Genomic DNA, 228527 nt, shown 5'->3' with positions numbered 1-228527 from the left:
CCGTCTCGGCCGCGACGATCGTCGCGGCGACCAGGTAGATCAGCAGGGATGGCAGGCCCTGCAGTGAGATCAGCAGGTCAGGCATCCGGTCCCCAGCACCACGGGGGTCAGCATGCCAGCCGCTGGAACGGTCGGAACAGCAGTTTCGGCAGAGATCCGGGCGATCTCGGGGTCACCCCGACATGCGCCCCGGCAACCGCAGACAGGAGTATGGAGGGTATGCAGCTTCGCACCGACCTCCGCAACGTCGCCATCATCGCCCACGTCGACCACGGCAAGACGACCCTGGTCGACGCCATGTTGCGGCAGGCCGGCGCCTACGGCGCCCGCGGCGAGACGACCGAGCGGGTGATGGACTCGGGGGACCTGGAGCGGGAAAAGGGCATCACCATCCTGGCCAAGAACACCGGCGTGCACTACCTGCCGGCGGACGGGTCCGATCCGGTCACCATCAACATCATCGACACTCCCGGCCACGCCGACTTCGGCGGCGAGGTCGAGCGGGGCCTGACCATGGTCGACGGAGTGATCCTGCTGGTCGACGCCAGCGAGGGCCCGCTGCCGCAGACCCGCTTCGTGCTCCGTAAGGCGCTGAGCGCCCGGATGCCGATCATCCTGGTGATCAACAAGGTGGACCGGCCGGACGCCCGGATCAAGGAGGTCGTGGACGACACCTACGAGCTCTTCCTCGACCTGGACGCCGACGAGGAGCAGATCGACTTCCCGATCATCTACGCCTGCGCCCGCGACGGCATCGCCTCGCTGACCCAGCCGGCCGACGGCTCGGTGCCGGACGACAGCAGCTCCCTGGAGCCGCTGTTCCGCACCCTGCTGGACACCATCCCGCCGCCCGCGTACGAGGAGGACGCGCCGCTGCAGGCGCACGTCACCAACCTCGACGCCTCGCCGTTCCTCGGCCGCCTCGCGCTGTGCCGGGTCCGCCAGGGCACCATCCGCAAGGGCGCGACGGTGGCCTGGTGCCGCACCGACGGCAGCACCCAGCGGGTGCGCATCTCCGAGCTGCTGATGACCGAGGGGCTGGAGCGTAAGCCGGCCGACTCGGCCGGCCCGGGCGACATCATCGCGGTCGCCGGCATCCCGGAGATCATGATCGGTGAGACGCTGGCCGACGCGGAGAACCCGCAGCCGCTGCCACTGATCACCGTCGACGAGCCGGCGATCTCGATGACCATCGGCACCAACACCTCGCCGCTGGTCGGCCGGGTCAAGGGCTCGAAGGTCACCGCGCGGATGGTCAAGGACCGGCTCGACAAGGAGCTGGTCGGCAACGTCTCGCTGCGGGTCCTGCCGACCGAACGGCCGGACGCCTGGGAGGTGCAGGGTCGTGGCGAGCTGGCGCTGGCCATCCTGGTCGAGCAGATGCGCCGGGAAGGCTACGAGCTGACCGTCGGCAAGCCGCAGGTGGTCACCAAGGAGATCGACGGCAAGATCTGCGAGCCGGTCGAGCGGCTGACCATCGACGCGCCGGACGAGTACCTGGGCGCCATCACGCAGCTGCTGGCGACCCGCAAGGGCCGGATGGAGCAGCTGGTCAACCACGGCACCGGCTGGATCCGGATGGAGTGGCTGGTGCCGGCGCGTGGCCTGATCGGCTTCCGCACCGAGTTCCTCACCGACACCCGGGGCACCGGCATCCTGCACCACGTCTTCGAGTCCTACGAGCCGTGGTTCGGCGAGCTGCGTACCCGCAACAACGGGTCGCTGGTGGCCGACCGGGCGGGGGCGGTCACCGCGTTCGCCTTGATCAACCTTCAGGAGCGCGGCCAGCTCTTCGTCGAGCCGACCACCGAGGTGTACGAGGGCATGATCGTCGGGGAGAACTCCCGCTCCGACGACATGGACGTCAACATCACCAAGGAGAAGAAGCTCACCAACATGCGGGCGTCGACCTCCGACGAGACCGAGAAGCTGATCCCGCCGCGCAAGCTGTCGCTGGAGCAGGCCCTCGAGTTCTGCCGCGAGGACGAGTGCGTCGAGGTGACCCCGGTCGCCGTGCGCATCCGCAAGGTGGTGCTGGACCAGACCCAGCGCGGCCGGATGGCGGCCCGCCGCAAGCACGCCGGCTGACCCACCCCGCACCAACCATCGGAGCCCGGACCGCGCCACGCGGTCCGGGCTCCGCCCATTCCGCCCGCTCCCCACCGCTCCCCGCGTGCCGCCTCGGCGCGTCGATCCAGGCCAGCTCGTCGCTACCGGAGACCAGCTCGCCGCGATCTGCCCTGAATCGACGGAGCGGGGGTCAGGCGGGTTTGGTGGCCTGGAAGGACAGCAGGTCCGAGATCGCCGTCGAGCCGGACTCGGTGATCCTGGTCAGGGTGAGGTTGGCGGCCGTGACGGCGTTCAGCAGGTCGGCCAGCGGCACGTGCCAGGCACCTACCCGGGCCCGCACACCCTCCACCGACCAGGCCCGGAAGCTGCGCTCCCGTTCGGCGTACCCGGTGTCGATGAGGATCCGTTCGGGGTCACGGCGGTCAGCGAACGGGCCGACGAAGCAGGGGTGCACGCCGACGTGCACGAACCGGCCGCCCGGGGCGAGCACCCGGGCCGCCTCGGCGATGACCGCCCGATAGTCGGGCAGGTCGGTGTGCCCGAGCACGCAGGTGACGGCGGGCACGCTGGCGTCGGCGAACGGCAGCGCGGCGACGTCGCCCCGGGCCACCGGCAGCCGGGGCCGCGCGTGCCGCAGTTGTCCGGCGGACAGGTCGACGCCGAGCGGATCCCAACCGAGCCGGCGCAGTTCGGCGGCGTGCACCCCGGTGCCGCAGCACAGCTCCAGGCAGTGGCCCGGGCCGGCGCCCAGCAGCCCGGCGAGCTGACCGCGGACCCGGTCCATGTAGTCGGCGGCGGTGTCGGTGGCGAACTGTTCGTACCAGTCCGCGATGGCGTCGTACGCGGCGGTGTTCGTCATCTCCGCACGGTGTGCCGCGGGTGCGGTGCACCGCTGCCCCGCCGCGGCCGATGATCGGCTACGGTCACCGGCATGATCTGGGACGACCTCGACGCCCACCTGGACAAGGTGCCCGGCACGGTCTCGGCGTACGTGGGGCGGCTGGACGCCCGGCCGACCTGGACCCGGCTGCCCGACGCCACCCACTACGCGGCCAGCACCATGAAGCTCGCCGTGCTGATCGCGCTGCACCGGGCCGCGGAGGCGGGCACCCTCGACCTGGACACCCCGATCCCGGTACGCAACGAGTTCGACTCCGCCCGGCCGGGCGCGCCGCGGTTCTCCTGTGCGCAGAACTACGACAACGACGACGCGGTCTGGGCGCGGGTCGGCGGCAGCGCCTCGCTGCGGTGGCTCGCCGAGCGGATGATCATCCGGTCCAGCAACCTGGCCACCAACATCGTCCTCGGCCGGGTCGGGTTGCCCGCGGTCGCCGAGGCCTGGGCGCTGGGCGCGGCCCGGCACAGCGCCACCGGGCGGGGCATCGAGGACTTCGCCGCCCGGGAGGCCGGCATCACCAACCTGGTCACCGCCGCCGACCTCGCCGCCCTGCTCGGCGCGCTGGCGCTCGGCGCCGAGCGTCCCGGTCCGCTGGCCGCCCCGGCGAGCTGCGCCGCGATGCTGGACGTGCTGCTGGCCCAGGAGCACCGCGAGGACCTCGCCTCCGGGCTGCCCGAGGGCACCCGGATCGCGCACAAGAACGGCTGGGTGCGCGGGGTGCGGCACGGGGCCGGGGTGGTCTTCCCGACCGACGCCCCGCCGTACGCGATCGTCGTCTGCACCACGACCGACCTGGCCGACGGCGGGCCGAGCGGCGAGGAGGTCGAGGACGACGCCTGCCGCCTGATCGCCACCATCTCGGCGCGGGTCTGGGACGCCCGGCACGCCCTGGCCGACTGACCGCGGCGGCAGCTCCGCCGGCTACGTCGACAACCCGTCGCGGGACGCCCTGCCGGCCGCGGCGGTGCCCCGCCCCGGCCGGCGGGCACCCTCAATCCAGCAGGTTGTCCCGCAGCGCCGCCACCACCTCGGCGGTCACGCCCAGCCCGTCGCGCAGGTACGCCCCGAACGAGCCGTGCACCCGCCGCACCTCGTCGTACGCGGCGTCCAGGTACTCCGCGCGCACCTCCAGCAGCGGCCGCGCGGCGGCCGGGTCCAGCTCCGGCTGCCGCCGGGTCATCGCCGCCAGCAGCACCTCGCGCAGGCTCTCGGTCAGCTCGTTGTGCCGCAGGTAGTCCGCCCGGATCGTCGCCTCGTCCACCCCCAACGCGGTGAGCAGCACGACGGTCAGCCAGCCGGTGCGGTCCTTGCCGGCCGAGCAGTGGAACAGCAACGGCAGGTTGCGTTCCTGCGCCGCCAGCCGCACCGCCGCCCCGAAACCCGCCCGGGCCGACTCCCCGGTGACGAACCACCGGTAGATCGCCGCCATCGCCGCCGGCATCCCCTGCCGGGCCAGCTCGTCGTACGCGCCGAGGTCGTGGCCGAGCAGCACCGCCGAGACGTACGTGAAGACCGGGTGGACCGGGTCGTACACCGGTAGGTGCACCACCCGAGGCTCGCCCACCAGGCGGTCCGGCGGCGCGACCTCCTGCTCGGCGCGGTCCCGCAGGTCCACCACGCAGGCCGGCCCCAGCTTGCCCAGCACCGGCAGGTCCTCGTCGGTCAGCCGGCCCAGCGCCGCGGTCCGGATCAGCCGGCCCGCGCGGACCCGCCGCCCGTCGGCCGCGGGCATACCTCCCAGGTCACGCGCGTTCGGCGCACCCACCAGTTCCCAGTCCCGCCGCACCATCCGGCCTCCCCTGTCCGCGTCCGCCTGCCTATAGGGTGCCGCACATGACGATCGCCGCGGTCCGCACCCACCGGCTCTCCGCCCCCTTACACACCCCGTTCGTCACCGCGCTACGCCGAGCCACCACGGTGGACACCCTGGTCGTCGAGCTGATCGATGACGACGGGCGGTCCGGCTTCGGCGAGGCGCCGCAGGTCTGGCAGGTGACCGGCGCGTCCATCGCCGGCGCCGAGGCGTGCGTACGCGACATGCTCGCCCCGGCCCTCGCCGGGCGGGACGCCGACGACCTGGTGGCCCGCTGCGGCGAGGTGCGGCGGGCGGTGGCCGGCAACGAATCCGCGAAGGGCGCCGTCGACGTCGCGCTGCACGATCTGGCGGCCCGGCGGCTCGGCGTACCACTGGTCCGGTTGCTCGGCGGGACCACCCTGCGCGTCCCGACGGACGTGACCCTGGCCGCCGGCGACGCGGTCGACCTCGCCGCGGCGGCCAAGCAGCGCCGGGCCGAGGGGTTCGGGGTGCTCAAGCTGAAGGTGGGTACGGACGCCAGCGGGGATCTGGACCGGGTCCGCGCCGTGCGCTCCGCGGTCGGTCCGGGGGTGCGGATCCGGCTGGACGCGAACCAGGGTTGGACCCCCCGGGAAGCGGTCCGGATCATCCGCGGGATCGAGGACGCCGGCCTCGACGTCGAGCTGGTCGAGCAGCCCGTCGCCCGCTGGGACCTGGACGGGCTGGCCTGGGTCAGTGACCGGGTCGACCTGCCGATCCTGGCCGACGAGTCGGTCTTCGGCGTGCGTGACCTGGTCGAGGTGATCCGCCGTCGGGCGGCCGACATGGTGAACGTGAAGCTGGCCAAGTGCGGCGGCCTGCAGCCGGCCCGCACGCTGCTCGACCTGGCCGCCGCGCACGGGGTCGGGACGATCGTGGGCTCGATGATGGAGAGCCAGGTCGGGGTCGGTGCCGCGGCGAGCCTGGTCGCGGCCTACGGCACCACCGCGGTGTCGGACCTCGACGCCGCCTGGTGGCTGGCCTGGTCGCCGGTGCGGGGTGGGATCCGGTACGACGGCGCGACGGTGGTGCTGCCCGACTCCCCGGGGCTCGGCGTCACCTCGGTGTCTGAAGTAAAGATGCAGGCCCGCAGTTGATGACCGTTGGAATCTTTCATAGGGTCGCGGAGACAACGGGCGCGAGGTGGGGGTCGACGTGGAGCTGCAACCGGGCCGCGAGGCGGTCGTCCGGGTCCCGGTGGCGACCCTCTGGACCGCCCCCGACGCGGTCCGGCCGGTCGACGGCCCCGCGCTGGCCGACGACCCGGACGTCCCGGCCTGGCTGGCTGGGCTGGACCACGACCAGCAGGTCGGCGACTGCGTGCTCAGCCAGCTGCTGATCGGTGAACGAGTCCTCGTCACCGAGCGGACTCCCGACGGCTGGGTCCGGGTGGTCGTCCGCGACCAGCCGGCGGCGAAGCTCGACCCGCGCGGCTACCCGGGCTGGCTGCCCGCCGCCCAGCTGACCGCCGCCACGCCGGCCGCGGGCCCGTCAGCCGCTCCGCTGGTGGTCGACGCCACCGTCACCCCCCTGCACGCCGCACCGCACGGGCCGGTGACGCTGCCCGGGATCGTGCTCGGCACCCGACTCCCCGCCGCCGGGCGGGCCGTGGACGGCTGGCGGCCGGTGCACGTCACCGGCCGCGCTGAACCGTTGTGGGTGGCCGAGGGCGACCTCGTCCCGCTGCCCGCCGAGCGGCCGGAGGCCAAGGAGCTGCTCGCCGTCGCCGACCGGCTCCGCGGCCTGCCCTACATCTGGGGCGGCCTCTCCAGCCACGGCATCGACTGCTCCGGCCTGGTACACCTGGCCTGGCGCCGGTTCGGCGTGAGCCTTCCCCGGGACGCCGACGACCAGGCCGAGGCGACCAGCCCGCTGGCGCTCGGCGACGAACGCCCCGGCGACCTCTACTTCTTCGCCCGGCCGGGCCGCCGGATTCACCACGTCGGCATCGTCACGGCGGAGCCGCACGGCGATCGGCGGCGGATGCTGCACGCCTGCTACCGGCAGCGCCTGGTGGTCGAGGAGCAACTGCCCGCCGACCGGCTGGCCACCCTGGTCGGCGCGCACCGCGTCTGACCCGTACGCGCGCAGGGGCGCCCCCGTTCGGGCGCGCCCCTGCGTGTCAGCGTGAAATCAGCGCCGGGCGTCGGCCAGCTCGCGGCGCCGGTCCCGGGAGGACTTCACCAGGCTGGCCGCGGTGGCCACGGCCAGGGTGCCGAGGATGACCGCCAGCGAAAGCCAGATCGGGATGTGCGGGGCCCAGGCCACGTGCTGCCCGCCGTTGATGAACGGCAGGTTGTTGTCCGCGAGGGCCTCCAGGACCAGCTTGACCCCGATGAAGCCGAGCACCACCGACAGGCCGTAGCTGAGGTAGATCAACCGGTCCAGCAGCCCGCCGAGCAGGAAGTAGAGCTGGCGCAGACCCATCAGCGCGAAGACGTTGGCGGTGAACACCAGGTACGGCTCCTGGGTGATGCCGAAGATCGCCGGGATCGAGTCGAGCGCGAAGATCAGGTCGGTGGTGCCGATCGCGATCATCACGATCAGCATCGGGGTGAACAGCCGCCGCCCGTTCTGGTGGGTGGTCACCTTCGCGCCGTCGAAGTTACGGGAGATCGGCAGCGCCTTGCGGCTCCACCGGATCAACAGGTTCTCGCTGAACTCGTCCTCGTCCGGCTCGCCCTGCCGGGCCAGGTTGATCGCCGTGTAGATCAGGAACGCGCCGAAGATGTAGAAGACCCAGGAGAACTGGGAGATCAGCGCGGCACCGGCGGCGATGAAGCCGCCGCGCATGACCAGCGCCAGCACGATCCCGATGAGCAGCACCTTCTGCTGGTACTGCCGGGGCACCGAGAAGCGGGCCATGATGATCACGAAGACGAAGAGGTTGTCCACCGAGAGGCTGTACTCGGTGAGCCAGCCGGTGTAGAACTGCCCGGCCACGCTGGGGCCGGAGGTGAGCCAGAGCCCGGCACCGAAGAGCAGGGCCAGCCCGACGTAGAAGCCGACCCAGATGCTCGACTCCCGGACACTGGGCTCGTGTGGTCGCCGACCGACGATGAAAAGGTCGACCAGCAGGACCGCCGTCATCGCGACGAGGGTCACGGCCCACACCAATCCGGACACGTTCAATTCCATCCTCCGGCAGACACGCAGCGTCGGGCACACCGTACGCCGGGTGAGGGCTCGGGGTGCGTCGACGCTGACTCTGGTGACTGTCGGAGGTCTCTTCCGCCACCGACCCGGTGACGGGTCGCTGACCGACGGAGCCGGGTCGTGCCGCCAAGGGTGGCGGCCGTCCGTGCTGACGACTCCGTCACGAGGGAATACTCCCCTCCTCGGGCGCCATTCTTCACCATCGAGGGTCGTCGGCGCATCTCCAGGCGTCCCGATTGACGAAGGCATCACTTTCCTGGGCGGCGGGGAATACCTCCCGCAGGGCGTCCTAGGGGCTAGGTGTGCTCCTGGCGCGAGTGGGAGGGCCAGGTCAGGTCGGGGGTAGCAGCGGGTCGGCGAGCGACCATCCGGCCGCCAGGAGGGCGTCGCAGGCCGCCACCGCCGTCGCCAGCCGCCGCTCGTGCGGGCCGCGCAGCTCCACCACCGGCACCCCGCAGCCGGCCAGCTCGGCCCGGAACCGCCCGGTCATCCAGGTCCGCAGGTGCTCCCCGTCGCGCAGACCGTCGTCGTCGAACGGGACGCCGTCGTGGTCGGTGAGCAGGTACAGCGCCGGCCGGCGGGCCGCCGCGCGGACCGCGGGCGAGGTGGAGCCGAGGTACCGCTCCTCCCAGACCGCGGTCGCCCGCGCATCGGTGTCGCAGAACAGCAGCGGGCCGCTGGTTCGGGCCGCCGCGTCCTCGGCGGCCTGCTGCGCCCGGACCACCTCGAGGAAGTCGTCCCGGTCCCAGGTCACGTCGAAGACCGTCGCCTCCGGGCGCCGCGACCGCAGCTCTGCGAGCTTGCGGGCGGTGAGCTCCCGACCGTACTCGGGCACCCAGCCGGTGCCGTAGCGGGCGGCGAGGGCCGCGGCCATCGTCGTGGTGCCGGTCGACTCCGCGCCCACCACCACGACCCGGCGGACGAACCAGGCCCGCACCGGCGGGCTCAACCAGCGCCAGTGCCCCGCCGGGTCGGCCCGCACGGCGGTGCCGGAGACCGGCACCGTCCGCCGGTCGGCGTCCACGCAGACCGGCACCGCGGCGAAGCGCCGGGCCAGCTCCGCGCCGTACGCCTCGGAGGAGAACACCGCGTCCACCGGTTCCGACCCGACCGCCTCGCGGAAGACGGCGCAGTGCAGCTCCCAGACCGCCGGGTCGGCGTAATCCACGGGATGGTCGTCGTACCGGCCCACCACCCGGACCCACGGGGTCGCGGCGTGCGCCTCGCCCAGCCAGGCGACCCGGTCGGCGAGCGGGATCGACTCCCGCCGGGACGGCGCGACCACCACGGTGACCGCCGCGCAGCGCGCCGCCGCGGCCTCGATCAGCGCGTGGTGCCCGGCGTGCGGCGGGTAGAACTTCCCGACCACCAGGCCGTGCCGGAACTCCGGTTCGCCGCGCCGGCCGGTCACGCGGCCACCGGGGCCGGACCCGGTGGCACCACGGTCGCCGCCGAACGCGCCCGCAGGTCGCCCCGCCAGGCCCGCAATCCCAGCAGGCAGAGGGCCAGGAAGATCAGGTAGAGGCCGCCGGTCAGCCAGAGCCCCTTGTACGCGTACAGCGGGATGTAGATCAGGTCGGCGACGATCCACAGCCACCAGCTCTCCACCAGCTTGCGGGTCTGGCCGTACGTGGCCAGCAGCGACAGCGCGGTGGTGAGCGCGTCGGCCAGCGGCACGGTCGAGTCGGTGGCCCGGTCCAGCAGCGCCCAGAGGCCGGCGGTCAGCACCACCCCGGCGGCCGCGAGCGCCCACCACTCGCGCCGGCCGGTGCGGGCGACCGTGAGCCGGCTGCGCCGCCGGCCACCGAAGAGCCAGTGCCACCAGCCGTACAGGCCGAGCACGACGTAGACGAGCTGCAGGCCGGCGTCGGCGTACAGGCCGGCGGTCCAGAAGAGCAGCATCAGCAGGAGCACGTTCACGATGCCGATCGGCCAGTTCGCGATGTGCTGCCGGGCGACCAGCCAGACGTTGACCACGCCGGTGGCGAAGCCCAGCAGCTCCGCCCAGGTGGTGCCGGTCCCGGCGAGGCTGAACGCCGTGCCGGTCAACCAGTCGAGCATGTGGTGTCCTCCCCGTGTCCGCGCGCCCACCCTAGAGGGCCGGCCGGGACGGGAGAAGACCCTGCCAGGGGATGGGGCGCGGCGGCGTGCGAGGCTTCGATCATGGTTCTTGAAGTCGCGCTGATCGACGTAACGCCCGGGCACGAGGACGCCTTCGCCGCCGCGTACGCGCAGGCTCACCCGATCATCACCAGCACCGAGGGCTGCCGCTCGGTCCGGATGACCCGGGGCATCGAGTCCCCCTCCCGGTTCGTGCTGCTGGTCGAGTGGGACTCGGTCGAGGCGCACGACGTCAACTTCCGGCAGAGCGAGAAGTTTTCGCAGTGGCGGGCGCTGATCGGTCCGCACTTCGCCGGCCCGCCCCTGGTCGAGCACTTCATCGACGTCCCGGCCTGAGCTGTCGTACCCCTGGGCTAGCGTCCGTGCGACGCGCCGGCCGCCGGTCCCGACGGGCATCGGGGGCGCCGGGCCCGGTGGTCGCGCGTCGACAACACCTTGCGACGGGTCCGCCGATCCGCTTCGCTGTCGATCATGACGGAACGGGTCGCCCTGGTGACCGGCGTGAGCCGGCGGATCGGCATCGGGGCCGCGGTGGCCCGCGCGCTCCCGGCGGACGGGGCCAGCGCGGCCGGCTCGGCGGGCGCGCCCCACGGATGACCGGCCGGGTCAGTGGCCGTCCGGCACCGCCACCTCGGGCGCGGCGCGCGGGCGCGGCACCACCGGCTTCTCGGCCCGCCGGGCCAGCAGCGCCGCCGTCTCGTCCACCGGCAGCGCGACGGCAAGCAGCCACTCGGCCAGCCGCTCGTACCGGGCCACCTCGGCCTCGGTCACCAGCCGCAGGTCGGTGGTGAGCGTCTCCACCAGCACCGTCCGGGGATCGGCCGGGTCCGGGAACGCGTAGTGGGAGAATCCGGTCAACGGGTGGATCCCGCCGCGCGCCGCCGAGTCCCGCGGCACCACCCGGATGGTGATGTTCGGCCGGTCGGCGAGCGCCACCAGGTGCCGCAGCTGCTCCCGCCAGACCTCGATGGGCACACCGCCCGGATCACAGGCCCGCTCGTCGAGCAGGGCGGTGTACCGGGGCGGGTCCGCGCGGCGTAGCACCTCCTGCCGCGCCAGCCGGGCTCGCACGTCGGCCTCGACGTCCACCTCGCCGTCGAGGAGCGCGCCGGCGGTCACCCGCAGCCGCGCGTACGCCGGGGTCTGCAGCAGCCCCAGCACGACCACCGGCTGGTATTCGACGAGGCGGGCCACCCCCGCCTCCAGCTCGGCGTACGCCCGCTGCCGCTCCCCCATCTCGCCCAGCGCCTTCGACCAGCCCCGGCCGGTCGCCGCGTCCCGGGCGATGACGATCAGCACCTCCCGCTGGCCCGGCGGCACCGAATAGACGTCGAGCAGGTCGAGCACGTCGGCGAGATCCGGTCGGCTCTGGCCCAGCTCGATGCGGGACAACTTGGACGTGGACGCCCAGCCGAGCCGGTCGCAGACCTGCTCCAGGGTGAGCGACTCCCGGTGACGCAGCCGGCGCAGCTCGGCGCCGAGCCGCACCCGCCGGATGACAGGACTTGCTGACAACGGCATCCCAGCCTCCCACCGAGGGAGAGTACGCATGGCCGTCACTCAGGGCAATACCTCGCTCGCGCAGTGCGACCAGCTCCGATGAGCAGACCGTGCGATGCGGCCGTCGGCGATCGTCACCCCCGGCGTACCGGCGGTTCGACGGCCGGCTCGCGGTACCCGAGACAGCGGTCGACGTACGGGCGCGGCGGGGCCGCGGGCGGGCGGACGACCGCCTCGGCGAGCACGTCGGCCCGCCCGCTCCCCCGCCCCGTCACCGCACGCCGGCGGCGTCCATCCCGCGGAGCTCCTTCTTGAGGTCGGCGACCTCGTCCCGGATCCGGGCCGCCAGCTCGAACTGCAGCTCCCGTGCGGCGGCCAGCATCTGGTCGTTGAGCTCCTGGATGAGGTTGGCCAGGTCGGCCCGGGCCATCCCCTCCCGTGAGGGGGCGGCACCGGCCCGGCTACGGCTGCGGGTCTCCTTGACCGGCGCCTTGCCCCGGGAGAGCTGCCGCGCCGCGCCGCCGACCCGGCTGTCGGTGTCCTCGGCTTCGCGGTAGATGTCGTCGAGGATGTCGTGGATCTTCTTGCGCAGCGGCTCGGGGCTGATCCCGTGCGCCTCGTTGTGTGCGACCTGCTTGGCCCGGCGCCGGTTCGTCTCGTCGATCGCGGCCGCCATCGACGGGGTGATCTTGTCGGCGTACATGTGCACCTGGCCGCTGACGTTACGCGCGGCCCGGCCGATGGTCTGGATCAGCGACCGGCCGCTGCGCAGGAAGCCCTCCTTGTCCGCGTCCAGGATCGCGACCAGGGACACCTCGGGCAGGTCGAGCCCCTCGCGCAGCAGGTTGATGCCGACCAGCACGTCGTAGTCGCCCTTGCGCAGCTCGCGCAGCAGCTCGACCCGGCGCAGCGTGTCGACCTCGGAGTGCAGGTAACGCACCCGGATGCCGTTCTCCAGGAGATAGTCCGACAGGTCCTCGGCCATCTTCTTGGTCAGGGTGGTGACCAGCACCCGCTCGTCCCGCTCGGTGCGCAGCTTGATCTCGTGCATCAGGTCGTCGATCTGGCCCTTGGTGGGCTTCACGATGACCTCGGGGTCGATCAGGCCGGTCGGGCGGATCACCTGCTCGACGAACTCGCCCTGGGCCTGCTCCAGCTCCCACGGGCCGGGAGTGGCCGACAGGAAGACCATCTGGCCGACCCGCTCCAGGAACTCGTCGAAGCGCAGCGGCCGGTTGTCCGCCGCGCTCGGCAGGCGGAAGCCGTGGTCGATGAGCATCCGCTTGCGGGACGCGTCGCCCTCGTACATGCCGCCGATCTGCGGGATGGTCACGTGCGACTCGTCGACCACGGTGAGGAAGTCGTCCGGGAAGTAGTCGAGCAGGCAGTGCGGCGGGCTGCCGGGCAGCCGGCCGTCGATGTGCATGGAGTAGTTCTCGATGCCGGAGCAGAAGCCGACCTGGCGCATCATCTCGATGTCGTACGTGGTGCGCATCCGCAGCCGCTGCGCCTCCAGCAGCTTGCCCTGCCGCTCCAGCTCGGCCAGCCGCTCGCCCAGCTCTACCTCGATGTCGCGGACCGCCCGCTCCATCCGCTCCGGGCCGGCCGCGTAGTGGGTGGCCGGGAAGATCAGCAGGTGGTCGACCTCCCGGACCACGTCGCCGGTGAGCGGGTTGAGGTAGTAGAGCTTCTCCACCTCGTCGCCGAAGAACTCGATCCGCAGCGCCAGCTCCTCGTACGCCGGGATGATCTCCAGCGTGTCGCCGCGGACCCGGAAGGTGCCCCGCTGGAAGGCCATGTCGTTGCGGGTGTACTGGATGTCGACCAGCCGGCGCAGCAGCTTGTCCCGCTCGATCTCCTGACCGACCTGGACCCGGACGGCTCGCTCGAGGTACTCCTCCGGGGTGCCCAGGCCGTAGATCGCCGAGACCGTCGCCACCACGATCGTGTCGCGCCGGGTGAGCAGCGACATGGTCGCCTTGTGCCGCAGCCGCTCGACCTCCTCGTTGATCGAGGAGTCCTTTTCGATGTAGGTGTCGGTCTGCGGGATGTACGCCTCGGGCTGGTAGTAGTCGTAGTACGAGACGAAGTACTCCACCGCGTTGTGCGGGAGCAGCTCGCTGAACTCCTTGGCCAGCTGGGCGCAGAGGGTCTTGTTGGGCGCGAGCACCAGGGTCGGCCGTTGCAGCCGCTCGACCAGCCACGCCGTGGTGGCGCTCTTACCGGTGCCGGTCGCACCGAGCAGCACCGTGTTGCGGTCGCCGCGCCGAACGCGCCGCTCAAGATCGTCGATGGCCGCCGGCTGGTCACCGGCCGGCTGGAACTCGCTGACGACCTGGAAACGGCCGTCGAGCCGGGGAATGTCGAGCGCCATGACATCAACCGTACGCCGCGGGTCCGACAGTTCCCGGGCGACCGCGGAGGGTCCGTGATCGGCTTCGATATTCCATTGTGTGCCCCATCTCACGCGGCTACGCTTTCCCCGTAGGCCGCTCGCGGCGGCCGACCGGGCCGGCGGCCCCCCTCAGGGGACGGCCGCCCCCGGCACCGAGGGCCGCAGCACCCGGACATCACCGGCGTGCGCGCCCGACGTGGTCGCGCTGGAGGCGCTGACCGGCCGCCGCGAGCGCCCCTGCTCGTCACCCAGATCCCGCATTCGCGTTCTCCACTCGTGGAGACCTCTCCCGGGCGGCCACCCCGCCCCACCCCCGCGTCCCGGATCGATCAGCCCGTCACCGGTCGCGCCCGCCCGCACAGCCCTGAGCCCGCCGACCACGGACCGGAACCCGCCCTCGAGGCCGAGCCGGACGGCGCGGCTGACCCGCCGGAGCGGCACACCCGACGGCGCGGCATCCTGCTCGGGCTCGGGGTGGTCGCGGTGGCCTCCGCCGCGGCGCTGGTCGCCGGGCTGTTGAGCTGGTCACCCGAGCCGGTCGACCCGACCCGGCCGCTCTCCGCGGCGGAGGCGGAACGGCTCGCGGCGATGCGGGTCACCGCCTACCGGGACGTGCGCTCCGGGGTGCGGGTCAGCGTCGGCACCGGGGCGGCCCGCACCGAGCTGGTCGGCTGGGTGGACTGGGCCCGGCCGCTGGTCTACCTCGACGTCGGCGGTCCCGGCGCCGGCGCGGAGCGAGGGCTGATCCAGGCCGCCCCCGGCACACTGGTGGCCCGGCCGGACCCGGCCGCCGGGCCCACCTCCGCCCCGCCCCCGCTGGTACCCCCGACCGACCGTTGGCGGCTGCGCGAGCTCCCCGCCGGACACGACGTGGCGAGCGCGCTCGACCTGCTGCTGAGCCTGAGCGGGCAGCGACCCGACCCAACCGTCGTCGAGGCGCGCTGGCTGGGCAGGGAGACGGCGGCCGGCACGCCGGTGGACGTGCTGCGGGCACCCCTTCCCGCCGGCCCGGCCGCGGCCCCGCCCCGGCAGTTCCGCCTCTGGCTGGACCGGGACGCCCGGTTGCACCGGCTGGCGGGCCGGCTGTCGGACGACACGCCGGTCAGCGTGGAGCTGCAACGCAGCGACCGACCGACGTTGCGCCCGGTCGACGCCCTGGGCGGCCGCCCCGGTCTGCCGCGGGCGCTCACCGACGCGGAGGCCAACCGGTTGGCCCGCCTGCCCGCCCGGCTACGGGCCGCCGGTGGCGCCGCGCTGACCGGTACGGCCCCGCTCGGCCCGACCGCGAACCTGCGGGCCGCCGGCTGGCTGAGCTGGGCCGCTTCCGCCGCGTACCTTGCCGTCGGCGAGGTCGACACGCCCGGGCGCCGGACGCTGCTGCGCCACCAGAAGGGCCGGGTCGCCCGGGTGGAGGTCGCCGCCGCCGGCGGCGCCGTCGACCCACCGGCCCGGCCGCCGCTACCGCCGCCGGCCGGCATCTCCTGGCCGCCGGCCGCACCGGCGACCGACGACCTGGAGCGGCTGATCGACGCGGCGGTGCGGGCGGCCGGCGCGCCGGTCGCCGCCCGGTCGGCGGTACGGCTGCGCGGCGACCGACTGGCCGGCCACACCGTGGACGTGCTCGAGCTGCGGACCGGCCGCGCGCAGCTGCGCTACTGGATCGACCGGGCCGGGCTGCTGCGCCGGCTGGAACTGCGCACCCGGCACGGGGTGTGGGCCCAGCTCGACCTCGCCCCGGGACGGGTCCCGGCGCTGCCCACCGCAAACCGGCCCCCGGCCACCGGGGCGACGCCGCGCTGAGCCCTCCTGGCACGGGTGGGCGGCGGGTCCGCAGGCCGGGCCCCTGGTGAGTGAGCCGGCACGGGTGCGCGGCCGGTCAGGGCCGCACCGGCACGGGTGGGCGGCTGGTCAGGCTGTCACGGCTGCCAGCCGGTCCGCCCGGCCCACTCCTCGGCCCGGAGATGCTCCTCGTCGAACCAGGGGTGCTTCAGCGTGCCGTAGGTCGCGCTGTCCGGCGCGGCGCTCACCAGATCCCGCTTGAGCTGGAGGTAGGCGGCCCGCTGGTCCGGGTCGGCGCGCAGGTGGTCGCGCGTCAGCAGGGCGTACCGCCAACCGGGTGAGCCGGCCACCCGCAGGTGCAGGTGGACCGGGCGGCCCGGGTCGGCGCTGCCGTGCAACCGCTTCTCCCACCGGCCGCTGCCGGCCGGGCGGGGGTTGTCCCACCACTGGCCGGGCAGCCGGGGGAAGCCGGCGTCGGCGAGCCGCTCGGCGAGTGGCCCGTCCGCCTCCTCCAGCGATGCCACGCTGACTTGAATGTCGATGACGTCTTTCGCGGCGAGGCCCGGCACGGCGGTCGAGCCGACGTGGTCGATGCGCGGCTCGGCGGGGGTGAGCGCGTGCCGGATCCGGGCGGCCAGCCGGGCGTACTGCTGCGGCCAGGCCGGGTCGGGCTCGGCGAGCACCACCGGATCCGGCCGGACCGCGCGCCGTGCGCGCAGGTTCTCCTCGTAGGGGACCAGCCGGTCACACCAGAGCGCGTCCACCGCCGCGTGCAGCTCCGTCAGGTCGCCGTCGTTGCTCAGCACCACGTCGGCAGCCGCGCGCCGGCGGGCGTCGTCGGCCTGCGCGGCGATCCGCCGCTCGGCCTCCGCGCGGTCCATGCCACGGTTCCGCGTCAACCGCGCGAGCCGGGTGGCCAGGGCCGCCTGCACCACCACCACCAGGTGGTACGTCGGCGCGGCCCCCACCTCCACCAGCAGCGGTACGTCGTTGACCACGATCGCGTGCGGCGGCGCCGCGGCGACCAGCTCGGCGGTACGCGCCCGGACCCGGGGATGGGTGATCGCCTCCAGCCGCCGGCGGGCCGCCGCATCGCCGAAGACGATCGCCCCCAGTGCCGCCCGATCCAGCGCACCGTGGGCGTCGAGCACCCGCTCGGAGAAGGTGGCGACGATCTCGGCCAGCCCGGCGCTGCCCGGGGTGACCACCTCGCGGGCGACCTGGTCGGCGTCGATCACCACGGCGCCGAGTTCGGCCAGCCGGGCCGCCACCGCGCTCTTCCCGGAGCCGATCCCGCCGGTCAGTCCCACCATCAGCACCGCACCAGTCAACCCGATCATCGGGCGGCTGCCAAACCCGCCGCCCGCGATCCCCCGGCCAGGCGACCTGGCGCTGTCAACCCGCCCGAACAACCCACCCCGGGGGATGTGGCGCCGGACAGTGGGCGGCAAGTCCGCACCGGCGATGTGTGTGGGTGGATGGGGCCGGAAACGGCGAGGGCCCCGCCCCCGGCGAGCCGGTGGAACCGGATCGCGGGGGCGGGGCCTGTCGTCGTCAGCGGGTCACTTACCGCCGGCGAGCTTCTCCCGCAGAGCGGCGAGCGCCTCGTCGGTGGCCAGGGTGCCGGCCGGCTCCTCGGCCTGCCGGCTCGGGGCCGTGGTGGTCGTGGTGGTGGTGCCACCCGCCGGAACGGCCGGAGCCGGGTTGGCAGCGGCCTCGGCGTCGGCGGCCCGGGAGGTCTGCACCTGCTTGGTGTGGGCCTCCCAGCGCAGACGCGCCTCGGCGTACTGGCTCTCCCAGGTCTCGCGCTGCTTGTCGTACCCCTCGAGCCACTCGCCCGTCTCCGGGTCGAAGCCCTCCGGGTAGATGTAGTTGCCCTCGGCGTCGTACGTCGCGGCCATGCCGTAGAGGGTCGGGTCGAAGTGCTCCTCGCCCTCGACGAAGCCCTCGTTGGCCTGCTTGAGCGACAGCGAGATCCGGCGGCGCTCCAGGTCGATGTCGATGACCTTGACCATGACCTCGGAGCCGACCTGGACGACCTGCTCCGGGATCTCCACGTGGCGCTCGGCCAGCTCGGAGATGTGGACCAGGCCCTCGATGCCGTCGTCCACCCGGACGAAGGCGCCGAACGGCACCAGCTTGGTGACCTTACCCGGCACGATCTGCTGGATCGCGTGGGTGCGGGCGAACTGCCGCCACGGGTCCTCCTGGGTCGCCTTCAGCGACAGCGAGACCCGCTCGCGGTCCAGGTCGACGTCCAGGACCTCGACCTCGACCTCCTGGCCGACCTCGACGACCTCGGACGGGTGGTCGATGTGCTTCCAGGAGAGCTCGGAGACGTGCACCAGGCCGTCCACGCCGCCCAGGTCGACGAACGCGCCGAAGTTGACGATCGAGGAGACGACGCCCTTGCGGACCTGCCCCTTCTGGAGCTTGTTGAGGAACTCGGTGCGCACCTCGGACTGCGTCTGCTCGAGCCAGGCCCGGCGGGACAGGACCACGTTGTTGCGGTTCTTGTCCAGCTCGATGATCTTGGCCTCGAGCTCGCGGCCGACGTACGGCTGCAGGTCGCGCACCCGCCGCATCTCGACCAGGGAGGCGGGCAGGAAGCCGCGCAGCCCGATGTCCAGGATGAGACCGCCCTTGACGACCTCGATGACCGAGCCGCGGACGACACCGTCCTCGTCCTTGATCTTCTCGATCGTGCCCCAGGCCCGCTCGTACTGCGCCCGCTTCTTGGAGAGGATCAGACGACCCTCCTTGTCCTCCTTCTGGAGGACCAGGGCCTCGATGTGGTCACCGACCGAGACGACCTCGGCGGGGTCCACGTCGTGCTTGATCGACAACTCCCGAGAGGGGATGACACCCTCGGTCTTGTAGCCGATGTCGAGAAGGACCTCGTCCCGATCGACCTTGACGACGGTGCCTTCGACAATGTCGCCGTCGTTGAAGTACTTGATGGTCTCGTCGATCGCGGCGAGGAAAGCCTCCTCGGAACCGAGATCGTCGTGGGTGACCCGGGTGGCGCTCGAGGGGGCCTCGATGCTGCTCGTCATGTGGGCGGTTGCTCCGGTCGGATGGGTTGTCACAGCAGGCGTGGTGTCGCGGTGACCTTTTCGCGCCAGCGGATCCGTCGCCGGGCACACCGAACGATCGCCAAGAGAAGATCATTAGTGGCTCCGGTGACCGCGCACCTGCTCCCTGCCGAGGCACACGATCCGCGAGCGCATCGTCTAGCCTACCCGCTGCATTACCACAGCGTGCAAGCCCTCCCGTCTCCTCGCGACCTCGTCAGCTGCGAAAGCGGAGATTTCGAACGGTAAGGCGCCATCGCCTGTCTCGTCAGTCACACAAGCACCATCCGTCCCACCCGTTCGGCGCGGCCGACCGAACGGCGACGGGGCACGGGGCCTAGTGCGGTGTCCACTAACGTTCACCGGGTTTGCGGTGGGTGTTGTGGATCCTCGCCCATTGGGCGAGCGACTCCCCACCGGGTGGTGGGGCGGGCCTGCGCGGGCCAACTGATCCTCGCGCCGCCCGGGGTGGGCGGCGGGGGTCACGTCGGGACCGGCCGGCACCGGGAAGGTGCCGGCCGGCTCGACGGTGCTCGACCACCTGCGGCAGCACAACGGCTGTCGGGGTGGTGGATCCGCCGCCCGGAACACGGGTGGCGATGCTGGCGGCCGCGACGAGATCGCGGTGGCCGGAGAATGCGCAGTGCGGGCAGGACAAGGTCCGCCCACGAGGCTTCGGCACCCGCCTTTCACAGGCAGGGCAGGTGGACGACGTGCCCCGCTCATCGACCAGGCGGACGGGGATGCCGGCGAGGGTGGCCTTGTCGGTGAGGACTTGGAGGAGCCGGCCGATCTGCCACTGCCGCAGCCGCAGGTTGTGCCGCCGACCCGCAGGAATCTCCAACACCCCGCGGGGGTCGCCGACGTGCAGCACACCGACCCGCTGCCGCACCGCCCACGACACGACGCTGCGGGCGGCCTCGTGCTGGGCCTGGCGAACCCGCCGCCGGTGCCGGCCCTCCACCAGCCGCGCCCGACGCCGGTATTGCCGCCACCGCCGGGACCCCTTCTGTCCAGGCCTGGGGGCCCGGCGGGCCACGGCGCGGCGGCGGGCCTTGGTGTCGGCCAGGTGCATGCGATGCTCGGCGCGGATCGCCCGCCCCGACACCAACAACCCCTCGCCGTCGGGGCCGGCCACCGCGTAGGGGTGGATGATCCCGAGATCCACCCCGGCCACCCTGGCCGGGTCCGGTTCGTCGCCGGGCGGGTAGACCGCCACCGGCACCTCGGCGGTCACGTCCAGGAACAGCCGGCCACCCTCACACAGCAGCGTGACCGAGCGGACCTGCTCGACCGGATACGGCACGTCGCGCGCCAGGCGCACCCACAACGGCGCAGTGCCTTTCGCGGTGGGGATCCGCACCCGGCGGCCGTCGAGGGTGAACGTGCCGTGATACCAGCGCACCGGCACCAACCCCCGCCGCCGACGCGGGAACCGGGCCGACAGGTCACCCGCGCTGCGGCGTTTCGCCGCCGCGAACCACGCATCGGAGAACCGGCGCAACACCGACCGCGCACCCGTCGAGTCCAATTCCCCGAACGTGCCCGGCCCCGACGCGGACAGCTCGCGGCACAACTCCTGATAGCCGGACAGCGGCGCGTCCCGCCGCCGGCACCGCCACCCGTTGACCTCCAACACACACGCCCACACATCACCGGCCGAGCGCAGCAGCCCGAAACAACGCCGCCGCTGACCCGGCGTCACCCGCACAGCGACACGCGCGGTGCGATGCACGACCCGCGGCAAGGCGGGATCCCGACGGCGAGGCACGAACCGAAGCCAACACCACCCCTACGACAACTCCCCAACCACCGGCCAACCCGTTCAACGTTTGTGGTCAGAGCACTAGCGTGAGCGGGTGGATGACGACAGGGTGACCCGACGCCGGGTCGGCGACGCCGAGGTTCGCCGGGCCAACCGGGGCTGGTGGGACACCGACGCGGACGACTACCAGGCCGAGCACGGCGCGTTCCTCGGCGACGTGGACTTCGTCTGGTGCCCCGAGGGGCTGCGCGAGGCCGACGCCCGGCTCCTCGGCGACCTGGCCGGCCGCCGGATCCTGGAGCTGGGCAGCGGCGCCGCGGCCGCCGCCCGCTGGCTGGCCACCCAGGGCGCCCGGCCGGTCGCCCTGGACCTCTCCGCCGGCATGCTGCGGCACGCCGCGGTCGCCGCCGCCACCACCGGCGTACGCGTCCCGCTGGTGCAGGCCGACGCCCTCGCCCTGCCCTTCGCCGACGCGGCGTTCGACACCGCCTGCACGGCGTTCGGCGCGATCCCCTTCGTCGACGACTCGGCGGCGGTGATGCGGGAGGTCTTCCGGGTGCTGTGCCCCGGCGGTCGCTGGGTCTTCTCGGTGACCCACCCGATGCGCTGGATCTTCCTCGACGACCCGGGCGAGGGCGGGCTGACCGCGGTCCACTCGTACTTCGACCGCTCGCCGTACGTCGAGCAGGACGCACACGGGAGGGCCACGTACGTCGAACAGCACCGCACCCTCGGCGACCGGATCCGGGAGATCGTCGGCGCCGGGTTCCGCTTCCTCGACCTGGTGGAGCCGGAGTGGCCCGAGGGGCACGACGGGATCTGGGGGCAGTGGAGCCCACTGCGGGGCAGGCTCTTCCCCGGCACCGCCATCTTCGTCGCCGAGAAACCCGCCCGCTAGCCGTCCAGCGACCGTTTTCGGCCCTGCCCGTCGGGTATCCGAGGGGCATGGCCGAGCAGGAGTTCCACCCGGGCGACCACGTCTCCTGGGCCAGCCACAGCGGCCGGGCGCACGGCGTGGTCAAGGAAAAGCTCATCGATCGGACACACGTCCGCGGCCACGCCGTGAACGCGTCGCCGGAGGAGCCGCAGTACCGGATCCGCAACGACGACTCGGGCCGGGACGTCGCACACCGACCGGAGGCGCTGCGCCGTGAGCCGAAGTGACGAGGGCCGCGACACCTACCGGGAGTTCACCGAGGCGGTGAACATGAAACCCGGCGAACTGCAGAAGTGGCTGGAGTCCGACGAGTCCAAGCACGTCGGCTGGCGGAAGAAGGGCACCAAGGGCGGAGAGTCGGTCGGCCACGAGTCCGGTCGCAAGATCATCGAGCTGCTGCGGCGCAAGCGCGACCAACTCTCCGAGGGCGACTACAAGCACATGCGCAAGGTCGTCGGGTACGTGCGGCGGCACATGGCGCAGCGACCGAGCGGCGACGTCCGCGCGACCCGGTGGCGGTACTCCCTGATGAACTGGGGTCACGACCCCCTCAAGGGTCCGCTTCCGCCGCCGGGCGGCCCGTCCCGGCGGGCCCTCGAGAGGCACGGCACGCCACCGAAGGAGCGCCGCGGTCCGGGACGGTAGCCCCGCGAATCAGTGGTCGGCGCTGTTCCAGTCGCGGCCCTCGCCGACGGAGACCTCCAGCGGCACCGACAGCGGGTACGCCTCGCCCATCTCCTTGCGCACCAGGGCCTCCAGGGTCTCCCGCTCGCCTGGGGCGACCTCGAGGATCAGCTCGTCGTGCACCTGGAGCAGGATCCGGGAGTGCAGCCCGGCGTCGCGCAGCGCGCTGTCCACGTGCAGCATGGCGACCTTCATGATGTCGGCCGCGGAGCCCTGGATGGGGGCGTTGAGCGCCATCCGCTCGGCGATCTCCCGGCGCTGCCGGTTGTCGCTGACCAGGTCGGGCAGGTAGCGGCGCCGGCCGAGGATGGTGGAGGTGTAGCCGTCCTGCCGAGCCCGGGCGACCACCTCGTGCAGGTAGTCCCGGACCCCGCCGAAGCCGGCGAAGTAGTTCTCCATCAGCCCGCGCGCCTCCTCGGCGGTGATGCCGAGCTGCTGGGACAGGCCGAAGGCGCTGAGCCCGTACGCCAGGCCGTAGTTCATCGCCTTGATCTTGCGCCGCTGGTCGGGGGTGACCGCGCCGACCTCGACCGCGAACACCGAGGAGGCGGTGGCGGCGTGGAAGTCGTGGCCGGAGTTGAACGCCTCGATCAGCGCGTCGTCCGACGACAGGTGCGCCATGATGCGCATCTCGATCTGGCTGTAGTCGGCGGTGAGCAGGCACTCGTAGCCCTCCCCCACCACGAAGGCGCGGCGGATCCGCCGGCCTTCCTCGGTGCGGATCGGGATGTTCTGCAGGTTGGGCTCGGTGGAGGAGAGCCGGCCGGTGGCCGCCACCGTCTGGTTGAAGGTGGTGTGGATCCGGCCGTCGTCGGAGACCGACTTGAGCAGCCCGTCGACGGTCGACTTGAGCTTGGCCACGTCCCGGTGGCGCAGCAGGTGCTCCAGCACCGGGTGCGGCTGCTGCGCGTAGAGCCACTGGAGGGCGTCGGCGTCCGTGGTGTAGCCGGTCTTGATCTTCTTGGTCTTCGGCAGGCCCAGCTCGGTGAAGAGGATCTCCTGGAGCTGCTTGGGCGAGCCCAGGTTGAACTCCCGCCCGACCGCGGCGTACGCCCCCTGCGCGGCGGCCTTCACCTCGGCGGCGAAGTGCGCCTCCAGCTCCGACAGGTAGTGGGTGTCGGCGGCGATGCCGGTGCGCTCCATGGCGGCGAGCACCCGCATCAGCGGCAGCTCCACCCCGGCCATCAGCCGCAGCGACTGCTCGCCGTCGCGGGACAGCTCGGCGTCGATCGCGTCGGCCAGGTCGAGCGTGGCCCGCGCCTGGAGCATGAGGTTCTGTTCGGCCTCGCCGTCGTTGCCCAGCCCCTCCAGGGTGAGCTGGCCGGTCTCCGGGGCGTCGACCCGCAGCTCCCGGTGCAGGTAGCGCAGCGCCAGGTCGGTCAGGTCGTAGGAGCGCTGGTCGGGGCGGGCCAGGTAGGCGGCGATCTGAGTGTCCCGGGCGATGCCCTCCAGTTGCCAACCGTGCGCGGCGAAGGCGAGCACCGCCGGCTTGCTGTCGTGCAGCACCTTGGGCCGCTTGCCGTCGGCCAGCCAGCTCGCCAGGGCCGACTCGTCCGCCGGGTCGAGGGTGGCCGGGTCGAACCAGGCCGCCGCGCCGCCGGTGGTGGCCAGGGCCATCCCGGTCACCGTGGCGGTGTGCCGCCGGTTCGGGCCGGTGTCGAGCTTGACCGCCAGGCCGACCGGGGTGCCGGCCGGGGCGTGGATGGCCAGCCAGCTGGCGAGCGCGCCGGGCTGGGTCAGCTGCTCGCCGGTCAGGTCGAAGCCGGCCTCGGCCTCCGGCTCGACCGACTCGAGGTACTGGTAGAGGCGGTCGCGCAGGATGCGGAACTGGAGGGTGTCGAAGACCTGGTGCACGGCCTCCCGGTCCCAGCCCTGCCAGCGGGCGTCCTCGGGGCGGACCGGCAGCTCCAGGTCGGAGACCAGGCAGTTGATCTCGTAGTTGCGGATCACGTCGGCGAGCCGCTCGCGCAGGCTGTCGCCGGCCTTGCCTTTGATCTCGTCGGCCCGGGCGATGACGCCCTCCACCCCGCCGTACGTGTTGATCCACTTGGCGGCGGTCTTCGGGCCGACGCCCGGGATGCCGGGCAGGTTGTCGCTGGTCTCGCCGACCAGGGCGGCCAGGTCGCGGTAGCGCTGCGGGCCCACGCCGTACTTCGCCTCGACCGCGGCCGGGTCCATCCGGGCCAGGTCGGAGACGCCCTTGCGCGGGTAGAGCACCGTGACGCTGTCGCCGACGAGCTGGAACGCGTCCCGGTCGCCGGTGGTGATCAGCACCTGCATGCCCTGGTCGCGGGCCTGGCAGGCGAGGGTGGCGATGACGTCGTCGGCCTCGTAGCCCTGCTTCTCCACCACCGGGATGCGCAGCGCGGCGAGGACCTCCTTGACCAGGCTGACCTGGCCCTTGAAGTCGGTCGGGGTCTCGCTGCGGCCGGCCTTGTACTCGGCGTACCGGTCGGTGCGGAAGGAGTGCCGGGAGACGTCGAACGCGACGACGATGTGGCTGGGCTGCTCGTCGCGAAGCACGTTGATCAGCATGGAGGTGAAGCCGTAGACCGCGTTGGTCGGCTGCCCGGTCGTGGTGGAGAAGTTCTCCACCGGCAGGGCGAAGAAGGCCCGGTATGCCAGGGAGTGTCCGTCGACGAGGAGCAGGCGCGGCGTCGTAGCTGTCACGGCAGCGACTCTAGTCCGTACGCCCGACATCCTCGGGCGGCGGCACCGCGGTGGGCGGGAAAAGCGACGGCCGGGCGCAAAGCCGGCGGCCGGCCGTCCCGGGAGGGACGACCGGCCGCCGACGGTACGACTCAGGCCACGCCGAGGTACGCCTCCTTGACCGCCGGGTCGTGCAGCAGATCCCGGCCGGACCCCTCCTTCACGATCCGACCGGTCTCCAGCACGTAACCCCGGTGGGCGCGGGAGAGCGCCTGCTGGGCGTTCTGCTCGACCAGCAGGATGGTGGTGCCCTGCTCGTTGATCCGCGTGATGATCTCGAAGATCTGCTGGATCAGCATCGGGGCGAGCCCCATCGACGGCTCGTCGAGCAGCAGCAGCCGCGGCCGGGCCATCAGCGCCCGACCGACCGCGAGCATCTGCTGCTCGCCGCCGGAGAGCGTGCCGCCGGCCTGCTTGCGCCGCTCGGCCAGCCGGGGGAAGAGGTCCATGACCATCTTCATGTCCTCGGCGATGCCGCCCCGGTCCCGGCGGGTGTAGGCCCCCATCTCCAGGTTCTCCACGACGCTCATGCCGGGGAAGACGCCCCGGCCCTCGGGCGCCTGCCCGATGCCCCGGACCACGCGCAGGTCGGCGCGCATCCGGGTGACGTCGGTGCCGTCGAAGATGATCGAGCCCTGGGCCACCGGGCGCAGCCCGGAGATGGCCCGCATGGTGGTGGTCTTGCCGGCGCCGTTGGCGCCGATCAGCGCGACCACCTCACCCTCGTTGACCGTCAGGCTGATCCCGTGCAGCGCCTGGATCCGCCCGTACAGCAGGGTCAGGTCGTTGATCTCAAGCAGCATCGGTCGGCACCCCCAGGTACGCGGCGATCACCTTCGGGTCCTCGCGGACCTGGGCCGGCAGGCCCTCGGCGATCTTCTTGCCGAACTCCAGCACCACGATCCGATCGGTCACGCCCATGACGAGCCGCATGTCGTGCTCGATCAGCAGCACCGTGGTGCCGTTGTCCCGAATCTTACGGATCAGGCCGAGCAACTCCTCCTTCTCCGCCGGGGTGAAGCCGGCGGCCGGCTCGTCCAGGCAGAGCAGGGTGGGATCGGTGGCCAGGGCCCGGGCGATCTCCAGCCGGCGCTGCTCGCCGTACGAGAGGTTGCGCGACAGCTCCCCGGCGCGGCGCTCGATGCCGACGAAGCGCAGCAGCTCGTACGCCTTCTCCCGGCCCTCCCGCTCCTCCCGCCAGTGCCGCGGCAGGCGCAGCATGGCGGCGATGACGCTGGTCTTGTGGTGGGCGTCCGCGCCCACCATCACGTTCTCCAGCGCGGTCATCTCCGGGAAGAGCCGGATGTTCTGGAACGTCCGGGCGATGCCGGCCTTGGTGATCCAGGACCGGCGCCTGCCGTTGGTGCGCTGCCCCTTGAACCGGATCTCACCCGTGGTGGGCCGGTAGACGCCCGTCATCGCGTTGAAGCAGGTCGTCTTGCCGGCGCCGTTCGGGCCGATCAGGCCGAGGATCTCCCCCTTGTACAGGGTGAACGCGACGTCGTCCAGGGCGACCACCCCGCCGAAGCGGAGGGTGACGTGGTCGACTTCCAGCAGCGGCTCCCGGCCGGCCGGGTCGGTGCCGCCGGGGGTGGTCTCCACCGGCTGGTCCGAGCCCTTCTCCGGCGGGGTGCCGACGGTGCTGCGACCGTCGTCGGCGATGTCCCGCTCGCTGGTCTCGTCCCGCTCGCTGTGCATCTGCGGCTCACTCATTGGGCACCGTCTCCTGGGGAACCGCTTCCTTGCGCCGGTCGGCGAACTCGGCCGCCCGCCGACGGTTGGGCACCATACCCTGCGGCCGGAAGATCATCATGATGATGACGACCACGCCGAAGACCAGGATCCGGTACTCGGCGGCGTCGAAGTTCACCCCGATGAGGTCGCCGACCCCCCGCAGCCACTCCGGCAGGTACCAGGTGATCGCGCCGCCGACGATGGCGCCCTTGATGTTGCCGGCGCCGCCGAGGATCACCGCGGCCAGCACCAGGATGGAGCTCTCCAGCACGAACTGGTCGGAGTTGATGAACGTCTGCTTGCCGGCGAAGATCGCGCCGGTGAGGCCGGCCACGGCCGCGCCGATGGCGAACGCCCACAGCTTGTACTTGAACGTCGGCACGCCCATGATCTCGGCGGCGTCCTCGTCCTCGCGGATCGCCACCCAGGCCCGGCCGACCCGGCTGTTGGCCAGGTTCCGGATCAGCAGCAGCACGAGCAGGATCAGCGTCAGCATCAGCCAGTAGTACGGCCGGGCGTCGACCACCCCGAACAGTGGCTTGCCGTCCGTGCCGGTGCCCGGCGGGTGCGGGATCGCCGGGATGCCCCGCTGGCCCTGTGCGATGCCCTCGTTGCGCGACGCGTACAGGCGGATCATCTCGGCGAAGCCGAGGGTCACGATGGCCAGGTAGTCACCGCGCAGGCGCAGCGTCGGGCCGCCGAGGATCACGCCGGAGACCATCGCCACCATGACCGCCAGCGGCACCGCCGCCAGCCACGGCCAGTTCGTGCCGAACCGGCTCTCCGGCGAGGTGAGCAGCGCGACCGTGTACGCGCCGAGCGCGTAGAAGCCGAAGTAGCCCAGGTCGAGCAGGCCGGCGAAGCCGACCACCACGTTGAGCCCGACGGCCAGCAGGACGAACACCGCGGTGTCGAAGAGCACGCCGGCGAAGTCCGAGCGGGTGGTGTAGAAGGCGAAGTAGTCGCCGCCGATGGGGAAGCCGAGGTACTCGTAGAACCACTTGTTGGGCAGGATGTAGAGCAGGACGATCAGTGCGGCGAGCGCCGCCCAGCGCACCTGCTTGGGCATCGCCGCCCAGCGGCTCTTGAAGCCCGCGGTCCGCTTGTTGTCCACGGTGGCGGTCATGCGCGCGCCCTCCCGAGAGATTCGCCGAGCAGACCGGTCGGCCGGAACATCAGCAGCACGATCAGCAGCACGAAGCCGGTGAAGTCCTTCCAGTCGCCGCCGAAGAGCCCGGCGGCGTAGTTCTCCACCACGCCGAGCAGCAGGCCGCCGAGCAGCGCGCCGCGCAGGTTGCCGATGCCGCCGAGCACCGCGGCCGAGAAGGCCTTGAGCCCGATCAGGAAGCCGACGTTGAACTTGGTGTAGCCGAACCGCAGGTCCCACAGCAGGGCGCCCACGCCGGCCATCAGGCCGCCGAGCACGAAGACCAGCAGGATGACCCGGTTCTTGTTGACGCCCATCAGCGCGGCGGTGTCCGCGTCCTGGGCGACCGCCCGGATGCCGCGGCCCAGGCGGCTGCGGTTCACGAACTGGTCCAGCCCGATCATCATGATCAGCGTGACGCTGAGGATGAGCAGCTGGACGTTGGTCACCCCGGCACCGAAGAGGGTGAAGACCGTCTTCTGCGGGATCAGGTCCGGCATGCCGAACGGGGCCCGGCGGGTGCCGATGCCGAACGACTCGGCGAGCACGAACGACGCGCCGATCGCGGTGATGAGGAAGGCCAGCGGCGGGGCGTTGCGGCGGCGCAGCGGCCGGTAGGCGACCAGCTCGACGGTGACCGCGGTGGCCGCCGCGGCGACCATCGCGACCACCAGGCCGGCGAGGATCGCCAGGATCAGCGGTCCGAGGGCCGGGGCGGCCGAGTTCTGGTTGTACCCGAGGGCCTGCCAGGTCCACAGGGCGGTGAAGGTACCGACCATGAAGACCTCGGAGTGGGCGAAGTTGATCAGGCGCAGGACGCCGTACACCAGGGTGTAGCCGAGGGCGATGAGCGCGTAGATCGCGCCCTGTTCCAGCCCGGTGATGGTCAGCGCCGGGAAGTTCCCGAACAGCTCATCGAAGTTCAAAAGGGGGCTCCAACTGTGCGGCCAAGCGGCGCGGCCGGGAGAAGGCTCCCGGCCGCACACACCTGGTGTCCCTTGGCGGGACCGGACAGAACCGGTCAGGCCTTGGGGATCTCGATGTCGGGGACGACCTTGCCCGCGTTCACCTTGAAGGCCCAGACCAGCACCTGGGCCGGGTCCAGCTCGCCGTTGGCCTCGAACTTGTAGGTCACGCCGGTGGCGCCACCCGCCTTGTTGTAGCCCTTGACGAACGCGAGCAGGTCGGCCCGGGAGGCCTTGCCGCTCTTGATGCCCTCGAGGAAGATCTTGGTGATGTCGTACGACACGTCGGCGTAGGTGCCCGGCTCGGCGTTGTCGAAGGCCGCCTTGTAGTCGGTCACGAAGGTGCCCTTGGCCGCGGTGGCCGGGGCGCACGGGCAGGTCAGGATGGTGCCCTCGGCGACCTGCTCGCCGGCGACCTTGATGAAGTTGGCGTCGTTGACGCCGTCACCGGCGACCATCGTGCCCTTCCAGCCCGCGCCCTTGAGCTGCTTGAGCAGCAGGCCGGCCTCGGTGTAGTAGCCACCGAAGAAGAGGACGTTCGCGCCGCTGCTCTGGATCTTGGTGACCACGGCGGAGAAGTTGGTCTGCTTGACCTGGATCTTGTCCTCGCCGGCGACGGTGCCGATGACCTTCTTGACCTCGTCCACCAGGCCGGCGCCGTACGCGGACTGGTCGTCCACGACGTAGACCTTGTCGGCCTTGAGGACGTTCTTGATGTAGCGGCCGGCGGCCGGGCCCTGCGAGGTGTCGTTACCGACGCCCCGGTGGAAGATCTTCCAGCTCTTGGTGCTCAGGCTCGGGCGGGTCGCCGACGGGGTGATGATCGGCAGGCCGGCCTCGTCGAAGATCGGGTCGGCAACCTCGGACTCGCCGGAGAAGGCCGGGCCGATGATGCCGACGACCTTGGTGTCGCCGACCGCCTGCTGGGCCAGCGCCGGGGCCTTGGCCGGGTCACCCTGCGAGTCGTACTCGGCCAGGTTGACCTTGCAGTCCGCGTTGTCCTTGTTGTACTGGTCGATGGCCAGCTTGGTGCCGTTGCGCATGTGGATACCGAGACCCGCGGCGTCGCCGGTCAGCGGGCCGAAGAAGCCGATCTTCAGGTCGCAGGCGGCCTTGTCGCCGCCCGCCTCACTACCACTGTCGGCCTTGCAGGCCGCGCCACTGAAAACGAGCGCGGTGATGGCTACGCCACCAAGCACCCGTGCGAGCTTCTGCCTCACGGCTCGTACCCTCCTCCGTCCGAAGGCCCGAACCACCCACCGCGAATTGGACCTTGCGGGGATGGCCGGACCGACCGCGATCCCGGTCTGGGGCGGGACGTTATCCCACTGGCCCGGCGCGCCGGTAGCCCTACGGAGCGGGGTTGACCTAACCGTTACGTTGAGTGGCCGGATTCACGGAAATGCTGTAACACACGCGCCCGCGGCTTGGGAAAATCGGACATCCGACACGGACCGGAAACACGCTGGTGGGAGGGTCAGCCGGGCCCCCACGACCCGCGCGCCGACCAGACCGCGGCCCGCGACCCGTCGTCCACCACCAGCAGGGCCGCCTCCCCCGCGCCGGCCACCGCCACCGTCCGGTCGCTGCCCGTCGGTACCGCCACCGGGAGGACCACCGGCGACCAGCCGACGCCGTCGGCCGAGAACCAGCCCGCGGTCGCCGCCCCGCCGGCCACCACCGCGAGCGCGCCGCCGGCCACCGCGGCCAACCCCCAGACCCGGCCCGGCCGGTCGGTCCCGGCGCCACCGAAGCCACCACCCGCACGCCAGCCGGCGTCCTCGCCCAGCCAGGCGCCCAGGCCGTCGCCCCGGCGGCCGACGGCCACCGTCCGCTCCCCCACCCGGACCACCCGCTGCAGGTCCGCGTCGACCCCGGCCGCCGGCAGCGCCGCGCGACGCCAGACCCGACCGTCCGGCGAGCTCCACACCGCCGGATCCACGCCGGTACGCCCCGACGGCAGCACCGAGCCCACCAGGAGCCAGCCCGACGCGGTCGCCGTGCCGTCCGCCGCCCAGGGCCGGCCGGCGGCGTCCGTGGCCAGCCCCGGCACCCCGCTGACCAGCCGGAAATCGGTGCCGTCCGCGGAGACCCAGGCCGCCGCCCCGCTGGCCCGGTTACCGGTGATCAGCCAACCCCGCGGGCCGCCCGCGATCCGGCCCACGTTGACCGCGTCCGGCCCGCCGAACACCTCGAACTCGGCCGGCACCTCCACCAGCGACCCGTCGGCGCCCTGCCGCCAGGCGCTGATCCGCGGATTGCCGTGCACCCCGCCGCTCTTGCCGCCCACCGCCGCCAACCGGCCGTCCCGGCAGCCCGCCGCGGTCAGCACGTTCTCCGCGCCGTACGGGCTGCGCGGCACCGGACGCAGGGCCGTCCAGGCGGCGGCGTCGATGCTGGTCCACGCCGCCGGGCGGGTGCCACCCACCGCGTCGGCGACCGCGCCCACCACGAACCACCGGCCCGCGCAGGCCGTCGCGTCCCGCACCAGCAGCCGCCCGGGCGCGCCCGGCGGCACCGGCAGCGTCACCGGCTGCCAGGCCGGGCGGGCCGGCTCCGGGGCCGGGTCGGCGTGCCCGGGCGACCGGCAACCGGCCAGCAGCACGGCCGTCAGGCCGAGCACCGCCAGCGAACGCCGAGCACGCATGGCCGCGATCGTATCGACCGCCGACGAGGCACGGGATCCATCGACCCGCCGGATTCGCCGCCACCACTCGCCGGCGCGAGGACGTGCGCCGACGGCGCCGCGACGGCCGGGGCGGAGGGCGGGCGGTCAGGAGGCGGGCTGGGTCACCTCGCCGCCGGCGGTCTCGGCGAGGATCCGCTCGGCGACCTCCTTCATGGTCATCCGGTGGTCCATCGCGGTGCGCTGGATCCACTTGAACGCCTGCGGCTCGGTCATCCCGTACGTGGTCATCAGCGCGCCCTTGGCCCGCTCCACGGTCTTGCGGATCTCCAGCCGGTCGGTGAGGCCGGCCACCTCCGCCTCCAGCGCCGCGATCTCCGAATAGCGGGAGAGAGCGATCTCCACCGCCGGCACCAGGTCGCTCTTCTGGAACGGCTTGACCAGGTACGCCATCGCGCCGGCCGCCCGGGCCCGCTCCACCAGGTCCCGCTGGCTGAACGCGGTCAGGATGATCACCGGGGCGATCCGGGCGCCGGCGATCCGCTCGGCGGCGGCCAGCCCGTCCATGATCGGCATCTTGATGTCGAGGATGACCAGGTCCGGCTTGAGCTCCTCGGCGAGCTTGACGGCGGTCTCGCCGTCACCGGCCTCGCCGACCACCTCGTAACCCTCTTCGACCAGCATCTCGGCCAGGTCCAGCCGGATGAGCGCCTCGTCCTCGGCGATCAGTACCCGCCTGCGCTCGGCATCCGTCTGCGTCTCGGCCACGAGCCACTCCCACCAGTTTGAGCCCGACACCCGCCCTGCCGGGTGTCGCCGCCCCTAGCGTAGTGGGTAATCTGGTGAGGCCGAACTACAGAAGCCCCTGTAGCCCAACCGGCAGAGGCGCGATTCTCAAAAGATCGAAAGTGTGGGTTCGAATCCCACCGGGGGCACCGAAAACGTCGTACGGGCGTTCGAAGATGCATGTGTGCATCCACCCCACATGCGGGCTCGTGCCCGCGAACATCGGGCGCGCGGGAAGAACATCCGGTCGGTAGCGCGAGCCTTGTCCCTGCCTTACACCACCGTCTGGCACTGGTGCGTCGACCGGCCCCAACCGATCAAGGTTGGCAGCGTCCTGCGCTGCTTCCGCTGTGCTCCCGACGTCGCCAATCCGACAGACCCCGCCGCCTACTCGTATCTGCTCGGTCTCTACCTGGGCGACGGTCACCTCGCCGTCTCACCGAGAGTTCCCGTGCTCCGCGTCGCCTGCACCGACACCTATCCAGGCCTCATCGACGCTTGCGCAGACGCGATGCTCGCCGTCCTGGCCGCGAAGGTCCAGCGCATCCCGAAGCGAGGATGCGTCTCCGTCGAAAGCAGCGGGATGCACTGGCCGTGTCTGTTGCCGCAACACGGCCCGGGCAAGAAGCACGAGCGCCGGATCGTCCTCACTGACTGGCAGCGCGAGATTGTCGAGCGCCACCCCGGCGACTTCCTACGCGGACTCTTCCACTCCGACGGCTGCCGGGTCAGCAACCGGGTCACCACACGGGGTAAAGAGTACGTCTACCCGCGCTACATGTTCACCAACGAATCCACCGACATCATGGGCCTCTGCCAGTGGGCGCTCGACCAGCTCGGCATCGCGTGGAAGATGAACCGCCGCAACTCCCTCTCCGTCGCGCGGCGGGACGCGGTCGCCGCGCTGGACTTCCACGTTGGCCCGAAGTCCTGACGCCGGGCAGCGCCCCGAGCCAGGCAGCGAGACGCCCGGGGTCCGCAGCCGCGAGGCGTCAGATCACCCCGAGGGCCCGTTCCAGGTCCGCGCGCAGGTCCTCCGGGTCCTCCAGTCCGACGGAGATCCGCAGCAGCCCGCCGCACGGCTTGGCCTCCCCCGCCACGGGCCGGTGGGTCAGCGACGCCGGATGCTGGATCAGCGTGTCCACCCCGCCGAGCGACACCGCGTGGGTGATCAGCTCGCAGGCGCCGGCGACGGCCGCCGCGGCGGGCGCGCCGCCGCGCACCTCGAAGGCGAGCAGGCTGCCGGTGCCGGACATCTGCCGGCCGACCAGCCCGGCCGGGTCGTGCGCCGACGGGTGGTGGACCCGCTCGACGGCGGGGTGGCCGGCGAGCCAGCCGGCGAGCTTCTCCGCGCCGGCCTGCTGGGCGCGGACCCGCAGCGGCAGGGTCTGCAGGCCCCGGTGCAGCAGGTACGCGCCGAGCGGGTGCAGGATCGCCCCGGTGACGGCACGGACCTGGCGCAGCCGGGCGGCCCATGCGGCGTCGCAGGCGACGACACCGGCGAGCACGTCGCCGTGGCCGCCGATGCTCTTGGTGGCGCTGTGCAGCACGAGCGCGGCGCCGTGCCGGGCGGGTTGCTGGAGCACGGGGGTGGCGACGGTGTTGTCGACCAGCAGGGGCGCGTCGCCGGCAGCCTCGGCCAGGGCGGCGATGTCGACCAGGTCGAGGGTGGGGTTGGCCGGGGTCTCGACGATGACCAGCGCGGTGTCGGGGCGGACGGCGGCGGCGACCTCGTCCGGGCGGGCCCAGGTGACCTCGGTGCCGAGCAGGCCGGTGGCGAGCACGTGGTCGGTGCCGCCGTAGAGGGGGCGGACGGCGACGATGTGCCGTTGCCCGTCGCGGGTGGCGGCGAGCAGGGCGGCGGTGAAGGCGGCCATGCCGCTGGCGAAGGCGACGGCTGCGGCGGTGCCTTCGAGTTCGGCGAGGGCGGTCTCGAACCGGGCCACGGTGGGGTTCCAGAGCCGCTGGTAGACGGCGCTGCCGCCGGCGGGGAGGGTGCCGCCGGTGGCGAGGGTCTCGTACGCGTCGCCGCCCTCGTCGACTGAGGGCAGCGGGTTGGTGGTGGAGAGGTCGATCGGCGGTACGTGGACGCCGAGACCGGCGAGGTCGTCGCGCCCGGCGTGCACGGCTCTGGTGTCCACGGCTGTCATGACCGGAAGGGTCGAACATCAGCGCAGTTGGGGGCAATAGCTACGAAGAAGATTCTGTCACTGGCTCTTCCAACGCTCGCCGATTCGGTGGAGGATGCTCGCATGCCCGTTGCACCGAACGATGTGCGGCCGTTCACGGCCTTGGACGACGTCGACCGCGCGATCCTGACCGAGTTGGCCGCCGACGGCCGGCTGCCGAACAACGCCCTCGCCGAGCGGGTGGGGGTGGCGCCCTCCACCTGCCTGACCCGGACCCGGTCGCTGCGCGAGTGCGGGGCGATCCGCGGCTTCCACGCCGAGGTCGATCCGGCCGCGGTGGGACTGCCGTTGCAGGCCCTGGTGTCGGTGCGGCTGACCGCGCACGAACGGGCGGTGGTGGACGCGTTCCGGGCCCGGTCGGTGCGGCTGCCGGGGGTGGTGTCGGTGTTCCACGTGGCCGGCGCGGAGGACTACGTGCTGCACGTGCGGGCTGCCTCCGGGGACGCGCTGCGGGACTTCGTGCTGGACCACCTGGCGGTGGACCCGGCGGTGCAGCACACCCAGACCAGTCTGATCTTCGAGCAGGCGCGCGGCTTGGGCTGAGTTGGATGCCGAGGCCGTGTGACGTACCCGGCGAGGGGAACAAATCCGGCGGCTGGCGGGTTGGTGTGCACCGTGATCGACGTACCGTTGGCTGTTCTTGATCTTGCCCCGGTCGCCCGCGGGGCGACCCCCGGCGAGGCGCTGCGACACACCACCGAGCTGGCCCGCCGGACCGAGGAGCTCGGCTACCGCCGGTTCTGGGTGGCCGAACATCACAACATGCCGGCGATCGCCAGTTCCGCGCCGGCGGTGCTGCTCGCCCACCTGGCGGCGCACACCTCGACCATCCGCCTGGGCTCGGGCGGGGTGATGCTGCCCAACCACGCGCCACTGGTGGTGGCCGAGCAGTTCGGCACCCTGGAGGCGCTGCACCCGGGCCGGATCGACCTGGGCATCGGCCGCGCGCCGGGCACCGACCAGGTGACCGCCCTGGCGCTGCGCCGGACGGTGGAAGGGCTGTCGGCCGAGGGCTTCCCCCGGGAGCTGGCGGACCTGATGAACTACTTCAGCGGCGAGGAGCCGGGGCCAATCACGGCCACTCCGGGGCGTGGCCAGTCCCCCGCGGTGTGGCTGCTCGGATCGAGCGGGTTCAGTGCCCAGCTCGCTGGGCTGCTCGGGCTGCCGTTCTCCTTCGCGCACCACTTCAGCGCCCAGAACACCGTGCCCGCGTTGCAGCTCTACCGGCAGAGCTTCCGGCCGTCGCGCTGGCTGGAGCAGCCGTACGCGATGGTGGCGGTGAACGTGGTCTGCGCGGAGAGCGACGAGCGGGCGGAGTGGCTGGCCGGGCCGAGCTCGCTGTCGTTCCTGAAGCTGCGCTCCGGTCGCCCCGAGCCCCTGGCCAGCCCGGAGGAGGCGGCGGCGTACCCGTACGACGAGCTGGAGCGCGACTTCGTCCGGCAGCGCCGGGCGGGTCAGGCGATGGGCTCGCCGGAGACGGTGAGCCGGCAGCTGGAGGAGCTGCTGGCGCGCACCGGCGCGGACGAGCTGATGCTGACCACGATGGTGTACGACGTGGCCGACCGGGTGCGGTCGTTCGAGCTGGTCGCCGAGCAGGTGGCCGGCGGCCTGCGACGCAACGGCTGAAACACGGTCTTCATGGCGACGTCACCCGGCCGTCGCCGGGCACCCCTAGCTTTGTGACCGGTGGTGGTACGGCATTCCCGGTCGGGACGGGTCGGGGGTGCTGCGGTGTGGTGCACCGGGTCGCCGATTGTGCGGATTCCGCGGTCGGCGGCCCGGTGCCTGCGTTTCGGGCCGGATTCGGCGCAGGCGGATGTTCGGCGTGCGCGGCGGGCCCATGCCGTCGCCGCACCACCGTCCTGCCTCTTGATCCGCGCCGGGTCACCTGATCGACTCTCGGCATGGCTGAGCACATGGACCCCGAGGAGTTCCGGCGCGCCGGCTACGCGGTGGTCGACTGGATCGCGGACTACTGGGCCACGCTGGGGCAGCGCCCGGTGACCTCGCAGGACCCGCCGGGCGCGGTGACGGCCGCGCTGCCGACCGGCCCGACCGAGCGGGGCGAGCCGGTCGAGGCGGTGCTGGCCGACCTGGACAGCCTCATCGCACCCCGGTTGACCCACTGGCAGCATCCGGGCTTCTTCGGCTACTTCCCCGCCAACACCTCCGGCCCGAGCGTGCTCGGTGACCTGGTCAGCTCCGGCCTCGGCGTGCAGGGCATGCTCTGGGCGACCGGGCCGGCCTGCACGGAGCTGGAGACGGTGACGCTGGACTGGCTGGCCGGGCTGCTCGACCTGCCGGAGCGCTTCCGCTCCACCGGCCCGGGCGGCGGGGTGATCCAGGACTCGGCCTCCTCGGCCACGCTGGTCGCCACCCTCGCCGCGCTGCACCGGGCGAGCAAGGGCCGCTGGCGGGTGGACGGGATCGACCGCCGGTACCGGGCGTACACGTCCACCCAGGGGCACTCCTCGATCGAGAAGGCCGCCCGGATCGCCGGGCTGGGCGCCGACGGCGTCCGGCCGATCGACGTGGACCCGGGCACCCAGGCGATGGAACCTGCGGCGCTGCGGGCGGCGATCGAGGCCGACCGGGCGGCCGGGGTGATTCCGGCGATCGTGGTGGCCACCATCGGCACCACGTCCACCACCGCGGTCGACCCGCTGCCGGAGATCGGCGCGATCTGCGCCGAGTACGGTGTCTGGCTGCACGTCGACGCCGCGTACGCCGGCGCGGCCGCGGTCTGCCCGGAGCTGCGCTGGTCGCACGCGGGGCTCGAGGGGGCCGACTCGTACTGCTTCGACCCGCACAAGTGGCTGCTCACCGGCTTCGACTGCGACGCGTTCTGGGTCGCCGACCGGGGCGAGCTGATCGAGGCGCTCACGGTGATGCCGGAGTTTCTCCGCAACGCGGCCACCGAGTCCGGCGCGGTGCTCGACTACCGGGACTGGCAGGTGCCGCTGGGCCGGCGGTTCCGGGCGCTCAAGCTCTGGTTCGTGCTCCGCTGGTACGGCGTCGAGGGGCTGCGCGCGCACATCCGCTCCGGGGTGGCACTCGCCGACCGCTTCGCCGCGCGGGTGGCCGCCGACCACCGGTTCGAGCTGGCCGCCGCGCACCCGTTCTCGCTGGTCTGCTTCCGCCTACGGGCCGGTGACGAGGCGAGTGCCGAGCTGCTGCGCCGGGTCAACGACACCGGCCGGGTGCACCTGACGCACACCCGGGTGGCGGGACGGTACACGCTGCGGCTCGCGGTCGGCTCGCCGCTGACCACCGAGACCCACGTCGACGAGGCCTGGAACCTGCTCGCTGCCGCGGCCGGAGAGTTGGTGGCCGGCTGACCCGCGGACAAACCATCGCGGCTGGGCGCGCCGCGAGGGCGATCAGCCTTCGACGGCCGCGGCCAGCCGCCGGGGCTCCTCCGCGCCGGCCTCGATCGGCGCGACCGGCTCCACCACGGCCGGCGACGCGGGGGCCGGGTCGGCGGCGAGCGCCGCTTCGGCGACGGTGCGGGACCGGCGGGTACGCCGCAGCGCCCGCACCGCCAGCACCAGCGCGACCAGCCAACCGGTGGCGAGCACGGCGTAGAGCAGCGGCGGGACCGGGCCGTCGAGTTCGCCGGCGCGGATCAGCGTCCGGGCGTTGCTCAGCACGATCACCCCGCCGATGGTGGCGCCGAGCAGTTGGGCCGGGACGATCCGGACCAGCCAGGCGGCGATCGGCGCGGCGACCAGGCCGCCGACCAGCAGCGCCGCCACGGTGGGCAGCAGGAAGCCCTCGGCGCCGAGTCCGATCAGGAAGCCGATGCTGGCGGCCCCCGCCACCACGAACTCGGCGGTGTCCACGGAGCCGATCACCTTGCGCGGCTCCATCCGGCCGGAGACCAGCAGCGCCGGCGTGGCGACCGGCCCCCAGCCTCCCCCGCCGGTGGCGTCGACGAAGCCGGCGACCAGCCCGAGTGAGCCGAGGAACCGGCCACGCAGCGGACCGGCGGCCCGGTTGGCGCGCAGCGGCCGGGAGAAGCGCACCAGCAGGTACGCGCCGAGGGTGAACAGGATCGCGGCCATCCACGGTGCGGCGGACTCGGTGGAGATGGAGCTGAGGAACGTGGCGCCGGCGAACGCGCCGACCGCGCCTGGCACGGCGATCCGGCCGACCACCCGCCAGTCCACATTGCCGAACCGCCAGTGCGCCACCCCGGCCGCGAGCGTGGTGCCGATCTCGGCCAGGTGCACCGACGCGGAGGCGGCGGCCGGCGCCACCCCGGCGAAGAGCAGCAGCGTGGACGAGGTCAGCCCGTACGCCATGCCGAGCGCGCCGTCGACCAACTGCGCGGCGAGCCCGACCAGGGCGAGGATCACCAGCTTGCGCACGAGCGCCCCTTACTTTTCGGCATCTCCTATCAACTTGGTCGACAATGCGGCACCGAGGCGCTCCGGTCAAGTCCCCTATCCGGTTGGTGGGACACACCGGACGGCCCGGCAGACCGCCGCGACGGTGTGCCGGGCGAGCGATATACCTGAGCGGCACAAATATGACTGAGCGGCATGTCGCGCACCGGAGCGTCCACCGCCACGGGCGGCACGGGAAGCCACCGTCCGCAGCCGACCGGCCGGGGTGCGGTCAGCTCCAGGCGCGCGGGTCGGCGGCGAGTTCGTTGACCCGGCCGGGCAGCGAGCCGCTGGCCACGTCGGCGATGGTGACCAGGTCGAGGATCTCCCGCTCGCTGGCCCGCAGGGCGATCCAGACATCCTGCAGGGCCCGCGCGGCGCCCTGGTAACCCAGTTCCTCCGGCCGGTGACCCCGGACGTGCGCCAGCGGGCCGTCGATCACCCGGATCACCTCGGCGAGGGAGATCTCGGCCGCCGGCCGCGCCAGCCAGTAGCCGCCCTCCGGACCACGCTGGGCGTGCACGATCCCGCCCCGGCGCAGCTGGAGCAGGATGCTCTCCAGGAACTTCGGCGGGATCTCCTGGGCGCGGGCGATCTGCTCGGCGGTCACGGGTCGGCTGCGTCCGGCCGCCGTGGCGTCGGCGACCGAGGCCAGCTCGGCCGCCGCGCGGAGGGCATAGTCGACCCGGGCGGAGAGACGCATGCCGGCAAGGTTAGTCGGCTGATCAGCCGGCCGGGTTGGCGACCCTCGGCCGATCGGACACGGCTCGGACCCGGAAGGTCAGGCGCCGACCCGGCGGAGCAGCCCCTCCTGCACCGCGCTGGCGATGTGCCGGCCGTCGGTGGTGAACATCCGGCCGGTGGCCAGCCCGCGCGCGCCGGAGGCGGACGGGCTCCAGCAGTCGTACAGGAACCACTCGTCGGCCCGGAACGACCGGTGGAACCAGAGCGCGTGGTCGAGGCTCGCCCCCACCACACCGCCGGGGCCCCAGACCTCACCGTGCACCGACAGCACCGAGTCGAGCAGGGTCAGGTCCGAGGCGTACGCCAGGGCGCAGGCGTGCAGCAGCGGGTCGTCGGGCAGCTTGCCGTCGATGCGCATCCACACCCGCTGGTACGGGTCGGCCGGTCGGTCGCCGGGACGCACCCAGCCGGGCTCGCCGACGTAGCGCACGTCGATCGGGCGCGGGATCTGCCCCCAGATGCCCAGCCGCTCGGGGTAGCGGGAGAGCCGGTCGGCCATCGTCGGCACGTCGTCCGGGCCCGGCACGTCCGGCGGGGTCGGGGCCTGATGGTCCAGCCCCTCCTCCTGCCGCTGGAACGAGGCCGACATGAAGAAGATCGGCTTGTCGTGCTGCAGGGCCACCGAGCGCCGTACCGAGAAGGAGCGGCCGTCGCGGACGTTCTCCACCTGGTACTCGATCGGCTCGACCGGGTCGCCGGGGCGGACGAAGTAGCCGTGCAGCGAGTGCACGAAGCGCTCCGGGTCGACGGTGCGTCCCGCGGCGACCAGGGCCTGACCGGCGACCTGACCGCCGTACACCCGCTGCGGGCCGACCGGCGGGCTCATCCCGCGGAAGGTCATCTCGCCGGTGTGGTCGAGGTCGAGGACCTCCAGCAACTGGTCGACCGCGGCCTGGCCGGCCGCCGGACGCTCGGTCACTGCAGGGCCCGCGCGGACGCGGCGTCGACCAGCGAGCCGAGCTGGTGCACCCGCAGCGTGTTGGTGGAGCCCGGGGTGCCGGGCGGGCTGCCGGCGACGATCACCACGTAGTCGCCGGGGTTGGCCCGGTTGAGGCCGAGCAACGCCTGGTCGACCTGGCGGAACATGTCGTCGGTGTGCTCGACGAACGGCATCAGGAAGGTCTCCACACCCCAGCAGAGCGCGAGCTGGTTGCGCACCTCGGGGACCGGGGTGAAGGCCAGCAGCGGCAGGTCGCAGTGCAGCCGGCTCAGCCGCTTGACGGTGTCGCCGGTCTGCGAGAAGGCGACCAGCGCCTTGGCGCCGATGGCCCGGGCGATCGAGGAGGCGGCGACGGTGAGGGCGCCACCGTGCGTACGCGGGTCGTGCTGGAGCCGGGGCACCCCGATCGAACCGGCCTCGGTGGTGGTGATGATCTTCGCCATGGTGCTCACGGTCAGCACCGGGTACTTGCCGACGCTGGTCTCGCCGGAGAGCATCAACGCGTCCGCACCGTCGAGCACCGCGTTGGCCACGTCGGAGGCCTCCGCGCGGGTCGGCCGGGAATTCTCGATCATCGAGTCGAGCATCTGGGTGGCCACGATGACCGGCTTGGCGTTCTCCCGGCAGAGCTGCACCGCGCGCTTCTGCACCAGCGGCACCTGGTCCAGCGGCATCTCGACGCCGAGGTCGCCGCGGGCGACCATCACGCCGTCGAAGGCGAGCACGATCGCCTCGAGGTGGTCCACCGCCTCGGGCTTCTCGACCTTGGCCAGCACCGGGCGGTGCACGCCCTCCTCGGCCATGATGCCGTGCACGAGCTTGATGTCGTCGGCCGAGCGGACGAAGGAGAGCGCGATCAGGTCCACGCCCAGGCCGAGCGCGAAGCGCAGGTCCTCGGCGTCCTTCTCCGACATCGCCGGGACGCTGACCGCCACGTTCGGCAGCGAGACACCCTTGTTGTTGGAGACCGGGCCGCCCTCGGTGACCAGGACGCGGATGTCGTTGCCGGTGACGTCGCTGACCTCGACGGCGACCCGGCCGTCGTCGATCAACAGCCGGTCGCCCGGCTTCACCTCCTGCGGCAGCTTGCGGTAGGTGCAGGAGACCCGCTCCTTGGTGCCGATGATGTCGTCGCCGGTGATCACGACGGAGTCGCCGGTGCGCCACTCGTGCGGGCCGTCGGCGAACTTGCCGAGCCGGATCTTCGGGCCCTGCAGGTCGGCCAGGACCGCCACCGGGTGGCCGGCCGCGTCGGCCGCCTCACGGACCAGCCGGTAGACCGACTCGTGATCGGCGTGGCTGCCGTGGCTGAAGTTGAGCCTCGCCACGTTCATGCCCGCCTCGACCAGCCCCCGGATGCGCTCCGGGGACGAGGTGGCGGGGCCGAGAGTGCAGACGATCTTCGCGCGGCGTGTCACGCCCATCAGGCTAGTCTCTCCTCCGGGTCGACCTGCCGGCCGACCCCTTGCGGACTGCGGAACTCTTGTCCAACGGCGCGCGGTCCCCGCGCGGCGGGCGGACGGAAACCACACCGGAAACGTCGTGTGTCGGCGGGCATCGGCGACCGCGCGGCGGAAATCGTACCGCCCGCCCACCCTGCTCCCGCTGGGGCGCTCCTGGAGTTCGCCCCGTGCCGGCCGCCTACCGCCGGAGGCGCCCGCCGACCGGCACGACCGGGGCGGGACCTTCCGATCGGCGAGCCCGCCGGTGGGGCCGGCCGCCGGACCCGGCGGAGCCGCGGATCGTGACGCCGGCCGGGTGCGGGCGACCGGTGCCGGGTTACCGCTCGCCTCAGCTCTGCGTCTTGGCGAGCGGGAACTCCAGCGAGCCGGCCGGGCAGAGGAAGGTCAGCACGTCCACCCGGTAGAGGCCGGCCTGCACCGCCGGGTCGACCTCCATCACGCTGCGGACGTCGTCCACCGAACCGGTCCGGGCCAGCCCGAAGCCGATCGGTGGGTCCGGCTCGCGCGCCGGTCCGTCCACCGCGCCGTCGATCAGGATGATGCCCCGCCGGTGCAGCGCCCGGATGTGCTGGAGGTGCTCGGCCTGCAGCCGTTGCACCGTCTCCTCCGGCAGGGCCCGCCCCGACGGCCCCGGGTACAGCACGATGCACTCGTACGTGTCGAGCGCGAAGTCGACCTGCGGCGTTCCCGGCATGGCGCCCCTCCCGACGGACGGTCCAACCCGGGCACAGCGTCGCACGAGCCGGACCGCCGTAACCGGCGCTCGGCCCAACTGCCCCGGCACCGGTCCGGTACCCCACCCGGTGCGTCTTTCGTCCCCCGCGGGGCCGGCGCCCGGCCGCTCGAAAACGCGGACATTCCCCGCCGCTGCGTTGCGCCCGGCCGGCCGGGGGAACATTGCTGAGCGCAGACGACGACGGACAGGAATGGGGATCGCATGACGAGCGACATCGGCAAGCAGCCCGCGAAGGCCGCCGGGACGTACCGGATCGGCGGCGACCTCCCGGTCGACCGGCTGGGCTACGGGGCCATGCAGCTCACCGGGCCCGGGGTGTGGGGCGACCCGAAGGATCCGGCCGAGGCCCTCCGGGTGCTCCGCCGGGCGTACGAGCTGGGCGTGACGTTCATCGACACCGCCGACTCCTACGGCCCCTTCGTCAGCGAGCTGCTGATCAGGGAGGCGCTGCATCCGTACGCCGACGACCTGGTCATCGCGACCAAGGCCGGCCTGACCCGCGGCGGCCCGGGTGACTGGCGCCCGCTCGGCCGCCCGGAGTACCTGCGCCAGCAGTGCGAGCTGAGCCTGCGCCACCTCGGGTTGGACTGCATTCCGCTCTACCAGCTGCACCGGATCGACCAGCAGGTGCCGCTGGCGGACCAGCTCGGCGAGCTGGCACTGCTGAAGCAGGAGGGCAAGATCCGGCACATCGGGCTCTCGGAGGTGACCGTGGCGCAGATCGAGGCGGCCCAGGCGATCACTCCGATCGCCTCGGTGCAGAACCTCTACAACCTCGCCGACCGCGGCGCGGAGGACGTGCTCGACCACTGCGCGCGCAACGACCTGGCGTTCATCCCGTGGTTCCCGATCGCCACCGGCAACCTGGCCCGGCCGGGCGGTCCACTGGACGCCATCGCCACCGAGCACGGCGCGACGCCCGCGCAGCTCGCGCTCGCCTGGCTGTTGCGCCGGTCGCCGGTCATGCTCCCCATTCCGGGTACGTCGTCGGTGGCGCACCTGGAGGAGAACGTCGCCGCGGCCGAGGTGCAGCTCACCGACGACGAGTTCGAGGCGCTGACCAAGGCCGCCTGAGCCCGGGTCGACGGCCGCCGTCCCCGGCCCACCTCAAGTCCCGCCCGGAGCTGGACCGTCCGGACGCCCACCTGCTGATGGCGCCCTTCTCGGCGGCCCCCGGACGGCCCGGCCGGGCGCTTGAGCTGGAGAAGGAGCCGGGCCTGATGTGCCTGGGTACGGTGCGGCTACCACGCCATCGGCACCTGCGCGATGGGCCCGGACGAGGAGCACGTCGTCGACTCCCGGCTGCGGGTACGCGGAGTGGCCGGGCTCCGCGTGGTCGACGCGTCGGTGCTGCCGGTGATGGTCTCGGGCTACACCAGCGCGCCGGTGACCGCGCTGGCCTGGCGGGCCGCCGCCCTGATCCTCGGCCGGACCACCACCGCCTGAGCCGGCGGGCGACACGCGGCCGCCCGCCGGCCGGCGCGGATCAGATCGCGAAGCAGTTCGGGCGGATCGGGGCGTCGGCGAGGGTCTGCCGGACCACGCCGTACGCGGTGCCGTCGAGGACGAGCCCCAGGTGGCCGACCACCCGCAGCGGGCACCACGCCTGGATCAGGACGTTCGTCGCCCCCTCGCCGAGCGAGGCGTTGGCGATCGGCCAGACCAGCTCGTCCTGCCAGGTCCGGACGGTGGTCCAGCGGGCCGGGCCCGGGGTGTCCTCGCCGCCGTTGAGCGCGGCGAGGAAGTCGGAGCCGATGGACATCTGCTGGCAGGCGATGATGCCGGCGCAGCTGCCGAGCCCGATGAACTTCAGGATGTTGGCGGCGTAGGTGCCCTGCTGGGGGCTGCCCAGGCTGATGTAGTGATCGATGACGTTGGCGCCGCCCAGGAACTTGACGTACCACCGGGAGACCAGGCCGCCCTCGGAGTGCGTCACGATGTCCACCTTGGCCGCTCCGGTGGCGGCTCGGACCTGGTCGACGTGCGTGGCGAAGGCGCGGGCGGACTCGCGGATGTCGCCGAAGCCGAGCCCGGGAAGCGGGAAGAACGAGACCCGGAAGCCGTCGGCGCGCAGCCGGGCGGCGATCGGCTCGTACGCGATGGAGACGCCGATCAGTCCCCCGACGACGATGACGGGGTTGGCCCGGGCGACGGTCGCCTCGCTGGCTGCGGTGCGGGCGACGGTGGTGGCGACGCTGGTGGTGGGGGCGACGCGGTGCGGGCTGGCCTGGGCGGCGGTGGCCGGGACCAGCAGGGCGGTGACGGTGGTGGTGGTGGCGAGGATCGTTCGGAGCAGCATGGCTGCACCTCCGGTGGGAGGCACCCGGAATACCGGGACGGTGGGTGGGGGGTTCCGATCGATCGTGGACACGATGATGCGTGGCCGATTTCACAGCCGTCAATGAAAAGTTACGCGCGGGTAACCTGAAGTCGCACGCAAGGCACAAACCGGCAAAGCGGACGGCACCACCGCGCCCCGCCGCCCGATCCCGTGGCGTCGGGCCGGGTGCCGGGTGGGCTCAGCGCTGCTCGACCGGGCGCCGCAGCCCGTCCAGGGCGAAGCCGAGCACCCGCTCCCGCTGACCCGGCTCGGTGAACTGCGCGCCGGTGAGGCCGGTGACCAGCCGCAACACGTCGTCGAACGTGGCGTCCGGGCGGGCCACCCCGGCTTCCTGCGCCCGGCGCAGCATCGGCTCGCCGGCGTCGTAGATCGCCGTCCGGCACCCGCGGAAGACCTCGGAGTTGACCAACTGCTCGGCGAGCGCGCGCTTGGTGGCGACATATCCGACGAACCGGTTGAGCCAGGCGGTCAGGGCGTCCCACGGGGGCCGGTCGGCCAGGTCGGCGGCGGAGCGGCAGAGCGCCTCCACCTCGTCGACGTAGACCGCCTCCAGCAGTTCCTGCCGGCTGGGGAAGTGCCGGTAGAGGGTGCCGATGCCAACGCCGGCACGCCGGGCGACCTCCTCCAGGGAGGCTGCGGCCCCGCGCTCGGCGAACACGTCCCGGGCCGCGGCGACCAGCGCCTCGTAGTTGCGCCGGGCGTCGGCCCGCTTGGGCCGCCGCGCGAAGACCTCGGGCGCCTGTTCAGGGCTGGCCATGACGCGCGTCACACCTCCACGGTTGCATCCGGAGGCAACCCTCCGTTAGTTTTGCGGAGGCACCCCTCCGGAAACTACCGGAGCCGTGCCTCCGGAAAGCCTACCCGGTCCCTCCCGCCGCCGACGAGCGCGCGGCGCGGCCGGATCCGCACCGACCGGCGCCGCCGGTCGTCACCTCCTTCCGCCAACGAACACGGGAGACCATTCGTGGCACTCACCATCCGGCGCGGCTCGCGTCGGCTGACCTTCTCCGTCCTCGCGGCCGGCGCCGGGTTCTTCGCGATGCTCCAGTCGCTGATCACCCCGGTGCTGCCGACCATCCAGCACGACCTGCACACCTCCCAGAACACCGTGACCTGGGTGCTCACCGCGTACCTGCTCTCCGCGTCGATCTTCACGCCGATCCTCGGCCGGGTCGGGGACATGGTCGGCAAGGAGCGGATGCTGGTCGTCTCCCTCACCGCGCTCGCCCTCGGCTGCCTGCTGGCCGCCGCCGCGCCGAGCATCGGCGTGCTCATCGCCGCCCGGGTCGTCCAGGGCGTCGGCGGCGCCGTCTTCCCGCTGTCGTTCGGGATCATCCGCGACGAGTTTCCCGCCGCCCGGGTGACCGCCGCCGTCGGCGCCATCTCCGCGATCGTCGCCGCCGGCGGCGGCCTGGGCGTGGTGCTGGCCGGTCCGATCGTCACCGCGCTCGACTACCGGTGGCTGTTCTGGATCCCGATGGTCGTCGTCGGGCTGACCGCCCTCGCCGCGCACCTGGTCGTACCCGAGTCGCCGGTCCGCACCCCCGGCCGGATCGACTGGCGGGCCACCCTCCTGCTCTCCGGCTGGCTGGTCGCCCTGCTGCTGCCGATCAGCAAGGGCGCGGCCTGGGGCTGGACCTCGGGCCGGGTGCTCGGCCTGCTCGCCCTGGCGGCGGTGCTGCTGGCCGGCTGGCTGGTCGCCGAGCTCCGCTCCACCAACCCGCTGATCGACATGCGGATGATGCGCCTGCCCGGGGTCTGGACGACGAACCTGGTCGCCCTGCTCTACGGCGCGTCGATGTTCTCCGTGTACGCCTTCCTGCCGCAGTTCGTGCAGACCCCGGTCGTTGCCGGCTACGGCTTCGGCGCCAGCATCACCCAGGCCGGACTGCTGATGCTGCCGATGCTGGTCGCCATGTTCGTTGCGGGCATCCTCGCCGGTCGGCTGGAGTCCCGGTTCAGCGCCAAGGCGCAGCTCGCCACCGGCGCCGCGTTCAACGTGCTCGCCTCGGCGATGCTGGCGGTCGCGCACGACACCCGCCTGGAGATCGCCGTCGCCGGTGCTCTCGTGGGCCTCGGCATCGGGCTGGCGTTCGCTTCGATGGCCAACCTGATCGTGGGCAGCGTGCCGGCCCGGCAGACCGGCGTGGCGACCGGCATGAACGCCAACATCCGCACCATCGGCGGTGCGATCGGCGCCGCCGTGGTCAGCGGCGTGATCACCGCCCACCCGCAGGCGAACGGCCTGCCCCGGGAAGCCGGCTTCACCATGGGCTTCCTGCTCCTCACCGGCCTCGCGCTGGCCGCCGCCCTCGCGGCGCTGGCCGTCCCGTCCGGCCGGCGGGCGGGGCAGCGCCGGCGGGCGGTGGCGCCGGTGCGGGGCGACGTCCCGGAGCCGGTTGACCTCGTCGCCGTCCCCGCGACCCGCTGAGCGGGCCGCGGGGCGGGCCGCGGGGCGGGCCGCGGGGGCGGGCGCTCGGGGGGCCGCAGGGTCAGTCAGGTACCCAGCGCCTGGACCCTGGCAATGGTCTCCTGAACGTGCTGCTTCGCCGGTTCCCCGCCCTGCGCCGCGTGGGCGAGGGCCTGCCGGTAGGCGTCGATCACGCCGATCAGCGGACCAGCCGCCACGCCCTCGAGGGCGCCGGCGACCAGTGCCCGGGCCTCGGCGGCGTCCTGCGCCGCGGCGGCCGTCTTGGCCTTCGCCTCGTCCAGCTTCTGGGCCGCCGCCGCCAGCCTCGCCATGATCTGCGCCGCGCTCACACGCCCTCCCCTGGTGCAACCGCCCCGGCCGGTACGCCGGGGCCGGCGAGGCGATCCTGACACGGAACGGCCCCGGCCGGCACCCGTCAGCCGGCGGCGAGCAACGCGGCGAGCCGGCGCACGGCGGGGTTGGTGGTGCCCCGGCGCCAGGCCAGTCCGATGTCGACGGTCGGGAGGGGAGCGGTGAACCGGCGCAGGCGTACCCCGGGCACCGTCACGGATCCGCGCGGTGGCGGCGTCCACCTTGGCGAGCAGCCGGCGGGTCCATCGCCATGCCGCCATCATAAGCGCGACTTATCGCCACCGGTCGATCCGGTCCTGGACCGCGCCACCCCGCCGGCGAGACGATCGGAGTCCAGCCGCCCGCGCGGGCGGCCGGCCGGGGAGGGCGGACCATGACAGGTCGGGCGGACGTGGTGGTGGTCGGTGGCGGGATCATCGGCTTGACGGCGGCGGTGCGGCTGCGAGAACGGGGCGCGCGGGTGACCCTGTTGGCCGCCGACGACCCGCCGGACACGGTGTCGGCGGTGGCCGCCGCCGTCTGGTACCCGAGCCACACCGAGGAGGACCCGCGGGTGCTGCGCTGGGCCCGGGAGACCCACACGGAGCTCGGCCGGCAGGCCGCGTCGGGCGTGCCCGGGGTGGTGGCTCGGCCGACCCGGATGCTGCTGCGCCGCCGGTGGGACGGTCCACCCTGGTGGGCGGCGGCGACCGGTGATCTGGTCGCCCGGGTGGGCGCCGGCCCGTACGCGACGGAGCTGCGGTTCACCGCGCCCACCGTGGAAATGCTGCCGTACCTGAGCTGGCTGCGGGAGCGGTTCGCCAGCGCCGGCGGGCGGCTGCTGCGCGGCCGGCTGGACCGGCTCACCGACGGCTTCGCGCTGGCCCCGACGGTGGTCAACGCCACCGGGCTGGCCGCCGGCCGGCTCGCCGACGACCCGGCCGTGCACCCGGCGCGGGGACAGCTTGTGCTGGTGGCGAACCCGGGCCTGACCACCTCGGTCCGGGACGAGGAGAACCCGGCGGGGATCACCTACGTGCATCCGCGCCGGCACGACGTCGTGCTGGGCGGCACGTTCGAGCCGGGCGAGTGGGGCACCCGGCCCGACCCGGCCACCTCGGCGGCGATCCGGCGCCGGTGCGTGGCCCTGGTGCCGGAGCTGGCCGCCGCGCCGGTGCTCGGCGAGCGGGTCGGGCTGCGGCCGGCCCGGCACGGCGGCCCGCGGGTGGCCGTGGTGCCGGGGGACGCGCCCGGGCGCCGGCTGGTGCACGCCTACGGCCACGGGGGCGCGGGCGTGACCCTCTCGTGGGGCTGCGCCGCCGAGGTGACCCGGCTGGCGCTGGACGACGCGGAGTCGCCGGCCGCGCTCCGCCCGGCTCAGCGCAGCACGCGGAACGCCAGCAGGTATGCGCAGTAGACCAGCGGCACCAGCAGGACGCAGATCACGAAGCCGAGCGGGACGAACCGCGACGGCGCGCCCGTCCCGCCGAGCACCGGCCGCCCCCACCGGCCGAGCACCAGCCAGCCCGCGACGAACGAGGCCACCGGCAGGCCGGCACACATCGCGGCGTACAGGGCGCCCAGCCCGACCACCTCCAGGCCGGAGGCGACCACCATGGCCAGCATCAGCACCGCCCCGGCGAGCGCGCAGCACGTGTAGACGGCGGCCGCGCGGGCCGGCGGCGACCAGGTCGGCAGCAGCGCCGGCCGGTGGGCGAGCGCCTCGGCCTGCTGCCGGTGCCGGTCCGCGGCATCGGCGAGCTGCCGGGCCGCCGTCAGCTCCGCCGCCGGGTCGACCGGCGCCGCGCGGGGGGCCGGCACCCCGGGGGCGTCCGCCGCGCCCCCGACCGTGGTGCCGGTCGCGTCGGTCGCGTCCGGCGCCGGCCACGAATACGCCCCGACCTCCGGCCGCCCCGGCGCGGCGGCTGCGCCGCCGGTGATCGGCGCCCCGGCGGGACCGAAACCGCGCGGGCTGACGACGGTCCCGGCCGGCTCGGTCGATTCGACGCCGGTCCGGGCCGAGGGGACGACGCCGGCCGGGGCGGTGGGAGCCCCTGGTTCGACGCCGGCCGGGGCGGTCGGTTCGACGCCGGCCGGGGCGGTGCGGACGGCGCCGGCGGTGACGTCGCCCGGCGGGGCGGCGCCGATGGCCCGGCCGAGCTCGTCGAGGCGCTGCCCCTGGGCGGTGAGCCGCTGGCCGAGCTGGCCGATCGCGGCGTGCAGCGCCCGTCGCCGGTCCGCGTCGGCGGCGGTGTCCCGGTCCGTGTCGCGCCGCTGCGCGGAGAGCTGCCGCGCGAGCCCCGCGTACTCCTCGTATCCGGGCACCGTCACCGCTCCCGATCGGGTCCGTCGTGGACGAACGGCACGATCAGCCGGATCCGGTGGTCGTGCCGGTCCACCAGCAACGCCCGGCCGTCGCGCGGGGTGTAGCTGAGGTCGTGCGTGCCGAGGTGCAGGCCCAGTTCGGCGCCGGGCACGTTCAGCGCGACGAGGCAGGCGGTGTCGTCCCGGTGCTGCGCGCCGCCGAGGTCGTCCGCGAGCCGGCGCAGCCCCCGCCACCAGCCGAGCAGGTGCACCCCGTGGCCGGGCCCGTGACGCAGCACGGCCCGCAGGTCGTCGTGGCCGGAGCGGAAGGTGTCCGGGTCGGTGGCGCCGAGCACGGTGGCGGCGGCGTCCATGCCGAACACCACCAGGTAGGTCCGGCCGGGGGCCCCGGCCGGCCCGGGCAGCGTTCCGGCGTCGGCGGCGATGTCGTGGGCGAGCCCGGCGATCCGCTCGCGCAGGCCGGCCCCGTCGAGGCGTTCGACGGGGTGGCCGGCGGCGGCCAGCTCCACGGCGAGGTCGTTGGCCCCTCCGGTCGTACCCGTGGCCAGCGGCACGAGCAGGAAGCGCGCGTCGCCGGGGGCGTGCTGCCGGGCCAGGCTCAGCGCGGCGGAGCGCACCACGTCGGCGCTGGTGGCGGCGGTGCCCACCACCGCCAGGTGCCGGCCGGGGGTGGCGTCCAGGGTGAACCCGGCGGCGCTGCCGGCCACGTCGACCGCCCGGCCGAGCAGGGCGAGCGGCGGGTCGGCGCCCGGCCGCAGCCCGGCCCACGCCGCGTCGTCGGTCAACCGAGGCGTCTCGTACCCGCGGAAGACCGCGGGTGGCGGCGCGCCCGCCGGCCGCGCTGCCCACAGCTCGTGGCGCAGCGTGGCCAGGTCCGCAGCGGCGGCGTGCGCGTCCGGGAAGCGGACCACGGTGTTCGCGCCCGGCGCGCCACCGGCGGCGTTGACCACGGCCGAGCCGATCGGCAGGGCCTTCGCCGCGTCGTTCAGCGGGTCGAGCACGCCGCCTCCGCCGGGCAGCGCCACCCGGAGCGGGAACTGGCCGAAGATCGCCTCGGCCCGGCCGTAGAGCGCCTCGATCCCGGTCATGCTCTGGCTGGCCAGCACCAGGTGCAGGCCGTACGAGCGGCCCTTGCGGGCCAGCTCCTCCAGCAGGTCGACGGCCTGCCGGGCGAGGGCGTCGTTGCCGGCGAAGAGCACGTGGAACTCGTCGACCACGGTGACGATCCGGGGCGGACGGTCCGCCGGGGACAGGTCGGCGAGCTTGGTCACGCCGTGCCGCTTCAGGACGCCGGCCCGCCGGGTCAGCTCCGCGCGCAGCTCCCGCAACACGGCCACCCCGTACTCCCGGTCGGACTCGATGCCGACCGCGCGGGCGTGCGGCAGCCAGGACGGGTCGCGCTCGGTCGGGACGAACTCGGTGAAGCTCACCCCCTCCTTGAAGTCGAGCAGGAGGAGCTGGAGGTCCGCCGGGGAGTACCGGGCGGCCAGCCCGTAGAGCACGTCGAGCAGGAACACCGTCTTGCCCGCCCCGGTACGCCCCCCGACCAGCCAGTGCGGGGTGGCGTCGTCGAAGGCCACGGCCACCTCGTCCCGCCCGGCGCGGCCGAGCACCGCCCGTAGCCCGGCACCGGCCGGCTCCGCCCAGCGTCTCGCCGGCAGCAGGTCGGTGAAGCGCGGCGTCTCGGCGCGGCGGGTGGCGGCGGCGAGCCGCGCGCCGAGCGCGGCGACCGATCCGGCCGGCGGATCCCCGTCGAGCAGGACCGGGGCGGCCAGCCCGGTGCCGTCGGCGCTGAACGGCTGCCCGGGCGGGTCGCCCACCAGCGCGTACCGCTCGTTGAGGCGGAGCTGGGTGGTCGCGCCCAGCGGCGGCGGGGCGTCACCCGGGCCGGCCGGCCGGTAACCGGCGAGCAGCACGCACACCGCGGCGGCCGGGCCGGCGTGGGTGAGCGCGGCGAGCCGGGCCAGCTCCCGGGCCGGCGGCGCGGACGCGGCGACCAGCAGCAGCAGCTCCCGGCCGGCCGGGCCGGCGTGCTGGGCCGCCCGGGCGTGCCGCTCCGCCTGGTCGAGCAGGGCGGCCACGTCGGCGGCGGTGGTGGCCGCCGGGGCGAGCACCCCGGCGTCGAGCAGCGGGCGCAACGGCAGGAACGCGGCCCCGAAGGCGACCGGGTCGATCCCGGCGACCCGGACCGCGCCGGCCGGGGCGGCGGCGAGCAGCCGCACGACCACGGCCCGCAGCAGCTCGCCGACCCGGGGGTCGCGGGCGTCGCCGTCGATCGCGAGGTGGGCGCCGCCGCCCAGCGGCAGCAGCACCGGGAAGCCACCGTCCAGGGTGGTGGCCTCGCCGACGCGGACCGGCACCGGGGCGGCCCTCAGGTCGGCGGTGCCGGGCGGCGGGCCGGCCAGGTCGGCGCCGACCCGGGCCAGCCGGGCGACCAGCTCCGCGTTGTCGGGGGCGGACGGCCCGGCCGCGGCGAGGGACCGCCGGGCGTTCTCCCAGCGGCGTACGGCCTCCCGGTGGGCGGCGACCGCCTGCCCGTACGCCGCCGCGAGCCTGCCCACCCTCTGCCCCCCGCCGCCGCCGCCGTCCACGATCGAGGGGAACCCTAACGGACGCGCACCGGGCCGGCACAGTACGCGGCGCACCGGAGGTTGGCCGAGTGTTCACCTGGCCGCCGCCGCCCACGACGGCGGCGTTGGCCTGGCCCGACTTGCCTGCTCACGGAACCAATGGCGAACAGGAAAGGCAACGACGTGACCTCCTCCCCCATCTCCCGCCGCGCCGTGCTGCGCGGCGGCGCGGCCGGCGGCCTCGGCATCGTGGTGGCCGGCAACCTGGAAGCGATCGCGGGACCGGCGAGCGCCCGCGCCGCCACCCGTCCGGCGGTCGGCTACGGCGAACTGGTGCCCGACCCGGCGGGTCTGCTGGCCCTGCCGCCCGGCTTCTCGTACACCATCGTGGCGCAGGCCGGCGCGACGCTGCTCGAGTCCGGCCAGCCGACCCCGAGCGACGCCGACGGCACCGGCTGCTTCCGCGGCCGGGAGGGCTCGGTGCTGGTCAACAACCACGAGATCGGCGGCAGCGAGCCGTACGCGGTGCCGGCGCTGGCCGGGCTCACCTACGACCCGGGCGCCCGCGGCGGCACCACCACCATCGAGGTGGACCAGCACGGCCGGCGGCTGCGCGAGTACGTCAGCGTGGCCGGCACGCACAACAACTGCGCCGGCGGCATCACCCCGTGGGGCACCTGGCTCACCGCCGAGGAGACCGAGCAACGGGCCGGCGGGGTGTTCCTCAAGGACCACGGCTACGTCTTCGAGGTCGACCCGCACGACCGGGCCGCCAACCAGAACCCGGTGGCGCTGAAGTTCCTCGGCCGCTACTCGCACGAGGCGGTCGCGGTCGACCCGTACACCCACGCGATCTTCCTGACCGAGGACGCCGGCGGGCCGAACGGCCTGTACTTCCGGTGGACGCCGCCGGACGGCTTCCGCGGCGGCAAGGGCGCGCTGCGGGCGCTGGCCGAGCGCCCCGACGGCGACACCGTCGGCCGCCTCCAGGCGATGAGCTGCTACCTGGGCAGCCAGCACGTCGCCGACCTGTCCGCGGCCACCACCCCGGGCACCCGGTACAAGGTGGAGTGGGTCGACGTGCCGGACCGGGACGCGAAGACCGTGTCGGTGCGCAAGCAGTTCACCGACGAGCAGGTGACCCGCAGCCGCAAGCTGGAGGGCGCCTGGTGGGCCGACGGCGGTGCCTACTTCGTGGCCAGCTTCGCCCGGCTCTCCGACGGCAGCACCAACGAGCACGACGGCCAGGTGTGGTTCTACGACCCGCGCACCGAGACGGTCACCCTGAAGACCATCTTCGGGGTGAACCAGGACCCGGACGCCGACGCCGGGAACTTCGACGGACCGGACAACATCACCGTCTCCCCGTACGGCGGGGTGATCCTGGCCGAGGACGGCGAGGGCGTGTCCCACCTGGTCGGGGTGACCGCGCAGGGCAAGGCGTACCCGCTGGCCCGCAACGAGCTCAACGACAGCGAGTTCACCGGCCCGACGTTCAGCGCGGACGGGACGATCCTGTTCGCCAACATCCAGTCCCCGGGTTACGTCTTCGCGATCACCGGCCCGTGGGGCCGGCCGAGCGACGCGGACGTCTGACCAGCCCTGACCCGGCCGGCGGCCCGCACGAGGGTCCGCCGGCCGGCCGGTCAGGCGGGTCGGCAGCCCGGGTCCGGCCCGGCGTCGGCGGTGGGTGCAAGGCAGCGGCCGACGGTCCGGGTGGGTGGACCGCCGACCGCCGCGTGGGGTCGACTCAGCCGATCGCCGCGGCCAGCGCCGCCAGGTAGCCGTAGCGGTAGCCGTCGGCGTCCGGGTGGTACGCCTCGATGACCCCGCTGACGTCGTGGATCCACGGGTCGGCGGCGCAGACGCCGTGCCCGGCGAAGGACGACCGGGTGTCGACGAACGTGGCGCCGGCCGCGCCCGCCCGGCCGGCGGTGACCGAGGCGAGCAGGTCGGCGGCCTCGTTGAGGATCGTCCGCTTGTAGGTGCTCATCGCCAGCCAGCCGCAGTAGTTCGTCTCGAACAGCCGCGGGTAGCCGAGGACCACCAACCGGGCGTTCGGGGCCCGGTTGCGGATCGCGGCGTACGTGGCGTCGAGCCGGCCGGGCAGGGTCGCCGTGGCGAAGCTCTTCGCGTCGTTCACCGCGTTGGTGCAGGTGGTGGTGCTGCCGAAGCGGCAGCTGGTGATGACGTCGGCGAAGCCGGCGTCGTTGCCGCCGATGGTGACGGTGACCAGGGTGGTGGTGCTGCTCAGCGAGCCCACCTGACTGTTGATCACGTCGGCGGTGACGGCGCCACCGCAGGCCGGGAAGCGGAAGCTGGTGACCGCGTGGGCCGCGGCCCAGAGCGGGGCGTACGACTTCTGGCTGCGCAGGCAGGTGGAGAGGTCGTACGGGCCGGCGCCCACTCCGGAGGAGTAGGAGTCGCCGAGGGCGACGTAGTTGACGGTTGCCGCCTGGGCGACGCCGGGAACGGCGGCGGCGCCGAGGACGGTGGCGAGGAGGGCGACCAGGACGGTGCGGACGCGACGGGACATGACGGGACCTCCACGGAACGGGGGTGGTGGAGCCCTTCGACCGCGCGCGTGGTCAGGGAGTGTGCCGGTTGTTACTAGTCGGTAATCCTATCGAAACATTTAGATCAAGTGAATGGCTGCGCATGCCGAAGGCGTTCACATCCGTCGATTAGTTGCAGGCCGCCCGACGGGGTTGGGGCCGGCCGAAGCGGGCGGCCGGCCCGCCTGCCCGAGTGAACGGCCGGCCCGCCTGCCAGAGTGGACGGCCGGCCAGCCTGCCCGAGTGGGCGGCAGGGCCGGTGGCCGAGCCGACGCTATGGAGCTGATGTCGTAGACGAATCAGCCGGGCGCGGGGCGGCCGCCTCGATCGCCCGGATGTGCCGGTAGGCGATCCACAGCGGCGGGAATGCGCCGACCGCGAAGGACAGGTCGACCAGCGTCCAGAACCAGGGGATGTCCCGGACCGGCCCGCAGATCAGCGCCAGCGGCACGATGCCGGCGCAGGCGATCATGCCGACCTGGACCACCCAGACGTTGCGCACCGGGTCGCGCAGCGGTCCCCAGAACGCCACCGCGAGCACCAGGTGGGCGAAGGCCAGCCAGTCGGTGCCGTACCGCATGAACGGGTAGCGGTCACCGGTCTCGACCAGTCCGGTGTGGACCCGCTCGATCCAGCCGACCAGCGCCGGGAGCTGCCCGGAGAGCGGGTCCAGCGCCCGCAGCAGCCAGCGCACCTCGATCTCCAGCGGGAAGGCGGTCACCCCGCTCAGGAACAGACCCACCACCACGACCCACAGCCACCCGCGCACCCGGCGCAGGCGCTTCTCGATGTCCATGGCGGCAGCGTAACGATGATCTTCGCGGCGCTTCGTACCCGAACGGGCCGGACCGGGGCCTGGGAACCGTGTCCTCGCGCACAGCGCGACGTACGGGAGGACGACGTGTCGGCCGACGACCCGACGCCCCCGCCAGGACGACCCCGCTGCGCGCTACGCCACGCGGTGCCGCGCTACGCCGCGCTGCGCCTCGCTCGCCGCCGACCTGACGATCCCGTGGAAGACGCCGCGAGACTCCGGGGGCGCACCTGAATCGTCTACGACATCAGCTCCATAGCGTCCGCCGCGCACGCCCGGTTCCGGTCTCTTGGCAGGCGGAACGGGGCGTTCGACGGCGCGGCCCGACGCCGGCGGTCACCGCCACGCACCCTGGGAGATGTCTCGGTCGAGCGCCACCCGGCCGAACCCGACGCCGGAGCCGGGTGAACCTGCGTGGGTGCAGCGGGGCGACGACGTCGGGTCCGGGCCGAGACGGCCCGGACGGTGCCGGGCCCCTCAGTCGGAGCAGGGGCAGTCGGCCAGGTGGGCGGGCTTCCGGGCCCGGTCGGTGAGCCGAGGGCGGCGGGTGCGGGGCGGGGCGCAGCCCGCGCAATCGTCGGCCGCCCGGACCGCCTGGCTGGACCGGAGCCGCCCGGAACCGGGGCGGAGCCCGGTCAGCCGCAGGCCGGGCGGCGGGCTCCCCACCGGCAGCGGCGGGCGGGCCGGCGCGACGGCCATGGCCGCGGTCGCGGTGGTGGCGGCGATGGTGGTGGCGGCGGTGGCGGGCCGGACGATGCGGGCGGCCGTGGCGGCGACCAGGCGCACCGGTCGACGTACGGCGGGCGCGGTCATGGCCAGGGTGACCCGGCGGCGCACCCGGCAGTCGTGCAGCCGGTCGAACGCCACGGCCGCCACGGCGGTCGCGATCGCGGTGACCGCGCCGGCCAGCACCAGGGTCTGCCGGGGTCCGGCGTGCTCGGAGAGCCAGCCGAGCAGGGGCGCGCCGACCGCGGCGGAGACCGAGCCGGTGACCGCCAGGGCGGCCAGCACCCGACCCCGCATGGCGTAGTCGGTGTCGAGCTGGGCCCGGGCGCCGACCGTGGTATCGATGATCACGGCCGCCGCGGCGACGGGGAGGATCACCCCGGCGAAGCTCATGGTGCCCGGGGCCAGGCCGGCGGCGATCTGGAGCACGCTGGCCAGCAGGCCGGCGCCGACCAGCAGGCCGTAACCCAGCTCCCGGCGGCGGGCCGCGACCAGCGCACCGAGCACCGTGCCGACCGCGAAAACCGTGGAGAGCAGGCCGTAGCCGGACGCCCCGCCGTGCAGCGGCCCGTCGCTCATCGCCGCCATGGTCACCTGGTAGTTGCGACCCAGGCTGCCCAGCACGAACGACAGCGCCAACGCCACCAGCACCACGGGCTGGCGCAGCACGTACCGGAAGCCGGCCAGGATGCCCCCGGTGGCCGGTGCCGCGCCGGCCGGCGAGGACTCCCCGGCGTGCCGCTCCCCGTCCGATACGGCGAACAGGGCCGCCACCACCGCGACGAAGCTCACCGCGTTGACCAGGAACAGCAGCGCGGGGCCGACGGCGGCGACCACCACGGCGCCCAGGCTCATGCCGAGAATGCGCCCGGCGGAGTTGGTGAGCGAACCGAGCGCGAGCGCGTTGCCCAGGCTCTCCCGGTCGACCAGCATGGAGGACCAGCGGCCCGACACCGGGCCCTCGATCGCCGACACGGCGCCGGTGCCCAGCGAGATCGCGAAGATCGCGGGGAGCCCGCCGGCCCCGGTGATGGCGACCACGGCCAGCCCGGCAGCCAGGCCGGCGTGCACCACCTGGGCGCCGATCAGCAGCGGCTTGGCCGGCAGCCGGTCGGCGAGCGCGCCGCCCCACACGCTGAGGAGCAGCGTGGGCAGGGCCTGGAGCAGGACGGCGAGACCCATCGAGGTCGCCGAGCCGGTCGCCGAGAGGACGTACCAGTTGACCCCGAGCACCTGCATCCAGGTACCGATCACCGACACGAATCCAGCGCCGGCCCAGATCCGGTAGTTCCGGTGGCGTAGCGCGGCGAACGTGCTTCCGAGGGCCACGAGGGCCTCCCCGTCCAGACGACGACATGACGAAGCCGAACCCACGGTGGGTTCGGCAGCGGCCAAGTCTGCCGCCCCTTAAACCTATTTGCCGGTTTCGTGAGCAGGCTCACCGGCTCGACGGCGTCGGCGGGGGGCACCCCCGCCAGCCGAGGCAGGCCCCGGTACGGACCGGACACCGACGCCGAACACCCCGGCCCGGGACGCGTACGTCCGGACCGGGGTGCGGGTGGGGCGACGGCGCCCGGGGTCAGCGGGCGGCGAGCGGCTGCCGGGCCGGATCCACCGGGGCGGGTAGGGTGCCCACCCCGTCCAGGTACGAGTGGATCGCCGCGGCGGCGGCGCGCCCCTCGGCGATGGCCCACACGATCAGCGAGGCGCCCCGGTGCATGTCGCCGGCGACGAAGACGCCGTCGGCGTCGGCGTCGGTCTGCCAGTCCGGCCGGGCATCCACCGCGCCGCGGGCGTTGCGGGCCACCCCGAACTGGGCCAGCAGCGGCTGCACCTCGGTCCCCTCGAAGCCGATGGCCAGCAGCACCAGGTCGGCCGGCAGTTCCCGCTCGGAGCCGGGCAGCGGGGTGACGATCCGGCGGCCGTCCCGCTTCTCCACCGTCACCTCGGCGATCCGGACCCCCTTGACCTGGCCGGTGCCGTCGTCGACGAACTCCTGCACCGCGACGGCGAAGACCCGCGCGCCGCCCTCCTCGTGCGCCGGGTAGTTACGCAGCACCCACGGCCACGTCGGCCACGGGTCCCGGGCGGCGTCCCGGGTCTCCGGCGGCTCGGGGTAGAGGTCGAGCTGGTGGACGCCGGCGGCGCCCTGCCGGTGTGCCACCCCGAGGCAGTCGGCGGCGGTGTCGCCACCGCCGATGATCACCACGTGCTTGCCGGTCGCGTCGATCGGCGTGCCGTCGGGCAGCACGGCAAGCGCCGGCCGGCCGTCGCCGGCCGCGGCCACCACCCGGTTGGCGGCGACCAGGTGGGACATCGCCTGGTGCACGCCGCGCAGCTCGCGCCCCGGCGTCTCCGGGGTGTCCCGGCCCTGCAACGCCCCGCAGGCGAGCAGCACCGCGTCGTGCCGGGCCCGCAACTCCTCGGCGGTGACGTCCACGCCGACGTTCACCCCGGTGCGGAACTGCACGCCCTCCGCGGCGAGCTGGGCCAGCCGCCGGTCGATGTGCCGCTTCTCCAGCTTGAAGTCGGGAATGCCGTACCGGAGCAGGCCGCCCAGCGCGTCGTCGCGCTCGTACACGGTGACGGCGTGACCCGCGCGGGCGAGCTGCTGCGCGGCGGCGAGCCCGGCGGGGCCGGACCCGACCACAGCGACCGACCGACCGGTCGGCGCCGCCACCGGGCGGGGCCGCAACCCGCCGCGGGCCACCGCGGCATCGGCGATCTCCACCTCGACCTGCTTGATGGTGACCGGCTGGCCGCCGCCGATGCCGAGCACGCAGGCGGCCTCGCACGGCGCCGGGCAGAGCCGCCCGGTGAACTCCGGGAAGTTGTTGGTGGCGTGCAGCGAATCCACCGCCGCGTCCCAGTCGCCGGTGCGGACCAGGTCGTTCCAGTCCGGGATGCGGTTGCCCAGCGGGCAGCCCTCGTGGCAGAACGGGATGCCGCAGTCCATGCACCGGGTGGCCTGCTCGCGGATCAGCTCCGCACCGGCCGCCGGGTAGACCTCCCGCCAGTCGGTGATCCGCACCGGCACGGGGCGACGGGCGGGCAGCCGCCGGTTGTAGCGCAGGAAACCGTTCGGGTCAGGCACGAGCCACCTCCTGGGCGACCACCCGCGGCGCGGGCGGCACCGGCATGGACGAATCGGACGCCGCCGACTGCGGTGCTGAGGCGGCTGGCGCCGCCAGTTCACTCATCACCGCGTCGTCGACGTCACGGCCGGCGGCTTCGGCGGCTCGCATGATCTCCAGCACCAGGCGGTAGTCCCGGGGCACCACGGCGGTGAACTCCTCCACCGCCTCCGGCCAGCGCTTCAACAGCTCCCCGGCGACCGCCGAATCGGTCTCGGCGAAGTGCCGCTGCACCAGCTCGTGCAGCCGGTCCCGCTCCTCGGGCCGCAGCGGGGCGAGGTCGACCAGTTCGGCGTTGACCCGTGCGCGGTCGAGCCGCCAGACGAAGGCGGTGCCGCCGGACATGCCGGCGGCGAAGTTGCGCCCGGTCTCGCCGAGCACTACCACCGTGCCGCCGGTCATGTACTCGCAGCCGTGGTCGCCGACCCCCTCGACGACGGCCGCCGCGCCGGAGTTGCGCACCGCGAACCGCTCACCGACCCGGCCGCGCAGGAACACCTCGCCCGCGGTCGCGCCGTACAGGATGGTGTTGCCGGCGATGATCTGGTCCTCGGCCCGCTCCCCCGGCCCGGCCTCGTCGTCGACGAACGGCGCCGCGGGGTCCGGGCGGACGATGAGCCGGCCGCCGGAGAGGCCCTTGCCGACGTAGTCGTTGGCGTCGCCGTGCAGCCGCAGGGTGACCCCGCGCGGCAGGAACGCGCCGAACGACTGGCCGGCGGTGCCGTGCAGCAGGAACTCGATGGTGTCCGCCGGCAGGCCGGCGCCGCCGAAGCGGCGGGTCACCTCGCCGCCGAGCATCGCGCCGACGCTGCGGTGCTCGTTGCGGACGGCCACCTCGACCCGGACCGGCGTGCCGTCGCGCAGCGCCGGCTGCGCCAGCGCGATCAGCTCGTTGTCCAGGGCCAGCTCCAGGCCGTGGTCCTGGGCCCGGATCCCGCGCCGCGCGGCACCCGCCGGCAGCTCCGGCAGGTGCAGTACGGGCGCCAGGTCCAGCCCGTGCCCCTTCCAGTGGTCGATCGCCGGGGTGACGTCGAGCAGCTCGGTCTGCCCGATCGCCTCCTCGATCGACCGGAAGCCCAGCTCGGCGAGGTAGCCGCGGACCTCTTCGGCGAGGAAGAGGAAGAAGTTCTCCACGAACTCCGGCTTGCCGGTGAACCGCTCGCGCAGCACCGGGTTCTGAGTGGCGATGCCGACCGGGCAGGTGTCGAGGTGGCAGACCCGCATCATCACGCAGCCCTCGACGATCAGCGGGGCGGTGGCGAAGCCGAACTCCTCGGCACCGAGCAGCGCCGCGATGAGCACGTCCCGGCCGGTCTTGAGCTGGCCGTCGACCTGCACCGTGACCCGGTCGCGCAGCTTGTTGAGCAGCAGCGTCTGCTGCGCCTCGGCCAGGCCCAGCTCCCACGGGGTGCCGGCGTGCTTGAGCGAGTTGAGCGGGGACGCGCCGGTGCCGCCGTCGTGGCCGGAAATCAGGATGACGTCGGCCTTGAGCTTGGCGACGCCGGCCGCGACGGTGCCCACGCCGACCTCGCTGACCAGCTTGACGTGCACCCGGGCGGCCGGGTTGACGCACTTCAGGTCGTGCACGAGCTGGGCGAGGTCCTCGATGGAGTAGATGTCGTGGTGCGGCGGCGGGGAGATCAGGCCGACGCCCGGGGTGGCGTGCCGGGTCCGGGCGATCCACGGCCAGACCTTGTTGCCGGGCAGCTGGCCGCCCTCGCCGGGCTTGGCGCCCTGGGCCATCTTGATCTGGAGGTCGTCGGCGTTGACCAGGTATTCGCTGGTCACCCCGAACCGGCCGCTGGCGATCTGCTTGACCGCCGAGCGGCGGGCCGGGTCGTGCAGCCGGTCGACGTCCTCGCCGCCCTCGCCGGTGTTGGACTTGCCGCCGAGGCGGTTCATCGCGATGGCCAGGGTCTCGTGCGCCTCCGCCGAGATCGACCCGTACGACATGGCGCCGGTGGCGAACCGCTTGACGATCTCGGTGGCCGGCTCGACCTCGTCCAGCGGCACCGCCGGGCGCACCCCGGTACGCAGGGTGAACAGCCCGCGCAGCGAGCCGGCTCGGGCGGCCAGCTCGTCGACCTTGGCGGTGTACTGCCGGAAGACGTCGTACTGGCGGCTGCGGGTGGCGTGCTGGAGCAGGAAGACCGTCTCCGGGTTGAACAGGTGCAGCTCGCCCTCGCGGCGCCACTGGTACTCGCCGCCGACCTCCAGCCGGTCGGAGCTCTGCGCGCCCGGCGCCGGCCAGGCGAGCGAGTGCCGGGCGGCCACCTCGGCGTGGATCTCGTTCAGCCCGATTCCGCTGATCTTGCTCGGGGTGCCGCGGAAGTACCGCTCGACCAGCCGGGTGTCCAGGCCAACCGCCTCGAAGACCTGCGCGCCGCAGTACGACGAGACCGTCGAGATGCCCATCTTGGACATGATCTTCAGGACGCCCTTGCCGAGCGCCTTGACGTAGTTGCGGACGGCCTTGGCGGGGTCCATGCCGACGAGCGCGCCGGTGGCGATCATGTCCTCCACCGACTCGAAGGCCAGGTACGGGTTGACCGCCGCCGCGCCGTACCCGATCAGCACCGCCGCGTGGTGCACCTCGCGGCAGTCGCCGGACTCCACGATCAGCGCCGCCTGGGTCCGGGTCTGCTCGCGGACCAGGTGCTGGTGCACCGCCGCGGTGAGCAGCAGCGACGGGATCGGGGCGAGGTCGGCGTTGGAGTCCCGGTCCGACAGCACCAGGATCCGGACGCCGTCCTCGATCGCCTCGGAGACGTGCCGGCAGATCTCGGTCAGCCGGGCCTTGATTCCGGCCCCGCCGTCGCGGACCCGGTACAGCCCGGAGACCCGTACCGCCTTGAAGCCGGGCAGGTCGCCGTCCTCGTCGATGGAGAGGATCTTGGCCAGCTCGTCGTTGTCGATCACCGGGTAGGGCAGCACGATCTGTCGGCAGCTCGCCGCGTTCGGGGCGAGCAGGTTCCCCTCCGGCCCGATGGTGGAGGCCAGGCTGGTCACCAGCTCCTCCCGGATGGCGTCCAGCGGAGGGTTGGTGACCTGGGCGAAGAGCTGGTGGAAGTAGTCGTAGAGGAGCCGCGGCCGGGTCGACAGCGGGGCGATCGGGGTGTCCGTACCCATCGAGCCGATCGGCTCCGCGCCGGCCCGCGCCATTGGCGCGAGCAGGATCTTCAGCTCCTCCTCGGTGTAGCCGAAGGTCTGCTGGCGGCGGCGCACCGAGTCGTGGGTGTAGACGGTGTGCTCGCGCGGCGGCAGGTCGTCCAGCTCGATCAGGCCGGCGTGCAGCCACTCGTCGTACGGCTGGGCGGCGGCCAGCTCGGCCTTGATCTCGTCGTCGGAGACGATCCGGTGGTTGACCGTGTCGACCAGGAACATCTTCCCGGGCTGGAGGCGGCCCTTGGCGACCACCCGGGCCGGGTCGAGGTCGAGCACGCCGGCCTCACTGCCCAGCACCACCAGCCCGTCGGCGGTGCGCCACCAGCGGCCGGGGCGTAGCCCGTTGCGGTCCAGCACCGCGCCGACGATCTCGCCGTCGGTGAAGGCGACCGAGGCCGGCCCGTCCCACGGCTCCATCAGGCTGGCGTGGAACCGGTAGAAGGCGCGCTTGTCGGCGCGCATCTCCGGGTCGTTCTCCCAGGCCTCCGGGATCATCATCAGCACCGCGTGCGGCAGGCTCCGCCCCGCCAGGTGCAGCAGCTCCAGCACCTCGTCGAAGTTCGCCGAGTCCGAGGCGCCCGGGGTGCAGACCGGGAAGACCCGGCGGATGTTGCCTGGCAGGTTCGGGCTGCGCAGCAGCGCCTCGCGGGCCTGCATCCAGTTCCGGTTGCCGCGGATCGTGTTGATCTCGCCGTTGTGCGCGATGAACCGGTACGGGTGGGCCAGCGGCCAGGACGGGAAGGTGTTGGTGGAGAAGCGCGAGTGGACCAGCGCGATCGCGCTGACCAGCCGCGGGTCGGTCAGCTCCGGGTAGTACGCCGGGAGCTGGTCCGGGGTGAGCATGCCCTTCCAGACCATGGTGCGGCCGGACAGCGACGGGAAGTACACCGGCGCGCCCCGCTCGGCGGTCTCCCGCTCGGCCTGCTTGCGCACGCAGAACGCCACCCGCTCCAGGTCCAGCCCGCCCAGCGCCGACCCGGCCGGGCCGGCCGGGGAATCGGTCAACCGGTGCGCGGCGAGGAAGAGCTGCCGCACCCGGGGCGTCGCCGCGAGCGCGGTCTCGCCGAGACCGGTCGGGTCGGTCGGCACGTCCCGCCACCCGAGCACGTCGGCCCCCTCCACCAGGGCGTACTTCTCCACCACCCGGCGCGCGAGCGCCTCACCCGCGTCGTCGTCGGGGAGGAAGACCAGGCCGGTGGCATACTGGCCGGCGGGCGGCAGCGGGAACTCGACCACGGCGCGCAGGAACGCGTCCGGCACCTGGATCATGATGCCGGCGCCGTCACCGGTGTTGTGCTCCGCGCCCCGGGCGCCCCGGTGGTCCAGCCGGCAGAGTGCGTCGAGACCGTTGGCGACGACCTCGTGCGACCGGCGCCCGTGCAGGTCGGCCACGAAGGCCACGCCGCACGCGTCGTGCTCCTGCGCGGGGTCGTAGAGGCCCGTGGCGGGCGGGGCCGACTGAGGGCTGAGAGGGTACGGAAAGGCCACCGGGCCTCCTGTCGTCACTCAGGTTGGATCATGGTCGGGACGACGTCGGCCCTTGTGGGTTTATTGAGTCTACGTTAGGGCGTACGGCGCAAGGCCAGTTCGGATTGATCACACTTCCAGAATCTGGGACGTGTAGTCTCGCGCGGTGGATGTCCTACGCGCTGAGGTGTTCGACCGGCTGGAGCACTTCTACGACGCGGTGCCCCGCGACGGTGCCCGCCCGGAGGAGTACGGCGCTCTGGTGCTCTTTGTCCGGGAAGGCCTGGGATGGCCGTTCTACGCCCGGCCCCGGCTCGACGCCAGTGAGCCGCCGTCGCTCGCCGACGTGACCGCCGTCCGGGCCCGTCAGCGCGAGCTGGGCCTGCCCGAGGCGTTCGAGTGGGTGCACGAGGTCACCCCGGACCTGCTGGCCGTCGCCCGCTCGGCGGGGCTGACCGTGCTGGAGGCGCCGCTGATGGTGCTCGACCCGGCCGAGCTGCCCGACCCGGTGACGCTCAGCGACGTACCGATGCGGGTCCTCGACCCGGCCTCCCCCGGCTTCGCCGGCGACGTGGCGATCCGGCGGGCCGTCGCGGCCGTCGGCTTCTCGAACGGCGGCACCGCCCGGGGCGAGGCCGGCCCGGCCGAACGGGACGCGGCGGTGGCCCGGCTCGACGTGGCCGCGCTGCAGGAGGAGGGGGTCCGGATCGCCGACGGCCGGCGGATCTCGGTGCTCGCCGAGACCCCCGAGGAGGGGGCCCTGGCCAGCGGAATGGCGATGCGGGTCGGCGACGTCGCGGAGATCGCCGGGGTGGCCACCCTGCCGGTCGCCCGCCGTCGCGGCCTCGGCGCCGCGATCACCGCCGCCATCGCCCGCGAACTGCGCGCCGCCGGCACCGACCTGATCTTCCTCTCCGCCGGCAGCGAGGAGATCGCCCGGGTCTACCTGCGGGTCGGCTTCCGCCGCATCGGTACCGCCTGCATCGCCGAGCCCACCGCCATCATCGCCTGACCCTTCCGCGTCGACCCGGGGTCAGGACGGGGGGTGCCATTGGGCGGCGGCGGACGCGGCGGTGTTGCGCAGCCGAGGGCTGATGGTGCCGAGGGCAGCGTCGCGGGCGCGCAGGGCCAGCCGGCCGCGGGTCTGCAGCACCGCGGACATCCGGCGGGTCTGCCGGACCATCGTGGCCGCGCGGGGGCGCCGCAGCCGGTCGTACGACGCCACGGCGTCGGGCAGCCGGGACTCGCGCAGCAACGAGGCGAGCGTGGCGGCGTCCTCGAAGGCGAGGCAGGCGCCCTGCCCGAGGTGCGGCGGCATGGCGTGCGCGGCGTCGCCGAGCAGCACCACCCCGCCCGGGCCGACCGGGAAGCCGTACGCCCGGGGCAGCGGCCGCAGCTCGCGGATCTCCTGCTGGACCAGGTCGGCCGGGTCGGTGGCGTCGAGCAGCTCGGCGATCGGCGCGGGCCAGCCGGAATACCAGCGCTTGAGCAGGGCGAGCTGGGTCTCCGGCGGCTCCGGGCGGGGCGCGCCGGCGGCGGTCGCCACCCAGTAGATGCCGCCCCGGCTGGACCCGCCGGCCGCGCCCCGGTCACCGAGCGAGGCGGCCACGAAGCGGTAGCCGGCGCCCAGCGTCTCCCCGCCCACCGGCTGGTCGGCCGGCAGCTTCGGGGCCTGGTACCAGGGGATCACCGCCCGCCAGGCGGCACAGCCGGAACTCACCACCGCCGCCTCCGGGGCAAGCTGGCGGCGGATCTCGCTGTCCGTGCCGTCGGCGGCCACCACCAGGTCCGCCTCGACGGTGTGCCGGCCGTCGCCGACCGCCGGCCGCTCGCCCGGCGTCACCCGGACCGTGCGGACGTGCACCCCGGTCCGCAGCTCCACCCGGTCGCCGAGGCCGGCGATCAGCGCGTCGTGCAGGTCCTCGCGGTGCACCACCACCGGCATCCGCTCGGCCGGCGTCGGACGCGGCTGCACCAGCCACTGCCCGTCGGGGCGGCGGACGCCGCCGTCAGCCAGCGGCGTGGCGATCGCGTCCAGGCCGGCGCCGAGACCGAGGGCGCGCAGCGCGCGTACCCCGTTGGGCCACAGCACGACGGCGGTGGGTTCCGGTCGGACCCGGTCGGCCCGTTCCAGCAGAGTGACCCGCCAGCCCGAGCGGGCCAGCGCGCCGGCCGCCGCCAGCCCGCCGAGCCCGGCGCCGACCACCACCGCGGTACGCATCGCCGCCCCGCTCAGTTGTCCCGGTCGGCGGGGCGGGCACCGGCGGCGCCGGCCCGGCCCTCGTGGACCGTCGCGTCCCCGGCGCTCTCCGGGTCCGCCTCGACACGCTCCCGGCTGACGGCGGGACCGCTGGGCTCCGCCTCGGTGCGCTCGGTGGTGCCGGCCGGCGCAGTGCCAGCGCGTTTGGTGGTGCCGGCCGGCCCGGTCTCGGCGCGGTCGGCGGCCTCCGTCGCCGTGTCGGCCTCGGTCGCGGCCGGCGCGTCCGTCGGCTCGTCGGGAACCTCGCCGGTCTCCTGGTAGGCGCGGAACCGCTCCTCGCTGACCACCCGGTAGCCCTCCGGGGCGACGGTGGCCGGCCCGGCCTCCCGGGCGGAGAGGTCGACCTGCGACACGTCGCCGCCGGCCGGCGGGACCGGAATCGTCGGCGGCCCGACCGGGACCAGGTATTCACGCGGGCCGCGCACCCGGAGGAAGTAGATCAGCGCGCCGAGGAAGACCAGCGCGGCGGTCCAGACGTTGAGCCGGACCCCGAGGATGTGGTTGGCCTCGTCGGTGCGCATCAGCTCGATCCAGAACCGGCCCACGGTGTAGCCCATCACGTACAGCGCGAATGCCCGGCCCCGACCGAGCCGCAGCTTCCGGTCCAGGACGAGGACCAGCGCGGCGACCCCGATGTTCCACAGTGCCTCGTACAGGAAGGTCGGGTGGTAGAGCCCCGGCTGGAGGACCGGGTTGCCGGCGTCGTCGCGCAGCGCCTGCCCGGGGTTGTCCGGGTCCATCACGTGCACCTCGAGCCCCCACGGGAGCGTGGTGCTGCCGCCGTACAGCTCGTTGTTGAACCAGTTGCCGACGCGGCCGACGGCCTGGGCCAGCGGCAGGCCCGGGGCCAGCGCGTCGGCCACCACGGCGAACGGGATGCCGAGCTGCCGCGCGGCGATCCAGGCGCCGATCGCGCCACCGGCGACCGCTCCCCAGATGCCGAGGCCGCCCTCCCAGATGGCGAACGCCTTGAGCGGCTGGCCGTCGGCGCCGAAGTACTTCTCCGGCGAGGTGATCACGTGGTAGATCCGGGCGCCGATGATGCCCGTCGGCACCGCCCACACGGCAATGTCGAGCACCGCCCCGGGGGCGACGCCGCGCTCGCGCAGCCGGCGTTCGGTCACCACGCAGGCCACCACGATGCCGAGGATGATGCAGAGCGCGTACGCCCGGATCGGGACCGGTCCGAGCTGCCAGACGGCGGTGCTGGGGCTGGGCAGGGCCGCCAGTGCGGTCATCGGGGCGTGGGTCACGGGTGCACACGCTACCGGTGCGGACCGTCTCCGCGGCACCCCGGTCCGGTCGGCTTCGCCGGGTGGCTGACTTCTGGTTTGCGCGGTCGTAGGCTCTTTGCCCATGAACGCGCTCACCTGGGCGGTCGCCGCGGTGGTCACCGACGACGCGGGCCGGGTGCTGCTCTGCCGGCAGGGACCGGTCGGCCGGTGGGCGCTGCCCGGCGGCAGGATGCATCGGGCCGAGTGCCCGCAGGCCGCGGTGGTGCGGGACATCCGCGCGGAGACCGGCTGGGACGTCGACCTCGTCGATCTGCTGGGCCTCTACCAGCTCACCGCACGGGACGCCGGCACGGCGGGGCGGCCGGGGCCGCTGCCGGACGTGCTGGTGCACGTGTTCCGCGCGCGGGCGCGCGGAGAGGGACCGACGACGGCACCGCTGGGTGGCTGCCGGCTGACCTGGCACCCGCCCGCCGACCTGCCGGTGGCGGTCACCCCGATCACCGGAGCCGCGCTCGCCGATGCGCTGGCCGGCCGGTCGGGCGTGCTGCGGGACGCCACGCCGGAGACCTGGCGGGCGCCCGACCCGGTTCAGGCGGGCCCGGCCCAGGCCGCCGCGATCCGGACCGACGCAGTGTCCCCGGCGGGTGGGGCGGTGCCGCCCGGACAACGAGCGGACCCGGACGGGGCGCGGACGAACGGGCCTTGACCAGGCGGCTGCGAGCAGCTCCACCTTGGCCCGCTGGCCGCTCCCGGCGCGGTCGAGCATCTCGACCAGGCGGGACCATCCCTGAGCGTCCAGCTGGTCCGCCAAGCAGGGAACGCGGCGGCGGGCTCCCGGAAATCTGGGAGGCGCCGCGGTGCGGTCACCTGTTGGCGCTATGGAGCTGATGTCGCAAACGAATCGCCGGCGACAGCCGAGCGGAACGTACTTCGAAGGGCGCAGCCTGGCGGGCCGGGCCGGGCCGGGCCGTGCAGGGCCGACGGCCGCCCAAGCCAGACGGCCGGGCGGGCCGCGAAGGCAGAGCCGGTCGATCGGCAAGCGCCGGCACCGACTCGGTAGGCGCGGGGAGGAGCAGCGTGGGATCGGGCGGTCCTCGCTGATTCGTTTACGTCATCAGCTCCATAGCGTCTGCCGAGACATTCCCCGTGGCAAGTGGCGCGCGGCGAGTGGCGCGCGGCGCGCGGCGCGCGGCGCGCGGCGGCGAGGATCAGCGGACGGGGTTGCGCACGCCCTCGGCCAGCTCCGCGCTGAGCGTCCGCAGGGCGGTCAGGCCGGCCGCCTCGTCGGGGGGGTCGAGCAGGCAACGGACCAGGGCACTGCCCACGATCACACCGTCGGCGTACCCGGCGACCGTGCCGGCCTGCGCGCCGGTGCCCACGCCGAGGCCCACGCCGACCGGCAGGTCGGTGACCTCGCGCAGCCGGGAGACCAGGATCGGCGCGGCGCCGGAGGTCTGCGCCCGGGCGCCGGTGACCCCCATGATCGCGGTGGCGTAGACGAAGCCGCGGCAGTGCTCGACGGTCATCCGCAACCGGGCGTCGGTGGAGGACGGGGAGACCAGGAACGTACGGTCCAGGCCGTGCGCGTCGGAGGCGGCCAGCCACTCGTCGGCCTCCTCCGGGATCAGGTCCGGGGTGATCAGGCCGGTGCCGCCGGCGGCGGCGAGGTCGCGGGCGAAGGCGTCGACACCGTACTGCTCGATCGGGTTCCAGTAGGTCATGGTGACCACCGGGGCGCCGGTGGCCGCGACGGCCTCGATGATGCGCAGCGTGTCGGCGGTGCGGACACCACCGGCCAGGGCGATGTCGCTGGCCTTCTGGATGACCGGGCCGTCCATCACCGGGTCGGAGTACGGGATCTCCACCTCGATGACGTCCACCCCGGCCTCGACCATGGCGGTCATCGCCGCGATGCTGCCCTCGACGGTGGGGAAACCGGCCGGCATGCAGCCGACCAGCACGGCCCGCCCGTCGGCGCGGGCCTTGTCGAAGGCGACCCCGATCCGACTCACGCTGTCACTCCTTGTCGAGGATGCCGAAGTACTCGCCGGCGGTGTGCACGTCCTTGTCGCCCCGGCCGGACAGGTTGACCACGATGAGCGGCCCCCGGCCCAGCTCGGCGGCGAGCGTCGGGGCGATCTTCAGCGCGCCCGCGAGCGCGTGCGCACTCTCGATCGCCGGGATGATCCCCTCGGTACGGCAGAGCAGCTCGAAGGCGGCCATCGCCTCGCGGTCGGTCACCGGCGCGTAGCTGGCCCGGCCGCTGTCGTGCAGCCAGGCGTGCTCGGGGCCGACGCCCGGGTAGTCCAGCCCGGCCGAGATCGAGTGCGACTCGATCGTCTGACCGTCGGAGTTCTGCAGGACGTAGGTCCGGGTGCCGTGCAGCACGCCAGCGCTGCCGCCGGTGATGCTGGCCGCGTGCCGGCCGGTCTCGACGCCCTCGCCGCCGGCCTCGAAGCCGTACAGCCGCACCCCGGTGTCGGGCACGAAGGCGTGGAAGATGCCCAACGCGTTGGAGCCGCCACCGACGCAGGCCGCGACCGCGTCCGGCAGCGTGCCGGTCAGGTCCAGGCACTGCTGGCGGGCCTCCTCGCCGATGCCCCGGACGAAGTCGCGGACCATCTCGGGGAACGGGTGCGGGCCGGCGGCGGTGCCGATCAGGTAGTGGGTGTCGTCGACGTTGGCGACCCAGTCCCGCATCGCCTCGTTCATCGCGTCCTTGAGGGTCCGCGAGCCGGTGGTGACCGGGACGACGGTGGCGCCGAGCATCCGCATCCGGGCCACGTTGAGCGACTGCCGCTCGGTGTCCACCTCACCCATGTAGACCACGCACTCGAGGTCGAACAGGGCGGCGGCGGTGGCCGTGGCCACGCCGTGCTGGCCGGCGCCGGTCTCCGCGATCACCCGCTTCTTGCCCATCCGCTTGGTGAGCAGCGCCTGGCCCAGCACGTTGCGCACCTTGTGCGCGCCGGTGTGGTTCAGGTCCTCCCGCTTGAGCAAAATCCGCGCGCCGGCCTTCGCCGAGAACCGCTCGGCGGAGTAGAGCAGCGACGGGGTACCGGCGTAGTCGCGCAGCAGGGCGCCGAACTCGGCCAGGAACGCCTCGTCGGTCATCGCCTTGCGGTACGCCGCGTCCAGCTCGTCGAGGGCCGCGACCAGCGCCTCCGGGACGAACCGGCCGCCGAACCGACCGAAGTGGCCGGCGGCGTCGGGGACCTGGCCGGCCGGGGCCGACGCGTTGGCGCTCATCGCGGGTTCCTCTCGCTGCTGAGTCTTTCCGACGTGGGTCAGCGCACCGGGCGGGGCGTGGCCGGGTGGTTACCGGCATTGACCAGCTCGGCGACCGCCTCGCGCGGGCTCTTCTGGGTGACCAGACCCTCGCCCACCAGGACGGCGTCGGCGCCGGCCGAGGCGTACCGGATCAGGTCGTGCGGGCCGCGCACGCCGGACTCGGCGATCTTGACGACGCTGCTCGGCAGGCCGGGCGCGATCCGCTCGAAGACCGAGCGGTCGACTTCCAGGGTACGCAGGTCACGGGCGTTGACCCCGATCACCTGCGCGCCGGCCTCCATGGCCCGGTCGGCCTCCTCCTCGGTGTGCACCTCGACCAGCGCACACATCCCGAGCGACTCGATCCGCTCGAGCAGCCCGACGAGCACGTTCTGCTCCAGCGCGGCGACGATTAGCAGCACCAGGTCCGCGCCGTGCGCCCGGGCCTCGTGCACCTGGTAGCTGGAGACCACGAAGTCCTTGCGGAGCACCGGAATGTTCACCGCGGCGCGCACCGCGGCCAGGTCGTCGAGCGACCCGCCGAACCACCGGCCCTCGGTCAGCACGCTGATCGCCCGGGCGCCACCGGCGGCGTAGTCGCCGGCCAGATCGGCCGGGTCGGCGATCTCCGCCAGCCGCCCCTGGGACGGCGACGAGCGCTTCACCTCGGCAATCACGGCCACCCCGGGCCGGCGCAGGGCCGCGTACGCGTCCAGCGGCGGCGGCGCGGCGGCGGCCAGCTCGCGCACGCGCTCCAGCGGAACCTGCTCCTGCCGTCGCGCCACGTCCTCCCGGACGCCGGCCAGGATCTCGTCGAGCACGCTAACGGACGCCGCCGAACCGGCCCCGTCCCCCTCCGCGTGCGCATGCTCAGCAGTCACCAACGGACTCCCCTCTCCGGGTGTCATGGGCCGATGCTAGGGGGCGCCACCTGGCCACCAGTGCCGGGGGTATGGCGCTCCTCACGAAATGGGCTGTGGCATGATGCCGGACTTCCGGTGAACGGGATGTCACGCAGCGCCACCGTGCGCATCGACCGGCGTCATCTCCCCTCGTCGACCGTCGTCGACCTGCCCCTGGATCGCCGCCATGCTCCATCACACCACGGCCGACCCGGGGCCGCCGAATCACGATACCCGTCGATGCTGTGACCAAGCTCAAGGACCAACGGCCCTGCCCAGGTCGGGGCCCCGCCAGCACAGTTGACCTGGCCTTCACGGCCGCGAAACGTGAGCCCGGCAGCATGTCCGTCGGGCAGACTCAATGAGGCGTCCGCAAACCGTCGCCAACGATCTCGTGCGGGGTGACCATGAGCACCAACGGGCCCAACCCGACCCTCCGACTCACCACCATCTCCCGGACCGTCGCCTCGCTGGCGGTCGGCGTGGTGGACACCCTGGAACGGGCGATGGTCGGCGACGGCCGGACGCGCACCGCCCGCGGCAACGCCTGGGAGGCGGTCTGCGCCGACCGGGCCCGCGCCGAGCAGCGCCGGGAGCTGGACCGCCTGGTCGCCGAGCTGACCGCGGCCCGCGCCGCCGCGCGGGAGCGCCGCGAGGTGCGGCACCCCGAGCCGGTCAGCTGACCGTCGGGTCCTCACCCCGGTCGAGCGCGTCCCAGGCGTCCCGAGTCCCCCGGCCGACCGCCGGGCCGTCCGTCGCCGTCGGCTGCGCCGTCGGGACCGGCCGCTCGTAGCGGGCGCCCATCGCCGGCCAGTCGCCGCCGCGCAGCGCGGTGACCAGCCCACCGGCCGCGGTGAGCAGCCCGCCGACCAGGCAGAGCGCGGGCCACTGCCGGCTGACCTCGCCGCCGAAGGCGGCCGCGAGGCCGTATCCGCCGCCGGCCGCCACCGCCAGACCGAGCAGGGTCAGCAGCCCACCCAGCAGGCGCCGGGCCCGGCCCCGGGTGGCCAGCACCGCCCCACCGCCGGCCAGCGCGACCAGCGCCAGCGCGGAGACCCACGGCACCAGGTCCGCGCCGCTGCGGGCCCGCCGGGACGGCGGCAGCGCGCCGCGGTCGGTCAGCTCGACCGACCAGGTCCGGGTCGCCGCCCAGTACGCCAGGCCCGCCCCGGCCAGGCAGAACAGCACCGCGTACGTCAGCTCGCGCCGCCGCCGCACGGCCGGCGCGGCGGTCGACGTCGGATCGCTCATCGGGCGGCCCGGAGCGTCTCGGCGGCGGCGATAGCGGCGAGCACCGCGGCGGCCTTGTTCCGGGTCTCCCGGTCCTCCGCGGCGGGATCGGAATCGGCCACCACGCCCGCCCCGGCCTGCACGTACGCCCGCCCGTCGCGGATCATCGCGGTGCGGATGGCGATCGCCATGTCGAGGTCACCGCCGAAGCCGAAGTAGCCGACCGTGCCGCCGTAGAGGCCCCGCCGGACCGGCTCCAGCTCCTCGATGATCTCCATGGCCCGCACCTTGGGCGCGCCGGAGAGGGTGCCGGCCGGGAAGGTGGCGGCGAGCGCGTCGAAGGCGCTGTGCTCCTCCCGCAGCTCGCCGACCACGGTGGAGACGATGTGCATGACGTGGCTGTACCGCTCGATGGTGGCGAACTCGGGGACCTCGACGGTGCCCGGCCGGCAGACCCGGCCCAGGTCGTTGCGGCCCAGGTCGACCAGCATCACGTGCTCGGAGCGCTCCTTCGGGTCGGCGAGCAGTTCGGCGGCGAGCCGGGCGTCGGCCTCCGGACTGTCGCCGCGCGGGCGGGTCCCGGCGATCGGGTGCAGCAGCGCCCGGCGGCGGCCGTCCGCGCCGGTGCTGACCTTCAGGTGCGCCTCCGGCGAGGAGCCGACGATGTCGAAGCCGTCGAAGCGCAGCAGGTACATGTACGGGCTGGGGTTGGTGGTGCGCAGCACCCGGTAGACGTCGAGCGGGTCGGCGTGCGTCTCGCGCTCGAACCGCTGGGCCAGCACGATCTGGAAGCACTCGCCGGCCCGGATCGCCTCCTTGGCCGCCTCTACGGCCTTCGGATACCCGCCGTCGGGCGTACGGCTGACCACCTCGCCGGCCGGCGGCCGGTCGACGGTCGAGATCATGGGCGGAATCGGTCGGGACAACGCCGTGGTCATCGCGTCGAGCCGACCCACCGCGTGGTGGTACGCCGCGGCGATCAGGGGCGCCCGGTCCGGCGCGTCCGGCGGCGGCAGGATCGCGTTGGCGACCAGGGTCGCCGAACCGTCGTAGTGGTCGAGCACCACCAGATCGGTGGCGAGCATCATGCCGAGCTCGGGCACGCCGAGGTCGTCCTCGGTCAGCTCGGGGAGCCGTTCGAAGCGGCGGACCAGGTCGTACCCGAGATAGCCGACCATGCCGCCGGTCAGCGGTGGCATGCCGCTGGCCGGGTCCCAGGCCGGCCCGCCGAGGGCCGCGACCGTCTCCCGCAGCACCCGGACCGGGTCGCCGTCGACGGGCAGGCCGGCCGGTGGCTCGCCGGTCCAGACCGCGGCGCCGTCCCGTTCGGTCAGGGTGGCGCTGCTGCGGACGCCGATGAAGGAGTACCGGGACCAGGCCATCCCGGCCGAGCCGACGCCCTGCTCGGCCGACTCCAGCAGGAAGGTGCCGGGGCCGCCGGCGAGCTTGCGGTAGACCCCGACCGGGGTCTCGGCGTCGGCGAGCAGCCGCCGGGTGACCGGTACGACCCGCCAGCGGGCCGCCAGGTCGGTGAAGGCCGCCTCGTCGGGGCTGACCGCGCCGTCGGTCATGAGGTCGCCTCCGCGGCAGTCACCGGCAGCTCGGTGAAGAAGCAGGTCCGGTGCCCGGTGTGGCAGGCCGCACCCACCTGGTCGACGCTCACCAGCAGGGCGTCGCCGTCGCAGTCCAGGGCGACCGAGCGGACGTACTGGTGGTGGCCGGAGGTGGCGCCCTTGACCCAGTACTCCTGCCGGCTGCGCGACCAGTAGGTGGCCCGACCGGTGGTGAGGGTGCGGTGCAGCGCCTCGTCGTCCATCCAGGCGACCATCAGCACCTCACCCGAGTCGTGCTGGCGCACCACCGCGGCCACCAGGCCGTCGGGGGTGCGGCGCAACCGGGCGGCGATGGCCGGGTCGAGCCGGGACGGGCGGACCGGGGCGGGGGCCGCGGGTTCACCGGCGGTGGCGGGGGCGCCGGTCGGCGGCGCGTCAGAGGCGGGCACAGTGAGCCATTGTCCCGCACGCGGCGCGGGGACCGGCGACGTGTCCCGAGGGCCGGACCCGGCCCCCGCGACGGCGCGGGTCAACTGGGCCAGGTAGCGGTCCAGCCGGCCGTCCAGCAGCGCCTCCGCCAGGTCCGCGCCAGCCACCGCGGCGATCTCTTCGGCGTACGGGCGGACCAGCGGCACGATCCCGGTCACCAGCCGGCCGGCGGCCACGCTCACCTCCGCGACGGAACCGGGTCGCAGGCCCAGGCAGAGCAGCATGTCGTCGCGATAGCCGGGCGGGGCCACCGGCAGGTCGAGCACGGCGGTGAGGGCGCCCCGGCGGGAGGCCACCCGGACCGACGGGTTGGCCGGCCGGAGCACCGACGGGCAGAGCCGGGCCAGGTCGGCGGCGGCCAGCCGGACGCCGCGCGGGTCGTCCGCCCAGCGGGCGCCGGCGACCTTGCCGAGGGTCGCGATCAGGTCCTCCAACCGGGGCTCGTCGGCCGGCTGGCAGAGCACCGGCAGGTCGATCCGGCGCCGCCATTCGGGCACCGCCCAGATCAGCCGGGCCGGCGCGGTCACCGGGAGGCCGAAGGCCCAGTCGGCCGGCTCGCCGAGCCGGTGCACCCAGGAGCGGACGTCCCGGGCGGCCACCGAGACGTGCACCAGCCGGCCCTCGAACTCGGCCAGGAAGGCCCGTCGGGCGGCGTATGCCCGGGCGGGCGGACCGCCGGCGGGCCCGTCACCCGGCGTGGTGGCCGGCCAGTCCGCCGCCCCGGGCTCAGGGGCGGCGGACCGATCGTGGGTGGACCAGTCGCCGGCGAAACGGTCGGCGACGTCGACGAGCACGTCGAGGTCGACGTCGCTGTGTTCGGTGGCGCCCCGCCGGGCGTGACTGCCGCGCAGCATGATGCCGACGACGGGAGGGTCGGCGCCCTGCCGCAGGCGGGCGGCCCAGTCGTCGAGGAAACCGGTCTCGGGCAACGGAGCGGGACCCACCGCGACATCGTGCCCGACGTCCGAACCGTGTGCAATGACCGATGGCGGACGCAGTGTCCGGTGCGCAGGCTAGTGCCCGACGGTTCGCATTCCTGCCGCGGTATACCTTTCCCCGGCGACCGCCCCGGCCGGCACCGCCTCGCTCAGCCGGGCCCGCTGCGCGGCGGTGAGCGCGACGTCCATCGCCGCCGCGTTCTCCTCCAGGTAGCGGACCCGCTTGGTACCGGGGATCGGGAGGATGTCCTCACCCTGGGCCAGCAGCCAGGCGAGCGCCGCCTGGGCGGGCGTGCAGCCGATCTCGCCGGCGACCGTGCGGACCGCGTCCACCAGCCGCAGGTTGGCCGCCAGGTTGTCCTCGGCGAAGCGTGGCACGGTCGTGCGCCAGTCGTCCGGAGCGAGCTGGTCGCGGCTGGTGATCGCCCCGGTCAGCAGCCCCCGCCCGACCGGCGAGTACGCCACCAGGGACACCCCCAGCTCCCGGCAGGTGGCCAGCATCCCCCCCTCGACGTCCCGGCTGAACAGCGAGTACTCCATCTGCACGGCCGAGATCGGGTGCACCGCGTGCGCCGCGCGCAGCGTCCGCGGGCTCACCTCCGACAGGCCGATGAACCGCACCTTGCCGGCCGCGACGAGGTCGGCCAGCGCGCCGACGGTCTCCTCGATCGGGGTCTGCGGGTTGCGCCGGTGCAGGTAGTACAGGTCGATGGTGTCCACGCCGAGCCGGCTCAGCGAGGCGTCGCAGGCCTCCCGGGCCCAAGCGGCGCTGCTATCCACGTAGGCGCCCGGGGTGCCGGTGCCGCCGAAGCTGTCGCCGCCGGTCCGGTTGCCGAACTTGGTAGCCAGGAAGACCTCGTCCCGGCGCGCCCGGACCACCGGGGCGAGCAGCCGTTCGTTCGCCCCGAAGCCGTACATGTCGGCCGTGTCCAGGTGGTTGACGCCGAGGTCGAGGGCCCGGTGCAGGGTCCGGGTCGACTCGGCGTCGTCGGCCCCGCCGTACGCGAAGCTCATCCCCATGCAGCCCAGCCCGATGGCCGAGACCTCCGGACCGGTGGCGCCCACTCGTCGCCGGATCATGCGTTCTCCTCCTCCGCCCTGCGGTACGCGTCGATCTTGTAGTCGAGCACCTTCAGGTCCTCCTCCAGCTCGGCCATCCGGGCCAGCACCCGGGCGCGGTGCGCCTCGAAGAGCGCCCGCCGGGCGCCGAGCGTCCGGTCGCCCTGTCGGGCCAGCTCGGCGTAGCGGCGCATGTCCCGGACCGGCATCCCGGTGCGGCGCAGCCGGGTGAGCAGGAACAACCAGTTGACGTCGCCCTCGGTGTAGCGGCGCCGGCCGGCGGAGTCCCGGCCGACCGGGGCAACCAGCCCTTCCTGCTCGTACCAGCGCAGCGTGTAGGTGCTCAGGCCGACCCGTTCCGCCGCCTCACCGACGGTGAGGCTCGTCTCCCGCGTGCTGATGTCCACCCACCCAGGCTTTCAGTTCGAGCGCACTCGAAGTCAACCGTTGCGCACCAGAAGGAACTCATCTAGCGTTGAGTTCAACAAATGATGAATTGGAGGCGGACGATGGAGGACGCGGTCTCGGTCCGTGACCTGGTCGTCGAACGGGGCGGGCGGCCGGTGCTGCGGAGCATCAGCTGCGCGGTGCCACGCGGCGCGGTCACCGGGCTGCTCGGCCCGAGCGGCAGCGGCAAGACCACCCTGATGCGGGCGATCGTCGGGGTGCAGACCATCACGTCGGGCACGGTCACCGTGCTCGGCCGGCCGGCCGGGGCGCCGGAGCTGCGCCGCCGGGTCGGCTACCTGACCCAGGCCCCCAGCGTCTACGCCGACCTGACCGTGCGGGAGAACGCGCGCTACTTCGCCGCCCTGCACGGCCGGGGCCACGTCGAGGCCGACCGGGCGGTCACCGACGTCGGGCTGGGCGCCGCCGCCGGCCACCTCGTCGGCACCCTCTCCGGCGGCCAGCGCAGCCGCGCCTCGCTGGCCTGCGCCCTGGTCGGCGATCCGGAGCTGGTCATCCTCGACGAGCCGACCGTGGGCCAGGACCCGGTGCTCCGGGCCGACCTGTGGGCCCAGTTCCACGCCATGGCCGCGGCCGGCACCACGCTGCTGGTCTCCAGCCACGTGATGGACGAGGCCGCCCGCTGCGACCGGCTGCTGCTCATCCGGGAGGGCCGGCTGGTCGCCGACGACACCCCGGACGCGGTGCGCGCGGCCACCGGCGTCGAGGACCTGGAGACGGCGTTCCTCCGACTGATCAGGGCGAACGAGGCGGGCCGCGACGGCGCCGCCGGTGCGGAGAAGTCATGAACCCCCGGATCCTGGCCGCCACCACCGGGCGCATCCTGCGCCAGCTGCGGCACGACAAGCGGACGGTCGCGCTGCTGGTGGTGGTGCCGACGGTGCTGCTGACGCTGGTCTATTACATGTACGCCGACCAGCCCGTCCGGCCGGGCCAACCGTCGACGTTCGACCGGATCGCCCTGATCATGCTGGGCTTCTTCCCGTTCATCATCATGTTCCTGGTGACCAGCATCGCGATGCTCCGCGAGCGCACCACCGGGACGCTGGAACGGCTGCTCACCACCCCGCTGGCGAAGCTGGACCTGCTCTTCGGCTACGGCATCGCGTTCGGGCTGGCCGGCGTGGTGCAGGCGACGGTCGCCGCGGCGGTGGCGTACTGGCTGTTCGGGCTGGAGACGGCGGGAGCCAGCGGGCTGGTCATCCTGATCGCCGCGGTGAACGCCGTGCTCGCCGTCGCGCTGGGGCTGTTCTGCAGCGCCTTCGCCCGCACCGAGTTCCAGGCCGTGCAGTTCATGCCGGTCGTGGTGGCGCCCCAGCTGCTGCTCTGCGGGCTCTTCGTGCCCCGCGGCGAGATGGCCGGCTGGCTCCAGGCGGTCAGCGACGTGCTGCCCCTGTCGTACGCGGTGGAGGCCCTGCAGGAGGTCGGCGCGCACGCCGATCCGACCGGGACGATGTGGCGGGACACCGCGATCGTGGCCGGCGCCGCGGTGCTGGCGCTGGTGCTCGCCGCCGCCACCCTGCGTCGGCGCAGCGGGTGATGGCGCGGCGCACCGGTCGGCGGCCCGGCAAGCCGGACACCCGGGAGGCGATCCTGGCGGCGGCGCGGGCGGCCTTCGCCGAGCGGGGCTTCGACGCCGCCTCGATCCGGAGCATCGCCACCGCCGCCGGCGTGGACCCCGCCCTGGTGCACCACTACTTCGGCACCAAGGAGGAGCTGTTCCGGGCCGCGATGCGCGTGCCGATCGACCCGGCGGCGCTGCTGCCCACCGTGCTGGCCGGCGAGCGCGACGGCGTCGGTGGGCGGCTGGTCCGCACCTTCCTCGGCGTGTGGGACTCCCCCGCCGGCACGGCGGGGGTCGGCCTGCTCCGCTCCGCGGTCAACAACGAGTGGACGGCCCGGCTGATGCGTGAGTTCCTGGTCACCCAGGTGCTCCGCCGGGTCCTCGACCACCTCGACCTCGACCCGGCCGAGCTGCCGCTGCGCGGCTCACTGGTGGCCACCCAGCTACTCGGGCTGGCCATGACGCGGTACGTCATCCGGCTCGAGCCGGTCGCCTCCGCCGACCCGGAGACCCTGGTCGCGGCGATCGGCCCGACCGTGCAGCGCTACCTCACCGGCGACGTCGCCGCCTGACCGGCGGCGCGGCGGCGGACAGACCCGGGCGCGATATACCTCAGAGTCATATTCATGCCGCTGAGGTATATCGCGCACCGGGCACAGCGGGCGCGGGCCGGGGAACGCCCACGGCGCCGGGGTGGGAACGCTCCCCTAGCGGGTCTGCTCCAGCCAGGAGGCGAAGAGCAGGCCGTAGATCGACTCCGGGTCCCGGACCAGTTCGTCGTGCGGGCCGCGCTGCACGATCCGGCCCCGGTCCACCACGATCACCTCGTCGGCGGCCTGCGCGGTGGAGAGCCGGTGGGCGATGGCGAGGGTGGTCCGGCCCCGGGTCACCGCGTCCAGGGTCCGTTGGAGGCGGACCTCGGTGGCCGGGTCGACCGCGCTGGTCGCCTCGTCCAGCACCAGCAGGTCGGGGTCGGCGACGTACGCCCGGGCGAGCGCGACGAGCTGCCGCTCCCCCACGCTGAGCGCCTCGCCGCGCTCGCCGACCGGGGTGTACAGCCCCGACGGCAACCCGTCCAGCCAGTCGGCCAGGCCCAGCTCGGTGAAGGCGGCGGTGAGCTCCTCGTCGGTCAGCTCGGGCCGGGCGAAGCGGACGTTCTCCCCGACCGTGGCGTCGAAGAGGAAGCCGTCCTGCGGCACCATCACCACGCGGGAGCGCAGCGAGTCGAACCGGACCTGCCGCAGTGGCACCCCGGAGAGCAGCACCTCGCCGGCGGTCGGGTCCATCAGCCGGGTGAGCAGCTTGGCGAAGGTGGTCTTCCCGCTGCCGGTCTCGCCGACCACGGCCACCCGGCTCTTCGCCGGGATCTCCAGCCGGACGTCGTGCAGCACCGGCGGGCCGCCCGGGTAGGCGAAGGTCACCCCGGCGAAGCGGATGTCCAGCGGCCCCGGGGGCAGCTCCCGCCCCTGCGCACCCGGATCAGCCACGTCCGGGGCGACGTCCAGCACGTCCAGCACCCGGCGCCAGCCGGCGATCGCGTTCTGCGCCTCGTTCAGCACCTCGGTGGCGATCTGCACGGGCTGGATGAAGAGCGTCACCAGGAACAGGAACGCGGTCAACTGACCGATCGACAGGGTCCGGTCGACCCCCAGGGTGACCCCGACGACGACCACGCCGGCCAGGGCCAGGCCGGCCGCCAGTTCCCCGACCGAGCTGCCCAGGATGCTGATCCGGATGGCCCGCTGCTGGGCGTGCCGCTGCCCCTCGATCGCCGCGTCCAGCCGCCGGGCCGTCCGGCCGGCGATCCCGTACGACCGGATCACCGGCGCGCCCACCACGCTCTCCGCGATGGTCCCGAGCAGCATGCCCGTCCGCTGCCGCACCAGGCCGTACGCCCCGGCGAGGCGGCGCTGGAGCAGCCGGATCACCAGCACCGCCGGCGCGAACGCGACGAGCACCACCAGGGTGAGCTGCCAGGAGTACGCCAGCATGACGATCGTGGTGACCACCAGCTGGCCGAGGTTGACGATCAGGATCACGCCGCCCCACTGGAGGAACGTGGTGATCTGGTCCACATCGCTGGTCACCCGGGAGACCAGCGAGCCGCGCCGCTCGGACTGCTGATGCAGCATCGACAGGTCGTGCACGTGCCGGAACGCCCGGGTGCGCACCCCGGCCAGGGCGGTCTCGCTGACCGTGAAGAGCCGGCGCATCATCAGGTAGCCGCAGGTCGTGGTGACCACCAGCACGGCACCGGTGATCGCGACCACCCGCCACACCACGCCCAGGTCCAGGCCGCCAACGATGCCGTGGTCGATGCCGCGCTGGACGGCGACCGGGACGGCCACCCGCCCGATCATGTAGACCAGCGCCAGCGCCACCGTGGCGGCCAACCCGGTCTTCAGCTCCGGGGACAGCGCCAGCCCTCGCCGCAGCGTCCGCCAGGTCGACTCGGGGCTCTCCGCCGGTAGCTCGGCCTCAACCTTGGTGGTCACCGGTCAACCTCGACTTCCAGGCCGGAGGTCAGCGGGGTGACCTCGTCGTACGTCCGGGTCTGCTCACGGTCGTGCTCCGCCTGCTCGTACGCGGTGACGAGGCTGGCGTAGCCGGGGACGGTGGCGAGCAGTTCAGCGTGGGTGCCCCGGGCGAGGACCCGCCCCTGTTCCAGGTAGATCACCTCGTCGGCGAGGGCGATGGTGGCCCGCCGGTACGCGACCACCAGGATCGACGCGGCCGCACCCCCGCCGTCGGTGGGCGCGCGCAGGCCGGCCAGGATGGCCGCCTCGACCCGGGGGTCGACGGCGCTGGTGGCGTCGTCGAGCACCAGCAGCCGGGGCCGGCCGGCCAGCGCGCGGGCCAGGGTGAGCCGCTGCCGCTGGCCGCCGGAGAGCGAGGTGCCCCGCTCGCCGACCATGGTGTCCAGTCCGTCGGGCAGGGCGGCGACGAACCCGTCGGCCTCGGCCAGCCGCAGCGCCGCCCACACCTCGTCGTCGCCGATGCCCGGGCGGTCCAGGGCGATGTTGGCCCGGACCGTGTCGTCGAAGACGAACGGCACCTGGGCGACCAGGGCCACCGTCGAGGCGAGCGAGGCGGCGGTGAGGTCGCGGACGTCGACGCCGTCCAGGGCGACGGTGCCGGCGCGCGGGTCGACCAGCCGGACCGCGAGGGAGGCGATGGTCGACTTGCCGGCGCCGGTCGGCCCGACCAGGGCCACCGTCTTCCCGGCCGGCACGGTGAAGGTCACCTCGCCGAGCACCTCGGCGCCGGGCAGGTGCGCCTCGGCCGGCTCGTAGCCGAAGTGCACGTCCTGGAAGGCGAGCGTGGCGGGCGTCGGATCGGCCGGGTCGAGGGTCTTGTCGCCGTACGGCATCTCGCCGGTGGCGTCGAGGACCCGGCGCACCCGGTCCCAGCCGGCGACGCTGCGCGGCAGCTCGGCCAGCACCCAGCCGATGGCCCGGACCGGGAAGGCCAGCACGGTGAACAGGAAGGCGACGCTGACCAGCTCGGCGACGCTGATCGCGCCGGCCCGCAGCCGGACCGCGCCGACCACCAGCACGGCCAAGGTGCCGAGGCTGGGCAGGGTCTCCAGCATCGGGTCGAAGACACCGCGCAGCCGGCCGACGGAGATCAGCGCGTCGCGCAGCTCGCCGGCCCGGGACGCGAACCGCGCGGTCTCCTCGGCCTCCCGGCCCATCGTCTTGACCACCAGCGCGCCGTCGAAGCTCTCGTGGGCGATGCCGCTGACCTCGGCGCGCAGCCGCTGGGCGCGGGCCTGCCGGGGCGCCATCCGCCGGGAGTAGACCACGTTGAGCGCGAAGAGCGCGGGGAACACGGCCAGGCCGACCAGGGCGAGCGCCCAGTCGGTGAGGAAGAGCGAGACGATCGCGCCGACCAGCATCACCACGGTGCCCACCGCGAAGGGCAGCGGCGCGATCGGGTACCAGGCCGCCTCGACGTCGGAGTTGGCGTTGGACAGCAGCGTGCCGGTGGCGTTGCGGTGGTGCCAGGACAGCGGCAGGTCCAGGTAGCGGCGGGTGACCCGGCGGCGGTACGCGGCCTGGAGCCGGTACTGCATGTAACCGGCGCCGAGCCGGCGGCCGAAGATGCCCACCACCCGCAGCACGCTGATCCCGAACAGCGACGCGGCGGCCAGCGCCAGCACCCCGGTGCCGACCGAGCCCCGGGCGATCGCCGGCACCACCACGTCACCGACCACCCGGCCGACCACGAACGCGCTGGCGATCACCATGAGGCCGAAGAGCACGCTGCCGGTCACCGCGACCGCGAAGATGCGCGGCTGCTCCCGGATGGCCCGGCCGAGGACCCAGAGTCCCCTGCCGAGGACGTCCCGACTTGTTCCGCTTGCCACGCTCTCCCCCGCCGTAAGCCGCAATTATCTCCCTCATCCTTACCGGTCCAGGCCAGCTCCGCCGACCTGGAAGGGATATGTCCACCATCACCTACCGACCGGTAACGCCCCGACCAGGGACGCCGGCGCCGCGACGGCCGGCGCCCGGCCCGCCGCGCCGCGTTCGGCGCGGCGGATCGCCGACTGCGGACCTACGATCGGGCCATGCCGCGGTACGCCCGAACGGAGCGCGAGGCGCTCGCCGACCTGCTGCTGGACCGGGGACCGGACGCGCCGACGGTCAACGAGGGATGGAGCACCCGTGATCTCGCGGCGCACCTGGTCGTCCGCGAGCGTCGGCCGGACGCCGCCGTGGGCATCCTGCTGCCGCCGCTGCGCGGCCACGGCGAGGCGGTCCGCCGGCGGGTCGCCGCCCGCCCGTACGCGGAGCTGGTGGCGCGGGTGCGCCGCCCGCCGGCGTGGAGCCCGGTAAGCAACCGGCTCACCGACGAGCTGGTCAACGCCATGGAGTTCTTCATCCACCACGAGGACGTGCGGCGGGCTCGCCCGGGCTGGCTGCCCCGGGACCTGCCGGCCGGCCTGTCGGCGCTGCTCTGGAAGCGAGCCGCCGTGCTGGGCCGGATGGCGTTGCGCCGCTTCCCGGCGGACCTGCTGGTGCAGGCGCCCGGCTTCGGTGAGCTCACCCTGGGTCGGGGCGGGGAGCGGCTGCGGGTGGTCGGCGCACCGGGCGAGTTGGCCCTCTTCCTTTCCGGTCGGCAGCGGGTGTCCCGGGTGCAGCTCGACGGGCCGGCCGCGCTGGCCGAGCGGTTGCGGGCGGCCCGCCTGGGCTTCTGACCGAGGGTGCGGAATCGGTCACGGCGGAAGGCGAAACAGCCTCCACCCAGCGACCGGGGCCGATCTGTGCTCCCGTACGCTGCTGCCCGCCGCCCCGCCCGGGGGTGGCGGGCAGGGGACACGGATGCGGAGCTTCGCCGTCTCGGCACTGCGCGAACCCCCCTACCCGGCGCGCCGGCACGCCGCCGTCGAGCTGGTCGCCGGGGAGACCATCGGGTGGGCGTGGGAGCTCGGCCTGGTCGGCACGGCGGCCCGGCTGCACCGGTTGCGCGCGGCGGGTCCGGCGGAGCTGGCCGGGCGGGCCTGCCCGGACGCGCCGGTCGACCGGCTGCGGCTGCTGGCGGACCTGATCTCCTGGCTCTTCGTGATGGACGACGCCTGCGACGAGGACGGGCTGGCTGCCAGCCCCACCCGGCTCTCGCCCACCGTGGCGGAGCTGCTGGAGGTGCTGGACGGGCACGGCGACCCGACGGCCCCCCGCCCGCTGTCGGCGGGGCCGCTCGGCGCCGGGCTGCACGACCTCTGCCGGCGGGTCCGCGCGCTGCACCGGCCGACGCCGCTGCTCCGGCTGATCGGCCAGCTGCGCGAGTACCTGCTGGCGCTGCTCTGGGAGGCGGCGAACCGGGAGCAGCGCCGGGTGCCCGGGGTCGGCGAGTACGTGCAGATGCGGCGGTACACCGGCGGCGCCCGGCCCAGCTTCACCCTCACCGACCTGGCCTACGACGCCCTGCCCGGGGCCGCCCGGCGGGCCGACCCGGCGCTGGCCGCCCTGGAGGCCCTCGCGGCCGACCTGGTCTGCTGGTGCAACGACGTCTTCTCCTACGGCAAGGAGCTCAGCAGCGCGCCGGACCCGCACAACCTGGTCACCACGATCGCCGGGGAGACCGGGCAGGGTGAGGAGGCGGCGCTGTGGGCGGCGGCCGCCCGGTTCAACGACGGCCTCACCGAGTACGCCGAACGGGAGGCCGCCCTGGCCGGCGTCGGTCAGGAGTCGGTGGCCGGCTTCCTGCTCACCCGCCGGAACTGGATCCGGGCGACCTACGACTGGTCGCTGGCCGTCTCCCGGTACGCCTGATCCGGCGTTCCACCTCCCGGGACGGCGGCCGTGTCGGGGGACGGCAGGGCTAGGGCGGTGTCCACTAACGTTCACCGGGTTTGCGGTGGGTGTTGTGGATCCTCGCCGTGGGGGCGAGCGACTCCCCACCACCGATGGGTGGGGCGGGCCTCCGCGGGCCAACCGATCCTCGCGCCACCCGGGGGTGGGCGGCGGGGGTCACGCCGGGACCGCCCGGCACCGGGAAGGTGCCGGCCGGCTCGACGGTGCTCGACCACCTCCGGCAGCACAACAGCTGCCACGGTGGTGGATCCGCCGCCCGGAACACGGGTGGCGATGCTGGCGGCCGCGACCAGGTCACGGTGCCCGGAGAATGCGCAGTCCGCGCAGGACAGGGTCCGGCCGCGGGGTTTCGGCACCCGGCGGCGGCAGGCGGGGCAGGTCGACGACGTGCCGCGCTCGTCGACCAGCCGGACGGTGATCCCGGCGAGGGTGGCCTTGTCGGTGAGGACCTGCAGGAGCCGGCCGATCTGCCACTGCCGCAACCGCAAGTTGTGCCGCCGCCCCGCGTCGATGTCGAGCACCCCGCGCGGGTCACCCATGTGCAACACACCCACCCGCTGACCCACCGCCCACGACACGACGCTGCGGGCGGCCTCGTGCTGGGCCTGACGCACCCGCCGCCGGTGCCGGCCCTCCACCAGCCGCGCCCGACGCCGGTACTGCCGCCACCGCCGCGACCCCTTCTCACCGGGTTTCGGCGCCCGGCGGGCCACGGCACGGTGGCGGGCCTTGGTGTCGGCTAAGTGCATGCGGTGCTCGGCGCGGATCGCCCGCCCCGACACCAACAACCCCTCCCCGGGCCGGCCACGGCGTAAGGGTGGATGATCCCCATATCCACCCCGGCCACCCGGGCCGGATCCGGTTCCCTGCCCGGCGGGTAGACCGCCACCGGCACCTCGGCGGTCACGTCGAGGAACAGCCGGCCCCCCTCACACAGCAAGGTGATCGACCGGACCTGCTCGACCGGATACGGCACGTCGCGCGTCAGGCGCACCCACAGCGGCGCAGTGCCTTTCGCGGTGGGGATCCGGACCCGGCGGCCGTCGAGGGTGAACGTGCCGTGATACCAGGGCACCGGCACCAACCCCCGCCGCCGACGCGGGAACCGGGCCGACAGGTCACCCGCGCTGCGGCGTTTCGCCGCCGCGAACCACGCATCCGAGAACCGGCGCAACACCGACCGCGCACCGACGGAATCCAGTTCCGCGAACGTGCCCGGCCCCGACCCGGACAGCTCCCGACACAACTCCTGATAGCCGACCAGCGGCGCGTCCCGGCGACGGCGCCGCCACCCGTTGACTTCCAGCACACACGCCCACACGTCACCGGCCGAGCGCAGCAGCCCGAAACACCGCCGCCGCTGCCCCGGCGTCACCCGCAACGCGACGCGCGCGGTGCGGTGCACGACCCGCGGGGCGGCGGGATCCCGACGACGAGGCACGAACCGAAGCCAACATCATCCCTACGACATTTTCCCACCCCGACCAACCCGGCCAACGTTAGTGGACACGGCACTAGCCGATGCCCCGGTGCAGGCAATACTCTTCGGTAACCGCAGAATGGCGTGACCCCCGTCACGTCCTATCCACCCCCGAAGGCGGCTACAGCGATGGCTCTCGATGTACCGTACCGTTCCATCCCCGACATGTTCCTCAAGCGCGTGGCGGCGACCCCCGACCGCCAGGCCTTCGCCCATCCCGCCTCCGACGACTCGGGACCGGTCTGGCTGAGCTGGGAGCAGGTCGGCCGGCGCGCCAAGGCGGTCGCCGCCGGGCTGCACGGCCTTGGCGTCGGCCTGGAGGATCCGGTGGCGATCCTGGCGAACACCCGGCTGGACTGGGTGATCGCCGACTTCGCCATCATGTGCGCGGGCGGCGCGACCACCACCGTCTACCCGACCACCGAGCCCGAGGACGCGACGTACATCATCGCCGACTCCGGCTCGCGGGTCCTCTTCGCCGAGAACCCCGGCCAGGCCGCGAAGATCGCCGGCGCCGAACTGCCGGCGCTGACCCACGTGGTGCTCTTCGACGGCGAACCCGACCCCAGCGCCGCCGTCCCCCAGCTCACCCTCGCCGACCTGGAGGAGCGGGGGACGCAGGCCCTGGCGGCCGAGCCGGACCTGATCGACATGCTGGTCGCCGGCATCGGCCCCGACCACCTGGCCACCCTGATCTACACCTCCGGCACCACCGGCCGACCCAAGGGCGTCGAGCTGCTGCACGGCGGCTGGTGCTGGGAGGCGGTCGTGCAGGCCGAGACCAGCCTGCTGCGCGACGACGACGTGCAGTACCTGTGGCTGCCGCTGTCCCACTCGTTCGGCAAGACCCTGCTCTGCGGCTCGACCCACGTCGGCCTGCCGACCTACGTCGACGGCCGGGTGGACAGGTTGGTCGACCTGCTCGGCGTGGTGAAGCCGACGCTGATGTGCGGTGCCCCCCGGATCTTCGAGAAGGTCTACAACAAGGCGGTCACCTCGGCCCAGGACGCCGGCGGCGCGAAGGCGAAGATCTTCGCCTGGGCCGTCGGCGTGGGCAAGGAGAAGGTGGCTCTGGAGCAGGCCGGCCGCCCGGTCCCGGCCGGGTTGAAGCTGAAGTACGCGCTGGCCGAGAAGCTGGTGTTCAGCAAGCTCCAGGCCCGGCTCGGCGGCCGGATCCGGGTGCTCGTCTCCGGCGCGGCGCCGCTGAGCAAGGAGATCGCCACCTTCTTCGCCGCGGCGAACCTGCCCATCTCCGAGGGGTACGGCCTCACCGAGACCAGCGCCGGCAACTTCGTCAACCCGCCGGACGGGCTGCGGATCGGCACCGTCGGCCGGCCGATGGGCGACCTGGAGTGCCGGATCGACACCGACGGCGAGATCCTGGTGCGCGGCAAGCCGGTCATGCGCGGCTACCACAACCTGCCCGAGGAGACCGCTGCGGCGTTCACCGAGGACGGCTTCTTCCGCACCGGCGACATCGGCAGCCTCGACGACGACGGGTACCTGCGCATCACCGACCGGAAGAAGGACCTGGTCAAGACCTCCGGCGGGAAGTACATCGCGCCGTCGCACATCGAGGGCATGTTCAAGGCGATCTGCCCGTACACCTCGCAGGCGGTGGTGATCGGGCAGGCCCGCAACTACTGCACCATGCTGGTCACCCTCGACCCGGACGCGATCAAGGGCTGGGTGGCCGGCGGCCCGCTGGAGGGCCGGTCCTACGCGGAGATCGTCTCCTCGGCGGAGGCGCAGGCGATGGTCGACGGGTACGTGGCCGAGCTGAACGGCAAGCTCAACCGGTGGGAGACGATCAAGAAGGTGACCATCCTCCCCCGCGACCTGACGATCGAGCACGGCGAGATCACCCCGTCGATGAAGATCAAGCGCCGGGGCGTGGAGAGCAACTTCGCCGCCGAGATCGACAAGATGTACGCCGGCACGCTCGCCGAGCTCTGACCGGCACCCGTACCGGCTGGCGGCCGTGCCCCTCCGTCCCGGGGCACGGCCGCCAGCTCGTCGCGGTCACAGGTGGTGCTGCCGCCACCGGCTCTGCTCCACCTCGGCGGCGACCTGCTCCTCCAGCGCGAGCTGGCGGACCTGGCGGCGCCGGCCGTCCTCGCTCAGGGTCTCGGCGACCACCCCCGCGACGCAGAGGAACGCCAGCAGCGCCAGCGCCACCAGCTCCGGCAGCGCGGCAGCCACCGGGGCGACCAGGCCGAGCACCGCCACCGCCGCCAGCAGCGGCCGGTGCACGACCCGCAACGCCCGCCAGGCGAGCACGTCGCCCGGCGTCGCCGACTCAGGCGATGACGGAGGGCTCCCGCCACTGCGAGCGGCCGGTGCGGTCCAGGTCGTAGCGGACCGCGGCGAGCCGGCCCACCGCCTCCACCAGGTCCGCGGCGGGCAGCGTGAAGGGCAGCCGGAGGAACCGCTCCAGGGTGCCGTCCAGGCCGAACCGGGGGCCGGGCGCCAGTCGTACGCCGACCTCCTCGGCCGCCCGGGCCAGCGCGCTGGAGATCGGCCCGTCCAGCTCGGCCCAGAGCGTCACGCCGCCGCGCGGCACGGCGACTCGCCAGTCGGGCAGCCGGTCGGCCAGCGCGGCGATCAGGGCGTCCCGCTGAGCGGTGAGCTGCGCCTGACGGGCGGCCACGATGGCGGGCGCGTCGGCCAGCAGGTGCACCGCCACGAGCTGGTCCAGCACCGGGCTGGCCATGTCGACCCCGACCCGGGCGGCGGCCAGCCGCTGCACCTGCGGGGCGGAGGCGCGGACCCAGCCGATCCGCAGGCCGCCCCAGTAGGGCTTGCTCATCCCGCCGATGGAGATGACCCGGGAGTGCCGGTCGAAGGTGGCGGTGGGCGGCGGCAGCGCGGTGCCGTCCAGCGGCAGGTCCACGAAGGACTCGTCGACGACCAGGTCGGTGCCGGCCGCGTGGGCGACGCCGACCAGCCGCTCGCGCAGCTCGGTGGGCATCAGGTGGCCGGTCGGGTTCTGGAACTCGGGGATCAGGTACGCCAGCTTCGGCCGGGTCTGCCGGATGCTGCCGAGCAGCAGGTCGGCGTCCCAGCCCGCGCCGTCGGCGGCGAGCCCGTGGGTGGTGATCCGGGCCCGGCGGGCGGCGAGCGCCGCGAGGGCGTTCGGATAGGTCGGGGACTCGACCAGCACCCCGCCGCCGGGCGCGAGCGTCAGCCGCAGGACCAGGTCCAGCGCGTGCTGGGTGCCGCTGGTGACCATGATCTGCTCGGGGCTGGTGGGCAGCCCTCGCGCGGTGTACGACCGGGCGACCGCCTCGCGCAGCTCGATGATCCCGGTCGGGTGGTAGCCGGCCCCGCCCAGGTAGCGCGGCAGGTCCTCGGCGGCGGCCCGGGCGGCCGGGACGAGCTGGGCCGGTGCGGCCAGCGCGGCGACGCCCAGGTCGATCATGTCCCGGTCGTCGAGGGGGGTCCACAGCCCGGTGCTGGCCACCCGGTGGGTCCCCGGAAGCATGGTCCAGCTGCCCGCGCCCCGCCGGCTGGCGAGGTGGCCGCTCTCCCGCAGCTCCCGGTACGCGGCGGTGACGGTGGTGCGGCTGATCTTCAGCGCCTCGGCCAGCTCGCGCTCGGCCGGCAGGCGTACCGCCAGGGGAAGCCGGCCGTCGGCGAGCAGGCCGCGGACCGCGGCGGCGAGCGCGGCGTAGTCCGGGCTGCGCCGCCGGCCCGGCAGCGCGTGCCACTGACCGAGCAGCCGGGCCAGTTGGACACCACGTACCTGGCTCGTCATGGCCACCCCTCCGGAATTGGCTCCTTCAACCGCCGCGATTGGCCCCTAGGGTGGCATGCATGGCAGCGATTGGCAATCTCCGGTACCGGTCGACCCGGCGGCTGAGCCAGCTCTACGCCGGGCTCGTCCTGTACGGGGTGAGCATGGCGCTGATGATCCGGTCCGAGCTGGGCCTCGACCCCTGGGACGTGTTCCACCAGGGCCTCGCCCGGCAGACCGGGCTCTCCTTCGGCACCGTCACCATCGCGGTGGGCGCCGCCGTGCTGCTGCTCTGGATCCCGCTGCGGCAACGCCCCGGCCTCGGCACGGTCAGCAACGTCGTGGTGATCGGCCTGGTGGTCGACGCCACCCTCGCGCTGCTGCCGACCGGCGGACCGCTGCCGGTGCGGATCGGCCTGCTGGTCGTCGGGATCGTGGCCAACGGCGCCGCCACCGGCCTCTACCTCGGCGCGCACCTCGGCCCCGGCCCCCGCGACGGCCTGATGACCGGGTACGTCGCCCGACGCCCCGGTCGGTCGATCCGGCTGGTCCGCACGCTCATCGAGGTGACGGTGCTGGCGCTCGGCTGGCTGCTCGGCGGCACCGTCGGACTCGGCACCGTCGCCTACGCGCTCGCGATCGGGCCGCTGGCCCAGCTGTTCATCCCGCTCTTCGCGGTGGCCCCGGCGCCGGAGCCGGCGGCGTCCACTCCGGACCCGGCGGCCTGCGCGGCCGGTGCCGCCGGCCCGGCGACCGAAGCGGCCTGACCGTTCCGCCGGAGCCGACCGGCACGTCGGCCACCGTGCTTCCCCTCGGGCCACCCGACGCCCCGAGGCCGCTGCCGAGCGTCCGCAAACACGTTCCGTCACCGGGAGCACGCCGACCGCCACCGGGCCGGATCGCCCGAACCCGTGCTGACCTGCGGCGATGCCCGAACGGAAAACCGGGTGTTTTCTCCGCCGTCAACGCCGGGCATCATTCGTGCATGGGGGAGAACGGATGGCGCTGGAGCGACGCCTGGATCTTCGTCTCACTAATCATCGCGAGCGGCGCCGGCCGGCACCGCCGGTCGGCCTCGACCCGGCGGCCCGAGGGCGTGCGCCTGACTGACGTGCTCTCCACCGCCGACCACCTCAACCAGTCGATCCCCGAACGGCACGAGGTGGAAGGCGCGGTCCGCCGGCTGTCCGGGGCGGGGCTGGTCAGCGTCTCGGACGGGTGGTTCCGGATCACACCGGACGGCGAGCGGTTGTGGCGCACCCGGCCCAGCGCCGGCCTGGCGACCACGGTGGACACCGTGCAGGGGGTGCTGAGCCGGCGGCACACCCCGGGCACCGCCGACTGGAGCCTCGCCGAGGACGACCACGCCGCCGCCGTCCAGGAGTACGCCGTCCGCTCCATCCCCTCGCCCCGCCGCTCCCCCGAGGGCCACTCCGGCCGCCCCTGACCCGACTCCGGGCCGCCCGTCCCGCCCGGCCCGACCACGGACGTCACCCGCTGACGACCGGCTCGGCGCGGGGCCGATGGCCGCGGAGCCCGAGGCTAGTTGGTGGTCAGCGGACCGGGTGGCCGGCTCCGCGCAGGGCGTCCTTGACCTCGCCGACGGTCAGCTCACCGAAGTGGAAGACGCTGGCGGCGAGCACCGCGTCCGCGCCGGCGCCGATGGCCGGCGGGAAGTGCGCCACCTCACCGGCGCCGCCGCTGGCGATCACCGGGACGTCGACCACCGCGCGGACCGCCTGGATCAGCGCCAGGTCGAAGCCGGCCTTGGTGCCGTCGGCGTCCATCGAGTTCAGCAGGATCTCCCCCGCGCCCAGCTCCGCGCCGCGCCACGCCCACTCGACGGCGTCGATCCCGGTGCCCCGGCGACCGCCGTGGGTGGTCACCTCGAAGCCGCTCGGCGTGGTGCCGGCCGGCGCGCGCCGTACGTCCAGGGAGAGGACCAGGACCTGCCGGCCGAAGCGGTCGGCGATCTCGGCGATCAGCTCCGGCCGGGCGATGGCGGCGGTGTTCACCCCGACCTTGTCCGCGCCCGCGCGCAGCAGCGTGTCCACGTCGGCGACCTGGCGGACGCCGCCGCCGACGGTGAGCGGGATGAAGACCGACTCGGCGGTGCGGCGTACCACGTCGAGCATGGTGCCCCGGTCGCTGGAGGAGGCGGTGACGTCGAGGAAGGTCAGCTCATCCGCGCCGGCCCGGTCGTAGGCCGCCGCGAGCTCCACCGGGTCGCCGGCGTCGCGCAGGTGGAGGAAGTTGACCCCCTTGACCACCCGCCCGGCGTCCACGTCCAGACACGGGATCACCCGTACCGCCACCGTCATGCCGCGAGCCTATCCAACCCGCACGGCACGGCGGCCGACCCGACCGGGCCGGCCGCCGTGAACGAGTTCCCGGTCACACCCGGACGAGCATCTTGCCCAGGTTCTCGCCGCGCAGCACCCCGAGGAACGCCTCCGGGGCGTTCTCGATGCCGTCGACCACCGTCTCGTCGTACGAGATCTTGCCGTCGCGCAGCCAGCCGGACATCTCCTGGACGAACTGGTCACGCAGGTGGCCGTGATCGCCGACCAGGAAGCCGCGCAGGGTGAGCCGCTTGCCGATGAGCAGCGCGAGGTTGCGCGGCGCGGCCGGCGGCTCGCTGGCGTTGTACTGCGCGATCATGCCGCAGATGGCGACCCGGCCATGCAGGTTCAGCGCGGAGATCGCCGCCTCCAGGTGCTCGGAGCCGACGTTGTCGAAGTACACGTCGATGCCGTCCGGGGCGGCGGCCTTCAGCGAGTCGCGCACCGGGCCGTCGTGATAGTCGAACGCGGCGTCGAAGCCGAGCGCCTTCAGCCGCTCGACCTTGGCCGCCGAGCCGGCGCTGCCGATCACCCGGGACGCGCCCCGGAGCTTGGCGATCTGGCCCACCATGCTGCCCACCGCGCCGGCCGCGCCGGAGACGAAGACGGCGTCGCCGGGCTTCATCGCGGCCACGTCGAGCAGGCCGGCGTACGCGGTCAGGCCGGTCATGCCGAGCACGCTCAGGTACGCGCTCGCCGGCGCCAGGCTCGGGTCGACCTTGCGGGCCGCCCTCGCGTCGAGCAGCGCGTACTCCCGCCAGCCCAGGCCGTGCAGCACGGTGTCGCCGGGGACGAACCCCTCGGCTTCGCTCGCCACCACCTCGCCGATCGCGCCGCCGTCGAGCGGGGCGTCGAGCTGGAACGGCGGCACGTACGACTTGACGTCGTTCATCCGGCCCCGCATGTACGGGTCCACCGACATGAACTGGTTGCGGACCACGAGCTGGCCCGGACCCGGGGTGGGCACGCCGGTCTCCACGAGGCGGAAGTTCTCGGCGGTCGGCCAGCCCTGGGGGCGGGAGGCCAGGTGGATCTCACGATGCCTGCTCAAGGGGGCGTCCTTTCGTACGCGAGGTAACGGGCCGGGGCGGCGCTCAGGCCGACGCGGCCTCGCGGACGGTGCGGGCGACCTCGATGTTGCCCCGGGTCGCGTTGGAGTACGGGCAGACCTGGTGGGCCGCCTCGACCAGCTGCTCGGCGGCGGACCGCTCGATCGCCGGGAGGTCCACCACGAGGGTCACGGTCAGGCCGAACCCGCCGCTGCCGTTCGGGCCGATGCCCACCTCGGCCTCGACCACCGAACCGGTGACATCGGCCTTGGCCTTGCGGGCGACCAGGCGCAGCGCGGAGTGGAAGCAGGCCGCGTAGCCGGCGGCGAAGAGCTGCTCGGGGTTGGCCGCGCCGCCGGCGCCGCCCATCTCCTTCGGGATCGCCAGGTCCAGGTCCAACGTGCCGTCGGAGGTGCGGACGTGGCCGTCACGGCCGTCGCCGGTGGCGCGGGCGGCGGCGGTGTAGAGCACCTGCATGTCACTGCTCCTTGTGTCGGTGGATCGTCTCGGTGACCCGGGTGAGGGTGTCGCGCAGGCCGACCAGCTCGGCCTCGGTGAGACCGGTGGCCTGGGCGACCCGCAGCGGCACCTGGTCCATCCGCTGTCGCAGGTCCCGGGCCCGCCCGGTGAGGCACACCTCCACCCGGCGCTCGTCGCGCGCCGAGCGGTTGCGGACCACCAGGCCCGCCGCCTCCAGCCGCTTGAGCAGGGGGGACAGGGTGCCGGAGTCCAGCCGGAGCTGGGCGCCGAGCTCGGAGACCGTGGGGGCCTCCTCGCCGTGCTCCCAGAGCACCAGCAGCACCAGGTACTGCGGGTAGGTCAGGCCGTGCTCGTCGAGGATGGGCCGGTAGACGTCGGTGAGGGCGCGCGACGCCGCGTAGAGCGCGAAGCACACCTGCCGGCGCAGCACCAGATCATCGGTCACGGAGAGAACGTAGCGTGCAATCGAGTTGTGCACAACTCATCTCGGTACGAGGTGGCCGGCCCCACATTGGGCGGCCGGGTCACCGATCGCCGAGCCAGGCCTCCAACTCGACCTCCACCAGCAGCTCCGGGTCGATCAGCCCGGCCACCACCACCATCGTGGCCACCGGGCGGACCGCGCCGAAGACCACGTTGTGCGCCCGCCCCACCTCGTCGGCGAAGCCCCGGTCGGTGATGTACATCCGGGTCCGGACCACATCGCCGGGCTCGGCACCCACTCCGGCCAGCGCGTCCAGGCCGATCCGCAACGCCTGCGCGGTCTGCGCCGCGGCGTCGCCCACATGCGCCACCCGACCGTCGACGGTGGACGTGCAGCCCGCCGTCCAGGCCAGGTGCCCGGCCCGGACCACCCGCGAGTAGCCGTACACGGCCTCCCACGGGCCACCCGAACCGAGCCGGGTGACGGCCCCGCCGTCCCCCGCGACCGCCGTCATGCCGCCGTCCGCAGCGTCTCCAGGGCCTCAGCGACCGTGAACGCGCCGGAGTAGAGCGCCTTGCCGGCGATCACGCCCTCCACCCCGACCGACTCCAGGGTGGCCAGCGCGCGCAGGTCGTCCAGGGTCGAGACGCCGCCGGAGGCGATCACCGGGGCGTCGGTGCGGGAGCAGACCTCCCGGAGCAGGTCCAGGTTCGGCCCGCGCATGGTGCCGTCCTTGGTGATGTCGGTCACCACGTACCGGGAGGCGCCGGCCTTGTCGAGCCGCGCCAGCACCTCGTACAGGTCACCGCCATCGCGGGTCCAGCCGCGCGCCGAGAGGGTACGGCCGCGCACGTCCAGCCCGATCGCCACCCGGTCGCCGTACTCGCCGCAGACCCGGTCGCACCACTCGGGGTCCTCCAGCGCGGCCGTGCCGATGTTGACCCGGGCCGCGCCGGTGCCCAGCGCCGCGTGCAGGGTCTCGTCGTCCCGGATGCCGCCGGAGAGCTCGACGTTCACGTCGAGCTGCCGCACCACCTCGGCGAGCAGGTGCGCGTTGGTGCCCCGCCCGAAGGCGGCGTCCAGGTCGACCAGGTGAATCCACTCCGCGCCGTCGGCCTGCCAGGCCAGCGCGGCCTCCACGGGGTCGCCGTAGGTGGTCTCGCTACCGACGGCGCCCTGCACCAGCCGGACGGCCTGGCCGTCGGCGACGTCCACGGCGGGCAACAGGATGAGGCTCAACGTACTTCTCCTCGCATCAGGTACGACGGTCCAGGGCGATCACCACGATCGCCGGCAGGACCAGCAGCAACAACACGACCAGCGCCAGCCGCAGCGCCAGGTCGTCGACGAAATACCAGATCCCGGCCAGCGCCGCCCCGGTGAGCAGCACGATCGCGGCCCGTTCACCCCGGGTGTGCCGGGCCAGCCGGCCGGTCCGGCCGCGCCGCACCTTCGGTGTGAGCCGGCGTACGACGGCCCGGCGGCGCTCGCGGCGGGCCACCCGGCGGCGCCGGGCCACCCGCTCGGCCTCCAGCACGGACTGGCGGGCCTCCCGGCGGCGGGCCCGCTCCTTGCTCACCTCGCGCTCACAGCGGGTCGTGGGGTTCGCGACTGCGGGGCTCGCACAACCGGCTCACTCCTCGCGCTCACCGCGTCAGTTGGGGTTCGCGACTGCGGGGCTCGCAAAACCGGCTCACTCCTCGCGCTCACAGCGAGGCGAGCCAGTTGCGCAGCAGGGCGGCGCCGGTGTCCGCGGACTTCTCGGGGTGGAACTGGGCGGCGGACAGCGGCCCCCACTCCACGGCCGCGACGAAGTCGGTGCCGTGGTGCGCGGTGGTCACCGTGGCCCCCGCGGCGGCCAGCCCGGCCACGTCGTTGACGCCGTACGAGTGGACGAAGTAGAACCGGCTGTCGGCGGGCAGGCCGGCGAAGAGCACCGACCCCTCCGGCGCCCGGACGGTGTTCCAGCCCATGTGCGGCAGCCGCTCGGCGGGCAGCTTCGTCACCCCGCCGGGCAGCAGCCCGAGCCCCTTGGTCACCACGCCGTGCTCGTCGCCGTGCGCGAAGAGCACCTGCATGCCCACGCAGATGCCCAGCACCGGCCGGCCGGCCGCGACCCGGTCGGCGATGACCGGGCCGGCGCCGAGGGCCTCGAGGCCCGCCATGCACGCCGCGAACGCGCCGACCCCGGGCACCACCAGGCCCTCCGCCTCGGCGGCGGCGGTCAGGTCGTCGGTGACGGTGACGTCCGCACCGGCCCGCTCCAGGGCGCGCTCGGCCGAACGCAGGTTGCCCGAGCCGTAGTCGAGCACCACGATCCGCTTGCCCATCAGCCCTCCCCGGGTAGCAACCGGAGCAGCCCGCCGGCGGTGGCCAGCGCGGCCAGCAGACCGACCACCACCACCGCCACGCGCGGCGCGCCCTGCTTGTACAACGACCAGCCCCCGCCGACCAGCACGCCGCCGAGGATCAGTAGCGCCGTGGCCATCAGCGCCGTCCTCCATTCGCGACCGCGGCACTCCGCCGGGCTGCGTTCCTCGCGCTCATCACAGCGCACCCTTGGTGCTCGGGATCGCGCCCGCGCTGCGCGGGTCGATCGACGTGGCCTCGCGCAGGGCGCGGGAGACCGCCTTGAACTGCGCCTCGACCACGTGGTGGGCGTCCGGGTGGCCGCCGGGGCGGGCCGCCCGCAGCACGTCCACGTGCAGGGTGATCCGGGCCGCCTGGCCGAACGACTCCCAGATGTGCCGGGTCATGCTGGTCGGGTAGACCGGCCCGATGTACGGCGCCAGCGCCGGCTCGTCGTGCAGCACGTACGGCCGGCCGGAGAGGTCGACCGCGGCCCGGACCAGCACCTCGTCCATCGGGACGGTGGCCGAACCGTACCGCCGGATGCCGGCCTTGTCCCCCAGCGCCTGGTCGAACGCGGCGCCCAGGGCGAGCGCGGTGTCCTCCATCGTGTGGTGGGCGTCGATCTCCAGATCGCCGACGGTGTGCACGGTGAGGTCGAAGCCGCCGTGCCGGGCGATCTGATTGAGCATGTGGTCGTAGAAGCCGACACCGGTGGTGATCTCGGCCCGGCCCGTGCCGTCGAGGTCGATCTCGACGAGGACCTTGGTCTCCTTGGTGATCCGCTCGACCCGGGCGGTGCGACTCATCAGAGCTTCTCCATTGCGGCGAGGAAGGCGTCGGTCTCGGCGGGGGTGCCGGCGGTGACCCGCAGCCAGCCGGGCAGACCGACGTCGCGGACCAGCACGCCGGCGTCGAGCAGGGTGCGCCAGGCGGCGGCCTGGTCGCCGGCCACCTCGAAGAGCACGAAGTTGGCGTCGCTGTCGGCGACCCGGTGACCCCGGGCGCGCAGCTCGGCGACGATCCGGTCGCGCTGCGCCATGATCGCGGTGACCGTGCCGAGCAGGGCGCCGCGGTGGGCCAGGGCCGCGCGGGCGGCTGCCTGGGTGAGGGCGGAGAGGTGATACGGCAGCCGAACCAGCTGCACCGCCTGCACCACCGCCGGATCGGCGGCCAGGTAGCCCAGCCGACCACCGGCGAAGCCGAACGCCTTGCTCATCGTCCGGGTCACCACCAGCCGCGGGTGCTCGGGCAGCACCGCCAGGGCGCTCACCGTACCCGGCCGGGCGAACTCGGCGTACGCCTCGTCCACGACCACCATGCCGGGCGCCACGTCCAGCACCGCGGCGATGACGGCCGGGTCGAGCGCGGTGCCGGTGGGGTTGTTCGGCGAGCAGAGGAAGACCACGTCCGGGCGGTGCGCACGCACCTGGGCCACCGCGTCGGCGGCGGTCAACCCGAAGTCGGCGCCGCGCCGCGCCGGCACCCAGCCGGTGCCGGTGCCGAGCGCCAGCAGCGGGTGCATCGAGTACGCCGGGGTGAAGCCGAGCGCGACGCGCCCCGGCCCGCCGAACGCCTGGAGCAGTTGCTGCTGGATCTCGTTGGAGCCGTTGGCCGCCCAGACCTGGTCGACGGTCAGCCCGTGCCCCAGGTATCCGGCCAGGTCGGCGCGGAGCGCGACGGCGTCCCGGTCCGGGTAGCGGTTGAGGTCGCGCAGCTCGGCCGCGAGGGCCTTGCCGATCGCGTCCACCACCGGCTCGGGCACCGGGTACGAGTTCTCGTTGGTGTTCAGCCGCACCGGGACGTCGAGCTGGGGCGCCCCGTACGGCGACAGCCCGCGCAGGTCGTCGCGGATCGGCAGGTCGTCCAGGGTGGTCACGACGTGCCCTCCGCGAAGCGCACGCTGACCGCCTGGCCGTGCGCCGGGAGGTCCTCGACGGTCGCCAGGGTGACCACGTGCCCGGCGACGTCGCGCAGCGCGTCCTGGCTGTATTCCACCAGGTGCACGCCGCGCAGGAAGGACTGCACGGACAGGCCCGAGGAGTGCCGGGCGCAGCCGCCGGTGGGCAGCACGTGGTTGGAGCCGGCGCAGTAGTCGCCGAGCGAGACCGGCGACCAGACGCCCACGAAGATGGCGCCGGCGTTGCGTACCCGCAGCGCCCACTCGCGGGCGTCCACGGTCTGGATCTCCAGGTGCTCGGCCGCGTACGCGTCGACCACCCGCAGGCCGTCCGCCAGGTCGTCGACCAGCACGACGCCGCTCTGCTCGCCGGTGAGCGCGGTGGTGACCCGCTCGACGTGCTTGGTGGCGGGCACCTGCCGGGCCAGTTCCCGCTCGACCGCGTCGGCGAGGGCGACCGACGGGGTGACCAGCACGCTGGCCGCCAGGGGGTCGTGCTCGGCCTGGCTGATCAGGTCGGCGGCGACGTGCGCCGGGTCGGCGGTGTCGTCGGCGAGGATGGCGATCTCGGTCGGGCCGGCCTCGGCGTCGATGCCGACCACGCCGCGCAGCAGCCGCTTCGCGGCGGTGACCCAGATGTTGCCCGGACCGGTGATCATGTCGACCGGGTCGCAGCGCTCCGCGCCGTCGGGGTCGACGGCCGACCCGTACGCCAGCATCGCCACCGCCTGGGCGCCGCCGACGGCGTACACCTCGTCGACACCGAGCAGCGCGCACGCGGCGAGGACCCGCTGGTCGGGCAGGCCGCCGTTGTCCTTCTGCGGCGGGCTCACCACGACCAGGGAGCGGACCCCGGCCGCCTGGGCGGGCACCACGTTCATCACCACGGTCGACGGATACATCGCCAGCCCGCCGGGGACGTACAGGCCGACCCGGTCGACCGGCACCCACCGCTCGGTCACCGTGCCGCCCGGCACCACCTGGGTGGTGTGGTCGGTGCGCCGCTGGTCGGCGTGGACCCTGCGGGCCCGGGTGATGGACTCCAGCAGCGCGGCGCGGACCCGCGGGTCGAGGCTCCCCTCGGCCTCCTTGATCGCCTCGGCCGGCACCCGCAGCCGCTCCGGGGAGATGCCGTCGAACCGCTCGCTCGCCTCCCGGATCGCCGGGTACCCATGCTCCCCGACCGCCGCCACGAGGGGGCGGATCCGCTCGACGGCGACCGACACGTCGAGCTGGGCACGGGGCAGCAGGCGGCGCGGGTCACGGACCCCGCCGCGCAGGTCGATCCGATTCAACACCCTTGCGAGTCTAGGCGGCCGGTGCGGAGGCCGACCCGCGCCGCCCGGAGGCCGGGACGGTGAGCCGGGACACGCCGCCGGGTCGTGATCGGGATACGCTCGTCGCGTGACTGCGCGGCTGCCGGTGTTTCCGCTCGGGACGGTGCTCTTCCCCGGCCTGGTGCTGCCGCTGCACATCTTCGAGGAGCGCTACCGAGCCCTGGTCCGGCACCTGGTCGGCCTGCCCGAGGGGGCGCCGCGGGAGTTCGGCGTGGTGGCGATCCAGGCCGGCTGGGAGGTCGCGCCGGCCGGGCCGCCGGGCGAGCCGGCCCCCGCCGCCGGGGACGTGACGCTGCACGAGGTGGGCTGCACCGCCGAGCTGCGGCAGGTCACCGAGCTGGCCGATGGCGGGTTCGACATCGTCACGGTGGGCCGGCGGCGGTTCCGGATCGCGGACGTCGACGACCGTTCCGCGCCGTACCTGACCGCCGAGGTGGAGTGGCTGCCCGAGGCGACCGGAACGGACGAGGTCGCGGATCTGCTCGCCGCCCGGGTGATCTCGGTCTTCCGGCAGTACCTGGGGCTGATCCGGCCCGATCCGGAGGAGATCTCCGAGCAGCTGCCGGAGGACCCCACGGTGCTGTCGCACCTGGTCGCGGCGACGGCCGCGCTGACCGTCGCCGACCGCCAGCGGTTGCTCGCCATCGACGACACCGCCGGCCGGCTCCGCGCCGAACTGCGGCTGCTCAGCCGCGAGGCGGCTCTGCTGCGTCAGGTCCGGGCGGTTCCGGTGCCACTGAGTGAGCTGGCCGGTCCGCCGGCGCCGAACTGAGCGGCCCGCCGGCGGCCGGGCCGACCGGCGGCCAGGCCGGGTAGGGCTCGGGCTCGGGGCGCAGCGACGGCCACCGGGACCAGCCGGCCAGCAGGGTGTACGTCACGGCCGCGCCGAACGCGGGCAGCAGCAGGTCGCCGTGCGGCACCGGCAGCACGCCGAGCAGCCAGTCCACGCCGCCGGCCCGCAGGTCGGCCGGCTTGGTGAAGGCCCGCCCGTCCGGCGCGCTGTCCAGCAGCCGCTGGTACGTGGACAGGCCGATCCGCCGCCCCACCTGCCAGGCCACCACCGCCGCGCCGAGGCCGCCCAGCGTGCCGGCGAGCAGGCCGACCGGGCCGCGGCGGCGGCGCAGCAGGAACCAGAGCGCGATCGCGGCGAGCACCCCGAAGCCGAGCCCGAGCAGGCTGAACCAGCCGTCGGCGGCGATCGGCTGCTCCGGCTGGGGCGTCGCGTAGATCGCCCCCTCGGCGGTCTTCAGCACCGGCGTGTCCGGCGCGACCACCGCCCAGAGCAGCCCCAGCGGAGCGCCCAGGACGGTGAGCAGGATCGCGATGCCGAGGGTCAGCGCGGCGGTGCGGCGGATCCCCCGGGCGGGGCGGGCGGTCACCGCGGACCCGGCGACCGCCGCCGGGCGGTGCTCGGCTCCCGGGCCGGCCCAGGCGAACGGGTCGGCCCCGGGTGCGGCGGCCGGGGTGCCGGCCGGCACCGGCAGGCCGGCGGACGGGTCGACGGCCGGCCAGGCGGGCTCCGGCTGGGCGGCGGGGCGGCCGGGCTCGCCGGGCCGGTGCGCGGCCCGCTCGGGGTCAGGGGTGTCCGAACTCACCCGATGATCCTCTCAGGCTCCGGCCCGTCCCGGGGCGGCGGTGCCGGTCAGCGGGCGAACGGCTCCAGCATCACCGCGGCCGCCTTGAGCCAGGCCTGCCGGGTCTCCGGCTGGAGCTGGTGGTACTCGATCGACGAGCCGGTCTCCAGCGCCGGGTCGTACGGCACCACGGCGACCGCCCGGGTCCGGGTGGCGAAGTGCCGCTCCAGGTCGTCCTGCAGCGACGTCCGGCCCGGCGTCGGGCAGGAGATCAGGGTGACCGCGTTGTCTGCCAACTCCCCCATCCCGACCTCGTGCAGCAGGTCGAGCATCCAGTCCGCGCTGAACGCGGCGTCCTCGCGCGGCACCGTGGTCACCACGAGCTGGTCGGCGGCCTGCATCACGGTCCGCCAGTTCGGGCTCTCCACGTTGTTGCCGGTGTCCACGCAGACCACGTCGTGGGTGCGGCGCAGCAGTTCCAGCACCCGCTTGACGGTGAACTGGTCGAGCCGCTGGGCGAACCGCGGGCTCTCCTCCCCGGCCAGCACGTCGTACGAGCCGTCGGAGGCGTGCCGCAGGTAGTCGTCGAGGTGGTGCAGCAGGGTGTCGCCCTCCAGGATCTCGATCTGCGCGAGGTCGCTGATCAGATGCCGGATCGTGCGGGCGTGCCGGGCGCTGCCGGCGCGCAGGCCGAGGGTGCCGCGCAGCTCGTTGTCGTCCCAGGCGAGCACCCCGCGGCCGCGGACGCTGCCCACGGTGGCGGCGGCGAGCACGGTGGCGGTGGTCTTGTGCACCCCGCCCTTGGGGTTGGCGAAGGCGACCACCCGGGGGGTGCCCAGCTCGCGGCGGAGCACGCCGGCGGCCCGCTCCAGCTCGGTCTCCGGGGCCGGGGCCCGCCACTCGACGCGGGCCGACTCGATCCGGGCCGGATAGCCGTCGGCGACCGCCGGCGGCGGGTAACTGGCCGGTGCCGGGGCGGCCGGCTCCGGCGGCTGGTAGGCCGGCTCCGCCGGCTGGTACGTCTCGGGGCGGTAGCCGCCGTTGTCCAGCAACGCGTACCGGGACTCGATCGGCGGGGGATCGTGCTGGTAGCCGTTGTCCAGGACCGCGTACCGCGACTCGACGGAGGCGGACCCCCGGCGCGGCTCGCGGTCGGGGTAGCCGGGCTCCGGTTCGGCCCGGTACGCCGGTTCGGCCCGGTACGCCGGCTCCGCGCCGTAGGACGGCTCCGCGCCGTAGGACGGCTCCGCGCCGTAGGACGGCTCCGTGCCGTAGGACGGCTCCGTGCCGTAGGACGGCTCCGCCGGATGGGCCGGCGGCGCGCCGTACGACGGCTCCGCCCGGTAGTGCGGCTCGGCCTGGTAGCCGGGGTCGACCCGGTAGGCCGGCTCGACCCGGTAGCTCGCCCCCACCCGGTAGCCGGGATCGGCGCCGTACGACAGCTCGGCGGGATGCCCGATCGCCGGTGCCCGCCCGGACCAGCCGCTGGCCGGGCCGGGCAGCGGATCGGAAGGCGGCGCCGACGGCTCATCGGCACGGCGGTCGGCCTCGGCCTGCTCCGCGCCACGGCCGCCGAGCCGGGCCCGGTCGAGCAGCGCCCGCCACCGCGGTGCCGGCTCAGCCTGCCGGCCCCAGCCGGTTTCGCTGCCGTCCAAGGCTCGCCCTCCCCAGCCACATCGATCTCCGCCTGACAGGCTACGAACGAAACCCTATTCGGACCACACCCGTCCGCGCACATCCCCCGGTGGGCATGCTCACCGGTGTGCCGCCCCGGCGCCACCGCCGGCCGCGTCCGGGGAGGTCGGGGCGGTGCTGGCCGGTGCTCCGCCCGGCGCGGGCCCGCCCGAGCCGGGTGAGGGACCGCTCACGCTGCGTGCGGCTTCCGACGAATCGCCCACCGCCGGGACATCGCGCGCGGGCGTGCCGGACGGCCCGGTCAGCGCCGCGTCGGCCGGCGGCCGGGCCAGATCGCGCTGCTCGGGCAGCGGCGGAGTGAAGACCGTCCGGTCCAGCCGGATGACCTCCGGCGCCGGGTCGACGGCCCGCACCCCGGGCCGGGCCGCCAGACCGCGGAGCCCGTCCGCAGTGGTGCGGATCACCGCCGCGTACACGCAGGCGCAGCCCGAACGGTACGCCGCCGCCTCCTCGGCCGCGACCCGGGCACCCGTGTCGTACAGCCGGCGCAGCTCGGGGTCGGCGGACGCGGCGGGCGCCGCGGCGCGCGTCCGGTAGTCGGCGGCCTCCCGGTCCTTGCGCTCGGCCACCTCGGCCATCCCGGCGACCACGTCCTGCGGCACGCGCAGCGCGGCGACCCGGACGATCTCGGTCTGCCGGCCGGCCAGCGGCACCCGGGCGACCACCGCCGAGACCGGCGCCCCGCCCAGGGTCGCCGCGACCCGCTGCGGGGTCAGGTACGCCGAGAAGGAGACCAGCGCGTACGTGCCGGTCGCCGGCGGTTCGGCGTCGGTCAGCCGGGCCAGTTCGTCGGCGGCGGCGCGCAGGTACGCCGGCACGGAGGCGCCGGCGGCCACGCCGACCCGGGTGACCTCGCCGACGGTCCGGTCCCCCACCGGCTCGCGCCGCTCGGTGCGGGCGGCGGTGACCAGGACCGCGACCGCACACAGCAGCGCCGTTCCGGTCAGCGCCGCGGACCTCGACAGCCGGCGACGCGGGCGCGGCGGTACGGCGGCGGGCACGGGCATCCCCTCGTCGGGCGTCGGCGGGTCGGCGCGGCGGTCAGTCGCGCAGGATCTCCAGCGCCCGCGCCAGGTCGTCAGGGTAGTCGCTGACGAAGCTGACCTCGTCGCCCGTGCGCGGGTGCGCGAAGGTCAGCGAGCGGGCGTGCAGCCACTGCCGGCTCAGCCCCAGCCGGGCCGAGAGGGTCGGGTCCGCGCCGTAGGTGAGGTCGCCCACGCACGGATGGCGCATGGTGGAGAAGTGCACCCGGATCTGGTGGGTGCGGCCGGTCTCCAGCCGGACGTCGAGCAGGCTCGCCGCCGGGAACGCCTCCAGGGTGTCGTAGTGGGTGATGCTCGGCTTCCCGCCGGTCACCACCGCCCAGCGGTAGTCGTGGTGCGGGTGCCGGTCGATCGGCGCGTCGATGGTGCCGCGCAGCGGGTCGGGGTGGCCCTGCACCACGGCGTGGTAGCGCTTCTCCACCTCGCGGTACTTGAAGGCCCGCTTCAACGCGGTGTACGCCTGCTCGCTCTTGGCCACCGCCATGATCCCGGTGGTGCCCACGTCGAGCCGGTGCACCACGCCCTGCCGCTCGGCGGCCCCGCTGGTGGAGATCCGGTGGCCGATCGCGGCCAGCCCACCGATCACGGTGGGGCCGGTCCAGCCGGGGCTGGGGTGGGCGGCCACCCCGACCGGCTTGTCCACCACGACGATGTCGTCGTCGGCGTAGACCACGGTGAGGCCGGGCACGGCCTGCGGGATCACGGTCGGCGGGGCGACCGGGGCGGGCAGGGTCACCTCCAGCCAGGAGCCGGCCTTGACCTTGTGCGAGTTGGCCCGGACCGTGCCGTCGACGAGCGCGTCCCCCGCGTCGACCAGCGCCGCGGCGGCGGTGCGGGAGAGCCCGAAGAGCCGGGACACGGCCTGGTCCAGCCGCATCCCGTCGAGGCCGTCGGGCACGGGCAGGGAGCGGTGGTCGCCGCCGGCGGCGAAGGCCGAGGTCATGCCCGCCCCCGCTGCTCGCTGCCGGTGGTCGCCCCGACGTCGGGCGCCGCCGTGCCGGCGGGCTCGTCACCGGCCCGGCGGCCGTCGCGCTGCCGGCCGGTCAGCTCCAGCACCACGGCGACGACCACCCCGCAGACCAGGGAGCTGTCGGCCAGGTTGAACACCGGCCAGACCTGCCCGTACGGGTCGAAGAGGCTGACCATGTCGACCACGTGGCCGACGAAGTGGCCCGGGGCGCGGAAGATCCGGTCGGTGAGGTTGCCGAGCGCCCCACCCAGCACCAGGCCGAGGGAGACCGCCCAGGGCATCGACCGCAGCCGCACGGCCATCCAGCCGATCCAGGCGATCACGCCGATGGTGATCAGCGGGAAGATCCAGGTGTGGCCGGAGCCGATGCTCCACGCCGCGCCGCTGTTGCGGGTCAGGGTGAGGTAGACGGCGCCGCCGAGCAGCGACACCGGCCCCCGGCCGGTCAGCGCCGTCAGCGCCCACTGCTTGGTGACCAGGTCGGCCACGAGCGCGACCAGGGCGACGCCGAGGAGGACCCCGATCGCCCGAGGTCGGGGCGTGCCGCCGCCCGTCTCAGCGGTGCCGGCTCCGGCGGGCGGTGCTGCGGTCATCTGCTCCCCATCGACGCTCTTGGCGGTGATCGCTCACCGTCTCCACTCCGCCGCCGGGGAGCGGTCCTAGCGCCGCTCCTCCAGCTGCTTGCAGGTCACGCAGAGGGTGGCCGACGGGAAGGCGGCCAGCCGCTCCACCGGGATGGGGTTGCCGCACCGCTCGCACCAGCCGTAACCACCCTCGTCGAGCCGCTCCAGGGCGCGCTCGACCTGCGTGATCCTTTCCAGAATGCTGTTGGCGAGTGAGATCTCCTGCTCGCGCTCGAACGTCTTGGTGCCGGTGTCGGCCTGGTCGTCCCCGGCCGAGTCGGTCAGCCGGTCGCGCTGCAGCTCGGTGATCTCGCTCAACGTCTGATCGTACTCGGCGCGCAGCTCGTCGCGCCGGGCCGCCAGGGCCGCCCGGATCTTCTCGGTCTCCGCCGCGCTGCGGGTGGCCTTCGCCACCGGCTTGCGGCCGGCGGTCCTGGTGTCGGCTGGCTTCGCCATGGTCAGCTCCCTCAGCCGCGGATGTGCGGCGGTCGGCGGTGCGGTGCGGTAACTGGGCAGGGGCCACCGGCGTGGGCGTCCCCGTGTACAAAACGGGCGCACGGCGACGAGGGCCGCGCACTCCGGAGGGTGGCAAGAATACGGAACGTACAGGCGTCCGACAACGTGCCGCACCGTTGCTCCGTTATTCAGCCCCGGACAGCCACCAATCGGGGCAAAAGGAACGCTAGCAGATTATTCGTCCGGATCCTCGCCGTACTCGCCAAACCATCGGGCCAGCCGACCCCGGCGGCTGACCGCCCGCAGCCGCCGCTCCGCCTCGTCCCGCACCTCCGCGGTGGCGACGATCAGCAGGCTGTCGCCGACCTTGAGACGGGTGTCCGGCCCGGGCACGAAGCCCGTCCCGTCGCGCAGTACCAGGGTCACCGAGGCGCCCACCGGCAGCCGCAGCTCGTCGACGTGCACCCCACCGAGCCGGGAGCCCGGCGGCACCTCGAGCTGGAGCAGATCCGCCCGCATCCGCTCCAGCGGCGCCGTATCGACCCGGATCTCGGCCGCCTCCGCCGGCGCCGTCACCCGGAGCCGGCGGGCCGCCGGGGCGAGGGTGCCGGCCTGCACCAACGTGAAGATCACCACCAGCACGAAGACCGCGTCGAAGAGCCGGTCCGCCCCCGGCACCCGCTCCGACAGCGGAATGGTGGCCAGCACGATCGGCACCGCCCCGCGCAGCCCCGCCCAGGACAGGAAGGCCTGCTCGCGCAGGGCGAAGCGGAACGGCAGCGCGGAGATCGCCACCGACAGCGGCCGGGCGGCCAGCACCAGGGCCAGGCCGGCCACCACCGCCGGCAGCACCGCGGCGTCCAGCCGGCTCGGCGAGACCAGCAGGCCGAGCAGCACGAACAGGCCGATCTGGGCCAGCCAGGCCAACCCGTCGGCGAAGCCCAGGATGGCCTGGCGGTGCGGCAGCCGGGCGTTGCCGAGCAGCACCCCGGCGACGTACACGGCGAGGAAGCCGGAGGCGTGCAGCACCGACCCGGCGGCGTACGCCAGCACGGTGAAGCCGACCACCGCGATCGGATAGAGCCCCGCCGAGGGCAGCGCGGCCCGGCGCAGCGCCCACCGGCCGGCGATCCCGGCCGCCACCCCGACCGCCGCGCCGACGCCCAGCTCGTACCCGACCAGCAACGCCTCCGACCACCAGGGATGCGCGGCGGGGGTGGCCCGGGACAGCAGCACCACCAGGATCACCACCGGGGCGTCGTTCATGCCCGACTCCGCCTCCAGGGTGGCCACCAGCCGCGGCGGCAGGCGCAGCCGGCGCAGGGTGGCGAAGACGGCCGCCGCATCGGTCGAGGAGAGCACCGCGCCGTAGAGCAGCGCCAGCCGCCAGTCCAGGCCGAGCAGCAGATGCACGACCAGGCCGACGACCAGGATGCTGACCAGTACGCCGACCGTGGAGAGCACGGCGGCCAGGCCGAGCACCGGGCGCAGGGTGCTCCACCGGGCGCTGAGCCCGCCCTCCGCGATGATCACGATGAGCGCGCAGAACCCGAGCACCCGGGTCAGCTCGACGTCGTCGAAGCGGATGCCAAGGCCCGCCTCTCCGATCGCCACCCCGAGGGCGAGGTAGACGAGCAGACTGGGCACCCCGAGGCGGGTGGAGAAGCGCACCGCGCCCACCGCCACGAGCAGGACGGCCGCGCCGACCAGCAGCGCGAGATCCAGCCCGGGGGTCATCCGCGGCCGGCCCGGGCGGCCCTCACTCGGCCGATCCGTCGCGGAGCCGGCGCAGCACCCCGGGCAGCTCCGACGACACCCGGTCGACCAGAAAGAGCTTGTCGCGGCTGGCCGCGCCGGTGCGCAGCGACACCGCCGCCGGGCGTACGCCCAGCGCGTCGGCGAGCGCACGGCGGGCCGCCTCGGTGGCCCGGCCGTCCACCGCCGGGGCGTGCACGGCGATCACCAGGGCCGGACCGTGCGGGCCGTCGAAGCGGCCACCCACCCGGGTCCGGGAGGCACCGGGCTTGACCCGTACGGCGACGGTGAGCGTGTCGTCCATGGCCACCGGGACGCTCAGCTCGGCCATGCGTCGGCGAGCAGGGCGCTGACCGGGGCGCACCGGGCGCACGGGGTGAAGCCGAATTCGACCGCCTCGGCCACCGGCATCCGGGACGGCGGCCGGTCGAGCAGGTGCGGACAGGTCGCGAGGTGGTATCGGGGCCTGCCCTGCACCACGTGGACCGGGGTGGACAGCTGGGCGACGAGGGCGGCCTCCTCGGCCCCGACCTGCTGGATGTCCGGCTCGTCGACCGGCACCTCGTCGGTGCCCGGCCCCGGCGCCGGCCTCGGTCGCAGGTCCGACCCGGACGGGGGCTCGGGTGGTTGCCGCCACCCGTAGCCGACCGTCGGGGGAACGTGCTGAACGGGAATGTCCGGCTCCTGCGCCGGCGGGCCGTAGGCGGTCCCCTCCGACGGCTCCCGAGCCGGCGCACCGTGCGCGGTGCGGGACCCGGTGGGCCAGCCCCGGCGCGGCGCCGTCCGATCCGTCGCCCGGCCGGCGGTCGCCTGGCGGGCGCCCACGACGAGAGCGACGGCGGCCAGCAGGCTGGCCGCGATGGAGATGATCAGCAGCTGACTGGACCCGCCGGCCAACCCGGCGACCAGGAGCACGACGGCGACGAGGATGAGCAGGATGCTGGCGACTATCACGGCTCACCCCCGCCGCATCGGGTCGGTCTGCGAGCGGTCGGCGGCCGTCGCGGGGACGGCCGCCGACGGCGGGATCAGCGGCCGGACTCGAGCGAGCCCGAGCGACCGCCACCGTACGAGCCGGCGAGGCTGGCGGCGGCGAGGCCGTTGCTACCAGCACCGGAGCGGTTGCCCTCGGTGCGGTTGACCTCGGCCTCCAGGCCCTGGGCCCGGCCGTCGAGGTCCCGCAGCTGGCTCTCCAGGTACGCCTTGAGCCGGGTGCGGTACTCGCGCTCGAACTGCTTGAGCTCCTCGATGTGCTTCTGCAGCGCGGTCCGCTTGGCGTCCAGGCCGCCCATGGCCTCCTGGTGCCGCTGGCGGGCGTCGCGCTCCAGCGCGTCGGCCTTGGCGCGGGCCTCGCGGGTGACCTCCTCGGCCTTGGAACGGGCCTCGGAGAGCAGCTGGTCGGCCTCGCGGCGCGCGTCCGACACGTGGTCGTCGGCGGTGCGCTGGGCCATCATCAGCACCCGGAGGGCCTGCTGCTCGCCGTCACCGGCGGCGGCCGGGCCGCCCTGGGCGCGGACCTGCTCCAGCTCGGCCTGCATCGCCCGGGCCGCCTGCTCGGCGGCCGCCTTGTCGCGCTGCACCCGGTCCAGCTGGGCCTTGACGTCGTTGAGCTCGGCCGCGAGACGGGCGTCGCCGCCGGGGCCGGCGGGAACGGGGCCGCGACCGCCGCGCTCCACCTGGGCGCGCAGCTCGTTGTTCTCCTCGATCAGGCGGGCGAGCTCGCGCTCGACCTCGTCCAGGAAGGCGTCGACCTCCTCCTCGTCATACCCCCGCTTGCCGATCGGCGGCTTTTTGAAGGCGACGTTGTGGACGTCGGCCGGGGTCAGCGGCATCGAAACTCCTCGGGTCAGTTGCGGCCGCGAAAGCGTGCTGCTCAGGAAAACTCCCAGATCAGCGGCTCTAACACAAACCTCATCAGCACGAACAGGATAACCAGGAGCACAAGTGAGGCCAGGTCGATGCTCACGGTACCAATTCGCAGTGGTGGGATCACACGCCTCAACGTCCGCAGGGGCGGATCAGTGACGCTCCACACCGATTCCAGTCCCGCCGATGCTCCCCGTCCCGGTTGCCAGCGGCGACCGTACGCGAGAACGGCCCCGAGGACAAATCGGGCCAAGAGTACGAGCAGGAAGAAATATACGAGCAGGTACAACACCTGGAACAGGATCGACAACACGGTCAACACAGGCGACGTCCCTCGGTCGGGCGGGCTAGCTCAGGCTGAAGAAGCCGCCCTCGGCGATCTTGGCTTTGTCCTCCGCCGTGACCTGGACGTTGGCTGGTGAGAGCAGGAACACCCGGTTGGTCACGCGCTCGATCGTACCGCGCAGCCCGAACGCCAGCCCGGCGGCGAAGTCAACCAGCCGGCGGGCATCCGCCTCGTCCATCTCGGTGAGGTTGATGATCACCGGCACGCCGTCGCGGAAGTGCTCACCGATGGTGCGCGCCTCGCGATAGGTGGTCGGGTGCAGCGTGGTGATCTGGTATCGCTGCTCCTCCTCGGCCACCACCGCGCGCTCCCGCGGCTGGACCTGCGGCGCCAGGGCCAGATTGTCCCGGGTGTGGTACGTCAGCGCGCCCGAGGTCTCGCCGCCGCCCGACCGGGTGATCGACCGGACGCTGGACCGCTCGGACCGCTCGGCCCGCTCCGCCCGCTCGACCTCGGCCCGGTCGGCCTCAGCCGCCCGGCTCGACCCGCGCTCGCTCAGCCGACCCCGGTCGCCCACCCGGCTACGCGCCCGCGGCTCCTCGGACTCGTCGTCCTCCTCGTCGGCGAACTCCTCGGAGTAACGGCTCGACCGGTAACGCGAATCGCGGTAGCCGCCCTTGTCGTAGCCACCGTCCTCGTAGCCCCGCTCGTCGTCTTCTTCGACCAGACCGAGCCAGACCCCCGCCTTGCGCAGTGCACCCATCCCGCGCCCTTCCGTCCGCCGTGCGGCACGCGCCCCCGTGCCGTGTCGCTTGATCACGAGTGGACAACCAATGCCCACCGGACCGGATCAGCAATCCCCTGGCGTGCGATTCGCGGTCCGCCCGCCATGGCCCCCGACAACGGGATGCCGTTCCTGAACAACACCGATGTAATTTGCTTCCTTCGCGGTCAGGCTACCGCAGCGTGGGGCGCATTCCGAGCAACGCGCTGCCGACGCGGACATGTGTCGCGCCGTACCCGATCGCAGTTTCCAGATCGCCGCTCATTCCGGCCGACAGCACCGTCGCCTGGGGATGGTCCCGCCGGAACTGCTCCGTTACCTCCGCCAGCCGGGCGAACGCCCGCTCCGGCTCCCAGCCCAGCGGCGCCACCGCCATCAGCCCGCCCAGCCGCAGCGCCCCCGCGCCGGCCAGCGCCGCGGCCACCGGGCCGAGGCCACGGTCCGGGTCGGTCGAGTCCGGCAGCGCCCCGCCCCGGGCCGGGTCCCCGTCGATGCTGACCTGCACCAGCACGTCGAGCGGCCGGTCCCGGCCGGCCGCCGCCGCGGCATCGAGGGCCCCGGCCAGCCGGACGCTGTCGACCGACTGGACGACGTCGGCGTACCGGACCACCGAACGGCACTTGTTGCGCTGCAACTGCCCGATGAAGTGCCACCGCGGGGTCACCCCGGCCGCCGCGACCTCGGCGGCCTTGGGGGCCGCCTCCTGGTCGCGGTTCTCCCCCACGTCGGCGACGCCGAGCCCGGCCAGGGCGACCACGTCGCCGGCCGGGTAGGTCTTGGTCACCGCGACCAGCGTGACCTCGGCGCGGTCCCGGCCGGCGGCGGCGCAGGCGTCGGCGATCCGGGCCCGCACCTGGGCCAGCCCGGCGGCGAGCTCGGCACGACGGTCGGGTCGCACCGTGGCTGGTGTCTGCGTCATCGGCGCGGCTCAGGACCCGTTCTTGAGGAAGTCCGGCACGTCCACGTCGTCGAAGAGCACCCGGCGCGGCGACTGCTGCGGCGCCGGCATGGTGGCCGGCGGCGCGACCGGCGTGCTGGGCTGCGCCGGCTGGTTCTGGTTCGGCTTGCGGGTCGGCTCGGCCGCCTTGTACGAGGGCGCGCCGCCGTCGAAGCCCGCCGCGATCACGGTCACCCGCACCTCGTCGCCGAGGGCGTCGTCGATGACCGCGCCAAAGATGATGTTGGCGTCCGGGTGGGCCGCGTCGGTGACCAGCTGGGCCGCGTCGTTGATCTCGAACAGGCCCAGGTCGGAGCCGCCGGCGATGGAGAGCAGCACGCCGCGCGCGCCGTCCATGCTCTGCTCCAGCAGCGGGCTGGAGATGGCCGCCTCGGCCGCCTCCACCGCGCGGTTCTCGCCGCGGGCGCTGCCGATGCCCATCAGCGCGCTGCCGGCGCCGCTCATCACGCTCTTGACGTCGGCGAAGTCCAGGTTGATCAGACCGGGGGTGGTGATCAAATCGGTGATGCCCTGGACACCGGAGAGGAGCACCTGGTCGGCGGTCCGGAAGGCGTCCATCATGGAGATGTTGCGGTCGCCGAGCGCGAGCAGCCGGTCGTTCGGGATGACGATCAGCGTGTCGCACTGGTTACGCAGCTCGTCGATGCCGGACTCGGCCTGCACCTGACGGCGCTTGCCCTCGAACGAGAACGGCCGGGTCACCACACCGATGGTCAGCGCCCCGAGCTTGCGGGCGATGTTCGCCACCACCGGCGCGCCGCCGGTGCCGGTGCCGCCGCCCTCGCCGCAGGTCACGAAGACCATGTCGGCGCCCTTGAGCACCTCCTCGATCTCGTCGCGGTGGTCCTCGGCGGCGTTCTTGCCGACGTCCGGGTTGGCCCCGGCGCCGAGGCCCCGGGTCAGCTCCCGGCCCACGTCGAGCTTCACGTCGGCGTCGCTCATCAGCAGCGCCTGCGCGTCGGTGTTGATCGCGATGAACTCGACGCCCTTGAGCCCAACCTCGATCATCCGGTTGACGGCGTTGACGCCGCCGCCCCCGATGCCGACGACCTTGATGACCGCCAGGTAGTTGTGCGGAGGTGTCATCTCCGGTCCTTTCCCTTCGAGATTGGCATGGGCCGACCCCACACGGCTTGGCCAGACCAGCGGTCGACGCAGTTCCCAGCGAGGGCACGGGTCGAAACCCTCACCCTCTACTAGAGGCTCACAGTTATGTCAACCACTGATCCTCTTCGGGGCAACGTAAGCGTCTCCACGCCGAGAGCCAAGGACCCGCCCGGCGTGTCGCCGCCCATAGCGGGACGAGTCACGTCTCCCCGGCCGGCGGGCGCCCCCGCTGACCCGCAGATCACTGGAAGGTGACCACGTCCGGCGCGCTGACGTCGATCGTGTCGGCCTTCCGACCCAGCAGCGCGGTGGCCACCCGGGACTTGTCCGCGCCCCGGGTGGCGTCCCCCCAGACCACTGTGCGGTCGTCGCGCAGGCGCAGCGTGATCCGGGCCAGCCCGGCCACGTCCACCGAGACCAGCTCGGCGCGCAGCCGGGGGCTCAGGGCCGCGAGCACCGCCAGCCCGGCCCGGGTACCCGGGTCGTCCGGCGCGGGCCTACCGACCCGGACCAGCGGCAGCCCGTCCGGGGCCCGGGGCACGGTCCGGAAGACCACCCCGGCGCGGTCGATCACCGCGAACTGCTCGCCCTGCGGCACCGCCGCCACGGCCGTCCGCTCCACCACCCGGATCACCAGCGTGCCCGGCCAGTCGCGGGACACCGACGCACGCTCCACCGGCGCCAGCGCGCCCACCCGCCGGGCGGCCGCCGCCAGGTCCACCCGCGCGAGGGGCTCGTCGTCCCGGACCGCCACCGCCTCCCGTACCTCGACCGGGGTGACCAGCTTCGCGCCGACCACCCGGACCTCGCGGACGCCGAACAGGCCGGTGCCCAGCACGGTCCAGGCGAGCAGCCCGGCCAGCCCCAGCACGCCGGCCACCACCGCCCAGGGCAGCGCCGCCCGCATCCGGCGCTGCCGGGCGCGGGCCATGAACCGCCGGGTGGACGGGGGGACCGCGTCGGTGTTGGCCCGGACCAGCTGCCAGCGTCGCGCCGGGCCACGCCGGCCGGTGCCGTCCGGGCCGGGCGTGCGACCCCGGGCCGGCCCGGGGCTCATCCGGCAGCGGCGGCCGCGCCGTCCGCGCCGACGGCGGTGCCCACGGCCGTCGCGCCGCCGGCCCGGGCGAGCAGGGCGTCGATCAGCAGGTCGCCCATCAGCGAGATGGGCGGCGCGCCCATGGTCACCACGACGTCGCCCGGGCGGGCCCGCCGGGCCACCTCGGCGGGCACCTCGTCCCACGAGTCGACGAAGACCTTCCGGTCGGCCGGCAGCGGCACCGCCTCGATCAGCGCCGCCGCGCCCTCACCGGGCTGGCGCAGCTCACCGGGGCCGAAGACCTCCAGCAGCACCAGCTCGTCGGCGATGCCGAGCGCCGCCGCGATCTCCGCCTGCAGGTCCCGCGTCCGGTAGAGCCGGTACGGCTGGAAGACCACGATCAGCCGGCCCTCCCCGGCCACCTCACGCAGCGTCTGCAGGGCCAGCGTCATCGAGGTCGGGTGGTAGGCGTACTCGTCGTAGACCAGCACGCCGTCCGCGACGCCCTTGCGCTCGAACCGCCGCCGCACGCCGGGGAACGCGCCCAGCGCCGCTTCGGCCGACTCGACCGGCAGCTCCAGCAGGTACGCGGCGAGCACCGCGGCGGCGCTGTTGAGCCCCATGTGCCGGCCCGGGATCGGCAGCCGGACCTCGCCCAGCGACCGGCCCTCGACCTCGGCCAGGTACCGCACGCCCTGCGCGGAGGAGGCCATCTCGCTCAGCCTCAGGTCGGCGTCGGCCGCCTCGCCGTACGTCCACACCCGGCGGCCCTCCGCGCGCAGCGTCTCGGCCAGCCGCCGGCCGCCCGCGTCGTCGGCGCAGGTGATGATGAACCCGTCCGGGTCGGTGAGCCGGGCGAACTCGGCGAACGCCGCCTCCAGGTTGGCCAGGTCGCCGTACGTGTTGAGGTGGTCCGCCTCGACGTTAGTGATGATCGACACGTACGGGCGGTAGATCAGGAACGACCGGTCGCTCTCGTCCGCCTCGACCACGAAGTACTCGCCGGTCCCGTGGTGCGCGCCGGAGCCCACCTCGGAGATCTCCCCACCGATCACGAAGGACGGGTCGGTGCCGGCCTGCTGGAGCACCATGGTGACCATGGACGTGGTGGTGGTCTTGCCGTGGGTACCGGCCACCGCCACCGTCCGGCGGCCGGTCATCGCGGCGGCCAGGGCCTCGGAGCGGTGCAGCACCCGCAGGCCGCGCCGGCGCGCCTCGACCATCTCCAGGTGGTCCTGCGGGATCGCCGAGGAGTAGACCACGGTGTCCACGCCGTCGAGGTTGGTCGCCTCGTGACTGGAGTGGATGGTGCCACCGAGCGCCCGCAGGCCGGCCAGGGACGGCCACTCCCGCAGCTCGCTCCCCGAGACCGGCAGGCCCCGGGTGAGGAAGAGCCGGGCCAGCCCGCTCATGCCGACCCCGCCCACCCCGATCAGGTGGATCCGGCCCAGGTCCTCCGCGGTGAGCGTGCCGGCGGGGGTGAACTGCGCGGTGTTCATGAGAGGCACCTTCCCGTCGCGACGGTCCGCATCAGCGGGCCACCGCCTCGTAGACGAAGTTCAGCAGCGCGACGTCGCCGTCCCGCCGGCCGTACCCGGCCGCGGCGGCGCCCATCGCGGCGAGCCGCTGCCGGTCCCGGATCAGCGGGATGACCGTCCGCTCCAGCCAGTCCGGGGTCAGCTCGGCGTCGTCGACGAGCAGTCCGCCGCCGGCCTCCACCACGGGCAGCGCGTTGCGCTTCTGCTCCTGGTTGCTGTGCGGGTACGGCACGTAGATGGCGGGCAGCCCGATCGCGGCCACCTCGGCGCAGGTCATCGCCCCGCCCCGAGCCAGCATCAGGTCGGCGGCCGCGTAGCCCAGCTCCATCTCGGACAGGTAGGGCAGGGTCACGTACGGCACCGGCAGGTCGGTGGGGACCGAGACCGGCTCGTTGCGGGCGCCGATGACGTGCAGCACCTGCACGCCGTTGCGGGCCAGCTCCTTGGCCGCTCCGGAGACCGCCAGGTTGATCGAGCGGGCGCCCTGCGAGCCGCCGGCCACGAAGAGCACCGGCAGGTCGGGGCGGAGTCCGAAGTGGGCCCGGGCGGCGTTCCGCATGGCCGCCCGGTCCAGCCCGGCGATCCCCCGGCGCAGCGGCACGCCGACCACCCGGGCGTCGCGCAGCGACTCGGCCTGCACCGGCTGGTGCGGGAAGCCCACCGCGACGTTCTTGGTGAACTTCATGCCGAGCCGGTTGGCCACGCCCGGGGGCACGTTCACCTCGTGGATGACGATCGGCAGCTCGCGCCGCCAGGCGGCCAGGTAGCCGGGGACCGAGACGTACCCGCCGAAGCCGACCACGGCGTCGGCCTGGACCTCGTCGATCACCTTGCCCGCCGCGCGGGCCGCCTTCCACATCCGGTCCGGGGTGCGGACCAGGCTCATGTTCACCGAGCGGGGCAGCTGGTAGGCCGGGATCTGCCGCAGGTCGTAGCCGGCCGGCGGAATCAGCTCGTTCTCCAGGCCCTTGGGGGTGCCCAGGCAGGTGATCCGGACGCCCGGGTCGTGTCGGCGCAGGCAGTCGGCGAAGGCCAGCAGCGGGTAGATGTGCCCACCGGTACCCCCTCCGCAGAGCACGACCGAACGCAGCGGACCCATCAGCGTCTCCTCTCGCTCGCCGTGCCGGCGCGCGCCCGGCTCGGCCGGGCGCCGCGGGCCGCGGCCTGGTCGTCGGACCGCCGCACCCGGGACCGGGGTACGGACCCACGGTCGGCCGGTGGCGGCGCCGGTCGGCGGCGCCGGCCGGGAAGCGGCGGCAACGGGGCCCAGACTAGTCGGACCCATCGGGCCGGTGGACGGGCATGCAGGGCTCGGGCCGCGTCGGGCTCCGCGCGGGCGAACGAGGCGAGCATCCCGACCGCCGCCAGGGTCACCACCAGGGCGCTGCCGCCGTCGGAGATGAACGGCAGCGGCACGCCGGTCAGCGGCAGCAGCCCGCTCACCCCACCGATGTTGATCACGGCCTGGCCGATCAGCCAGGCGGTGACCCCCGCGGCGGCGAGCCGGCGGTACGGGTCCTCCACCCGCCGGGCGATCCGCAACCCGGTGTACGCCAGCACGGCGAAGAGCACCAGCACGACGGTGCAGCCGACCACCCCCAACTCCTCGGCGAGGATCGCGAAGATGAAGTCGTTGTGCGCCTCGGGCAGCCAGCCGAACTTGAAGCTGCTCTTGCCCAGCCCGACGCCGAACCAGCCGCCGTGCTCGATGGCGTTGCGGGCCTGGACGATCTGGTAGCAGTTGGTCTCGAAGCACTTCGCCGGGTCGGACTGGTTGAGGAACGAGGTGAGCCGGGCCAGCCGGTAGTTGTCGGCGTCGCGCGAGCCGGAGCCGGCGCCCAGCGAGGCCGCGGCGACCAGCAGGCCGACGCCGGCCAGGCCGACCGCCGAGAGCGCGGCGAAGACCTGCAACCGGACGCCGGCCGCCCAGAGCAGCCCGACGACCAGGGCCAGCAGGCAGAGCATGCTGCCCAGGTCGTTGTAGCCGACCAGCACGAAGAGCAGACCGACCACCGGGAAGAGCGGGGCGGCCAACTCCTTCCACCAGCCGAGCGCGGCGCCCTTGCGGGCCAGCACGTGGGCGCCCCAGAGCGCCAGGGCGAACTTGGCCAGCTCCGCGGGCTGCACCTGGATCGGCCCCAGGAAGAGCCAGAGCAGCTCGGCGTGCAGCGGGCCGACCGACTTCACCTCGAACAGCGACTCCAGCGCGACCAGCAGGTTGAGCACGAGCAGCAGCACCACCGCCACGCCCAGCGCCGGCCGGCCCAGCGCGCGGAAGGTGCCGGCCGGCAACCGCTGGCAGGCCCAGAACGCGACGATGCCGATCACCGCGAAGATCGTCTGCTTGACCAGGGAGGCCGACGCGTCGCCGCCCTCGGCGTAGTCCTTCACGCTGGTCGCGGAGAAGACCATGGTCAGGCCGATCAGCAACAGCAGGCCGGCGCTGGAGAGCAGCAGGTAGTAGGAGGCCAGCGGCCGGGCCAACAGGCCGCGCAGCGCCGCCAGCCCGCCGGCCGCGTCCAGCCCGAACAACGCGCCGGGCGGTTCGGCCGGTCGGGCCACCGCGGGTGGTCGGCGGGTCTGGGTCTCGGTCGCGCCCTCGGTGTCTCGTTCCTCCCCCACCCGCCCATCATCGCGGCTGGGCCGGCCCGCCCGTGGCGCAACCGGTCGGTCGGCGTGTCGGAACGCGAAAGGGAGGAGCCACCCGGGCCCCTCCCTGTCCGCGTCGCCGTCCCGGCTCAGGTCACCGCGGCGAGGAACTCGCTGTAGAACAGGCCCAGCGCGATCGCCACGCCGATGCCCGCGATGATCCAGAACCGGACCACGATGTTGACCTCGCTCCAGCCGGCCAGCTCGAAGTGGTGCTGCAACGGCGACATCCGGAACACCCGCTTGCCGGTGGTCCGGAAGGAGATGATCTGGATCACCACGGACATCGTGATGATCACGAAGAGCCCGCCGATGATCGGCAGCAGCAGGACCGTCCGGGTGGACATCGCCATGCCGGCGATCAGACCGCCCAGGCCCAGCGCGCCGGTGTCGCCCATGAAGATCCGCGCCGGCGAGGTGTTCCACCACAGGAAGCCGACACAGGCGCCGGCCGCCGCCCCGGCGATCAGCGCGATCTCCAGCGGGTCCCGGACCGCGTAGCAGTACGCCTCGGTGTAGTTCGGGTCGGCGCACCAGTGCCGGTACTGCCAGAAGGCGATCAGTGCGTACGCGGCGAGCACCATCACCGAGGCGCCGGTGGCCAGGCCGTCCAGGCCGTCGGTGAGGTTCACGCCGTTGGTGGCCGCCATCACCACCAGGATGATGACGATCACCGAGGCGACCTTGCCGATCTCCAGCGCCGGAATGTCCCGGATGAAGCTGAGCGTGGTGCTGCCCACCGTCTCCGCGTTGGTCCGGGCACCGGTGGCGTCGTACATGGTGCTCGGGAAGTAGAGCGCCACGATGCCGAAGATCGCGCCGACGATGATCTGGCCGGCGAGCTTGCCGCGCTTGTTCAGGCCGCCGCTGTGCCGCTTGCGGACCTTCAGGAAGTCGTCGATGAAGCCGACCGCGCCGGAGAAGACCATCAGACCGAGCAGCACCAGCGCGGTGATGGTCGGCTCGACCTGGGCGATCTGGGCGTCCGGCAGCGTGGTCAGGGCGAGGTGCCCGGCCACGTACGCGATCACCGTGGCCAGGATGAAGACCACGCCGCCCATCGTCGGCGTGCCCTTCTTGCCCTGGTGCATGGCCGGGCCCTCGGCCCGGATCGGCTGGCCGGCCTTCAGCCGGGTGAACACCTTGATCGCGATCGGGGTGCAGAGCAGCGAGATCAGGAAGGCGACCCCGATGGCGACGATGACCGCCCTCATCGGGTGACCCCCCCGGCGGCCTCGCGCAGCGCGTCGGCCACTTCCCAGGTGCGGTACCGGGAGCCCTTCACCAGGACCACGTCCCCCGGACGTAGCTCGCCCCGCAGCACCTCGACGGCCGCCGCCTGATCGGTGAGCAGCACCGACTCTCCTCCCCAGTCACTTACCGCTGTCGCGCCCTCGTGGATCGGTGCCGCCGGCTCGCCCACCACGAGCAGCCGGTCGACGCCCAGCTCGGCGGCCAGTCGGCCGACCTGCTGGTGCCCCTCCCGTTCGAAGTCGCCCAGCTCGGCCATGTAGCCGAGCACCGCGACGGTACGCCCTGTCCCGCGCAGCGCCGCCAGCGCCCGCAGCGCGACCGCCATCGAGGCCGGGTTGGCGTTGTACGAGTCGTCGATCACCGTGACCCCGTCGGGGCGCTCGAAGACGTCCATCCGCCGGGTCGAGACCAGCCCCAGCTCGCCCAGCGCGACGGCCAGCTCGGCCAGGGGCATCCCCAGCTCGCGGGCCACCGCCGCGGCGGCGAGGGAGTTGGACACCTGGTGCCGGCCGGTCAGCCCGAGCCGCACCGGCGCGCTGCCCTCCGGCGTCACCAGGGTGTACGCCGGCCGGCCCCGCGCGTCCAGCGTCACGTCCACCGCCCGCAGGTCGGCGTGCGCCGCCTCGCCGTACCGGACCACCCGGGCCCGGGTGCGGCCGGCCATCGCGTCGACCAGCGGGTCGTCGGCGTTGAGCACGGCCAGCCCGTCGGCGGGCAGCGCCTCGACCAGCTCCCCCTTGGCCAGCGCGATGGTCTCCACCGAGCCGAACTCGCCGAGGTGCGCGACCCCCACGTTGAGCACCACGGAGATCCGCGGCGGCACCACGTCGCAGAGGTAGCGGACGTGCCCCACCCCGCGGGCGCCCTTCTCCATCACCAGGTAACGGGTCTCCGGGCCGGCCTGCAACGCCGTGTACGGGTGCCCCAGCTCGTTGTTGAACGAGCCGGGCGGCGCCACCGTCGGACCGAGCCGCACGGTGAGCTGGGCGATCAGGTCCTTGGTGGTGGTCTTGCCGGAGGAGCCGGTGAGCCCGATCACGGTGAGCCCGGGCAGCCGGTCGACCACCGTCCGGGCCAGCCGCCCCATCGCCGCGAGGGTGTCGTCGACGAGCACCATCGGCACGCCCGGCACCTCCCGGGTCCCGAGCACCGCCACCGCGCCGGCGGAGACCGCGCCGGCGGCGTAGTCGTGCCCGTCCACCTTCTCCCCGGGGAAGGCCACGAAGAGCCCGCCGGGGATGACCTTGCGGGAGTCGAACTCCACGGTGCCGGTCACCCGGGCGTCCGGATCGGCGGCGACCAGCCGCCCGTCGACGGCCGAGGCGACCTCGGCCAGGGTCAGCGGGATCACCGTCGACCCGCCAGGTCACCGAATCGGGCGCGCAGCGCCTCGGCCAGCTCCACCCGGTCGTCGAACGGGAGGACCTCGCCGGCGATCTCCTGGCCGCGCTCCTGCCCCTTGCCGAGCAGTGCCACCACGTCGCCCGGCTCGGCCAGCCGGACCGCCTCGGCGATGGCGGCCCGCCGGCCGTCCACCTCGACGATCCGGGCCTTCGTCCCGGCCGCGTACGCCCCGGCGAGCACCTCGGCCCGGATCGCCGCCGGGTCCTCCGTGCGCGGGTTGTCGTCGGTCACCAGCACCACGTCGGCTCCCTCCGCCGCGGCGGCGCCCATCACCGGCCGCTTGCCCCGGTCCCGGTCGCCACCCGCGCCGATCACGCAGATCAACCGGCCGATGCTCAGCTCACGCAGCGCGACCAGCACGGCCTCGATCGCGTTCGCCTTGTGCGCGTAGTCGACCACCCCGCGCACCGGCGCCTCGCCGCTGACCAGCTCCAGCCGCCCGGGCACCCCGCCGCACGCGGACACCCCGGCGCTCGCGGTGGCCGGGTCCACCCCGGCGGCGACCAGGGTGGCGACGGCCAGCAGCGCGTTGGCCACGTTGTGCCGCCCGGGCAGGGCCACCGCGGTGGGCAGGGTCAGCCCGTCCGGGCCGTGCACGGTGAACCGCTGGGCGTACCCCTCGCCGGTGATGTCGGCGGCCCACCAGGTGGCGGTCGGGTCGCCGGCCGACGAGAAGCTGACCGTGTCCGGCTTGAACAGCGGGCGCAGCGCCGGGTCGTCGAGGTTGAGCACCTCGACCTGACACCGCCCGTCGAAGAGTTTCGCCTTGGCGGCGAAGTAGTCCGCCGAGTCGGCGTGGAAGTCCAGGTGGTCGGAGCCGAAGTTGGTGTAGCCGCCGACGGTGAAGCGGACCCCGCCGACCCGCCCCATGGCCAGGGCGTGGCTGGAGACCTCCATGACCACCGCGCTCACCCCGCGCTCCCGCGCGACGGCCAGCATGGCGTGCAGGTCGGTGGCCTCCGGCGTGGTCCGGACGCTGTCGATTACCAGATCGCCCAGCCGGGTCTCCACGGTGCCGATCAGGCCGGTGGTGTGGCCGGCGGCGCGCAGCCCCGACTCGATGAGGTAGCTGGTGGAGGTCTTGCCGGCGGTGCCGGTCACCCCGATCACGGTCAGCTCCGCCGTCGGGTCGCCGTAGACGGTGGCGGCGACGTCGCCGAGCACCGCGCGAGGGTCGTCGACCACCAGCGTCGGCAGACCCGCGGTGGCGGCGAGTCGCGCGCCGGCCGGGTCGGTCAGCAGGGCCACCGCGCCGGCCTCGGCCGCCCCCGAGGCGAACTCGGCCCCGTGCCGGCGGGCGCCGGGCAGCGCCGCGTACAGGTCACCGGGGCGGACCTCCTGGCTGGCGTGGGTGACCCCGGTCACGGCCACGTCGGGGGCCCCCTCGGGCGGCGCGACGGCCAGCCGCGCGGCGAGGTCGCCGAGCCGGACGGGATTCACGGTACGGGGACGTGGATTGCCGGGCACGGCGTCAGACCCTACCCGGTCGTTCGGTTCCGACCGCACAGCCGCCCCGGTGGTTCGTCGCCACTCACCGATGATGTCCCGTCCGCCCCGCTCAGCGCGGAAAGACCTCGAACTCCGGGGACCGGTCGACCGCCGACGGCGGCACCCGGTAGTGCCGCAGCGTGTAGCCCATCATCTCGCGGAAGGCCGGCGCCGCCACCGCGCCGCCCTCGCCGCCGGGGCTCCACACGAACACCGCCACCACGTACCGGGGGTGCTCGGCCGGGGCCATCCCGATGAACGAGCCGACCTCGCCGGGCTGCTGCACGCCGTCGGCGTAGCGCAGGCCGGTGCCGGTCTTGCCGGCGACCCGGTAGCCGGGGACCTTGGCGGCCAGCCCGGTGGCCGAGCCCTCCGGACCGTCGACCGTGGTCACCGCCTCCAGCAGGGTGCGCAGCGTGGCGGCGTTGGCCGGGCTGAGCACGGACCGGGTGACCGGGGTGGGGCCCGGCGTCCGCTTGCCGTCCGGCCCGATCACGTCCTTGATGAGGTGCGGCTGCACGTACGTCCCGTCGTTGGCGATCGCGGCGTACGCGGCGGCCATCTGCAACGGCGTGGCGTCCACGCTGTGACCGATCGGCACCGAGCCTTCGGCCGACCCGCTCCACTGGTCGGCCGGGAGCAACCGCCCGGGGGCCTCCCCCGGCATCCCCTCACCGGTGGGCTGCCCCAGCCCGAACCGCTTCTGGTAGTCGATCAGCCGGTCCCGGCCCAGCTTGTCGGCGATCTCGATGGTGCCCACGTTCGAGGAGAACGCCAGCATGCCGGGGATGCTCATCTTCCGCCCGTTCGCCGGGTGGGTGTCGCGGAAGGTGACGCCGCCCTTGACGATCGTGTTGGCGACGGGGAATGCCGTGTCCGGGGTGATCACGCCCTCCTGGAGGGCCGCGCCGTAGGTGATCGCCTTGTGGATCGAGCCCGGGTCGACCACGAAACTGGTCGCCGCGTCCTCCCGGTCGGCCGGCTTGCTCGGGTCGGGATCGGCCGCGTCGTAGGTGGGGTAGCTGGCCTGGGAGAGCACCTCGCCGGTGGGCACGTCGATGATCACGGCCGCGCCGACGCTGCCCTTGATCTGGGCCATCTGCGCGCTGAGGATCCGCTGCGTCTGGAACTGCAGGTCCCGGTCGATGGTCAACCGGACCGAGCTGCCGGGCTTGGGCTGGGTGGTCCGGCTGTAGCCGCCGGGGATCGGCGCGGCCAGGTCGCCCTGCCCGACCTCGTAGGTCTTCTTCCCGGCCTGGCCCTGGAGGAGGTCGTCGTACCTCGCCTCCAGCCCCTCCAGCCCGACCATGTCCTGGCTGACGAAGCCGATCAGGTTCGCGCCCAGGTCGCCGCCGGGCACCTCACGGCGCTCGTCGCGGTGCACGCCGATGCCGGCCAGGTCCAGCGCCATGATCTGCTTGGCCCGGGGGATGTCGACCCCGCGGGCCAGGTACTCGAACTGGGACGGGGTCCTCGTGCCGGGCAGGGCGCGCTGCTTCATCCGGTCGGCCAGCTCGGAGACCGGCTTGCCGAGCAGTGGGGAGAGCAGCCGGGCGGTGGCGAACCGGTCCTTCACCCGGGTCGGGTCGGCGAAGACGTACCGCGCCTCGACGCTGTGCGCCAGCGGTTCGCCGGTCCGGTCGTAGATCGCGCCGCGCGGGGCGGGCAGGTCGACCACGGCCAGCCGGTCGGTGACCCCGCCGTCGGCGTACGCCGGGGTGTCCACGGTCTGGAGGAAGACCAGCCGGATGCCGATCGCGGCGAACAGGCTCAGGGTGAGCACCGTGCCCAGCCGCAGCCGGCGACGCGGGTCGGCGAGCTTCGGCGGCCGGCGCGGCTTGCGGGCCGGCCGTCGGGCGGCGGCGGGCCGGTCCGGCCGGCGCGGGCCCGGCCGGCGGCGGGGCGCCGGGGCGTCGTCGTCGTCGAACGGCTCGCGGACCGGCCGCGGCGCCACCGTCCGCACCACGCCGGCCCGGCCGTCCCCGGCGGTCTCCCGGCGGCCGGCGCGGGTGGCCCCGGCCCGGCCGCCGTCGAGCACCTGCAAGGCGGGCCGGAACGGGTCGCCGGAGCGGCTGCTGCGCGGGGTACGCCGCTGCTCGGCGCCCCCGCCCTCGCGGATGGTCCGCCCCCGGGGCGTGTACGCCCGGGCGTCGGAGATCCCGCCGACGCCCGGCTCGCCGGAGCGCGGGTCGGCGCCCCGGCCGCCCCGGGACGAGCCGCGCCGGGAGCCCGTGGGGTCCCGGCGCGGTTCCTCCGATCTCGGGGGCACCTGACTACCCTCCGTTGCCCTGCTGGCTGGTGACGGCCGGGGTGCCCTCCGCCGGGTGCGGGACGCCGATCATCTTGCCGTCCGGCAGCCGGATGTACGCCGGGTCGTCCGACTCCACCAGGCCGAGCTTGCGGGCGTTGGCGGTCAGGTTGCCCGGCGCCTTCTGCTCGGCGATCTCCTTCTCCAACTGCTGCTGGTCCACGTCGAGCTTGGCCTGCTGCTGCTGCAGCTTCTCCAGCCGGAAGGCGTTCTCATTGATCTTCGTGTTGACCAGCAGGATGCCGAGCACCCCGCCGACCACCAGCACCAGGATCAGTCCGACGAACGGCGCCCGCGGCACGGAGACCGGCGGCGGCGGGGCGACCCGCAGCCGGGGCGCCGTCGCGGTGCTGGCCTTCGCCTGCTCGGCCGGCCGCAGCGCGGCGCTGCCCTGGGTGGGGAACTCGCGCGCCCCCCGGGCGCGAGTCTCCTCCCGGCGATCGAGCCGGTCGGCTCCCGCCGTCGCGGTCGTGCCGCGCGTGGTGCGCTGCGCCGTGGTCCGGCCCCCCGACCGCGGTGCGCGCTGCCCGATGCCGGTGTCCCGGCCGTCGCGCCTGTTGACGTTCATGTCCCCTCCCCCTTTTCGTCCGTCCCACTGCCGTCCCCGGGGGTCGACCGCGGATCCGCAACGGATCCCGGTGACCCCGTCCCCGGTTGGTGCATCGCCTTCACCCGGCGCCGGTACCGTTCGCGGTCGGTACGCCCCTGCCGGGCCGCCTCCGGGTCGAGCCGTTCCGCGGCTCGCAGCCGCACCGAGGCGGCCCGCGGGTTCGCGGCCACCTCCGCCTCCCCGGGGAGCTCGGCGCCCCGGCTGAGCAGCCGGAACGTCGGGCCCGACCCGGGCAGTTCGACCGGGAGGTCGACCGGGCCCTTACTGCGGACCCGGTCGGCGAGCGCCTGCTTGGTGAGCCGGTCCTCCAGCGAGTGGTAGGACAGGACCACCATGCGGCCGCCCACGTTGAGCTTGTCGAGCGCGGCCGGCAGCGCCGCCTCCAGCGCTGCCAGCTCCTTGTTTACCTCGATCCGTAAAGCCTGAAACGTTCTCTTTGCCGGGTGTCCCCCGGTTCGTCTGGCTGGTGCCGGAATGCTCTCCCTGACCAGCTCGGCCAGCCGCGCCGACGAGGTGATCCGGCCGCGCTCCCGCTCCCGGATGATCGCCGAGGCGATCCGCCCGGCGAACTTCTCCTCGCCGTACACCCGCAGCACCCGGGCCAGGTCCGGGTGGGCGTAGGTGTTGACCACCTCCTCGGCGGTCACCCCCCGGGTCTGGTCCATCCGCATGTCCAGCGGCGCGTCCTGCGCGTACGCGAACCCGCGGTCGGGCACGTCCAGTTGCAGGGACGAGACGCCGAGATCGAAGAGGATGCCGTCGATCGCCCGGTACCCCAGCCGGTCCAGCACCTCGGGCAGCTCGTCGTAGACGGCGTGCTCCAGGTGGATCCGGTCGGCGAACCGCGCCAGCCGGGCCCGGGCGTGGGCGAGTGCCTCGGTGTCCCGGTCCAGCCCGATCAGCACCGTGTCCGGGTGCGCCTCGAGGACCGCCTCGGCGTGGCCGGCGAGGCCGAGCGTCGCGTCGACGTGGACGGTGCGGCCGTTTCGCCCCAGCGCGGGGGCCAGCAACTCGAGACACCGCTCGAGCAGCACCGGCACGTGCGTGCCACGTAGCTCCCCCATGTCGACCCCCACTGGTTGAAACCCGCTTCCGTCTGTCGCGTCCTGTCGTCGCCACGACGCCTCGCCATACCGCCAGATCCCCATCCGCTCCCGCCCGCCGGAGGCCGCGGCCCCCCGATACGGATCGTGCGCCTGGCACCGGGGAAGGGGTGCCAGGAACTCGAAAGCGGCTGGAGATCTCGCAGTACGCCGGGCGTCGCCGCGCCCTACAGACCGCCGGGCAGCACCCCCTCGGAGATGTCGGCGAAGTCGTCTTCGCTCTCCGCGAGGTAGGCCTCCCAGGCCGCCCTGTCCCAGATCTCCACCCGGGTGCTCGCGCCGATCACGACCAGATCGCGGTCGAGGGCGGCGTACGAGCGCAGGTGTCCGGGGATGGTCACCCGGCCCTGCTTGTCCGGGACCTCGTCGTGCGCGCTGGCGAAGAAGACCCGGCTGTAGGCCCGGGCCGCCTTGTGCGTCATCGGCTGCGCGCGCAACTGCTCCGCGATCCGCTGGAACTCGGGCATCGGGAAGACGTAGAGGCAGCGCTCCTGCCCTTTGGTGATCACGACACCCCCCGCCAGCTCATCCCGGAACTTCGCCGGAAGGATCAACCGGCCCTTGTCGTCCAGGCGCGGAGTGTGGGTGCCGAGGAACATCGGCCCAACCCCCTCGCCCTGAGCGACGTTCGCGGCGCCGCTGACCCCCCGGGCCGGTGCGGCCCTCCCGGCCTCACCATTGGCCCCCACTCTACTCCACTTCCCTCCACCCGCAACCGGAAACGCCCGCGTGGCGCGCCGTTTCGGCGGGCAAAAGCGCACGTCAAAGGGGGTGGAGCGGAGTGGAGGGGGCGACCGCCCGCAGCGCGCGTCCGCTACCCGACATTGATCGACTCCGTCCGGCCGAGCGCCCGCCGACCGGACGCCCGAGGGTGCCCGGCCGAACGGATCGCCATCGGCGGCGATCTGGCGGGCCCGCCGGTCCGGTAACCTCGCTCGGGTGACGGACGCGAAGATGCCCCTGCGGGCAAAGGTGGCCACCTCTGTGTCACGGACCGCCGCGGCGCTGTCGCGGGCCGCGGGTCGTGGCGACGGCTCGGTGATCGGTGGCTGGATCGGCCTCAAGATCGACCCAGACCTGCTCGCGCACCTGTCGACGGGCCGCGCCATCGCGCTGGTGTCCGGCACCAACGGCAAGACCACCACCACCCGGCTGACCGCCGCCGCCGTCGGGGTGCTCGGCCGGGTCGCCACCAACTCCTTCGGCGCCAACATGCCCACCGGCCACACCTCCGCGCTGGCGAAGGCCGGGAGCACCCCGTACGCGGTGCTGGAGGTCGACGAGCACTACCTCGCCCAGGTGCTGGAGGCCACCGAGCCGCACGTGGTGGCGCTGCTCAACCTCTCCCGCGACCAGCTCGACCGCGCCAAGGAGGTCGCCATGATGGCGCAGCTCTGGCGCGCCGCGCTGGTCCAGCACCCCGACGTGCGGGTGGTCGCCAACGCCGACGACCCGATGGTCGTCTGGGCCGCCACCCCGCCGGCCGACCCGGCCCGCGGGCACTTCCCGCCGCACGTCAGCTGGTTCAGCGCGGGCCAGCGCTGGCACGACGACTCCTGGGTCTGCCCGGAGTGCGGCTCCACCATCGCCCGCAAGAACGACCAGTGGTGGTGCACCGGCTGTGCGCTACGCCGGCCCGAGCCGCAGTGGACCGTCGAGGACGACGGCGTGCTCGACCCCACCGGCGCCTGGCACAAGATCCAGCTCCAGCTCCCCGGCAAGGTGAACCTCGGCAACGCGGCGACCGCCCTCGCGGTCGCCGCCGAATTCGGCGTACGCCCGGTCGACGCGGTCTCCCGGCTCGGCACGGTCACCTCGGTCGCCGGTCGCTACGCGCAGGTGGACCGGGACGGGCGCAACATCCGGCTGCTGCTGGCCAAGAACCCGGCCAGCTGGCTGGAGGCGTTCGACATGGCCGACGAGGCGCCCACACTGCTCTCCATCAACGCCCGCGACCCCGACGGGCTGGACACCTCCTGGCTCTTCGACGTCGACTTCGCCCCGCTGCGCGGCCGGCAGGTGCTGATCACCGGCGACCGGGCGTACGACCTGGCCGTCCGGTTGGACGTCAACGGCGTGCCGTTCCAGCACGTCCGGACCTTCGACGACGCGATCCGGGCGGTGCCACCGGGCCGCCTGGAGGTCATCGCCAACTACACCGCCTTCCAGGACATCCGAGCGGAGCTGGACCGTGTCAACTGAGAGCCTGCGCATCGTCTGGATCTACCCCGACCTGCTCTCCACCTATGGCGACCGGGGCAACATGCTGATCCTGGCCCGCCGGGCCCAGCTGCGCGGCATGCCGGTCGAGGTGCTGGAGGTCCGTTCCGACCAGCGGCTGCCCGCCACCGCCGACATCTACCTGATCGGCGGCGGCGAGGACGGCCCGCAGGCGCTCGGCGCCCAGCGGCTGCTCGCCGACGGTGGCCTGCACCGGGCCGTCGCCCAGGGTTCGGTCGTCTTCGGCGTCTGCGCCGGCTACCAGCTCCTCGGCACCTCCTTCTTCGCCAAGGGCACCAAGTGCGCCGGGCTCGAACTGCTCGACCTCTCCTCCGACCGCGGCCCCACCCGGGCCGTCGGCGAGCTGGCCGGCGAGGTCGACCCCCGGCTGGGCGTCCCCGCGCTGACCGGCTTCGAGAACCACGGCGGCCGCACCCACCTCGGGCCCGGCGTGTCGCCGCTGGCCCGGGTCACCGCCGGGGTCGGCAACGACGGCACCACCGAGGGCGCCTGGCGGGGCAAGCTGCTCGGCACGTATTCGCACGGCCCGGCCCTGGCTCGCAACCCCGCGCTGGCCGACCTGCTGCTGCGCTGGGCCACCGGCATCCACCAGCTCCCCGCGCTGGACGACACCTGGGCCGAGCGGCTCCGCTCGGAACGCCGCGCCGCGGTGGCGGCCGCCGCCCGGGCATGATCCCCGCCGTCCGGCGGCTGCTCGGGCAGCCGTCGGCACGACGGTTCACCCTGCTGCTGCTCCTGCTCGCCGGGTTCGCGCTGCTGCTGCTCCTGGTGCCCCGGCCGGACCCGGCCCAGCTGCCCCGGCTGGCCGACTCCCTCGACGGGTACGCCCCGATCGCGGCGATCGTCGGCGGGGCGCTGCTGCTGGTGGCGCTGGTGCCGCGAACCTTCGTCACGCTCGCCGCCGGCGCGATCTTCGGACCCCTGGCGGGCGCCGCGTACGCGCTCGGCGCGGCGCTGCTCGCGGCCGCGCTCGGCTTCGCCGTGGGCCGTCTGCTCGGCCGGGACTTCGTCGCCGAGCGGGTCCGCGGCCGGCTGGCCCGGCTGGACGGCTGGTTCGCCCGGCAGAGCGTGTTCGGGGTGGTCACCGTCCGGCTGCTGCCGATCGCCGGCTTCGGCCTGGTCAGCTACGGCTACGGCACCACCGGTGCCCGCGTGCTGCCCTTCCTGGCCGGTAGCGTGATCGCCTCGGCCCCGACCGCGTTCGGCTACGCGGCCATCGGCGCGGCGGTCAGCTCCCCCGGGCAGGTCAACTGGTACGCCGCGGCGCCGGCCAGCTTCGGCCTGATCGCCAGCCTGGTGCTGATCCACCGCTGGTGGCGGGCCGAACGGCAGCGCCGGCTCGGCCCGACCTGATGCCGGTCGAAGAGCCGCTGCCCGGCGGCTTCATCAGCACAGTGGTCCGGATCGGGGACACGGTCCGCCGCACCCCGCCGGCCAACGCCGACTTCGTCGCCGCCCTGCTGCGCCACCTGGAGCGGACCGCCGGCGGGCTGGCGCCCCGTCACCTCGGCACCGACGAGCAGGGTCGGCAGGTGCTGAGCCACCTCGACGGGCGGGTGCCGTGGCGGGAGCGCGCGGATCCGGCGTACTTCTCCGACGCCGCCCTGACCCGGCTCGCCGAGCTGGTCCGGGCGCTGCACGACGCCTGCGCCGGCACCCCGCTGGCCGGCGACGCCGAGACGGTCTGCCACCGCGACCTGTCCCCGAAGAACACCGTGTACCGGGACCTTCCCGCCGGACGGCTGCCGGTGGCCCTCCTCGACTGGGACCTGGCCGGCCCGGGCCGGCGGATCGAGGACGTGGCCTGCGCCGGCTGGCACTGGGCCGAGCTGGGCGGCGACGCCGACCCGGCCGAGCTGGCCCGCCGCTGCCGGCTGCTCTGCGACGCGTACGATGCCGCGGGCCCGGCTGGCGGCCCGTTGCTCCCCCGCGCCGAGCTGGTCGAGCTGATGCTCGCGCAGCTCGAGGGCACCTGGCGGGGCATCGACGCGGGCGCGGACCGCGACGAGCCGGGGATGCGCCGGCTCCGCGCCGCCGGCGCGGTCGACGGCATACGCCGCTGGCACGAGTGGCTGCACGACCACCGCGCCGCGGTGCACGCCAACCTCCTGCCCTGAAGTCCCGCCCCCGCCGCCCGCCGGCGAAAGGTCCGCGCACTTCCCTGGAAAGAGTGGCCATTCCGCGTGGGATGGCCACTCTATCCGGGAATTTGCGCGCTCCGCGTCGAAAGGCGCGGCCGGGGCGGGTCGCGCCTCCGGGCGGGTCAGGCGACGACCGAAACCATCCGGCCCTTCACCACGATGACCTTGCGGGGCTCCTTGCCGGCCAGCGCACCGGCGACCGCGGCCAGCGCCGCCGCCCGCACCTCGTCCTCGACCGCGTCGGCGGCGACCTCGATCCGCCCGCGGACCTTGCCGTTGATCTGCACCGGGTAGGTCACCGTCTCGGCGACCAGCAGCGCCGGGTCGGCGGTCGGGAAGTCCGCGTACGCCAGCGAGGTGTCGTGGCCCAGCCGCCGCCACAGCTCCTCGGCGATGTGCGGGGCGAACGGCGCCACCATCAGCACCAGCGGCTCGGCCACCTCGCGCGGGGTCTCGGCCAGCCGGGTCAGCGCGTTGGTCAGCTCGATCAGCTTGGCGATCGCGGTGTTGAACCGGACGCCCTCCATGTCGCCGCGGACCCCGTCGATCACCTTGTGCAGCAGCCGCCGGGTCGCCTCGTCTGCCGGGGCGTCGGTGACCCGCACCGCGCCCGTCGTCTCGTCGACGACGGCCCGCCAGACCCGCTGCAGGAAGCGGTACGACCCGACCACCGCGCGGGTGTCCCAGGGGCGGGACACCTCCAGCGGGCCCATCGACATCTCGTACACCCGGAAGGTGTCCGCGCCGTACGCCGCGCACATCTCGTCCGGGGTGACGACGTTCTTCAGGGACTTGCCCATCTTGCCGTACTCCCGGCGGACCTCGGTCTCGCCGTGGAAGAACCGGCCGTCGACCTCGACGACCTCCTCCGCGGGCACCACGGCCTCGCGGGCGTCGCGGAACGCGTACGCCTGGATCATGCCCTGGTTGAACAGCTTGCGGAACGGCTCGAACGACGAGACGTGCCCCAGGTCGAACAGCACCTTGTGCCAGAACCGGGCGTACAGCAGGTGCAGCACGGCGTGCTCGGCGCCGCCGACGTACAGGTCGGTGCCGCCGCAGTCGCCCGCGCCGCGCGGCCCCATCCAGTACGCCTCGTTCGCCGGATCGACGAAGCGCGCGGTGTTCGTCGGGTCCAGGTAGCGCAGCTCGTACCAGCAGGAGCCGGCCCACTGCGGCATCACGTTGGTCTCCCGGGTGTAGCGCTTCGGCCCGTCACCCAGGTCCAGCTCCACCTCCACCCAGTCGCGGCGACGCGACAGCGGGGTCTCCGGGTTGCTGTCGGCGTCCTCCGGGTCGAAGGTCTTCGGCGAGAAGTCGTCCACCTCGGGCAGCTCGACCGGCAGCATCGACTCGGGCAGCGCGATGGCGCCCCCGGTCTCGTCGTAGACGATCGGGAACGGCTCGCCCCAGTAGCGCTGCCGGGAGAACAGCCAGTCGCGCAGCCGGTAGGTCACCGCGCCGGCGCCGTACCCGTTCGCCTCCAGCCAGGCGATGATCGTCGCCTTGGCGTCGGCGACCCCCAGGCCGTTCAGGTCCAGGCCGCGGTCCGGCGCGGCGCTGTTGATCGCCGGGCCGTCCCCGGTGTACGCCTTGCCGTCGAACCCCTCGGCCGGCTGCACGGTCCGCACGATCGGCAGGTCGAAGACCTCGGCGAAGGCCCAGTCCCGCTCGTCCTGCCCGGGCACCGCCATGATCGCGCCGGTGCCGTAACCGGCCAGCACGTAGTCCGCGATGAAGATCGGGATCTGCCCGCCGGTGACCGGGTTGGTCGCGTACGCGCCGACGAAGACGCCGGTCTTCTCCTTGGTGTCGGCCTGCCGCTCCACGTCCGTCTTGGCCGCGGCGGCCTTCCGGTACGCCTCGACGGCCGCCCGCGGGCTGGCGTGCCCACCGGTCCAGGCGTCCTTCGTCCCCGCCGGCCAGGCCGCCGGGACCAGCACGTCGACCAGCTCGTGCTCGGGCGCCAGCACCATGTAGGTGGCGCCGAAGACGGTGTCCGGCCGGGTCGTGAACACCCGGATCGGCTCCAGGGTGGTGGGGAAGTCGATGTGCGCGCCGGTGGACCGGCCGATCCAGTTGCGCTGCTGCAGCTTGATCGGCTCGGGCCAGTCCAGGGTGTCCAGGTCGTCCAGCAGCCGGTCACCGTACGCGGTGATCCGCATCATCCACTGCTTCAGGTTGCGCTTGAACACCGGGAAGTTGCCCCGCTCGGACCGACCGTCGGCGGTGACCTCCTCATTGGCCAGCACGGTGCCCAGCCCCGGGCACCAGTTCACCGGCGCCTCGGAGACGTACGCCAGCCGGTGGTCGTCGACGATCGCCCGCCGCTCGGCCACGGTCAGCTCCGCCCAGGGGCGGCCGTCCGGGGTGGACCGGTTGCCTCCCTCGAACTCGGCGATCAGCTCGGCGATCGGGCGGGCCTTACCGGCCTCCGCGTCGTACCAGGAGTTGAAGATCTGCAGGAAGATCCACTGGGTCCAGCGGTAGAAGTCGGTGTCGATGGTCGCCACCGTGCGCCGCTCGTCGTGGGCCAGGCCCAGCCGGCGCAGCTGCTCCTTGTACCGCTCGATGTTCGCCACCGTGGTGGTCCGCGGGTGGGTGCCGGTCTGCACCGCGTACTGCTCGGCGGGCAGGCCGAACGCGTCGAAGCCCATCGCGTGCAGCACGTTGCGCCCGGCCATCCGCTGGTAGCGGGCGAAGCAGTCGGTGCCGATGTAGCCCAGCGGGTGGCCGACGTGCAGGCCGGCACCGGAGGGGTACGGGAACATGTCCAGCACGTACAGCTTCTCCGCGCCCGCCCGGGGGTGGTCCGGATCGGCCAGCGGCCCGGTCGGGTTCGGCGCGTGGAAGGTTCCCTCCCGGGCCCAGGTGCCCTGCCACCGGTGCTCGATCTCGTCGGCCAGGGCGGCGGTGTACCGGAACGGGGGAATGTCGGTCGCCGGTGCGGCTGCCTCACTCATGGCGTCTCCTCGGCGCTTCATGTCGGATATGGGGAGGTCTGCTCAGGGCACAAAAAAGCCCCTCACGCAGGAGGGGCCGCCGTGCTGTCGCGCGCTCAGCGCATCAGCACGGCCCGGTAAGAAGCAGGAAGACTCCGGCCATGACCGGCAGTGTACCCCGCGCGGGGACGGCCCCGCCGCCCCGCCGGCCCGCGGGGGGCACGTCCGGCCCGCCGCCGCGTCCTCCCCCGGTCCCGTCGCCCGCCGCCGGCCGGTGCCCGGCGGGACTCTGGTCATCGTGCCGCAAACGGGCATGCGTCCCCCGTCCGGCGAATATTCCGGGCGTAACCGACCGACTGGCTGCGGGGGTCGGCGATCACGACAAACATGGTTAGCCTGAGAGGCCAGTGAGATTTTTGCGGCAAACGAGGCTCGTACGACGCGAACCCAACGGCGGGTCCAGGTGCTCTAATACAGAGCTGCCGTCCGGCGACGAGGAGGAGGCCCGTGACACAACAGACCTGGGACGAGGTGGGCGGTCTGCTGCCGCACGACGAGTTCCGCGCCGCCAGCGAAGCAATCGTGACCAACATCGAGCAGGTCATCGAGGGCAAGACGGCCACCGTCCGGCTCGCCCTGGCCGTGCTGCTCGCCGAGGGCCACCTGCTCATCGAGGACGTCCCCGGCGTCGGCAAGACCAAGCTGGCCAAGGCCCTCGCCCGCTCGATCGACTGCACGGTGCGCCGGATCCAGTTCACCCCCGACCTGCTGCCCAGCGACGTCACCGGGGTCAGCGTCTACAACCAGGAGACGCACGACTTCGAGTTCCGCCCCGGCGCGGTCTTCGCCAACCTGGTGGTCGGCGACGAGATCAACCGGGCCTCGCCGAAGACCCAGTCCGCCCTGCTGGAGTGCATGGAGGAGCGGCAGGTCACGGTCGACGGGGTCACCTACCAGCTGCAGACCCCGTTCATGGTGATCGCGACGCAGAACCCGATCGAGATGGAGGGGACGTACCCGCTACCCGAGGCGCAGCGCGACCGGTTCACCGCCCGGATCGCGATGGGCTACCCGGACGTCGGCGCCGAGCTGGCCATGCTGGACGGTCACGGGGCCACCGACCCGCTGGACCAGCTGCGCCCGGTCTCCGACGCGGCCATCGTGCGCCAGCTCATCGCGACCGTCCGGCAGGTGCACGTCGCCGACGTGGTCAAGCAGTACGCGATCGACCTGGTCACCGCCACCCGCGAGGCCCCGGACCTGCGACTCGGCGCCTCCCCCCGGGCCACCCTGCAGCTGCTGCGCACGGCCCGCGCGGTGGCCGCGCTGGAGGGGCGCGACTACGTCCTTCCCGACGACCTCCAGGCGCTCGCCGTGCCGGTGCTGGCGCACCGGATCATTCCCACCGCCGACGCGCAGCTGGCCCGGCGCACCACCGACGCGATCGTCGCGGAGTTGGTGCACCGGCTGCCGTTGCCGCACGACCGCAAGCGTTCCCCGTACGACACCCGGCCCGCCGGCGGCAACGGCCGCGGGCCGTTCGAGCCCCGGAGGCCGTGAGGTGCGCGACGGGCTGCGCGGGCTGACCACCCGGGGCCGCTCGTTCCTGGCGGCCGCGGTGGCCGCCGCGGTCTCCGCCGGCATCCTCGGCGAGAAGGACCTGCTCCGGGTGGCCGTCCTGCTCGCCGTCCTGCCGCTGCTCGCGGCGGCGTACGTCGGGCGCAGCCGGTACAAGCTGGCCTGCAACCGGTCGCTCGAGCCGCACCGGGTGCCGGTCGGGGCGAGCTCCCGGGTGGTGCTGCGGCTGCAGAACCTGTCCCGGCTGCCCACCGGCACCCTGCTGCTGGAGGACCGGCTGCCGTACGCCCTGGGCAGCCGGCCGCGGGTGGTGCTGGAGCGGCTCGGCGCGCACCAGGCCAGTTCGGTGGCGTACACCGTCCGGGCCGACGTGCGCGGCCGGTACGAGGTGGGGCCGCTGGTGGTCCGGATGACCGACCCGTTCGGGCTCTGCGAGCTCAGCCCCGCCTTCCCCAGCACCGACCATCTCACCGTCATCCCGCAGGTCACCCCGCTGCCCACGGTCCGCCTGCCCGGCGAGTACGCCGGCAGCGGCGACAGCCGGGCCCGTTCGGTGGCGGTGCACGGCGAGGACGACGCGGCCACCCGGGAGTACCGGGTGGGCGACGACCTGCGCCGGGTGCACTGGAAGTCCACCGCGCGCACCGGTGAACTGATGGTGCGCCGCGAGGAGCAGCCCTGGGAGAGCCGGGCCACGGTCGTGCTGGACACCCGCGCCTTCGGCCACCGGGGCGACGGGCCGACGGCCAGCTTCGAGTGGGCGGTCTCCGCCGCGGCCAGCATCGCGGTGCACCTGCGCCAGGCCGGGTACAAGCTGCGCCTGGTCACCGGCTCCGGCGCCGACGTGGACGCCACCGAGGGCGGCGGCGAGGGCCTGCTCCTCGACCATCTCGCCGAGGTCCGGCTGGACCAGCGCGGCGAGATCACCACGCTGGTGCAGCGGGTCCGGCAGCGGGCCGACGGCGGGCTGATCATCGCCCTGTTCGGCTCGCTGAGCACGGCCGAGGCGGAGCTGCTCGGCGGGCTGCGGGGCAACGGCGCCACCTGCGTCGGCTTCGTGCTGGACAGCTCCACCTGGCTGAACCTCCCGCAGAAGGCCCGGGCCGAGGCGGAACACGCGCACGGCGCCGCGGCGCTCGCCCTGCTGCAGAGCGGCTGGCGGGTGATCGGGGTGGACCACGGCGGCCGGCTGCCGGTGTTGTGGCCGCAGGCGGCCCGCGGCTCGCAGGGCTTCGCGCTGCGCGCGGCGCTCGCCGAGACGGTGGCCGGCGGCGTGCGATGACCGGAAGGACGATCTCGTGACCGCGCACCGGAACCTCGGCTTCGTCGCCGCCGCGGCGACCCTGCTGGCCGCGGCGCCGCTGTCCGCCATCTTCGAGCGCTGGACGTGGCTGATCCAGGCGGCCATCGTGGTCGCGGTGGTGGCCGGCGCGGCCGCGCTGAGCCGGCTGGCCCGGGCGCCGCTGTGGGGTCAGGTCATCGGCATGCTCGCCGGCCTGCTGCTCGCTCTCACCTGGATCTTCCCGGGCGGCACCGAGCTGCTCGCGTTCCTGCCCACCCCGGCCACCTTCGGCCACTTCGCCGACCTGCTCGGCGCGTCGCTGCAGGACATGCGGTCGTACGGCGTGCAGGTGCCCGACGTCGACTCGCTCCTCTTCCTCACGGTGCTCGGCATCGGCGGGGTCTCCGTCCTGGTCGACGTGCTGAGCGTGGGGCTGCGCCGGCCGGCGCTGGCGGGCCTGCCGATGCTGGCGATCTACTCGGTGCCGGTGGCGGTCTACGTGGACAGCGTCCCGGCGACCCCGTTCGTGGTGGGCGCCTCCGGCTATCTCTGGCTGCTGGTCACCGACAACGTCGACCGGGTACGCCGGTTCGGTCGCCGGTTCACCGGCGAGGGCCGCGATGTGGACGTGTGGGAGGCCTCCCCGTTGGCCGCGGCGGGCCGGCGGCTGGCCGTGGTCGGCGTCGCGCTGGCCGTGGCGCTGCCGCTGGCCGTGCCGGGGATGACCGGCGGCCTGATGGACGCCGTCGGCTCCGGGACGGGCGACGGCACCGGGCGCCCCGGCCAGGGCGGCAGCCCCGGCCGGATCGACCTGTTCGCCGCGCTGAGCGGCCAGCTCAACCAGTCCGAGGTGGCTGACCTGGTCAAGGTCACGACCACCGAGTCGACCCCGTTCTACCTGCGTTTCGGGGTGGCCGACGAGCTGCGGCCGGACGGCTTCCGGGTACGCGTGCCGACGGGCAAACCGGCCAGCCGGGGCCTGCCCGACCCGACCGAGCGGGCCGGCCGGGGCGTCGAGCAGCAGCACTACCGGGCCACCGTCGAGGTGACCAAGAAACTCGACATGCCGTTCCTGCCGGTCTACGCCGAGCCGGTGAAGGTCGACGATCTCAGCGGGAGCTGGCTCTACGACCCCAACATGCAGATCATCTTCTCCCACCGGGAGAACGCCCGGGGCAAGCGCTACCAGTTCGACTACATCCGCTCGACGTTCAGCCCGGCGGCGCTGCGCGCGGCGCCGTCGCTCTCCGCCGACGACCCGGTGCTGCGCCAGCAGACCAACGCTCCGGTGGTGAGGGAGGTCGACAAGCTGGTCGACCAGCTGGTCAAGGGCAAGCAGAACGACTACGACAAGGTACGGGCCATCTACGGCCACTTCTCGGTCGAGAACGGCTTCTCCTACTCGCTGTCCACCAAGGGCGGCACGAGCGGCGAGGACATCACCGACTTCCTCGCCACCAAGGTCGGCTTCTGCCAGCAGTACGCGGCCGCGCTGGCGTGGCTGGTCCGCCGAGCCGGCATCCCGGCCCGGGTGGCGTTCGGCTTCACCAACGGCAGCAACTCCGGCAGCGGCACGTACGTGCTGACCAACCGCAACCTGCACGCCTGGACCGAGGTCTTCTTCGGCGGGATCGGCTGGGTGCCGTTCGACGCCACTCCGGCGACGAGCGTGCCGGGCTCGATCCGCTCGGCCTGGGCGCCGGACACCGACTCCCCGCAGGAGGACACCCCGGCGCCGGGCAGCTCGTCCGCCCCGGGCGCGGTCGACCCGTCGGCCGGGCCGGACGGGCCGGACCGGGCCGACAAGGAGACCGACAGCGGTCTCAGCGTCGGCGACGGCGGATCGACCCGGCAGGCCCCGGTCTGGCCGTGGTGGACGGCCGGCGCGCTGGCCCTGCTGGCACTGCTCGCGATGCCGGCGCTGCTGCGCCGGGCGCTGCGCCGGCGCCGGCGCGGGCGGGCGCACGCGCCGGCGGCCACCGTGCTGGACGCCGCCCCCGGCGCGCCGGGCGGGACGCGCGAGGTGATGGTCGGGGTGGACGCCGACCGGGCCCGCGCCGACGCGCACGCGGCCTGGGACGAGTTGCTGGACACGCTGGTCGACTTCCGGGTGCCGGTGGACCGCACGGAGACACCCCGGGCGACCGCCGACCGGCTGGTCCGGGAGGCCCTCACCGAGGATGGCGCGGCGGCCGGCGCGGTCCGGCTGCTCGGCCGGGCCGAGGAGCGGGCCCGGTACGCGCGCGATCCGCTGACCGGCGAGGAACTCCACCCGGCGCTGCGGCGGGTACGTGGCGCGCTCGCCGCTCGGGCGGACCGGCGTACCCGGCTGCTGGCTGTGATGCTGCCGCCGTCGGTGCTGCAGCGCTGGCAGCGCGCCATTTCGGACACGTCCACCGGGCTGGTGACGACCGGCGGCCAGGTGCGGCACCGCCTGCTGCGGTGGAATCCGCGTCGCCTGCTGGCCGGCCGCGTGGCCCGCTGACCGGGTCCCGTCCGCCGGCGCTCCCCCGCCGGCGGACGGGACACCGCCCGCCGCCCCAGGTCTGCACTCGACCGGGACTCTCCTCCGGCGTCCGCGGGCGCCGGGAGGGACCGGGGTCGGCCCGGACGGCCTGGGGGCGTGCAGCGGTGAGCGGCACGGGAAGCGGGGCGGCCGGCAACGGCTCCCCGGACGAGGGCAGCAGGCATTACGGTGCGACCACGCTCGCCGGAACTCCGACGAGGCGTCGTCGCGTCACCCCGTCAGGGGCGAGGCGTGCTCAGCGGTGGCCCTCCGGGCGCTGCCGCCAGCGGTCCTCCATCCGGTCGAGGAATGAGCCCCGCCGGCCGGTACGACCACGGGGGCGACGGCGACTCGTCGTGCCGCCCACCACGTGCAGGTCGGGTGACTGGGCCCGGCGGTGCGACTGCACCGCGTAGCCCAGCGCGGCCAACATGACGACGAAACCCGCCACTGACAGCAGCGGGGTGGTGATCACGACGCCGTAGACCAACAGGGCCAGACCAGCAATGACCACGCCGGCAGCGACGAGCAGGCGACGCCGCGTCTGGAAACGCGGGTCGCTGGCGCGCACGGCCGAGGCGAATTTGGGGTCCTCGGCAAGCGACCGCTCGATCTGCTCGAACAGCCGCTGCTCGTGCTCCGAGAGCGGCACGGCACTCCTCCCCGGTCACGTTGGTCGGCCCGCGCGGGCCGACAGACCGTGGCAGCCAACCGGCTGCTTACCCGCAAGTCTACGAGGGCCCTCGCGCGTCGGAAAGCGGGACGACCTATGGCCGGGTCGGATTTTCGTCTCGACCCGGATGACGCTTGCCGAGAAGACTGGCCGGACCTATGACGGATCGCCCGAATCGGGCGGCCGCGGCGTCTGCGGCCGCCTCCGCTTCCCGCCACCCGCGCTCGGGCGCGCCGAGGGTGAGCTGGCGCGGCGTCTCGCCGGCGGCGGCCAGCCCTTCCATCCGGACGCCGACCAGGCGGATCGGCTCCCCCGGGTCGAGGATGGTCCAGAGCGCCCAGGCGGTGTCGAACATCTCCCGGGCGGTGTCCGTCGGCACGGCCAGGGTGCGGGACCGGTTGACCGTGCGGAAGTCGGCCAGCCGGACCTTGAGCGACACCGTCCGGCCAACCTGCCCGGCGGCGCGCAGCCGGACACCCACCTTCTCGGCGAGGGCGAGCAGCGCCCGGCGGATCTCCAGCGGGTCGACGACGTCGATGTCGAAGGTGACCTCCGCCCCGATCGACTTCTCCACGTGCTCCGGGCTGACCCGGCGCGGATCCCGCCCCCAGGCCAGCTCGTGCAGGTGCGTCGAGGACGCCGCGCCGACCGCCCGGCGGAGCAGGCCCGGCGGCGCCTCGGCGAGGTCGCCGACGGTGGCCAGGCCGAGCCGGCGCAGCGCCTCGGCGGAGCGCTCCCCCACCCCCCAGAGCGCCGCCACCGGAAGCGGGTGCAGGAAGTCGAGCACCTGGGCCACCGGCACCACGAGCAGGCCGTCCGGCTTGGCCCGGGTGGAGCCGAGCTTGGCCACGAACTTGCTCGGCGCCACCCCGACCGAGCAGGTCAGCTCCTGCTCCTCGGCGACCCGGCGGCGGATCAGCCGGGCGATGTCCGCCGGCGAGCCGAAGAGCCGGCGGGCGCCGGCCACGTCGAGGAACGCCTCGTCCAGCGAGAGCGGCTCGACCAGCGGGGTGACGTCCCGGAAGATCCGCATGACGGCCCGGGAGGCGGCCGTGTACTGCGCGAAGTCGGGCGGCAGGTAGACGGCGTGCGGGCAGAGCGCCCGGGCCCGCGCGGTGGGCATCGCGCTGCGCACGCCGTACCGCCGGGCCTCGTAGCTGGCGGAGCTGACCACGCCGCGCGGCCCGATGCCGCCGACCACCACGGGCCGGCCACGCAGCTCCGGACGGCGGCGCACCTCGACCGAGGCGAAGAAGGCGTCCATGTCGACGTGCAAAATGGTGCAGCCGGTGTCATCGGCGTCCGGCCCGAAGCGCGGATCGCCGCCCCGGGGCAACGACTGGCTGCGGCCCATCCCCGCAGGCTAGCCGCCCGGTCGGACAGCCCGGCCGGTCAGCCCCGGACGACGAGCAGCGGAATGGTCATCTCGGCCGCCGTGTCCGCGCCGTGGTACGCCACCAGCCGCGACTCCATCGGCTTCTCCGAGCGGGTGGCGACCACGGCGTAGGTGTCGCGGCACACCACCACCAGGTCGCCGATGCGGCCCAGGTGCCCCTCGGGGACCGGCCCGAACCAGCCGGCGGCCACCGCCTGGCTTCGGGTGGTCACCCGGGCGGCGTCGCCCAGCACCGCCGACCAGGCGGCCAGCACGTCGGCCGTCGCGCCGGGCTCGACGTGCAGGTAACGGACCCGGGGCTCGCCCGCGATCACCCGCACCCCGGCCCGGAGCCGCGGATCGGTGTCGAAGTCGAACCGGTCGGCGGACGGCACGTTGAGCTGGCCGTGGTCGGCGGTGACCAGCAGCGCGGCGTCCGGCGGCAGCCCGTCGACCAGCCGGGCGAGCAGCCGGTCCACCTCGGCGGCGGCGAGCCGCCAGGGTGCCGAGTCGACGCCGCTGAGGTGGCCGTGCCGGTCCAGGTCGGGGTGGTAACCGGAGACCAGGGTGGGGCCGGCGCCGGCGGCAAGGGCGGCGAGCAGATGCCGGGCGAGCGCGTCGACGCCGGCGGCGCCCCGGTAGTCGCCGCCCCGGTTGGCGGCGAGGGTGAGGCCGGTGCCGGCGTACTCGGGGCGGCTGACCACGGTGACCGCGACCCCGGCGGCGCGGGCCCGCTCGTACTGGGTGGGGACGGGCTGCCAGGTCAGCGGGTCCGGGTCGCCGGCCCACTCGATGTGGCTCAGCACCCGGTCGGTGCCGGGAACCCGGACCTTGAAGCCGAGCACCCCGTGCGCCCCGGGTGCGGCGCCGGCGCCGAGGCTGACCAGGCTGGTCGGGGTGGTGGAGGGGAAGCCGGCGGTGAGCGGAGTGCCGACGGTGGCGGCGAGGCCGGCCAGCGTCGGCGCGTACCGGGCGGCGGCGGGGATCTGGTACCAGCCGAGCCCGTCGACCAGCAGCACGGCGATCCGGCGTACCCCGGCCAGCCGGGGGGTCAGCCCGAGCAGGTCGACCGCGCCGGGCACCCCGAGCACGGCGAGGGCGCTGGGCAGCACGTCGGCGAGGCTGCCGCCGCCGTAGCGGGGCGCGACCGGGTCGAGCGGCCCGACCGACGGTGCGGTCATGCCGGGCGGCGGGCGAAGAGGTGCAGCTGGGCAGCGAGGTCCCGGTACGGCGACCGGGCGGCCAGGGCCCGCTCCAGCTCGACCAGGGCGGCCGGCTGGCCGTCCGCGACGGCGGCGGGGAGCAGGTCGGCGAGGACGCGTACCCCGTGGACCTCCTCGACGGTGAGCCCGGCGGCGGCCAGCAGCGCGGCGGCGCCGTCGGCGTCGTAACGCCGGCGCAGGGTGTCCCGCGGGCCGGCGCTGCCGTGCGGGTCAGCGGCGAGCGCGGCGGCCACGTCGAGGTGGCCGTTCATGGCCCGGCCGAGCACGGCGGCGGCCCGCCCGGCGACCAGCACGCTGGCCGCGCCGCCCGGGCGCAGCGCGGCGGCGAGGGCGGCGACCACCGGAGCGGGGTCGTCGACGACCTCCAGGACGGAGTGGCAGAGCACCAGGTCGACGGTGGCCGGTTCGACCAGCCCGGCGAGCGCGTCACCGTCGCCCTGCAGGGCGCGTACCCGATCGGCCACCCCGGCCTCGGCGGCCCGGCGGGTCAGCGCGGCGAGCGCGTCGGGGCTGGCGTCGACCACGGTGACCTGGTGGCCGGCCTCGGCGAGCGGGACGGCGAACCCGCCGGTCCCGCCGCCGACGTCGAGCACGGTGAGCCGCTCGCCGGGGCGGCGGTCCAGCTCGCCCCGGAGCACCGCCCAGATGACGGCGGTGCGGGGGGTCAGCGTTCGAGTCTGCTCCACCCGGTCGAGCCTAGTCACCGGCGCCAGTCACCCCTTGCGGCCGGTGGTGGCGATGCCCTCGACGAAGTGCCGGCGGCCGCCGGGTCGCCGGCGCCACCGGCCCCGATCTCGGGTACGGCGGTGCCGGCGCCCGGGGTGGCCGTGGTGCTCACCGTGCCACCTCAGCTCGCCACCCCGGCTCGCTCGGCGCGCTCACGAGTCGGCCCCGCCCTCGGGGTCCTCCTCCGCCCGGGAACGCCGGGCGTTGGCCACCGGACCCTCGGTCACCGGGTATTCCCGGGCCTCGCACTGGTGGGGGTGCCAGTCGGCGCTCAGCCGGGTCCGCCGGCTGTTGGCCACCCCGTGGTACGACTCGCTCATTGGTCCTCCCCCTCGTAGTACACGAACCGGTTGCTGAGCTTCACCTGTACCACGGTGATCACCGGGATGATCACGAAGAGTAGCCAGGCCATCGCCGAGGCGAAGCCCATGTGCAGGAACTGGAACGCTTCCTGGAACAAATGGATCACGTAGAACCATGCCGCATCGCTGTTGAACGACCCCGCGGTCTGCCGGTTGCCTCTTGGGAGCGGCGGGGGCCGTCAGCGGAAGTCGCGCGACGCCGGGGTGACCGGCGGCTCGATCGCGTCCAGCCGGTCGGCGGTGAGGCTGATGACCCCCTCGTGCCGCTGCAACCGGCCGCGCACCACCAGCGCGGCGCTGGTCCGGGCCACCCGGCGGTAGCGCTGCCACAGCCCCGGCGAGCAGGTGACGTTGAGCATCCCGGTCTCGTCCTCCAGGTTGAGGAAGGTGACCCCGCCCGCGGTCGCCGGCCGCTGCCGGTGGGTGACGATCCCGCCGACCCGGATCCGCTGCCCCGGATCCACCCGGCCGAGCCGGGCGATCGGCACCGCGCCCAGGGCGTCGAGCCGGTCGCGGATGAACCGGGCCGGGTGGCTCTCCGGCGACAGGCCGGTCGCCCAGACGTCGGCGACGAGCCGGTCCACCGCTTCCATCCCGGGCAGGGTGGGCGCGGCCGCGCCGGTCACCGTGCCGGGCAGCCGGCCCGGCCGGTCCTGGGCCGCCGCGCCGGCGGCCCAGAGCGCCTGCCGCCGGGTCAGCCCGAAGCAGGCGAAGGCGTCCGCGGTGGCCAGCGCCTCCAGCTGCGCGGCGGTGAGGCCCACCCGCCGGGCCAGGTCCGGCATGTCCCGGTACGGCCCGTGCGCCGTCCGCTCCGCCTCGATCCGCTCGGCCACGTCCTCGCCGAGGGTACGCACGCTGCCCAGCCCGAGCCGGACCGCGGGCCCGCCCAGCCCCCAGGCGTGCGGCGGCTCCCCCGGCTGGCTCCCCCACCGGGTCTCCGGCGTCGACTCCAGCACCGCCTTGGCGCCGCTGGCGTTGATGTCCGGACGACGTACCTCCACGCCGTGCCGGCGGGCGTCGTCGACCAGGGTCTGCGGCGAGTAGAAGCCCATCGGCTGCGCGTTGAGCAGCGCGGCCAGGAATGGCGCCGGGTGGTAGCGCTTGAGCCAGGAGCTGGCGTACACCAGGTAGGCGAAGCTCATCGCGTGGCTCTCCGGGAAGCCGTAGCTGGCGAAGGCGGTGAGCTTGCGGTAGACGTCGTCGGCCAGCTCGCCGGTGATGCCCCGCTCGGCCATCCCGGCGTAGAGCCGGTCGGCGATCTGCGCCATCCGCTCGACCGAGCGCTTGGCCCCCATCGCCCGGCGCAGCTGGTCGGCGCCGGCCGCGTCGAAGCCGGCCAGGTCGATGGCGAGCTGCATGAGCTGCTCCTGGAACAGCGGTACGCCGAGGGTCTTCTCCAGCGCGTTGCGCATCAGCGGGTGCGCGAACGTCACCGGCTCCTGGCCGTTCTTGCGCCGGATGTACGGGTGCACCGAGCCGCCCTGGATCGGGCCGGGCCGGATCAGCGCCACCTCCACCACCAGGTCGTAGAAGCAGTGCGGCTTGAGCCGGGGCAGGGTGGCCATCTGCGCCCGGCTCTCCACCTGGAACACCCCGACCGAGTCGGCCCGGCAGAGCATGTCGTAGACCTCCGGGTCGTCCAGGGTCATGTCGCCCAGGTCGAGGGTCGTCCCGATCATGTCGTAGCCGTAGTGCAGCGCGGAGAGCATGCCGAGGCCGAGCAGGTCGAACTTGACCAGCCCGACCGCCGCGCAGTCGTCCTTGTCCCACTGGAGCACGCTGCGGCCGGGCATCCGGCCCCACTCCACCGGGCAGACCTCGATCACCGGGCGGTCGCAGATCACCATGCCGCCGGAGTGGATGCCCAGGTGCCGGGGGAACGTCTGCAGCTCGTTGGCGTACGCGACCACCTCCTCGGGGATGTCCGCCACGTCCACCGAGGCGACCGACCCCCAGCGGTCGATCTGCTTGCTCCAGGCGTCCTGCTGGCCGGGCGAGAACCCGAACGCCTTCGCCACGTCCCGCACCGCCGACCGGGGCCGGTACGAGATGACGTTGGCGACCTGGGCGGTGTGCTCCCGGCCGTACCGGGCGTAGACGTGCTGGATCACCTCCTCCCGGCGGTCGGACTCGATGTCCACGTCGATGTCGGGCGGACCGTCCCGCTCGGGGGCGAGGAAGCGCTCGAAGAGCAGCCGGTGCCGGACGGCGTCCACGTTGGTGATCCGCAGCGCGTAGCAGACCGCCGAGTTGGCCGCCGAGCCCCGGCCCTGGCAGTAGATGTCCTGCTGCCGGCAGAACGCGACGATGTCGTAGACCACCAGGAAGTAGCCGGGGAAGCCGAGGTCGTCGATCATCCGCAGCTCGTGCTCCAGCTGCGCGTACGCCTCGGGGTGCGCCTCCGGCGGGCCGTACCGCTCCCGGGCGCCGTCCAGGGTGAGCTTGCGCAGCCAGCTCATCTCGGTGTGCCCCGGCGGCACCGGGTACGCCGGCAGCTTCGGCGCCACCAGTTGCAGGTCGAAGGCGAGTTCCGCGCCGAACTCGGCGGCCCGGGCCACCGCCCCCGGGTACGCGGCGAACCTGGCCGCCATCTCGGCGCCGCTGCGCAGGTGCGCGGTGGCCGCGGCGGGCAGCCAGCCGTCGATCTCGTCCAGGCTGCGCCGGGCCCGCACGGCGGCCACGGTGGTGGCCAGCCGGCGCCGGCCGGGGGTGGCGTAGTGCACGTTGTTGGTGGCCACCGTCGGCAGCCCGGCGGCGGCGGCCAGCTCGGCGAGGGCGTCGTTGCGGTCGGCGTCGACCGGGTGACCGTGGTCGGTCAGCTCGACCGCCACCGTCTCCGCGCCGAAGAGCGCGGTGAGCCGGTCCAGCTCCCGGGCCGCCGCGTCGACGCCCTCGGTGAACAGCGCCCCCGGCACGTGCCCCTTGCGACAGCCGGTGAGCACCAGCACGTGGTCGCGCAACTCCTCGGCGACCTCCTCCAGCTCGCCGTAGACCGGTCGGCCCTTCTCGCCGCCGCGCAACTGGGCGCGGGAGATGGTGGTGGCCAGCCGGGCGTACCCCTCGTGGCCGTGGGCGAGCACCAGCAGGTGCGCGCCGTGCGGGTCGGGCTCGCCGTTCTGCGGGCCGGGCAGCCCGAGGGAGAGCTCGGCGCCGAAGATCGTCGGCAGGTGCAGCGCGCGGGCCGCCTCGGCGAAGCGGACCACCCCGTAGAAGCCGTCGTGGTCGGTGACGGCGAGCGCGGTGAGCCCCAGCCGGGCGGCCTCCTCGGCCAGCTCCTCGGGGTGGCTGGCCCCGTCCAGGAAGCTGAAGTTGGTGTGCGCGTGCAGCTCGGCGTAGGGCACCGTGCCGTCCGGGCGGGGCAGCTCCGGCGCCTCGTAGTGCTGCCGCTTGCGGCTCCAGGCCGGCGAGTCGCCGCCGTCGGCGTCCACGGCGAGGGGATCCACCACGTGCAGGTGCCGCTCGTCGCGCGGTCGATCGCCCCGGGCCCCCCGACCGGCGCCGGACCCCCGCCCGGTGCCGGACCGGCCGTCGCCGGGCCGTCCGGAGAGCACCCGTTCCAGCTCCGACCAGGGCAGTTTCGGGTTGTGGAAGCTCATCGGGCCGCTCCGAGCGGCGCAGCGGCGCCCCGCGCCACCGGCCGGAGGCGGCGGCCCGGCCCGGCCTCCGCCGGCAGCGCCTCCGGCGACGGCGCCTCCGCCGACGCCACTTCCGCAGACGGCGCCTCCGCAGACAGTGCCTCCGCCGACGGCGCCTCCGCAGACGCCGACAGGGTCGGTGAGCGATATACCGGTGAGTCATAAATATGCCTGACAGTCATATCGCTCACCGGGACACCTGTCGCGGGTGCGGACCGCGGGGGCGGGTCCGCCCACCTCGACGCCAGGCGGACCAGCCGGCCGCCCATGCCGGCGCTAGGCGGACCAGCCGGCCCGGCAGCACACTCCTGTCCTCGGCGGTGGCGTCGGCCCCACCGGCACCCGACCGGCTCAGTCATAGATCGCCTCCACCAGCCACTGACCGGCCTCGACCGCCAGCAGCAGGGCAGCGCCGTCGGCGAGGCAGACCTGGAACCGGGCCCGCCGCCGGGCCTCGGCCGGCGCCCACCAGCGCTCGTCCACCGGCCACGGACCGGCCCAGCCGACGATCTCCGCCGGGCGACCGGTGCCGACGACCAACCGGGCCGGCGGGGCGCTCACCGCCAGGCGCGCGCTGACCACGACCGGCTCGCCGGCGGCGTCGTGCACGGTCGCGAGGAGCGGGGTCGGCAGCACCACGGCCGGGGCCGGCGGCGGGAGCCGACCGGGCCACGGCGGCGGGCCGGACCGCGCCGCCCCACCGGACCGCGCCCGTCGGGCCAGCTCACCCGACCGCACCGGCGCACTCGGTCCGGCCGGCGGGACCACCCCGGCCCCACCAACCGACCCGGCCCCACCAACCGACCCGGCCCCACCAACCGACCCGGCCCCACCAACCGGCCCGGCGTCGCCAACCGGCCCGGCGTCGCCAGTCGGCCCGGTGGGCGCCGCCGGCAGCGGCGGCGGGCCGGGGCGGGCGGGCAGCCGTTCGTCGCCCCAGGGCACCAGACGGACCTGGTCGGCCGGGGATCGGCCGCCGCCGAGCACGGCGGTGACCACCGCCTCGGGGCCGAGGATGCCCTGTACCCGGCTCAACGCGCGGTGCGCCCGCTCCCGCTCCGCACCGGTCTCCCCCCACAGCCCGGGCTGGAGGCCGGCCTGGGCGAGCACCCCGTCCGGTACCAGCCGCAGCCGGATGATCCCGGCGGTCGGCCGGGCCGGGCGGGCGCCGGCGCGGCCGTTGCTGCCGGAGAGCCAGCCGTCCAGCTGCCAGCGCACCCGGTCGGCGATGGCCGCGGCGGTCAGCAGGCCGTCGTGCCGCCAGACCCGGTGCAGCTCCTGGCCGTGCGCGGTGACCGCCTCGATGCCGAGCCGGGTGCAGGCCAGCCCGTACGCGGCGAGCCGCTCGTGCAGCTGCTCGGCCAGCATCCGGGCGGCGAACGCCGCGGCGTCGACCCGGTCGATCGGCTCGTCGTGGTCGGCGGTGACGGTCAGGTCGGCCGGGGGCTGCCGGACGGCGAGCGGGCGGTGGTCCTGCCCGGCGGCGAGCCGGTGGGCCAGCGCCCCGTCGAAGCCGAACCGGGCCAGCACGTCACCGGCGGGCAGCGCGGCGAAGCCCCCGAGGGTACGCACGCCCAGCCGGCGCAGCAGGTCGGCCAGGGCCGGCCGGCCGAGCGCCTCGACCGGCAGGGTGGCCAGGAACTCCGGCGTCCCGCCGGGCGGCACGATCCGCCCGTCCCGGGCGGCCAGCCCGGCGCCGAATACCCCGTCGGCGATGCCGACCTGGCTCTCCACCGCGCAGGACTGGGCGACGTGCTCGATGATCCGCTCGGCCGCCGCCTCCTCACCGCCGAGGTAACGGCTCGGGCCACGGGCCGCCAGCGCACAGGCCCCGGGACGGACCACCTCGACCCCGGCGGCCACCTCCTCGACGGCGGCGACCACCGGTTCGAACGCCCGAGCGTCCCGGCCGGGGTCGTAATCGACGACGGTGAGCTGCGGGCAGCGGCCCTGCGCCTCGCGTCGGCGCAGCCCCCGGCGCACCCCCTCGGCGCGGGCCTGTTCGGAGCAGGCGACCACCCGGTTGGCGTGCAGCACCGCGACCGGGCCGGTGGCGGGCACCCCGTCGACGATCTCCGCGGCGAGGACCGGCCAGTCCGGGCACCAGAGCAGCAGCGTCCGTACCGGCGCACCGGTCACGCCGGACCGACCAGGGTGAGCGCGCCGCGGCGGTGCGGGTCGGCCGGGGCGGCGACCGTCGGACCGGCGACCGCGGGCCGGGCCGCGGCGGTGGTGGGGCGGCCCGCCCCGGCCACCCGGGGAATGATCCGGGTGAGCTCGTCGCCGGGCAGCCAGACCTTGATCTCCTTGGGCCGGGCCGCCGCGCCGCGCCCGCGCGCGGAGACGGTCACCTCCCGGCGGCGCAGCCGTCCCCGGCCCGGCCCGAGCCCTTCCCAGACGCCCCGGACCACCTGCAACGTGACGTCCGCGCCGTCCCAGCGGCCGTACGGGACGAGCACGCTGCCGCGCTGCCGGGCGCGGGCGGCCAGCCGGTTGGCCACCGAGGCGGAGACCGCGGTCGGCACGGCGGTGACCACCACGTCCACCCCGTCGATGAGCGCGGCGATGACGGTGGGCCACTCCGGCCCGGGATGCGGCACCAGGGCCAGCCGGTCCAGGGCGATCCCGGCCTCGGCCGCCGCGCCGGCCCCGAAGGTGGGCACCCCGACCACGGCGCACCACGAGCCGGCCCGGGACGCCTCGGCGAGCAGCGCCAGGATCAGCGACGTCCCGCCGCTGCGCCCGGGCTGCCCGGCGCCGATGGCGATGGTGCTGCCGCGGCGCAGCCCGCGGTTGGGCAGCAGCCCGGTCAGCTCCGGCCGGACCGGCAGCACCCGGTGGCCGCCCGCCGGGTCGGGTGCGCTCGCCGGACGCACCAGCTCGGCCAGTGCGGCGGAACCGACCACCATGCGGCCCGCCATCGGACCAACCCCCCGTCGTGTCGCCACGGGAACGGCTCCCGTGCTGTGCCTGTCGTTGAAGCAGAGAAGTCCGGCGGGCGCCGCCGGACGGAGCGACGAGTCCGGCCAGCGGGCTTCCCACCGCCGGCCGGACCCGCCGGCTCAGGCGGCGAGCCCGTCGAGTGCCGGTTGGTGTGCCAGGCCGAGCGCGGTCTCCACCACCGTCACGAACTGCTCGGCGGCCCGGAGCAGGTCGTCGGCTTCGCGGGCGGTGACCACCCGGGGGATACCGGCCTCGGCGGCGGCGCGCTTGCCGGCGCCGGCGGCGAAGTAGTGGGCCCACTCGTCGAGCTCGGGGGCGACGCTGGAGAGCAGGATCCAGACGCTGGTGATCCGGTTGCGCCGGCTGGGGGCGGGGCGGGCGCGGGCGGCGAGCAGGGCGGCGGCGGCGCGCAACGCGGAGAGGTGGGCGGCCGCGTAGCGGAGGCCGTCGGGACGGGTCTGGGCGGCCTCGGTGAGCCCGTCGCGGGCCACTGCGAGCAGCTGGGCGGGGGTGCGGTGCGGCAGCACGTGCGCCGGCACCGTCGGTGCCTGAGCCGGACTGGTCGGCATGGGTCTCCTCCGCGTGACCGAGGTGGGGCGCGCCGCCGGACGGATCGGATCCGCCGAGCGAGCGCCCGGAAACGGGTGGTGCGGAGGAAGACGCACCGGATGGGGGCCGGCCGGGTGCGGAGCTTCCCCACACCACACCCGGCCGGCGTACCGGCGGGTCCGTCGCCCGCCGCCCGGGGGTCGTGGGCGGCGGACGACGGTCCTGCCTGACGGGACCGGGCTCGCGACTGCCCGGAACCCGGTGCGGTCCGCGGAACCGCACCTCCCGGGATCCGGCGCCGCGAAACACCTCTCCCGGACGTTGGAACGGGCGTACGACTCAATCGAACACTCGTTCTAACTACCCTGACAGTACACCTCCCCTCCGACGAAAATGCAACGTGTGACGCGCCGGCGGCCGGGCGGGTCCGGGCCACCCCGAACTGGCCCGGGTCCCGCCCGGCGGCTCAGACCAGCGCCGGATAGTCGGGCAGGTCCAGATCGGTGGCCAGCGAGCCGGTGCTCCGCAGCAGCATCGACTGGACCGGCCGGGTGGCCAGCAGCCGGTTGCGCAGCCACAGGCCCCACCCGGTGGCGGGGGCGAGGAAGTGGCCAGGGCTGGCGCCCCGCTGCCAGCGCATCGCGTAGCCGCGCAGCCGGCTCTCGTACGCGCCGAAGGCGACCCGGTGGTCGCCGCCGGCCCGGGCCAACTCGCCGGCGAGCACGTACGCCCCGACGACGCCGGTGCCGACGCCCATCCCGCCGAGGGTGACGCCCCAGGCCGCGTCGCCGAGCAGCACCGTCCGGCCGGTGTGCCAGCGGGGCACGCTCACCCGGCTGATCGCGTCGAAGTACAACTCCGGCGCGGCGCGCAGGCCGGCCAGCAGGTGCGGCACGTGCCAGCCCAGCCCGGCGAAGGCGTCCGCGACCAGCTTCTTCTGCTGGTCGAGGTCGTGCCAGTTCGGGTCGAGACGACCGGCGGCGAAGACGACGAAGGCGCCGGCCCGGGTCGGGTCGCGCTGGTCCGCGGCGACGCTGGCCATCCGCCCGGGGACGTTGTACTGCTGGGGAACGGTGCCCACGCCCAGCTCGTTGGGCAGGTCCCAGCCGGCCAGGTGGTAGCCGAGGTGCCGCACGTACGCCGACTCCGGGCCGAAGGCGAGCCGCCGTACGCCCGAGTGCAGCCCATCCGCGCCGACCACCAGGTCGACGGTGCGCGAGGCGCCGCGGGCGAGCTCGACGTGGACCCCGTCAGGCGTCTCGGCGAGGGCGGCGACCACGTCCCCGAACAGGTACTCCACCCGGTCGGCGCCGTGCTCGTACAGGATCCGGGACAGGTCCCGGCGGTAGACCTCCAGGTCGCCGCCGGCGAACTCGGCCGGCAACCGGAAGATCTCCCGGCCGGACGCGTCCACGCAGCTGATCGCCCCGGCATGGGTCTGCGTGGCGCGCAACTCGTCGAGCACTCCCATGGCGGCCAGCACGCCGAGATGGGTGGGCCCACGGAAGTCGACCGCGAAGCCGCTGGCGCGCAGCGCCGGGGCCAGCTCGACCACGGTGACCTCGGCGCCGTAGCGCGCCAGCCACCAGGCGAGCGCCGGGCCGGCGACCCCGGCCCCGGAAATCAGGACGCGCTGACCGCGCAGCGCAAGGGTGTGGGACATCGGGCTTCCCCCCGTCGAAGCTAAACTGTGTCCGTCGGATACAGAGTACTGTAGACACGGTTTTGGGCCCCGACAAGACCGACCGAGGGAGCACCATGGACCGGGCGGGCACCGATGGCGTGGCCGACAAACGCAAGCTCTACGAGCTGCTGTGGGGGACGCCGAGCGCGCCCCGGCGGGGGCCACGCCCCACGCTCACCCTGGCGGCGATCGCCGGGGCCGGCATCGCGATCGCCGACGCCGACGGCCTCGAGGGCCTGACCATGCAGCGGGTCGCCGAGTCGCTGGACGTGACCAAGATGGCGCTGTACCGGTACGTCCCGGGGAAGGCCGAGCTGGTCGGCCTCATGATCGAGACGGCGGTGGGCGAGCCCCCCGCGCCACCGCAGGGCGCCGGCTGGCGCGACCAGCTCGACGACTGGGCCCGGCAGATGTTCGACCGCTTCCGGCGCCACCCCTGGGCCCTGGCGGCCACCGTCGGCGCCCGCGTCATGGGCCCGAACGAGCTCGGCTGGCTGGAACGGGCCCTCGCCGCCCTCACCGGCACCGGCCTGAACGGCGGCGAGATGCTGGACGTCGCGGTGCTCCTGCTCGGGCACGCCCGGAACCTGGCCCAGCAGGTGTCGGCGATGGACACCGGCACGCCTGAGCAGGCGTTGGAATCCGGCCTGGGGGCCCTGCTCCGCGGCCGGGAGGAGCGCTTCCCGGCGCTGATCGCCGCGGTGGGCTCGGCGGCCGCGCACGCCGCCCAGGACCAGGCCCTCGACTTCGGGCTGGCCCGCATCCTCGACGGCGTCGAGCTCCTGATCAGAACCCGCCACCCCTGACCCACCCCTCCCCGGGTGATCAGGAAGCTGTTGCGCCCGGCCGCGGCGTGTCGGGACTACAACTTCATGATCACCGGACCGTCCGGCCCCCGGGAGTGGGACAAGACGGCGTGGCCGGGTGAAATGGGGGGCGGTGGACCGGGGAGAATGACCGCATGCAGCCACACCCGAACGTGCAGGCGGTGCAGCGGGCGCTCGACGATGCGGGCGCGCGGGACTCATCCGGCGGAGCCAGTCAGGTCCGGCTGCTGCCCGCGGCGGTGCACACCGCCGCGGCGGCGGCCGCGGCGCTCGGCGTCGACGTGGGCGCCATCGCCAACTCGCTGATCTTCGACGCGGACGACGCGCCTCTGCTCGTGCTCACCTCCGGCGCGCACCGGGTGGACGTCGCCGGCCTGGCCGCGTCCATCGGGGTCACCCGGCTACGCCGGGCCACCCCGGAGTTCGTCAAGCAGCACACCGGTCAGGTCATCGGCGGGGTCGCCCCGGTCGGTCACCCGCGGCCGCTGCGCACCCTGGTCGACACGGCCCTCCAGGGGTACGACGAGGTCTGGGCGGCCGGCGGGGTGCCCCAGGCGGTCTTCCCGACGACGTACGCGGAGTTGCTGCGGATCACCGCCGGGACACCGGTCGAGGTGGCGTGAGCGGACGCGGCGAGGACCGCGCCCCGATGTCGCGGTTCACCGGCGAGCGCCGGCCTGCCACCGCCCGCGACAGCATCCCGGAGCTGGTCACGCTGCACGTGTGGCGGATCCCCCGGGCGGCCGTACCCCGGGCCCTGGCCCGGATGGCGACGCACCCGCTCCGGCTGCGCCGCACCCCCGGCGTCCGGTTCGGCAAGCTGCTCGGCACCGGGACCGGCACCGGCTTCGGCCCGGGGGACGCGGACCTGACCCGGTGGGCGGCGCTGGTGGTGTGGGACTCCCCCGCCGCCGCGGACGGTTTCGACGACTCGCCGGTGGGCCGCTCGTGGGCCCGGATCGCCCGCGCCTCAGCCCGGGTGGAGCTGCGCCCGCTGACCAGCCGGGGTGAATGGTCCGGCGTCCGCCCCTTCGGCAACCCGCCCGGCGGCCGGGCCGACGGGCCGGTGCTGGCGCTGACCCGGGCCCGGCTGCGGGCCCGCCGGGCGGTCACCTTCTGGCGGGCGATCCCGCCGGTCGCCGCCGCCCTGCACGCCGCGCCCGGGCTGCTCGCCCGGTTCGGTGTCGGCGAGGCCCCGCTGGGCTGGCAGGGCACGGTGAGCGTGTGGCGCGATCCGGCGGACCTGGTGGCGTTCGCGTACCGTCACCCGGAGCATCGCGCCGCGATCACCCGCACCCCGACAGAGGGGTGGTACGCGGAGGAGCTCTTCGCGCGGTTCGAGGTGCGCGACGTGGTCGGCGACCGGACGGTGCTCGGGTGGGTCGCCGAGGGCGACCCGGAAACGGGGAGAGGACGCGCATGAGGTTGGTGCGGTGGACGCCGGACGATCTGGTCCGGCGGCTGGACGACGTGGTGGCCGTCTACGGCGAGGCGATGGGCTACCGCACCGAGCTGCTGGAGGCCCGGCGCGGCTACATCGCCACCCACGTCCGCCGCCCCGGCTTCCGGGCCGTCGCCAGTCTCACCACCGAGGGCCACCTGGCCGGCTTCGGGTACGGCTACCTCGGCGCCGCCGGCCAGTGGTGGCACGACCAGGTGTACCGGGCGCTCGACACCGACGCCCGGCAGCGCTGGCTGACCCACTGCTTCGAGGTGGTGGAGCTGCACGTCCGGCCGCCCGCGCAGGGGCACGGCCTGGGCGCCGGCCAGCTGCGCGCCCTGCTCCGCATGGCGGAGGGGACGACCACCCTGCTGTCCACGCCGGAGGCCGAGGAGCAGAAGTCCCGCGCCTGGCGGCTGTACCGCCGGTTCGGCTTCGTCGACGTGCTGCGCCACTTCCACTTCCCCGGCGACGAGCGGCCGTTCGGCGTGCTCGGCCGGGATCTGCCGCTGCCCGCGCCCGGCCCCGGCGCCGCACCGGGCCCGGCCGCGCCGTGATCCGGCGGCGGCTGCCCTGGGCGCTGCTGACCGTCCTGATCCTCGCCCAGATCTGCTACCCGCTCACCACCGGCGCCACCCGGGCCGGGCTGACCGTGGGCACCGTCGTGCTCGGATACCTGCTCTCCGTCGGCCACGCGCTGCTGAGCCGGGGCGCGCGTACGGCGGGGGCGCTGGTCGCGGTGGCCACCGGCGGCGGCTTCGCGATCGAGGCGATCGGGGTGGCCACCGGCGTCCCGTTCGGCAGCTACGACTACTCCGGGGAGTTGGGGCCGAAACTGGCCGGGGTGCCGCTGATCATCCCGCTGGCCTGGACCTGGATGGCCTGGCCGGCGTGGCTGGCCGCGGTCCGGCTCACTCCGTCCCGGCTCGGCCGGGTCGCGCTGGCCGCGGTCGGGCTGGCCGCCTGGGACCTCTTCCTCGACCCACAGATGGTCGCCGAGGGGTACTGGGTGTGGCGGGGCGCCACCCCGGCGCTGCCCGGCCTGCCCGGCATCCCGGTCAGCAACTACCTCGGCTGGCTGCTCTTCGCGGTGCTGCTGATGGGCGCGCTGCGCCCGCTCGCCGGGCCGGCCGTCGACCGGGTCGACGGGCGGGACGCGCCGATGCTCGTGCTCTACCTGTGGACGTACCTGTCCAGCGTGCTGGCACACGCGGTCTTCCTCCGGCTGCCCGCCTCCGCGGTCTGGGGTGCGGTCGGCATGGCGGTGACCGCCGTGCCGCTGGCCGTGGTGCTGTTGCGCGCCCGGCGCGACGGCGCCCACCGGCCGGCGCCGGACCGGGCGCCGCGTCCCGGCGTCGACGCGGCGGCATGACCGTCGTCCTCGCCCTCGTCGTCGCGGTCGCCGCGCTCACCGCGCACACCTGGGTCAACGCCACCCGCTGGCTGCGCCGCCCCACCGACCGACCGGTCGAGGTGCGGACCGGGACGGTCGCGGTGCTGCTGCCGCTGCGCGACGAGGCCGACCGGGTGACGCCGTGCCTGCGGGCGCTGCTCGCCCAGCGGGGGGTGCCCGACCTGCGGATCATGGTGCTCGACGACGGATCCACCGACGGCACCGCCGACGTGGTCCGGGCGGTGGCCGGCGACGACCGGCGGCTCACCCTGCTGACCGGGGTCGCCCCGCCGCCGGGCTGGCTGGGCAAGCCGCACGCCTGCTGGCAGCTCGCCACCCGCACCGACCCGGCCGCCACCGTCCTCGCATTCGTCGACGCCGACGTGGTGCTCACCCCGTACGCCGTCGCGGCGGCCGTCGCCGAGCTGCGCGCGGCGGGCGCGACGCTGCTGTCGCCGTACCCGCGGATCCTGGTCCGGACGGTGGCCGACCGGCTGGTGCAGCCGCTGCTGCAGTGGCTCTGGCTGACCTTCCTGCCGCTGCGGGCGATGGAACGCTCCCCGCGGCCGTCGCTGGCCGCGGCGGGCGGACAGTTCCTGGTCGTCGACCGGGCCGGCTACCTGCGGGCCGGCGGGCACGCCGCGGTCGCCGACAAGGTCCTGGAGGACATCGAGCTGGCCCGCGCGGTCAAGCGCTCCGGCGGCCGGATCGCCCTGGCCGACGGCTCCCGGCTGGCCGCCTGCCGGATGTACGAGAGCTGGCCGCAGCTGCGCGACGGCTACACCAAGTCGCTCTGGGCCTCCTTCGGCCATCCGGTCGCGGCGGCCGCGGCGGTGACCATGCTGCTCCTGCTCTACACCGCTCCCCCGCTGGTCGCGGTCGCGGCGCTGGCGGCCGGCGCGCCGGTGGTGGCGGCGGCCGCCCTGGCGACCTACGCGCTGGGGGTCGCCGGGCGGGCGGTCAGCGCCCGAGCCACCGGCGGGCGGGCCTGGCCCGACGCGCTGGTACACCCCGTATCGGTCGTGGTCCTCGGTTGGCTGACCCTCCGGTCGTACCATCTGCGAAAGCGGCGGCGTCTGACCTGGCGGGGTCGCCCGGTCAGCTAGGAGGGCACGCCATGGCGCGGATCGTGGTCATCGGCGCCGGCGTGGGCGGGCTGGCCACGGCCGCCCGGCTGGCCGTCACCGGGCATCAGGTGACCGTCTTCGAGCGGGCCGACACCGTCGGCGGCAAGCTCGGCCGGTACGCCCACCACACCCCGGCGGGGTCGTTCCACTTCGACACCGGGCCGAGCCTGCTCACCCTGCCCGAGGTCTTCCACGACCTGTTCGAGGCGACCGGGGCGAAGCTCGACGAGTACCTCGACCTGACGCCGCTGGACCCGATCGTCCGGCACGTCTTCGCCGACGGCGCGACGGTGCTGGACTCCTGCGCCGACCCGACCGAGTTCACCGCCCGGATCGGCGCGGCGCTCGGCGACCGCTCCGCCGCCGACTGGCAACGGCTGTGGCGCCGGGCCGCCCGGGTGTGGGAGGCGTCGCACCGGGACATCCTGCGCCGCGCCATCGACTCCCCCCGCGACCTGGCCGCGCTGGCCTGGCGGCTCGGCGACCTCGCCGCCATCGGCCCCGGCCGCACCCTGCGCGGGCTGGGCCGCGCGCACCTGTCCGACCCGCGGCTGCGGCTGCTGCTCGACCGGTACGCCACCTACACCGGCGCCGACCCGCGCCGGGCCCCGGCCGCGCTGGTCGCCGTCCCCTACGCCGAACTGACGTACGGCGGCTGGTATCTGCGCGGCGGCCTGGGCACCCTCGCCGACGCGCTGCTGTCCCGCTGCCTCGACCTCGGCGTGGTGGTGCGGACCGACGCCACGGTCACCCGGATCGACGCCGCCGGCGGCCGGGTCCACGGGGTACGCCTCGCCGGCGTCGCCGCGCCGGTCCCCGCCGACGTGGTGGTGGCCAACGTCGACGCGCTCACCGTCTACCGGGACCTGCTGCCCAGCCCCCGCCGGCTGGCCGGGCTCACCGACCGCAGCCTGGCCGGCTTCGTGCTGCTGCTCGGCGTCCGCGGCGACTCCGGGCTGGCCCACCACAACGTCTTCTTCCCCCGCGACTACGACGCCGAGTTCGACGCGGTCTTCGGCGACCCCGGGCGGGGCATCCGGGCCCGGCCGGCGCTCGACCCGACCGTCTTCGTCACCGTCGCCGACGACCCGATGGTCCGCCCGGACGGGCACGAGGCGTGGTTCGTGCTGGTCAACGCCGCCCGCCACGGCACCGCCGCCGGGGCGGTGGACTGGCGCCGGCCGGGGCTGGCCGAGGCGTACGCCGACCGGATCCTCGACGTGCTCGCCGAGCGGGGCGTCGACGTCCGGGACCGGCTGGCGTTCCGGGAGATCCGTACCCCGGCCGACCTGGCCGCCGCGACCGGCGCACCGGGCGGCACGATCTACGGCACCGCCGGTGGGCTGCTCCGCCCGGCCAACCGCGGCCCGGCGCACGGGTTGTGGCTGGTCGGCGGCTCCAGCCACCCCGGCGGGGGCCTGCCCATGGTCGCCATGTCCGCCCAGATCGTCGCCGACCAGATCGGCCCCGCCTGGTAGCCGTACCGGCGGGTCAGCCGGCGTCGATCAGGGCACGGCGGACCGCGGAGAGGAGCTGCCCCAGGCCGAAGCCGGCCAGCAGCACCCAGACCGTGGTGGCCATGGTGATCGTCCCGGCGGGCAGATCCGGGTCGATCAACCCGGTCAGCCCCGCGACCAGCAGCCCGAACAGGGCCACGCAGACCCGGGTGGGCCGCTCCCCCACCGTCACCGTCCCGATCTCCCGCATTCCGGCGGCGACCGCCCGGGCCCGGACGTACTCATGCAGCCAGGACAGGCCGCCGGCGGCGGCGACCAGCGCGCCCGGCGCACCGAGCAGCCAGAATCCGATCAGCCAGGCGGCCTCGCCGAGCCGGTCGGCGACCGAGTCGTAGACGTAGCCGAGCCGGGTGGTCCGGTTCGTGGCCACCGCCACCGCACCGTCGACGCTGTCCGCCACCGCGGCGAGCAGCACGAACAGCGCCCCCAGGAACGGCCCGTCACCCGCCCGGCCGACGAGCAGCGGCACGCAGAAGCAGAGCAGCACCCCGAACACGGTGACCGCGGTGGGGCCGACCCGGAGCCGGCCCAGCACGTAGCCGACGTGGTAGGCGAAACGCAGCCAGGCGCGGACCACCGGCGCCGCCGCCCGCGGGTCGAACCCGCCGTGCAGCCGCGCCCACGCCGTCGCGTACTGGTCCCAGTTCAGCTGTGTGCCCACCACGAACTCAACCGTAGAAGGGCACAGCGGGTGTCGGCGCGACGGGTGGTCACACCCGCGCGCCGGACCGGAGGTGCTGCCAGACCTCGCGGGTGGCGGTGGAACGGTTGAGGGTGATGAAGTGGATGCCGGGCACGCCCTCGTCCAGCAGCTTGGCGCACATCCCGCTGGCCTGCTCGATGCCGAGCCGGCGGACCGCCTCCGGGTCGTCGGCGACCCGCTCGAACCGCTCGGCCAGCGCCGGCGGGAACGGCGCGCCGGAGAGCTGCACCGACCGCTCGATGGTGCCGATCTGGGTCACCGGCATCACCCCGGCCAGGATCGGGGTGTCGCAGCCGGCCGCCGCGACCCGGTCCCGCAGCCGCAGGTAGTCGTCGGCGTCGAAGAACATCTGGGTGATCGCGAACTCCGCCCCGGCCCGGCACTTGCGGACGAAGTTCGCGGTGTCGCTGGCGACGTCGGGCGAGCGCGGGTGCTTGTACGGGAAGGCGGCCACCCCGACGCTGAAGTCACCGGCGTCGCGGACCACCCGGACCAGGTCCTCGGCGTACTGCACGCCCTCCGGGTGGGGCACCCACTCGCCGCCCGGGTTGCCGGGCGGGTCGCCCCGCACGGCGAGGACGTTGCGCACCCCGACCCCGGCCAGCCGGCCGATGACGTGCCGCAGCTCGGCGACGGAGTGGTTGACCGCGGTCAGGTGTGCCATCGGCAGCAGGGTCGTCTCGGTGGCGATCCGCTCGGTGACCGCGACCGTGGTGTCCCGGGTCGACCCGCCGGCGCCGTAGGTGATCGAGACGAACGACGGGCGCAGCGACTCCAGCTCGCGGATCGCCTGCCAGAGCAGCCGCTCCCCCTGCTCCGTCTTGGGCGGGAAGAACTCGAAGGAGAAGGTCGGCTGGCCGACACGGATCAGCTCCCCGATCGCCGGTTGGGGATTGGGGAAGACCGAGGGAAGCCCGAGCGCCACGCATCGACTCTAGCGGTGGGCGCTCGAGGCACCCATGAGCTTCCCAGCGGGCGGACGGCGGCCGCCGGGAGCGTCGTACCCCGGGGGTAGAAACGGGACAGCGCGGTGGGGCCGGCCGGTGGCCGGTCCCCGGGGGCCGCGCGGGGGTCAGCACGATCCGCGACGCGGAGGGACCGGTCCAGGTCTGGCCGGGTGTTCGCGCCGCCCGACCGCGCCGACGCCCACCGGAGGACCGATGATCCCGTTTCCGCCACCCGGCCCGCGCCTGCTCGGGCCGCTCCTGGCCGAGCTGCGGCTGGCCCGCCGCTGGAGTCAGCAGCGGATCGCCGCCGAGCTCTGCGCCGCCTCCGGCGTGCCCACCTTGACCAGGCACGAGGTCTCCCGCTGGGAACGGCAGCTCCGGCTCCCCGGCGACTTCTGGCTGGGCTGGCTCGCCGTCGTCCTCGACGTACCGGGCGAGCTGCTCGCCGAGGCCGCGGCGCGCAGCCGCCACCCCGGCGGCGCGTCGGCGACCACCCGGGGCGGCGCCCGGTCGCGGGCGGCACTGCTGGCCCTCGCGCAGCGCTGGCTGGCCGATCCGACCGGCTCCGCGCTCGGCGGCCCGGCGTTCGGCCGGCTGGCCGGCCATGCCCGCACCGTGCCGACCACCCCGCCCGGCGTGGTCGACGCTGGCCTGGCGGGGGTGGGCACGGAGGCGGCCGGGGCGGGAGTGCGCGCCGGGCCGGGCGGGGTCGGGCCGGGCGCCGACGACCTGACCGCGCTGCGCCGGTGGGACGACCTGCTCGGCGGGGCGGACCTGGCCGGCCATGCCGCCCGCCGACTCCGCCGGGCGGCCCGGGCGCTCTCCGGTGCCGGTCCGGGAACGCGCCGCCGGCTGCTGCCGGTCCTCGCCGAGGCGGCCCAGCTCACCGGCTGGCTCGCCGCCGACGCGGGTGACCCGACCGCCGGGCTGGACGCCTACCGGTTGGCCCTGCGGGCCGCGGTGGGCGCCGGCGACCGCGCGTTCGCCGGGCACGTGCTCGGGTCGGCCAGCCACCTGCTGGCCGGCGCCGGGGACGCGGCGGGGGCGCTGGCCCTGGCCCGGGCCGGGTACGCCGGGGCCCGCGACGCCGCCTCACCGGGGCTGCGGGCGCTGCTGCTGCACCGGGTGGCGCTGGCCGCCGCGCTCGGCGGGCGGCGGCGGACCGCCGGGCGGGCCCTCGCCGCGGCGGGGCGGGTGGCCGGGCCGGAGCCCGGCCGGGAGCCGCCCTGGCTCTACTGGCTCGATGACGCGGAGCTGGCGGCGATGACCGGGCGCACCCTCGTCGTGCTGGGCCGCCCGGCAGCCGCCGCACCGCTGCTGCGCCCCGCCGCGCACAGCCGGGGCCGCCCCCGCCGCGCCGCGATCTACGGCGGCTGGCTGGCCCGCGGCCACCTCCAGCTCGGCGAGGTGGAGCAGGCCTGCGCGGTGGCCGGCGACGGGCTGCTCGACGCCGTCCGGTCCGGCTCGCCCCGGGCGGCCGCCCAGCTCACCGAGGTACGCCGCCGGCTGGCCCGGCACCGCGCCGAGCCGGCGGTACGGCGCTACGCGGCGCTCCTCGCGGCGGCCCGCCCGTACCTGCCGCCAGGGCCGGGCAGCGGACCGGGAGCGGGCCGGGTCCGGCGGTCCCGCTCGACGCCGGTCGCGGCGCGCCGACCCGGCGACACGACGGGATCACCCGAGACCGGCTAGCGTCGTGGCGTGACCCACGCTGCTCCCGTTTCCCCCGTCGACCGCGCCGGCCTCCGTCAGCGGATCGACAAGGCCCTGACCGAGTTCCTCGCCGGCCAGCGCGGCTGGATGACCGGTGTCGACGACGCCCTCGTGCCGGTGGCCGAGGCGATCGAGGCGTTCGTCCTGGGCGGTGGGAAGCGGCTGCGGCCGGCCTTCGCCTACTGGGGCTACCGGGGTGCCGGCGGCGTCGACTCCGACCAGGTGGTGACCACCCTCGCCGCGCTCGAGTTCGTGCAGGCCAGCGCACTGATCCACGACGACCTGATGGACCGCTCGGACACCCGGCGCGGGGAGCCCGCGATGCACCGGCGGTTCGCCGCCCGACACCGCTCCGCCGGCTGGGGCGGCGACCCGGACGGGTTCGGCGACGCGGCGGCGATCCTCCTCGGCGACCTCTGCCTGGTCTGGTCGGACGAGCTGCTGCACTCCGCCGGGCTCGATCCGCGCACGGTGGCCCGGGCCCGGCCGGTCTTCGACGAGATGCGCACCGAGGTCACGGTCGGGCAGTACCTCGACGTGCTGACCCAGGCCACCGGGGACACCTCGCTGGAACGGGCCGGCAAGGTCGCCCGGTACAAGTCGGCGAAGTACACGGTCGAGCGGCCGTTGCTGCTCGGGGCGGCGCTGGCCGACGCGCCCGCGGAGGTGCGCTCGGCGTACTCGGCGTACGGGTTGCCGCTGGGCGAGGCGTTCCAGCTCCGCGACGACGTGCTGGGGGTGTTCGGGGATCCGGCGCAGACCGGCAAGCCGGCCGGCGACGACCTGCGCGAGGGGAAGCGGACGTACCTGGTGGCGGCGGCCCTGGAGGCGCTCGACGACGCCGGCCGGGACCTGCTGCGCAACGGCCTCGGCGACGCGGGGCTCGACGAGGCCGGCGTGGCCCGGCTGCGCGAGCTGATCATCGACAGCGGCGCGCTGGCGCGCACCGAACAGCGGATCGGCGGGCTGACCGAGAGCGCCCTGGCCGCCCTCACCACGGTCGACCTGGACACCGAGGCCAGGCAGGCCCTCGTCGACCTGGCCATCGCCGCCACCCGCCGCACCGACTGACCCCACCCGGCCCACCCCGGCCCACCCCGGTGATCATGAGGTTGTTGTCACGACACGCCGGTGTCGCGGAACCAACTTCATGATCACCGCACCGAGGGGCGGGTGGGTGGGTCAGAAGCCGAGGGCCTGGGCGCGGCGCTTGACCTCGCGGGCCAGGTCACCCCCCAGGGCGACGGCGGGAGTGCCGGGGAGGGTCGGGTCCTCCTCGTAGAGCCAGCGCAGCGCCGCCTCGTCGTCGTAGCCGGCGTCGGTGAGCAGGTTCAGCACGCCGGGCAGGTGCTTGAGCACGGTCTGGTTGGCCACCAGGTCGGCGGGGATCCGCCGGACACCGTCGCGGCGTACCGCGATCAGCTCACGGTCCCGGATCATCTGGTGGACCTTGCTGATCGACAGGTCGAGCCGTTCGGCGACGTCCGGCAGGGTCAGCCAGGCGGCCGGGTCGGTCGGTCCGGGCAGGTCCGCGCCGGCGGCGGCCCGGTCGGCGGGTACGGAATCGGTCACCCGAACACCCTGCCACGTGCCCGTCCGCCCCGGGCAACGGCACCCCCATCCAGCCGCGACCGGGGTGCGGGGCGGGTGGGACGAGCGCGGCGGGACGGGGCGGTCGAGCTGCCGGCTGTAGCATCCTGTTCTACCTTCACCCTCCCGACACATAGACTGCCTGCCGATGGACACACAGGTCGCCGACACGTTGCTGGGCTCGCTGATCGACGGGCGCTACCGCATTCGCGGTCGCGTGGCCCGTGGCGGCATGGCGACCGTGTACACCGCCACCGACGAGCGCCTCGAGCGCACCGTGGCGGTCAAGATCATTCACCCGACCCAGGCCCCCGAGGCGCGATCCCGCATGGCGGGGTTCGTGGAGCGGTTCACCGACGAGGCGAAGACCATCGCCCGGCTGACCCACCCGAACGTGGTCGCGGTCTACGACCAGGGCACCCACGGCGGCCTCCCCTACCTGGTGATGGAGTACGTCCGCGGCCGGACCCTGCGCGACGTCCTCGCCGAGCGACGCCGGCTGAACCCGGACGAGGCCCTGGCGATCGCCGAGCAGATGCTCGCCGCGATCGCCGCCGCCCACCGGGCCGGCCTGGTACACCGGGACGTCAAGCCGGAGAACGTGCTGGTCGCCGAGGCGCCCGCCGGCGGCCCGGCCAACCTGGTGGACAGCGTCGTGAAGGTCGCCGACTTCGGGCTGGCCCGGGCGGTCGAGGCGAGCGCCGAGGAGGAGAACGGCAACCAGCTGATGGCCACCGTGGCGTACGTGGCCCCGGAGCTGGTCACCGAGGGACGGGCGGACACCCGCACCGACGTCTACTCCGCCGGGATCGTGCTGTTCGAGATGCTCACCGGCCGGGTCCCGTACGACGGCGACCGGCCGGTGGACGTGGCCTGGCAGCACGTCGACCGGGACGTGCCGGCCCCGTCGACGCTGGTGCCCGGCCTGCACCGGGTGCTCGACGACCTGGTCCAGCGGGCCACCCGGCGCGATCCGGGGGCGCGTCCGGCCGACGCCGGCGCCCTGCTGGCCGAGGTGCAGGTGGCCCGGGACGACCTGGGCAACGCGAACTCGCACACCGCCGTGCTGCGGCGGGTCGGCGACGACACCACGCCGATGTCCCAGCCCACCATGGCGGTGGCCGCCGTCCGGCCCGCGGAGCGCCCGGCCTGGGCCCGGCTGCCCGAGGGCGGCGGCGGGCAGCGCCCGCACCGCCGCCGGGCCGCGCCGGAGAGCGTCGGCGTCGGCGCCCGGCTGGCCGGAGCGCGTACCCAGATCATGGGCTCGCCCCGCGGCCGGCTGGCGATCGCCGCGGTGGCCGTGGTGCTCGGCCTGGTGGCCGCGTTGGGTGGCTGGTGGTTCGGGGTGGGGCGGTACACGGTCGCCCCGCAGCTGGTGAGCCTGAGCAAGGCCGACGCGGAGGCGCAGGCGGCCCGGGCCGGCTTCACCCTCGCCTACGACCAGCCCCGGTACGACGAGAAGGCGCCCAAGGACAGCGTGCTGGGCCAGAATCCGGCCTCCGCGGCCCGGATCGTCAAGGGCGGCACGATCACCCTCACGCTGTCGCTGGGCCCGGAGCGGCTGCCGGTGCCCGACGTGGTGGGCAAGGACTTCGAGCTGGCCCAGGCAGAGTTGACCGACGCCAAGCTGGTGGTGGCCAAGGGCGCCGCCCGGTACGACGACAACCTGCCGGCCGGGGTGGTGGTGGCCACCGAGCCGAAGATGGGCACGGTGGTCAAACCGGGCAGCAAGGTGACCGTCGTGCTGAGCAAGGGCAAGGCCCCGATCTCGGTGCCGAACCTGGTGGGCAAGAACATCAACGAGGCGCGGGCGACGCTGGCGCAGCTCGGGTTGACTCCGGTGGAGACGTACAAGGACTCGGACAAGCCGAAGGACGAGGTCCTCGGCCAGAGCCCGGCCGACGGCACCGGTGTGGAGAAGGGCGCCCAGGTCAAGCTCCAGATCAGCAAGGGTCCGCCGGCGGTGGTCGTCCCCCGGGTGATCGACCTGCCCTGCCAGCAGGCGAAGCAGGTGCTGGAGAGCCAGGGCTTCCCGACCACCATCCAGCTCAACCCGAACGGCGTGGCCCGCTTCCAGAACCCGGGCGAGAACTCGCAGGTGCCCCCGGGCACCCCGGTCACGATCACCTGCCTGTGACCGCGCACCGGCCGATCGGCTCACACACCCCCACCTCGGGTGGCCTGGCGAAGGCGACGCTGCCGTACGTCGACGCGGCCGGCTCCGAGGTGGTGCAGGTCTACGTCTCGAACTCCCGGGGCTGGGCGCTGCCGGCGGGCGATCCGGCGCAGGACGTGCTGTTCCGCGACGGCTGCGCCGAGCGGGGCGTGCCGGTGTACATTCACGCCTCCCTGCTGGTGAACCTCGGCTCCCCCACCCCGGCGACGGTGGAGAGGTCGGCGCAGACCCTGGCGCACGCGCTGCGCCGGGGGGCGGCGATCGGCGCCCGGGGCGTGGTGTTCCACGCCGGCAGCGCGGTCGACGCGGGGCACGCGGAGGCGGCGATGCGGCAGGTCCGGGAGGCGCTGCTGCCGCTGCTGGACGAGGCGGCGGCGACGGGTGGCCCGCTGCTGCTGGTCGAACCGAGCGCGGGCGGGGGCCGCTCGCTGGCCTCCCGGGTGGAGCAGCTCGGCCCGTACCTGGACGCGGTGGACCGGCACCCCGGCCTGGGTGTCTGCTTCGACACCTGTCACGCCTGGGCCGCCGGGCACGACCTGGCGGCGGAGGGTGGCATGACCGCGACGCTGGACACGCTGGTGGCGACGGTCGGGCCGGGCCGGCTGATGCTGGTGCACGCCAACGACTCGAAGGACCTGTGCGGCTCGACCCGGGACCGGCACGAGAACATCGGCAAGGGCACCATCGGGGAGCCGGCGTTCGCCGAGCTGATGCGCCACCCGGCCACCGCCAGCGTCCCGATCGTGGTGGAGACCCCCACGGAGAAGCACGAGGGCCACGCCGCCGACATCGCCACCCTCAAGCGCCTGCACCCCTGACCAGCCCGCCCCGCCCCCGCGCGGCAGCCCCGGCCGGAACGCGCCGAGCCCGCGCCGGGTGGGCGCGGGCTCGGGACGCGAGGCGGGTCAGCCGCGCAGGACCCGGGTGAGCACGGTCCCCGCGCGGTCGACCGCGGCGTCGTCGACGTCGAAGTGGGTGACCAGGCGGGCGGTGCGCGGGCCGAGGACCGAGATCAGCACGCCCTCGGCGCGGGCGGCGGCCGCGAGGGCCTTCGCGTCGAGCGGGTGCTTGGTCAGGTCCAGCGGGACGATGTTGGTCCGGACGCCGGTGGCGAGCACCCCGAACGGGGCGACCGCCTCCGCCAGCCGGGCCGCCTTGGCGTGGTCCTCGGCGAGCCGGCCGATGTGGTGCGCCAGCGCGTACCGGCCGGCGGCGGCGAGGATGCCGACCTGCCGCATGCCGCCGCCCATCCGCTTGCGGACGAACCGGGCCCGGGCGATCTTCTCGGCGCTGCCGATGACCAGCGAGCCGACCGGCGCGCCGAGGCCCTTGGACAGGCACACCGACAGGGTGTCGAAGAGCGCGCCGTACTCCGCGAGGGGCACGCCGTCGGCGACGTGGGCATGCCAGATCCGGGCGCCGTCGCAGTGCAGGGCGAGGCCGTGCTCGTCGGCGACCCCGCGCAGCTCGCGCAGGGTGGAAAGGGGGATCACCCCGCCGCCGCCGCGGTTGTGGGTCTGCTCCACCGCGATGGCCCGGGTCGGTACCGCGAAGTAGCCGTCGGGCCGCACCATGCCGGCGACCACGTCGGGGTCGAGCTCCGCGCCGACCGCCGGCCAGGTCCGCGACGAGATGCCGCCGTACGCGGCCGCCGCGCCGATCTCGTACGTGACGACGTGCGCGTCGGCGTCGCAGAGCAGCTCGTCACCGGGGGGCACGACGAGCTGGAGGGCGATCTGGTTGGCCATTGAGCCGGTCGGGGCGAACAGCGCCGCCTCGTGCCCGAAGAGCGCGGCGACCTCGGCCTCCAGTGCGGCGACGGTGGGGTCCTCCCCGTAGACGTCGTCGCCGACCTCGGCGGTGGCCATCGCCTCCCGCATCCCGGCCGTGGGCCGGGTCACCGTGTCGGACCGCAGATCGATCAGGTTGTTGTCAGCCACGCAGCATCTCCGCCACCAGGAAGGCCAGCTCCAGCGACTGTTGGGTGTTCAGTCGCGGGTCGCAGGCGGTTTCGTACCGGTCGGGCAGGTCGAGATCCTCGATGCCCTGGGCGCCGCCGAGGCACTCGGTGACGTCCTCGCCGGTCAGCTCGACGTGCAGGCCGCCCGGGTGGGTCTCCAGGCCGCGGTGCACCTCGAAGTAGCCGAGCACCTCGTCGACGATCCGGTCGAAGTGCCGGGTCTTGTAGCCGTTGGAGGACTCGTGGGTGTTGCCGTGCATCGGGTCGCACTGCCAGACGACCTTGGCGCCGGCCGCGGTGACCTTGGCGACGATGGGCGGCAGGGCGTCCCGGACCCGGTGGTTGCCCATCCGGCTGATCAGGGTGAGCCGGCCGGGGACATTGTCCGGGTTGAGCTTCTCGCAGAGCTCGATCGCCTCGTCCGGGGTGGTGGTCGGGCCGAGCTTCACCCCGATCGGGTTGGCGATCCGGGAGATGAAGTCGATGTGTGCCCCGTCGATCTGCCGGGTCCGCTCGCCGATCCACAGGAAGTGGCCGGACAGGCCGTACGCCCGCTCGCCGGAGACCCGGGTGAGCGCCCGGTCGTACTCCAGGGCCAGGGCCTCGTGGGAGCAGTAGAGCGTGACCGTGCGCAGCGCCTCGTCGTCGGTCATCCCGCAGGCCCGGATGAAGGCCAGCGCCCGGTCGATCTCCCGGGCGATCGCCTCGTAGCGCTCGCCGGCCGGGGAGTTCTTGACGAAGCCCTTGTTCCAGTCGTGCACGGCGTGCAGGTCGGCCAGCCCGCCGGCCAGGTACGCCCGGAGCATGTTCATCGCGGCGGCCGAGTTGGCGTACGCCCGGATCATGCGCTGCGGGTCGGCGACCCGCGCCTCCGGCGTGGTCTCCAGCGAGTTGATCATGTCGCCGCGGTAGGCCGACAGGCCCCGCGCGTCGGTCGGCAGCGACCGGGGCTTGGTGTACTGGCCGGCGACCCGGGCCACCTTGACCACCGGCAGCGACGCGCCGTACGTCAGCACGATCGCCATCTGGAGCAGCGTGCGGGCGTTGGCCAGCAGGTGGCTCTCGGTGTTGTCGGCGAAGGTCTCGGCGCAGTCACCGCCCTGGAGCAGGAACGCCTTGCCCTCGCAGACCAGCGCGAGGCGCTGCCGGAGTTGGTCGACCTCGTACGGCGCGACGACCGACGGCACGGTGTCGAGCACCTTGCAGACGTCCGCGACGGCGGCCTGGTCCGGCCACGGCGGGGTCTGCGCCCGGGGCAGCTCCCGCCAGCGGTCCAGGCCGAGGGCGGCGTCTTCGGCGGAGTCGACGGTCGGTCGGCTGGTCTGCAGCCCCGGGCTGCCCACCGCGGGGTGACTCAACTGATGCCACTCATGGCGCATGACAGAAAGCGTACGGCGACCGTCGGGGCGGCCCGCCGCCGAGGGGGACGGTTCCGGCAGTTGGGAGATCACCGACACCTCCGAGGCCTGCCCTGGGTGGGCCCGGTGGGCGGTCAGGGGGTGACGGCCGGCTCGGGGGTGTTGCCGCCCGGGGCCTCGGCCGAGATGCACCAGTCGGCGCCGCTGCGGGTGACGGTGAACAGCAGCGGCCGGGTGGCCTTGCGGGTGCCGACGGCGACGGTGACCGCGGTGCTGACCTCCTGGCCGTGCGGACCCGACCGGACGTCGGTGATGGTGGCCTGCGGGACGGTGAAGTGGTCGGCGAAGTCGCCGTTCGGGCCGGTGGCGGCCGCGTCGAAGGGCTTCTGCATCGGCGCGCAGAGCTGGCTGCGGCCGGCGTCGACGTCCTTGGCGGCCATCGCGTCGAGGTACGCCTGGACCCGTTCGCGGGACTTGGCGGCGGCCTCCTCGGCCGGTGCCCGCTGCGTCTCGGTCACCGGGGCGGTGGCCTCGTCGTCCCCCCCGATGCCGCAGCCGCCGAGGGCGAGCGGGACGAGCGCGAGCAGGGCGATGCCGCTCGCCACCCTCGGGTGCGTCAGGCCCATCGGTCCCCCTCCATCGGCGCGGACATCGGGACGTGCCGAGCGGCGAGTCTGTCACATCGATGCCCTTGCATGTCACACCCGCCATGCCGGAAACTTTTAGTTAACTTTCCTTACGAAACGAGGAGGATCCATGTTCCGCAGCCGCAGGGCCCGGACCGTCGCGGCGGTCGGCGGCCTCACCATCCTCCCCTCCGTGGCGCTGGTCAGCCAGGCCGGCGCGCACGGCAGCATGCAGTCCCCGGTCAGCCGGGCGTACGCCTGCTTCCTGGAGGGTCCGGAGTCGCCGGACACCGACGCCTGCCGGGCGGCGGTGGCGGCCGGCGGCACCCAGGCTCTCTACGACTGGAACGAGGTGAACATCGCCGACGCGGCCGGGCGGCACCGGCAGATCATTCCGGACGGCCACCTGTGCAGCGCCAACCGCGACAAGTACCGCGGCTTCGACCTGGCCCGCGCCGACTGGCCGGCCACGGCGCTCCCCTCCGGCGCCACCTGGACCTTCGCGTACCGGGCGACCGCACCGCACCGGGGCACCTTCGAGCTGTACGTCACCCGGGACGGCTACGACCCGACCCGCCCACTGCGCTGGGCTGACCTGGAGCTGTTCCACACCGCCGCCGACCCGGCGCTGACCGACGGGGCGTACCGGATGAGCGCCCGGCTGCCGCAGCGGGCCGGGCGGCACCTGGTCTACTCGATCTGGCAACGCTCGGACAGCCCGGAGGCCTTCTACACCTGCTCCGACGTCACGTTCGGCGCAGTCGGCCCGACCACCGCCCCGCCCACCACCACCGCCCCGCCCACGACCGCACCGCCGACCACCCCGCCGCCGCCGTCGGGCACGCCGACGCCCGGGGCGCCGGCCTGGGCGCCGAACACCGCCTACGCCATCGGCGCGCGGGTCAGCTACGCGGGGCGGACCTGGCAGTGCCGGCAGGCGCACACGTCGCTCGTCGGCTGGGAACCGCCCAACGTGCCGGCTCTCTGGCTCGCCGCCTGACCACCCGGCGCCGCACCGTCCCGACCTGGCCGGCGGCCACCCCCACCACAGCCCGTCCACCCGGCCCGGGCGGGCGCGCTGAGCCGCCGGTTAGGCTGCGGTCGACGGCGGGACTTCCGGCCCGCCGCCACCTGGGAGGTGTGACGCTCATACTCGCCGTGGCCTCGGTCGACACCGCCGGGCTGCCGCCGGCGGAGCGCTTCGACTTCTGGCAGGAGCTGGTCGCGCGCGAGTCGGTGCCGGCCCGGATCAGCAGCGGACACGCCGCGGACTTCACCGCCTCGGCCCGCGCGGTGGACCTGGGCGTGGTCCGGCTCGGCGTCTGGCGGTACCCGTCGCTGGAGCTGACCCGTACCCGGGGCATGATCCGCAGCTCGGACCCCGAGCTGTACCAGCTCGCCCTGCCGCTCTCCGGCCACGGCGTGGTGTCGCAGGAACGGCGGGGCGGCCGGCTCGTTCCGTCCGGCTTCGCCCTCATCGACACGGTGCGCCCACACGCCTCCACGCACCGGCCGGACGGCCCGCACTCCGGCCCGCTGCACACGGTCACCGCGCTGGTGCCGCACTCCGCCCTGCCCCTGCCGGCCGACCGGGTGACCGCGCTGCTCGCGACGGAGATCCCGGCCGACACCGGGATGGGCGCCCTGCTCGCCGGTTTCCTGCGGCAGATCGTCGCGCATCCCGAGCAGTACGCCGCGGCCGACGCGCCGGAGCTCGACCGGGTCGCCCTGGACCTGATCGCCGGCACCCTGGCCCGCCGGCTGGAGCTCGAGCGGGAGCTGCCGGTCGAGGTGCGGATGACCGGCCTGCGAACCCGGGTCGAGGCGTTCGTGCGGCGCCAGCTGACCGATCCGGAGCTGACGCCGGCCGCCGTGGCCGAGGCGCACCACCTGTCGCTCCGGTCGTTGCACCGGCTCTTCGAGGGCAGCGGCACGACGGTGACCGCGCTGATCCGTACCGGCCGGCTGGAACGCTGCTTCCGCGACCTGGCCGACCCGCGGCTGCGGCACCTGACCGTGCGGCAGATCGCCAACCGCTGCGGGTTCCGCGACCCGGCCCACCTCAGCCGGGCCTTCCGGGCCACCTACGGGCTCTCACCCCGGGAGCATCGCGAGCGGGCCGGCCGGGGCTGAGCACGCGGGCGGGAAGGGACCGGTGCGTGGTCCCTCCCCGCCGTGTGGGTGGTGCGTCGGCGCTCGGCTCAGCCGAGACCGCCCTTGATGGCGCCGATCAGCTCGCCGTTGCCGGTGTCACCGGAGAGCTCCCAGAAGAAGGCGCCACCGAGGCCCTGGTTCTTCGCGTAGGTCATCTTGCCGCCGATGGTGGACGGGGTGTCGTAGCTCCACCAGTTGCTGCCGCACTTCGCGTACGCGGTACCGGCGACGGTGCCGGTGGCCGGACAGGTGTTCTTGAGCACCTTGTAGTCCTCGATGCCCTGCTCGTACGTGCCGGGCGCCGGGCCGGTGGCGGTGCCACCGGGGGCGGTCTGGGTGACCCCGGTCCAGCCGCGGCCGTAGAAGCCGACGCCGAGCAGCAGCTTGCTCGCCGGGACGCCCTTGGCCTTGAGCTTCTGGATCGCCGCGTCGGCGTAGAAGCCCTGCTGCGGGATGCCGGTGTACGAGGTGAGCGGCGAGTGCGGCGCGGTCGGGCCCTGGGCGGCCCAGGCGCCGAAGTAGTCGTACGTCATCGGCATCAGCCAGTTCAGGTTCGGCGCGGCGCCGGCGTAGTCGGTGGCGTCGATCTTGCCGCCGGTGCTGCCGTCGGCGGTGATCGCCGCGGTGATGAGCGCGCTGGAGCCGAACTTCGCCCGCAGGGCGCTGATCACGTTCTTGAAGGCGTTCGGGCCGCTGGTGTCGCACTGGAGACCACAGGCGTTCGGGTACTCCCAGTCGATGTCGATGCCGTCGAAGACATCCGCCCAGCGCGGGTCCTTCACCAGCGCGTAGCAGGAGTCGGCGAAGGCGGCCGGGTTCTGCGCGGCCTGGGTGAAGCCGGCCGACCAGGTCCAGCCGCCGAAGGACCAGATCACCTTCAGGTGCGGGTACATCTTCTTCAGCTTGCGGAGCTGGTTGAAGCTGCCGCGCAGCGGCTGGTCCCAGGTGTCGGCGACGCCGTCCACGCTGTCGGCCGCGGTGTACGCCTTGTCGTAGTCGGCGTAGCTGTCGCCGATGCTGCAGCGGCCGCCGGTGGTGTTGCCGAAGGCGTACAGGATGTGGGTGAGCTTGGCCGCGGACCCGCTGGTGTGGATGTTCTTGACGTGGTAGTTCCGGCCGTAGACGCCCCACTCGGCGAAGTAGCCGACCACCTTCTTGTCCCCCGTGGGTGGCGGCGGGGTGGTGGGCGGCGGGGTGGTCGGGGACACCGTGGGCGACGGGGTCGGGGACGCCGTGGGCGAGGTCGTCGGGGACGGCGGGGTGGTGGTGCCGCCGCCGGCGCAGGAGGCGCCGTTGACGGTGCAGTTCAGCGGTGCGGCGTACGGGCCGGTGCCGTTGTAGCCCCAGCTGAAGCTGGCGCCCGGGGCGAGCGGGCCGGCCCAGCTCTTCTTCACCGCGACGTAGTGGTTGCCGCTGCTGGTGACGTCGGCGTCCCAGAAGCTGCTGATGGTGGTGCCCGAGGGCAGGTCGAACTCGATGCGCCAGGTGTCGACGCTGGCGCTGGTGCCGTTGGTGACGGTCACCTTCCCCTCGTGACCGGTCCCCCAGTCCTGCACCTTGGCGAACGTGGCGGTCACGCTGCCGGCGGCGGACGCGGTGGCCATCGGCACCGCCGCGACCGCCAGCGCGACCACGGCACCGGCCCAGAGGGCCCGGCGGAGCGATCTCTTCATGTGGCGTCTCCCCAAACAGTTAGGAAACTTTCCAGATTGGATGCTGAGACGCTACTCACGCCGTCATCACTTCGTCAAGATGTGCATACATCGATTTCTGCGGCCGCCGTCGGGGCCGCCCGGCGACCGCGTAGCCTCGCGACATGACCGTTTTCGACGTCCAGATCGACGCCCTCGCCGGCGGCCCCGCCGACCTGTCGCAGTACCGGGGCCGCGCCCTGCTGGTGGTCAACGTGGCCTCCCGGTGCGGCCTCACCCCCCAGTACGCCGGACTCCAGGCCCTCGCCGACTCCTACGCCGACCGGGGCCTGACGGTGCTCGGGGTGCCGAGCAACCAGTTCGCCGGCCAGGAGCCCGGCACGGCCGACGAGATCAGCGAGTTCTGCCAGCTCAACTACGGGGTGACGTTCCCGCTGACCGAGAAGGTCGACGTCAACGGGCCGGACCGGCACCCGCTCTACGCCGAGCTGGAGGCCACCCCCGACGCCGAGGGGCACACCGGCGACGTCCGCTGGAACTTCGAGAAGTTCCTGGTCGCCCCCGACGGCACGGTGGCCGCCCGGTTCGCCCCAACGGTGACCCCGGACGCCCCCGAGCTGCGCGCCGCCGTCGAGAAGGTCCTGCCGGCCTGACCTCGGCCCGGTGGGGGCGATCCGCGCCGGCTCCGTCCGGCTCAGCCCGCCAGGGCGGACCGGAGAACGGCCAGCTCGGCGAGGAACTCGTTCGGCTCGCCCGCCTCGGCCCAGAGCTCGGCCAGCTCCGACTCGTCGGTCACCACCCGGTCGAGCGCCCGGACGGCCAGCGGCCAGAACCGGTCCGGCAGGTCCAACCGCCCACCCTCGGTGAGAAAGTCCGGCGCGTACGCCGAGTTGACGGGCGCCGCGCCCGGCCGGTGGGCGGCGACGACGGCGGCCGCGGCCACCGCCTCGACGGCGAGGTCGGAGTCCAGGTAGCCAGGCTCGTCGAGGACCGCCCGCAGGGCCCGCTCCACGAGCGCCGGGCGCTGCTCCGGCGCGGCGTCGTCCAGCTCGCCGCACCAGTCCGCCGCCGTGTCGTTGTCGAACGGTCCCGCCGCCCAGGTGCCCATCGTTCCTCCGCTGCCGCTCCCCGTGTCAAGAAGCGGAGATTAGCGACGGGGTCCGACAATGGCGCGCGTCCGGGGCGGGACCGGCCCGCCCCGGACCGCGCCCCGGTCAGCCGGCCACGCTCCGGAAGACCGGGTAGTAGCCGCCGGACTGGCCGGCGGCAGTCGGGTGGTACGAGATGCCGATGTTGGTGTAGTTCAACGCGTGCAGCCACTTCTCGCCGTAGCTGCAGAGCTGGTGACCCAGGAAGGCCGACCGGACGTCGGCGAAGGTGAAACCGGCGGCGCGGGCGGCGCTGCGGGTGACGCACCGGGCCGAGCCGGCGGCGCCCGGGTCCGGGGTGGACGGACAACCGGTCCGACCGTCCGAACGGGCCACTTGCGTCCCGGTCCCGTGGACGGGACCCTGTACTGCGGGCCACCCCGACCGGACCCGCTCCCCGGAGGCGACATGCACCTGCTCCGTACCGCGCCGCGCCGGCTGCTGGCCGCCGCCGGCACCCTGCTGCTCGGCGCCGCGCTGACCGCACCCGCCACCCCGGCCGGGGCCGCGGCCGGCACGGACACCGTCGGGTACGTACGCCTGGCCCACCTCTCCCCGGACACCCCGGCCGTGGACGTCTACCTCTCCGCGCCGGGCACGGCCGAGCCGCGGGTCTTCCCCGGCGTCGGCTACGGGGTGGTGTCGGCGTACCTCCCGCTACCCCCCGGGCGGTACGCGGTGGCGATGCGCGGGGCGGGCGCCCCGGCCGACCAGCCGCCGGTGCTCACCACCGAGGTTGCGGTCGCGGCCGGGGCCGCGTACACGGTGGCGGGCGTGGGCCGGCACGCCGACCTGGGACTGCGGGTGCTCACCGACGACCTGAGCGCCCCCACCGGCGGGCAGGCCAAGGTGCGGGTGGTGCAGGCCTCCGTACGCGCGCCGGTGGTGGACGTCGCCGCCGCCGACGGGCCGACCATCGCCGACGCGGTCCGCTTCGCCACCACCACCGACTACCGCGAGGTCCAGCCCGGACGCTGGCGACTGCGGCTGGGCGGCGGCAGCGGGCCGAGCACGGACACCGAGGTCCACCTCCGCGGTGGCGCGGTCTACTCGCTGCTGGTGCTGGACGCCCGCAGCGGTGGCCTCACCGCCGAGCTCCGGCAGGACGCCAGCGGGGGCACGGTGGTCCCCGCCGGGGGCGTCGACACCGGCGCGGGCGGCCTGACCGGCCGCGCCCCGGGGACGTACGCGATGGTCGCCGGCGGCGTGCTCGCGGGCGCCGCGCTGATCGGGGTGGCCCTGCGCCGGCGGCGCACCACCTGGTGACCACCGGGCCCGGCCCCGCGATCCGACGGCACCGCGCCCGCCGGGCATCGCGGGCGGCGCTCGGCGCGGCCGGCGTGGCGCTCTGCCTGGCCGCCGGCACCGGCGTCGGGCTGGCCGGCACCGGGGGCCCGCCGCCGGCCGCCGCCTGGCGGCCGGGCTGCGCCGTCGACTGTCCGCCGTCCCCCGCCGGGTCGCGACCCCAGGGACCGCCCGACCGGGTACGCGTGCCCCGGATCGGTGTCGACTCGCCGCTGGCCCTGCTCGGACTGGACCGGGCCGGCGCACTCGTCCCCCCGGCGGACTTCGCCCGCGCCGGCTGGTACGGCGGCGGACCGGCCCCCGGCGACCCCGGACCGGCCGTGCTCGCCGGTCACCTCGACTCGCGCTCGGGACCGGCCGTCTTCGCCCGCCTCGGCGAGCTGCGCCCCGGTGACCGCGTCGAGGTGCGGCGCGGCGACCGGTGGCTGCCGTTCCGGGTCACCGGGACGCTGCGCGTCGCCAAGGACCGCTTCCCCACCGCCCGGGTGTACGGCCCGACCCCCGGACCGGAGCTGCGCCTGGTCACCTGCGGCGGCGAGTTCGACCGCCGGCGCGGCCACTACCGGGACAACGTCGTGGTCTTCGCCGTCGCCGAGTCCCCGGCCGACGTGCTGCCCGGCGCCGCCGCCGGCTGACCCGCGGAGGGCGGCCGGGTGGCCCGGCGGGCTAGGCTCCCGGGGTGCGGCTGATCACCCCCGACGACATCACCGCGGCCGAGCGGCGGCTGGCCGGGCGGGTGGTCCGCACCCCGCTGCTGGCGGCTCCCCCGCTCAGCGCGGAACTGGGCCTCCAGGTCTCGGTGAAGGCGGAGAACCTCCAGCACACGGGCAGCTTCAAGGCTCGGGGCGCGACGAACGCCCTGCTCGCCCGCGCCGAGCGCGAGGGCATGCCGGCCGGGCTGGTGGCCTTCTCCGCCGGCAACCACGCGATCGCGGTGGCCTTCGTCGGCCGCGCCTTCGCACTGCCCACCGTGGTCTGCATGCCGCCGGGCGCGGTGCCCAGCAAGTTGGCCGCGGTCCGCCGGCTCGGCGCCGAGGTGGTCCTCACCCACGACCTGCTGGACACCGCCCAGGGCCTCGCGGCCGACCGTGACTACCACCTGCTGCCGCCCTTCGACGACCCCGACGTGATCGCCGGCCAGGCCACCATCGGCCGGGAACTGCTGGCCGACGGCCCACCCCCGGCGGTGGTCCTGGTGCCGGTCGGCGGTGGGGGCCTGATCAGCGGCATCGCCGCGGCGGTGAAGGAGGCGTCCCCGGCCACCCGGATCGTCGGGGTGGAGCCGGACGGCGCGAACGCCATGTCCTACGCCCTGCGCACCGGCACACTCAACCCGCCGGTACGACCGGCCTCGGTCGCCGACGGCCTGGCCGCCCCGTTCGCAGGCAGGCACACCCTGGCGCACGTCCGGGCGCTGGTCGACGACGTGGTGGAGGTGCCGGAGGAGTCGATCCTGCGCGCCTGGTCCGACCTGGTGGACGCGACGAAGCTGCTGGTCGAACCGGCCGCCGCGGTGACCCTGGCGGCGCTGCGCGCGGGCCTGGTCGAGGTGGCCCCCGGCGACCGGACCGTCCTGGTCCTCAGCGGCGGCAACGTCGCCCCGTCCCGGCTGGCCACCCTCGGCTGACGCCGACCCGGCGGTGCGCCGCCTCGTCGTCCGCTCAGACCGGGCGGCGGCCGGCGAAGCCGCACTCCAGCCGGTGGTACCAGCGCACGTCGGAGTCGCCCTCCAGCCAGCACCAGAGCACCTGGCGGCCGTCGCGCTCGCCGGGGAAGTCCAACAGCACCGGCGCGATGCCCTTGACCTGGATCTCGTGGGTGTGGAGCTCGTCCACGATGGCGTGCAGCCGGGCCTCGAGAGCCTTGACCTCGGCCAGCCCGCCGAGCACGCTCACCCCGTGGTCGGCCAGGTCGACCCGCAGCTCGGCCAGGTCGGCCCGGAGCCGGATCAGCTCGTCGACGCGCGGGCGAAAGGTGGCCACCAGATGACGCGCCTGGGCGAGAGTGAACACGCGGCCAGTATGCGGCACGGCCCGCCCGGCGGGCGGTCGGGCGACGTCAGTCCGCCTGGGCCGCGAGCTCGCGGGCGCGGTCGCGGGCGGCTTCCAGGGCGGCCAGCATGGCCGCGCGGACGCCGTGGTTCTCCAGCTCGCGGATCGCGGAGATGGTGGTGCCGGCCGGCGAGGTGACCGCCTCGCGGAGCTTGACCGGGTGTTCGCCGGAGTCGCGCAGCATCACCGCCGAGCCGATCGCGGTCTGCACGATCAGCTCGTGTGCCACCTGGCGGGGCAGGCCGAGCAGGATGCCGGCGTCGATCATGGCCTCGACCAGCAGGTAGAAGTAGGCCGGGCCGGAGCCGGAGAGCGCGGTCACCGCGTCCTGCTGGGACTCCGGCACCCGCACGGTCGCGCCGAGCGGGGAGAACATCTCCTCGGCGAGCGCCAGGTGCTCGCCGGTGGCGTGGGCGCCGGCCGAGATGGCGCTCATCGCCTGGTCGACCAGGGCCGGGGTGTTGGTCATCACCCGGACCACCGGGGTGCCCTCGGGCAGCCGGCGGTTGAAGAAGGTGGTGGGCAGGCCGGCGCAGAGCGAGATCACCAGCTTGTCGGCCGGGACCTTGGCGCCGATCTCGTCGAGCAGGGCACCGGCGTCCTGCGGCTTGACCGAGATGGCGAGCACCTCCGCCTCGTCCACCGCGGTGAGGTTGTCCACCACCCGGACGCCGTACCGGGCGGTCAGCTCCTCGGCGCGGCTGGGCCGCCGGGCCGTGGCGAGCAGCCGCTCCACCGGCCAACCCGAGCGGAGCAGCCCGGAGAGCATCAGCTCGCCGATCTTGCCCGCCCCGATCACCGCGACCGTGTGCACCCCGGATGCCATGACGCCGTACCCCTCTCGGTCGAAGCCGTGACGCGGCGGTCCCCTGCGGGCCACCGCGCCACGGGCCGTCGATCAGCTGCCGAAGAAGACCTCGGCCTCGGCGTACCGCTCCAGCGGCACGGTCTTCAGCTCGCGGGTGGCCTCGGCGAGGGGGACCCGGACGATGTCCGTGCTCTGCATGGCGACCATCTTGCCCCAGTCGCCCTCGTGCACCGCGTCGATGGCCTGCAGGCCCAGCCGGGTGGCGAGCACCCGGTCGAACGCGGTCGGGGTGCCGCCGCGCTGGATGTGGCCGAGCACGACCGTGCGGGCCTCCTTGCCGGTCTTCGCCTCCAGCTGCTCGGCGAGCCACTGGCCGATGCCGCCGAGGCGGACGTGGCCGAACGAGTCGAGCTCCTGGTTGTGCAGGACCATCTGGCCGTCCAGCGGCTGGGCACCCTCGGCGACCACGACGATCGGGGCGTACTGGTGCTGGAAGCGCTTCTCGACGTAGCCGGCGACCTGCTCGACGTCGAACTGCCGCTCGGGCAGCAGGATCACGTTGGCGCCACCGGCCAGGCCGGCGTGCAGGGCGATCCAGCCGGCGTGCCGGCCCATCACCTCGACGACCAGGGTGCGGTGGTGGCTCTCCGCCGTGGTGTGCAGCCGGTCGATCGCCTCCATGGCGATGTTGACGGCGGTGTCGAAGCCGAAGGTGTAGTCGGTGGCGCCGAGGTCGTTGTCGATGGTCTTCGGCACGCCGACCACGTGCACACCCAGCTCGTGCAGCTTGGTGGCGACGCCGAGGGTGTCCTCGCCGCCGATCGCGATCAACGCGTCCACGCCCTGCGCGGCGAGGTTCTCCTTGATCCGCTCGACGCCGTTCTCGATCTTGAACGGGTTGGTCCGGGACGAGCCGAGGATGGTGCCGCCGCGCGGCAGGATCCCGCGCACCTCCGCGATGCCCAACGGCCTGGACAGGCCCTCGAGCGGGCCCTTCCAGCCGTCCCGGAAGCCCACGAACTCGTGACTGTAGGTGGCGACGCCCTTGCGGACCACCGCCCGGATTACCGCGTTGAGACCTGGGCAGTCGCCGCCGCCGGTGAGCACGCCGATACGCATGATCTGCTCATCCTCCTGGAGCATCAGGTGAAGCCCGGATAAGCCCCAGGATATGTGTCAGATCAGACCATCGGCGCCGTTGCCGGCCCGGGGCGGGCCGTCAGTGCGCACTGTAGTCGGCGTGGGGGTGCGCCGACACCGCGCCCCGGCCCGTTCCGACCGCCGGACGGGGCTACCGGTCAGTAGCTGACCTCGTGGTTCTCCCCCGCCTTCGGCGGCCGCCCGGTCACCGTCGCCTTGGCGACGCCGAGCAGGTTGACCACCGTGCTGCCCGGCGAGTCCCAGTACTCGGCCGAGCTGGCGTGCACCTTGATCAGCGTGATGCCGGGGGTGTCCAGCCCGTCCGGGAACCAGGTCTTCAGCAGCGGATTCCACACCTGCTCGGCGCGGGCGCGGTCCCAGCCCTCCTGGGCGGTACCGGCCACCGAGACCCAGGCGTGGTGCCGCTGGTCGGAGAACCCGATGTTGACCTGCGGATTCACCCGGATCTGCCGGACCTTGGCGGAGTCGGCGTACGCGAAGAACCAAAGGTCCCCGTCGAACTCGGCGGCCTGCAGGCTCATCGGCCGGCTGACCAGCCGGCCGTCCACCGCGCTCGTGGTCAGCAGGCAGATCCGGGCATCCCGGATCAGCTCGGTGACCCGCCCTCGGGCGTCATCGACGGTGGTCGGTTCCTTGCTCATGGCGACACTCCCTCGGATCGGCTCCGATGCCGAACCGTGCCCGGGGCAGAACCGGCCAAACCTACGCGAGGGCACCTTTCGGACAGATCACCGGATCATCGCCCGCCAGCGGGCCAGGTTGTGCCGGGCGTCGACCAGGGCGTCGTGCCGGTCCGCCTCGGCGTCCGGCAGCTTCGGACGGCCCCGGTCGTCCCAGAGCTGGCGCAGCTCCTTGGTGAACCGGGGGATCTCCCGGGGCAGCGCCGGCATGGCGCCCCAGAGCTGGGCGAGCACCACGTGGTCGTACGCCGCGTACCACGCCCAGAGCTCCAACTGCTCCCCCGGCCGGTCCCGGACCGGCTCCATCAGGAACTCGTAGAGGTCGTCGCGGATCCGCTCCCGCGACCGCCAGGCCCGGTCGGCCGGCGAGGGGAGCTTGTCCAGGACGTTGCGGCGGACCCAGGGCACGGCGCGGGAGTCGTCGAACTCGGTGGAGACCGCGTAGAACTCGCGGCCGTACTCGTCGACGACGCCGATCGACACGAGGTCGACGATCCGGCCGTCCTCGATGAACTCACAGTCGTAGAAATAGCGGTAGACCATCCCCGCCATCCTCGCCCACCGTCGCGACGGACCGCCCGGCGGGGCACCGGACCAGGTCACCGCCACCACTGCGGCGCAGCTCGGCAGGGTCACGGAAGTGTTTCCAGGGGTGTACAGCAAGCGACCGGACCGTCATGATCTGATGTGTACCGCTACCGGACGCCGAACCGGTTCAGAACCTCGTACCGGGGGCTGTCAGGTTCACCCGGCTGCGAGTTGTGGTCCTTGACCGGGGAGGGGTTGGGCCGTGGAGGTTCGCCTGCCGGAGCCGGGTGACGCGCTCACGGGCGTGGAGATGTTCGCCGGGCTGGAGCCGGAGGTGCGGCAGCGGGTCATCGCCGCGGCGGTGCCGCGCACCTACCGCAAGGGTCAGCTGCTGTTCGTGGAGAACGACCCGGGCGAGTCGCTGATCGTGCTGCGCCGGGGCGCGGTGGCCGTGTTCCGCACCGCGCCGACCGGGGAGCGGGCGGTGCTGTCGGTGATCCGTCCGCCGGACGTGCTGGGCGAGGTCTCCCTGCTCGACGCCTCCACCCGGTCGGCCTCCGCCGAGGCGATCGAGGACTGCACCGCGCTGGCACTGTCCCGCCCGGCGTTCATGGAGCTGGTGCACTCCAACCCGCGGATCCTGGACGCGGTGATGCGCTCGCTGGGCGGGCTGATCCGCCGGCTCACCGAGCAGAACGCCGACCATGTCTTCCTCGACCTGCCGGGCCGGGTGGCCAAGACGCTGGTCCGGCTGGCCGGCGAGAGCCAGGCTCCGATGATCACCATCGAGCTGAACCAGAGCCAGCTCGCCGAGATGGCCGGCGGTTCCCGGCAGAGCGTCAACCAGGCGATCGGCTCGTTCGCCAGCCGCGGCTGGCTGCGTACCGAGGGACGCCGGATCGTGGTGACCGACGTGGCCGCGCTGCGCCGCCGCGCCGGCATGAACGACCGCTGAGCGTACGCGAGGGGCCGGGGCGGCGACGCCACCCCGGCCCCTCGTCGGCGCCGGCCTCAGACGCCGGCGCTGCCCGGCCCCGCCCAGGCGGTGGTGCTGCCCGGGCCGGCCCAGTCGGTGGTGTCCTTGCCGCCGCCGGACCCCTCGCTGACGATCCCCTCGGCCTGCAGCACGGCCAGCGTGGCGGCGTCCACGTCGACCGACTCGCCCGCCGAGTGGTTGACGCCGTCCGCGTCGGTCCAGTCGCTCTCCAGCTTCACGTACACCATGGCGTATCCCCCTTGATCGCGGTCGGCATTCGGCTGCCCGAATGTAGCCGCTGACACCGCCCGGTGACTGTCCACAAGCCAACAGCCCGGTACCCGACACCGCCGCCAACGGTGATACTCACGGTGGACGCCGCGGGGGGCGCGGCGCCCGGCCGCGAGCCGGCCGGCAGATTCGCCAGTGGAGGGTGTCATCTCCGCGCAGTGTGACCGTTGTGGACGTACCGCCGCCGACGGCGACCGCTTCTGCGGTGGCTGTGGCGCGGAGCTGGGCGCCGTCTGCCCGCACTGCCTGCGTCCGCTCGCCGCCGACGTGACGTTCTGCACCTCGTGCGGGGTGCCCCGGACGGGCGCGCAGCGACCCGCCGCGGCACCGCAGGAGGACCGCCGCCGGGTCAGCGTGCTCTTCGTCGACCTGATCGACTTCACGCCGTACGTCGAGCGGGCCGACCCGGAGCAGGTCCGCGGCATGCAGACCGGCTTCTTCTCGGCGGCGAAGCGGGTGGTCGGGCAGTACGGCGGCGTGGTCGAGAAGTACATCGGCGACGCCGTGATGGCGCTCTTCGGCGCACCGGTGGCCACCGAGACCGACGCGCTGCGCTGCGTACGGGCCGGACTGGAGCTGCAACGGGTGCTCACCCGGTTCGCCCCGACCGGCGCCGACGAGCTGCGCTTCCGGGTGGGCGTGGCGACCGGTGAGGCGCTGGTCGACGTGGCCGCCGCCCGCGACGGCGGGCAGGCCATCGTGGCCGGCGACGTGGTGAACACGGCGTCCCGGATGCAGTCGGTGGCGCCGCCCGGCGGGGTGCTGGTCTGCGGCACCACCCACGCGTTGACCAAGGACGCGATCCGGTACTCCGAGCAGCCGCCGGTCACCCTGCGCGGGCGCTCCTCCCCGACCGAGGTCTGGCTGGCGCTGTCCCCGGTCCGCCGGCAGCCGACCGACCGGGAGCCGGACACCACGCCGCTGATCGACCGCGAGCACGAGCTGGGCATGCTGGTCAACGCCCTGCACCGGTCGCTGCGGGACCGGGTGCCGCAGGTGGTGACCGTCTTCGGGCGGGCCGGCATCGGCAAGAGCCGGCTGGTCCGCGAGCTGTACCGGCACGCCGGGCGGCTGGCCGACGAGCCGCTGACCTGGCGTACCGGGCGGTGCCCGCCGTTCGGCGAGAACGTCACCTTCGCCGCGTTGGCCGACGTGGTGAAGACCGAGGCCGGCATCCTGGACACCGACCCGGCGTCGAGCGCGGCGCAGCGGCTGGCCTCGGCGGTGGCCGAGCTGGTCGGCCCCGGGGAGCGGGACCGGATCGTGGACGCGCTGCGCCCGCTGGTCGGGCTGACCGGCACCACCCTGCCCGCCGAGGAGGCCGAGTCGGCGTGGCGCCGGTTCCTGCTGGCGCTGGCCGCCCGCCGGCCGACCGTGCTGGTCTTCGAGGACCTGCACTGGGCCGACGACGCCATGCTGCGCTTCGTGGAGCTGCTCGGCGCGGCCGCCCGGGACGTGCCGCTGCTGCTGCTCTGCACGGCCCGCCCGGAGCTGGTCGACCGGGATCCGAGCTGGGCGGGGACGATCACCGGGTCGGTCACCATCACCCTGCCGCCGCTGCGGGACACCGGCATCGCCTCGCTGTACGCGCACATGTTCGGCCAGGCGGCCTTCTCCGCCGACATGCTCAGCCCGCTGGTCGAGGTGGCCGGCGGCAACCCGCTCTACGCCCACGAGTACGTCCGGATGCTCATCGAGCAGGGCGCGCTGCGCCAGTCGGGGCGCGGCTGGTCGCTGGAGAAGCACCTTGACCTGCCGATGCCGGAGAGCGTGCACGCGGTCATCGCCAACCGGGTGGACCTGCTCGACGCCAAGGACCGGGCGGTGCTGCTGGCCGCTTCGGTGGTGGGGGTGCAGTTCTGGCCGGGCGCGGTGGCGGCCGCCCTGGGGCTGGCGGTGGAGTCGGTCGAGCGGGCGCTGCGCCGGTTGGAGCAGCGCGACTTCGTGCACGAGCAGGCCGCGTCCACGATGGCCGGCCAGCCGGAGTTCCGGTTCCGGCACGTGCTGGTCCGGGACGTCTGCTACCAGCGGCTGCCGCGCACCGAGCGGGTGGCCCGGCACGAGCGGACCGCCGACTGGCTGGACGCGCTGTCCCAGAGTCGGGACACCGACCTGGCCGAGGTCCTCGCGCACCACCGGTGGGCGGCGCACGAGATCGCCCGGTCGCTGGCCATGGACACCCAGCGGTACGCCGGGCCGGCCCGCGCGGCGCTGCACCGGGCGGCCCGCCGGGCGTACGCGCTGCACGGCCTGGACGCGGCGGCCAGCCACGCGGGCCGTGCCCTGGGCCTGGCCGACGACAGCGACCCGGTCGGCCGGCTCCAGCTGGAGCTGCTGAGCACGGAGATCTCGTTCTACCGCGACGGCAACGCCTTCCTCTCCGGTGGCGGCCCGGAGCAGCTGCACACGCTGGCCGACCGGCTGCTCGCGCACGGCGACGACGCCTGCGCCGCCCGGGCCTGGACGCTGCTCGGCCAGGCGGCGTGGCTGCGCGCCGACCGGGGCGCGGCGGTGGCCTGCCTCGACCGGGCGGTGGCGCTGTTCGAGCCGCTGCCGGACAGCGCCCAGAAGGCGGACGCGCACGCCGAGCTGGGCCGGCTGCACATGCTCAACTACGAGCGCGACGCGGCGGTCGCCGCGGCCGAGACGGCGGCCGAGATCGGCGAGCGGTTGGGCCTGGCGGAGACCCGGACCAACGCCCGGATCACCGCGGCCACCGCCCGCTACCAGGCAGGCGACCGGGTCGGCCTGGACGAGCTGTACGCGATCGTGGAGTTCAGCCGGGCGCAGCAGCTGCTGGCCCTGCCCCGGGCGATGCAGAACCTCGCGTACGCGGTCCGCGAGGAGGGCGACTGGTTGCGTTCGGACGCGCTGCTGTCGGCGGCGCCGGCCCGGACGGCCAGCGGGCAGACGCTGACCACCAGCTACTCGGGCGAGGCGATGCGGGCCTACTTCGACGGGGACTTCACCCGGCTGCTCGCGGCCGCGGACGCGTTCGTGGACACCCCGACCGGCGGCTGGGACATGCAGGTGCGCGGGCTGCGCTCGTGCCTGCTGGTGCTGCGCGGCCGGCCGGTCCCACCGGCGCCCCGTCCGGCCCCACCGCAGCGGGACCCGGGGCCGGCGGGCACCACCGCGCTTCCGCCGTGGCACCGCGACGACGTGGCGGCCGCGCTGGACAGCGCCCGACGCAGCGGCTTCCACCGGCCGCACTGGACCATGCTGGGCATGGCCGCACTCTGCCGGGCCCTGCAGGGCCGGGCCGCCGAGGCGGCGACGCTGATCGACGAGCTGGCCGATTCCTGGTCGGCGGTGCCGGCGCTGGCCAGCGGCGAGTGGGTGGCGGCGGCGGCGTACGCGGCGGCCCTGGCCGGCCGGGACGCGGCGGTGCGGGTCCGCGCGATGCTGGACCGGCTGGAGCACCGGACGCCGTGGTCGGAGGCGGCGCTGCGGACGGTCACCGGGGCGCTGGCGGCGGCCGACGGTGACCACCTCCGCGCCGGTGAGCTGCACCTGGCCGGCGCGGAGATCTACGCCCGGATCCCGGACGTCACCGACCGCCTGCTGGCGCTCGCCCTGGCCGCGGCGGAGCTGGGCCGGGCGGGTGATCCAGTGGCGGCCGGCGCGCCGCTGGCCGAGGTGCGCACGTTCGCGCTGCGCAACGACGCACCCGGTCTGCTCGCCCTGGCCCGGTCGCCGATGCCGGAGACCGGGGGCGCGGTGGCCTGCTGAGGCGGACTCAGACGGCGACCGGTTCGGCCGGCGCGGGCGGCTGGCTCTTCGCCTTCTGCGCGTACATGTCCACGTACTCGCGGCCGGAGAGTTCCATCAGCTCGTACATGATCTCGTCGGTGACCGCCCGCTCGACGAACCGGTCGCCGGCCATCCCCGCGTACCGGGAGAAGTCCAGCGGCGCCCCGAAGCGGATCCGCACCCGCTTGACGTTGGGGATGAGCTGGCCGGGGGGCTGGATCTCGTCGGCGTTGAGCATCGCCATCGGCACCACCGGGGCGCCGCTCTCCAGCGCCAGCCGGGCCACCCCGGTCTTGCCGCGGTAGAGCCGGCCGTCGGGCGACCGGGTGCCCTCGGGGTAGATGCCCGCGATGCCGCCGGCCCGCAGCACCGCGAGCTGGGTTTCCAGCGCCGCGCGGGCGGCTCGGCCCCCGGAGCGGTCGACCGGGATGGTGCCGGAGCCGACGAAGAACATCTTGATCAGCCAACCCTTGATGCCCTTACCGAGGAAGTATTCCGCTTTGGCGATGAATGTGACTTTTCGCTTGACGATGAGCGGAGTGAAGATCGAATCGGAGAAGGAGAGGTGATTGCTGGCCAGGATGACCGGGCCGGTCTCCGGGACGTTCTCCAGCCCTTCCACCTGCGGGCGAAAGATCAGCCTCAGCAACGGGCCGAGAATGATGTACTTCATCAGCCAGTACAGCACCGGTGTCCTTCCAGCGGGGGCGGAGACACCCGTCGCCGGGGGCCCGGCGGGTCGCCGGTGACCGCCCGGGACCACGTCCGGGGCGCCGTCGGCGAGCGGGACTGTCGGGGATGAGCCTACGAACCGGGAGCGGCACGCCACAACGCACTCCCGGAACCGGGTCCGGACGTGTCACGATTCAGGGCACGGCGTACGGCGCGCCGCGGTACCGCACCGCCAGGTGCGACGAGGAGGGTGTCCGGTGTCAGCGGGTGGGGCCCGCCGGGGACGGCGGGACAACGGGCTCGACGCGAGCGAGTACGCCGTCGCGGGTGATGTGGATCCGCGCGTCGGCGAGCACCTGCTCGACGTGCTCGCCGCCGGCGGCATCGCCGCGTACCTTCAGCCCTCCGCCGACCTCAACCCGGTGACCCGCACCACCACGGTGCCGTCCCGGCCGGTGGACCGGCTCTACGTCGACCGCTCGCACCTGACCACCGCCCGGGACTACCTCACGCAGCTCGCGGACGAGGGCACCCCCGAGCCGCCGCGCGACGAGCCGGACATCGAGGCCGAGTGGGCCCGGATCGTGGCCGGCTTCCACACCGCGCCGACGACCGGGAGCCACCCGTGGCCGGCCGCGGAGGACGTGGACGACCCGGTGGACCCGTCCGAACCCGCTGGCGGGACCGCCCCGCGCGGCGGGGCCGAGGAGTCCGGCGGCCCGACCGCGACCGACGTCCGGCGGCTGCCGTACGCGGCCGACATCTCGGGGATCTCGGTGAGCCGGGGCCGGCAGGACGAGCCGTCGCTCCTCGACGGGCTGGACACCTTCGGCGCCGACCTGCCCGGGGACGCCGACGAGGAGGGGCACTACACCCCGCCCCCGCCGCCCCCGCTGCCCCGCTTCTCGAAGTACACGGTGGTCGGCGTGCTCGCCATCGTCGTCGGGTTCGTGCTCTTCCTCTCCCCCACCGTGCTGCGGGTGGTCGACACGTCGGTGGTGACGCTGCTCGGCTTCACCGGCATCCTGGCCGGGTTCGTGACCCTGGTCTGGCGGCTGCGCCCCGGCGACACCGACGACCACGACCCGGACGACGGCGCGGTCGTCTGACCGCCGGCGGGCTGGCCGGGCCGGATGCCGGGACATCGATGGACGCGGGCCGGCGACGTAACAGTGGTGTAACTTGCGGTCAGTAGGAATACCGCTGTACGTCACCTTCCCCGACTGACTGCCCGGTTCCTCCCCGCTCGTGGCGGTCAGCCCTCTGCTGATCGGAATGCCCGAGATGCGACAGAGTCCCCTCGTGGTGGTCGCCAACCGCCTCCCCATCGACGACAGTGTGGCGCCCGACGGCGCCTGCGAGTGGCGCCGCAGCCCCGGTGGCCTGGTGAGCGCCCTGCACCCGCTGCTCCGGCACACCCCGGCCACCTGGGTCGGCTGGGCGGGCGGCACCGGGGCGGCGCCGCACCTCGCCGAGGTGGACGGGGTCCGCATGCACACCGTGCCGCTGACCGCCGAGGACCTCCGCGACCACTACGAGGGCTTCGCCAACGCCACCCTCTGGCCCCTGTACCACGACGCCGTCGAGCAGCCCGAGTACCACCGCCGCTGGTGGGAGGCGTACCAGCGGGTCAACCAGCGGTTCGCCGAGGCCGCCGCCGAGGTGGCCGAGCCGGGTGGCCTGGTCTGGGTGCAGGACTACCACCTGCAACTCGTCCCCGGGCTGCTCCGGGCGCTCCGCCCCGACCTGCGGATCGGCTTCTTCCTGCACGTGCCGTTCCCGCCGCCGGAGCTGTTCATGCAGCTGCCCCGCCGGTCCGAGCTGCTCCGCGGGATGCTCGGCGCCGACCTGATCGGCTTCCAGCGGGCCCAGGCGGCGCACAACTTCGCCCAGCTGGTCGCCAAGGTGCTCGGCCTGCCCGCCACCGACCGGCGGATCGGCGTCGACGACCGGGTGGTCCGGGTCGGCGCGTTCCCGGTCTCCATCGACACCGCCGAGATGGCCGCGCTCGCCGCCCGGCCGGAGGTCGCCGACCGGGCCCGCCGGCTGCGCCGGGACCTCGGCGACCCCGAGCACGTCATCCTCAGCGTCGACCGGATGGACTACACCAAGGGCATCGAGCAGCGGCTCAAGGCGTACAGCGAGCTGCTGGCCAGCGGCCACGTCAAGGTCCGCGACACGGTGCTGGTCCAGGTGGCGGTGCCCAGCCGGGAACGGGTCGGCCAGTACACGATCCTGCGGGACCGGGTGGAACGCGAGGTCGGCCGGATCAACGGCGAGTACGGCCGGGTCGGCGAACCGGCGATCCACTACCTCACCCAGCACTTCGACCGGGCCGAGCTGGCCGCCCTCTACCGGATCGCCGACGTGATGGCGGTGACCCCGCTGCGGGACGGGATGAACCTGGTCGCCAAGGAGTACGTCGCCGCCCGGGTGGACGACACCGGCGCTCTGCTGCTCAGCGAGTTCGCCGGGTCCGCCACCGAGCTGCCCCAGGCGTTCCTGGTGAACCCGCACGACCTGGAGGGGCTCAAGCAGGAGCTGCTCGCCGCGCTGCGGGCGGCGCCGGCCGACGTCGCCGCCCGGATGCGGGCCATGCGGGAGCACCTGCACCGCAACGACATCCACGCCTGGGCCCGCTCCTACCTGAGCGCCCTCGACGACAGCGGCTCCCTGCACACCCGGCTCGGCGGGACGGACTGAGACCGGCCCGTGGGCTCAGCCGGCCGCCGGCGCCGGATCCTTCTCCAGCCAGTCGAGGATCGCGTCGATCGGCTCCCGCCACCGGGCGTCCAGCATCAGGTCGTGGCCCATGCCGGGAAAGAGCAGCGGGGCCGAGGCATACCGGCGGGCGGCCCGGGTCAGCGCGGCCGCCGGCACCACCCGGTCGTCCGGGCTGCCCAGCACCAGCACGGGCGGGCGGCCCACCGCCGGCTCGGGCTGCCGGCCGGTCAGCAGTTGCCACTGCGCGCGCCGGCCGGCCCGGCCCAGCCGGGCGACGTGGCGCCGGGCCTCGCCGTCCGACAGCTCCCGGCTGAACAGCTGCCGGCGGCTCAGCCGCAGGCCGCCGCCGAAGACCGCCGGGAGGGTACCGCCCGGATTGCGCCGCAGCGCCGTGCCGAACGTCCCCCAGCCGCCGAGCACCGGCGCCACCAGCACCGCGGCCCGGGCCGGGTAGCGCGCCAGGGCGTGCGCCACCACCCGGGCGCCGGCGCCGTGGCCCACCAGCACCGCCCGCCGCGGCAGGCTCGCCGCCACCTGGGTCACGTCATGGGTGTACGACCGCAGCGTCGCCTCCGGCGCGGGCTCACTGCCGCCGTGCCCGCGCAGGCTCAGCGCGTACGCCGGGAAGCCGCGGGACGCGGCGTGCTCCAGCCAGTGCTCGGCGAACGCCCACGCCCCGTGCCCGAACCCGGGCACGAAGAGCAGCGGCGGCCGCGCCTCCTCCAGCTGCGGCACGGCGCTGAGCACCTCGCGACGGGCCGGCCGCTCCGGGCGGGCCCACTCCCAGGCCCGCACCACCCGCACCTGCTCGCCGTTCACTGGATGGTCCTCTCGTTCGCGACTGCGGGGCTCCGCTGCGCTGCACTCCTCGCGCTCACCGGGCACCCTCCAGGTCGTGGAGGGCGCGTTCGAGCGCGCGCAGGTAGTTGGCGTGGCCGACCTCGAACCAGTGCCGGGTGCTGTCCTTGACCGCGCCGGAGTAGCGCTCGCCGAGGCCGGCGGCGACCTTCCGGTCGAACGCGGCGGCCCCGTCCGGCCGGCTCGCCCGCAGCCGGAGCAGCCGGGCGAAGAGCACGCTCTGCCAGTGCGAGATGGTGAAGATCCCGGAGTCCGGCTGCACCAGGCCGACCACCGCCAGGGTGGGGTGACCGGCGGCGAACGCGTTCAGCCAGAGCCGGGGCCGGCCGACGCCCTCGTCGTCGCCGAGGACCTTCGCCTCGAGGAACTCGAAGCGCGGCAGGTAGCCGGTGGCGAAGACGACCAGGTCGGGGTCGATCTCCCGGCCGTCGGTCAGCTCGACCGACCGATCATGGAAGCGGGCCAGCTCCGGCACCGGGGTGATCTCGCCGTGGCCCACGTAGTAGACGAGCTGGCTGTTCGCGATCGGGTGGGTCTCGTAGACCCGGTGGTCCGGCTTCGGCAGACCGAATCGGGTGAGGTCGCCGACGGTGAGCCGCAGCGTCCAGTGGTAGAGCCACTGCCGGACCCGCAGCGGCACCCGCAGCGCGAGGAGCGTGTCATTGACCTGGTCGGCGGGGCGGCCCAGGACGTACTTCGGGGCGTACCAGTAGCCGCGGCGGGTGGAGTGCCAGCAGCGGGAGGCCTGCTGGGCGGCCTCGACCGCGATGTCGCAGCCGGTGTTGCCCGCGCCCACCACGAGCACCCGCTTGCCGCGCAGCTGCGCCGGGTCCTTGTAGGACGAGGCGTGCATCACCTCGCCGCGGAACCCCTCCAGCCCCTCGTAACGGGGCAGCTTCGGCGACCAGTTGTGCCCGTTGGCGAGGACCACGGCCGCGTACCGGGAGGTGCGCTCGGGGCCGTACCCGCCGGTGCTGCGGGTGGTGACGTCCCAGCGGTCCCCCTCGACCGGCTCGACCCGGACCACCTCGGTACCGAACCAGATGTGCCGGCGCAGGTCGAAGTGGTCGGCGTAGCGCTCGAAATAGGACAGCAGCTGGCTGTGGTGTGGATAGTCCGGCCAGTCGTCCGGCATCGGGAAGTCGGGGAACTGGGTGAACGGCCGGGACGAGATGAGGTGGGTGCTGGCGTAGACCGGGCTGCGGTCGTGCCGCCAGTTCCACGCCCCGCCGACGCCGGTCTCCCGCTCGTAGCAGTCGACGCCGAAGCCCTGCTCGGCGAGGTTCTTCACGGCGGTCAGGCCGCTGGCTCCGGCCCCGATGACGCAGACCGTGTCACCCCGGTCCGCGACCGGGCGGCCGTCCCGGGTCAGGGCGGACGTCGCCGGCGGAGGTTCGGCGCGGCCGAGATCGGTGGAGGAGGACACCGGGGAATCTCCTTAGCTGCGGCACGGTGTGCCGGGTCGCTGCGAAATCCTGCCGACAACTGTCGCCGTTGTCCAGCCCGCCGCCCGGCGGGCGGCCGGCCGTCGGGTCAGCCGGCGACCGGCAGCAGCAGGTCGACCAGGACCGGGAAGTGGTCGCTGGCCCGCCTGGCCTGCGGAGTGTCCACCACGTCGTAGTCGACCACGGTGCTCCGCGGGTCGACGAAGAGGGCGTCGATCCGCCGGCGCGGGTCGGCGCAGGAGTAGGTGTGCCGATCGGCCCGGTCCGCGGCCAGCGCCGCGTCGGTCAGTCCCTCCGCGACGGTCCGCCAGGCCGGGCCGTCCGGGCCCTCGTTGAGGTCGGCCCCGGCGATCACCGGCAGGGTGGCGGCGGCCAGTTCCCGCTTGAACGCCGCCGCCTGCGCGGGCCGCTCCGCCGGGTCGGTGGACAGGTGCGAGCCGGCCAGCAGGAATCGCGCCCCGCCGACCTGGCAATCGGCGTACACCGCCCCGCGCAGGTGCCGGCCCGGGGTCAGCGGGTAACGCTGGCAGCGGGTGCCGCGTACCCGGACCCGCAGGCTGGCCAGCAGCAGGTTGCCCAACGACGGCAGGCCGCCGGCCGCGACCACCAGGCCGAACGAGGCGGCCAGCGTGGCGGACTTCGACCGCCACCGGAACCGGCGCGGCCCCTCCTGCACGATCACCACGTCCGGGGCGGCCGCCCGCACGACCGCGGCCAGCGCCGCGGTGTCGTCGCGCTGGCTGTGGATGTTGTACGACAGCACGCGCAGCGGCACGCCGCGCGCCTCGGCAACGCTCACCGGCGACGGGCGAGGTCGGCGGCGCCGATCACACCGGCGGTGTTGCCGAGCTCGGCGGGGCGGACCTCGGCCACCGGCAGCCGGCTGCGCTGAGCGAGGGCGTCGGTGAACGACCGGCGGGTCGGGCCGAGCAGCAGTTCGCCGGCCTCCACCACGCCGCCGCCGACCACCAGCACCTGCGGGTCGAGGATCTGCGCCATGTCCGCGAGGCTGGTGCCGAGCCAGCGGCCGACCTGGGCGAAGGCCTCGGCGGAGACCGGGTCGCCGCCCTGCGCGGCGGCAGTCACCATCCGGCCGGTGATCGCCTCGGCCTCACCGCCGGCCAGCTCCAGCAGGGCGGCCGCCCGGTGCGGCTCCTGGCGGGCGGCAGCGCGGGCGAAGCGGACCAGGGCGCTGCCGCTGGCGTACTGCTCGATGCAGCCCAGCCGGCCGCAGCCGCACTGGTGGCCGTCCGGGACGGTGAGCATGTGGCCCAGCTCGGCGGCGATGCCGTTGGCGCCGCGCAGCAGCTCCCCGCCGAGCACGATGCCGCCGCCGACGCCGGTGCCGATGGTGAACATGACCATCGAGTCGTCGGCCTCCCGGGCGGCGCCGTAGCGGAACTCCGCCCAGGCGGCGACGTTGGCGTCGTTCTCCACGATCACCGGCAGGCCGGTGGCGTTGCTGACGTACTCGCGCAGCGGCTCGTCCCGCCAGGCCAGGTTGGGGGCGAAGAGCACGGTGGAGCGGGAGGCGTCGATCCAGCCGGCCGCGCCGATGCCGACGGCCCCGATGCTGCGCCCCACGGCCAGCTCGGTGACCAGCTCGATGATGACGTCGCGGGTCTTGGCCACGTCGTCGGCGGGGGTGTCCCGTCGGGCCTGCACGAGTACCTTGCCGGTGTCGTCAACGACACCGCCGGCCACCTTCGTGCCACCGACGTCGACTCCGATGGTCAGCGTCACCGCTGCCACTCCCCTCTGCTGTGCTGGTGACCTCGCCGGAACCGGCCGGGCAAGGTCGGGATGTCCGGTGCTCAGGCCCCGTCGCCTGGTGCGTCCTCGCCCACCTCGCCGGACGCCCGCGAGGCGGGCACCACGGGACGGCCGGCCGGCGGCCGGATCGTCACCGGCACGTCCGGCCCGGCACCATCGGCGGGCGGCACGACGGCACCCGGATCGGCCGCGCCCTCCCCCCGGGTGGCCGCGGACCACACGTCCTGCTCGGGTGCCGGCTGAGAATCATGCCCGGTACGGGTGGCCTCGCGCCACACGTGGTCCCCCGCGGCGGCTCCGGCGGACCCGCCGGCGCCGGACGCAGGGGCCGGTCGGGTGGCTTCGGCGGGAGCGAAGGCGCGCAGCAGGCTGGCCACCCCGGCCGCCAGGTCGCCCGCGCCGGTGGCGAGCCGCTCGGCGAATTCGGGACTCGGATCGCGCAACGCGGCGATTCCCCGGCAGACCGGGCAGATGCAGCATTCGGCCGAGCCGGTAGCGAACCCGGCGGTGGCCCCTGATGCCGGGCCGTCACCGCCGACGGTTCGGCCGGGGCCCGCACTGTGACCGAGGACACCCGACAGGATTCCACCGAGCGGACCCCAGGGCCCCGCCCCGGGAGCCGAACCGGCCAACCGGGCGGTCGCCAGGAGCAGGGCGACCAGCCGTTCCGCCTCTTCCCGGGCTGAGCCCGGATCCGTACTCCCCATGGTCGGCTCCTCTACCGTGCAGACCGGGTCGCCGGTCGGGTCAGTGGGCCGCACCGGGTGCTTCTACCCGGTGCTTGAGCTGCTTCAACGCGGTATCCATGATCATTTTCTCGGCCTTGCGCCGAAACATCCCGAGCATGCCCACGGAGAGCTCCACCTCGAGGGTGTACGTCACCGTCGTGGTCCCGTCCGGAGCACCGACCAGGTCGTACGAGCCGCGCTGGGTCTTCTGCATCTTGGACGGCTCGACCAGGTGCCACTCGATCCGCGAGAGGTCCTCGGCGTACTCGTAGGCCAGCACGTACTCGTCGGCCAGCACACCGGCGTCGATGGTGAACCGGACCTGACTGGCGTACCCGTCCTCGTACTCCTCGATCACCTCCGCGCGCCGCACCGCTTCGGTCCACTCGGGGTAGCTCGGGAAGTCGCAGATGACCGCCGCCACCTGGTCCGGTGGCGCGCCGACGACGATCGACTGGGTGGAGGAGTCCGCCATGGGGGGAGGCTACCCGGCGCCGGCCCCGAGCGCGCCGCTCCACCCCCGCGCGGCCGCGCCCGCGCCGCCGACCGGCGTCCCACCAGCCGGGCGGGCAACCTCCCTACCTCACCCGCCGGGACGGGCGGGTAGGTTTCGACAGAGCCGACCCACGGCCCGGCCAGTGCGAGCACGAGGGAGTGCAGGTGCGCGAGTTCTCCGTTCCGCCGATCGTCACCGTCGGCGACGCGGCCAACCTGACCGACCCGGTCTGGGACAACGCCGAGGTCGCCCCGGACGCCGTGCAGTTCGTCCGCCGGGTGCCCGCCGGCACCGATGGCCGCGGCTGGGTGGACGTGACCTGCCGGCAGTTCCGCGACGAGGTCGCCGCCGTGGCCCGCGGCCTGGTCGCCGCCGGCATCTCCCCCGGGGACCGGGTCGCGCTGATGAGCCGCACCCGCTACGAGTGGACGCTGTTCGACTACGCGATCTGGGCGGCGGGTGCGGTCACCGTGCCGATCTACGAGACCTCCAGCGCCGAGCAGGCCGCCTGGATCCTCGCCGACTCCGGTGCGGTCGCCGCGGTGGTCGAGTCCACCGGCCATGCCACCCTCGTCGCCGGCGTCCGGGACCGGCTGCCGGAGCTGCGCCAGATCTGGCAGATCGGGCTCGGCGCGGTCGACGAGTTGGTCGCCGCCGGCGCGTCGGTCGACCCGGCCGAGATCGAGGTACGCCGCAAGACGGTGAAGGCCGGCGACATCGCGACCATCATCTACACCAGCGGCACCACCGGCCGCCCCAAGGGCTGCGTGCTCACCCACCGCAACATGTACGCCGACATCGCCAACGCGGTGCCGGTGCTGCCGAACCTGTTCAGCCCGGGCGCCTCGACCCTGCTCTTCCTGCCGCTCGCGCACGCCTTCGCCCGGCTCATCCAGATCGGCGTGGTGCAGGCCCGGGCCACCATGGCGCACTGCTCCGACACGAAGGACCTGATCGGCGAGCTCCGGGAGTTCAAGCCGACCTTCGTGCTCTCCGTGCCGCGGGTCTTCGAGAAGGTCTACAACGGCGCCCGGCAGAAGGCCGAGGCCGAGGGCAAGGGCAGGATCTTCGACCGGGCCGAGAGGGTCGCCATCGCGTACAGCGAGGCGCTGGAGACCCCGGAGGGTCCCGGCGTGGCGCTGCGCGCCCAGCACGCGCTCTTCGACAAGCTGGTCTACCGCAAGCTGCGGGCGGCGCTGGGCGGCCGCTGCCGCGACGCGATCTCCGGCGGCGCCCCGCTCGGGGCCCGGCTCGGGCACTTCTTCCGCGGTATCGGGGTGACCATCTGCGAGGGCTACGGCCTCACCGAGACCTCCCCGGCCGCCGCCGCGAACCTGCCCACCGGCACGAAGATCGGTACGGTCGGTCGTCCGCTGCCCGGCGTCACCGTCCGGATCGACGACGACGGCGAGATCCTGATCTCCGGCGACCTGGTCTTCGAGGGCTACTGGCACAACGAGGCGGCCACCGCCGAGGCGCTCACCCCGGACGACTGGTTCCGCACCGGCGACCTGGGTCAGCTGGACGAGGACGGCTACCTCAGCATCACCGGCCGCAAGAAGGAGATCATCGTGACCGCCGGCGGCAAGAACGTCGCCCCGGCCGTCCTGGAGGACCAGGTCCGCGCGCACCCGCTGATCAGCCAGTGCGTGGTGGTCGGCGACCGGCAGCCGTTCATCGCCGCGCTGGTCACCATCGACGAGGAGGCGCTGCCCAAGTGGCTCGCCGCGCACGACCGGCCGGAGACGATCAGCGTCGCCGAGCTGCGCGAGGACGAAGCGCTGCGGGTTGAGGTGCAGAACGCGGTCGACCAGGCCAACCAGGCGGTCTCCAAGGCCGAGGCGATCAAGGTTTTCCGGATCCTGCCGCAGGACTTCACCGAGGCGACCGGCGAGCTGACCCCGTCGCTGAAGGTCAAGCGGCAGGTCGTCCACGAGACGTACGCGGCGGAGATCGCGCACATCTACCGAGGCTGACTACGATCCGTCACGTGCCCGCCTCCACACCCAGCCAGCCGCAGACCCAACCCCTCGCCGCGGCCGCCCGCGGGGTCCTGCTCGCGCTGGTCGCCGCCCTGACCCTGTTCGCCACCCGCGACGTCGCCCAGCTCTGGTGGATCGCCCTGCTGGGCGTCGCCGGTCTGCCGGCAGTGCTGGCCCCCCAGCATCGGCTGCTCGGCCCGCTGAGCCGGTTCGCCGAGGTGGTGGTCCTCGGCCTGGCGGCCAGTCAGGTCGCCGCCGACACCCAGCTCACCGGCGTGACCGGCGGGCTGGGGGCCTCGGCGGTGCTGCCGTACCTCGCCGTGCCGACGACCGTGACCGCGCTGCGCCGCCGGTTCTCCGAGGGCGCCGCCCTGCTCGCGGTCGCCGCCGCCACGCTCGTGGTCAGCGCCGCGCTCACCGAGGTCGACGGCGGGCGGCAGCTGAGCCAGCTCGGCTACCTCGCCGTCTGCGCGCAGTGGCTGATCCTGGCCGGGCTGGGGCTCTACACCGCCGGCACGCTCCAGCGGGTGATGCGGGTCCGCGGCGAGGGCAAGCCCCAGCCGTACGCCGAGGCCACCCGGTTGCTGACCCAGCTCCGGACCGTCGCCCGCCAGCTGCCCGGGGCCACCCTCGACCCGGGCGGCATCTCCGAGCACCTGCTGGAGGAGCTGCGGATGGTGGCGAAGACCGACCGCGGCGCGGTGCTCTCCGCCAGCGGCGGCGGTCGGCTGGTGGTGCTCGCCCAGATCGGCGTGGACCGGGTCGACTGGGAGACCACGCTCGACGCCGACTCGGCGATCGCCGACGCCTGGGCCAGCCAGCAGGCCCAGACCTCGTCCCGCTCACAGGCCCGGTCCCGGCAGGCCGGGGAGGTGTCCGCGCTGATCGTGCCGCTGGTCGCCGGGGTCCGGACGGTCGGCCTGGTGGTTCTGGAGGCGGACACCGGGCACGCCTACCCGCCGCCGGTGGTGGCCCGGGTGACCGCGCTGACCGGCCCGGCCGCGCTGCGACTGGAGGCGGCGCTGCTCTTCGACGAGGTGCGCTCGCTGGCCACCAACGAGGAGCGGCAGCGCCTGGCCCGGGAGATCCACGACGGGGTCGCCCAGGAGCTGGTGATGGTCGGCTACGGCATCGACAACGCGCTGGCGTACGTGCAGGACGACCCGGAGGAGACCGCCGAGGCGCTGCGCACGCTGCGCGGCGAGGTGACCCGGGTGATCACCGAGCTGCGGCTGAGCCTGTTCGAGCTGCGCAGCGAGGTGGACCGGCACGGCGGGCTGGCCGCCGCGATCGCCGAGTACGCGCGCACCGTCGGCGCCTCCGGCGGCCTGCGGGTGCACCTGTCGCTGGACGAGTCCACCGCCCGGCTGCCCGCCGCCACCGAGGCCGAACTGCTGCGCATCGCGCAGGAGGCGGTGACCAATGCGCGCAAGCACGCCGGAGCGGCAAATCTGTGGGTCACCTGCGAGGTGGACCCCCCGTACGCGCAGATCGAAGTGTCGGATGACGGTCACGGCATCGGTGACCAGCGCCCCGAGGGGCACTACGGTCTTGCGATCATGGCCGAGAGGGCGGAACGTATCCGGGGCCGGTTGGAGATCAGGCCGCGGCGACCCAGCGGCACTACCGTGGCGGTGGTACTCGGCTCCTCGCCCCGGCGCGATAAGGTGCGCGGCAGCACAGTTGCAGAAGGGGAGTAACCCGAGGATGACCACAAGTCCGACACCGGCCACCCGTACCAAGGTCCTCCTTGTCGACGATCACGACCTGATCCGCAAGGGTCTGCGGCACGCCTTCGAGCGGGACCGGCAGTTCGAGGTCGTCGGCGAGGCCGCGACGGCGGCGGAGGGCGTACGCCAGGCGGGTGCGCTGCAGCCGGACGTGGTGATCATGGACCTGCGGCTGCCCGACGGCAGCGGGCTGGAGGCCACCCGGGCGCTCCGCAAGTCCAGCTCGTCGATGGGCATCGTCGTGCTCACCATGTACGCCGGCGACGACCAGCTCTTCGGCGCCCTCGAGGCGGGGGCCAGCGCGTTCGTGCCGAAGACCGCGCCGGCCGACGAGGTGGTGGCCGCCGCCCGGCACGCCGCCTCCTCTCCCAGCGCCTTCACCGCGGCCGACCTGGCCGAGGCGATGAAGCGGCGGCTGGCCCCGTCCGGCCCGCAGCTCTCCCCGCGTGAGGGGCAGGTGCTGCGGCTGCTCGCCGACGGCATGAGCGTGGCGGGCATCGCCAAGCAGCTCTTCGTCAGCGAGTCGACCGCCAAGACGCACATCTCGAAGCTCTACGAGAAGCTGGGCGCCGCGAACCGGGCCCAGGCACTGATGACCGCACTGCGGCTCGGCCTGCTCGAGGCGCCGGACGCCCCGAAGTTCTAGCGCGTCCACGACACACGCCCAGAGGCCCGCGTCCGGATCACGGACCGGGCCTCTCCGGCGTTTCGACCCGTTGCTGCTGCGTACGGTGCCGGCCCGCGCACCCAGCGACGGCGGTCTTTGCGTCACGGCACCGGGCGGGCAGAATACCGGGTGGCCCATGGGGCCACGGCTATCTCGCGCGGTTGACACAAAGGGGCAAGGGCATGCAGCGGCCGGACTGGGCACCCGACACGATCGACATCGAACGTCCCAGCGTGGCCCGCATGTACGACTACTACCTCGGCGGCTCGCACAACTTCGCCGCCGACCGGACGGCGGCCCGGGCGATGATGGACGCGGTGCCGGAGGCGCCGCTGATGGCCCAGGCCAACCGGGCCTTCCTCCGCCGCGCCGTGCAGTTCCTGGCCGACGCCGGGGTACGCCAGTTCCTCGACATCGGTTCCGGCATCCCCACCGTCGGCAACGTGCACGAGATCGCCCAGCGGATCGACCCGGAGTCCCGGGTGGTCTACGTCGACGTCGACCCGGTCGCGGTGGCGCACAGCCACGAGATCCTCAGCGGTAACGACCGGGCCACGGCGATCCAGGAGGACCTGCGGCGACCCGAGGCGATCCTGCACCACCCCGAGGTGACCAGGCTGCTGGACTTCTCCCAGCCGGTCGCGGTGATGGTCGTGGCGGTGCTGCACTTCATCCCGTACGCGGACAAGCCGGAGGAGATCCTGCGGACGCTGCGGAAGTCCCTGGCGCCCGGGAGCTACCTGGTGCTGTCACAGGCCAGCGACGACGGCCGCGGCGAGACCGGCGAACGGGCGGAGGCCGAGCGGGTCTACCGCCGCACCGACAACCAGCTCTGGATCCGCAGCCGGGCCGAGCTGACCGCCCTCTTCGACGGCTTCGAGCTGGTCGACCCGGGTGTGGTGTGGGTGCCGCAGTGGCGGCCCGAGTCCCCGGATCAGGCGGAGAACGCGGAGCAGTCGGTCTTCATGGGCGGCGTCGGGCGGCTCGGTGGGTGACGGTGCCGCCCGTCCCCGCTCCTGCCCCGGCACGTTCGCCCGGGCCTGGGCCAAGGCGGTCTCCGGCACCAGTTACCTGCCGATGACCCAGGCCCAGCTGGAGGCCCTCCTGCAGCGGCTCACCGAGCGGCTGGCCGTGGCGATCCAGGCCGAGCCGTTCGACCTGCGGATCGGCCAGCAGGTCGGCGCCGAGCTGGTCGAGGCGCACATCGCCTCGGCGGAGGGGCTCGGCCGGACCATCGAGGTCATCCAGCTCCGCCTGGTCCGCGACCTCGGACTGGTCGCCGACGACGTCGAGGACCGGATGGCCCGGCTGCTGGCCACCGTCGCCACCGGGTACGCCCGCGCGCTGCGCGACCGGACGCTGGACGAGCAGGAGGCCATCCGGCGGGCCGCGATGATGGCCCGGGCGCACGCCGAGCGGGCGCTGCGGGACAGCGAGGCGCGGTTCCGGCACCAGGCGACCCACGACCCGCTGACGGACCTGCCCAACCGCACCCTGTTCACCGAGCGGCTCTCCGCGGCCCTCGACGAGCCGGGCCGGGGCGCCGACCGGGTCGGGGTCTGCTTCCTCGACCTGGACCGGTTCAAGGTGGTCAACGACTCGCTCGGCCACCAGGTCGGCGACGGGCTGCTGGTGTCGGTGGCGCAGCGGCTGCGCCGGGCCCTCGGCGAGCACCTGGTGGCCCGGCTCGGCGGGGACGAGTTCGTGATCCTGGTCGAGCGCACCGGCTGCACCGACGACGCGGTCAAGGTCGCCGAGGCGGCGCTGGCCGCGGTCAGCGAACCGGCCCTGGTGGACGGGCACGAGCTGACCATTTCGGCGAGCGTCGGCATCGTCGAGCGGCAGGTGGCCGGCACCTCGCCCGGTGAGCTGATGCGGGCGGCCAACAGCACGCTTCACTGGGCCAAGGCGGCGGGGGGCGCCCGCTGGGTCCTCTTCGACGCCGACCGCAACCGCCGGGAGCTGGCCCGGTACGCCCTCGCCGCGGCCATCCCCACCGCCCTGGACCGGGGCGAGTTCTTCCTGGACTACCAGCCCCTCACCTCGCTGCGGGACGGGCGGGTGCTCGGCATGGAGGCGCTGGTCCGCTGGCGCCACCCCCAACTGGGCGTGCTGCGGCCGGACAGCTTCATCGGGCTGGCCGAGGAGACCGGGCTGATCGTCCGGCTCGGCGGCTGGGTGCTGGCCGAGGCGTGCCGGGAGGCGGCGAGCTGGTCGACCGGGCACGACGACCCGCCATTCGTCAGCGTCAACCTCGCCGTCCGGCAGTTGCACCGCCCGGGCCTGGTGCAGGAGGTGCAGGGCGTGCTGCGGCGGACCGGGCTGCCGGCGCGGCGGCTCCAGCTGGAGATCACCGAGAGCACGATGATGAGCACGGTCGAGGAACCGGTCCGGGCCCTGCGGGTGCTGGCCGACCTCGGCGTCCGGATCGCCATCGACGACTTCGGCACCGGCTACTGCAATCTCGCCTACCTGCGGGAGCTGCCGGTGGCCGAGCTGAAGGTGGCCGGCGAGTTCGTCACCGGGCTGCGCGCCCCGGCGACCGATCCGGGCAGCCGTACCGACGAGCGGATCCTCGCCTCGCTGGTGTCCCTCGCGCACGCCCTGGACCTAACCGTCACCGCCGAGGGCGTGGAGACCGCCGACCAGGCCGACCGGCTGCGGGCGATCGGCTGCGACGCCGGCCAGGGCTGGCACTTCGGCCGCCCCGCACCCGCCGACCGGTTCCTGGCCCGGCTGGACTGATTCGGGGCTCCCTGGCCGCCGCGCGCCGCAGCCTGGCGATCCCGCGGCCCGTGGTGCCCGGACACCGCGACAACGGCATCCCCGGTGGTTGCGGCGTCCTCAGCCGGCGAGCAGGGCGGCCATCCGCTGCGCCTGGGTCTCCCAGCGCCACTCCCGCTCCACCCAGGCCCGCCCGGCCGCACCGAGCTGGCGGGCCAGGTCCCGGTCGGCGAGCAGCGTCGCCACCCGGTCGGCGAGCTGGGCGACGTCCCGGCCGCGAACCACGTAGCCGGTCTCCCCCTCGCGGACCGCGTCGGGCGCCCCGCCGGAGTCACCGGCCACCACCGGCAGTCCCGCCGCGCTGGCCTCCAGGTAGACGATCCCGAGGCCCTCGACGTCCAGGCCGCGGTTGCGGGTGCGGCACGGCATCGCGTACACGTCGCCGGCCGCGTAGTGCGCCGGCAGCTCCGCCGACGGCACCGTGCCGGTGAAGACCACGTCCCGCTCCACCCCGATTTGCCGGGCCAGCTTCTCCAGGCTCGCCCGGTAGGGACCGCCGCCGACGATCAGCAGCGCCGCGTCCGGCACCCGCCGGCGGATCTCCGGCATCGCCCGGATCAGCATGTCCTGGCCCTTGCGCGGGACCAGTCGGGACACGCAGACCACCACCGGCCGGTCGGCCAGGCCCAACCGGATCCGCACCGGCTCCCCGTCGACGGACGGGTGGTAGGTGTCCACGTCCACCCCCGGCGCCAGTCGGCGCAGCTCGGTCACCCCGTCGAGCACCCGAGCGAGCCGGACCCGGGTGTACTCCCCCAGGTAGGTGGTGACGTCCAGGCCCCGACCGATCCGGCGCAGCGCGGTGCGGGCGCCGGGCAGCGCGGCCCAGCCGGCCTCGTGGCCGTGGGTCAGCGCCACCGCTCGCCGGATCCCGGCCCGCCGGCGCAGCCCGGCCGCGAGCAGCCCCAGCGGGGCCGCCGCGCCGAACCAGACCGTGTCGCAGTCGTACGCGCGGGCCAGCTTCGCCGCCCGCCGGGCGATCAGCGGCGTGGGCAGCAGCACCTTGGTGCGTTCCCGGACCACCTCGAAGGGCTGGTCGGCATCGAACTTCTCGGCGCCCCGCCAACTCGACGCGTACACCACCACCGAGCCGACGGGCTGGCGCACCGCGAGCTGGTGCACGAAGGACTGGATGCCGCCGGGGCGGGGCGGAAAGTCGTTGGTGACCAGCAACGTCCGGCTCATCGGCCGCTCTCCCTGGCGTAGGCGCGGGCGGCGGCCATCCGCTCCACGGTGGACGGGTGCGACGCCGACCAGAGGTACTCCCAGCGGGGCGGGTCGGGATCAGCCAGGTTCACCCCGGCCAGCCGGCGCTGCATGGCCTCGAAGGTCGCCGGGTCGCCGGTCAGGGCGAGCGCGTGCGCGTCGGCCCGGGCCTCGACCCGCCGGGAGACCAGCGCCTGGACCGGCGCGGCGAGCAGCCCGACGACCGTGACCAGCGCGATCAGCAGCGGGAAGGCGCGCGGCTCGGCCACCGAGTCGACCCCGGCCAGCCGCAGCAGCGGCGCCCAGGAGCCGATCAGGTAGAGCGCGACGACGGCGAGGGCGGCGCCGAGCGCCCCGGTCAGCGTGCCGACCCAGACGTCGCGGTCCTTCGCGTGCCCCAGCTCGTGGGCGACCACGCTGGTCACCTCGGCCGGGGTCGCCTCGCGCAGCAGGGTGTCGTAGACGACCACCCGCCGGGTCGGCCCCAGCCCGGAGACGTACGCGTTGACCGCCCTGGTCCGCCGGGACGCGTCGGCGACCAGCACGTCGCGTACCGGCACGCCGTCGCGGGCGGCGAGGCTGGTCAGCTCGGTGCGCAGCGGGCCCGGTTCCATCGGGGTGAACCGGTTGAAGACCGGCTCGACCAGCACCGGCAGCACGAACGACAGCAGCACCACCAGGCCGGCCGCGCCGGCCGCGCCGAACGCCCACCACCAGCGCGGGGCGAGCCGGACGACGGTGTAGAAGCCGAGCAGCGCGAGCCCGCCGATGACCGCGCTGACCGCGTACGACTTGAGCAGGTCGACGGCCCAGCCGCCCCAGCCCTGGGTGCTCAGCCCGTACCGGGTCAGCACGGTCTGCCGCCAGGCGGCGAACGGCAGGGTGAGCAGGTCGGCGAGCAGCATCACGGCCAGCCCGCCGAGCACCGCCCGGGCGGTCCAGTGGCCGCCGAACGGCCGGCCGGCCAGCTCGACCAGCCGGCTGCCGAGCGGGGTCAGCCCGAGCAGCAGGGCCACCGCCAGGCCGAGGGCCAGCGCGCCGTACCCGCCGGGGCGCAGCGCCGCGTGGAAGGCCCGACCGCGGGCCACCTGGTCGACCGGGAGGGACCGCAGCGCGGCGAGCTGGTCGGCTCGGGGCGCCGGCGGGCGGTGCCAGGGGATCAGCACGGCGCCCGCGACGAGCAGCACGACGGCCAGGCCGACCAGGGTCAGCAGCGCCCAGCCACGCGGGCTCACGGGGCGGCCTCGCGGAGCAGGCCGGCACCCGACATGCCGGGCGTACCGGCCCGGCCGCTCACCGCGGCCACCATCGCCCCGCCGCTGCGCCGTACCCGCGTCATGCCGCTCCTCCCGCCGTGAGCGCCCATCCTATGGCCCGCGGCCCGCCCACTGTCCCGGGCGTCACAGGCCGCTGGCCCGGCAACCGCCGGGCACTGCGGGAAGCCGGGTCAGGCGACCCGGCGTCGGCGGGCGGGGCGCGGCCGGGCCGGCACCGCTGGGGCGACCGGCGGCGGCAGCACCTCCACCTCGAAGCCGGCGCGGGCGAACACCTCGATCGCCCGGTGCTCGGCGGCGCCGAGGTCGGCGGCCGGCGCGCCGGTGTCGAGCAGCGCGGTCACCAGGCAGCCGGAACAGCCCGCCCCCCGGATCCCGCACCTGTCGCAGTCGATGAGCATGAACGCCTCCTGACGCGGTCGGCGGAGGCGGATGGGACGCCCGTCGTCGTCACCCGACCACCGTCGGTCACGTCGACGCTAGGCGAGGGGTATGACAGAAACGGACAACGAGGTCGCAGCCATCCCGAAAGCGATCAAGCGCAGTCAGGAGCGGGCCAGCCGGCGCAGCAACGAGTCGGCGCCGAGCGGGTACGCGCCGTGCCGGCGTACCCCGTCGGCGACCTCGCGGTCGGAGGAGATCACCACCACCGGCCGGCCGGTGGGTTCGGCGCGGACCAGCCGGCGGATCAGCTCGTCGGCGGTCTCGCCCTTATGGGAGAAGAGCACCCGCACCCCGCGCGGCGTGGGCGGCAGGCCGTGCATCCGCTCGGCCCCGTCGAAGACCACGGTGACCTCGTCCCCGGTCTGCGCGGCGATTCCGCCCAGGCCGGTGATCAGCCGCTTGCGCTGCTGCTCCAGGGACATCTCGCCGAAGCCGCGCTTGGTCACGTTGTAGCCGTCGACGACCAGGTGGGCCCGGGGCAGGGCGAGCAGCTGGTCCAGCCGGGCCGGGTCGTCGGTGTCCCGGGCGCGGGCGGCGGCGCCGGCCGGGGTGGTGGCCGACTGGTCGGCGAAGGCGTCCGCGACGAAGTCGGCCGGCAGCTTGTCGACCGGGTCCAGGGCCAGCTCGCGGCGCAGCCCGACGGCCGCCTGGCCGATCGTCTCCAGCAGCAGCCAGAGCCGCGCTTCGTCGATCGAACGCGCCTCCTTGGCAGTGGCCCGGGCGGTTCCCGCCGCCGACTCCGCCTCGGCCAGCCGGGCCCGGGCCCGGCGCAGCTCCGCCTCCGCGTCCGCGGCGGCGCGGGTGGCCCGGCCGCGCTCGGTGGCCAGCAGCTCGTTGGCCCGCCGCTCCCGGGCCTGGGTCTCGCGCAGCGTACGGCTGAGCTGCCGGGACTCCTCGCGGAGCTGGCCCAACTCCTCCCGGACCCGGGCCAGCTCGTCGCGGAGCTTCTCGGCCTCGACCCGGGCCACCGCCCGGTCGTGCTCGGCGCGGGTGGCCCGCTGCTCGGCCTCGCGGACCAGCTCGGCCACCACCGCGCTGTCCGCCTCGGCCCGGACCGCGGCACCGCTCGCCTCGATCAGCTCCCGCCAGCCGCGGGGCCGGGCGAGGTACGCCAGGGCGGCCACCTCCACCGGGTCGGCGGCGGCCGGGGCGGTCCCCTCGACCACGGCGTCGCCCAGGTCGCCGGCGTCGGCCAGCACGCGCGCGGTGACCCGCTGCCGGAACAGCGGGTCGGCGGTGAGCTGGGCGGCGATCGCCGGCGCGCCCAGCCGGGCCCGGCGGTTGGGGGCGAACTTGGCCACCCGGCGCAGCGGAACGGGCACCTCGTCGGTGGGCATCGCCGGCAGCACCGCGGCGGTGAGTGCCACGATCCGCTGCCGGACCGGCTCGGGCAGGGTCGGCTCGGGCTCCGGCGGGGCGAACTCGCTCTCCCCCGGCGGAGGCTGCGCGACGCCGGTCGGACCGGCGGCGAGGTCGTCCGCGTCGCCCCCCACGGCGTCCCGCTCGGCCGCCATCGACCCCTCCTCCGGGAGGTGGTCGTCGTGCGGCTCGGTGAGGGGCATGTGGCAAGTCTCCCACCGCGAACGGGCCCAGCGCCCAGTGAGTGAGCCGATCTCTCATCCTAGTGCGGTGTCCACTGATGTTCACGGGTGTCCGGTGGGTGTTGTGGATCCTCGCCGTGGGGGCGAGCGACTCCCCACCACCGATGGGTGGGGCGGGCCTCCGGCACTAGCCCCGTGGTGACTGCTGGGACGGCTGAGACGCAAGTGTCGGACCCGACCGCTAGCGTGCCGCGGGTGGCACGAGCGGAGTACGTCCAGGAGGCGCTGGCCGGCCTGGACCGGACGGCGGGCGCCGGGGTGGACCCGGCCCTGCCGCTGTACGCGACCACCTTCGTGGTGGTCGACCTGGAGACCACCGGCGGCGCGCCGGACGGCGGCGGGATCACCGAGATCGGCGCGGTGAAGGTGCGCGGCGGGGAGCAGCTGGGGGTGCTCGCCACCCTGGTCAACCCGGGGGTGCCGATCCCACCGTTCATCACCGTGCTGACCGGGATCACCCAGGCCATGCTCGTCCCGGCACCGCCGATCGAGCAGGTGCTGCCGAGCTTCCTGGAGTTCATCGACGACGCCGTGCTGGTCGCCCACAACGCCCCCTACGACGTGGGCTTCCTCAAGGCGGCCTGCGCGAAGCACGGCTACCGCTGGCCCAACCCGCGGGTGCTGGACACCGCGGCGCTGGCCCGCCGGGTGCTCACCCGCGACGAGGTGCCCAACCGCAAGCTCGGCACCCTCGCGGCCTACTTCCGCACCGCCACCCAGCCGACCCACCGGGCGCTCGACGACGCCAGAGCGACCGTGGACGTGCTGCACGGGCTGATCGCCCGGCTGGGCGGGCACCGGGTGGACACCGTCGGCGACGCGATCGAGTTCGCCCGGGCGGTCACCCCGACCCAGCGCCGCAAGCGGCACCTGGCGGAGGGGCTGCCCAAGGTCCCCGGGGTGTACATCTTCCGGGCCGCCGACGACCGGCCGCTCTACGTCGGCACCTCCGGTGACATCGCCACCCGGGTGCGCAACTACTTCACCGCCGGGGAGAAGCGGGCCCGGATCTCCGAGATGCTCGCCGCCGCCGAGCGGGTCGAGGCGGTCGAGTGCGCCCACCCGCTGGAGGCGGAGGTCCGCGAGCTGCGGCTGATCGCCGCGCACGCGCCGCCGTACAACCGGCGGTCGAAGCATCCGGAGCGGATGGTCTGGCTCAAGCTGACCGACGAGGCGTACCCCCGGTTGTCGGTGGTGCGCAACCTGGCGCCGACCGACACCGCGTACCTGGGGCCGTTCCGCTCCAAGCAGGCCGCCGAGCTGGCGGCGGCGGGCTTCCACGACGCCGTCCCGCTGCGCCAGTGCACGCACCGGCTGTCGCGGCGCACCACCATGCCGGCCTGCGCGCTGGCCGAGCTGGGTCGCTGCCCGGCACCCTGCGAGCATCGCATCACCCCCGAGGAGTACGACCACCGCGCCGCCGCCCCATTCCGCACCGCGACCACCAGCGACCCGCAGGTGGTGGTGGACGCCCTGCTGGCCCGGATCGAGGTGCTCTCCCGCGACCAGCGCTACGAGGAGGCGGCGGTGGTGCGGTCCCGGCTGGCGGCCGTGCTGCGCGCCACGGTCCGGATGCAACGCCTGGTCGGGTTGACCCGGATCGCCGAACTGGCCGCCGCCCGGCGCGCCCCGCAGGGCGGGTGGGAGCTGGCCCTGGTCCGGCACGGCCGGCTGGCCGGCGCCGGGGTGTCCCCGCCGGGTGTCCATCCGCGACCGACCCTGGAGGCGATCCGGGCGACCGCCGAGACGGTGCTGCCGGGCCACGGCCCGGTCCCCCGCGCCTCGGCCGAGGAGACCGAGCGGATCCTGTCCTGGTTGGAGCGACCGGAGACCCGACTCGTGGAGATGTCCGCCGGCTGGGCCTCGCCGGTCACCGGTGCGGGCCGCTTCCGGGACCTGTTGGCCAAGGCGGAGAACGGCGGCTCCCACCAACTCTCGACCGAACGCTCATGACCAAGTGACCGATCGGACTACGTCGACTCCCTTAGGCTGTTAAGGAAGTGCAGTCCTGCCCGTTTCGCGGGCCTGCTCCCGATCGTCGGTGACGGCGACCGTGGGGCCGGGGTGAGGAGGTGTCCCAGGTGGACGTCGACGCCGGACACGGCGCCGCCCTGGGTGGTGCCCTTCCGACCCAGCCCGGCGAGCTGCCCCTGACCCGCCGGCTGCGCTCGCTGCTCACCTGGCCCACCAACGACACCGATCCGGTCAGCGCGCTGGTCCGGGCCCACCGGAGCATCCACGCCAGCGCCGACTCGTCGGTGCTGCGCCGCGCTTACACCATCGCCGAGAACATGCACCGCGGGCAGTTCCGCAAGAGCGGCGAGCCGTACATCACCCACCCTCTCGCGGTCGCCCAGATCTGCGCCGACCTCGGCATGGACACCATCACCCTGGTCGCCGCGCTCCTGCACGACACCGTGGAGGACACCCGCTACACCCTGCAGGCCCTCGCCGAGGACTTCGGCCGGGAGGTGGCCCACCTGGTCGACGGGGTGACCAAGTTCGACAAGGCGTTCTACGGCAAGGCCGCCGAGGCGGAGACCGTCCGCAAGATGATCATCGCGGCGGGCAAGGACGTCCGGGTGCTGATCATCAAGCTGGCCGACCGGCTGCACAACATGCGGACCCTCGGCGTCCGGTCCGCCGCCTCCCGGGAGCGCATCGCCCGCAAGACGCAGGAGGTGCTGATCCCGCTCTGCGACCGGCTCGGCATCCAGACCCTCAAACGCGAGCTGGACGACGTGGTGCTGCTGCACCTGCAGCCCGACGAGCACGCCCGGATCGCCCGGCACGTGCACGACCGGCCGGGCTGGGACGCGTACCTCGACGACGTGGTGGCCAGCGCGAAGGCGGCGCTACGGCGCAACCGGGTGGACGCCGAGGTGTCCCCCCGCCCCCGGCACCTCTACTCGATCTGGAAGGACACCGTCGCCGGCGGCCACGCCGCCCCCTTCGACCTGCCCCGCATCGCGATCGTGGTGGCGGGCCCGGCCACCGACTGCTATGCGGCGCTCGGCGCGGTGCACGGGCTCTGGCGCCCGATGCCCGGCCGGTTCAAGGACTTCATCGCCTCGCCGAAGAACAACCTCTACCGGTCGCTGCACACCAGCGTCCGCGGCCCGCAGGACCGTACGGTCGAGGTGCTGATCCGGACCGAGGAGATGCACCGCGCCGCGGAGTACGGCATCGCCGCCCACTACCGCTTCCCCCGCGCCGCGGGTCGGGCGGTCGACCGGACCGACGAATTGAACTGGCTGCGCCGCGTCCTGGACTGGGAGCAGGAGGCCGTGGACCCGGCGCAGTTCCTGGAGTCGCTCCGCTGCGACCTGGCCGAGGCGCAGATCCAGGTGGTCGCCGATGGCCGGCAGGTCGTCCTTCCCGCCGGGGCGACGCCGGTGGACCTGGCGTACGAGCTGGGCACCGAGCGGGGTGACCACTGCCTGGCGGCGCGGATCAACGGCCGGTTGGCGCCGCTCTCCTCCGAGTTGGAGGATGGCGACGTAGTGGAGATCTTCACCGAGTCCGACGCGGAGAGCGGCTTCGAGGCCGACACCGCACCCCGGGGACCCCGCCGGGAGTGGCTCGGCTTCGTCAAGTCGCCGCACGCCCAGATGCAGATCAACCGCTGGTTCGCCGAGCACACCGAGCCGGGCATCTCGATCGCCGACAAGGTACGCCTCGGCCGCGCCACCATCGGACTGGCGCTGCGCAAGCACAACCGCGGGCTGGCCAGCGACCTGCCACTGCTGCGGCTGTCGGAGGAGCTGGGCTACCCCGACCTGGAGACCCTGCTGGTGGCCGTCTTCGACCGCGCGGTCGAACCGGACGCGGTGGTCCGCCAACTCATCGACCTCGTCGACCACCGGCAGTAGCCGAACGCCCCTCGCACGGCCGGCCCGGGCGGCCACTAGCCTGAAGGCATGATCCCCCGCGCGCGTGCCACCGGACGGGCCCTCGGCTACCAGGTCTTCTACCGGCTCCCCGTCCCGCTGCGCCGCCGGCTGGTCCGGCTCGCCGTGCCGAAGTACATCGTCGGGGCGGTCACCCTGGTCCGGGACGCCGAGGCGGAGGGACCGGGCCGACTGCTGCTGCTGCGCCAGCCGCCCGGGTACAGCTGGACGCTGCCGGCGGGGCTGTTGCAACGCGGCGAGGCGCCGGTGGTCGGCGCGGCCCGCGAGCTGTTCGAGGAGTCCGGCATCCGGGTCACCCCCGAGCAGCTCCGCCCGGCCGTGCCGAACGCGGTGGTGCACGCCAAGGGCTGGGTAGACGTGGTCTTCGAGGTGGCGGTGCCGGCGTCGACCACCGAACTGGTGGTCGACGGCGCGGAGGTCTTCGAGGCGGCCTGGCACCCGCTGGACGACCTGCCCCGGCTGAGCCGGGCGACGGCCGGTCTGCTGGGCCGGTACGGCATCGGCCCGGAAGCCGGGCAGCGTCCACCGGCCACCTCGCCGGGAGCGTGACCGGCTCCGGGCGGGGCCCCGGCCCCACCGCCTCCGGCCCCGTCCCGCCCGGCGGCCGGCCCGAGCCGGCAGGCACGTCCCGTACCGCGGGCGCGAGCGGCACCGGCAGCCTGGGTGACACCGTCGGGCCGGCCGGTCGGGGCTGGCGGGCGGACGTCGAAGTCTGCGCGGTGGTGCTCGCGGCGGGCGAGGGCACCCGGCTGCGTCCGCTGACCGCGCGGCTGCCCAAGGCGCTCTGCCCGGTCGGCAACGTGCCGCTGCTCGACCGCGCCCTGGCCCGGCTGGCCGGGCTCGGCCTCGCCGGGCCGGACCAGGTCGCCGTCAACGCGTGCTACCTGGGCCACCAGGTGGTCGACCACGTCGGCGGACGGGCCCACCTGTCGGTCGAGCCGGGCGATCCGCTCGGCACGGCGGGGGGCCTGGGCAACCTGCGGGACTGGATCGCCGGCCGCGGCGTCCTGGCGGGCAACGCAGACGCGTACCTGGCCGACCCGCAGGCCCCGCCCGGGCCGGACATCGCCGCGCTGCTGGACGGCTGGGACGGGCGGAGCGTACGGCTGCTCGGTCAGCCGGCCGACGACCCGGCGGCGCCCGGGACCTTCGGCGGCCACCGCTTCGTGGGTTTCTCGCTGCTGCCCTGGCGGCTGGTCCGCGACCTGCCGCCCACCTTCGGCGACCTGGTCCGGACAGTGTGGCGCCCGGCGGAGGCGGCCGGCGCCCTGACCGTGGTGCCCTACCGGGGCACCTTCTACGACACCGGGACTCCGGCCGACTACCTCGCGGCCAACCTCCACGCAGCCGGGGACGGCAACCTCGTCGATCCGACCGCGACGGTGACCGGGCCGCTGCGCCGGGCGGTGGTCGGCGCCCGCGCCACGGTGGCCGGCGCGGTCACCCGGGCGGTGGTCTGGCCCGACGCCACGGTCGGCGCGGACGAGCGGCTCACCGACGTCATCCGGGCCGGGGGCGACCTGACAGTCCGCGCCGGCCGGATCGACCAGCCGGAAACGGCGTGACCGGGCGAGCCTCTAGCATGGGCCACGACGCCGACGAACGGAGAAATGTCCCGTGATCACCGCGATCGTGCTGATCGACTGCGCCACCGACTCCATCCCCGAGGTGGCCGAGACCCTGGCCAATCTCCCCGGCGTCAGCGAGGTCTACTCCGTGGCTGGGCACGTCGACCTGATCGCCATGGTGCGGGTCCGCGAGTTCGAGCAGATCGCCCAGGTCATCGCCGGCAGCATCTCCAAGGTCTCCGGCGTGCTCAACACCGAGTCGCACATCGCGTTCCGGGCCTACTCCCAGCACGACCTGGAGGAGGCGTTCGCGATCGGGCTGGCCAACGCCGACTGAACCAGAACGCGCCGGGGCCGGCCCGCCCCGAAGGGCGGACCGGCCACCATCGGCCGTGCGACGTCAGCTGATGCTCGGTGCCGGCGTCTCAGTGGTGCCCGGGGTCGGGGACTCGGTGGTGCCGCCCGGAGCCGGGGTCTCGGTGGTGTTGCCCGGGGCCGGCGTCGAGGTGCCGCCCGGGCTGGGCGTACCGCTGGCGCTGGTCTGCGGGACCGGGACGCCCAGGGTCTGGGCCAGAGCCACCAGCGCGTCATAATGCGCCTGGAGCGTCGGCAGGGCGTCCTGCGCCAGCTGGACCACGGACTGCTCGGAGCCCTGCGAGATCTCCGTCTGGGTGGCCTGGATGGCCTGGACGTGACCGGCCAGCTGGCTGGTCACCCACTGCCGGTCGAACTCCTCGCCGCTGGCGTTGTTCAGCCGGTCGATGACGGCCTGCTGATCGGCGCTGGGCTCCTTCGGCAACTGGACGTTGAGCTGCTGCGCAATCTGCTGCACCGTCTGGTCGAGCTGGGTGTGGTCGGTCTTGAACATCGCACCCAGGTCCTTGACCTGCTGGTTCTGGCCCTTCTGCTGGGCCAGGTCACCCGCGGTGATCTCGAACAGGTTGACCTGGTGCACCGCCTGCAGGTACTGGGTGTCCTGCGTGGACGGCTGTGCCGCGGCCTGCGCCGCCGCTGCGGGCGCCAGCCCGACCACCACCAGGGCAGCCAGCAGCCCGAGGCGTTTGATTCCCAACATGTTTCCCCCCCTTTTTCGTTGGACCGCACGGATACCCGGCTGACCGGGGTTATTCCTGCGATTCCACCCGTCCGTGTCGGAGGCGACACGCGCGCACAGCGGGACCGGCGGACGGCACTGGCGCGACGGGGACGGGGGACGACGGGGACGGTACCGGCCACCGTGGCCGGAAACGGACGTGGCGCCCGCCGGAAATCCGGCGGGCGCCACGGTCGGGCGGGTCGGGCGGGTCAGCGGCGGCTCTCGCCGCTGCCGACCTCCGCCCGTTCCGGTCGGGGCTCGACCGGCGGGTGACCCGGCGAGACCGGCGCCTCGGCCGGCCGCTCGATCGGGTAGAAGAAGCCCCGGACGGCCGGGCCGAGGGCACCGAGCCGGTTCATCTTCTTCGGCACCACCCAGCCGACGTAGTCCAGCTCGCCGTGCCCGTCGTGGCCGTCGACCGCGGTGAGCGGCTGGTGGACCTCGACGAACCGGCCGTCCGGCAGCCGCCTGATGATGCCGGTCTCCACACCGTGCGCCAGCACCTCACGGTCGTGCTGCTGGAGCCCGAGGCAGAGGCGGTAGGCGAGGTAGTACGCCAGCGGCGGGACGATCAGCAGACCGATCCGGCCCGCCCAGGTCATCGCGTTGAGGCTGATCTGGAACTTGTCGGCGATCACGTCGTTGCCGCCGGAGAGGGTCAGCACGACGTAGAACGCGACCGCCATCGAGCCGGCGGCGGTCCGGGCCGGCACGTCCCGGGGCCGCTGGAGCAGGTTGTGGTGCTTGCGGTCCTTGAGGTGCCGCGCCTCCAGGAACGGGTAGAACAGCGAGATCCCGACCAGGATGCCCGGCAGCACGACCGTCGGCCAGAACAGCGGCGGGATGACGTAGCCGTTGCCGATCGGGATGGTGAGCTGCCAGGCCGGCATGAGGCGGGTCGAGCCGTCGAGGAACATGACGTACCAGTCGGGCTGGCTGGCGGCGGAGACCACCCACGCCTCGTACGGGCCGAAGTACCAGATCGGGTTGATCTGGAAGAGGCCACCCATCAGCGCGATCACGCCGAAGACGACCATGAAGAAGCCGCCCTGCTTGAGCGCGTAGCGCGGGAACATCCGCTCGCCGACCACGTTCTCGTTGGTCCGGCCGGGGCCGGGCCACTGGGTGTGCTTCTGCTTGAAGACCAGGCCCAGGTGAACGGTGATCAGCGCCACCAGGAGGGCCGGGATGAGCAGCACGTGGGCGATGAAGAACCGGCTGATGATGATCTCGCCGGGGAACTCCCCGCCGAAGATCGACGAGGTGACCCAGGAACCGATCACCGGGATCGACAGCATGATCGCCGAGGCGATCCGCAGACCGGTGCCGGAGAGGCCGTCGTCCGGCAGCGAGTAGCCGGTGAAGCCGGCCAGGAAGCCGACCCAGAACAGCAGCGAGCCGATGATCCAGTTGGTCTCCCGCGGCTTGCGGAACGCGCCGGTGAAGAAGACGCGCAGCATGTGCACCACGATCGCGGCCATGAACAGCAGCGCCGCCCAGTGGTGCATCTGCCGCATGACCAGGCCGCCCCGGACGTCGAACGACAGGTTCAGGCTCGATTCGTACGCGGCCGACATCGGCGTGCCCACCAGCGGGGCGTAGCTGCCGTCGTAGACGACCTCGGTCATCGCCGGCTCGTAGAAGAAGGTCAGGAAGACACCGGTCAGCAGCAGCACGACGAACGAGAAGAGCGCGATCTCGCCGAGCAGGAAGGACCAGTGGTCCGGGAAGACCTTGTTGAGTAGCTTGCGCAGCGGGGTGGCGACCTGGAATCGGTCGTCCACCGCCCCGGCGGACTTGCCCGGCAACGCTGCTACGTCAAACTTTCGGCGCTTCATGGCCGCTCCCAGAAGTCGGGACCGATGGTTTCGGTGTAGTCGGACTTCGCCACGAAGAAGCCCTCCTCGTCCACCTCGATCGGCAGCTGGGGCAGCCGCCGGCTCGCGGGGCCGAAGATCGGGCGGGCGTTGTCAGTAATGTGGAACTGCGACTGGTGGCACGGGCACAGCAGCCGGTTGGTCTGCTGCTCATAAAGACTAGCCGGGCAACCAGCGTGGGTGCAGATCTTGGAGAACGCCGCGAAGTTGCCCCACATGTAGTCGGCGTGACCGACCTCCGGCCGCGCGTTGGCCGCCCGGGACTTCTGCGCGTCGTCCTCGCGCAGGTGGATCAGCAGGGTCGGCGAGTCGGCGTGCTTGTTGCTCACGCCGTCCTTGATACCGGGGAAGACGGTGATCTGGCCGCCCGGGCTGACGTCCGCCGGGCGGATCGGCCGGCCGTCCTCGCGGACCAGCCGGATCTTCGTCTTGCCGCCATCGGCCGGCGCGAAGCCGGTGGTGAACATCTGGTTGTCCTTGTGCGGGTCGGCGATCAGGCCACCGACCAGCGGCGCCGCGACGACCGCGCCGACCGGCGCGAGGCCGGCGAGCAGCGAGATGCCGAGCAGCGGCCGGCGGCGGATACCCATCTCGTCGGCCATGTAGAGCATCGTCTCGCCGGTGATCCGGCGATCCTCCGGTGATCCGGGCTGGTCGTGCCGGTCCTGGATCGAGACCTCCTTGGGCAGCAGCTTCTTGCCCCAGGTGAGGATGCCGAAGCCGATGGCGAGGAGCGCGATGCCCAGGGTGAGACCGAGCAGCGGGGTGTAGAACTTGTCGCCGCCGCGACCAGGCTCCCACTGCCACGGCCACCAGATGTAGATGACCAGGAAGGCGGTCGCGGCCAGACCGGTCAGCAGGAAGAACGACGCGACCAGGCGGGTCAGCCGGCGCTCGGCCTTGGTGCCCGGGACCACCTGCGGCTCGTAGTGGACGATCTCGATGTCGTCCCGCCGGGCGCCCTCCTGGACGACTTCGAACCGGGATACCCGGGGGTCCAACACGTCGAGCGGCTCCCGACCCTGCGGGGCCTGGTGCTCGGTGTGGGTGCTCATGCCGTCACCTCGCTACGGGCGGTGCCGGAGGCCGACACCACAGCACTGAAACGAATGATCCGTCCGGTCACGACTTGCCCGCAATCCACAGGCTCGCGAAGACCAGCGCGACGATGCCGATCAGGAAGGCCGCCAGACCTTCGGTGGACGGCCCGTACCGGCCCAGGCTGAAACCACCCTGGTCCTGGTTGTTCTTCAGGTTCTCCTGGATGTAGGCGATGATCTGAGCCTTCTGCTCGGGGCGCAGCTGGTTGTCGCCGAACACCGGCATGTTCTGCGGGCCGCTCAGCATCGCCGCGTAGATCTGCCGGTCGCTGGCCGGGCGCAGGCTCGGGGCGTACTTGCCGGAGGAGAGGGCACCGCCGCCACCGCCGAAGGCGTGGCACTGCGAGCAGTTGATCCGGAACAGCTCACCGCCGGCGGCGACGTTCGCGTCCTTGTGCAGGTCGTTGCCCGCGGGGACCTGCGGACCGCCGCCCAGCTCCTGGATGTACTGGCCGAGCTGGCGCACCTGCTCGTCGGAGAACTGCGGCGGCTTCCGCATGGCCTGGGCTTCCTGCCGGGCCATCGGCATCCGACCGGTGCTCACCTGGAACTCGACCGAGGCCGACCCGACCCCGATCAGGCTCGGCCCGCGTCCCTCGACACCCTGGGCGTTGCGACCGTGACAGGTCACACAGCTCACGTCGAACAGCGCCTTGCCCTCGCCGGCGGCGGCGCTCAGCGGAGGGTTTTCCTGTGCCTGCACGCCGGGAGCGAAGACGGTGTAGGCGCCGCCGGCGAGCGTCAGCGCGGCGATCAGCCGGACCGCGGCGCCCAGCCGGCGGCGGCCCCTGCTGCGCGCCACGGGCCGCCCGCGCAGGCGCGCGAGCAGACCGCGTCGGCGGTCGTTGTCAGAAGTCATGACCTGTGTCCTTAACCGGTTGGACCTTGTCTCAGGGGACGGAGCAGCGGCGCGGTTCGTGACGCGCCAAGATCACTGAAGCCAGTAGATCATGGCGTAGAGGCCGATCCACACGACGTCGACGAAGTGCCAGTAGTACGACACGACGATCGCCGACGTGGCCTGCGCCGGGGTGAACCGGCCCATGGTGGTGCGGATCATGAAGATGATGAAGGCGATGAGACCGCCCGTCACGTGCAGGCCGTGGAAGCCGGTGGTGAGGTAGAACATCGACCCGTAACCGTCTTCGTTGATCTTCACGCCCTCGTGCACCAGGTTGCGGTACTCGTTCGCCTGGCCGAGCACGAAGATCAGGCCCATCACGAAGGTGATCGTGAACCAGCGCCGCAGGGCGTGGACGTCACCCTTCTCGGCCGCGAAGACACCGAGCTGGCAGGTCACCGAGGACAACACCAGGATCACCGTGAAGGTGGTCGCGTACGGGATGTTGAGAATCTCGGTGTGCTTCTCCCACTGCTCAGGCGCCGCCGCGCGGATGGAGAAGTACATCGCGAACAGCGCCGCGAAGAACATGAGTTCGCTGGAGAGCCACACGATCGTCCCGACGCTGACCATGTTGGGTCGGGTCAGGGAGTGGATCCGGCTCTTGTCAATGGCTGGGGCCGCAGTCACGCGGTCATTATTGCCCTTGACCGGGACCGGCGATCAGCGGGGTGGCAAACCCCCACCTTCCGTGGCCCGACCGGGGTGGTCCGGTTCGCCTGGCCTACCCTGAAAAGCGTGCTGCATGTCGATCCGATCTTCGCCGCCACCTCGGTCACTCCGTCGACCCTCGCGGCGGGGGGCGAAGCCGTCCCGCCGCCCTTCGACATCACCCGGGTGTTCACCGGGACGCGGGTGGACAGTTGGCTCGCCCTCGGGCTGGTCGTGGCCGCCGGGCTCTACCTCTACGGGGTGTACCGGCTGCGGCTGCGCGGCGACCGCTGGCCGGTCCTGCGTACGGTCAGCTTCCTCGGCCCCGGCCTGGGCGGCATCGCCTCGGTCACCGTCAGCGGGCTGCACGCGTACGACACCGCGCTGCTGTCCGTGCACATGATCCAGCACATGGTGCTGTCGATGGTGGCGCCGATCTTCCTGGCCCTGGGCGCGCCGGTGACGCTCGCCCTGCGCACGCTGCCGGTGCGCCCGCGCAAGCGGCTGCTCGCGATCGTGCACAGCCGGATCGCCCGGATCTACAGCTTCCCGCTGGTGGCGTTCGCCATCTTCGTGGTGAACCCGTTCGCGCTCTACTTCACCGACCTGTACCACTTCACCCTGCAGCACGAGTGGGCCCACGAGCTGGTGCACGCGCACTTCATCATGACCGGCTGCGTGTTCTTCTGGCCGCTGGTCGGGTTGGACCCGCTGCCCGGGCGCTGGCCGTACCCGGCCCGGGCGTTGCTGATGGTGCTCTCCGTGCCGTTCCACACCGTGCTCGGGCTCACCATCATGCAGAGCACCACGCTCTTCGGCGGCGACTGGTACCCGTCGCTGAACCTGAGCTGGTCGAACCCCTGGGACGACCAGGTGGTCGCCGGCGGCGTGCTCTGGGCCGGCGGAGAGTTCGTCAGCGTCACCATGCTGGCCGTGCTGGTCGTCCAGTGGGTGAAGCAGTCCGAGCGCGAGGCCCGCCGGGTGGACCGCGAGCTGGACCGCCAGGAGGCGCTCCAGCGCGCCGCGGAATCGGCCGCCTGACCTCCACCCGCGGGTACGCCCGGCCGCGCGCGGGGCGGCTCTCCCCGTGCGATGTGACGACCGCTACGATCAGCGGGCAGCTACGAGGTGGGAGCCAAGCCAGCCATGAGTGAGCGCAGCGAACGAATCATCAGGCTCAGTGCGACGGTGCCTCATGACGGCCCGGAGCGAAGCGGAGTGCCGGCATGAGCGATCGTCTTTGCACCGTCCTGCTCTACAGCGACGACCCGAAGGTCCGTGACCGGATGCGGCTGGCTGTCGGCACCCGGCCCGCGCCGGGCCTGCAGATCGAGTTCGTCGAGGCCGCCGACTACGCCGCCTGCGTCCGGCTGGTCGACGACTACGAGATCGACCTGCTCCTGCTCGACGGCGAGGCGACCCCGGGCGGCGGCATCGGCATCGCCCGGCAGATCAAGGACGACCGGGACGACGCCCCGCCGACCTGCGTGGTGATCGCCCGGGCGGCCGACCGCTGGCTGGCCGCGTACGCCGAGGTCGACGCCACGCTGGTGCACCCGCTCGACCCGGTGACCACCGGCACCACCGTCGCCGAGCTGCTGCGCCGGACGCCCGCCGCGGCCTGAGCCACCCCCTCGGCGCCACGGCATCGCGGCCGTGGCGCCGACATCGTTCCCCACCCGCATCCCCATGCCCGCTCGGGAGGCCCGCCATGGGCGAACGGACCTGGCCACTGCTGCTCAACGCGCTGCTGCGCGGCGAGGAGCTGACCACCGCCGACACCGCCTGGGCGATGGACGAGATCATGACGGGCGCGGCCAGCCCGGCGCAGGTCGCCGGCTTCGCCGTGGCGTTGCGGGCGAAGGGTGAGACCCCGGCCGAGCTGGCCGGCCTGGTCGAGGCGATGCTCGGCCGCTCCGTCGAGGTGGTGCTCCCCGAGGAGCTGCGCCGCACCGCGCTGGACGTGGTCGGCACCGGCGGTGACCTCGCCCACACCGTCAACATCTCCACCATGACCGCCCTCGTGGTGGCCGGCGCCGGGGTCCGCGTGGTCAAGCACGGCAACCGCGCCGCCTCGTCCTCCTGCGGCACCGCGGATCTGCTGGAGTATCTCGGCGTACCGCTGGACCTGGGCCCGGAGCAGGTCGCCCGGTGCGTCGAGGAGGCCGGCATCGGCTTCTGCTTCGCGGCCCGGTTCCACCCCGGCATGCGGCACGCCGGTCCGGTCCGCCGGGAGATCGGCGTGCCCACCGCGTTCAACTTCCTCGGCCCGCTGACCAACCCGGCCCGCCCCCGGTCCGGCGCGGTCGGCTGCTTCGACCTGCGGATGGCCCCGGTGATGGCGGCCGTCTTCGCCGAGCGGGGCGACTCGGCCATCGTGATGCGCGGCGAGGACGGTCTGGACGAGTTCACCACCGCCGCGCCGACCCGCGTCTGGGTGGCCCAGCAGGGCACCGTCAGAGAGGCGCTGCTGGACGCGGTTGACCTCGGGGTACCCCGGGCCACCCTGGCGGATCTGCGGGGCGGGGACGCGACCTACAACGCCGGGGTCGCCCGCCGGCTGCTGGCCGGCGAGACCGGCCCGGTCCGGGACGCCGTACTGGTGAACGCCGCCGCGGCGCTGGCCACCCAGGGGCCGCTGGACGGCGATCTGACCGCGGCGGTGCGCGCCGGGATGGCCCGGGCCGCCGAGTCCATCGACTCCGGCGCCGCCGCCGGCACCCTCGACCGCTGGCTCGAGATCGCCCGCTCGCTCTGACCCGCCCGGCTCCCCCGGCCCGGCCTCCTCGGCCGGCTGCTGTCGGGGGTGGGTGCTACCCAGGAACGGTCGCTCGGGCAGCGGTGGACACCGTTGCCGGGCGCGCGACGGTCGGGTCCGCTCCGGAAACTGTCGGACCGGCGTGCCAAACTACACGGGAGTAATTTCCGTTTTCCGCCGATGGCGGCGCTGCCCGGCAGCGAACACCAGAACGAGAGGAGACGCCCGTGTCGGACCGCGAGCTCTACTGCGACACCTGCGAGGGCGTTCAGCCGTTCGAGACCCCGCCCTGCGTCGACGGCCACGGCGTCGATTGCCCCGAGCTGGTCTGCGTCGGCTGCGGCACGGCCCTGCTGATCGCCACGTTCGCCTTCCGCGCCCCGCGCCTTCACGCCCGGCGTCCCGGTCGGTCGACGCCCCACCGCCGAGCCGCCTGACCCTGAGCCGGTCGGCCCGACCCCGGGCCGGTCGCCGGACCCGGGCCGCTTCCTCGACCCAAGGCCACTCGCTCAGCGCGCCAGCGAACCCGCCTCGGCCGACCCCACCACACCGCCGAAGCGGAGTGGATCAAGCCATCCCCCCGCCGATCGCCGTGTGGGGGGAGAAAGCCGAACGGCCCGCGTCCGGCGAGGACGCGGGCCGTTCGAAGAAGCCGGTGAGCTCAGTGCTCGGCGGTGCGGCGGGTGCCGGTGTAGTACTCGAAGAGCAGGCCGCAGACGGCGAAGATGACCGCCACCAGGCCCACCCCCAACAGCCAGAACTGCCAGAAGACCAGACCCAGGCCGGCGATCGCGGCGGCCAGCGCCAGCCCGAACGGCCAGTAGCTGCCCGGGCTGAAGAAGCCGACCTCACCGGCGCCGTCCGCGATCTCGGCGTCCGGCCGGTCCTCGGGGCGCAGGTCGATGCGGCGGGAGACGAACCAGAAGAAGCCGCCGCACATCGAGCAGAGCAGGAAGGACAGCAGCAGCGCCACGGTGCCGACCCACTCGACCCGGCCGCCGTCACCGTACGTCCAGGCGCCGTAGAGGACGGCGGCGCCGAAGAGGAACGTCGCGATGATCAGGAAGATTCGCCACTCGGTCTTCATGCCGGATCCCTCAGCTTCCCGCGCCGGCAGTGGCGCCCGGGTTGAAGTTGGCCGTGTTGCGCCGCGTCTTGAAGGGCACGGTCTCCGTGGCGTACTCGGGCTCGCCGATCGCCTTGAGCGCCTCCTGCGTCGACTTGCCGGCCTTCTTCACCGCCAGGAACTGGTCGTACTTCTCCGGGGAGACGACGCGCAGCTCGAAGTTCATGAAGGCGTGGTAGCTGCCGCACAGCTCGGCGCAGCGGCCGACGTACGCGCCCTCCTGGTCGAGGCTGGTGACCTCGAAGGTGTTGCGGATGTTGCCCGGCATGACGTCCCGCTTGAACAGCAGCTCCGGCACCCAGAAGGAGTGGATGACGTCCCGGCTCTGCTCCTCGAACCGGATGGACTTGCCGGCCGGCAGGACGAGCACCGGGATGACCTCGCTGGTGCCGAGGACCGAGGCGACGGTGTTGGCGTCGCGGCCCTGGCCGTCGCGGTAGTTGAACTGCCAGTTCCACTTGAAGGCGATGACCTCGACCGTGACGTCGGGGTTCTTCGTCGTCCTGTTCACGTCGGTCTGCACGACCGCCGTGTAGTAGAAGAGCACGGAGACGATCAGGATCGGCGCGATGGTGTAGAGGAACTCCATCGGCAGGTTGTAGCGGGTCTGCACCGGCAGCTGGTTGCCGCGCTTCCGGTAGCGGATCACGCACCAGAAGATGAGGCCCCAGACGAACACGCCGACCGCGAGCGCCGCGATGCAGGACGCGATCCACAGGTCGTACATCCGGTGCGACTCGGGGGTGATGCCGCCCTGCGGCCACCCGAAGCCACCGAACGTCTTACCGACGTTGCAGCCGGTGAGCAGAACCAGCAGCGCCGCTCCGCCGAGACCGAGCCCGGCGATTCGACCAGCACCACGCCGCCGGCGCCCACCGGCTCCCGGGGAAGCGCTGTGCCGTACGGCCGTCGGCCGTACCTCCGAACTCCTTGCGACCACCTGGTCCTGCCTCCCTAGCGCGCCGCGGTGGTTGTTTGTCAGCACCGACGGCAAAGGCGTCACCGACGGTCGCAGATTACTCGACCATGACGGGCCTGACCGTGTTGGGGTCACTGTCCGCCCCCATCGGGGAGATCTTGGGCATACCGACGCGATAGCGTGGGTGTTCGTGAGCGCATCCCCGGTCTACCTCGACGCCGCGGCCGCCGCGCCGCTGCATCCGGTCGCGCGGCAGGCGTTGCTGGCCGCGCTGGACGACGGCTGGGCCGACCCCGGCAAGCTCTACACCCAGGCCCGCCGGGCCCGCCAACTGCTCGACGCCGCGCGCGAGGCCGCCGCGCAGACCCTCGACGTCCGCGCCGACGAGCTCTCCTTCACCCCCAGCGGTACGACCGCAGCGCACGCCGCCGTGCTCGGCGGCGTCACCGGGCGCCGACGGGTCGGTACGGCCCTGGTGCATTCGGCGATCGAACACTCCGCGGTGCTGCACGCCGCCGAGCGGCACGTCGCCGCCGGCGGCACGGCGGTCCCGGTGCCGGTGGACCGGTCCGGCCGGCTCGATCTGGCCGCCTGGTCGGCCGCGGTGGCCGCCCCCGGGGTGGCGTTCGCCGCGCTGATCGGCGCCAGCCACGAGGTGGGCACCGTGCAACCGGTACCGGCGGCGGCCGCCGCCTGTGCCGACGCCGGGGTGCCGCTGTACGTCGACGCGGCGCAACTGATCGCCCGGGTGCCGCTGCCGGCCGGGTGGTCCGTGCTGACCGCCAGCGCGCACAAGTGGGGCGGGCCGCCCGGCGTGGGGCTGCTGGTGGTGCGCAAGGGCACCCGCTGGGAGTCGCCCTTCCCGACCGACGAGCGGGAGTCGGGGCGTACCCCCGGGGTGGTGAACCTGCCGGCGGTGGTGGCGGCGGCGGCGAGCCTGCGCGCGGCGGCGGCCGACGCGGCGGCCGAGGCGACCCGGCTGGCGCCGCTGGTGGACCGGATCCGGGTCCGGGTGGCGGCCGAGGTGCCGGACGTGGAGGTGGTCGGCGATCCGGTCGACCGGCTGCCCCACCTGGTCACCTTCTCCTGCCTGTACGTCGACGGCGAGGCGCTGCTGCACGCGCTGGACCGGCGCGGCTTCGCGGTCTCCTCCGGCTCGTCGTGCACCTCGTCGACGCTGCGGCCGTCGCACGTGCTGGAGGCGATGGGGGTGCTCTCGCACGGCAACGTCCGGGTGTCGCTGCACCGGGAGACGACCGAGGCGGACGTCGAGCGGTTCCTCGCCGAGCTGCCCGGCGTGGTCGCCGACCTGCGCGCCCAGGCCGGGGTGACGGGGCTGTGAGCGAGCCGGACGAGGTGCTGGACTGCCGCGGCCAGCGCTGCCCGCTGCCGGTGATCGCGCTGGCCCGCCGCCTCCCGGAGCTACCGGTGGGCGCGGTGCTGCGGGTCCTCGCCGACGACCCGGCGGCGGCCGTCGACATCCCCGCCTGGTGCCGCATGCGCAACCAGCAGTTCGTCACGGCCCACCCCGACGCCCCCGCCTACGACATCCGCCGCACCACCTGACCCACCCCCACCCAAGATCCGCGCACATTCCGGGAAGGCGTGGCGTTAGTGGAGGTAGCTGAGGATGGGTGGGAGGGGGTCGGTGGCGAGGGCGGTGTCGACCACCAGGCGGGGGCCGATGATCGGCTCGTACTCGGCGCGGCGGAGCAGAGTCTGCTCCCAGGTGGGCACGTGCGGGTCCGGCTCGGCGGGCTGCCGGGCCTCGACCCGGCGGCGGTGCTCCGCCTCGTCCCCGCAGTGCACCTCGATCACTCGTAGCGGCACCCCGGCCCGCTCGGCCAGGTCGTGCCACAGGCCCCGGGCGCTGGCCACCGGGTTGACCGCGTCGATCACCACGCTCAGCCCCAGGTCGAGCTGCACCTCGGCGAGGCCGGCGAGCGCGCCGTAGGCGGCCATCCCGGGGACGTCGCCGACCAGCCCGTACCGGCCCAGGGCCCGCTCGACCGGGTCGACCGGCAGGACCGGGGCGCGCAGCGCCGCGCCGACCCGCAGGGCCAGCGTGCTCTTGCCCACTCCCGGCAGCCCGGCGAAGACCACCAGGACCGGCCCTGCGGGGCCCGGGTCCATCCCGCGGGAGACCGCCGGACGGCCGGTGCCGGACGCGGCGGAGGTCACGGAAGCAGGTGCGGCCGGACGTCCTCGGCGGCCGCGTCGCCGTACGACTCGGCGAGGCGCTTCACGAACAGGTCGCGGCGGACCTCGTACTCCTGGGTGCCGACGGTCTCCAGGACCAGCGTGGCGAGCAGGGAGCCGACCTGGGCGGCCCGCTCTACGCCGAGCCCCCAGGACAGGGCGGTGAAGAAGCCGGCCCGGAACCCGTCCCCGACGCCGGTGGGGTCGACGGCCTGGATCTCCCGGGCGATCGGGACGTGAATCGGGTCGAAGTCCCGGCCGGCGATCTCCGCGCCGTCCTTGCCCAGCGTGGTGACCCTGATCTTGACCCGCTCCAACAACTGCGCGTCGGTCAGGCCCGCCTTGCTCTGCAGCAGCGACTTTTCGTAGTCGTTGGTCATCAGGTACTCGGCGCCGTCGATCAGGCCGAGCACGTCCGCGCCGTCCATCCGGGCCAGTTGCTGGGACGGGTCGGCGACGAAGGCGTACCCCCGCTCCCGGCACTCGGCCGAGTGCCGGATCATCGCCTCGGGGTCGTTGGCGCTGACCAGCACCAGGTCGAGGCCGCCGAGCCGCTGGGCGACCGGGGCCAGCTCGATGTTGCGGGCCTCGCTCATCGCGCCCGCGTAGAACGAGGCGATCTGGCACATGTCGGTGTCCGTGGTGCAGACGAACCGGGCGGTGTGCGCGACCTCGCTGACGTGCACCGAGTCGCAGTCGACGCCGTGCCGCTCCAGCCAGGAGCGGTAGTCGGCGAAGTCGGGCCCGACGGCGCCGAGCAGCACCGGGCGCAGCCCGAGCTGGGCCATCCCGAACGCGATGTTGGCCGCCACCCCGCCCCGGCGCAGCACCAGGTCGTCGACGAGGAACGACAGCGACACCTTGTGCAGCTGGTCGGCGATCAACTGGTCGGCGAATCGACCGGGAAAGCTCATCAGGTGGTCGGTCGCGATCGAGCCGGTCACGGCGATCTTCATGTCAGCCCTCGGGGTCGGCAGCACGGCGCCGGTCAGCCTACCGGCCCGTCCGGAGCGCCGGTCGCGGGTCGGTCGAGAACCGGTCGACGTGCGCATACCCGGACGTCAGCGCCCGGACACCCGGACGCGCGAAAAAACGGCGGGACCGCCCTTTCCGGGCGGTCCCGCCGTTGTCGTCAGCTCATCCGGCCCGGTGCGGTCCGGTCGCCTCGGCGCGAGGTCGACTCAGCTGAACGAGTCGCCGCAGGCGCAGGAGCTGCCGGCGTTCGGGTTGTCGATGGTGAAGCCCTGGGCGTCGATCCGGTCGGCGAAGTCGATCGTCGCGCCGGCCAGGTAGGGGGCGCTCATCCGGTCGACGACGACCTCGACACCGCCGAAGTCGGTCACGACGTCACCGTCGAGCGACCGCTCGTCGAAGAAGAGCTGGTACCGCAGGCCGGAGCAGCCGCCCGGCTGCACCGCGACACGGAGCCGCAGGTCGTCGCGGCCCTCCTGCTCGATCAGGGCCTTGACCTTCTGCGCCGCGACGTCGGTGAGGACGACGGAAGTAGGGGCCTTGGCCTCGGTCGACTCGGTCTGCGCTGGCGTGGTCACGTGGAAATCTCCCTGCGCGGTATGGGTCCGGACGCACTGGCCAACGTCGCGCGTCGTCCAGTGATTCCCGGTGTGGTCCAGATCCGATCGTACGCCGCCCCGACCGGGGTCACCCGGCGGCGTGACCACGCACTCGTGGCCGGTTGCCGCCGCCGGCCGGCGCACCGACCCCGCCGCGGGCGGCGGGTGACGGGCCGGCGACGTTCGGCCGGTCGGTGCGACTCAACCGCGGGCGGCGCCTCCGGACGGCCGGCTCCACTGCCGGGCCAGCCGGGCACCGAGCGCCCGCAACCCCTCGGCGGGCCGGCCCATCGCGGCCTCGATCCCGCCGCGCTCCTCGCCGCCGAAGTGCTCGACCAGGCTGTACGCCTCGGTAACCCCGGCCGCGGCGGCCTCCCGGCGGCCGGTGCTCACCCGCCCCGCCAGCACCACGCAGGGCACGCCCCGGTCACGAGCGGCCCCGGCCACCCCGGCGACCACCTTGCCGCGCAGCGACTGGTGGTCGAACGAGCCCTCTCCGGTGATCACCAGGTCGGCGGCGTCCAGCGCGGCGTCCAGCCCGATCGCCCGGGTGACCAGGCCGATGCCGGATTCGCACCGGCCGCCGAGGGCGAGGATCGCCGCGCCGAGCCCGCCGGCCGCCCCGCCGCCCGGCAGCCCGCCCAGCCCCGGCGGGCAGCCGGGCAGCTCGCGTTCCAGCACGGCGGCGAGGCGTTCCAGCGCGGCGTCGAGCAGCAGCACGTCCTCCCGGCTGGCGCCCTTCTGCGGGCCGTAGACGTTGCTCGCGCCGTGCAGCCCGAGCAGCGGGTTGTCCACGTCGGTCGCGGCGACCAGGGTGGTGCCGCGCAGCCGGGGGGCGCCGTCCAGCCCGGCCACCGCGGCCAGCGCCGCTCCCCCGTACGGCAGGGCCAGGCCGGCCTGGTCGAGCGGGGTGACGCCGAGCGCGGTGAGCATGCCGGCGCCACCGTCGTTGGTGGCGGAGCCACCGAGCCCGATCACCACCGTGCCGGCGCCGGCCTCGACGGCGGCCGCGACCAGCAGGCCCAGCCCGTACGAGGTGGTGACCTTCGGGTCGCGCTCGGCGGCGGTGAGCAGGTGCAGCCCGCACGCCTGGGCGCTCTCCAGGTACGCCGTGCCGTCGTCGGTGAGCAGGATCTCACCGGCGGCCGGCCGACCCAGCGGATCGACGGTCGGCACCGGCAGGCGCCGGCCGCCGAGCGCCTCGGCGAGCACGGCGACGAAGCCGGGCCCGCCGTCGGCCAGCGGCCGGATCAGCAGGTCGTCGCCGGCGGCCACCTCCCGCCAGCCCTCGGCCACCGCGGTGGCCACCTCCTGGGCCGGCAGCGTGCCGGCGA

General features: G+C 74.1%; 213 protein-coding genes, 1 tRNA gene and 2 pseudogenes (2 of these 216 running past the window's edge). 76 read left to right on the top strand and 140 right to left on the bottom strand.

The window, feature by feature from the left end:
- Positions 1–85, bottom strand: the beginning of a protein-coding gene (locus I8N68_RS11235; RefSeq protein WP_200209829.1) for a DedA family protein. Its footprint begins 1325 nt before the window's first position; the window shows 85 of its 1410 coding nt (coding positions 1–85); its start codon is at positions 83–85; the stop codon falls past the left edge of the window.
- A gap of 134 nt (positions 86–219) precedes the next feature.
- On the opposite strand from I8N68_RS11235, the gene typA reads away from it, so the two are divergent.
- Positions 220–2088: a translational GTPase TypA gene (gene typA / locus I8N68_RS11230; protein ID WP_200209828.1), complete on the top strand. Its 1869-nt coding sequence runs from the start codon at positions 220–222 to the stop codon at positions 2086–2088.
- Positions 2089–2260: 172 nt separating this feature from the next.
- Here typA and I8N68_RS11225 read toward each other — a convergent pair whose 3' ends face one another.
- A complete protein-coding gene (locus I8N68_RS11225; protein ID WP_200209827.1) occupies positions 2261–2929 on the bottom strand; it encodes a class I SAM-dependent methyltransferase in 669 nt (222 codons plus the stop codon).
- A 72-nt stretch (positions 2930–3001) separates the two neighbouring features.
- Here I8N68_RS11225 and I8N68_RS11220 point away from each other — a divergent pair, with 72 nt between their 5' ends.
- Positions 3002–3868, top strand: a complete 867-nt coding sequence (locus I8N68_RS11220) for a serine hydrolase (protein ID WP_200209826.1) — start codon at positions 3002–3004, stop codon at positions 3866–3868.
- Positions 3869–3959: 91 nt separating this feature from the next.
- Here I8N68_RS11220 and I8N68_RS11215 read toward each other — a convergent pair whose 3' ends face one another.
- Entirely contained in the window at positions 3960–4757 is a 798-nt protein-coding gene (locus I8N68_RS11215; protein WP_200209825.1) for a tyrosine-protein phosphatase, read from the bottom strand.
- Positions 4758–4801: 44 nt separating this feature from the next.
- Here I8N68_RS11215 and I8N68_RS11210 point away from each other — a divergent pair, with 44 nt between their 5' ends.
- Both I8N68_RS11210 and I8N68_RS11205 read left to right on the top strand, forming a co-directional pair.
- Complete coding sequence (locus I8N68_RS11210) at positions 4802–5899, top strand: mandelate racemase/muconate lactonizing enzyme family protein (protein WP_200209824.1); 1098 nt, start codon at positions 4802–4804, stop codon at positions 5897–5899.
- Positions 5900–5957: 58 nt separating this feature from the next.
- Positions 5958–6878 carry a C40 family peptidase gene (locus tag I8N68_RS11205; protein ID WP_200209823.1) on the top strand — a complete coding sequence of 307 codons (921 nt, stop codon included), beginning with the start codon at positions 5958–5960 and terminating at the stop codon, positions 6876–6878.
- A 57-nt stretch (positions 6879–6935) separates the two neighbouring features.
- On the opposite strand, the gene I8N68_RS11200 is transcribed toward I8N68_RS11205, so the two are convergent.
- The 3 genes from I8N68_RS11200 to pnuC form a co-directional block, all read right to left on the bottom strand.
- A complete protein-coding gene (locus I8N68_RS11200) occupies positions 6936–7934 on the bottom strand; it encodes a TerC family protein (protein ID WP_200209871.1) in 999 nt (332 codons plus the stop codon).
- A gap of 355 nt (positions 7935–8289) precedes the next feature.
- Complete coding sequence (locus I8N68_RS11195; protein ID WP_307812770.1) at positions 8290–9369, bottom strand: AAA family ATPase; 1080 nt, start codon at positions 9367–9369, stop codon at positions 8290–8292.
- Positions 9366–10019: a nicotinamide riboside transporter PnuC gene (gene pnuC, locus I8N68_RS11190; RefSeq protein ID WP_200209822.1), complete on the bottom strand. Its 654-nt coding sequence runs from the start codon at positions 10017–10019 to the stop codon at positions 9366–9368. Before pnuC ends, I8N68_RS11195 begins: the two co-directional genes overlap by 4 nt.
- Positions 10020–10121: 102 nt before the next feature.
- On the opposite strand from pnuC, the gene I8N68_RS11185 reads away from it, so the two are divergent.
- The gene (locus tag I8N68_RS11185) at positions 10122–10415 is read left to right on the top strand and encodes an antibiotic biosynthesis monooxygenase family protein (protein WP_200209821.1); all 294 of its coding nucleotides are present in this window, start codon (positions 10122–10124) and stop codon (positions 10413–10415) included.
- A 135-nt stretch (positions 10416–10550) separates the two neighbouring features.
- Positions 10551–10676, top strand: coding sequence for a hypothetical protein (locus tag I8N68_RS33590; protein WP_267909559.1), 126 nt, complete (start codon positions 10551–10553; stop codon positions 10674–10676).
- A gap of 9 nt (positions 10677–10685) precedes the next feature.
- Here the strand turns inward: I8N68_RS33590 and I8N68_RS11180 are convergent, their stop codons facing one another.
- The 3 genes from I8N68_RS11180 to I8N68_RS33585 form a co-directional block, all read right to left on the bottom strand.
- Positions 10686–11600: a helix-turn-helix domain-containing protein gene (locus I8N68_RS11180; RefSeq protein WP_200209820.1), complete on the bottom strand. Its 915-nt coding sequence runs from the start codon at positions 11598–11600 to the stop codon at positions 10686–10688.
- A 250-nt stretch (positions 11601–11850) separates the two neighbouring features.
- Positions 11851–13953 carry an excinuclease ABC subunit UvrB gene (gene uvrB / locus I8N68_RS11175; protein ID WP_200209819.1) on the bottom strand — a complete coding sequence of 701 codons (2103 nt, stop codon included), beginning with the start codon at positions 13951–13953 and terminating at the stop codon, positions 11851–11853.
- 150 nt (positions 13954–14103) lie between these two features.
- On the bottom strand, positions 14104–14235 hold the full coding sequence (locus I8N68_RS33585) for a hypothetical protein (protein WP_267909558.1): 132 nt from the start codon (positions 14233–14235) through the stop codon (positions 14104–14106).
- A gap of 15 nt (positions 14236–14250) precedes the next feature.
- On the opposite strand from I8N68_RS33585, the gene I8N68_RS11170 reads away from it, so the two are divergent.
- Positions 14251–15774 carry a hypothetical protein gene (locus I8N68_RS11170; protein ID WP_200209818.1) on the top strand — a complete coding sequence of 508 codons (1524 nt, stop codon included), beginning with the start codon at positions 14251–14253 and terminating at the stop codon, positions 15772–15774.
- Between the two features lie 116 nt (positions 15775–15890).
- On the opposite strand, the gene coaE is transcribed toward I8N68_RS11170, so the two are convergent.
- The 3 genes from coaE to I8N68_RS11155 form a co-directional block, all read right to left on the bottom strand.
- The gene (gene coaE, locus I8N68_RS11165; protein WP_200209869.1) at positions 15891–17072 is read right to left on the bottom strand and encodes a dephospho-CoA kinase; all 1182 of its coding nucleotides are present in this window, start codon (positions 17070–17072) and stop codon (positions 15891–15893) included.
- Positions 17073–17315: 243 nt separating this feature from the next.
- Complete coding sequence (gene rpsA, locus I8N68_RS11160; RefSeq protein ID WP_200209817.1) at positions 17316–18809, bottom strand: 30S ribosomal protein S1; 1494 nt, start codon at positions 18807–18809, stop codon at positions 17316–17318.
- A 370-nt stretch (positions 18810–19179) separates the two neighbouring features.
- Positions 19180–20532 carry an RNA-guided endonuclease InsQ/TnpB family protein gene (locus I8N68_RS11155; protein WP_307812768.1) on the bottom strand — a complete coding sequence of 451 codons (1353 nt, stop codon included), beginning with the start codon at positions 20530–20532 and terminating at the stop codon, positions 19180–19182.
- Positions 20533–20686: 154 nt separating this feature from the next.
- On the opposite strand from I8N68_RS11155, the gene I8N68_RS11150 reads away from it, so the two are divergent.
- Genes I8N68_RS11150 through I8N68_RS11140 form a run of 3 tightly spaced genes read left to right on the top strand, consistent with a single transcriptional unit; the run spans position 20687 to position 22174 of the window.
- A complete protein-coding gene (locus tag I8N68_RS11150; RefSeq protein ID WP_200209815.1) occupies positions 20687–21490 on the top strand; it encodes a class I SAM-dependent methyltransferase in 804 nt (267 codons plus the stop codon).
- Positions 21491–21537: 47 nt separating this feature from the next.
- On the top strand, positions 21538–21756 hold the full coding sequence (locus tag I8N68_RS11145) for a hypervirulence associated TUDOR domain-containing protein (RefSeq protein WP_200209814.1): 219 nt from the start codon (positions 21538–21540) through the stop codon (positions 21754–21756).
- Positions 21743–22174, top strand: coding sequence for a DUF3140 domain-containing protein (locus I8N68_RS11140; RefSeq protein WP_200209813.1), 432 nt, complete (start codon positions 21743–21745; stop codon positions 22172–22174). Before I8N68_RS11145 ends, I8N68_RS11140 begins: the two co-directional genes overlap by 14 nt.
- Positions 22175–22183: 9 nt before the next feature.
- Here the strand turns inward: I8N68_RS11140 and polA are convergent, their stop codons facing one another.
- The 8 genes from polA to I8N68_RS11100 all read right to left on the bottom strand — a co-directional run bounded on the left by polA (position 22184) and on the right by I8N68_RS11100 (position 32162).
- Positions 22184–24883 (bottom strand): DNA polymerase I, encoded by a 2700-nt coding sequence (gene polA, locus I8N68_RS11135; protein WP_200209812.1) that lies wholly within the window; start codon positions 24881–24883, stop codon positions 22184–22186.
- A gap of 131 nt (positions 24884–25014) precedes the next feature.
- A complete protein-coding gene (locus tag I8N68_RS11130; RefSeq protein ID WP_200209811.1) occupies positions 25015–25725 on the bottom strand; it encodes an ABC transporter ATP-binding protein in 711 nt (236 codons plus the stop codon).
- Positions 25715–26635 (bottom strand): ABC transporter ATP-binding protein, encoded by a 921-nt coding sequence (locus tag I8N68_RS11125; RefSeq protein ID WP_200209810.1) that lies wholly within the window; start codon positions 26633–26635, stop codon positions 25715–25717. The genes I8N68_RS11130 and I8N68_RS11125 overlap by 11 nt, the downstream gene beginning before the upstream one ends.
- Positions 26628–27782: a branched-chain amino acid ABC transporter permease gene (locus I8N68_RS11120; RefSeq protein ID WP_200209809.1), complete on the bottom strand. Its 1155-nt coding sequence runs from the start codon at positions 27780–27782 to the stop codon at positions 26628–26630. Before I8N68_RS11120 ends, I8N68_RS11125 begins: the two co-directional genes overlap by 8 nt.
- On the bottom strand, positions 27779–28729 hold the full coding sequence (locus tag I8N68_RS11115) for a branched-chain amino acid ABC transporter permease (protein WP_200209808.1): 951 nt from the start codon (positions 28727–28729) through the stop codon (positions 27779–27781). Before I8N68_RS11115 ends, I8N68_RS11120 begins: the two co-directional genes overlap by 4 nt.
- A 95-nt stretch (positions 28730–28824) precedes the next feature.
- On the bottom strand, positions 28825–29988 hold the full coding sequence (locus I8N68_RS11110) for a branched-chain amino acid ABC transporter substrate-binding protein (protein WP_200209807.1): 1164 nt from the start codon (positions 29986–29988) through the stop codon (positions 28825–28827).
- Positions 29989–30245: 257 nt separating this feature from the next.
- Positions 30246–31415 (bottom strand): hypothetical protein, encoded by a 1170-nt coding sequence (locus tag I8N68_RS11105; RefSeq protein WP_200209806.1) that lies wholly within the window; start codon positions 31413–31415, stop codon positions 30246–30248.
- Between the two features lie 126 nt (positions 31416–31541).
- Complete coding sequence (locus I8N68_RS11100; RefSeq protein ID WP_109801938.1) at positions 31542–32162, bottom strand: ANTAR domain-containing response regulator; 621 nt, start codon at positions 32160–32162, stop codon at positions 31542–31544.
- A gap of 93 nt (positions 32163–32255) precedes the next feature.
- Between I8N68_RS11100 and I8N68_RS11095 the strand changes: the two genes are divergently transcribed.
- Positions 32256–32329, top strand: a tRNA-Leu gene (locus I8N68_RS11095).
- A 50-nt stretch (positions 32330–32379) separates the two neighbouring features.
- Positions 32380–33114: a transcriptional regulator gene (locus I8N68_RS11090; RefSeq protein ID WP_234039329.1), complete on the top strand. Its 735-nt coding sequence runs from the start codon at positions 32380–32382 to the stop codon at positions 33112–33114.
- 58 nt (positions 33115–33172) lie between these two features.
- On the opposite strand, the gene I8N68_RS11085 is transcribed toward I8N68_RS11090, so the two are convergent.
- The gene (locus I8N68_RS11085; protein WP_200209804.1) at positions 33173–34330 is read right to left on the bottom strand and encodes a trans-sulfuration enzyme family protein; all 1158 of its coding nucleotides are present in this window, start codon (positions 34328–34330) and stop codon (positions 33173–33175) included.
- A 102-nt stretch (positions 34331–34432) separates the two neighbouring features.
- On the opposite strand from I8N68_RS11085, the gene I8N68_RS11080 reads away from it, so the two are divergent.
- From I8N68_RS11080 to I8N68_RS11070, 3 genes are all read left to right on the top strand, one after another.
- Complete coding sequence (locus I8N68_RS11080) at positions 34433–34912, top strand: Lrp/AsnC family transcriptional regulator (RefSeq protein ID WP_200209803.1); 480 nt, start codon at positions 34433–34435, stop codon at positions 34910–34912.
- Positions 34913–34984: 72 nt separating this feature from the next.
- Positions 34985–35995, top strand: a complete 1011-nt coding sequence (locus I8N68_RS11075) for an LLM class flavin-dependent oxidoreductase (RefSeq protein ID WP_307812765.1) — start codon at positions 34985–34987, stop codon at positions 35993–35995.
- 278 nt (positions 35996–36273) lie between these two features.
- A complete protein-coding gene (locus tag I8N68_RS11070; protein WP_234039328.1) occupies positions 36274–37707 on the top strand; it encodes a pyridoxal-dependent decarboxylase in 1434 nt (477 codons plus the stop codon).
- Positions 37708–37749: 42 nt separating this feature from the next.
- On the opposite strand, the gene I8N68_RS11065 is transcribed toward I8N68_RS11070, so the two are convergent.
- The 5 genes from I8N68_RS11065 to I8N68_RS11045 all read right to left on the bottom strand — a co-directional run bounded on the left by I8N68_RS11065 (position 37750) and on the right by I8N68_RS11045 (position 42598).
- Entirely contained in the window at positions 37750–38739 is a 990-nt protein-coding gene (locus I8N68_RS11065) for a sulfite exporter TauE/SafE family protein (protein ID WP_200209801.1), read from the bottom strand.
- Between the two features lie 250 nt (positions 38740–38989).
- Entirely contained in the window at positions 38990–39460 is a 471-nt protein-coding gene (locus I8N68_RS11060) for an RrF2 family transcriptional regulator (protein WP_200209800.1), read from the bottom strand.
- Positions 39461–39538: 78 nt separating this feature from the next.
- On the bottom strand, positions 39539–40420 hold the full coding sequence (locus tag I8N68_RS11055; protein ID WP_200209799.1) for an acyl-CoA thioesterase: 882 nt from the start codon (positions 40418–40420) through the stop codon (positions 39539–39541).
- Complete coding sequence (gene pyk / locus I8N68_RS11050) at positions 40417–41865, bottom strand: pyruvate kinase (protein WP_200209798.1); 1449 nt, start codon at positions 41863–41865, stop codon at positions 40417–40419. The genes I8N68_RS11055 and pyk overlap by 4 nt, the downstream gene beginning before the upstream one ends.
- A gap of 367 nt (positions 41866–42232) precedes the next feature.
- Positions 42233–42598, bottom strand: a complete 366-nt coding sequence (locus I8N68_RS11045; protein ID WP_200209797.1) for a YciI family protein — start codon at positions 42596–42598, stop codon at positions 42233–42235.
- Between the two features lie 243 nt (positions 42599–42841).
- Here I8N68_RS11045 and I8N68_RS11040 point away from each other — a divergent pair, with 243 nt between their 5' ends.
- Complete coding sequence (locus tag I8N68_RS11040) at positions 42842–43714, top strand: aldo/keto reductase (RefSeq protein WP_200209796.1); 873 nt, start codon at positions 42842–42844, stop codon at positions 43712–43714.
- A 26-nt stretch (positions 43715–43740) separates the two neighbouring features.
- Positions 43741–44086: pseudogene (locus I8N68_RS34470) on the top strand (GMC oxidoreductase); the annotation flags it as partial.
- 40 nt (positions 44087–44126) lie between these two features.
- Here the strand turns inward: I8N68_RS34470 and I8N68_RS11030 are convergent.
- Both I8N68_RS11030 and I8N68_RS11025 read right to left on the bottom strand, forming a co-directional pair.
- Positions 44127–44939, bottom strand: coding sequence for a lipase family alpha/beta hydrolase (locus I8N68_RS11030; protein ID WP_200209794.1), 813 nt, complete (start codon positions 44937–44939; stop codon positions 44127–44129).
- A gap of 220 nt (positions 44940–45159) precedes the next feature.
- The gene (locus I8N68_RS11025) at positions 45160–45738 is read right to left on the bottom strand and encodes a TetR/AcrR family transcriptional regulator (RefSeq protein WP_200209793.1); all 579 of its coding nucleotides are present in this window, start codon (positions 45736–45738) and stop codon (positions 45160–45162) included.
- A gap of 207 nt (positions 45739–45945) precedes the next feature.
- Here I8N68_RS11025 and I8N68_RS11020 point away from each other — a divergent pair, with 207 nt between their 5' ends.
- The gene (locus tag I8N68_RS11020; RefSeq protein ID WP_307812763.1) at positions 45946–47412 is read left to right on the top strand and encodes an MFS transporter; all 1467 of its coding nucleotides are present in this window, start codon (positions 45946–45948) and stop codon (positions 47410–47412) included.
- A 65-nt stretch (positions 47413–47477) separates the two neighbouring features.
- Here the strand turns inward: I8N68_RS11020 and I8N68_RS33890 are convergent, their stop codons facing one another.
- Both I8N68_RS33890 and I8N68_RS33885 read right to left on the bottom strand, forming a co-directional pair.
- Positions 47478–47741 (bottom strand): DUF6244 family protein, encoded by a 264-nt coding sequence (locus I8N68_RS33890; RefSeq protein WP_200209792.1) that lies wholly within the window; start codon positions 47739–47741, stop codon positions 47478–47480.
- 86 nt (positions 47742–47827) lie between these two features.
- Entirely contained in the window at positions 47828–47959 is a 132-nt protein-coding gene (locus I8N68_RS33885; RefSeq protein ID WP_307812761.1) for a type 2 periplasmic-binding domain-containing protein, read from the bottom strand.
- Between the two features lie 177 nt (positions 47960–48136).
- Between I8N68_RS33885 and I8N68_RS11010 the strand changes: the two genes are divergently transcribed.
- The gene (locus I8N68_RS11010; RefSeq protein ID WP_200209791.1) at positions 48137–49159 is read left to right on the top strand and encodes an FAD-dependent oxidoreductase; all 1023 of its coding nucleotides are present in this window, start codon (positions 48137–48139) and stop codon (positions 49157–49159) included.
- Here the strand turns inward: I8N68_RS11010 and I8N68_RS11005 are convergent.
- A complete protein-coding gene (locus I8N68_RS11005; protein WP_234039327.1) occupies positions 49120–50073 on the bottom strand; it encodes a hypothetical protein in 954 nt (317 codons plus the stop codon). The two genes, I8N68_RS11010 and I8N68_RS11005, sit on opposite strands and share 40 nt — an antisense overlap.
- Positions 50070–52628, bottom strand: a complete 2559-nt coding sequence (locus tag I8N68_RS11000) for an FtsK/SpoIIIE domain-containing protein (protein ID WP_200209790.1) — start codon at positions 52626–52628, stop codon at positions 50070–50072. Before I8N68_RS11000 ends, I8N68_RS11005 begins: the two co-directional genes overlap by 4 nt.
- A 192-nt stretch (positions 52629–52820) precedes the next feature.
- Between I8N68_RS11000 and I8N68_RS10995 the strand changes: the two genes are divergently transcribed.
- On the top strand, positions 52821–54233 hold the full coding sequence (locus tag I8N68_RS10995) for an alkaline phosphatase PhoX (RefSeq protein ID WP_200209789.1): 1413 nt from the start codon (positions 52821–52823) through the stop codon (positions 54231–54233).
- 154 nt (positions 54234–54387) lie between these two features.
- Here the strand turns inward: I8N68_RS10995 and I8N68_RS10990 are convergent, their stop codons facing one another.
- The 5 genes from I8N68_RS10990 to gltB all read right to left on the bottom strand — a co-directional run bounded on the left by I8N68_RS10990 (position 54388) and on the right by gltB (position 64519).
- Positions 54388–55173: an SGNH/GDSL hydrolase family protein gene (locus I8N68_RS10990; protein ID WP_200209788.1), complete on the bottom strand. Its 786-nt coding sequence runs from the start codon at positions 55171–55173 to the stop codon at positions 54388–54390.
- A gap of 293 nt (positions 55174–55466) precedes the next feature.
- Complete coding sequence (locus I8N68_RS10985) at positions 55467–55988, bottom strand: hypothetical protein (protein ID WP_200209787.1); 522 nt, start codon at positions 55986–55988, stop codon at positions 55467–55469.
- 495 nt (positions 55989–56483) lie between these two features.
- Positions 56484–58061, bottom strand: a complete 1578-nt coding sequence (locus tag I8N68_RS10980) for an MFS transporter (protein WP_200209786.1) — start codon at positions 58059–58061, stop codon at positions 56484–56486.
- Positions 58062–58311: 250 nt separating this feature from the next.
- Positions 58312–59826 (bottom strand): glutamate synthase subunit beta, encoded by a 1515-nt coding sequence (locus tag I8N68_RS10975; protein ID WP_200209785.1) that lies wholly within the window; start codon positions 59824–59826, stop codon positions 58312–58314.
- Positions 59819–64519, bottom strand: coding sequence for a glutamate synthase large subunit (gltB, locus tag I8N68_RS10970; RefSeq protein WP_200209784.1), 4701 nt, complete (start codon positions 64517–64519; stop codon positions 59819–59821). The genes I8N68_RS10975 and gltB overlap by 8 nt, the downstream gene beginning before the upstream one ends.
- 145 nt (positions 64520–64664) lie before the next feature.
- On the opposite strand from gltB, the gene I8N68_RS10965 reads away from it, so the two are divergent.
- Positions 64665–65510, top strand: coding sequence for a GNAT family N-acetyltransferase (locus I8N68_RS10965; protein ID WP_200209783.1), 846 nt, complete (start codon positions 64665–64667; stop codon positions 65508–65510).
- Positions 65511–65531: 21 nt separating this feature from the next.
- Here the strand turns inward: I8N68_RS10965 and I8N68_RS10960 are convergent, their stop codons facing one another.
- Positions 65532–66719: an FAD-dependent oxidoreductase gene (locus tag I8N68_RS10960; protein ID WP_200209782.1), complete on the bottom strand. Its 1188-nt coding sequence runs from the start codon at positions 66717–66719 to the stop codon at positions 65532–65534.
- Positions 66720–66730: 11 nt separating this feature from the next.
- Positions 66731–67996, bottom strand: coding sequence for a prolipoprotein diacylglyceryl transferase (lgt, locus tag I8N68_RS10955; RefSeq protein WP_200209865.1), 1266 nt, complete (start codon positions 67994–67996; stop codon positions 66731–66733).
- A 118-nt stretch (positions 67997–68114) separates the two neighbouring features.
- Here lgt and I8N68_RS10950 point away from each other — a divergent pair, with 118 nt between their 5' ends.
- Positions 68115–68699, top strand: a complete 585-nt coding sequence (locus I8N68_RS10950) for an NUDIX hydrolase (RefSeq protein ID WP_200209781.1) — start codon at positions 68115–68117, stop codon at positions 68697–68699.
- Positions 68700–69201: 502 nt separating this feature from the next.
- On the opposite strand, the gene trpA is transcribed toward I8N68_RS10950, so the two are convergent.
- The 3 genes from trpA to trpC are packed head-to-tail and all read right to left on the bottom strand — an operon-like array spanning position 69202 to position 72084.
- On the bottom strand, positions 69202–70005 hold the full coding sequence (gene trpA / locus I8N68_RS10945; RefSeq protein ID WP_200209780.1) for a tryptophan synthase subunit alpha: 804 nt from the start codon (positions 70003–70005) through the stop codon (positions 69202–69204).
- 4 nt (positions 70006–70009) lie between these two features.
- The gene (gene trpB, locus I8N68_RS10940) at positions 70010–71242 is read right to left on the bottom strand and encodes a tryptophan synthase subunit beta (protein WP_200209779.1); all 1233 of its coding nucleotides are present in this window, start codon (positions 71240–71242) and stop codon (positions 70010–70012) included.
- A gap of 38 nt (positions 71243–71280) precedes the next feature.
- Entirely contained in the window at positions 71281–72084 is an 804-nt protein-coding gene (gene trpC / locus I8N68_RS10935) for an indole-3-glycerol phosphate synthase TrpC (protein WP_200209864.1), read from the bottom strand.
- 488 nt (positions 72085–72572) lie between these two features.
- Here trpC and I8N68_RS10930 point away from each other — a divergent pair, with 488 nt between their 5' ends.
- Positions 72573–72848, top strand: coding sequence for a hypothetical protein (locus I8N68_RS10930; protein ID WP_200209778.1), 276 nt, complete (start codon positions 72573–72575; stop codon positions 72846–72848).
- On the opposite strand, the gene I8N68_RS10925 is transcribed toward I8N68_RS10930, so the two are convergent.
- The 6 genes and pseudogenes from I8N68_RS10925 to I8N68_RS10905 all read right to left on the bottom strand — a co-directional run bounded on the left by I8N68_RS10925 (position 72841) and on the right by I8N68_RS10905 (position 77841).
- Positions 72841–73416 (bottom strand): Trp biosynthesis-associated membrane protein, encoded by a 576-nt coding sequence (locus I8N68_RS10925; RefSeq protein WP_200209777.1) that lies wholly within the window; start codon positions 73414–73416, stop codon positions 72841–72843. The genes I8N68_RS10930 and I8N68_RS10925 overlap by 8 nt on opposite strands.
- Positions 73413–74966, bottom strand: a complete 1554-nt coding sequence (locus I8N68_RS10920) for an anthranilate synthase component I (protein ID WP_200209776.1) — start codon at positions 74964–74966, stop codon at positions 73413–73415. Before I8N68_RS10920 ends, I8N68_RS10925 begins: the two co-directional genes overlap by 4 nt.
- On the bottom strand, positions 74963–75397 hold the full coding sequence (gene hisI, locus I8N68_RS32770) for a phosphoribosyl-AMP cyclohydrolase (RefSeq protein ID WP_307812778.1): 435 nt from the start codon (positions 75395–75397) through the stop codon (positions 74963–74965). Before hisI ends, I8N68_RS10920 begins: the two co-directional genes overlap by 4 nt.
- A 201-nt stretch (positions 75398–75598) precedes the next feature.
- Positions 75599–76291: pseudogene (locus I8N68_RS32765) on the bottom strand (phosphoribosyl-AMP cyclohydrolase); the annotation flags it as partial.
- A 159-nt stretch (positions 76292–76450) separates the two neighbouring features.
- Entirely contained in the window at positions 76451–77455 is a 1005-nt protein-coding gene (locus I8N68_RS10910; protein WP_200209774.1) for an aldo/keto reductase, read from the bottom strand.
- The gene (locus I8N68_RS10905) at positions 77452–77841 is read right to left on the bottom strand and encodes a MerR family transcriptional regulator (RefSeq protein ID WP_200209773.1); all 390 of its coding nucleotides are present in this window, start codon (positions 77839–77841) and stop codon (positions 77452–77454) included. Before I8N68_RS10905 ends, I8N68_RS10910 begins: the two co-directional genes overlap by 4 nt.
- A gap of 102 nt (positions 77842–77943) precedes the next feature.
- On the opposite strand from I8N68_RS10905, the gene I8N68_RS10900 reads away from it, so the two are divergent.
- The 3 genes from I8N68_RS10900 to I8N68_RS10890 are packed head-to-tail and all read left to right on the top strand — an operon-like array spanning position 77944 to position 80038.
- Positions 77944–78690 (top strand): ABC transporter ATP-binding protein, encoded by a 747-nt coding sequence (locus I8N68_RS10900; protein ID WP_200209772.1) that lies wholly within the window; start codon positions 77944–77946, stop codon positions 78688–78690.
- A complete protein-coding gene (locus I8N68_RS10895; RefSeq protein WP_200209771.1) occupies positions 78687–79442 on the top strand; it encodes an ABC transporter permease in 756 nt (251 codons plus the stop codon). The genes I8N68_RS10900 and I8N68_RS10895 overlap by 4 nt, the downstream gene beginning before the upstream one ends.
- Positions 79442–80038, top strand: a complete 597-nt coding sequence (locus I8N68_RS10890; RefSeq protein WP_200209770.1) for a TetR/AcrR family transcriptional regulator — start codon at positions 79442–79444, stop codon at positions 80036–80038. Before I8N68_RS10895 ends, I8N68_RS10890 begins: the two co-directional genes overlap by 1 nt.
- Before the next feature lie 135 nt (positions 80039–80173).
- Here I8N68_RS10890 and I8N68_RS10885 read toward each other — a convergent pair whose 3' ends face one another.
- Together I8N68_RS10885 and I8N68_RS10880 are read right to left on the bottom strand one after the other, a co-directional pair.
- Complete coding sequence (locus I8N68_RS10885) at positions 80174–81961, bottom strand: ABC transporter ATP-binding protein (protein ID WP_200209769.1); 1788 nt, start codon at positions 81959–81961, stop codon at positions 80174–80176.
- Positions 81958–83835: an ABC transporter ATP-binding protein gene (locus tag I8N68_RS10880; RefSeq protein WP_200209768.1), complete on the bottom strand. Its 1878-nt coding sequence runs from the start codon at positions 83833–83835 to the stop codon at positions 81958–81960. Before I8N68_RS10880 ends, I8N68_RS10885 begins: the two co-directional genes overlap by 4 nt.
- A gap of 204 nt (positions 83836–84039) precedes the next feature.
- Here I8N68_RS10880 and I8N68_RS10875 point away from each other — a divergent pair, with 204 nt between their 5' ends.
- Together I8N68_RS10875 and I8N68_RS10870 are read left to right on the top strand one after the other, a co-directional pair.
- Positions 84040–84669: a TIGR03085 family metal-binding protein gene (locus I8N68_RS10875; RefSeq protein ID WP_200209767.1), complete on the top strand. Its 630-nt coding sequence runs from the start codon at positions 84040–84042 to the stop codon at positions 84667–84669.
- A gap of 124 nt (positions 84670–84793) precedes the next feature.
- A complete protein-coding gene (locus I8N68_RS10870; protein ID WP_200209766.1) occupies positions 84794–85744 on the top strand; it encodes a terpene synthase family protein in 951 nt (316 codons plus the stop codon).
- 71 nt (positions 85745–85815) lie between these two features.
- On the opposite strand, the gene I8N68_RS10865 is transcribed toward I8N68_RS10870, so the two are convergent.
- Positions 85816–86535 (bottom strand): zinc ribbon domain-containing protein, encoded by a 720-nt coding sequence (locus I8N68_RS10865; RefSeq protein WP_200209765.1) that lies wholly within the window; start codon positions 86533–86535, stop codon positions 85816–85818.
- Entirely contained in the window at positions 86526–87227 is a 702-nt protein-coding gene (locus I8N68_RS10860) for a hypothetical protein (RefSeq protein WP_200209764.1), read from the bottom strand. Before I8N68_RS10860 ends, I8N68_RS10865 begins: the two co-directional genes overlap by 10 nt.
- A gap of 168 nt (positions 87228–87395) precedes the next feature.
- Here I8N68_RS10860 and I8N68_RS10855 point away from each other — a divergent pair, with 168 nt between their 5' ends.
- A complete protein-coding gene (locus tag I8N68_RS10855; protein ID WP_200209763.1) occupies positions 87396–89222 on the top strand; it encodes an AMP-dependent synthetase/ligase in 1827 nt (608 codons plus the stop codon).
- Positions 89223–89288: 66 nt separating this feature from the next.
- Here I8N68_RS10855 and I8N68_RS10850 read toward each other — a convergent pair whose 3' ends face one another.
- Together I8N68_RS10850 and yczR are read right to left on the bottom strand one after the other, a co-directional pair.
- Positions 89289–89546 (bottom strand): hypothetical protein, encoded by a 258-nt coding sequence (locus tag I8N68_RS10850; protein ID WP_200209762.1) that lies wholly within the window; start codon positions 89544–89546, stop codon positions 89289–89291.
- A gap of 19 nt (positions 89547–89565) precedes the next feature.
- Positions 89566–91023 carry a MocR-like transcription factor YczR gene (yczR, locus tag I8N68_RS10845; RefSeq protein ID WP_200209761.1) on the bottom strand — a complete coding sequence of 486 codons (1458 nt, stop codon included), beginning with the start codon at positions 91021–91023 and terminating at the stop codon, positions 89566–89568.
- Between the two features lie 59 nt (positions 91024–91082).
- Between yczR and yczE the strand changes: the two genes are divergently transcribed.
- Both yczE and I8N68_RS10835 read left to right on the top strand, forming a co-directional pair.
- The gene (yczE, locus tag I8N68_RS10840; protein WP_200209760.1) at positions 91083–91769 is read left to right on the top strand and encodes a membrane protein YczE; all 687 of its coding nucleotides are present in this window, start codon (positions 91083–91085) and stop codon (positions 91767–91769) included.
- A 218-nt stretch (positions 91770–91987) separates the two neighbouring features.
- Entirely contained in the window at positions 91988–92449 is a 462-nt protein-coding gene (locus I8N68_RS10835; RefSeq protein WP_200209759.1) for a hypothetical protein, read from the top strand.
- A 106-nt stretch (positions 92450–92555) separates the two neighbouring features.
- On the opposite strand, the gene hisF is transcribed toward I8N68_RS10835, so the two are convergent.
- From hisF to hisD, 12 genes are all read right to left on the bottom strand, one after another.
- Positions 92556–93323: an imidazole glycerol phosphate synthase subunit HisF gene (hisF, locus tag I8N68_RS10830; RefSeq protein WP_200209758.1), complete on the bottom strand. Its 768-nt coding sequence runs from the start codon at positions 93321–93323 to the stop codon at positions 92556–92558.
- A 73-nt stretch (positions 93324–93396) separates the two neighbouring features.
- Positions 93397–94395, bottom strand: a complete 999-nt coding sequence (locus I8N68_RS10825) for an NADP-dependent oxidoreductase (RefSeq protein WP_200209757.1) — start codon at positions 94393–94395, stop codon at positions 93397–93399.
- Positions 94396–94438: 43 nt separating this feature from the next.
- Entirely contained in the window at positions 94439–94870 is a 432-nt protein-coding gene (locus I8N68_RS10820) for an organic hydroperoxide resistance protein (protein WP_200209756.1), read from the bottom strand.
- A gap of 1 nt (position 94871) precedes the next feature.
- A complete protein-coding gene (locus I8N68_RS10815) occupies positions 94872–95318 on the bottom strand; it encodes a MarR family winged helix-turn-helix transcriptional regulator (protein ID WP_200209755.1) in 447 nt (148 codons plus the stop codon).
- A 79-nt stretch (positions 95319–95397) separates the two neighbouring features.
- Positions 95398–95811: a Rid family hydrolase gene (locus I8N68_RS10810; protein WP_200209754.1), complete on the bottom strand. Its 414-nt coding sequence runs from the start codon at positions 95809–95811 to the stop codon at positions 95398–95400.
- Complete coding sequence (gene priA, locus I8N68_RS10805) at positions 95808–96536, bottom strand: bifunctional 1-(5-phosphoribosyl)-5-((5-phosphoribosylamino)methylideneamino)imidazole-4-carboxamide isomerase/phosphoribosylanthranilate isomerase PriA (RefSeq protein WP_200209753.1); 729 nt, start codon at positions 96534–96536, stop codon at positions 95808–95810. The genes I8N68_RS10810 and priA overlap by 4 nt, the downstream gene beginning before the upstream one ends.
- A gap of 16 nt (positions 96537–96552) precedes the next feature.
- The gene (locus tag I8N68_RS10800) at positions 96553–96876 is read right to left on the bottom strand and encodes a hypothetical protein (protein WP_200209752.1); all 324 of its coding nucleotides are present in this window, start codon (positions 96874–96876) and stop codon (positions 96553–96555) included.
- A gap of 127 nt (positions 96877–97003) precedes the next feature.
- Positions 97004–97627, bottom strand: coding sequence for an imidazole glycerol phosphate synthase subunit HisH (gene hisH / locus I8N68_RS10795; RefSeq protein ID WP_200209751.1), 624 nt, complete (start codon positions 97625–97627; stop codon positions 97004–97006).
- Positions 97627–97785, bottom strand: a complete 159-nt coding sequence (locus I8N68_RS10790) for a CG2302 family histidine operon protein (protein WP_200209750.1) — start codon at positions 97783–97785, stop codon at positions 97627–97629. Before I8N68_RS10790 ends, hisH begins: the two co-directional genes overlap by 1 nt.
- 58 nt (positions 97786–97843) lie before the next feature.
- A complete protein-coding gene (gene hisB / locus I8N68_RS10785) occupies positions 97844–98455 on the bottom strand; it encodes an imidazoleglycerol-phosphate dehydratase HisB (protein ID WP_200209749.1) in 612 nt (203 codons plus the stop codon).
- Entirely contained in the window at positions 98455–99525 is a 1071-nt protein-coding gene (locus tag I8N68_RS10780) for a histidinol-phosphate transaminase (RefSeq protein ID WP_200209748.1), read from the bottom strand. Before I8N68_RS10780 ends, hisB begins: the two co-directional genes overlap by 1 nt.
- Positions 99522–100844: a histidinol dehydrogenase gene (hisD, locus tag I8N68_RS10775; protein ID WP_200209747.1), complete on the bottom strand. Its 1323-nt coding sequence runs from the start codon at positions 100842–100844 to the stop codon at positions 99522–99524. Before hisD ends, I8N68_RS10780 begins: the two co-directional genes overlap by 4 nt.
- A 106-nt stretch (positions 100845–100950) precedes the next feature.
- Here hisD and I8N68_RS10770 point away from each other — a divergent pair, with 106 nt between their 5' ends.
- Positions 100951–101655: an LON peptidase substrate-binding domain-containing protein gene (locus I8N68_RS10770; RefSeq protein WP_200209746.1), complete on the top strand. Its 705-nt coding sequence runs from the start codon at positions 100951–100953 to the stop codon at positions 101653–101655.
- Here the strand turns inward: I8N68_RS10770 and I8N68_RS10765 are convergent.
- The 25 genes from I8N68_RS10765 to mraZ all read right to left on the bottom strand — a co-directional run bounded on the left by I8N68_RS10765 (position 101570) and on the right by mraZ (position 127989).
- The gene (locus tag I8N68_RS10765; RefSeq protein WP_307812757.1) at positions 101570–102478 is read right to left on the bottom strand and encodes a DUF2567 domain-containing protein; all 909 of its coding nucleotides are present in this window, start codon (positions 102476–102478) and stop codon (positions 101570–101572) included. The genes I8N68_RS10770 and I8N68_RS10765 overlap by 86 nt on opposite strands.
- Positions 102479–102525: 47 nt before the next feature.
- A complete protein-coding gene (locus I8N68_RS10760) occupies positions 102526–104112 on the bottom strand; it encodes a MinD/ParA family ATP-binding protein (RefSeq protein WP_200209745.1) in 1587 nt (528 codons plus the stop codon).
- Between the two features lie 99 nt (positions 104113–104211).
- Positions 104212–105159, bottom strand: a complete 948-nt coding sequence (locus tag I8N68_RS10755; protein ID WP_372433696.1) for a hypothetical protein — start codon at positions 105157–105159, stop codon at positions 104212–104214.
- Positions 105160–105193: 34 nt separating this feature from the next.
- Positions 105194–106138: an RluA family pseudouridine synthase gene (locus tag I8N68_RS10750; RefSeq protein WP_200209744.1), complete on the bottom strand. Its 945-nt coding sequence runs from the start codon at positions 106136–106138 to the stop codon at positions 105194–105196.
- On the bottom strand, positions 106135–106758 hold the full coding sequence (gene lspA, locus I8N68_RS10745; protein WP_200209743.1) for a signal peptidase II: 624 nt from the start codon (positions 106756–106758) through the stop codon (positions 106135–106137). The genes I8N68_RS10750 and lspA overlap by 4 nt, the downstream gene beginning before the upstream one ends.
- Positions 106759–106824: 66 nt before the next feature.
- A complete protein-coding gene (locus I8N68_RS10740; protein ID WP_007463005.1) occupies positions 106825–107244 on the bottom strand; it encodes a TraR/DksA family transcriptional regulator in 420 nt (139 codons plus the stop codon).
- Between the two features lie 234 nt (positions 107245–107478).
- A complete protein-coding gene (locus tag I8N68_RS10735) occupies positions 107479–108981 on the bottom strand; it encodes a potassium/proton antiporter (protein WP_200209742.1) in 1503 nt (500 codons plus the stop codon).
- Between the two features lie 22 nt (positions 108982–109003).
- On the bottom strand, positions 109004–109330 hold the full coding sequence (locus tag I8N68_RS10730; RefSeq protein ID WP_234039322.1) for a DUF167 domain-containing protein: 327 nt from the start codon (positions 109328–109330) through the stop codon (positions 109004–109006).
- A complete protein-coding gene (locus I8N68_RS10725) occupies positions 109318–109953 on the bottom strand; it encodes a hypothetical protein (RefSeq protein ID WP_200209741.1) in 636 nt (211 codons plus the stop codon). Before I8N68_RS10725 ends, I8N68_RS10730 begins: the two co-directional genes overlap by 13 nt.
- A gap of 74 nt (positions 109954–110027) precedes the next feature.
- Positions 110028–110831: a DivIVA domain-containing protein gene (locus tag I8N68_RS10720; RefSeq protein ID WP_200209740.1), complete on the bottom strand. Its 804-nt coding sequence runs from the start codon at positions 110829–110831 to the stop codon at positions 110028–110030.
- 41 nt (positions 110832–110872) lie between these two features.
- Positions 110873–111178 carry a YggT family protein gene (locus I8N68_RS10715; RefSeq protein WP_200209862.1) on the bottom strand — a complete coding sequence of 102 codons (306 nt, stop codon included), beginning with the start codon at positions 111176–111178 and terminating at the stop codon, positions 110873–110875.
- 34 nt (positions 111179–111212) lie between these two features.
- A complete protein-coding gene (locus I8N68_RS10710) occupies positions 111213–111914 on the bottom strand; it encodes a cell division protein SepF (protein WP_200209739.1) in 702 nt (233 codons plus the stop codon).
- Between the two features lie 193 nt (positions 111915–112107).
- The gene (locus I8N68_RS10705) at positions 112108–112854 is read right to left on the bottom strand and encodes a YggS family pyridoxal phosphate-dependent enzyme (protein WP_200209738.1); all 747 of its coding nucleotides are present in this window, start codon (positions 112852–112854) and stop codon (positions 112108–112110) included.
- Positions 112855–112863: 9 nt separating this feature from the next.
- The gene (gene ftsZ, locus I8N68_RS10700) at positions 112864–113979 is read right to left on the bottom strand and encodes a cell division protein FtsZ (RefSeq protein ID WP_200209737.1); all 1116 of its coding nucleotides are present in this window, start codon (positions 113977–113979) and stop codon (positions 112864–112866) included.
- 262 nt (positions 113980–114241) lie between these two features.
- Positions 114242–115057, bottom strand: coding sequence for a cell division protein FtsQ/DivIB (locus I8N68_RS10695; protein ID WP_200209736.1), 816 nt, complete (start codon positions 115055–115057; stop codon positions 114242–114244).
- Positions 115054–116535, bottom strand: coding sequence for a UDP-N-acetylmuramate--L-alanine ligase (gene murC, locus I8N68_RS10690; RefSeq protein ID WP_200209735.1), 1482 nt, complete (start codon positions 116533–116535; stop codon positions 115054–115056). Before murC ends, I8N68_RS10695 begins: the two co-directional genes overlap by 4 nt.
- Positions 116536–116566: 31 nt before the next feature.
- Positions 116567–117673, bottom strand: coding sequence for an undecaprenyldiphospho-muramoylpentapeptide beta-N-acetylglucosaminyltransferase (murG, locus tag I8N68_RS10685; RefSeq protein ID WP_200209734.1), 1107 nt, complete (start codon positions 117671–117673; stop codon positions 116567–116569).
- Positions 117673–119136: an FtsW/RodA/SpoVE family cell cycle protein gene (locus I8N68_RS10680; RefSeq protein WP_372433702.1), complete on the bottom strand. Its 1464-nt coding sequence runs from the start codon at positions 119134–119136 to the stop codon at positions 117673–117675. The genes murG and I8N68_RS10680 overlap by 1 nt, the downstream gene beginning before the upstream one ends.
- Before the next feature lie 176 nt (positions 119137–119312).
- Positions 119313–120437: a phospho-N-acetylmuramoyl-pentapeptide-transferase gene (gene mraY / locus I8N68_RS10675; protein WP_200209733.1), complete on the bottom strand. Its 1125-nt coding sequence runs from the start codon at positions 120435–120437 to the stop codon at positions 119313–119315.
- Positions 120434–121828: a UDP-N-acetylmuramoyl-tripeptide--D-alanyl-D-alanine ligase gene (locus tag I8N68_RS10670; protein WP_200209732.1), complete on the bottom strand. Its 1395-nt coding sequence runs from the start codon at positions 121826–121828 to the stop codon at positions 120434–120436. The genes mraY and I8N68_RS10670 overlap by 4 nt, the downstream gene beginning before the upstream one ends.
- Complete coding sequence (locus I8N68_RS10665) at positions 121825–123387, bottom strand: UDP-N-acetylmuramoyl-L-alanyl-D-glutamate--2,6-diaminopimelate ligase (protein WP_200209731.1); 1563 nt, start codon at positions 123385–123387, stop codon at positions 121825–121827. Before I8N68_RS10665 ends, I8N68_RS10670 begins: the two co-directional genes overlap by 4 nt.
- Before the next feature lie 52 nt (positions 123388–123439).
- Entirely contained in the window at positions 123440–125638 is a 2199-nt protein-coding gene (locus I8N68_RS10660; protein ID WP_200209730.1) for a peptidoglycan D,D-transpeptidase FtsI family protein, read from the bottom strand.
- A 4-nt stretch (positions 125639–125642) separates the two neighbouring features.
- Positions 125643–126245 (bottom strand): cell division protein FtsL, encoded by a 603-nt coding sequence (gene ftsL / locus I8N68_RS10655; RefSeq protein ID WP_200209729.1) that lies wholly within the window; start codon positions 126243–126245, stop codon positions 125643–125645.
- Positions 126242–127351, bottom strand: a complete 1110-nt coding sequence (rsmH, locus tag I8N68_RS10650; protein ID WP_200209728.1) for a 16S rRNA (cytosine(1402)-N(4))-methyltransferase RsmH — start codon at positions 127349–127351, stop codon at positions 126242–126244. Before rsmH ends, ftsL begins: the two co-directional genes overlap by 4 nt.
- 206 nt (positions 127352–127557) lie before the next feature.
- A complete protein-coding gene (gene mraZ, locus I8N68_RS10645) occupies positions 127558–127989 on the bottom strand; it encodes a division/cell wall cluster transcriptional repressor MraZ (protein WP_200209727.1) in 432 nt (143 codons plus the stop codon).
- Between the two features lie 355 nt (positions 127990–128344).
- Here mraZ and I8N68_RS10640 point away from each other — a divergent pair, with 355 nt between their 5' ends.
- The 4 genes from I8N68_RS10640 to I8N68_RS10625 are packed head-to-tail and all read left to right on the top strand — an operon-like array spanning position 128345 to position 131748.
- Positions 128345–129592, top strand: coding sequence for a MurT ligase domain-containing protein (locus I8N68_RS10640; protein ID WP_200209860.1), 1248 nt, complete (start codon positions 128345–128347; stop codon positions 129590–129592).
- A complete protein-coding gene (locus tag I8N68_RS10635; protein ID WP_200209726.1) occupies positions 129582–130304 on the top strand; it encodes a type 1 glutamine amidotransferase in 723 nt (240 codons plus the stop codon). The genes I8N68_RS10640 and I8N68_RS10635 overlap by 11 nt, the downstream gene beginning before the upstream one ends.
- Complete coding sequence (locus I8N68_RS10630) at positions 130301–130984, top strand: TVP38/TMEM64 family protein (RefSeq protein WP_200209725.1); 684 nt, start codon at positions 130301–130303, stop codon at positions 130982–130984. Before I8N68_RS10635 ends, I8N68_RS10630 begins: the two co-directional genes overlap by 4 nt.
- Complete coding sequence (locus I8N68_RS10625; RefSeq protein WP_200209724.1) at positions 130984–131748, top strand: phosphotransferase; 765 nt, start codon at positions 130984–130986, stop codon at positions 131746–131748. Before I8N68_RS10630 ends, I8N68_RS10625 begins: the two co-directional genes overlap by 1 nt.
- A gap of 146 nt (positions 131749–131894) precedes the next feature.
- On the opposite strand, the gene leuS is transcribed toward I8N68_RS10625, so the two are convergent.
- Complete coding sequence (gene leuS, locus I8N68_RS10620; RefSeq protein ID WP_200209723.1) at positions 131895–134735, bottom strand: leucine--tRNA ligase; 2841 nt, start codon at positions 134733–134735, stop codon at positions 131895–131897.
- A gap of 486 nt (positions 134736–135221) precedes the next feature.
- Here leuS and I8N68_RS10615 point away from each other — a divergent pair, with 486 nt between their 5' ends.
- The 3 genes from I8N68_RS10615 to I8N68_RS10605 are packed head-to-tail and all read left to right on the top strand — an operon-like array spanning position 135222 to position 140059.
- On the top strand, positions 135222–136274 hold the full coding sequence (locus tag I8N68_RS10615; RefSeq protein ID WP_200209722.1) for an AAA family ATPase: 1053 nt from the start codon (positions 135222–135224) through the stop codon (positions 136272–136274).
- A 1-nt stretch (position 136275) separates the two neighbouring features.
- The gene (locus I8N68_RS10610; RefSeq protein ID WP_200209721.1) at positions 136276–137574 is read left to right on the top strand and encodes a DUF58 domain-containing protein; all 1299 of its coding nucleotides are present in this window, start codon (positions 136276–136278) and stop codon (positions 137572–137574) included.
- Between the two features lie 16 nt (positions 137575–137590).
- The gene (locus I8N68_RS10605) at positions 137591–140059 is read left to right on the top strand and encodes a transglutaminase TgpA family protein (RefSeq protein ID WP_200209720.1); all 2469 of its coding nucleotides are present in this window, start codon (positions 137591–137593) and stop codon (positions 140057–140059) included.
- A gap of 277 nt (positions 140060–140336) precedes the next feature.
- Here I8N68_RS10605 and I8N68_RS10600 read toward each other — a convergent pair whose 3' ends face one another.
- The 11 genes from I8N68_RS10600 to I8N68_RS10550 all read right to left on the bottom strand — a co-directional run bounded on the left by I8N68_RS10600 (position 140337) and on the right by I8N68_RS10550 (position 153229).
- Complete coding sequence (locus tag I8N68_RS10600; RefSeq protein ID WP_200209719.1) at positions 140337–140732, bottom strand: SCO2097 family morphological protein; 396 nt, start codon at positions 140730–140732, stop codon at positions 140337–140339.
- Positions 140733–140847: 115 nt separating this feature from the next.
- Positions 140848–142107, bottom strand: coding sequence for a DNA polymerase IV (locus I8N68_RS10595; RefSeq protein ID WP_200209718.1), 1260 nt, complete (start codon positions 142105–142107; stop codon positions 140848–140850).
- 38 nt (positions 142108–142145) lie between these two features.
- On the bottom strand, positions 142146–143309 hold the full coding sequence (locus I8N68_RS10590; protein ID WP_200209717.1) for an alkaline phosphatase family protein: 1164 nt from the start codon (positions 143307–143309) through the stop codon (positions 142146–142148).
- Positions 143306–144055: a methyltransferase domain-containing protein gene (locus tag I8N68_RS10585; protein ID WP_200209716.1), complete on the bottom strand. Its 750-nt coding sequence runs from the start codon at positions 144053–144055 to the stop codon at positions 143306–143308. Before I8N68_RS10585 ends, I8N68_RS10590 begins: the two co-directional genes overlap by 4 nt.
- A 174-nt stretch (positions 144056–144229) precedes the next feature.
- Positions 144230–144397: a hypothetical protein gene (locus tag I8N68_RS10580; protein ID WP_200209715.1), complete on the bottom strand. Its 168-nt coding sequence runs from the start codon at positions 144395–144397 to the stop codon at positions 144230–144232.
- Complete coding sequence (locus I8N68_RS10575) at positions 144394–144546, bottom strand: hypothetical protein (RefSeq protein ID WP_234039320.1); 153 nt, start codon at positions 144544–144546, stop codon at positions 144394–144396. Before I8N68_RS10575 ends, I8N68_RS10580 begins: the two co-directional genes overlap by 4 nt.
- 72 nt (positions 144547–144618) lie before the next feature.
- The gene (locus I8N68_RS10570) at positions 144619–148035 is read right to left on the bottom strand and encodes an error-prone DNA polymerase (RefSeq protein ID WP_200209714.1); all 3417 of its coding nucleotides are present in this window, start codon (positions 148033–148035) and stop codon (positions 144619–144621) included.
- A gap of 390 nt (positions 148036–148425) precedes the next feature.
- Positions 148426–150213: a DNA polymerase Y family protein gene (locus tag I8N68_RS10565; protein WP_200209713.1), complete on the bottom strand. Its 1788-nt coding sequence runs from the start codon at positions 150211–150213 to the stop codon at positions 148426–148428.
- Positions 150210–150995, bottom strand: a complete 786-nt coding sequence (gene imuA' / locus I8N68_RS10560; protein ID WP_234039318.1) for a DnaE2-dependent mutagenesis accessory factor ImuA' — start codon at positions 150993–150995, stop codon at positions 150210–150212. Before imuA' ends, I8N68_RS10565 begins: the two co-directional genes overlap by 4 nt.
- Positions 150996–151136: 141 nt before the next feature.
- A complete protein-coding gene (locus I8N68_RS10555) occupies positions 151137–151586 on the bottom strand; it encodes an SAV_6107 family HEPN domain-containing protein (RefSeq protein WP_200209712.1) in 450 nt (149 codons plus the stop codon).
- A 446-nt stretch (positions 151587–152032) separates the two neighbouring features.
- On the bottom strand, positions 152033–153229 hold the full coding sequence (locus I8N68_RS10550) for an FAD-dependent monooxygenase (RefSeq protein WP_200209711.1): 1197 nt from the start codon (positions 153227–153229) through the stop codon (positions 152033–152035).
- Positions 153230–153324: 95 nt separating this feature from the next.
- Between I8N68_RS10550 and I8N68_RS10545 the strand changes: the two genes are divergently transcribed.
- The 7 genes from I8N68_RS10545 to I8N68_RS10515 all read left to right on the top strand — a co-directional run bounded on the left by I8N68_RS10545 (position 153325) and on the right by I8N68_RS10515 (position 159516).
- Positions 153325–154056, top strand: coding sequence for a TetR/AcrR family transcriptional regulator (locus I8N68_RS10545; protein WP_200209710.1), 732 nt, complete (start codon positions 153325–153327; stop codon positions 154054–154056).
- A 155-nt stretch (positions 154057–154211) separates the two neighbouring features.
- Positions 154212–154700 carry a YbaK/EbsC family protein gene (locus I8N68_RS10540; protein ID WP_200209709.1) on the top strand — a complete coding sequence of 163 codons (489 nt, stop codon included), beginning with the start codon at positions 154212–154214 and terminating at the stop codon, positions 154698–154700.
- 26 nt (positions 154701–154726) lie between these two features.
- The gene (locus tag I8N68_RS10535; RefSeq protein ID WP_200209859.1) at positions 154727–155500 is read left to right on the top strand and encodes a monooxygenase; all 774 of its coding nucleotides are present in this window, start codon (positions 154727–154729) and stop codon (positions 155498–155500) included.
- Positions 155497–156075, top strand: a complete 579-nt coding sequence (locus I8N68_RS10530; protein ID WP_200209708.1) for a GNAT family N-acetyltransferase — start codon at positions 155497–155499, stop codon at positions 156073–156075. Before I8N68_RS10535 ends, I8N68_RS10530 begins: the two co-directional genes overlap by 4 nt.
- Positions 156075–156890, top strand: coding sequence for a carotenoid biosynthesis protein (locus I8N68_RS10525; protein WP_372433700.1), 816 nt, complete (start codon positions 156075–156077; stop codon positions 156888–156890). Before I8N68_RS10530 ends, I8N68_RS10525 begins: the two co-directional genes overlap by 1 nt.
- Positions 156887–158017, top strand: coding sequence for a glycosyltransferase family 2 protein (locus I8N68_RS10520; RefSeq protein WP_200209706.1), 1131 nt, complete (start codon positions 156887–156889; stop codon positions 158015–158017). Before I8N68_RS10525 ends, I8N68_RS10520 begins: the two co-directional genes overlap by 4 nt.
- Positions 158018–158028: 11 nt before the next feature.
- Positions 158029–159516: a phytoene desaturase family protein gene (locus tag I8N68_RS10515; protein WP_200209705.1), complete on the top strand. Its 1488-nt coding sequence runs from the start codon at positions 158029–158031 to the stop codon at positions 159514–159516.
- A gap of 13 nt (positions 159517–159529) precedes the next feature.
- Here I8N68_RS10515 and I8N68_RS10510 read toward each other — a convergent pair whose 3' ends face one another.
- Complete coding sequence (locus I8N68_RS10510) at positions 159530–160219, bottom strand: CDP-alcohol phosphatidyltransferase family protein (RefSeq protein ID WP_200209704.1); 690 nt, start codon at positions 160217–160219, stop codon at positions 159530–159532.
- Between the two features lie 46 nt (positions 160220–160265).
- On the bottom strand, positions 160266–161183 hold the full coding sequence (gene metF / locus I8N68_RS10505; protein WP_200209703.1) for a methylenetetrahydrofolate reductase [NAD(P)H]: 918 nt from the start codon (positions 161181–161183) through the stop codon (positions 160266–160268).
- 235 nt (positions 161184–161418) lie between these two features.
- On the opposite strand from metF, the gene I8N68_RS10500 reads away from it, so the two are divergent.
- Both I8N68_RS10500 and I8N68_RS10495 read left to right on the top strand, forming a co-directional pair.
- Positions 161419–162894, top strand: coding sequence for an NsdA family TPR-like regulatory protein (locus tag I8N68_RS10500; RefSeq protein WP_234039316.1), 1476 nt, complete (start codon positions 161419–161421; stop codon positions 162892–162894).
- Positions 162895–162903: 9 nt separating this feature from the next.
- Positions 162904–163986 carry a polyprenyl synthetase family protein gene (locus tag I8N68_RS10495; protein ID WP_200209702.1) on the top strand — a complete coding sequence of 361 codons (1083 nt, stop codon included), beginning with the start codon at positions 162904–162906 and terminating at the stop codon, positions 163984–163986.
- 111 nt (positions 163987–164097) lie between these two features.
- On the opposite strand, the gene I8N68_RS10490 is transcribed toward I8N68_RS10495, so the two are convergent.
- Positions 164098–164487, bottom strand: a complete 390-nt coding sequence (locus tag I8N68_RS10490; protein ID WP_200209701.1) for an Rv2175c family DNA-binding protein — start codon at positions 164485–164487, stop codon at positions 164098–164100.
- A gap of 166 nt (positions 164488–164653) precedes the next feature.
- On the opposite strand from I8N68_RS10490, the gene pknB reads away from it, so the two are divergent.
- Together pknB and I8N68_RS10480 are read left to right on the top strand one after the other, a co-directional pair.
- Complete coding sequence (gene pknB / locus I8N68_RS10485; RefSeq protein WP_200209700.1) at positions 164654–166642, top strand: Stk1 family PASTA domain-containing Ser/Thr kinase; 1989 nt, start codon at positions 164654–164656, stop codon at positions 166640–166642.
- Positions 166639–167499, top strand: coding sequence for a deoxyribonuclease IV (locus I8N68_RS10480; RefSeq protein WP_200209699.1), 861 nt, complete (start codon positions 166639–166641; stop codon positions 167497–167499). Before pknB ends, I8N68_RS10480 begins: the two co-directional genes overlap by 4 nt.
- Positions 167500–167586: 87 nt before the next feature.
- Here the strand turns inward: I8N68_RS10480 and I8N68_RS10475 are convergent, their stop codons facing one another.
- The 3 genes from I8N68_RS10475 to I8N68_RS10465 all read right to left on the bottom strand — a co-directional run bounded on the left by I8N68_RS10475 (position 167587) and on the right by I8N68_RS10465 (position 170625).
- Complete coding sequence (locus tag I8N68_RS10475) at positions 167587–168606, bottom strand: threonine aldolase family protein (protein ID WP_200209858.1); 1020 nt, start codon at positions 168604–168606, stop codon at positions 167587–167589.
- A 7-nt stretch (positions 168607–168613) separates the two neighbouring features.
- Complete coding sequence (locus tag I8N68_RS10470; protein ID WP_200209698.1) at positions 168614–170020, bottom strand: class II 3-deoxy-7-phosphoheptulonate synthase; 1407 nt, start codon at positions 170018–170020, stop codon at positions 168614–168616.
- Between the two features lie 113 nt (positions 170021–170133).
- Positions 170134–170625 (bottom strand): hypothetical protein, encoded by a 492-nt coding sequence (locus I8N68_RS10465; RefSeq protein ID WP_200209697.1) that lies wholly within the window; start codon positions 170623–170625, stop codon positions 170134–170136.
- Between the two features lie 130 nt (positions 170626–170755).
- On the opposite strand from I8N68_RS10465, the gene I8N68_RS33880 reads away from it, so the two are divergent.
- Entirely contained in the window at positions 170756–171625 is an 870-nt protein-coding gene (locus tag I8N68_RS33880; RefSeq protein WP_307812752.1) for a lytic polysaccharide monooxygenase, read from the top strand.
- A gap of 140 nt (positions 171626–171765) precedes the next feature.
- Positions 171766–172758, top strand: coding sequence for an AraC-like ligand-binding domain-containing protein (locus I8N68_RS10455; protein ID WP_200209696.1), 993 nt, complete (start codon positions 171766–171768; stop codon positions 172756–172758).
- Positions 172759–172826: 68 nt separating this feature from the next.
- On the opposite strand, the gene I8N68_RS10450 is transcribed toward I8N68_RS10455, so the two are convergent.
- Complete coding sequence (locus tag I8N68_RS10450; protein ID WP_200209695.1) at positions 172827–174452, bottom strand: glycosyl hydrolase family 18 protein; 1626 nt, start codon at positions 174450–174452, stop codon at positions 172827–172829.
- A gap of 143 nt (positions 174453–174595) precedes the next feature.
- Between I8N68_RS10450 and I8N68_RS10445 the strand changes: the two genes are divergently transcribed.
- Complete coding sequence (locus I8N68_RS10445) at positions 174596–175084, top strand: glutathione peroxidase (RefSeq protein WP_200209694.1); 489 nt, start codon at positions 174596–174598, stop codon at positions 175082–175084.
- Between the two features lie 41 nt (positions 175085–175125).
- Here the strand turns inward: I8N68_RS10445 and I8N68_RS10440 are convergent, their stop codons facing one another.
- Together I8N68_RS10440 and I8N68_RS10435 are read right to left on the bottom strand one after the other, a co-directional pair.
- Positions 175126–175539, bottom strand: a complete 414-nt coding sequence (locus tag I8N68_RS10440) for a DUF4259 domain-containing protein (RefSeq protein ID WP_200209693.1) — start codon at positions 175537–175539, stop codon at positions 175126–175128.
- A gap of 106 nt (positions 175540–175645) precedes the next feature.
- Positions 175646–175915 carry an SGNH/GDSL hydrolase family protein gene (locus I8N68_RS10435; protein ID WP_307812751.1) on the bottom strand — a complete coding sequence of 90 codons (270 nt, stop codon included), beginning with the start codon at positions 175913–175915 and terminating at the stop codon, positions 175646–175648.
- A gap of 72 nt (positions 175916–175987) precedes the next feature.
- Between I8N68_RS10435 and I8N68_RS10430 the strand changes: the two genes are divergently transcribed.
- Genes I8N68_RS10430 through I8N68_RS10420 form a run of 3 tightly spaced genes read left to right on the top strand, consistent with a single transcriptional unit; the run spans position 175988 to position 178511 of the window.
- Positions 175988–176845: a DUF4397 domain-containing protein gene (locus I8N68_RS10430; protein ID WP_200209692.1), complete on the top strand. Its 858-nt coding sequence runs from the start codon at positions 175988–175990 to the stop codon at positions 176843–176845.
- Positions 176842–177519 (top strand): class F sortase, encoded by a 678-nt coding sequence (locus I8N68_RS10425; RefSeq protein ID WP_307812750.1) that lies wholly within the window; start codon positions 176842–176844, stop codon positions 177517–177519. The genes I8N68_RS10430 and I8N68_RS10425 overlap by 4 nt, the downstream gene beginning before the upstream one ends.
- Before the next feature lie 44 nt (positions 177520–177563).
- Entirely contained in the window at positions 177564–178511 is a 948-nt protein-coding gene (locus I8N68_RS10420; RefSeq protein ID WP_200209691.1) for a threonine ammonia-lyase, read from the top strand.
- 34 nt (positions 178512–178545) lie between these two features.
- Here I8N68_RS10420 and I8N68_RS10415 read toward each other — a convergent pair whose 3' ends face one another.
- The 5 genes from I8N68_RS10415 to I8N68_RS10395 form a co-directional block, all read right to left on the bottom strand.
- The gene (locus I8N68_RS10415) at positions 178546–178896 is read right to left on the bottom strand and encodes a DUF2203 domain-containing protein (protein ID WP_200209690.1); all 351 of its coding nucleotides are present in this window, start codon (positions 178894–178896) and stop codon (positions 178546–178548) included.
- 46 nt (positions 178897–178942) lie between these two features.
- Complete coding sequence (gene proC / locus I8N68_RS10410; RefSeq protein WP_200209689.1) at positions 178943–179761, bottom strand: pyrroline-5-carboxylate reductase; 819 nt, start codon at positions 179759–179761, stop codon at positions 178943–178945.
- 72 nt (positions 179762–179833) lie between these two features.
- The gene (locus I8N68_RS10405; protein ID WP_200209855.1) at positions 179834–180862 is read right to left on the bottom strand and encodes a 6-phosphofructokinase; all 1029 of its coding nucleotides are present in this window, start codon (positions 180860–180862) and stop codon (positions 179834–179836) included.
- 179 nt (positions 180863–181041) lie between these two features.
- Positions 181042–181545, bottom strand: a complete 504-nt coding sequence (locus tag I8N68_RS10400; RefSeq protein WP_200209688.1) for a pyridoxamine 5'-phosphate oxidase family protein — start codon at positions 181543–181545, stop codon at positions 181042–181044.
- A gap of 87 nt (positions 181546–181632) precedes the next feature.
- Positions 181633–182127, bottom strand: coding sequence for a polyadenylate-specific 3'-exoribonuclease AS (locus I8N68_RS10395; protein ID WP_200209854.1), 495 nt, complete (start codon positions 182125–182127; stop codon positions 181633–181635).
- A 247-nt stretch (positions 182128–182374) separates the two neighbouring features.
- Here I8N68_RS10395 and I8N68_RS10390 point away from each other — a divergent pair, with 247 nt between their 5' ends.
- Positions 182375–183067 (top strand): Crp/Fnr family transcriptional regulator, encoded by a 693-nt coding sequence (locus I8N68_RS10390; protein WP_148803276.1) that lies wholly within the window; start codon positions 182375–182377, stop codon positions 183065–183067.
- A 56-nt stretch (positions 183068–183123) separates the two neighbouring features.
- Here I8N68_RS10390 and I8N68_RS10385 read toward each other — a convergent pair whose 3' ends face one another.
- The gene (locus I8N68_RS10385) at positions 183124–183336 is read right to left on the bottom strand and encodes a hypothetical protein (protein ID WP_200209687.1); all 213 of its coding nucleotides are present in this window, start codon (positions 183334–183336) and stop codon (positions 183124–183126) included.
- A gap of 178 nt (positions 183337–183514) precedes the next feature.
- Here I8N68_RS10385 and I8N68_RS10380 point away from each other — a divergent pair, with 178 nt between their 5' ends.
- Positions 183515–187111 carry an ATP-binding protein gene (locus I8N68_RS10380; RefSeq protein ID WP_200209686.1) on the top strand — a complete coding sequence of 1199 codons (3597 nt, stop codon included), beginning with the start codon at positions 183515–183517 and terminating at the stop codon, positions 187109–187111.
- 7 nt (positions 187112–187118) lie between these two features.
- On the opposite strand, the gene I8N68_RS10375 is transcribed toward I8N68_RS10380, so the two are convergent.
- Positions 187119–187820 (bottom strand): lysophospholipid acyltransferase family protein, encoded by a 702-nt coding sequence (locus tag I8N68_RS10375; protein WP_200209685.1) that lies wholly within the window; start codon positions 187818–187820, stop codon positions 187119–187121.
- A 241-nt stretch (positions 187821–188061) separates the two neighbouring features.
- Here I8N68_RS10375 and I8N68_RS10370 point away from each other — a divergent pair, with 241 nt between their 5' ends.
- Together I8N68_RS10370 and I8N68_RS10365 are read left to right on the top strand one after the other, a co-directional pair.
- Entirely contained in the window at positions 188062–188913 is an 852-nt protein-coding gene (locus tag I8N68_RS10370; RefSeq protein WP_200209684.1) for a DUF308 domain-containing protein, read from the top strand.
- Between the two features lie 175 nt (positions 188914–189088).
- Positions 189089–190507, top strand: coding sequence for an alpha,alpha-trehalose-phosphate synthase (UDP-forming) (locus I8N68_RS10365; protein WP_200209683.1), 1419 nt, complete (start codon positions 189089–189091; stop codon positions 190505–190507).
- 15 nt (positions 190508–190522) lie between these two features.
- On the opposite strand, the gene I8N68_RS10360 is transcribed toward I8N68_RS10365, so the two are convergent.
- The 6 genes from I8N68_RS10360 to I8N68_RS10335 all read right to left on the bottom strand — a co-directional run bounded on the left by I8N68_RS10360 (position 190523) and on the right by I8N68_RS10335 (position 195807).
- On the bottom strand, positions 190523–191347 hold the full coding sequence (locus I8N68_RS10360) for an alpha/beta hydrolase (RefSeq protein ID WP_200209682.1): 825 nt from the start codon (positions 191345–191347) through the stop codon (positions 190523–190525).
- A gap of 55 nt (positions 191348–191402) precedes the next feature.
- Positions 191403–192812, bottom strand: coding sequence for a flavin-containing monooxygenase (locus tag I8N68_RS10355; protein ID WP_200209681.1), 1410 nt, complete (start codon positions 192810–192812; stop codon positions 191403–191405).
- A 107-nt stretch (positions 192813–192919) separates the two neighbouring features.
- Positions 192920–193630 (bottom strand): endonuclease/exonuclease/phosphatase family protein, encoded by a 711-nt coding sequence (locus I8N68_RS10350; protein ID WP_307812749.1) that lies wholly within the window; start codon positions 193628–193630, stop codon positions 192920–192922.
- A complete protein-coding gene (locus I8N68_RS10345; protein WP_200209680.1) occupies positions 193627–194583 on the bottom strand; it encodes an ROK family glucokinase in 957 nt (318 codons plus the stop codon). The genes I8N68_RS10350 and I8N68_RS10345 overlap by 4 nt, the downstream gene beginning before the upstream one ends.
- 62 nt (positions 194584–194645) lie before the next feature.
- Positions 194646–195311 (bottom strand): hypothetical protein, encoded by a 666-nt coding sequence (locus tag I8N68_RS10340; protein WP_200209679.1) that lies wholly within the window; start codon positions 195309–195311, stop codon positions 194646–194648.
- A 40-nt stretch (positions 195312–195351) separates the two neighbouring features.
- The gene (locus I8N68_RS10335; RefSeq protein WP_200209678.1) at positions 195352–195807 is read right to left on the bottom strand and encodes an SRPBCC family protein; all 456 of its coding nucleotides are present in this window, start codon (positions 195805–195807) and stop codon (positions 195352–195354) included.
- 185 nt (positions 195808–195992) lie between these two features.
- Here I8N68_RS10335 and I8N68_RS10330 point away from each other — a divergent pair, with 185 nt between their 5' ends.
- The 5 genes from I8N68_RS10330 (at position 195993) to I8N68_RS10310 (ending at position 202952) form a co-directional block, all read left to right on the top strand.
- A complete protein-coding gene (locus I8N68_RS10330) occupies positions 195993–197804 on the top strand; it encodes an AMP-dependent synthetase/ligase (RefSeq protein ID WP_200209677.1) in 1812 nt (603 codons plus the stop codon).
- A 14-nt stretch (positions 197805–197818) separates the two neighbouring features.
- On the top strand, positions 197819–199510 hold the full coding sequence (locus tag I8N68_RS10325) for a GAF domain-containing sensor histidine kinase (protein ID WP_200209676.1): 1692 nt from the start codon (positions 197819–197821) through the stop codon (positions 199508–199510).
- A 7-nt stretch (positions 199511–199517) separates the two neighbouring features.
- Entirely contained in the window at positions 199518–200186 is a 669-nt protein-coding gene (locus I8N68_RS10320; protein ID WP_200209675.1) for a response regulator transcription factor, read from the top strand.
- A 203-nt stretch (positions 200187–200389) separates the two neighbouring features.
- Entirely contained in the window at positions 200390–201202 is an 813-nt protein-coding gene (locus tag I8N68_RS10315) for an SAM-dependent methyltransferase (protein WP_200209674.1), read from the top strand.
- An 82-nt stretch (positions 201203–201284) separates the two neighbouring features.
- Positions 201285–202952, top strand: coding sequence for a putative bifunctional diguanylate cyclase/phosphodiesterase (locus I8N68_RS10310; RefSeq protein WP_200209852.1), 1668 nt, complete (start codon positions 201285–201287; stop codon positions 202950–202952).
- A 99-nt stretch (positions 202953–203051) separates the two neighbouring features.
- On the opposite strand, the gene I8N68_RS10305 is transcribed toward I8N68_RS10310, so the two are convergent.
- From I8N68_RS10305 to I8N68_RS10290, 4 genes are all read right to left on the bottom strand, one after another.
- Complete coding sequence (locus I8N68_RS10305; RefSeq protein ID WP_200209673.1) at positions 203052–204176, bottom strand: glycosyltransferase family 4 protein; 1125 nt, start codon at positions 204174–204176, stop codon at positions 203052–203054.
- Positions 204173–205432 (bottom strand): M48 family metallopeptidase, encoded by a 1260-nt coding sequence (locus I8N68_RS10300; RefSeq protein WP_200209672.1) that lies wholly within the window; start codon positions 205430–205432, stop codon positions 204173–204175. The genes I8N68_RS10305 and I8N68_RS10300 overlap by 4 nt, the downstream gene beginning before the upstream one ends.
- Positions 205433–205644: 212 nt before the next feature.
- A complete protein-coding gene (locus I8N68_RS10295; RefSeq protein ID WP_200209671.1) occupies positions 205645–205872 on the bottom strand; it encodes a hypothetical protein in 228 nt (75 codons plus the stop codon).
- A gap of 144 nt (positions 205873–206016) precedes the next feature.
- Positions 206017–207477 carry an NYN domain-containing protein gene (locus I8N68_RS10290; protein WP_200209670.1) on the bottom strand — a complete coding sequence of 487 codons (1461 nt, stop codon included), beginning with the start codon at positions 207475–207477 and terminating at the stop codon, positions 206017–206019.
- Between the two features lie 234 nt (positions 207478–207711).
- On the opposite strand from I8N68_RS10290, the gene I8N68_RS10285 reads away from it, so the two are divergent.
- From I8N68_RS10285 to I8N68_RS10265, 5 genes are all read left to right on the top strand, one after another.
- Positions 207712–209469 carry a DEDD exonuclease domain-containing protein gene (locus tag I8N68_RS10285; RefSeq protein ID WP_200209669.1) on the top strand — a complete coding sequence of 586 codons (1758 nt, stop codon included), beginning with the start codon at positions 207712–207714 and terminating at the stop codon, positions 209467–209469.
- Positions 209470–209597: 128 nt separating this feature from the next.
- On the top strand, positions 209598–211388 hold the full coding sequence (locus I8N68_RS10280; protein ID WP_200209851.1) for a RelA/SpoT family protein: 1791 nt from the start codon (positions 209598–209600) through the stop codon (positions 211386–211388).
- A 48-nt stretch (positions 211389–211436) separates the two neighbouring features.
- On the top strand, positions 211437–211976 hold the full coding sequence (locus I8N68_RS10275; RefSeq protein WP_200209668.1) for an NUDIX hydrolase: 540 nt from the start codon (positions 211437–211439) through the stop codon (positions 211974–211976).
- Between the two features lie 110 nt (positions 211977–212086).
- Positions 212087–212992: a nucleotidyltransferase family protein gene (locus tag I8N68_RS10270; RefSeq protein ID WP_234039357.1), complete on the top strand. Its 906-nt coding sequence runs from the start codon at positions 212087–212089 to the stop codon at positions 212990–212992.
- Between the two features lie 52 nt (positions 212993–213044).
- A complete protein-coding gene (locus I8N68_RS10265) occupies positions 213045–213332 on the top strand; it encodes an Lrp/AsnC family transcriptional regulator (protein ID WP_200209667.1) in 288 nt (95 codons plus the stop codon).
- 63 nt (positions 213333–213395) lie between these two features.
- On the opposite strand, the gene I8N68_RS10260 is transcribed toward I8N68_RS10265, so the two are convergent.
- The 5 genes from I8N68_RS10260 to ctaE form a co-directional block, all read right to left on the bottom strand.
- Positions 213396–214070 carry a DUF4142 domain-containing protein gene (locus I8N68_RS10260; RefSeq protein ID WP_200209666.1) on the bottom strand — a complete coding sequence of 225 codons (675 nt, stop codon included), beginning with the start codon at positions 214068–214070 and terminating at the stop codon, positions 213396–213398.
- Positions 214071–214300: 230 nt separating this feature from the next.
- Positions 214301–215929 (bottom strand): cytochrome bc1 complex cytochrome b subunit, encoded by a 1629-nt coding sequence (qcrB, locus tag I8N68_RS10255; RefSeq protein ID WP_200209665.1) that lies wholly within the window; start codon positions 215927–215929, stop codon positions 214301–214303.
- Positions 215926–217023: a cytochrome bc1 complex Rieske iron-sulfur subunit gene (qcrA, locus tag I8N68_RS10250; RefSeq protein WP_200209664.1), complete on the bottom strand. Its 1098-nt coding sequence runs from the start codon at positions 217021–217023 to the stop codon at positions 215926–215928. Before qcrA ends, qcrB begins: the two co-directional genes overlap by 4 nt.
- 67 nt (positions 217024–217090) lie before the next feature.
- Entirely contained in the window at positions 217091–217927 is an 837-nt protein-coding gene (gene qcrC / locus I8N68_RS10245) for a cytochrome bc1 complex diheme cytochrome c subunit (protein ID WP_200209663.1), read from the bottom strand.
- A gap of 72 nt (positions 217928–217999) precedes the next feature.
- Positions 218000–218599 carry an aa3-type cytochrome oxidase subunit III gene (gene ctaE / locus I8N68_RS10240; protein WP_200209662.1) on the bottom strand — a complete coding sequence of 200 codons (600 nt, stop codon included), beginning with the start codon at positions 218597–218599 and terminating at the stop codon, positions 218000–218002.
- A 108-nt stretch (positions 218600–218707) separates the two neighbouring features.
- On the opposite strand from ctaE, the gene I8N68_RS10235 reads away from it, so the two are divergent.
- The 4 genes from I8N68_RS10235 (at position 218708) to I8N68_RS10220 (ending at position 221815) form a co-directional block, all read left to right on the top strand.
- Positions 218708–219661, top strand: coding sequence for a cytochrome c oxidase assembly protein (locus I8N68_RS10235; protein WP_200209661.1), 954 nt, complete (start codon positions 218708–218710; stop codon positions 219659–219661).
- Between the two features lie 185 nt (positions 219662–219846).
- On the top strand, positions 219847–220245 hold the full coding sequence (locus I8N68_RS10230; RefSeq protein ID WP_200209660.1) for a response regulator: 399 nt from the start codon (positions 219847–219849) through the stop codon (positions 220243–220245).
- Between the two features lie 86 nt (positions 220246–220331).
- Positions 220332–221378, top strand: coding sequence for an anthranilate phosphoribosyltransferase (gene trpD, locus I8N68_RS10225; RefSeq protein ID WP_200209659.1), 1047 nt, complete (start codon positions 220332–220334; stop codon positions 221376–221378).
- 227 nt (positions 221379–221605) lie between these two features.
- Positions 221606–221815 carry a hypothetical protein gene (locus tag I8N68_RS10220; RefSeq protein WP_200209658.1) on the top strand — a complete coding sequence of 70 codons (210 nt, stop codon included), beginning with the start codon at positions 221606–221608 and terminating at the stop codon, positions 221813–221815.
- A gap of 224 nt (positions 221816–222039) precedes the next feature.
- Here the strand turns inward: I8N68_RS10220 and I8N68_RS10215 are convergent, their stop codons facing one another.
- Positions 222040–222465, bottom strand: coding sequence for a cytochrome c oxidase subunit 4 (locus I8N68_RS10215; RefSeq protein ID WP_200209657.1), 426 nt, complete (start codon positions 222463–222465; stop codon positions 222040–222042).
- A gap of 10 nt (positions 222466–222475) precedes the next feature.
- The gene (gene ctaC / locus I8N68_RS10210; RefSeq protein WP_200209656.1) at positions 222476–223444 is read right to left on the bottom strand and encodes an aa3-type cytochrome oxidase subunit II; all 969 of its coding nucleotides are present in this window, start codon (positions 223442–223444) and stop codon (positions 222476–222478) included.
- A 169-nt stretch (positions 223445–223613) separates the two neighbouring features.
- Between ctaC and I8N68_RS10205 the strand changes: the two genes are divergently transcribed.
- The gene (locus I8N68_RS10205; protein ID WP_200209655.1) at positions 223614–224765 is read left to right on the top strand and encodes a cysteine desulfurase family protein; all 1152 of its coding nucleotides are present in this window, start codon (positions 223614–223616) and stop codon (positions 224763–224765) included.
- Positions 224762–224989, top strand: coding sequence for a sulfurtransferase TusA family protein (locus I8N68_RS10200; protein ID WP_200209654.1), 228 nt, complete (start codon positions 224762–224764; stop codon positions 224987–224989). Before I8N68_RS10205 ends, I8N68_RS10200 begins: the two co-directional genes overlap by 4 nt.
- 45 nt (positions 224990–225034) lie before the next feature.
- Here I8N68_RS10200 and I8N68_RS10195 read toward each other — a convergent pair whose 3' ends face one another.
- From I8N68_RS10195 to I8N68_RS10180, 4 genes are all read right to left on the bottom strand, one after another.
- Positions 225035–225604: a P-loop nucleotide/nucleoside kinase family protein gene (locus tag I8N68_RS10195; protein WP_307812745.1), complete on the bottom strand. Its 570-nt coding sequence runs from the start codon at positions 225602–225604 to the stop codon at positions 225035–225037.
- The gene (locus I8N68_RS10190; protein ID WP_200209653.1) at positions 225601–226578 is read right to left on the bottom strand and encodes a carbohydrate kinase family protein; all 978 of its coding nucleotides are present in this window, start codon (positions 226576–226578) and stop codon (positions 225601–225603) included. The genes I8N68_RS10195 and I8N68_RS10190 overlap by 4 nt, the downstream gene beginning before the upstream one ends.
- 225 nt (positions 226579–226803) lie before the next feature.
- Complete coding sequence (erpA, locus tag I8N68_RS10185) at positions 226804–227172, bottom strand: iron-sulfur cluster insertion protein ErpA (protein WP_130338589.1); 369 nt, start codon at positions 227170–227172, stop codon at positions 226804–226806.
- A 222-nt stretch (positions 227173–227394) separates the two neighbouring features.
- On the bottom strand, positions 227395–228527 hold the 3' portion of the coding sequence (locus I8N68_RS10180) for a glycerate kinase family protein (RefSeq protein ID WP_200209652.1). It continues 28 nt past the right edge of the window; 1133 of the gene's 1161 nt are visible here — the last part of the coding sequence; its start codon lies off the right edge, out of view; the stop codon is at positions 227395–227397.

The sequence above is a fragment of the Micromonospora coerulea genome (assembly GCF_016598485.1).
Taxonomy (GTDB): Bacteria; Actinomycetota; Actinomycetes; order Mycobacteriales; family Micromonosporaceae; genus Micromonospora; species Micromonospora coerulea.
Note: the sequence above shows the minus strand (reverse complement) of the source record. Positions and strands in the feature narration are given on the sequence as shown.

What these genes read in the sequence shown, in the direction of transcription:
- typA (WP_200209828.1), top strand. Translation starts at nt 220, where the DNA reads ATGCAGCTTCGCACCGACCTCCGCAACGTCGCCATCATCGCCCACGTC.
- I8N68_RS11225 (WP_200209827.1), bottom strand. Translation starts at nt 2,929, where the DNA reads ATGACGAACACCGCCGCGTACGACGCCATCGCGGACTGGTACGAACAG.
- I8N68_RS11220 (WP_200209826.1), top strand. Translation starts at nt 3,002, where the DNA reads ATGATCTGGGACGACCTCGACGCCCACCTGGACAAGGTGCCCGGCACG.
- I8N68_RS11215 (WP_200209825.1), bottom strand. Translation starts at nt 4,757, where the DNA reads ATGGTGCGGCGGGACTGGGAACTGGTGGGTGCGCCGAACGCGCGTGAC.
- I8N68_RS11210 (WP_200209824.1), top strand. Translation starts at nt 4,802, where the DNA reads ATGACGATCGCCGCGGTCCGCACCCACCGGCTCTCCGCCCCCTTACAC.
- pnuC (WP_200209822.1), bottom strand. Translation starts at nt 10,019, where the DNA reads ATGCTCGACTGGTTGACCGGCACGGCGTTCAGCCTCGCCGGGACCGGC.
- I8N68_RS11185 (WP_200209821.1), top strand. Translation starts at nt 10,122, where the DNA reads ATGGTTCTTGAAGTCGCGCTGATCGACGTAACGCCCGGGCACGAGGAC.
- I8N68_RS33590 (WP_267909559.1), top strand. Translation starts at nt 10,551, where the DNA reads ATGACGGAACGGGTCGCCCTGGTGACCGGCGTGAGCCGGCGGATCGGC.
- I8N68_RS11180 (WP_200209820.1), bottom strand. Translation starts at nt 11,600, where the DNA reads ATGCCGTTGTCAGCAAGTCCTGTCATCCGGCGGGTGCGGCTCGGCGCC.
- uvrB (WP_200209819.1), bottom strand. Translation starts at nt 13,953, where the DNA reads ATGGCGCTCGACATTCCCCGGCTCGACGGCCGTTTCCAGGTCGTCAGC.
- I8N68_RS33585 (WP_267909558.1), bottom strand. Translation starts at nt 14,235, where the DNA reads ATGCGGGATCTGGGTGACGAGCAGGGGCGCTCGCGGCGGCCGGTCAGC.
- rpsA (WP_200209817.1), bottom strand. Translation starts at nt 18,809, where the DNA reads ATGACGAGCAGCATCGAGGCCCCCTCGAGCGCCACCCGGGTCACCCAC.
- I8N68_RS11145 (WP_200209814.1), top strand. Translation starts at nt 21,538, where the DNA reads ATGGCCGAGCAGGAGTTCCACCCGGGCGACCACGTCTCCTGGGCCAGC.
- I8N68_RS11130 (WP_200209811.1), bottom strand. Translation starts at nt 25,725, where the DNA reads ATGCTGCTTGAGATCAACGACCTGACCCTGCTGTACGGGCGGATCCAG.
- I8N68_RS11125 (WP_200209810.1), bottom strand. Translation starts at nt 26,635, where the DNA reads ATGAGTGAGCCGCAGATGCACAGCGAGCGGGACGAGACCAGCGAGCGG.
- I8N68_RS11120 (WP_200209809.1), bottom strand. Translation starts at nt 27,782, where the DNA reads ATGACCGCCACCGTGGACAACAAGCGGACCGCGGGCTTCAAGAGCCGC.
- I8N68_RS11105 (WP_200209806.1), bottom strand. Translation starts at nt 31,415, where the DNA reads ATGCGTGCTCGGCGTTCGCTGGCGGTGCTCGGCCTGACGGCCGTGCTG.
- I8N68_RS11090 (WP_234039329.1), top strand. Translation starts at nt 32,380, where the DNA reads ATGCGGGCTCGTGCCCGCGAACATCGGGCGCGCGGGAAGAACATCCGG.
- I8N68_RS11085 (WP_200209804.1), bottom strand. Translation starts at nt 34,330, where the DNA reads ATGACAGCCGTGGACACCAGAGCCGTGCACGCCGGGCGCGACGACCTC.
- I8N68_RS11080 (WP_200209803.1), top strand. Translation starts at nt 34,433, where the DNA reads ATGCCCGTTGCACCGAACGATGTGCGGCCGTTCACGGCCTTGGACGAC.
- I8N68_RS11070 (WP_234039328.1), top strand. Translation starts at nt 36,274, where the DNA reads ATGGCTGAGCACATGGACCCCGAGGAGTTCCGGCGCGCCGGCTACGCG.
- I8N68_RS11060 (WP_200209800.1), bottom strand. Translation starts at nt 39,460, where the DNA reads ATGCGTCTCTCCGCCCGGGTCGACTATGCCCTCCGCGCGGCGGCCGAG.
- pyk (WP_200209798.1), bottom strand. Translation starts at nt 41,865, where the DNA reads ATGGGCGTGACACGCCGCGCGAAGATCGTCTGCACTCTCGGCCCCGCC.
- I8N68_RS11045 (WP_200209797.1), bottom strand. Translation starts at nt 42,598, where the DNA reads ATGCCGGGAACGCCGCAGGTCGACTTCGCGCTCGACACGTACGAGTGC.
- I8N68_RS11040 (WP_200209796.1), top strand. Translation starts at nt 42,842, where the DNA reads ATGACGAGCGACATCGGCAAGCAGCCCGCGAAGGCCGCCGGGACGTAC.
- I8N68_RS11030 (WP_200209794.1), bottom strand. Translation starts at nt 44,939, where the DNA reads ATGCTGCTCCGAACGATCCTCGCCACCACCACCACCGTCACCGCCCTG.
- I8N68_RS11025 (WP_200209793.1), bottom strand. Translation starts at nt 45,738, where the DNA reads ATGGCCAGCCCTGAACAGGCGCCCGAGGTCTTCGCGCGGCGGCCCAAG.
- I8N68_RS11010 (WP_200209791.1), top strand. Translation starts at nt 48,137, where the DNA reads ATGACAGGTCGGGCGGACGTGGTGGTGGTCGGTGGCGGGATCATCGGC.
- I8N68_RS10990 (WP_200209788.1), bottom strand. Translation starts at nt 55,173, where the DNA reads ATGTCCCGTCGCGTCCGCACCGTCCTGGTCGCCCTCCTCGCCACCGTC.
- I8N68_RS10985 (WP_200209787.1), bottom strand. Translation starts at nt 55,988, where the DNA reads ATGGACATCGAGAAGCGCCTGCGCCGGGTGCGCGGGTGGCTGTGGGTC.
- I8N68_RS10960 (WP_200209782.1), bottom strand. Translation starts at nt 66,719, where the DNA reads ATGCGTACCGCGGTGGTGGTCGGCGCCGGGCTCGGCGGGCTGGCGGCG.
- lgt (WP_200209865.1), bottom strand. Translation starts at nt 67,996, where the DNA reads ATGACCGCACTGGCGGCCCTGCCCAGCCCCAGCACCGCCGTCTGGCAG.
- I8N68_RS10950 (WP_200209781.1), top strand. Translation starts at nt 68,115, where the DNA reads ATGAACGCGCTCACCTGGGCGGTCGCCGCGGTGGTCACCGACGACGCG.
- trpB (WP_200209779.1), bottom strand. Translation starts at nt 71,242, where the DNA reads ATGAGCGCCAACGCGTCGGCCCCGGCCGGCCAGGTCCCCGACGCCGCC.
- I8N68_RS10930 (WP_200209778.1), top strand. Translation starts at nt 72,573, where the DNA reads ATGAGCACCAACGGGCCCAACCCGACCCTCCGACTCACCACCATCTCC.
- I8N68_RS10925 (WP_200209777.1), bottom strand. Translation starts at nt 73,416, where the DNA reads ATGAGCGATCCGACGTCGACCGCCGCGCCGGCCGTGCGGCGGCGGCGC.
- I8N68_RS10920 (WP_200209776.1), bottom strand. Translation starts at nt 74,966, where the DNA reads ATGACCGACGGCGCGGTCAGCCCCGACGAGGCGGCCTTCACCGACCTG.
- I8N68_RS10910 (WP_200209774.1), bottom strand. Translation starts at nt 77,455, where the DNA reads ATGATCCGGCGACGAGTGGGCGCCACCGGTCCGGAGGTCTCGGCCATC.
- I8N68_RS10900 (WP_200209772.1), top strand. Translation starts at nt 77,944, where the DNA reads ATGGAGGACGCGGTCTCGGTCCGTGACCTGGTCGTCGAACGGGGCGGG.
- I8N68_RS10895 (WP_200209771.1), top strand. Translation starts at nt 78,687, where the DNA reads ATGAACCCCCGGATCCTGGCCGCCACCACCGGGCGCATCCTGCGCCAG.
- I8N68_RS10890 (WP_200209770.1), top strand. Translation starts at nt 79,442, where the DNA reads ATGGCGCGGCGCACCGGTCGGCGGCCCGGCAAGCCGGACACCCGGGAG.
- I8N68_RS10875 (WP_200209767.1), top strand. Translation starts at nt 84,040, where the DNA reads ATGCCGCGGTACGCCCGAACGGAGCGCGAGGCGCTCGCCGACCTGCTG.
- I8N68_RS10870 (WP_200209766.1), top strand. Translation starts at nt 84,794, where the DNA reads ATGCGGAGCTTCGCCGTCTCGGCACTGCGCGAACCCCCCTACCCGGCG.
- I8N68_RS10865 (WP_200209765.1), bottom strand. Translation starts at nt 86,535, where the DNA reads ATGCACTTAGCCGACACCAAGGCCCGCCACCGTGCCGTGGCCCGCCGG.
- I8N68_RS10855 (WP_200209763.1), top strand. Translation starts at nt 87,396, where the DNA reads ATGGCTCTCGATGTACCGTACCGTTCCATCCCCGACATGTTCCTCAAG.
- yczR (WP_200209761.1), bottom strand. Translation starts at nt 91,023, where the DNA reads ATGACGAGCCAGGTACGTGGTGTCCAACTGGCCCGGCTGCTCGGTCAG.
- yczE (WP_200209760.1), top strand. Translation starts at nt 91,083, where the DNA reads ATGGCAGCGATTGGCAATCTCCGGTACCGGTCGACCCGGCGGCTGAGC.
- I8N68_RS10835 (WP_200209759.1), top strand. Translation starts at nt 91,988, where the DNA reads ATGGGGGAGAACGGATGGCGCTGGAGCGACGCCTGGATCTTCGTCTCA.
- hisF (WP_200209758.1), bottom strand. Translation starts at nt 93,323, where the DNA reads ATGACGGTGGCGGTACGGGTGATCCCGTGTCTGGACGTGGACGCCGGG.
- I8N68_RS10820 (WP_200209756.1), bottom strand. Translation starts at nt 94,870, where the DNA reads ATGCAGGTGCTCTACACCGCCGCCGCCCGCGCCACCGGCGACGGCCGT.
- I8N68_RS10810 (WP_200209754.1), bottom strand. Translation starts at nt 95,811, where the DNA reads ATGACGGCGGTCGCGGGGGACGGCGGGGCCGTCACCCGGCTCGGTTCG.
- hisH (WP_200209751.1), bottom strand. Translation starts at nt 97,627, where the DNA reads ATGGGCAAGCGGATCGTGGTGCTCGACTACGGCTCGGGCAACCTGCGT.
- I8N68_RS10790 (WP_200209750.1), bottom strand. Translation starts at nt 97,785, where the DNA reads ATGGCCACGGCGCTACTGATCCTCGGCGGCGTGCTGGTCGGCGGGGGC.
- hisB (WP_200209749.1), bottom strand. Translation starts at nt 98,455, where the DNA reads ATGAGTCGCACCGCCCGGGTCGAGCGGATCACCAAGGAGACCAAGGTC.
- I8N68_RS10755 (WP_372433696.1), bottom strand. Translation starts at nt 105,159, where the DNA reads ATGCCCGTGCCCGCCGCCGTACCGCCGCGCCCGCGTCGCCGGCTGTCG.
- I8N68_RS10750 (WP_200209744.1), bottom strand. Translation starts at nt 106,138, where the DNA reads ATGACCTCGGCCTTCGCCGCCGGCGGCGACCACCGCTCCCTGCCCGTG.
- lspA (WP_200209743.1), bottom strand. Translation starts at nt 106,758, where the DNA reads ATGACCGCAGCACCGCCCGCCGGAGCCGGCACCGCTGAGACGGGCGGC.
- I8N68_RS10740 (WP_007463005.1), bottom strand. Translation starts at nt 107,244, where the DNA reads ATGGCGAAGCCAGCCGACACCAGGACCGCCGGCCGCAAGCCGGTGGCG.
- I8N68_RS10735 (WP_200209742.1), bottom strand. Translation starts at nt 108,981, where the DNA reads ATGACCCCCGGGCTGGATCTCGCGCTGCTGGTCGGCGCGGCCGTCCTG.
- I8N68_RS10730 (WP_234039322.1), bottom strand. Translation starts at nt 109,330, where the DNA reads ATGGCCGAGCTGAGCGTCCCGGTGGCCATGGACGACACGCTCACCGTC.
- I8N68_RS10720 (WP_200209740.1), bottom strand. Translation starts at nt 110,831, where the DNA reads ATGCCGCTGACCCCGGCCGACGTCCACAACGTCGCCTTCAAAAAGCCG.
- I8N68_RS10710 (WP_200209739.1), bottom strand. Translation starts at nt 111,914, where the DNA reads ATGGGTGCACTGCGCAAGGCGGGGGTCTGGCTCGGTCTGGTCGAAGAA.
- I8N68_RS10705 (WP_200209738.1), bottom strand. Translation starts at nt 112,854, where the DNA reads ATGACGCAGACACCAGCCACGGTGCGACCCGACCGTCGTGCCGAGCTC.
- ftsZ (WP_200209737.1), bottom strand. Translation starts at nt 113,979, where the DNA reads ATGACACCTCCGCACAACTACCTGGCGGTCATCAAGGTCGTCGGCATC.
- I8N68_RS10695 (WP_200209736.1), bottom strand. Translation starts at nt 115,057, where the DNA reads ATGAGCCCCGGGCCGGCCCGGGGTCGCACGCCCGGCCCGGACGGCACC.
- murC (WP_200209735.1), bottom strand. Translation starts at nt 116,535, where the DNA reads ATGAACACCGCGCAGTTCACCCCCGCCGGCACGCTCACCGCGGAGGAC.
- murG (WP_200209734.1), bottom strand. Translation starts at nt 117,673, where the DNA reads ATGGGTCCGCTGCGTTCGGTCGTGCTCTGCGGAGGGGGTACCGGTGGG.
- mraY (WP_200209733.1), bottom strand. Translation starts at nt 120,437, where the DNA reads ATGAGGGCGGTCATCGTCGCCATCGGGGTCGCCTTCCTGATCTCGCTG.
- ftsL (WP_200209729.1), bottom strand. Translation starts at nt 126,245, where the DNA reads ATGAACGTCAACAGGCGCGACGGCCGGGACACCGGCATCGGGCAGCGC.
- rsmH (WP_200209728.1), bottom strand. Translation starts at nt 127,351, where the DNA reads ATGGGGGAGCTACGTGGCACGCACGTGCCGGTGCTGCTCGAGCGGTGT.
- mraZ (WP_200209727.1), bottom strand. Translation starts at nt 127,989, where the DNA reads ATGTTCCTCGGCACCCACACTCCGCGCCTGGACGACAAGGGCCGGTTG.
- I8N68_RS10640 (WP_200209860.1), top strand. Translation starts at nt 128,345, where the DNA reads ATGCCCCTGCGGGCAAAGGTGGCCACCTCTGTGTCACGGACCGCCGCG.
- I8N68_RS10630 (WP_200209725.1), top strand. Translation starts at nt 130,301, where the DNA reads ATGATCCCCGCCGTCCGGCGGCTGCTCGGGCAGCCGTCGGCACGACGG.
- I8N68_RS10625 (WP_200209724.1), top strand. Translation starts at nt 130,984, where the DNA reads ATGCCGGTCGAAGAGCCGCTGCCCGGCGGCTTCATCAGCACAGTGGTC.
- leuS (WP_200209723.1), bottom strand. Translation starts at nt 134,735, where the DNA reads ATGAGTGAGGCAGCCGCACCGGCGACCGACATTCCCCCGTTCCGGTAC.
- I8N68_RS10595 (WP_200209718.1), bottom strand. Translation starts at nt 142,107, where the DNA reads ATGGGCCGCAGCCAGTCGTTGCCCCGGGGCGGCGATCCGCGCTTCGGG.
- I8N68_RS10590 (WP_200209717.1), bottom strand. Translation starts at nt 143,309, where the DNA reads ATGACCGCACCGTCGGTCGGGCCGCTCGACCCGGTCGCGCCCCGCTAC.
- I8N68_RS10580 (WP_200209715.1), bottom strand. Translation starts at nt 144,397, where the DNA reads ATGAGCGAGTCGTACCACGGGGTGGCCAACAGCCGGCGGACCCGGCTG.
- I8N68_RS10570 (WP_200209714.1), bottom strand. Translation starts at nt 148,035, where the DNA reads ATGAGCTTCCACAACCCGAAACTGCCCTGGTCGGAGCTGGAACGGGTG.
- imuA' (WP_234039318.1), bottom strand. Translation starts at nt 150,995, where the DNA reads ATGGCGGGCCGCATGGTGGTCGGTTCCGCCGCACTGGCCGAGCTGGTG.
- I8N68_RS10555 (WP_200209712.1), bottom strand. Translation starts at nt 151,586, where the DNA reads ATGCCGACCAGTCCGGCTCAGGCACCGACGGTGCCGGCGCACGTGCTG.
- I8N68_RS10550 (WP_200209711.1), bottom strand. Translation starts at nt 153,229, where the DNA reads ATGTCCCACACCCTTGCGCTGCGCGGTCAGCGCGTCCTGATTTCCGGG.
- I8N68_RS10545 (WP_200209710.1), top strand. Translation starts at nt 153,325, where the DNA reads ATGGACCGGGCGGGCACCGATGGCGTGGCCGACAAACGCAAGCTCTAC.
- I8N68_RS10540 (WP_200209709.1), top strand. Translation starts at nt 154,212, where the DNA reads ATGCAGCCACACCCGAACGTGCAGGCGGTGCAGCGGGCGCTCGACGAT.
- I8N68_RS10535 (WP_200209859.1), top strand. Translation starts at nt 154,727, where the DNA reads ATGTCGCGGTTCACCGGCGAGCGCCGGCCTGCCACCGCCCGCGACAGC.
- I8N68_RS10530 (WP_200209708.1), top strand. Translation starts at nt 155,497, where the DNA reads ATGAGGTTGGTGCGGTGGACGCCGGACGATCTGGTCCGGCGGCTGGAC.
- I8N68_RS10520 (WP_200209706.1), top strand. Translation starts at nt 156,887, where the DNA reads ATGACCGTCGTCCTCGCCCTCGTCGTCGCGGTCGCCGCGCTCACCGCG.
- I8N68_RS10515 (WP_200209705.1), top strand. Translation starts at nt 158,029, where the DNA reads ATGGCGCGGATCGTGGTCATCGGCGCCGGCGTGGGCGGGCTGGCCACG.
- I8N68_RS10500 (WP_234039316.1), top strand. Translation starts at nt 161,419, where the DNA reads ATGATCCCGTTTCCGCCACCCGGCCCGCGCCTGCTCGGGCCGCTCCTG.
- pknB (WP_200209700.1), top strand. Translation starts at nt 164,654, where the DNA reads ATGGACACACAGGTCGCCGACACGTTGCTGGGCTCGCTGATCGACGGG.
- I8N68_RS10470 (WP_200209698.1), bottom strand. Translation starts at nt 170,020, where the DNA reads ATGCGCCATGAGTGGCATCAGTTGAGTCACCCCGCGGTGGGCAGCCCG.
- I8N68_RS10465 (WP_200209697.1), bottom strand. Translation starts at nt 170,625, where the DNA reads ATGGGCCTGACGCACCCGAGGGTGGCGAGCGGCATCGCCCTGCTCGCG.
- I8N68_RS33880 (WP_307812752.1), top strand. Translation starts at nt 170,756, where the DNA reads ATGTTCCGCAGCCGCAGGGCCCGGACCGTCGCGGCGGTCGGCGGCCTC.
- I8N68_RS10450 (WP_200209695.1), bottom strand. Translation starts at nt 174,452, where the DNA reads ATGAAGAGATCGCTCCGCCGGGCCCTCTGGGCCGGTGCCGTGGTCGCG.
- I8N68_RS10445 (WP_200209694.1), top strand. Translation starts at nt 174,596, where the DNA reads ATGACCGTTTTCGACGTCCAGATCGACGCCCTCGCCGGCGGCCCCGCC.
- I8N68_RS10440 (WP_200209693.1), bottom strand. Translation starts at nt 175,539, where the DNA reads ATGGGCACCTGGGCGGCGGGACCGTTCGACAACGACACGGCGGCGGAC.
- I8N68_RS10430 (WP_200209692.1), top strand. Translation starts at nt 175,988, where the DNA reads ATGCACCTGCTCCGTACCGCGCCGCGCCGGCTGCTGGCCGCCGCCGGC.
- proC (WP_200209689.1), bottom strand. Translation starts at nt 179,761, where the DNA reads ATGGCATCCGGGGTGCACACGGTCGCGGTGATCGGGGCGGGCAAGATC.
- I8N68_RS10405 (WP_200209855.1), bottom strand. Translation starts at nt 180,862, where the DNA reads ATGCGTATCGGCGTGCTCACCGGCGGCGGCGACTGCCCAGGTCTCAAC.
- I8N68_RS10400 (WP_200209688.1), bottom strand. Translation starts at nt 181,545, where the DNA reads ATGAGCAAGGAACCGACCACCGTCGATGACGCCCGAGGGCGGGTCACC.
- I8N68_RS10395 (WP_200209854.1), bottom strand. Translation starts at nt 182,127, where the DNA reads ATGGTCTACCGCTATTTCTACGACTGTGAGTTCATCGAGGACGGCCGG.
- I8N68_RS10385 (WP_200209687.1), bottom strand. Translation starts at nt 183,336, where the DNA reads ATGGTGTACGTGAAGCTGGAGAGCGACTGGACCGACGCGGACGGCGTC.
- I8N68_RS10365 (WP_200209683.1), top strand. Translation starts at nt 189,089, where the DNA reads ATGCGACAGAGTCCCCTCGTGGTGGTCGCCAACCGCCTCCCCATCGAC.
- I8N68_RS10340 (WP_200209679.1), bottom strand. Translation starts at nt 195,311, where the DNA reads ATGGGGAGTACGGATCCGGGCTCAGCCCGGGAAGAGGCGGAACGGCTG.
- I8N68_RS10335 (WP_200209678.1), bottom strand. Translation starts at nt 195,807, where the DNA reads ATGGCGGACTCCTCCACCCAGTCGATCGTCGTCGGCGCGCCACCGGAC.
- I8N68_RS10320 (WP_200209675.1), top strand. Translation starts at nt 199,518, where the DNA reads ATGACCACAAGTCCGACACCGGCCACCCGTACCAAGGTCCTCCTTGTC.
- I8N68_RS10315 (WP_200209674.1), top strand. Translation starts at nt 200,390, where the DNA reads ATGCAGCGGCCGGACTGGGCACCCGACACGATCGACATCGAACGTCCC.
- I8N68_RS10310 (WP_200209852.1), top strand. Translation starts at nt 201,285, where the DNA reads ATGACCCAGGCCCAGCTGGAGGCCCTCCTGCAGCGGCTCACCGAGCGG.
- I8N68_RS10305 (WP_200209673.1), bottom strand. Translation starts at nt 204,176, where the DNA reads ATGAGCCGGACGTTGCTGGTCACCAACGACTTTCCGCCCCGCCCCGGC.
- I8N68_RS10295 (WP_200209671.1), bottom strand. Translation starts at nt 205,872, where the DNA reads ATGCTCATCGACTGCGACAGGTGCGGGATCCGGGGGGCGGGCTGTTCC.
- I8N68_RS10290 (WP_200209670.1), bottom strand. Translation starts at nt 207,477, where the DNA reads ATGCCCCTCACCGAGCCGCACGACGACCACCTCCCGGAGGAGGGGTCG.
- I8N68_RS10275 (WP_200209668.1), top strand. Translation starts at nt 211,437, where the DNA reads ATGATCCCCCGCGCGCGTGCCACCGGACGGGCCCTCGGCTACCAGGTC.
- I8N68_RS10260 (WP_200209666.1), bottom strand. Translation starts at nt 214,070, where the DNA reads ATGTTGGGAATCAAACGCCTCGGGCTGCTGGCTGCCCTGGTGGTGGTC.
- qcrB (WP_200209665.1), bottom strand. Translation starts at nt 215,929, where the DNA reads ATGAAGCGCCGAAAGTTTGACGTAGCAGCGTTGCCGGGCAAGTCCGCC.
- qcrA (WP_200209664.1), bottom strand. Translation starts at nt 217,023, where the DNA reads ATGAGCACCCACACCGAGCACCAGGCCCCGCAGGGTCGGGAGCCGCTC.
- qcrC (WP_200209663.1), bottom strand. Translation starts at nt 217,927, where the DNA reads ATGACTTCTGACAACGACCGCCGACGCGGTCTGCTCGCGCGCCTGCGC.
- I8N68_RS10230 (WP_200209660.1), top strand. Translation starts at nt 219,847, where the DNA reads ATGAGCGATCGTCTTTGCACCGTCCTGCTCTACAGCGACGACCCGAAG.
- trpD (WP_200209659.1), top strand. Translation starts at nt 220,332, where the DNA reads ATGGGCGAACGGACCTGGCCACTGCTGCTCAACGCGCTGCTGCGCGGC.
- I8N68_RS10215 (WP_200209657.1), bottom strand. Translation starts at nt 222,465, where the DNA reads ATGAAGACCGAGTGGCGAATCTTCCTGATCATCGCGACGTTCCTCTTC.
- I8N68_RS10190 (WP_200209653.1), bottom strand. Translation starts at nt 226,578, where the DNA reads ATGAAGATCGCCGTGACCGGCTCGATCGCGACCGACCACCTGATGAGC.